191 protein-coding genes, 1 tRNA gene and 1 pseudogene (2 of these 193 cut by a window edge) are annotated in these 230,686 nt (G+C 66.7%); 119 read left to right on the forward strand and 74 right to left on the reverse strand.

The genetic code is table 11. The features are described 5' to 3' along the window. Positions 1–1,370 carry the 3' portion of a ParB/RepB/Spo0J family partition protein gene (locus IHE57_RS00505; protein WP_366933810.1) on the forward strand. The gene continues 550 nt to the left of window position 1, outside the view, so 1,370 of the gene's 1,920 nt are visible here — the last part of the coding sequence; its start codon lies off the left edge, out of view; the stop codon is at positions 1,368–1,370. Positions 1,371–4,094: 2,724 nt separating this feature from the next. Here the strand turns inward: IHE57_RS00505 and IHE57_RS00510 are convergent. The 7 genes from IHE57_RS00510 to IHE57_RS00540 form a co-directional block, all read right to left on the reverse strand. Then, positions 4,095–5,183 carry an N-acetylmuramoyl-L-alanine amidase gene (locus tag IHE57_RS00510; RefSeq protein ID WP_253719813.1) on the reverse strand — a complete coding sequence of 363 codons (1,089 nt, stop codon included), beginning with the start codon at positions 5,181–5,183 and terminating at the stop codon, positions 4,095–4,097. A 149-nt stretch (positions 5,184–5,332) separates the two neighbouring features. Further along, the gene (gene trxA / locus IHE57_RS00515; protein WP_135537710.1) at positions 5,333–5,650 is read right to left on the reverse strand and encodes a thioredoxin; all 318 of its coding nucleotides are present in this window, start codon (positions 5,648–5,650) and stop codon (positions 5,333–5,335) included. 87 nt (positions 5,651–5,737) lie between these two features. Continuing rightward, positions 5,738–6,709, reverse strand: a complete 972-nt coding sequence (gene trxB, locus IHE57_RS00520; RefSeq protein ID WP_209370069.1) for a thioredoxin-disulfide reductase — start codon at positions 6,707–6,709, stop codon at positions 5,738–5,740. A 184-nt stretch (positions 6,710–6,893) separates the two neighbouring features. Continuing rightward, positions 6,894–9,335 carry a protein kinase family protein gene (locus IHE57_RS00525; protein WP_209370070.1) on the reverse strand — a complete coding sequence of 814 codons (2,442 nt, stop codon included), beginning with the start codon at positions 9,333–9,335 and terminating at the stop codon, positions 6,894–6,896. A 21-nt stretch (positions 9,336–9,356) separates the two neighbouring features. After that, entirely contained in the window at positions 9,357–10,976 is a 1,620-nt protein-coding gene (gene murJ, locus IHE57_RS00530; RefSeq protein ID WP_209370071.1) for a murein biosynthesis integral membrane protein MurJ, read from the reverse strand. A 3-nt stretch (positions 10,977–10,979) separates the two neighbouring features. Continuing rightward, positions 10,980–13,277, reverse strand: coding sequence for a DUF6049 family protein (locus IHE57_RS00535; RefSeq protein ID WP_366933811.1), 2,298 nt, complete (start codon positions 13,275–13,277; stop codon positions 10,980–10,982). After that, positions 13,274–13,762, reverse strand: coding sequence for an NUDIX domain-containing protein (locus IHE57_RS00540; RefSeq protein WP_209324435.1), 489 nt, complete (start codon positions 13,760–13,762; stop codon positions 13,274–13,276). Before IHE57_RS00540 ends, IHE57_RS00535 begins: the two co-directional genes overlap by 4 nt. 127 nt (positions 13,763–13,889) lie before the next feature. Here IHE57_RS00540 and IHE57_RS00545 point away from each other — a divergent pair, with 127 nt between their 5' ends. The 8 genes from IHE57_RS00545 (at position 13,890) to rplI (ending at position 23,028) form a co-directional block, all read left to right on the forward strand. Next, positions 13,890–15,365 carry a CCA tRNA nucleotidyltransferase gene (locus IHE57_RS00545; protein WP_343071821.1) on the forward strand — a complete coding sequence of 492 codons (1,476 nt, stop codon included), beginning with the start codon at positions 13,890–13,892 and terminating at the stop codon, positions 15,363–15,365. Between the two features lie 109 nt (positions 15,366–15,474). Next, positions 15,475–17,181 (forward strand): AMP-binding protein, encoded by a 1,707-nt coding sequence (locus tag IHE57_RS00550; protein ID WP_209370072.1) that lies wholly within the window; start codon positions 15,475–15,477, stop codon positions 17,179–17,181. Between the two features lie 309 nt (positions 17,182–17,490). Then, positions 17,491–19,887 (forward strand): transglycosylase domain-containing protein, encoded by a 2,397-nt coding sequence (locus IHE57_RS00555; RefSeq protein WP_209370073.1) that lies wholly within the window; start codon positions 17,491–17,493, stop codon positions 19,885–19,887. Positions 19,888–19,899: 12 nt separating this feature from the next. Continuing rightward, positions 19,900–21,183: a hypothetical protein gene (locus IHE57_RS00560; protein ID WP_209370074.1), complete on the forward strand. Its 1,284-nt coding sequence runs from the start codon at positions 19,900–19,902 to the stop codon at positions 21,181–21,183. A 147-nt stretch (positions 21,184–21,330) separates the two neighbouring features. Continuing rightward, positions 21,331–21,621, forward strand: coding sequence for a 30S ribosomal protein S6 (rpsF, locus tag IHE57_RS00565; RefSeq protein ID WP_209324431.1), 291 nt, complete (start codon positions 21,331–21,333; stop codon positions 21,619–21,621). A gap of 34 nt (positions 21,622–21,655) precedes the next feature. After that, complete coding sequence (locus IHE57_RS00570; RefSeq protein WP_209370075.1) at positions 21,656–22,276, forward strand: single-stranded DNA-binding protein; 621 nt, start codon at positions 21,656–21,658, stop codon at positions 22,274–22,276. A gap of 37 nt (positions 22,277–22,313) precedes the next feature. Then, the gene (gene rpsR, locus IHE57_RS00575; protein ID WP_025779604.1) at positions 22,314–22,553 is read left to right on the forward strand and encodes a 30S ribosomal protein S18; all 240 of its coding nucleotides are present in this window, start codon (positions 22,314–22,316) and stop codon (positions 22,551–22,553) included. A 16-nt stretch (positions 22,554–22,569) separates the two neighbouring features. Next, positions 22,570–23,028 (forward strand): 50S ribosomal protein L9, encoded by a 459-nt coding sequence (gene rplI / locus IHE57_RS00580; RefSeq protein ID WP_209370077.1) that lies wholly within the window; start codon positions 22,570–22,572, stop codon positions 23,026–23,028. Between the two features lie 89 nt (positions 23,029–23,117). Here rplI and IHE57_RS00585 read toward each other — a convergent pair whose 3' ends face one another. The 3 genes from IHE57_RS00585 to argE all read right to left on the reverse strand — a co-directional run bounded on the left by IHE57_RS00585 (position 23,118) and on the right by argE (position 25,231). Next, the gene (locus tag IHE57_RS00585; RefSeq protein ID WP_209370079.1) at positions 23,118–23,675 is read right to left on the reverse strand and encodes a DUF488 domain-containing protein; all 558 of its coding nucleotides are present in this window, start codon (positions 23,673–23,675) and stop codon (positions 23,118–23,120) included. Further along, positions 23,672–23,890 carry a hypervirulence associated TUDOR domain-containing protein gene (locus tag IHE57_RS00590; RefSeq protein WP_209370080.1) on the reverse strand — a complete coding sequence of 73 codons (219 nt, stop codon included), beginning with the start codon at positions 23,888–23,890 and terminating at the stop codon, positions 23,672–23,674. The genes IHE57_RS00585 and IHE57_RS00590 overlap by 4 nt, the downstream gene beginning before the upstream one ends. Before the next feature lie 159 nt (positions 23,891–24,049). After that, entirely contained in the window at positions 24,050–25,231 is a 1,182-nt protein-coding gene (gene argE / locus IHE57_RS00595) for an acetylornithine deacetylase (RefSeq protein WP_366933812.1), read from the reverse strand. 282 nt (positions 25,232–25,513) lie between these two features. Here argE and IHE57_RS00600 point away from each other — a divergent pair, with 282 nt between their 5' ends. Then, positions 25,514–26,227 carry a mismatch-specific DNA-glycosylase gene (locus IHE57_RS00600; RefSeq protein WP_209370081.1) on the forward strand — a complete coding sequence of 238 codons (714 nt, stop codon included), beginning with the start codon at positions 25,514–25,516 and terminating at the stop codon, positions 26,225–26,227. A 104-nt stretch (positions 26,228–26,331) separates the two neighbouring features. On the opposite strand, the gene IHE57_RS00605 is transcribed toward IHE57_RS00600, so the two are convergent. Continuing rightward, positions 26,332–27,108, reverse strand: a complete 777-nt coding sequence (locus IHE57_RS00605) for a class I SAM-dependent methyltransferase (RefSeq protein ID WP_209370082.1) — start codon at positions 27,106–27,108, stop codon at positions 26,332–26,334. A 373-nt stretch (positions 27,109–27,481) separates the two neighbouring features. Between IHE57_RS00605 and IHE57_RS00610 the strand changes: the two genes are divergently transcribed. Continuing rightward, complete coding sequence (locus tag IHE57_RS00610) at positions 27,482–28,798, forward strand: DUF445 domain-containing protein (RefSeq protein ID WP_209370083.1); 1,317 nt, start codon at positions 27,482–27,484, stop codon at positions 28,796–28,798. 70 nt (positions 28,799–28,868) lie between these two features. Here the strand turns inward: IHE57_RS00610 and IHE57_RS00615 are convergent, their stop codons facing one another. Then, positions 28,869–29,285: a VOC family protein gene (locus tag IHE57_RS00615; RefSeq protein WP_209324423.1), complete on the reverse strand. Its 417-nt coding sequence runs from the start codon at positions 29,283–29,285 to the stop codon at positions 28,869–28,871. A gap of 154 nt (positions 29,286–29,439) precedes the next feature. Between IHE57_RS00615 and IHE57_RS00620 the strand changes: the two genes are divergently transcribed. From IHE57_RS00620 to dnaB, 3 genes are all read left to right on the forward strand, one after another. Then, entirely contained in the window at positions 29,440–30,276 is an 837-nt protein-coding gene (locus IHE57_RS00620) for an ABC transporter ATP-binding protein (protein ID WP_209370084.1), read from the forward strand. 55 nt (positions 30,277–30,331) lie between these two features. Beyond that, positions 30,332–31,714 (forward strand): FtsX-like permease family protein, encoded by a 1,383-nt coding sequence (locus tag IHE57_RS00625; protein ID WP_209370085.1) that lies wholly within the window; start codon positions 30,332–30,334, stop codon positions 31,712–31,714. A gap of 197 nt (positions 31,715–31,911) precedes the next feature. Next, positions 31,912–33,249 carry a replicative DNA helicase gene (dnaB, locus tag IHE57_RS00630; RefSeq protein ID WP_209324420.1) on the forward strand — a complete coding sequence of 446 codons (1,338 nt, stop codon included), beginning with the start codon at positions 31,912–31,914 and terminating at the stop codon, positions 33,247–33,249. A gap of 202 nt (positions 33,250–33,451) precedes the next feature. Here dnaB and IHE57_RS00635 read toward each other — a convergent pair whose 3' ends face one another. Together IHE57_RS00635 and arsB are read right to left on the reverse strand one after the other, a co-directional pair. After that, positions 33,452–34,852, reverse strand: coding sequence for an NAD(P)-binding domain-containing protein (locus tag IHE57_RS00635; RefSeq protein WP_209370086.1), 1,401 nt, complete (start codon positions 34,850–34,852; stop codon positions 33,452–33,454). Continuing rightward, positions 34,845–35,951 (reverse strand): ACR3 family arsenite efflux transporter, encoded by a 1,107-nt coding sequence (arsB, locus tag IHE57_RS00640; RefSeq protein ID WP_209370088.1) that lies wholly within the window; start codon positions 35,949–35,951, stop codon positions 34,845–34,847. The genes IHE57_RS00635 and arsB overlap by 8 nt, the downstream gene beginning before the upstream one ends. A 121-nt stretch (positions 35,952–36,072) precedes the next feature. On the opposite strand from arsB, the gene IHE57_RS00645 reads away from it, so the two are divergent. Next, positions 36,073–36,414, forward strand: a complete 342-nt coding sequence (locus IHE57_RS00645) for an ArsR/SmtB family transcription factor (protein ID WP_209370090.1) — start codon at positions 36,073–36,075, stop codon at positions 36,412–36,414. Between the two features lie 102 nt (positions 36,415–36,516). On the opposite strand, the gene IHE57_RS00650 is transcribed toward IHE57_RS00645, so the two are convergent. Continuing rightward, positions 36,517–37,014, reverse strand: coding sequence for a GNAT family N-acetyltransferase (locus IHE57_RS00650; protein ID WP_209370092.1), 498 nt, complete (start codon positions 37,012–37,014; stop codon positions 36,517–36,519). Between the two features lie 62 nt (positions 37,015–37,076). Between IHE57_RS00650 and IHE57_RS00655 the strand changes: the two genes are divergently transcribed. Further along, positions 37,077–37,580: an SRPBCC family protein gene (locus IHE57_RS00655; protein ID WP_209370094.1), complete on the forward strand. Its 504-nt coding sequence runs from the start codon at positions 37,077–37,079 to the stop codon at positions 37,578–37,580. A gap of 82 nt (positions 37,581–37,662) precedes the next feature. On the opposite strand, the gene IHE57_RS00660 is transcribed toward IHE57_RS00655, so the two are convergent. After that, positions 37,663–39,219 carry an AbgT family transporter gene (locus IHE57_RS00660; protein ID WP_366933813.1) on the reverse strand — a complete coding sequence of 519 codons (1,557 nt, stop codon included), beginning with the start codon at positions 39,217–39,219 and terminating at the stop codon, positions 37,663–37,665. Between the two features lie 49 nt (positions 39,220–39,268). Continuing rightward, on the reverse strand, positions 39,269–40,186 hold the full coding sequence (locus tag IHE57_RS00665; RefSeq protein ID WP_209370096.1) for an isoaspartyl peptidase/L-asparaginase family protein: 918 nt from the start codon (positions 40,184–40,186) through the stop codon (positions 39,269–39,271). Between the two features lie 111 nt (positions 40,187–40,297). Here IHE57_RS00665 and IHE57_RS00670 point away from each other — a divergent pair, with 111 nt between their 5' ends. Then, a complete protein-coding gene (locus tag IHE57_RS00670) occupies positions 40,298–41,140 on the forward strand; it encodes a MurR/RpiR family transcriptional regulator (protein ID WP_209370098.1) in 843 nt (280 codons plus the stop codon). Between the two features lie 28 nt (positions 41,141–41,168). Here IHE57_RS00670 and IHE57_RS00675 read toward each other — a convergent pair whose 3' ends face one another. Together IHE57_RS00675 and IHE57_RS00680 are read right to left on the reverse strand one after the other, a co-directional pair. Beyond that, positions 41,169–41,795 carry an HAD family hydrolase gene (locus tag IHE57_RS00675; RefSeq protein ID WP_209370100.1) on the reverse strand — a complete coding sequence of 209 codons (627 nt, stop codon included), beginning with the start codon at positions 41,793–41,795 and terminating at the stop codon, positions 41,169–41,171. Between the two features lie 185 nt (positions 41,796–41,980). Beyond that, positions 41,981–42,184: a cold-shock protein gene (locus tag IHE57_RS00680; RefSeq protein ID WP_209324411.1), complete on the reverse strand. Its 204-nt coding sequence runs from the start codon at positions 42,182–42,184 to the stop codon at positions 41,981–41,983. A 569-nt stretch (positions 42,185–42,753) separates the two neighbouring features. Here IHE57_RS00680 and IHE57_RS00685 point away from each other — a divergent pair. The 8 genes and pseudogenes from IHE57_RS00685 to IHE57_RS00725 all read left to right on the forward strand — a co-directional run bounded on the left by IHE57_RS00685 (position 42,754) and on the right by IHE57_RS00725 (position 52,508). Beyond that, complete coding sequence (locus IHE57_RS00685) at positions 42,754–43,806, forward strand: LCP family protein (RefSeq protein ID WP_253719814.1); 1,053 nt, start codon at positions 42,754–42,756, stop codon at positions 43,804–43,806. Positions 43,807–43,810: 4 nt separating this feature from the next. After that, positions 43,811–44,557 (forward strand): ABC transporter permease, encoded by a 747-nt coding sequence (locus IHE57_RS00690; protein WP_209370104.1) that lies wholly within the window; start codon positions 43,811–43,813, stop codon positions 44,555–44,557. Between the two features lie 115 nt (positions 44,558–44,672). Then, complete coding sequence (gene trxA, locus IHE57_RS00695; RefSeq protein WP_209370106.1) at positions 44,673–45,101, forward strand: thioredoxin; 429 nt, start codon at positions 44,673–44,675, stop codon at positions 45,099–45,101. Then, positions 45,098–45,802 carry a class I SAM-dependent methyltransferase gene (locus IHE57_RS00700; RefSeq protein WP_209370108.1) on the forward strand — a complete coding sequence of 235 codons (705 nt, stop codon included), beginning with the start codon at positions 45,098–45,100 and terminating at the stop codon, positions 45,800–45,802. The genes trxA (IHE57_RS00695) and IHE57_RS00700 overlap by 4 nt, the downstream gene beginning before the upstream one ends. Positions 45,803–45,925: 123 nt before the next feature. Then, positions 45,926–49,084 (forward strand): annotated as a pseudogene (fdnG, locus tag IHE57_RS00710) (formate dehydrogenase-N subunit alpha); the annotation flags it as partial. Between the two features lie 476 nt (positions 49,085–49,560). Further along, positions 49,561–50,724 (forward strand): 4Fe-4S dicluster domain-containing protein, encoded by a 1,164-nt coding sequence (locus IHE57_RS00715; protein ID WP_209370112.1) that lies wholly within the window; start codon positions 49,561–49,563, stop codon positions 50,722–50,724. Then, the gene (gene nrfD, locus IHE57_RS00720; RefSeq protein ID WP_209370114.1) at positions 50,721–51,998 is read left to right on the forward strand and encodes an NrfD/PsrC family molybdoenzyme membrane anchor subunit; all 1,278 of its coding nucleotides are present in this window, start codon (positions 50,721–50,723) and stop codon (positions 51,996–51,998) included. The genes IHE57_RS00715 and nrfD overlap by 4 nt, the downstream gene beginning before the upstream one ends. 279 nt (positions 51,999–52,277) lie before the next feature. Beyond that, positions 52,278–52,508 (forward strand): hypothetical protein, encoded by a 231-nt coding sequence (locus IHE57_RS00725; protein ID WP_209370116.1) that lies wholly within the window; start codon positions 52,278–52,280, stop codon positions 52,506–52,508. Positions 52,509–52,561: 53 nt separating this feature from the next. Here the strand turns inward: IHE57_RS00725 and selD are convergent, their stop codons facing one another. Continuing rightward, positions 52,562–53,548 carry a selenide, water dikinase SelD gene (selD, locus tag IHE57_RS00730; protein ID WP_209370118.1) on the reverse strand — a complete coding sequence of 329 codons (987 nt, stop codon included), beginning with the start codon at positions 53,546–53,548 and terminating at the stop codon, positions 52,562–52,564. A gap of 91 nt (positions 53,549–53,639) precedes the next feature. Between selD and IHE57_RS00735 the strand changes: the two genes are divergently transcribed. The 4 genes from IHE57_RS00735 (at position 53,640) to IHE57_RS00750 (ending at position 58,660) form a co-directional block, all read left to right on the forward strand. Continuing rightward, positions 53,640–53,734, forward strand: a tRNA-Sec gene (locus tag IHE57_RS00735). Positions 53,735–53,795: 61 nt separating this feature from the next. Then, on the forward strand, positions 53,796–55,115 hold the full coding sequence (gene selA, locus IHE57_RS00740; RefSeq protein WP_209370120.1) for an L-seryl-tRNA(Sec) selenium transferase: 1,320 nt from the start codon (positions 53,796–53,798) through the stop codon (positions 55,113–55,115). Continuing rightward, complete coding sequence (gene selB / locus IHE57_RS00745; RefSeq protein WP_209370121.1) at positions 55,108–57,030, forward strand: selenocysteine-specific translation elongation factor; 1,923 nt, start codon at positions 55,108–55,110, stop codon at positions 57,028–57,030. Before selA ends, selB begins: the two co-directional genes overlap by 8 nt. Before the next feature lie 253 nt (positions 57,031–57,283). Beyond that, entirely contained in the window at positions 57,284–58,660 is a 1,377-nt protein-coding gene (locus IHE57_RS00750) for an NAD-dependent succinate-semialdehyde dehydrogenase (RefSeq protein ID WP_209370122.1), read from the forward strand. A gap of 72 nt (positions 58,661–58,732) precedes the next feature. Here the strand turns inward: IHE57_RS00750 and IHE57_RS00755 are convergent, their stop codons facing one another. Beyond that, positions 58,733–59,074 carry a cupin domain-containing protein gene (locus IHE57_RS00755; protein ID WP_209324398.1) on the reverse strand — a complete coding sequence of 114 codons (342 nt, stop codon included), beginning with the start codon at positions 59,072–59,074 and terminating at the stop codon, positions 58,733–58,735. 2 nt (positions 59,075–59,076) lie between these two features. Continuing rightward, entirely contained in the window at positions 59,077–59,955 is an 879-nt protein-coding gene (locus IHE57_RS00760; RefSeq protein WP_209370123.1) for a hypothetical protein, read from the reverse strand. A gap of 359 nt (positions 59,956–60,314) precedes the next feature. Here IHE57_RS00760 and IHE57_RS00765 point away from each other — a divergent pair, with 359 nt between their 5' ends. Further along, positions 60,315–60,923, forward strand: a complete 609-nt coding sequence (locus IHE57_RS00765; RefSeq protein WP_209370124.1) for a hypothetical protein — start codon at positions 60,315–60,317, stop codon at positions 60,921–60,923. 21 nt (positions 60,924–60,944) lie between these two features. Here the strand turns inward: IHE57_RS00765 and IHE57_RS00770 are convergent, their stop codons facing one another. The 3 genes from IHE57_RS00770 to IHE57_RS00780 all read right to left on the reverse strand — a co-directional run bounded on the left by IHE57_RS00770 (position 60,945) and on the right by IHE57_RS00780 (position 65,414). Further along, complete coding sequence (locus IHE57_RS00770) at positions 60,945–62,204, reverse strand: M20 family metallo-hydrolase (protein WP_209370126.1); 1,260 nt, start codon at positions 62,202–62,204, stop codon at positions 60,945–60,947. 122 nt (positions 62,205–62,326) lie between these two features. Next, complete coding sequence (locus tag IHE57_RS00775) at positions 62,327–64,009, reverse strand: thiamine pyrophosphate-dependent enzyme (RefSeq protein ID WP_209370128.1); 1,683 nt, start codon at positions 64,007–64,009, stop codon at positions 62,327–62,329. A 73-nt stretch (positions 64,010–64,082) separates the two neighbouring features. Then, entirely contained in the window at positions 64,083–65,414 is a 1,332-nt protein-coding gene (locus tag IHE57_RS00780; protein WP_209324393.1) for an MFS transporter, read from the reverse strand. A 192-nt stretch (positions 65,415–65,606) separates the two neighbouring features. On the opposite strand from IHE57_RS00780, the gene IHE57_RS00785 reads away from it, so the two are divergent. From IHE57_RS00785 to IHE57_RS00800, 4 genes are all read left to right on the forward strand, one after another. Continuing rightward, complete coding sequence (locus IHE57_RS00785) at positions 65,607–66,788, forward strand: RsbRD N-terminal domain-containing protein (protein WP_209370131.1); 1,182 nt, start codon at positions 65,607–65,609, stop codon at positions 66,786–66,788. Positions 66,789–66,998: 210 nt separating this feature from the next. Beyond that, positions 66,999–68,366, forward strand: a complete 1,368-nt coding sequence (locus IHE57_RS00790; RefSeq protein WP_209370133.1) for an MFS transporter — start codon at positions 66,999–67,001, stop codon at positions 68,364–68,366. 211 nt (positions 68,367–68,577) lie between these two features. Then, the gene (locus tag IHE57_RS00795) at positions 68,578–69,939 is read left to right on the forward strand and encodes an FAD-binding oxidoreductase (protein WP_209370557.1); all 1,362 of its coding nucleotides are present in this window, start codon (positions 68,578–68,580) and stop codon (positions 69,937–69,939) included. 621 nt (positions 69,940–70,560) lie between these two features. Continuing rightward, positions 70,561–72,381, forward strand: a complete 1,821-nt coding sequence (locus IHE57_RS00800) for an HNH endonuclease signature motif containing protein (RefSeq protein WP_209370134.1) — start codon at positions 70,561–70,563, stop codon at positions 72,379–72,381. A gap of 137 nt (positions 72,382–72,518) precedes the next feature. Here the strand turns inward: IHE57_RS00800 and IHE57_RS00805 are convergent, their stop codons facing one another. Further along, entirely contained in the window at positions 72,519–73,571 is a 1,053-nt protein-coding gene (locus IHE57_RS00805) for a siderophore-interacting protein (protein ID WP_209370135.1), read from the reverse strand. 329 nt (positions 73,572–73,900) lie between these two features. Between IHE57_RS00805 and IHE57_RS00810 the strand changes: the two genes are divergently transcribed. Together IHE57_RS00810 and dsdA are read left to right on the forward strand one after the other, a co-directional pair. Further along, on the forward strand, positions 73,901–74,872 hold the full coding sequence (locus tag IHE57_RS00810) for an ABC transporter substrate-binding protein (RefSeq protein ID WP_209370136.1): 972 nt from the start codon (positions 73,901–73,903) through the stop codon (positions 74,870–74,872). 31 nt (positions 74,873–74,903) lie between these two features. Then, positions 74,904–76,265, forward strand: a complete 1,362-nt coding sequence (dsdA, locus tag IHE57_RS00815; RefSeq protein ID WP_209370137.1) for a D-serine ammonia-lyase — start codon at positions 74,904–74,906, stop codon at positions 76,263–76,265. 26 nt (positions 76,266–76,291) lie between these two features. Here the strand turns inward: dsdA and IHE57_RS00820 are convergent, their stop codons facing one another. Further along, positions 76,292–79,675 (reverse strand): hypothetical protein, encoded by a 3,384-nt coding sequence (locus IHE57_RS00820; protein ID WP_253719815.1) that lies wholly within the window; start codon positions 79,673–79,675, stop codon positions 76,292–76,294. 172 nt (positions 79,676–79,847) lie between these two features. On the opposite strand from IHE57_RS00820, the gene IHE57_RS00825 reads away from it, so the two are divergent. Beyond that, positions 79,848–80,687 (forward strand): hypothetical protein, encoded by an 840-nt coding sequence (locus IHE57_RS00825; RefSeq protein WP_253719816.1) that lies wholly within the window; start codon positions 79,848–79,850, stop codon positions 80,685–80,687. Between the two features lie 55 nt (positions 80,688–80,742). On the opposite strand, the gene IHE57_RS00830 is transcribed toward IHE57_RS00825, so the two are convergent. Then, positions 80,743–81,672, reverse strand: a complete 930-nt coding sequence (locus IHE57_RS00830) for a LysR family transcriptional regulator (RefSeq protein WP_209370138.1) — start codon at positions 81,670–81,672, stop codon at positions 80,743–80,745. 136 nt (positions 81,673–81,808) lie between these two features. Here IHE57_RS00830 and IHE57_RS00835 point away from each other — a divergent pair, with 136 nt between their 5' ends. Next, complete coding sequence (locus tag IHE57_RS00835; protein WP_436627476.1) at positions 81,809–83,182, forward strand: aromatic ring-hydroxylating oxygenase subunit alpha; 1,374 nt, start codon at positions 81,809–81,811, stop codon at positions 83,180–83,182. After that, positions 83,179–84,468, forward strand: a complete 1,290-nt coding sequence (locus IHE57_RS00840) for an FAD-binding oxidoreductase (protein ID WP_209370139.1) — start codon at positions 83,179–83,181, stop codon at positions 84,466–84,468. Before IHE57_RS00835 ends, IHE57_RS00840 begins: the two co-directional genes overlap by 4 nt. A 16-nt stretch (positions 84,469–84,484) precedes the next feature. Here the strand turns inward: IHE57_RS00840 and IHE57_RS00845 are convergent, their stop codons facing one another. Next, positions 84,485–85,474: a LacI family DNA-binding transcriptional regulator gene (locus IHE57_RS00845; RefSeq protein ID WP_209370140.1), complete on the reverse strand. Its 990-nt coding sequence runs from the start codon at positions 85,472–85,474 to the stop codon at positions 84,485–84,487. 196 nt (positions 85,475–85,670) lie between these two features. Between IHE57_RS00845 and IHE57_RS00850 the strand changes: the two genes are divergently transcribed. Together IHE57_RS00850 and IHE57_RS00855 are read left to right on the forward strand one after the other, a co-directional pair. Further along, positions 85,671–87,029, forward strand: coding sequence for an NCS2 family permease (locus IHE57_RS00850; RefSeq protein WP_209370142.1), 1,359 nt, complete (start codon positions 85,671–85,673; stop codon positions 87,027–87,029). A gap of 52 nt (positions 87,030–87,081) precedes the next feature. Continuing rightward, entirely contained in the window at positions 87,082–88,101 is a 1,020-nt protein-coding gene (locus tag IHE57_RS00855; protein ID WP_209370143.1) for an adenosine deaminase family protein, read from the forward strand. A gap of 75 nt (positions 88,102–88,176) precedes the next feature. On the opposite strand, the gene IHE57_RS00860 is transcribed toward IHE57_RS00855, so the two are convergent. Both IHE57_RS00860 and IHE57_RS00865 read right to left on the reverse strand, forming a co-directional pair. Continuing rightward, positions 88,177–89,193, reverse strand: coding sequence for a proline racemase family protein (locus IHE57_RS00860; protein WP_343071817.1), 1,017 nt, complete (start codon positions 89,191–89,193; stop codon positions 88,177–88,179). Beyond that, positions 89,190–91,250: an oxidoreductase gene (locus IHE57_RS00865; RefSeq protein WP_209370144.1), complete on the reverse strand. Its 2,061-nt coding sequence runs from the start codon at positions 91,248–91,250 to the stop codon at positions 89,190–89,192. The genes IHE57_RS00860 and IHE57_RS00865 overlap by 4 nt, the downstream gene beginning before the upstream one ends. 228 nt (positions 91,251–91,478) lie before the next feature. Here IHE57_RS00865 and IHE57_RS00870 point away from each other — a divergent pair, with 228 nt between their 5' ends. Next, positions 91,479–92,156 (forward strand): GntR family transcriptional regulator, encoded by a 678-nt coding sequence (locus tag IHE57_RS00870; RefSeq protein ID WP_209370145.1) that lies wholly within the window; start codon positions 91,479–91,481, stop codon positions 92,154–92,156. A 157-nt stretch (positions 92,157–92,313) separates the two neighbouring features. On the opposite strand, the gene IHE57_RS00875 is transcribed toward IHE57_RS00870, so the two are convergent. Further along, positions 92,314–93,774 carry an MFS transporter gene (locus IHE57_RS00875; RefSeq protein WP_209370565.1) on the reverse strand — a complete coding sequence of 487 codons (1,461 nt, stop codon included), beginning with the start codon at positions 93,772–93,774 and terminating at the stop codon, positions 92,314–92,316. 366 nt (positions 93,775–94,140) lie between these two features. Continuing rightward, positions 94,141–95,700: an aminotransferase class I/II-fold pyridoxal phosphate-dependent enzyme gene (locus IHE57_RS00880; protein WP_209370146.1), complete on the reverse strand. Its 1,560-nt coding sequence runs from the start codon at positions 95,698–95,700 to the stop codon at positions 94,141–94,143. Between the two features lie 91 nt (positions 95,701–95,791). Between IHE57_RS00880 and IHE57_RS00885 the strand changes: the two genes are divergently transcribed. Further along, positions 95,792–96,793 (forward strand): LysR family transcriptional regulator, encoded by a 1,002-nt coding sequence (locus IHE57_RS00885; protein ID WP_209324377.1) that lies wholly within the window; start codon positions 95,792–95,794, stop codon positions 96,791–96,793. 103 nt (positions 96,794–96,896) lie between these two features. Here the strand turns inward: IHE57_RS00885 and IHE57_RS00890 are convergent, their stop codons facing one another. From IHE57_RS00890 to IHE57_RS00915, 6 genes are all read right to left on the reverse strand, one after another. Next, complete coding sequence (locus tag IHE57_RS00890; RefSeq protein WP_366933814.1) at positions 96,897–98,282, reverse strand: tripartite tricarboxylate transporter permease; 1,386 nt, start codon at positions 98,280–98,282, stop codon at positions 96,897–96,899. Beyond that, positions 98,279–98,701, reverse strand: a complete 423-nt coding sequence (locus IHE57_RS00895) for a hypothetical protein (protein ID WP_209324376.1) — start codon at positions 98,699–98,701, stop codon at positions 98,279–98,281. The genes IHE57_RS00890 and IHE57_RS00895 overlap by 4 nt, the downstream gene beginning before the upstream one ends. A 120-nt stretch (positions 98,702–98,821) precedes the next feature. Further along, positions 98,822–99,775 (reverse strand): hydroxymethylglutaryl-CoA lyase, encoded by a 954-nt coding sequence (locus IHE57_RS00900; RefSeq protein WP_209370147.1) that lies wholly within the window; start codon positions 99,773–99,775, stop codon positions 98,822–98,824. Next, entirely contained in the window at positions 99,772–101,085 is a 1,314-nt protein-coding gene (locus tag IHE57_RS00905; protein WP_366933815.1) for a hydroxymethylglutaryl-CoA reductase, degradative, read from the reverse strand. Before IHE57_RS00905 ends, IHE57_RS00900 begins: the two co-directional genes overlap by 4 nt. Before the next feature lie 156 nt (positions 101,086–101,241). Next, positions 101,242–103,140: a helix-turn-helix domain-containing protein gene (locus IHE57_RS00910; RefSeq protein ID WP_209370149.1), complete on the reverse strand. Its 1,899-nt coding sequence runs from the start codon at positions 103,138–103,140 to the stop codon at positions 101,242–101,244. Between the two features lie 34 nt (positions 103,141–103,174). Beyond that, the gene (locus IHE57_RS00915) at positions 103,175–104,449 is read right to left on the reverse strand and encodes a pyridoxal phosphate-dependent aminotransferase (protein WP_209324372.1); all 1,275 of its coding nucleotides are present in this window, start codon (positions 104,447–104,449) and stop codon (positions 103,175–103,177) included. 323 nt (positions 104,450–104,772) lie between these two features. Between IHE57_RS00915 and IHE57_RS00920 the strand changes: the two genes are divergently transcribed. The 12 genes from IHE57_RS00920 to IHE57_RS00975 all read left to right on the forward strand — a co-directional run bounded on the left by IHE57_RS00920 (position 104,773) and on the right by IHE57_RS00975 (position 117,519). Beyond that, positions 104,773–105,018 (forward strand): hypothetical protein, encoded by a 246-nt coding sequence (locus IHE57_RS00920; RefSeq protein WP_209324371.1) that lies wholly within the window; start codon positions 104,773–104,775, stop codon positions 105,016–105,018. A 52-nt stretch (positions 105,019–105,070) separates the two neighbouring features. Continuing rightward, a complete protein-coding gene (locus IHE57_RS00925; RefSeq protein WP_209370151.1) occupies positions 105,071–105,715 on the forward strand; it encodes a TetR/AcrR family transcriptional regulator in 645 nt (214 codons plus the stop codon). A 62-nt stretch (positions 105,716–105,777) separates the two neighbouring features. Next, positions 105,778–106,560, forward strand: coding sequence for an ABC transporter ATP-binding protein (locus IHE57_RS00930; RefSeq protein WP_209370153.1), 783 nt, complete (start codon positions 105,778–105,780; stop codon positions 106,558–106,560). Beyond that, positions 106,557–107,291 carry an ABC transporter permease gene (locus IHE57_RS00935; protein ID WP_209370155.1) on the forward strand — a complete coding sequence of 245 codons (735 nt, stop codon included), beginning with the start codon at positions 106,557–106,559 and terminating at the stop codon, positions 107,289–107,291. Before IHE57_RS00930 ends, IHE57_RS00935 begins: the two co-directional genes overlap by 4 nt. A gap of 176 nt (positions 107,292–107,467) precedes the next feature. Further along, complete coding sequence (locus IHE57_RS00940) at positions 107,468–108,118, forward strand: nucleotidyltransferase family protein (protein WP_209370157.1); 651 nt, start codon at positions 107,468–107,470, stop codon at positions 108,116–108,118. Further along, the gene (locus tag IHE57_RS00945; RefSeq protein WP_209370159.1) at positions 108,115–108,969 is read left to right on the forward strand and encodes an SDR family oxidoreductase; all 855 of its coding nucleotides are present in this window, start codon (positions 108,115–108,117) and stop codon (positions 108,967–108,969) included. Before IHE57_RS00940 ends, IHE57_RS00945 begins: the two co-directional genes overlap by 4 nt. 105 nt (positions 108,970–109,074) lie before the next feature. Next, positions 109,075–111,204, forward strand: a complete 2,130-nt coding sequence (locus IHE57_RS00950) for a hydantoinase/oxoprolinase family protein (protein WP_209370161.1) — start codon at positions 109,075–109,077, stop codon at positions 111,202–111,204. Then, positions 111,201–113,258 carry a hydantoinase B/oxoprolinase family protein gene (locus tag IHE57_RS00955; RefSeq protein WP_253719818.1) on the forward strand — a complete coding sequence of 686 codons (2,058 nt, stop codon included), beginning with the start codon at positions 111,201–111,203 and terminating at the stop codon, positions 113,256–113,258. Before IHE57_RS00950 ends, IHE57_RS00955 begins: the two co-directional genes overlap by 4 nt. Next, the gene (locus tag IHE57_RS00960) at positions 113,255–114,247 is read left to right on the forward strand and encodes a carbamate kinase (RefSeq protein WP_209370163.1); all 993 of its coding nucleotides are present in this window, start codon (positions 113,255–113,257) and stop codon (positions 114,245–114,247) included. The genes IHE57_RS00955 and IHE57_RS00960 overlap by 4 nt, the downstream gene beginning before the upstream one ends. Positions 114,248–114,275: 28 nt before the next feature. After that, on the forward strand, positions 114,276–115,193 hold the full coding sequence (locus IHE57_RS00965) for an AAA family ATPase (RefSeq protein WP_209370165.1): 918 nt from the start codon (positions 114,276–114,278) through the stop codon (positions 115,191–115,193). Further along, positions 115,190–116,389, forward strand: a complete 1,200-nt coding sequence (locus IHE57_RS00970; protein WP_209370167.1) for a VWA domain-containing protein — start codon at positions 115,190–115,192, stop codon at positions 116,387–116,389. The genes IHE57_RS00965 and IHE57_RS00970 overlap by 4 nt, the downstream gene beginning before the upstream one ends. Beyond that, the gene (locus IHE57_RS00975) at positions 116,386–117,519 is read left to right on the forward strand and encodes an XdhC family protein (RefSeq protein ID WP_209370169.1); all 1,134 of its coding nucleotides are present in this window, start codon (positions 116,386–116,388) and stop codon (positions 117,517–117,519) included. The genes IHE57_RS00970 and IHE57_RS00975 overlap by 4 nt, the downstream gene beginning before the upstream one ends. A gap of 29 nt (positions 117,520–117,548) precedes the next feature. On the opposite strand, the gene IHE57_RS00980 is transcribed toward IHE57_RS00975, so the two are convergent. Continuing rightward, complete coding sequence (locus IHE57_RS00980) at positions 117,549–120,527, reverse strand: bifunctional FdrA/YlbE family protein (RefSeq protein WP_209370171.1); 2,979 nt, start codon at positions 120,525–120,527, stop codon at positions 117,549–117,551. After that, positions 120,512–121,702: an oxamate carbamoyltransferase subunit AllH family protein gene (locus tag IHE57_RS00985; protein WP_209370172.1), complete on the reverse strand. Its 1,191-nt coding sequence runs from the start codon at positions 121,700–121,702 to the stop codon at positions 120,512–120,514. Before IHE57_RS00985 ends, IHE57_RS00980 begins: the two co-directional genes overlap by 16 nt. Before the next feature lie 50 nt (positions 121,703–121,752). On the opposite strand from IHE57_RS00985, the gene IHE57_RS00990 reads away from it, so the two are divergent. From IHE57_RS00990 to IHE57_RS01030, 9 genes are all read left to right on the forward strand, one after another. Next, the gene (locus IHE57_RS00990; protein ID WP_209370173.1) at positions 121,753–123,555 is read left to right on the forward strand and encodes a PucR family transcriptional regulator; all 1,803 of its coding nucleotides are present in this window, start codon (positions 121,753–121,755) and stop codon (positions 123,553–123,555) included. Between the two features lie 237 nt (positions 123,556–123,792). Further along, positions 123,793–125,268 carry a uracil-xanthine permease family protein gene (locus IHE57_RS00995; RefSeq protein ID WP_209324357.1) on the forward strand — a complete coding sequence of 492 codons (1,476 nt, stop codon included), beginning with the start codon at positions 123,793–123,795 and terminating at the stop codon, positions 125,266–125,268. A 4-nt stretch (positions 125,269–125,272) separates the two neighbouring features. Beyond that, the gene (locus IHE57_RS01000; protein WP_209370174.1) at positions 125,273–126,238 is read left to right on the forward strand and encodes an FAD binding domain-containing protein; all 966 of its coding nucleotides are present in this window, start codon (positions 125,273–125,275) and stop codon (positions 126,236–126,238) included. Further along, entirely contained in the window at positions 126,235–126,744 is a 510-nt protein-coding gene (locus IHE57_RS01005; RefSeq protein WP_209324355.1) for a (2Fe-2S)-binding protein, read from the forward strand. The genes IHE57_RS01000 and IHE57_RS01005 overlap by 4 nt, the downstream gene beginning before the upstream one ends. Continuing rightward, a complete protein-coding gene (gene cutA / locus IHE57_RS01010) occupies positions 126,741–129,131 on the forward strand; it encodes an aerobic carbon-monoxide dehydrogenase large subunit (RefSeq protein WP_209324354.1) in 2,391 nt (796 codons plus the stop codon). The genes IHE57_RS01005 and cutA overlap by 4 nt, the downstream gene beginning before the upstream one ends. Before the next feature lie 24 nt (positions 129,132–129,155). Then, a complete protein-coding gene (locus tag IHE57_RS01015) occupies positions 129,156–129,866 on the forward strand; it encodes an SRPBCC family protein (RefSeq protein WP_209370175.1) in 711 nt (236 codons plus the stop codon). Beyond that, positions 129,863–131,269 (forward strand): amidase, encoded by a 1,407-nt coding sequence (locus IHE57_RS01020; protein WP_209370176.1) that lies wholly within the window; start codon positions 129,863–129,865, stop codon positions 131,267–131,269. Before IHE57_RS01015 ends, IHE57_RS01020 begins: the two co-directional genes overlap by 4 nt. 70 nt (positions 131,270–131,339) lie before the next feature. Then, positions 131,340–132,566: an MFS transporter gene (locus IHE57_RS01025; RefSeq protein WP_209370177.1), complete on the forward strand. Its 1,227-nt coding sequence runs from the start codon at positions 131,340–131,342 to the stop codon at positions 132,564–132,566. After that, positions 132,563–132,754, forward strand: a complete 192-nt coding sequence (locus IHE57_RS01030) for a hypothetical protein (protein ID WP_209324350.1) — start codon at positions 132,563–132,565, stop codon at positions 132,752–132,754. Before IHE57_RS01025 ends, IHE57_RS01030 begins: the two co-directional genes overlap by 4 nt. 35 nt (positions 132,755–132,789) lie before the next feature. Here the strand turns inward: IHE57_RS01030 and IHE57_RS01035 are convergent, their stop codons facing one another. From IHE57_RS01035 to IHE57_RS01045, 3 genes are all read right to left on the reverse strand, one after another. After that, positions 132,790–134,256: an amino acid permease gene (locus IHE57_RS01035; protein ID WP_209370179.1), complete on the reverse strand. Its 1,467-nt coding sequence runs from the start codon at positions 134,254–134,256 to the stop codon at positions 132,790–132,792. 170 nt (positions 134,257–134,426) lie between these two features. Beyond that, entirely contained in the window at positions 134,427–135,002 is a 576-nt protein-coding gene (locus tag IHE57_RS01040; RefSeq protein WP_209370181.1) for a GNAT family N-acetyltransferase, read from the reverse strand. Between the two features lie 92 nt (positions 135,003–135,094). Continuing rightward, positions 135,095–135,271, reverse strand: coding sequence for a hypothetical protein (locus IHE57_RS01045; RefSeq protein WP_209370183.1), 177 nt, complete (start codon positions 135,269–135,271; stop codon positions 135,095–135,097). A 35-nt stretch (positions 135,272–135,306) separates the two neighbouring features. On the opposite strand from IHE57_RS01045, the gene IHE57_RS01050 reads away from it, so the two are divergent. From IHE57_RS01050 to IHE57_RS01065, 4 genes are all read left to right on the forward strand, one after another. Next, positions 135,307–136,281: an ABC transporter ATP-binding protein gene (locus tag IHE57_RS01050; protein WP_209370185.1), complete on the forward strand. Its 975-nt coding sequence runs from the start codon at positions 135,307–135,309 to the stop codon at positions 136,279–136,281. A gap of 1 nt (position 136,282) precedes the next feature. Next, positions 136,283–137,128 carry an ABC transporter permease gene (locus tag IHE57_RS01055; protein ID WP_209370187.1) on the forward strand — a complete coding sequence of 282 codons (846 nt, stop codon included), beginning with the start codon at positions 136,283–136,285 and terminating at the stop codon, positions 137,126–137,128. 109 nt (positions 137,129–137,237) lie between these two features. After that, on the forward strand, positions 137,238–138,527 hold the full coding sequence (locus tag IHE57_RS16635; protein WP_209370189.1) for a sensor histidine kinase: 1,290 nt from the start codon (positions 137,238–137,240) through the stop codon (positions 138,525–138,527). Then, positions 138,505–139,110, forward strand: a complete 606-nt coding sequence (locus IHE57_RS01065; RefSeq protein WP_209324344.1) for a response regulator transcription factor — start codon at positions 138,505–138,507, stop codon at positions 139,108–139,110. The genes IHE57_RS16635 and IHE57_RS01065 overlap by 23 nt, the downstream gene beginning before the upstream one ends. Before the next feature lie 11 nt (positions 139,111–139,121). On the opposite strand, the gene IHE57_RS01070 is transcribed toward IHE57_RS01065, so the two are convergent. The 9 genes from IHE57_RS01070 to IHE57_RS01110 form a co-directional block, all read right to left on the reverse strand. After that, the gene (locus IHE57_RS01070; protein WP_209370191.1) at positions 139,122–140,222 is read right to left on the reverse strand and encodes an ABC transporter permease; all 1,101 of its coding nucleotides are present in this window, start codon (positions 140,220–140,222) and stop codon (positions 139,122–139,124) included. Next, positions 140,219–141,106: an ABC transporter ATP-binding protein gene (locus IHE57_RS01075; protein WP_209370193.1), complete on the reverse strand. Its 888-nt coding sequence runs from the start codon at positions 141,104–141,106 to the stop codon at positions 140,219–140,221. The genes IHE57_RS01070 and IHE57_RS01075 overlap by 4 nt, the downstream gene beginning before the upstream one ends. 118 nt (positions 141,107–141,224) lie before the next feature. Next, entirely contained in the window at positions 141,225–141,896 is a 672-nt protein-coding gene (locus IHE57_RS01080) for a response regulator (protein ID WP_209324341.1), read from the reverse strand. Then, positions 141,893–143,287, reverse strand: a complete 1,395-nt coding sequence (locus IHE57_RS01085; RefSeq protein WP_209370195.1) for a sensor histidine kinase — start codon at positions 143,285–143,287, stop codon at positions 141,893–141,895. Before IHE57_RS01085 ends, IHE57_RS01080 begins: the two co-directional genes overlap by 4 nt. A gap of 141 nt (positions 143,288–143,428) precedes the next feature. Beyond that, entirely contained in the window at positions 143,429–144,037 is a 609-nt protein-coding gene (locus IHE57_RS01090) for a class I SAM-dependent methyltransferase (RefSeq protein WP_209370197.1), read from the reverse strand. 48 nt (positions 144,038–144,085) lie between these two features. Further along, complete coding sequence (locus tag IHE57_RS01095; protein ID WP_209370199.1) at positions 144,086–144,901, reverse strand: anti-sigma factor; 816 nt, start codon at positions 144,899–144,901, stop codon at positions 144,086–144,088. Then, positions 144,898–145,473 carry a sigma-70 family RNA polymerase sigma factor gene (locus IHE57_RS01100; RefSeq protein ID WP_209370201.1) on the reverse strand — a complete coding sequence of 192 codons (576 nt, stop codon included), beginning with the start codon at positions 145,471–145,473 and terminating at the stop codon, positions 144,898–144,900. Before IHE57_RS01100 ends, IHE57_RS01095 begins: the two co-directional genes overlap by 4 nt. Positions 145,474–145,701: 228 nt before the next feature. After that, positions 145,702–146,397, reverse strand: coding sequence for a fasciclin domain-containing protein (locus IHE57_RS01105; protein ID WP_209370203.1), 696 nt, complete (start codon positions 146,395–146,397; stop codon positions 145,702–145,704). A gap of 156 nt (positions 146,398–146,553) precedes the next feature. Continuing rightward, positions 146,554–148,143: a molybdopterin-dependent oxidoreductase gene (locus IHE57_RS01110; protein ID WP_209370205.1), complete on the reverse strand. Its 1,590-nt coding sequence runs from the start codon at positions 148,141–148,143 to the stop codon at positions 146,554–146,556. A gap of 108 nt (positions 148,144–148,251) precedes the next feature. On the opposite strand from IHE57_RS01110, the gene IHE57_RS01115 reads away from it, so the two are divergent. The 3 genes from IHE57_RS01115 to IHE57_RS01125 are packed head-to-tail and all read left to right on the forward strand — an operon-like array spanning position 148,252 to position 150,359. After that, a complete protein-coding gene (locus tag IHE57_RS01115; protein ID WP_209370206.1) occupies positions 148,252–148,755 on the forward strand; it encodes an OsmC family protein in 504 nt (167 codons plus the stop codon). A 46-nt stretch (positions 148,756–148,801) separates the two neighbouring features. Then, complete coding sequence (locus tag IHE57_RS01120; protein ID WP_209324333.1) at positions 148,802–149,491, forward strand: trimeric intracellular cation channel family protein; 690 nt, start codon at positions 148,802–148,804, stop codon at positions 149,489–149,491. A 19-nt stretch (positions 149,492–149,510) separates the two neighbouring features. Then, positions 149,511–150,359: a hypothetical protein gene (locus IHE57_RS01125; RefSeq protein ID WP_209370207.1), complete on the forward strand. Its 849-nt coding sequence runs from the start codon at positions 149,511–149,513 to the stop codon at positions 150,357–150,359. A 30-nt stretch (positions 150,360–150,389) separates the two neighbouring features. On the opposite strand, the gene IHE57_RS01130 is transcribed toward IHE57_RS01125, so the two are convergent. Further along, positions 150,390–150,812 (reverse strand): OsmC family protein, encoded by a 423-nt coding sequence (locus IHE57_RS01130; protein WP_209370208.1) that lies wholly within the window; start codon positions 150,810–150,812, stop codon positions 150,390–150,392. Between the two features lie 66 nt (positions 150,813–150,878). Here IHE57_RS01130 and IHE57_RS01135 point away from each other — a divergent pair, with 66 nt between their 5' ends. Further along, a complete protein-coding gene (locus IHE57_RS01135) occupies positions 150,879–152,147 on the forward strand; it encodes an MFS transporter (RefSeq protein WP_366933817.1) in 1,269 nt (422 codons plus the stop codon). Continuing rightward, on the forward strand, positions 152,144–152,920 hold the full coding sequence (locus IHE57_RS01140; RefSeq protein WP_209370210.1) for an MOSC domain-containing protein: 777 nt from the start codon (positions 152,144–152,146) through the stop codon (positions 152,918–152,920). Before IHE57_RS01135 ends, IHE57_RS01140 begins: the two co-directional genes overlap by 4 nt. On the opposite strand, the gene kynU is transcribed toward IHE57_RS01140, so the two are convergent. Continuing rightward, positions 152,913–154,262, reverse strand: coding sequence for a kynureninase (gene kynU / locus IHE57_RS01145; RefSeq protein ID WP_209370211.1), 1,350 nt, complete (start codon positions 154,260–154,262; stop codon positions 152,913–152,915). The two genes, IHE57_RS01140 and kynU, sit on opposite strands and share 8 nt — an antisense overlap. Continuing rightward, the gene (locus IHE57_RS01150) at positions 154,259–155,653 is read right to left on the reverse strand and encodes an APC family permease (RefSeq protein WP_209370213.1); all 1,395 of its coding nucleotides are present in this window, start codon (positions 155,651–155,653) and stop codon (positions 154,259–154,261) included. The genes kynU and IHE57_RS01150 overlap by 4 nt, the downstream gene beginning before the upstream one ends. A 150-nt stretch (positions 155,654–155,803) precedes the next feature. Here IHE57_RS01150 and IHE57_RS01155 point away from each other — a divergent pair, with 150 nt between their 5' ends. Together IHE57_RS01155 and IHE57_RS01160 are read left to right on the forward strand one after the other, a co-directional pair. Next, positions 155,804–156,289, forward strand: a complete 486-nt coding sequence (locus IHE57_RS01155) for an Lrp/AsnC family transcriptional regulator (RefSeq protein ID WP_343071812.1) — start codon at positions 155,804–155,806, stop codon at positions 156,287–156,289. Between the two features lie 182 nt (positions 156,290–156,471). Then, on the forward strand, positions 156,472–157,029 hold the full coding sequence (locus IHE57_RS01160; protein WP_209370217.1) for an OsmC family protein: 558 nt from the start codon (positions 156,472–156,474) through the stop codon (positions 157,027–157,029). Between the two features lie 58 nt (positions 157,030–157,087). Here IHE57_RS01160 and recQ read toward each other — a convergent pair whose 3' ends face one another. Both recQ and IHE57_RS01170 read right to left on the reverse strand, forming a co-directional pair. Beyond that, complete coding sequence (gene recQ / locus IHE57_RS01165) at positions 157,088–158,923, reverse strand: DNA helicase RecQ (RefSeq protein ID WP_209370219.1); 1,836 nt, start codon at positions 158,921–158,923, stop codon at positions 157,088–157,090. Between the two features lie 293 nt (positions 158,924–159,216). Then, the gene (locus IHE57_RS01170) at positions 159,217–160,428 is read right to left on the reverse strand and encodes an MFS transporter (RefSeq protein WP_209370221.1); all 1,212 of its coding nucleotides are present in this window, start codon (positions 160,426–160,428) and stop codon (positions 159,217–159,219) included. Positions 160,429–160,603: 175 nt separating this feature from the next. Between IHE57_RS01170 and IHE57_RS01175 the strand changes: the two genes are divergently transcribed. From IHE57_RS01175 to otsB, 3 genes are all read left to right on the forward strand, one after another. Next, positions 160,604–161,059: a Rieske (2Fe-2S) protein gene (locus IHE57_RS01175; RefSeq protein ID WP_209370223.1), complete on the forward strand. Its 456-nt coding sequence runs from the start codon at positions 160,604–160,606 to the stop codon at positions 161,057–161,059. 128 nt (positions 161,060–161,187) lie between these two features. Next, positions 161,188–161,922: an HdeD family acid-resistance protein gene (locus IHE57_RS01180; protein WP_209370225.1), complete on the forward strand. Its 735-nt coding sequence runs from the start codon at positions 161,188–161,190 to the stop codon at positions 161,920–161,922. 44 nt (positions 161,923–161,966) lie between these two features. After that, a complete protein-coding gene (otsB, locus tag IHE57_RS01185; protein ID WP_209370227.1) occupies positions 161,967–164,612 on the forward strand; it encodes a trehalose-phosphatase in 2,646 nt (881 codons plus the stop codon). 112 nt (positions 164,613–164,724) lie between these two features. Here otsB and IHE57_RS01190 read toward each other — a convergent pair whose 3' ends face one another. The 5 genes from IHE57_RS01190 to IHE57_RS01210 all read right to left on the reverse strand — a co-directional run bounded on the left by IHE57_RS01190 (position 164,725) and on the right by IHE57_RS01210 (position 169,732). Next, positions 164,725–165,177: a MaoC family dehydratase gene (locus IHE57_RS01190; protein ID WP_209370229.1), complete on the reverse strand. Its 453-nt coding sequence runs from the start codon at positions 165,175–165,177 to the stop codon at positions 164,725–164,727. Between the two features lie 222 nt (positions 165,178–165,399). Then, a complete protein-coding gene (locus IHE57_RS01195) occupies positions 165,400–166,503 on the reverse strand; it encodes a M15 family metallopeptidase (protein ID WP_209370231.1) in 1,104 nt (367 codons plus the stop codon). A 214-nt stretch (positions 166,504–166,717) separates the two neighbouring features. Next, positions 166,718–168,004: a sensor histidine kinase gene (locus IHE57_RS01200; RefSeq protein ID WP_209370234.1), complete on the reverse strand. Its 1,287-nt coding sequence runs from the start codon at positions 168,002–168,004 to the stop codon at positions 166,718–166,720. 4 nt (positions 168,005–168,008) lie between these two features. Then, positions 168,009–168,977 (reverse strand): response regulator transcription factor, encoded by a 969-nt coding sequence (locus IHE57_RS01205; protein WP_209370236.1) that lies wholly within the window; start codon positions 168,975–168,977, stop codon positions 168,009–168,011. Next, the gene (locus IHE57_RS01210; RefSeq protein WP_253719820.1) at positions 168,977–169,732 is read right to left on the reverse strand and encodes a hypothetical protein; all 756 of its coding nucleotides are present in this window, start codon (positions 169,730–169,732) and stop codon (positions 168,977–168,979) included. Before IHE57_RS01210 ends, IHE57_RS01205 begins: the two co-directional genes overlap by 1 nt. A gap of 320 nt (positions 169,733–170,052) precedes the next feature. On the opposite strand from IHE57_RS01210, the gene IHE57_RS01215 reads away from it, so the two are divergent. Then, positions 170,053–170,334, forward strand: coding sequence for a hypothetical protein (locus IHE57_RS01215; protein WP_209370238.1), 282 nt, complete (start codon positions 170,053–170,055; stop codon positions 170,332–170,334). A 202-nt stretch (positions 170,335–170,536) separates the two neighbouring features. Here the strand turns inward: IHE57_RS01215 and IHE57_RS01220 are convergent, their stop codons facing one another. From IHE57_RS01220 to IHE57_RS01230, 3 genes are all read right to left on the reverse strand, one after another. Further along, positions 170,537–172,795, reverse strand: a complete 2,259-nt coding sequence (locus IHE57_RS01220; RefSeq protein WP_209370240.1) for a heavy metal translocating P-type ATPase — start codon at positions 172,793–172,795, stop codon at positions 170,537–170,539. Beyond that, positions 172,795–173,007, reverse strand: coding sequence for a heavy-metal-associated domain-containing protein (locus IHE57_RS01225; RefSeq protein WP_209324314.1), 213 nt, complete (start codon positions 173,005–173,007; stop codon positions 172,795–172,797). Before IHE57_RS01225 ends, IHE57_RS01220 begins: the two co-directional genes overlap by 1 nt. An 85-nt stretch (positions 173,008–173,092) precedes the next feature. Continuing rightward, positions 173,093–173,386: a metal-sensitive transcriptional regulator gene (locus tag IHE57_RS01230; RefSeq protein ID WP_209324313.1), complete on the reverse strand. Its 294-nt coding sequence runs from the start codon at positions 173,384–173,386 to the stop codon at positions 173,093–173,095. 113 nt (positions 173,387–173,499) lie between these two features. Between IHE57_RS01230 and IHE57_RS01235 the strand changes: the two genes are divergently transcribed. The 4 genes from IHE57_RS01235 (at position 173,500) to IHE57_RS01250 (ending at position 179,530) form a co-directional block, all read left to right on the forward strand. Further along, the gene (locus tag IHE57_RS01235) at positions 173,500–175,338 is read left to right on the forward strand and encodes an MOSC domain-containing protein (protein WP_209370243.1); all 1,839 of its coding nucleotides are present in this window, start codon (positions 173,500–173,502) and stop codon (positions 175,336–175,338) included. Positions 175,339–175,469: 131 nt separating this feature from the next. Further along, positions 175,470–177,377 (forward strand): sensor histidine kinase, encoded by a 1,908-nt coding sequence (locus IHE57_RS01240; RefSeq protein ID WP_209370246.1) that lies wholly within the window; start codon positions 175,470–175,472, stop codon positions 177,375–177,377. A gap of 93 nt (positions 177,378–177,470) precedes the next feature. Then, the gene (locus IHE57_RS01245; RefSeq protein ID WP_209370247.1) at positions 177,471–178,688 is read left to right on the forward strand and encodes an acetyl-CoA C-acetyltransferase; all 1,218 of its coding nucleotides are present in this window, start codon (positions 177,471–177,473) and stop codon (positions 178,686–178,688) included. A 107-nt stretch (positions 178,689–178,795) separates the two neighbouring features. After that, a complete protein-coding gene (locus IHE57_RS01250; RefSeq protein ID WP_209324309.1) occupies positions 178,796–179,530 on the forward strand; it encodes a response regulator in 735 nt (244 codons plus the stop codon). Between the two features lie 219 nt (positions 179,531–179,749). Here IHE57_RS01250 and IHE57_RS01255 read toward each other — a convergent pair whose 3' ends face one another. Then, positions 179,750–181,327 (reverse strand): succinic semialdehyde dehydrogenase, encoded by a 1,578-nt coding sequence (locus IHE57_RS01255; protein ID WP_253719821.1) that lies wholly within the window; start codon positions 181,325–181,327, stop codon positions 179,750–179,752. A gap of 49 nt (positions 181,328–181,376) precedes the next feature. On the opposite strand from IHE57_RS01255, the gene IHE57_RS01260 reads away from it, so the two are divergent. The 4 genes from IHE57_RS01260 to IHE57_RS01275 all read left to right on the forward strand — a co-directional run bounded on the left by IHE57_RS01260 (position 181,377) and on the right by IHE57_RS01275 (position 186,517). Further along, complete coding sequence (locus tag IHE57_RS01260; RefSeq protein WP_209370249.1) at positions 181,377–182,636, forward strand: type III PLP-dependent enzyme domain-containing protein; 1,260 nt, start codon at positions 181,377–181,379, stop codon at positions 182,634–182,636. A 5-nt stretch (positions 182,637–182,641) separates the two neighbouring features. Continuing rightward, positions 182,642–184,048: a D-arabinono-1,4-lactone oxidase gene (locus tag IHE57_RS01265; RefSeq protein ID WP_209370574.1), complete on the forward strand. Its 1,407-nt coding sequence runs from the start codon at positions 182,642–182,644 to the stop codon at positions 184,046–184,048. Positions 184,049–184,178: 130 nt separating this feature from the next. Next, positions 184,179–185,558: an MFS transporter gene (locus tag IHE57_RS01270; protein ID WP_209370250.1), complete on the forward strand. Its 1,380-nt coding sequence runs from the start codon at positions 184,179–184,181 to the stop codon at positions 185,556–185,558. A gap of 158 nt (positions 185,559–185,716) precedes the next feature. After that, on the forward strand, positions 185,717–186,517 hold the full coding sequence (locus tag IHE57_RS01275) for a transcriptional regulator (protein WP_209370251.1): 801 nt from the start codon (positions 185,717–185,719) through the stop codon (positions 186,515–186,517). A gap of 13 nt (positions 186,518–186,530) precedes the next feature. Here the strand turns inward: IHE57_RS01275 and purB are convergent, their stop codons facing one another. After that, positions 186,531–187,964 (reverse strand): adenylosuccinate lyase, encoded by a 1,434-nt coding sequence (gene purB / locus IHE57_RS01280; RefSeq protein WP_209370252.1) that lies wholly within the window; start codon positions 187,962–187,964, stop codon positions 186,531–186,533. Positions 187,965–188,298: 334 nt separating this feature from the next. Here purB and IHE57_RS01285 point away from each other — a divergent pair, with 334 nt between their 5' ends. The 6 genes from IHE57_RS01285 (at position 188,299) to IHE57_RS01310 (ending at position 194,760) form a co-directional block, all read left to right on the forward strand. After that, positions 188,299–188,544, forward strand: coding sequence for a hypothetical protein (locus tag IHE57_RS01285; RefSeq protein ID WP_209370255.1), 246 nt, complete (start codon positions 188,299–188,301; stop codon positions 188,542–188,544). Continuing rightward, a complete protein-coding gene (locus IHE57_RS01290; RefSeq protein WP_209370257.1) occupies positions 188,541–189,284 on the forward strand; it encodes a hypothetical protein in 744 nt (247 codons plus the stop codon). The genes IHE57_RS01285 and IHE57_RS01290 overlap by 4 nt, the downstream gene beginning before the upstream one ends. After that, positions 189,281–190,798, forward strand: coding sequence for a hypothetical protein (locus IHE57_RS01295; protein WP_209370259.1), 1,518 nt, complete (start codon positions 189,281–189,283; stop codon positions 190,796–190,798). Before IHE57_RS01290 ends, IHE57_RS01295 begins: the two co-directional genes overlap by 4 nt. Positions 190,799–191,178: 380 nt before the next feature. Continuing rightward, on the forward strand, positions 191,179–192,333 hold the full coding sequence (pdhA, locus tag IHE57_RS01300; protein WP_209370260.1) for a pyruvate dehydrogenase (acetyl-transferring) E1 component subunit alpha: 1,155 nt from the start codon (positions 191,179–191,181) through the stop codon (positions 192,331–192,333). After that, positions 192,333–193,310 (forward strand): alpha-ketoacid dehydrogenase subunit beta, encoded by a 978-nt coding sequence (locus IHE57_RS01305; protein WP_209324299.1) that lies wholly within the window; start codon positions 192,333–192,335, stop codon positions 193,308–193,310. The genes pdhA and IHE57_RS01305 overlap by 1 nt, the downstream gene beginning before the upstream one ends. Positions 193,311–193,326: 16 nt before the next feature. Continuing rightward, complete coding sequence (locus tag IHE57_RS01310) at positions 193,327–194,760, forward strand: dihydrolipoamide acetyltransferase family protein (RefSeq protein WP_209370261.1); 1,434 nt, start codon at positions 193,327–193,329, stop codon at positions 194,758–194,760. A gap of 198 nt (positions 194,761–194,958) precedes the next feature. Here IHE57_RS01310 and IHE57_RS01315 read toward each other — a convergent pair whose 3' ends face one another. Beyond that, positions 194,959–195,918, reverse strand: a complete 960-nt coding sequence (locus IHE57_RS01315) for a protein kinase (protein WP_209370262.1) — start codon at positions 195,916–195,918, stop codon at positions 194,959–194,961. A 769-nt stretch (positions 195,919–196,687) separates the two neighbouring features. Here IHE57_RS01315 and rpmB point away from each other — a divergent pair. The 7 genes from rpmB to IHE57_RS01350 all read left to right on the forward strand — a co-directional run bounded on the left by rpmB (position 196,688) and on the right by IHE57_RS01350 (position 202,652). Beyond that, positions 196,688–196,924 carry a 50S ribosomal protein L28 gene (gene rpmB, locus IHE57_RS01320; RefSeq protein ID WP_209324296.1) on the forward strand — a complete coding sequence of 79 codons (237 nt, stop codon included), beginning with the start codon at positions 196,688–196,690 and terminating at the stop codon, positions 196,922–196,924. Then, positions 196,924–197,091 (forward strand): 50S ribosomal protein L33, encoded by a 168-nt coding sequence (gene rpmG / locus IHE57_RS01325; protein ID WP_246475766.1) that lies wholly within the window; start codon positions 196,924–196,926, stop codon positions 197,089–197,091. The genes rpmB and rpmG overlap by 1 nt, the downstream gene beginning before the upstream one ends. 6 nt (positions 197,092–197,097) lie before the next feature. Next, positions 197,098–197,403 (forward strand): 30S ribosomal protein S14, encoded by a 306-nt coding sequence (gene rpsN / locus IHE57_RS01330; protein ID WP_209324295.1) that lies wholly within the window; start codon positions 197,098–197,100, stop codon positions 197,401–197,403. A 69-nt stretch (positions 197,404–197,472) separates the two neighbouring features. Further along, positions 197,473–197,760: an HU family DNA-binding protein gene (locus IHE57_RS01335; RefSeq protein WP_209324294.1), complete on the forward strand. Its 288-nt coding sequence runs from the start codon at positions 197,473–197,475 to the stop codon at positions 197,758–197,760. Between the two features lie 225 nt (positions 197,761–197,985). Then, entirely contained in the window at positions 197,986–200,043 is a 2,058-nt protein-coding gene (locus IHE57_RS01340) for a bifunctional copper resistance protein CopD/cytochrome c oxidase assembly protein (RefSeq protein ID WP_209324293.1), read from the forward strand. Positions 200,044–200,419: 376 nt separating this feature from the next. Beyond that, positions 200,420–201,769 (forward strand): MFS transporter, encoded by a 1,350-nt coding sequence (locus tag IHE57_RS01345; protein ID WP_216629599.1) that lies wholly within the window; start codon positions 200,420–200,422, stop codon positions 201,767–201,769. A 136-nt stretch (positions 201,770–201,905) separates the two neighbouring features. Continuing rightward, positions 201,906–202,652 carry a 3-hydroxybutyrate dehydrogenase gene (locus IHE57_RS01350; protein ID WP_209324292.1) on the forward strand — a complete coding sequence of 249 codons (747 nt, stop codon included), beginning with the start codon at positions 201,906–201,908 and terminating at the stop codon, positions 202,650–202,652. A gap of 10 nt (positions 202,653–202,662) precedes the next feature. On the opposite strand, the gene IHE57_RS01355 is transcribed toward IHE57_RS01350, so the two are convergent. After that, complete coding sequence (locus IHE57_RS01355; RefSeq protein WP_209324291.1) at positions 202,663–203,538, reverse strand: LysR family transcriptional regulator; 876 nt, start codon at positions 203,536–203,538, stop codon at positions 202,663–202,665. A gap of 140 nt (positions 203,539–203,678) precedes the next feature. Between IHE57_RS01355 and mmsB the strand changes: the two genes are divergently transcribed. From mmsB to IHE57_RS01370, 3 genes are all read left to right on the forward strand, one after another. Next, positions 203,679–204,584: a 3-hydroxyisobutyrate dehydrogenase gene (gene mmsB / locus IHE57_RS01360; RefSeq protein ID WP_209324290.1), complete on the forward strand. Its 906-nt coding sequence runs from the start codon at positions 203,679–203,681 to the stop codon at positions 204,582–204,584. A 90-nt stretch (positions 204,585–204,674) separates the two neighbouring features. Next, complete coding sequence (locus IHE57_RS01365) at positions 204,675–205,415, forward strand: YggS family pyridoxal phosphate-dependent enzyme (protein ID WP_209324289.1); 741 nt, start codon at positions 204,675–204,677, stop codon at positions 205,413–205,415. A 134-nt stretch (positions 205,416–205,549) separates the two neighbouring features. Continuing rightward, a complete protein-coding gene (locus IHE57_RS01370) occupies positions 205,550–207,526 on the forward strand; it encodes an NHL domain-containing thioredoxin family protein (protein WP_209370263.1) in 1,977 nt (658 codons plus the stop codon). Positions 207,527–207,755: 229 nt separating this feature from the next. Here the strand turns inward: IHE57_RS01370 and IHE57_RS01375 are convergent, their stop codons facing one another. Genes IHE57_RS01375 through IHE57_RS01385 form a run of 3 tightly spaced genes read right to left on the reverse strand, consistent with a single transcriptional unit; the run spans position 207,756 to position 211,321 of the window. After that, positions 207,756–208,715 (reverse strand): hypothetical protein, encoded by a 960-nt coding sequence (locus IHE57_RS01375; RefSeq protein ID WP_209370265.1) that lies wholly within the window; start codon positions 208,713–208,715, stop codon positions 207,756–207,758. A 53-nt stretch (positions 208,716–208,768) separates the two neighbouring features. Then, a complete protein-coding gene (locus IHE57_RS01380) occupies positions 208,769–209,845 on the reverse strand; it encodes an ABC transporter (RefSeq protein WP_209370267.1) in 1,077 nt (358 codons plus the stop codon). A 6-nt stretch (positions 209,846–209,851) separates the two neighbouring features. Then, positions 209,852–211,321, reverse strand: coding sequence for an LPXTG cell wall anchor domain-containing protein (locus IHE57_RS01385; protein WP_209370268.1), 1,470 nt, complete (start codon positions 211,319–211,321; stop codon positions 209,852–209,854). 302 nt (positions 211,322–211,623) lie between these two features. On the opposite strand from IHE57_RS01385, the gene dcd reads away from it, so the two are divergent. From dcd to IHE57_RS01445, 12 genes are all read left to right on the forward strand, one after another. Continuing rightward, entirely contained in the window at positions 211,624–212,202 is a 579-nt protein-coding gene (gene dcd, locus IHE57_RS01390) for a dCTP deaminase (RefSeq protein ID WP_209324284.1), read from the forward strand. Continuing rightward, on the forward strand, positions 212,199–213,344 hold the full coding sequence (locus IHE57_RS01395; RefSeq protein WP_366933819.1) for a hypothetical protein: 1,146 nt from the start codon (positions 212,199–212,201) through the stop codon (positions 213,342–213,344). Before dcd ends, IHE57_RS01395 begins: the two co-directional genes overlap by 4 nt. Positions 213,345–213,524: 180 nt before the next feature. Next, positions 213,525–216,569: a Na+/H+ antiporter subunit A gene (locus IHE57_RS01400; RefSeq protein ID WP_209370576.1), complete on the forward strand. Its 3,045-nt coding sequence runs from the start codon at positions 213,525–213,527 to the stop codon at positions 216,567–216,569. After that, the gene (locus tag IHE57_RS01405; protein ID WP_209370269.1) at positions 216,566–217,231 is read left to right on the forward strand and encodes a Na(+)/H(+) antiporter subunit C; all 666 of its coding nucleotides are present in this window, start codon (positions 216,566–216,568) and stop codon (positions 217,229–217,231) included. The genes IHE57_RS01400 and IHE57_RS01405 overlap by 4 nt, the downstream gene beginning before the upstream one ends. After that, positions 217,228–218,811, forward strand: coding sequence for a Na+/H+ antiporter subunit D (locus IHE57_RS01410; protein ID WP_209370270.1), 1,584 nt, complete (start codon positions 217,228–217,230; stop codon positions 218,809–218,811). The genes IHE57_RS01405 and IHE57_RS01410 overlap by 4 nt, the downstream gene beginning before the upstream one ends. Beyond that, positions 218,808–219,398, forward strand: a complete 591-nt coding sequence (locus IHE57_RS01415; protein WP_209370271.1) for a Na+/H+ antiporter subunit E — start codon at positions 218,808–218,810, stop codon at positions 219,396–219,398. Before IHE57_RS01410 ends, IHE57_RS01415 begins: the two co-directional genes overlap by 4 nt. Continuing rightward, a complete protein-coding gene (locus IHE57_RS01420; protein ID WP_209370272.1) occupies positions 219,395–219,946 on the forward strand; it encodes an MrpF/PhaF family protein in 552 nt (183 codons plus the stop codon). Before IHE57_RS01415 ends, IHE57_RS01420 begins: the two co-directional genes overlap by 4 nt. After that, on the forward strand, positions 219,936–220,331 hold the full coding sequence (gene mnhG, locus IHE57_RS01425) for a monovalent cation/H(+) antiporter subunit G (protein ID WP_209370273.1): 396 nt from the start codon (positions 219,936–219,938) through the stop codon (positions 220,329–220,331). Before IHE57_RS01420 ends, mnhG begins: the two co-directional genes overlap by 11 nt. After that, complete coding sequence (locus IHE57_RS01430) at positions 220,321–221,073, forward strand: response regulator transcription factor (RefSeq protein WP_209324278.1); 753 nt, start codon at positions 220,321–220,323, stop codon at positions 221,071–221,073. The genes mnhG and IHE57_RS01430 overlap by 11 nt, the downstream gene beginning before the upstream one ends. Continuing rightward, positions 221,070–222,470 (forward strand): sensor histidine kinase, encoded by a 1,401-nt coding sequence (locus IHE57_RS01435; RefSeq protein WP_209370275.1) that lies wholly within the window; start codon positions 221,070–221,072, stop codon positions 222,468–222,470. The genes IHE57_RS01430 and IHE57_RS01435 overlap by 4 nt, the downstream gene beginning before the upstream one ends. Further along, positions 222,467–223,192, forward strand: coding sequence for a hypothetical protein (locus tag IHE57_RS01440; protein ID WP_366933820.1), 726 nt, complete (start codon positions 222,467–222,469; stop codon positions 223,190–223,192). Before IHE57_RS01435 ends, IHE57_RS01440 begins: the two co-directional genes overlap by 4 nt. A 77-nt stretch (positions 223,193–223,269) precedes the next feature. Continuing rightward, positions 223,270–225,285 carry a S9 family peptidase gene (locus IHE57_RS01445; protein ID WP_209370276.1) on the forward strand — a complete coding sequence of 672 codons (2,016 nt, stop codon included), beginning with the start codon at positions 223,270–223,272 and terminating at the stop codon, positions 225,283–225,285. A gap of 150 nt (positions 225,286–225,435) precedes the next feature. Here the strand turns inward: IHE57_RS01445 and IHE57_RS01450 are convergent, their stop codons facing one another. Then, on the reverse strand, positions 225,436–226,824 hold the full coding sequence (locus IHE57_RS01450) for a sugar porter family MFS transporter (protein WP_209370277.1): 1,389 nt from the start codon (positions 226,822–226,824) through the stop codon (positions 225,436–225,438). A 142-nt stretch (positions 226,825–226,966) separates the two neighbouring features. On the opposite strand from IHE57_RS01450, the gene IHE57_RS01455 reads away from it, so the two are divergent. The 4 genes in view from IHE57_RS01455 to IHE57_RS01470 are tightly spaced (at most 23 nt apart) and all read left to right on the forward strand, a layout consistent with a single transcriptional unit that may run on beyond the window. Continuing rightward, entirely contained in the window at positions 226,967–227,896 is a 930-nt protein-coding gene (locus tag IHE57_RS01455; RefSeq protein ID WP_209370278.1) for an SIS domain-containing protein, read from the forward strand. Positions 227,897–227,919: 23 nt separating this feature from the next. Then, positions 227,920–228,840, forward strand: coding sequence for an ROK family protein (locus IHE57_RS01460; RefSeq protein WP_366933821.1), 921 nt, complete (start codon positions 227,920–227,922; stop codon positions 228,838–228,840). Then, positions 228,837–229,937, forward strand: a complete 1,101-nt coding sequence (locus IHE57_RS01465; RefSeq protein ID WP_209370280.1) for a 1-phosphofructokinase family hexose kinase — start codon at positions 228,837–228,839, stop codon at positions 229,935–229,937. The genes IHE57_RS01460 and IHE57_RS01465 overlap by 4 nt, the downstream gene beginning before the upstream one ends. Positions 229,938–229,941: 4 nt before the next feature. After that, a protein-coding gene (locus IHE57_RS01470) for a class II fructose-bisphosphate aldolase (protein ID WP_209370281.1) crosses the window boundary here: on the forward strand, positions 229,942–230,686 show its 5' portion. 107 nt of this gene lie beyond the right edge of the window; only the first 745 of its 852 coding nucleotides appear in the window; the start codon lies at positions 229,942–229,944; its stop codon lies off the right edge, out of view.

Below are 230,686 nucleotides of genomic sequence, written 5' to 3' on the forward strand. Positions count from 1 at the left end.
CTTCGAAGACGGTGGAGAACAGCCCATCGGAGACGGCCCCGTCCGGCGCCGCGTCCTCTCCCGCCTCTGCGAAGGATTCAACGGTCTCGGACTCGCAGGCCGTAGAAAGTGTCCCGGAGGCCGCGTCGGCCTCTGAGTCGGCATCGACATCATCTATCGCATCAACCGCCCTCAGTGACGCCCCAGAGACCGCGCTGAAGACGACTGGCAGCGCGGACGAACAGGATGCGGCAGACGACGGTGTGACTGAGCCGGCGACAGAGCAGGATGCGAGCGAGGATGTCCGTGAAACGCATCCTGGCGTCTACACATCCTCCGGCTATCAGGACTCGACAGGTCGAGCCGAGCCCGAAACAGAATCCGTCACGCCTGACACTACTGATGTAGTAGAATCAGCGACAGGAGTTGAAGCGGCAGACGATCCTGATGATCTCGCAGCGTCGTCAACCATTGAGACAGCTCCTGACGCCTCTTCTGAGACCGACGCCGACGCTTCTGAAGGATCAGCAGGCGGTGTCGAGAGTGACGAAAATGTCTCCGGGGGTGTCGAGTCGATTGCAGACACTGAATTCGGCGAGATCGATGTCGACCTGATCGACGCGAACCCTCGGCAGCCACGAACGGTCTTCGACGAAGACCTGCTTTCAGAACTGGTGCACAGCATTCGCGAGATCGGTGTGCTGCAGCCGGTCGTTGTACGTCAGAAGCCGAGCGACCGCTCGCGCTTCGAACTCATCATGGGTGAGCGTCGCCTTCGTGCGACGAAAGACGCCGGTCTGACGACAATCCCAGCGATCATACGGTATGTCGAAGACACCGATATGCTCAGGGATGCTCTGCTCGAGAATCTTCATCGTGCCGAGCTCAATCCCCTGGAAGAGGCTGCCGCTTACGGGCAGCTGCTGGAAGACTTCGGCTGCACCCAGGAGGAACTCTCCGAGCGCATCGGCCGCTCGCGGCCTCAGATCTCCAACACCCTCCGTCTGCTGCGTCTGCCGCCTTTGGTGCAGCGCCGCGTCGCTGCTGGCGTTATCTCCGGCGGTCATGCCCGTGCGATTCTTGGTCTTCGGGACCCCGAGCACATGGAGGTTCTCGCCCAGAGAATCGTTGCGGAAGGGCTTTCGGTTCGGGCTTCGGAAGAAGCCGTCGTTCTCCTTAACAGGGGCGACTCGATCAATGTTTCACGTGCAACGACGAAGGTCGCGCCTGAGTTCCTGGCGGTTGCAGAGCGTCTCGGAGATCGACTGGATACGAAGGTGAACATTTCCGTCGGTAAGAAGAAGGGCAAGCTGAGCGTCGAGTTTGCGAACCACGAAGATCTGGATCGCATCCTTGGCCTGCTCGGTATAGCAGAAGCGGATCCAATGTAGCTCTATCAGATCAATCCGATGGGGCCCGGGTGATTCCGGGCCCCTTCTGGTATTCATGAGCACCCACGTCGCCCCTTTCGACCCCCCAGACATAGCGACCTGTCGTTGTCGGCGCAGAACGGTCTTTGAGGCAAGCGAGGCGTCAATCTTCCTTTGGCTGATATCTCTGGTTGCGGCATCCGGTATTGCTTCTTTGGCGGAAGAAGCAGCTCTGGACAGTTCTATCGATAGCCCAGGACGTCCGCTTAACTATCCCCTTCTGCGTTTCACGTGAAACCGCCTGTTTCAACACCGCCTCCCATGTAGTAGCCGGGTAGCGCCCTCATTGACGAAAAAAGGAGGTACCGAATTACCGGGGCCGCCGGAACCTGTTGAAAATCTCCTCCCGTTAGTTGCTTTGCCGTGACCGAACTCTTGCAGGAAGTGCCGGGAACTCCGGTACGACGTGCCGGAGTTCCCGGCACTCGGCTACGTTCGATAATGCGTATGCGGGTAGCAATCCGCTGTGTTATCGAAGGCCGGTATCGCCGAGAGCCTTTTGCGTCCCCGGCTTGCAACCGGAACCGTGCGGACGTGCGGGGGTGAGTGGAAGCAGCTCTAGCAACCTTAAGTATCTATTGGGCCATTAGGTCTACGGCCCACGTGAAACATACTGCGTGCGCCGCCGTGCGCGCGGGGCCGTTATCTCTATTTGCCGTGGAGTGCAGCAATTCATGTCTTCATAGAAGAGAGATGCCGGCACAAGACAAGAGAGATCGCCGCACAATGACGTTTCACGTGGAACGGCCGCAGTCCCATGTCTATTTCTACGTGGTTTAGTGTACGTGAAATAGCTATTGCTCCACTGCACGGCTTCTATCCGCACCAACTGCGAGCCGCTATCGCATTCCGGCGCAGCCAGCCTGTCCCCAGCGGTGGCTGAAAGAAGGGCATATATGCGGCGATTCAACAGGTCCTCTCTTTCGGGGTCTATTTTACGATGAAGAATCTGTAGTTCGGAGGGAGGCCATCAGAATGTTTCACGTGAAACAGAGACAACCGGTTTCACGTGAAATCAAGTTCCCTGAACCAACCTGTCGGTGTGGTGACGAGCAGGAGCCGATTTCTCAACGCCCCGCATGTACATCTTTGTAAGTGCATCACTTGGATTCCGCCCGAAATCTAGGCGCACCGATCTGTAAAGGGTACGTCCTTGAGTGAAGAGAACCGACGTGGATTTCATGCCCGTATTGTTTTTCTGGTGAAAGCCATCATGATTGCTTGTCAGCTGCTTAGCCCGGCGCTATTGCGAGAATCAGAAGTGACGGAAGTCCGCCATGCATCCAATGTGTGCTGTCAGCAGCCCTTGTACGCCGCGCCCACCGACGACAAGCCAACCGAAAGGCGCGCTGGTCCCCTAATATGCATCATTTGGACCGCGTTTCACGTGAAACGCTGCATCGGATAGCTTCAGCCGCCTGTGGAGTTGGTCAGTTGATGTGAAGGTTCGAGCAGGCTGTATTAATAGGTCGTAAGTTGAGGTCTTTTCGTGTGGCCCCGCTGAGGAGTCGTGGGCCTCTATTCAGGTCTGAGAACGGAGAGAATTCGTCGCGCTGTGCTCCTCCGTACAAATAGATACGTTTTACGTGGAACGTGAGAGTGGATATGACGAGATCGGACTCGTCCGATTGTGTCGGAAGTAGAGCTCGTTCCGAACGGAGTACAATACTGAACGCGATAGGCACAGGCTGGATGGCTCGCCGGTCATCTTGCATCTACGCGGCAAGCTCCGTCCTCTCCGGATTCTGGTTGGCGTCTAATAGGTGTGTCACTGCTCCCTTCGAACCTCCCTCTCCTCCCTCCTGTTCGAATAGTAGACGGTTGTGCTTGTTACAATAGATGTTTCACGTGAAACAGACGACGGAGATCGTCCAGGTACATCTCGTGGACGTCGTACGGTCATCACCTCTTTAGGAATCCCGTACTGCCCCGGGGCAAGTAACTCAATTTTTCGTGGGTCTTGCATTGGGGGTGCTATTAGCGGAGACATCTGCGGAAATTGCGAGGGGTAGGCGAGAAGAGAGCTCAATGGAACGGGTAGCTAGGGATCACTTCATCGAGCACTTTCGGGGACTGTACTGCGCTAAGGTCCTTCATCTCCCGACCCCTCGGCGAGCTGAATTGTAATGAATTCAGTGCCCGTCAGGTTCTCTTGCGTCACGAACTTCTCTTCGTTGCCTTAGGTATTGTGCAGCCGTTCCGGTTCTCGCCCTTGGTGGGCATCGGCGTGTACGTTACGAAAGAAGGGCGCGAAGGGCTGGTCTATGTGTGGTGGAAGAGCCTTTCAGACCTTGTGTTCTAACCGGGCAGGCGGCTCGAGCGAGATTGTGTTTCACGTGGAACGCCATCTGTGATTCTGAGAGTTGACGAATGTCTTCAGAACGCCTTTTGGGATCGGCCGGTCGGTTTGCATCAATGGACGAGGTGTACTGAAGGAAAGGGGTTGCCTATTTCCCCATTGGCTGGAGATGTTGAGGGCTGATTGTCTAACGGGTGAAGTCAGTCAGCGGCCCAAATTGCCCGAGATCAAGAGGTGGTCGGTGATGTCGCACAAGCGCACGAGTGTGCTACCGCTGGCTGATGGCGGAGCAGTCGCTTGGGACACGTCTCTGTCGAACTGAACAGGTCCGGCGGTCAAGTGATCCGAGGGAAGTATGCGAAGTATAGGGCCAGTGGGCAGCGGCTTCACCCGAGAGCCTTGATGGCCTCTAGGCTGAGGGTCCCTGTCTGAGGGTCATTGTCTTCTCGGATGTAGAGGCGCTGCAGACCTGCGGCGATCCCGTCGGCGATGGCATCACGAACGTATGGGTCCTGGAGACTTTCCAGGTCGCCCGGATTGGTGAGATAGCCTGTGACAACGTGGACCTTAGGTGTCTTGAGCCTCTTGAGAGATGACCAGGTGCGAGCGTGCGCTCGGCAGTCAAGCATTCCCGTACGGGCGACGACCTCACCTTGGATGAGCTCTGCGAGCTTCTGCCCGGTTGGCGAGTTCAGATCAGAGTTGCGTTCATGTCCGAAATAGAAACTTGCGATTCCGTTCGCGTCTTTGGACTTGCTCACATCAGCGGTCACCGTCACCACCGCGGACGCACCGAGCGCGTCTGCGCGATTCACCTCGACGGCGTCACCTTCGAGAAGCACTGCACCGGCACCGATGGCTTCAAGGCGGCCGACAAGGCGGGTTGCTATATCGAGAGTGAGCTGCCTTTCCAGCGTGCTCTGCTCGTCGGTCATCGGGAGCGTCTCGAAATCTACAACTGTAGTTGCAGCCTCGATGATGAAGGTCCGCCCGACGAGCGAGGTGCCCGATGCTGCAACACGGGCGCGCTCCTGGAGGGCGAAGAGGTTGCCGGTGTCCTGATTGCGGTCGATGGCGTTGAGACCGCGCAGTGTCTGCGGGCCGGTGACTCCGTCGACTTTGGTCCCAAGACTCATCTGCAGCTCCTTGACTGCCGATTCGGTTCGCGCAGCATATTCGGAGTCAATGCGGCCCGGGTAGAAGCCGAGACCGGCGAGCTTCGTCTGCAGGCGGACGACGTCGTCTCCTGTGAGGACCCTGACGGGGTCGAAACGGAGCACTCTGTCACCCAGCTGGTATCGGGCTTGTTCGAGCTCGGAAAACGTCTCTTGACCGAGCACTCCGTCGCAGAGGATGCCCCTGTCCTGCTGGAACTGGCGCACGCCGAGTTCGAAGGGCCGATCGAAATCCGCTGATTCGATGTCTCCGACTTTGAGTCCCAGACGAGCCATCTGCGATTTGATGTTCGGCAGCATCTCAGAAATGTCGCCACGCGTGTAGCGCGGTTTGGTCGTGTTCATCAATGCGTTGCCAATCTTCGGTGTAACGGGTCAAGTGCTGGGTAGGGAGGCGCAGATATGCCTAAGGCGCCTGTTGATAGTACAACAGGCGCCTCAGAGCTTGATCAGATGAACTCGGAGAGCTCGTCCTCCAGGGCCGGCTTCGGTCGGGCGCCGATGATCGTCTTGGCCACTTCGCCGTCCTTGAAGACGTAGAGGGCCGGGATCGATGTGATGCCGTAGGTGCTCGCCGTCTCGAGGTTCTCGTCGGTGTTGACCTTGACGACGTTGAGCTTCTCGCCGTGCTCTTCGGCGATCTGATCGACGATCGGGCTGACCATGCGGCAGGGACCGCACCAGGGAGCCCAGAAATCGACGAGCACAGGCTTGTCGGATTTCAGCACGGTCTCTTCGAATGTGGCGTCAGTGACTTCTGTCGACATGGCTAACCTTCCTTCACAACGATTTTCTCTAGCAGGAACAGCAGGACGTTCGGTTTCATTCCCTGCCTTTGAGCGGGGCAGACCGCATCAGGACGCGACGGCCGCTTCGACTGTCGCCGGCTTGGCTGCGGCCTCGAGGTCGGCGAGGTAGTGCTCCGCATCAAGTGCCGCGGAGCAGCCGGAGCCGGCGGCGGTGATGGCCTGCCGGTAGACGGAGTCGATGACATCGCCGGCCGCGAAGACACCCTCGACGGAGGTCTTCGATGTGCGTCCGTCGACGCTGAGATAACCATCTGGTCGCAGGTCCAGCTGGTCGGCGAACAGACTGGTCCGCGGATCGGAGCCGATGGCCACGAACATTCCGGTCACCGGCAGTTCTGTGGTCTCTCCTGTCACGGTGCTGCGCACGGTCAGTCCGGTGAGGGAGTCCTCACCATGGACTGCGACCACTTCGCTGTCGAGCAGGAATTCGAGCTTCTCGTCCGCACGGGCGCGATCCTGCATGGCCTGCGAGGCGCGCAGCTCCTGCCGCCGATGGACGAGAGTGACCTTCGAAGCGAATCGTGTGAGGAACGTTGCTTCTTCGAGCGCCGAGTCCCCACCGCCGATGACGGCGATGTGCTGGTCGCGGAAGAAGAATCCGTCACAGGTGGCACACCAGCTCACACCATGACCGGACAGCCGCTTCTCATTCGGCAGTCCGAGCTCGCGATAGGCCGAACCGGTTGCGAGGATCACGGCTTTCGCCGTGTAACGGGCACCCAGAGCGGTTTCGATCTCATGAGCACCAGGGTTGAGCCTGAGGTTAGAGACATCGTCGTAGATCACCTCGGCGCCGAACTTCTCCGCCTGCTCGCGCATGTTCTCCATGAGCTCGGGGCCCTGCACACCGGTGGGGAACCCGGGGAAGTTCTCGACATCGGTGGTGTTCATGAGCTCGCCGCCTGCGGTGACCGAGCCGGCGATGACGACCGGCGAGAGATTCGCGCGCGCCGCATAGACAGCTGCGGTATAGCCGGCCGGACCGGACCCGATGATCACCAATTGAGTATCAGTCATGTGAAAAGATCCCTGTTTCTGCTTGCTGTGCCCGGCGCGCCATGGCGTGTCGCGGGAATGACATTCGTATCTATAACCGTACGGGGCCGAAGACTATTCCGCACCTGCGGCCGCCTGACCAGCGATCCGGCACCTCCGAGACCCGCCGGAGGGGCGATCGCCGGTCCTTAACCGGTCCGATCGCCTACTTGAAGATGACGGAGCTGACGGTGGCCTTGTACCCGCCCTCGGACTCGGGCAGTTCGGTAACCCAGAGGATCAGCTTGTCGGTGGTGACCTCCTCGTCGAACTTGACCGTGACACCACCATCGGCGTCGAAGACTCCCTCGCCGATGACCTCGGCATCCTCCGGATCGTCCCCGTCGCGGATCTCGAATCTGCCGCCGGAGTTCCCGGATTTGACCTTGACCTGCTTGACAGTCGATTCGTCCTCGAATCCGATGAGCAGACCGACTCCCGATTTGAGGTTGCCGAACTTCGCCGAGTTGTAGCGATCGGTGTTCCACGAGCCTTCGGTCTTCGGAATCACGTTCTCGGTCTCGCTGTCGTGCTCCTCACCATCGCCCTCGGGATCGAGGGATTCGACGGACTCGATCTTCGGCGGAGCGGCCTCGGGGGTCTTCTTCGCCTCCGTCTTCGTCGGCTTCTCGCTCGGCGCCGAGGTCTCCGTGACCGGCGTGGATTCGTCGTCGCCGGAGTTGAGATTGATGATCACGATGCCGAGGACGATGACGGCGATGACCGAGAGGCCGAGCACCAGCCACAGGAAGGGCTTGCGCGTGGCCGCGGGATCACGATCGAAGGAGTCCGAGCCTCCCGAGGAACCGCTTCCGCCGGAGGCGGCATCACCGCCGGCTGCGCCCGGGCCACCGGCGGAGGCCGCTGCGCCCGCCGCTCCCGAGCCGACTGCCGCTGTTCCGGCAGCGCCGGCTCCGACTGCCGCTGCGCCGGCAGCCCCGGCTCCGGCACCCGATCGCTTCGAAGACGAAGCGCCGGCGGACTCGCTGTGCTGCTGACGGGGGGTGCCCGCGGCCTTGCGTTCGGCCGGCCCGACGGTTGACGAACTCGCGGTCGCCTCGGCGGTCTGGTCGTCGACTGTGTCCGGAGACAGCCGACGCATCTCCTTCGGCGGCACTGCGGCATTGGCTTCGGCCTGTCTGGCTGCCGAGCTCGCTTCGAAGGCGGCCAGGCGTCTGCGCGCCTCTTCCTCCTTGGCCTGCGCGATGCGGCGTTCGCGTTCGTACTCTCGGCGCTGATGCTCGCGCTGCTGCTCATTGGTCTCGAACATGCCGCCGAGGAACCAGGACCCGTCGTCCTCGTCCTCGTCGTTGTCCATGATCACGCGCGTGTCGTTCTCATCGCCCTCGTCCTCCGGGACGATCTCGAGCGCCTGGGTGTCGGGGTCGGGATCCTCTTCCCGCCTCATGATCGGGGTCGTGAGGTTCGCATCGTATTCGTGTGCGGCGTACTCCGAGTACTCCGAATAGGTCTGCTCCGGCTCCCACTCGTCCCAATCCTGAGCGGCGTTGTCGAGCTCCTCTTTGGCGATGGGAAAGCTCGAGGCCTCTCGCATCTGCATCCGATCGGCGTAGCGGCCCGTCGTGTGCCCGACCACTCCTGCGGCCAGGCCGCGAGTTCCGGGACGGGTGATGCCGATGCGCACGAGGGCGGCCTGCACCTGATCTTCACTGGCGCTGGCCGAACCTGCGGGGCCGGGGCCGATGGATCGGGAGCGCGCCGTGGGCAGGCTGGTCGCCTCGTCGAAGCTGCGTGGTGACTGTTCGAACAGAGACTCGTTCTCGGCCACGGGGGCGCGATTGACGTAACGCAGCAGCTCCGCGTCCCAGGTGTCGATGTAGCCGAGGATCTCGGCGACCGAACCCGGACCGGGATCCGCGCCCGTGATGATTCCGCTGACGAAGTCGTCGAGCTCGTCGGAGACCTCGGGGTTGAGCGCCTTCACCCGGGCGATGCGAGCATTCTCCTTCTCGGCCGCGGGGATGCCCTCGAAGGCCTCCTCTCCCGGCCAATAGCCGGTCAGAGCGGCGTAGAAGAGACGGATGAGGTCGGCGGCATCCTGACGCGAGGCCTTCGTCGGGGTGTATTCCTGAGGATCGACGAGCCCGGTGTCCAGCGCCAGTGCGGCATCGATGCCGATGCCTGCGATGACCACCGCACCCTTCGAGGTCAGCCCCACGACGCTCGGACGCAGGAACATATGGAAGAGCCCCCGTCTGGCCGAGGTCACCAGCGCCGAGCCGACCTCGCCGATGAGGGCGCAGGCGGCGTCGACGGGCAGCGGGGACCGGGGCAGGATCTGATTGAAAGGCGTCACCGCGATGCGCTTGATGACGATGTAGTCGAGACCGTTCGAATGACCGACATCGAGGGTCGGGGCGATGCGCGGGTCGCCGAGGATCGAGACGCGGCGGGCGGCCTCGAGGACGTCATTGGACCCATCGGCATCGGCGACGAGGATGAGCACGGGTTCGTCGAGGATCGCATCCAGTCCCGTGCAGACGGCGCCCACCTCGGGCTTCTCGGGCAGCCACCTGCGGTCGACAGTCGATACGACGTAACGGCCGGCCACCACCATGCCGGGTTCGATATCGATCAGGGCGACCACCTCCGGTGGGGATTCAAGGGCTCAGGCTGCTCTTCTTAGTTTTCCAGCAACCACGCCAATAATCGAATGCAACTCTCTGACTCTGAGCAAATAACAAGCTCCGATGAAGAACCCGAGCATCACAGTGCCGACGAGCGCCGTCGTCGCGAAGGCCTGCCAGCGTCCGGCCAGGGCGAAGTCCGGGAAGAAGCAGAGCAGACCGTAGCCCGCACCGCCGGCGACGATGGCGGCCAGCAGGAACTTCAGATGCGAGGTGAGGATCTCCCGCAGATCGATCTCGCCGAGGCGCTTCTTGAGGATGGCGAACGACACGATCATCGCGAACAGGTACCCGAGGCTCATCACCAGGCCGATGATCGCGACCGTCACCGACTTCGGGAAGATCGAAGCCGAGAGCACGGCCAGGGACTGGAAGACGATCTGCGGCAGCTGGATGAGGAACGGGGTCTTCGCGTCCTCGTAGGCGTAGAAGACGCGCTGGGCCAGATAGTTCGCGCTGAAGGGCACGAGGCCGAAGACCATGGTGATGATGACCAGCCCGATGGCCGTCGCCTGTTCCCGCCCTTCACCGGCGATGATCATGGCCACCGGTGAGGCCAGCACGATGAAGGCGATGGCGGCGAAGGAGTTGACGAGACCGACCATCCGCACGCCCATCGAGAAGTCGCCGACGACCGCCGCGGTGTCCTTTTCGGCCGCATCTCTGGCCAGGGAGGTGAAGAGGGCCGTGGCCAGGGAGACCGCGATGAGCGAATGCGGGAGCATGAACACGAGGTACGCGGTCGTATAGGCGGCGTTCGAGGCGTTCCCGTCTCCGGGCACCGAGGCTCCGGCGGCGACGCGGGAGATGATGAGGAAGCCGACCTGGCCGATGAGCATGGCCGCAAACGTCCAGAACGCGACCTTTCCGGCCGAAGCGAGGCCGACGTCGCGGAAGCCGAAGGTCGGTCTGTACTTGAAGCCGATGCGCTTGAGCGGCCAGACGAGGATGAGCGCTTGGGCCACGACACCGAGCGTCGCCGTACCGGCGATGAGCGCGATCTTGTTCGGAGTCCAGGTGTCGAGGTCATGCGGGGAGGCGCTGTTCGTCCCGAAGATGAGGATGAAGGCTGCGAGTCCGAGGATCGCGACGACGTTGTTGAGCACGGGGGCCCACATGTACGGACCGAACGAGGACTTCGCATTGAGCACCTGGCCCAGCAGCGTGTAGAGGCCGTAGAAGAACAGCTGCGGCAGACACCAGAACGCGAAGGCCGTGGCCAGCGCCATCTGCTCGTCGCTCCACCCCGAGGAATAGAGCCAGACGAGCACGGGAGCGGCTGCGGTGGCGACGAGGCTCACCCCGGCCAGGATCATGAACGAGAGGGTGAGCAGACGGTTCGTGAAGTCCGCGCCGCCGTCCTCCCGTTTGGAGGCACGCACGATCTGCGGGACGAGCACGGCGTTGACCACACCGCCGGCGAGCAGCATGTACAGGGTGTTGGGCACCTTGTTCGCGACGTCGAAGGCATCGGCTTGGACGGCGGTGACGCCGATGGCCGTGGCCAGCATCGAGGCTTTGACGAAGCCGAGTGCGCGCGAAGTCATGGTCCCCGCGGTCATGATCGCCGAGGACCGGGCCAAGGATGAGAAGCTGGACAAGCGCTACCTCTTTTCGTTCTCGTCGGTCTGGGCGCGCGCCATCGCATCGGCCAGCTGCTGTTCGGGGATCTTCGGGCGCCCGCGCGCGATCGTCTTGACCAAGCCGATCACGAACACGGCGGCCAGGGCCAATCCGATCACGGCGGTGCCGATGTTCTCCCAGTCGGCGCGGACCCTGACCATGAGCGATTCGTGCTTGGGAAGGACGACATCGTCTGCCGTGACCATCTCGATCGTGGTCGGCACATCGGCGTTGGCCAGGCCCTCGACGGGAACGTCGACGCGCATCGTCTCCGCTGCCGGCACCTTCACGGTCTCCGTGGTCTGCGCCCGCAGCTGCGGAGTGGCCGGTTTCATCCGGATCCGCAGAGTCGCCTCGGCGGGCGAATCATTGACGATGGTCACCGGGATCGTCGTCTTCTCCCCGGTCACGAGGAGGACCGACGATCCTTTGCGCAGGTGCAGGCTGTCCATGAGCTTCCGGCTCTGCTCGCGCGCGGCATCGGCGCAGATGTTCGCATTCCTGCCCAGCGTCCACGCCGCCGAGGTGCAGCTGAGCAGTTCACGGTCCAACCGGATGTCGGCGCCTTCGCGATCAGTGAAGACGCTGTTGAACTCCGCCTGGCCGGCGCGGGTCTCGGCCAGGGATCTCACCGCCTTCTTCCGGATGTGCGGCGCATCGGACTGCGACTGGAGCAGTCCCCGCGATTCGGAGGGCGAGTCGAGGAGCTCATCGAGCCCGGTCGGATCGATCCAGGGTGCGGAGTTGAGTGCTTCGACCGTCTGCTCCCACCCCTCCGAGGCGGCCGCGCGCGGCAGAGGGACGAGCAGCCGACGCGTGCGATACGGGGCTTCGGATTGGATCGCGGCCGATTCGGCGATGAGTTCGGACAGTTCCGAAGCGGGATGATCCGAGGCGATCGCCTCGGCGCTGAGATCCGTCAGCTTCGAATCGGTGACGAGAGTGTCGATCGTCGACTCCCCGTCGTCCGTGATCGTCGTCTGCGAATGCGCGTCGTCGTGGATGCCGGTGATCGAAGGCTGCTGCTCATCGCTGATGATCGCTGCGCTGTTGCCCGTCTTCTCAAGCGCCCGCAGCCCGTTCTTCGTGGCGCTGCCGGCTACCGGCCAGGCGATGTCGGTCCGTGCCTCGGGGAACACGTCCTTGACGAGTCCGCGCTGCTTCTGTGCGTACGTGCTCAGATGCTCGATCCTGCTGCCGCGCAGCGCGCTGAGGTCCGGATCTCCGAACGGCAGGGCGATGATCGTGTGCTTCTGTGCCGCCGAGACGAAGTCCCGGTACCAGGAGCCGAGGCGTTTGCGCTGATCGGCTTCGGCTTCGAGCTCGGCGGCGCTGACATCGCCCTCGTCGTTCTCGGCGGCGGGGACCTGCGGCGTACGGGTCTGCCCGCCGTCCTTGTCGGAGGGCTCCTCGGTCTCCTCGGGTGCCTCGCCGTCGGCGTCGGGCGGTTCGGCCACCGCGGCTTCGAAGGAGGCGATGACGCGAGGATCGATAGCCAGTCCGACCTCCTTCTTCTCGAGCAGCTTACCGATCGTCGCCAGCGAACCGCCCTCGGCGATGGCCTTGTCGAGCCGATCGGGATCGATGAGCCCGCCTTCGGTGTGACCGGGCAGGGTGACGGGCGCGAGCAGACTGACCTTCGTCTGATCGAACTTCGGATCGGGATACCAGGTGGTGAAGCCGATCTCCGAGGCACGCAGTCCGGACTCGTCGCCGAGCTGCACGGCGAGGCCCCGCGGACCCCAGGAGCTCACGGGCGAGGACTTCTTCAGCCCGAGGTCGTCCGCCGGCACGGTGACGGTGAACTCAGCGGAGGCGCCGGGATCGATCCGGTCGTCGAAGGACGCGTCGACGCTCGTCCCTGGCGAGCTCTCGTCCTCGCCGCCGTCCTTCTCCGCCTTCTTGCGCGCTTCGGGACCGTCGTCCTCGAGATCGGCGATGGTCCGGTGCCGGGCCTGGCTCTTCTTCCAGGAGCTCAGGCGGGACTCCGAATCGAGCGTGCGGGTCGACATCTCCAACCTCAGGCTGGGGTTCTCGATCGGCTTCTTCGTCGTGTTCGAGACGTGTCCGCGAACCGTCAGCGTCCCCTCCTCGTCGACCCAGGGGGTCACCTCGTCGAGGGTGATCGTGACGTCATCGTCGGCGGCACCGTCCGTCGTGCTCGCCGCCGCGGGCGCCGCGGACAGGACGGGAAATGCGAAAACCGGCCCTGCGAGCAGGAGGAGGGTGCTCAGCAGGGCGGTGAGGAATCGCATGTGGCGGATGGGAATGGGTTTCACTGCTCCAGTTGGGACACCATCGGGCGGGCGGCGGCGACGATGCGGCGCTCATTGGCGAAGGAGAGTCGCGAACGCAGGTCGTCAAAGGGCACCCACGCCGCATCGATCGCTTCTTGGTCAGGATCATTATCCACGGTCAGGGTCCCCGACTGTGCACGGAGGAGGAAATGGTGGACGAGTTTGTGGATGCGGATCCCGGTCACGGTGAACCAGTAGTCGACGGTGCCGAGCGGGCAGATGATCTGGCCGCGGATCCCGGTCTCCTCCTCGATCTCGCGGCGGGCCGCCTCGGCGGGGGTCTCCGTGCCTTCGAGATGGCCCTTCGGCAGGCACCATTCGATCCGACCGGCCCGATTGATGCGGGCGATGACGGCCACGGTGCGCTTCGGGTGGGAGAAGTCGACGACGATGCCACCGGCGGAGATCTCCTCCACAGTGGTGCGGCGGGACGTGCGGGGTCCCGGCTTGGGCATCGGTGTGGTCATTCTCCTACCTTAGTAGGCGAATCTTGGAAGTTCCGTGTCATCGGCTCCCGGTAGGCTTATGGAGGCCAGAACTTCCGCCTGCACCGAGGCGGTGGAGCAAGAGCAGACAGCTGGAAGAAGGAGCTCGGTGGATCCGCAGACCGCGCATACCCGACTGCACGACAAGCTCGATGAGCTCGAGCACATCCTCGGCCCCCTGGGACAGAGGTTCTCTGCGGCCGGCTTCGAACTCGCCCTCGTCGGCGGTTCCGTCCGCGACGCGCTGCTCGGCCGTCCCATGCCCGACCTCGACTTCACGACGAACGCCGAACCGGACGACATCCTCGCGCTGATCGCGGACTGGGTCGACACGCACTGGGACATCGGTCGCGAGTTCGGCACCATCGGCGCGGTGAAGTCCGGCGTGCAGATCGAGATCACGACTTATCGCGCCGAGGCCTACGAGGAGGATTCGCGCAAGCCCACAGTGCGTTTCGGCAAGGATCTCGATGCCGACCTCGTCCGTCGTGACTTCACCATCGGGGCGATGGCGATCCGCCTGCCGGGCAAGACCTTCGTTGACCCGCACGACGGCTTCGAGGATCTCATCGCCGGACGCATCCGCACGCCGGGGACGGCAGCCGATTCGTTCTCCGACGACCCGCTGCGGATGATGCGCGCGGCTCGCTTCACCTCCCAGCTCGGACTCGCTCCCGTCGCCGAGGTCGAAGAGGCGATGAGTGAGATGGCCGAGAGGATCGAGATCATCTCCGCCGAACGCGTCCAGGTCGAACTCGTCAAGCTCATGACCGGCACTGACCCGGCAGCCGGCATCGATCTGCTCGTGCGCACGGGCGTCGCCGACCATGTGCTGCCCGAGGTGTCCGGACTGCGTCTGGAGACCGATGAGCACCATCGGCACAAGGACGTCTACCAGCATTCGCTGACCGTGCTCCGTCAGGCCATCGACCTCGAACAGCGCTACGCCGCCGCACAGCGGGAAGCCGGCATGGACGACAGGGACCCGCAGCGCCTGCACGTCCCGGACTTCGTCGTCCGCTTCGCCGCCCTCATGCACGATGTCGGCAAGCCCGCGACCCGGCGCTTCCAGCCCGGGGGCGCTGTGACGTTCTACCACCATGACGCGGTGGGGGCGAAGCTCACGGCCAAGCGGATGAAGACGCTGCGCTTCGACAAGGACACGACGAAGGCGGTCGGCCGCCTCGTCGAGCTCCATCTGCGCTTCTACGGCTACGGCGATGCCGGGTGGACGGACTCGGCGGTGCGCCGCTACGTCACGGACGCCGGCTCGCTGCTGACCCGACTGCACATCCTCACCCGCGCCGATGTGACGACGCGGAACAAGAAGAAGGCCGATCGGCTGGCGTTCGCCTATGACGATCTCGAAGAGCGCATCGAGGTTCTGGCCGAGCAGGAGGAGCTCGATTCGATCCGTCCGGACCTCGACGGCCGGCAGATCATGGCGATCCTCGACATCGAACCGTCACCCCTGGTGGGCAAGGCCTACAAGCATCTGCTCGAGCTGCGGATGGAACATGGTCCCTTGGGTCCCGAACGCGCCGAGGCAGAGCTGCGGTCCTGGTGGGAGGACAACGGTCGGTGACCGACCCCCGCTGAGCTCCCGTCTGCGTGGTGCTGATAGCTTCGGTATCGCGTAGATTTGTGCCAGACGTCACACGCTGTGACGCGGGCGACGATGTGAGGAGACAGCAATGACAGTGACCGACGAGTTCCGGGCAGCCCGAGATCAGCTCATCGAGCTCCGCAGCGACTACGACACCGCCCGTGAGAAGTTCGAATGGCCGCGTTTCACACATTTCAACTTCGCACTCGACTGGTTCGACCGGATCGCGGAGAACAATGACGATCCGGCGCTGTGGATCGTCGAGCAGGACGGATCCGAGGGCAAGTGGAGCTTCGCCGAGCTCTCCGCGAGGTCGAACCAGGTCGCGAACTACCTGCGTCGGGCCGGAGTCAAGCGCGGTGATCACGTCATGGTCATGCTGAACAACCAGGTCGAACTGTGGGAGACGATGCTCGCCGGCATCAAGCTCGGTGCCGTCCTCCTGCCCGCAACCACGCAGCTGGGCCCCATCGACCTCAATGACCGGGTCGAACGCGGCAAGGCCGAATTCGTCGTCGCCGGCACCGAGGACGCCGCGAAATTCGACGAGGTCGAGCTCGAGGTCGTGCGCATCGTCGTCGGCGGAGAAGCCACCCGCCAGCAGGACTACACCTACTCCGAAGCCGCCGAGGAGAGCACCGAATTCGACCCGCAGGGCAAGTCGCGGGCCGATGATCTGCTGCTGCTCTACTTCACCTCCGGCACGACCTCGAAGGCGAAGATGGTCGCCCACTCGCATGTGTCCTACCCCGTCGGCCACCTGTCGACGATGTACTGGATGGGCCTGACCCCGGGCGACGTCCACCTCAACGTCGCCTCGCCCGGCTGGGCCAAGCACGCCTGGTCGAACATCTTCACCCCGTGGATCGCCGAGGCCTGCGTCTTCCTCTACAACTACTCACGCTTCGACGCGAACGCGCTCATGGAGACCATGGACCGGGTCGGGGTGACGAGCTTCTGCGCCCCCCCGACCGTGTGGCGCATGCTCATCCAAGCCGACCTGAAGCATCTGAAGACACCGCCGACGAAGGCCCTGGGCGCCGGAGAGCCGCTCAACCCCGAGGTCATCGACCGCGTCAAGAGCGACTGGGGTGTGCTCATCCGCGACGGCTTCGGCCAGACCGAATCGACCCTGCAGATCGGCAACCCTCCGGACCAGGAGCTCAAATACGGGTCGATGGGCAAGGCCCTGCCCGGCTTCGACGTTGTCCTCGTCGACCCGGCCACCGGTGAAGAAGGCGACGAAGGAGAGATCTGCCTCCGACTCGACCCTCGCCCCATCGGCCTGACCAGCGGCTACTGGAGCAATGAGGAGAAGACCGCCGAGGCGTTCGCCGATGGCGTGTACCACACCGGCGACGTGGCCGAACGCGATGAGAACGGGTTCATCACCTACGTCGGGCGAGCCGATGACGTGTTCAAGGCCAGCGACTACCGCCTCTCCCCGTTCGAGCTCGAGAGCGTGCTCATCGAGCACGAGGCCGTCGCCGAGGCGGCTGTCGTGCCCTCGCCGGACCCGGTGCGTCTGGCCGTGCCCAAGGCCTATGTCGTCGTCTCCGAGAAGTTCGAGGCCGACGCCGAGACCGCTCGGTCGATCCTCGCCTACTGTCGGGAGAACCTCGCGCCGTACAAGCGCATCCGCCGTCTCGAGTTCGCGGAGCTGCCGAAGACGATCTCCGGCAAGATCCGCCGTGTCGAGCTGCGTGCGCGCGAGGACCAGCTGCACCCCTTCAGCGGCGAGCCCGTGGTCGAGGGCAACGAGTACGCGGACACGGACTTCGATCTCAAGAGCTGAGCCGCCGTCCGGTGCCCACTCGGGGCCGCCTCGGCGAGCAGCAGGTGAGAGAGACTGAGTCTTTGAATGTGAGCAAACACGCACACGGCGTGGTTGATTCTCAGGGCTTGAATTAAAATGCCTGATGAGATGCCTTGCACAGGGTTACTCGATGAACCATTCGGTAACCTCGCCCGGTGATTCGGCGCGGGGTTCAGCAGTTTTTCACGCTCTACTAAAGAATGCGTGCGAGACTGATTGGCGTCTTTGACCTTTTTCGGACCTCGTCGCCACGCAATGCGGCAGGCTGACTGACCTGGAGGACCTTGGGTGGCTAAGGGACAACACACAGCGAAGAACATCGGCAGGAACACGAAGAATCTGCTCAACTACCCGCGAGCGGGTGTCAGCGGCTGGACTCGTTACCTGCCGAGCATCCGCGTACTCGTCGTCGGCGGGCTCAGCGTCATCATCGCCCTGTGCGTGCTCTTCGCCATCGGGTATGCTTCGACGGACATCCCCGAGCCGAATCTCGAGGCGACCGGTCAGACCTCGACGATCTTCTACAGCGACGGCAAGACGCCGATCGGTCAGTACAAGGTGGAGGACCGCAAGTCCGTTGACATCGACGAGATCTCCGAGCCGATGCAGAAGGCCGCGATCGCGGCCGAGGACACCTCGTTCTATGAGAACCGCGGCATCTCCATCAAGGGCCTCTCCCGCGCTGTTGTCGGCGTGGCGACGAATAAGTACGCGGGCGGCGGGTCGACGATCACCCAGCAGTACGTGAAGAACTTCTACCTCACGAATGAGCACTCCTTCGATCGCAAGATCAAGGAGATGTTCATCTCGCTGAAGATCGACCAGCAGCAGTCCAAGGACCAGATCCTCGCGAACTACCTCAACACGATCTACCTCGGTCGGCGCTCCTACGGCATCGAGGTGGCCGCGCAGAACTACTTCGACAAGCCGGCCAAGGATCTCGACGTCAGCGAATCCGCTCTTCTGGCCGCGATGATCCAGCGCCCGGGCGCTGCCGATCCTTCGGAGAACCCCGAGGCGTATGAGGACCGTTTCAACTATGTCGTCAAGTCGATGACCGACGAAGGCTTCATCACCGAGGAGCAGGCCGCGAAGGTCGAGATGCCGAAGGTGCAGAAGGCGAACAAGGAGTCCTCGCTGTCGGGCCAGAAGGGCTACATGTGGGACTTCGTCCGGCGCGAGGCGCTGAAGAAACTCGACATCGACGAGGCCCAGCTCGACCGCGGCGGCTACAACATCGTCACGACCTTCGACAAGGATCGGATGAAGGCAGCCGAGAAGGCCATCAAGTCCCTGCCGCCTAACCAGCCGAAGGGCATGCAGGCGGGACTCGTCTCGATCGACCCGGACAACGGCGGGATCGAAGCCTTCTACGGCGGCAAGAACTACCTCGACCAGGCCTTCAACGCCTCCACGCAGAGCCATGTGCAGTCGGGTTCGACGTTCAAACCGTTCGCACTCGTCGCCGGTCTGGAGAACGGTGTGCGTCTGACGGACACCTATCCGGGATCCAGCCCGACGACGCTGAACAACGATGGGACCCCGTGGACCGTCAACAACTTCGGCAGCACGAGCTACGGACCGGTGAGCCTGCTCAAGGCGACCCAGTCCTCGATCAACACCGCCTATGCCGCACTCAACGTCCAGGTCGGACCGGACAAGACGGTCGACGTGGCGCAGCGCGCGGGCCTGAGCGGCAACTGCACCGATGAGGAGATGGAATCCGGCAGCACCGGAGGCTGCTCGATCGGCCTGACCCCGAACCCGTCGAACGTACTGGGCACGGCGAGCGTCAAGCCCATCGACATGGCCACGGCCTATGCGACCTTCGCGTCCAACGGCGTCCACCACGACACCCATTCGATCAAGAAGGTCACTCAGGGCACCGACGACGAGGAAGTGTACAAGGCCGAGACCAAGGGCAAGCGCGTCTTCGACAAGGCAGTCGCCGCGGAGACCTCCTTCGCTCTGCAGCAGGTCGTCAACGGCGGTTCGGGAAGCTACGCCCAGAACCTCGGTCGACCCGCCGCCGGCAAGACCGGCACCACGAGCGAGAACAAGGCCGCTTGGTTCTCCGGTTACACCCCGAACCTCGCGACATCGGTCGTCCTCTACCGCGAGGTCGACGGCAAGGAAGTCTCGATCGGAGCCTACGGTGGTCGCGGCCAGGTCACCGGCGGATCCTTCCCGGTGCAGGTGTGGACCGACTACATGCAGCAGGCGCTCGAGGGTGAGAAGGTCGAACAGTTCCCCGCCCGCGGTGAGCTGCCCGATAAGCCCAAGCCGAAGAACACGAACCCGGCCCCTGCCCCGAAGCCCGAGCCGGAGGCACCGTCGGGCAGCAACGACGGCAGCGACGGCGACGACTCCGAGAAGAAGGCGCCCGTCGAGGAGCCGACCAAGAAGCCGGATGACGACGACGAGAAGGACAAGAAGAAGGACGAGAAGGACGGTTCGAAGGACGAGGACGCCCGTGAGGACAACGGCTCCTCGAAGGATTCGGACAAGGGCAAGGACGGGTCGAAAGACGACGGCACCGACGGCGGAGAAAGTGACAAAGGCTCCGACAACGGCAACGGCGGAGAAGGCGAAGACGGCGCGAAGGACGACAACGATTCGCCAGATGATGGACCGTCAGGCGGACTTCCCATTGATCCGCCGAAGTCCCCTGGGGGCAATGACTAGTAACCTCGAGTCATGCCTTCGAAGCCCAGTACCCGGATCGCCGAGCCTCTGCTCGGCGGTCCGGTCGGCATTCACCTGGCAGCAGCCGGGACACGGTTCCGCAGCGGCCAGGCCTACGTCCTTGCGGCGGTCCTCGGGCTCACCACTCTCCTCGCCCTGGCCCTGCAAGGTCCGTGCCTGAACTCGGGGTACGCCCAGCCGTCCGCCTCGGCGAGGATGTGCGCCGGCCCGCTGTCCACGGCGTTCGCCGGTGAGGTCAACCCCGAGGTGCTCGGACGCTCCCATGGCGGAGCGGCCGCACTAACCCCGCTGGAGGGCCGCCTCGTCGACCTGCTGCATCTGGTCACCGACGACGTCTCGCTGTTCATGGCCGTCGTGCTCCTGCTCAACACCGCTGGCATCGCGGCCATCGGCGCGGGCCTGCTCATCCTGGGCCGGGAACGGGCATGGCTGGTGGCGGTCTTCGCCTCCCCGCTCATCCTCTTCACCCTCGGCTCGACCCTCGACCCGGTCGCGCTCGCCCTGGGCGTGTGGGCGATGGTCCTCTTCTCCGGCTCTCCGCCGATTCGCCCGCGCAGCTGGCTGGCCGGCGTGCTGCTGGGCATCGCGACTTTCATCAATCCGCTCGCCCTCCTCGTCCTCCTCGCCCTGACCGTGGCCGGACCGCACCCTGCTCGTGGGCTGCGGCCCCGCAGTCCGCGCATGATGCTGGCCTCGGCGACGGTCACCTCGGCGCTGCTGCTCGCGATCGACATGACCGCCATCGATCGGATCGTGCACTGGTATTCCGATGCGATCGACGGCGGCTCCTTCGCTTCGATCCTGCTCATGGCCGAACTCGGCGACGTCTCCCTGTGGGCGCCGCTGTGGATCATCGCCAGCGGCGGAGTGATCCTGGCCGTCGCGGTCTGCCTGTACATGGTCCGAGCCACCGGACTCGACCCGGCCGTGTCCGCCTGCCTGCTCATCGGCGGTTGCCTGCTGCTGGCTCCGGGCCTCATGCCCTGGGACAGTCTGTGGCTCCTGCCCTTCGCCGTCCTGGCGATCCGCCGCTGGTGGGTGCTCATCGTCTGGACCCTCGCCGAGGCGGTGTTCGCCATCGGCATCCAGCTCGGCGACGTCTCCGGCTTCGAGCCCTCGAAGGGACTCGACCCCGCGTTCGTCGCCGTCTTCGCCTTGCTGCGACTGCTCGCGCTCGTCCTCGTCGTGATCATGGCCGGTGAGAACCTCTACCGGCGGCGCATCCGCGGTATGCCGGTCTCCGCAGCCTCTCCTCGGCGTGGGCAAGAGCACTAGCTCGGACATGACAGCGTGAGCACCGTTCGACTAGACTAGCGAAGTCTGTTCCCATTTCGTGACCAGCACGGAGGCGGAACGGGCATGCATATACCCTCCTGCCATGGACCGACCATGGCCGCAAAGACCAGAGGAGGTGGGTGACATATGCGTCAATACGAGCTCATGCTCATTCTTGATAACGACCTCGAAGAGCGGACGCTGGCTGACACCGTGAACAACCTGATCAAGGTTGTCCCGGCTGAGAACGGCACCGTCGACAACGTGGATATCTGGGGACGTCGTCGCTTCGCGTACGAGATCCAGAAGAAGTCCGAAGGCTACTACGTCGTGGTCGATTTCCACGCCGAGCCCGCAACGACCAAGGAACTCGATCGTCAGCTCGGACTCAACGAGTCCGTTCTGCGCACGAAGATCCTCCGCCCGAACGCCAAGTAAGGCATTCAAGCTACCTCGCTTCAAGGAGCATTCAATGGCAGGCGAAACAGTCATCACGGTCGTCGGGAACCTGACCAGCGATCCCGAACTGCGCTTCACACCGAACGGTGCGGCAGTCGCAAACTTCACCGTGGCCTCGACGCCGCGTATCTTCGACCGTCAGGCCAACGAGTTCAAGGACGGGGAGACCCTGTTCCTGCGCTGCTCGGTGTGGCGTGAAATGGGAGAGAACGTCGCCGAATCCCTGCAGCGCGGTACTCGGGTCGTCGTCCAGGGACGACTGAAGTCCCGGTCCTTCGAAACCAAGGAAGGCGAGAAGCGCACGGTCATGGAGCTGGACGTCGACGAAGTCGGCCCCAGCCTGCGACGCGCCACCGCTCAGGTGACGAAGAACACCCCCGGCGGCGGAGGATTCTCCGGCGGCGGCAACTTCGGCGGAGGCCAGGGCGGAGGCGGCCAGCAGGGCGGCTTCGGCAACCAGCAGTCCTCCGGATGGGGCAACAACCCCCAGCAGGGCGGCCAGCAGGGTCGTCCTCAGCAGGGCGGTTACGGCCAGGGCAACAGCGGACCGGCAAATGACCCTTGGGCATCATCGAACCCGCAGAGCGGCAACGGCGGCTGGGGCAACCCTGGCGCCGACGAACCCCCGTTCTGATCCACGTCTGAAGACATTTCGTTAACAGGAGATACTCATGGCAAAGCCAGAGATCCGGAAGCCTATCAAGAAGAAGGCTAATCCGCTCAAGAAGGGCGAAGCGGCGAACATCCACTACAAGGACACCGCTACGCTCCGCAAGTTCATTTCCGACCGCGGCAAGATCCGTGCACGTCGTGTCACCGGTGTGACCGTGCAGGAACAGCGCGTCATCGCAAAGGCTGTCAAGAACGCCCGCGAGATGGCACTTCTGCCCTACTCGAGCTCAGCTCGCTGATCGGAGGGAAAGAAACATGCCTAACCGCAAAGTGATTCTCAACCAGGAAGTCGACGGCCTCGGTGCCGCCGGCGATGTCGTCGAGGTTCGTGCCGGATACGCACGCAACCTGCTGCTGCCCCGTGGCTGGGCATCCGCATGGTCCGCAGGCGCGGAGAAGCACATCGAGGCTCTCCGCAAAACCCGCCAGGCCAAGCAGATCGCCAACCACGATGAGGCCGTGAAGGTCAAGGGCGAACTCGAGTCGACCACGGCTCGCATCGACATGAAGGCCGGCAAGAACGGTCGCCTGTTCGGCGCCGTCACCCCGGCTCTCGTGGCCGAGGCCCTGCACAATGTCACCGGGCGCGATTTCGATCGTCGCCAGGTCGCTCTGACCGGTCACGTCAAGACCCCCGGCAGCTACAGTGCTGTCGTGCGCGTCAGCGACGAGATCACCGCGAAGATCAAGTTCGAGGTCATCGGCAAGGCCTGATCCCGGCCCCGATCACCTCAGCACCGCCGAGGCGGCACCCGACCAGGGTGCCGCCTCGGCTTTTGTGCATGTGGTTCACAACGCTGGGTTCAATGTTCAGGGTAAGTCACCTGCTGTTCGGATCCGACGACAGCACCCTCGCTCAGCTTCGCCGCATCGACGTGTCCGGGGCCGAGCACGTGGGCGACATCGAGATCTCGTGCCAGCAGCCAATCGGCGATGAGTCTGCGGTGGCAGCGCCACCAGACGGCCTCCGAGCACATGAGCGCGCAACGGCTGGTCTCACCCCAGCTGACGAGGGTGTCGAGGTCTTCGCGAAAGCCCTCGGACAGGGCATGGTCTGCATAGTTGTGGAAGCTGCGGTTCTGCCACCATCCATTGACCTCTAAGGGCACAGTGCGACTGACGGGACGCCGACCCGTCAGCTCGTCGAGCCGCCTGAGTTCGATCCCCTCCTCGGCGAGTGCGGTGGTCAGCGTATCGGCGTTGAACTGGGGGTTCTTGTTCGAACCCGGCAGTTTGCGGACATCGACGACCACCTCCGTGCCGGTGTCGGTGAGCAGATCGATGAACTCGTTCAGGGACCGGTTCGAATGTCCGATCGTCAGGAACGGCGCGATGTCGGAGGCCGGGGCAGCTCTCGTCATCTCTTCTCGACGCGATGGAGAGCGCTGCCCTTGTGCGCGGCGATGTGATCGGTCTTATCGCTTCTGATCTCGTACTGCGGCTCGTCGGCCGAGGCCCTGCGATTGTGACCCTTGTACTCGAAGTCCGAGGTGTGGACCTTGGTGATCGTCCCCGAGACCTCTCCGGCCTCTGAGTTCCACGCCACGTGGTCACCGACGGAGAATTCGGCTCCCATGATGCCTCCCTGCTGCCGAGGATTGCTGGTGGCTCCATCCAAGCATGAACCGCAGCAGAGGGGAACCCGGTGTGGGATTCGGGTGCTCTCGGCTGCGGTTCGTTGTTGTCTGACCGGTGCGGACGCACCGAGTCGCTGGGGACTGTCAGGAGTGCCGGCCTAGGAGCGGTCGGTGCTGAGGTCGACGATGAGGGCGTCGATGAAGGATTCGCAGGCGGCGATCTGCTCGAGTTCGATGAATTCATCGGGAGCGTGGGCCTGGGCGATGTCGCCGGGTCCGCAGACGACGGTCGGGATGCCCGCCTCGGAGAACAGACCCGCCTCGGTGCCGTAGGTGACCTTGTCATCGGTGGCGATGCCGCCCCAGTCCGCGGCGAGCGAGACGATTTCGGCGTCATGCGGAGTCTCGCAGCCAGGGGCCTCGGCTTCGATGGCGAAGTCGACGCCCGCATCCGCGTTCTCTGCGGCCATGGCCCGGCCAAGGCGCTCGGCCTCGGCGCGGAAGCGAGCGATGAGCGCCTCACGGTCGACCGTGCCGAGTGAGCGGAACTCGAACTGCACGCTCGCCTCGGCGGGGATCGTGTTGACGGCGATGCCGCCGGTGAACGTGTTCGCCGTGACCGTCGTGAAGGGCACGACATAGGCCTCGTCGAAGGGCCCTTCGGTGCGGAATTCGGCGGCAACGGCGTGGACGAAGGCGACGAACTCGGAGGCGTAGGCGATGGCGTTGACGCCTTCGGGCGTGAGCGAGGAGTGGGCGGCGACGCCGTGGAAGTCGACACGGAAGACGTTCATCGACTTGTGCCCGCGGATGACGCGCATGCTCGAGGGCTCTCCGACGACGCAGCCGCGGGGAGCGAGCTCGGCGGCGGTGATCGCCTCGACGAGGCTGATGGCGCCCACGCATCCGATCTCCTCGTCGTAGGAGAAGGCGAGGTGGATGGGTTCACGCAGCTGGGCGGTGGCCAGTCGCTCGAGGCGGGAGAGGATGACGCCGATGAAGGACTTCATGTCCGCACTGCCGCGGGCGAAGTACTTGCTCTCGCGGATCTCGGGCGTGAAGGGGTCCGAGGACCAGTCCTGGCCGTCGACGGGGACGACGTCGGTGTGTCCCGACAGCACGATTCCGCCGGTGGTCGTGCCGTCGGCGGCCGGGATGGTGGCGAGCAGGTTCGCCTTGGTGCCCTCGGCGTTCGGGATCCGCTGGAAGCTGATGCCCGCGGCGGCGAGACGGCCCTCGACGTGTTCGATGAGCGGGAGATTCGAGTCCCGGCTCGTCGTGTCGAAGGTGATGAGATCGGTGATCTCGGCGATGGTGGCCTCGGCGGGCTGAGCTGGCACGACTGCTCCTGTTCGTCGGCTGCGGATGGTATCGATCCGGTCGTGTCGTCGATCTGCGGGGAGGGCTGAGTGCGCCCCGGTGCAGAACGGCGGCGACCAGACGCCTTCACTCTACTGGGCGGACTTCGGGCGGATGCGCACCGGCTCGGTGGGCGAGACCTCTGAACAGGCGGACCGGGGTCGGGATCGGGGTCGGTCGGGATCGGAGAGCATGTGGAGCACGCGCACGTCGATGTGCGATGACCACGGCGCGTAGCGGCGCTCAATCGTTAGACTGAAACGATGAACCCATCTCTCCCCTCCGACTGGCGTCCGTGGCGGGCGCCCTCTCAGTCAGAGGGGCGCCGGCCCGATCGCTGCGACCTCGAGCTGGCCCGGCGCTGTGGCAGCGGCCGTGACGACGTCCTTCCCTATCCGGACGATGAGCGATGTGCGGGAAGAGTGCGTCTCCTCATCGTCGGCGTAAACCCGAGCCCGTGGACCGCAGCTGTCAACGCGCCCTTCGCCCGACCGGGGAATCGCTTCTGGCCTTCGCTCCATCTCGGCGGAGTCATCGAATCCGCCGTCGACGCTTCTCGCGGATTGTCTCGTGCGGATGAGCAGATGCTCGCGGAGCGGGGCATCGGCATGACCAATCTGGTCTCTCGGCCCACAGTTCGAGCCGACGAGCTCGATGCCGCTGAGCTCCGGCGCGGCGGTGAACGGACGGTCGGGCGTGTGCGCACGATTCTCCCCCGAGCAGTCGCCGTTGTCGGCATCACCGCGTTCCGAGCGGCGTTCAGCGCACCGCGTGCTCGAGTGGGAGAGCAGGACCCGAGCAGGATCAGCGGATGGCCCGATGGCACAACGCTGTGGGCCCTGCCCCATCCCAGCGGTCTGAATGCCCACGAGACGGTGGACAGCCTGGCTGAGCATTGGCGGACAGTGTGGGCCGCGGTGAACAGAGGCGACGAGTCGGATCAGCCGTGTGAGCAGCCCGGCTCTGAGGCGCGATGACTATCTTCTGGTGGCACACAACCCCGTCGTGGCCTCACAACCGCGAGTTACCTAAATAACCACCCGTTGCACCGGTGCGGTGTGAGGCTGACGGTGTCCGATGCTCAGATCCGCGCGAGGATGAGCAGGGCTGCATTGGCGGCGTCGAGGCCGTCAGCAGGGATCTCTGCGGCCATCTCCTCGCGCATGACCGCACGTTTGACCGGGTCCATCGTCAGCTGAGCTGAATAGGTGAACACCATCGACAGCCAATCGTGCTTCGAGGAGTGGAGGTCTTCGGTGAATGAGGACTCGAAGGCAGTGAATCCCGTGGCGCGCAGCTGGGCGAGAGCCGGATGCTCGACGGGCTCGAAGGACTCTGCAGCGCCTGCAGTTCCCAGACTCGCGCTCGTGCCTTCGGGATGGAATCGTGCGGCGATCGCCTCGAGCCGGGTGCGCAGATCACCCTTCGGTTCGATATCGTTCCAGGCCAGGGCCAAGCTTCCTCCGGGCACGAGGAGCGTCCGGATCCGCGGCAGGGCGACCAGCGGATCAACCCAGTGAAAGGACTGTCCGAAGCTGATGAGATCGAAGGTGCGGTGTTGTCCATCCCAGTCCTCGAAGGTCGAGACCTCCACCTCGAGGCCTTTCGCCCGAGCCATGGCGGCCATCTCGGCATCGGGCTCGACCGCCAGGACCTCGGCGCCGGCATACTTGAGCTGGGAGGCGAGGATGCCCGTGCCCGAACCGACGTCGAGGATTCGCGGAACCTTCGCGCCGGAGCCGGCGGCGTGCATGATCGCCGTGATCAGCGCGGAAGGATATCGCGGTCGGTAGGCGTCGTAGTCGGCGGCCACCTCGCCGAATGATTCCGCACGCTCACGATCCTCGAAGTACTCCATCCACCGAGCGTATCGCCCGCGAGCGGGCCGACGGCATCGTGTGAACGGGTATGTTCGCGTCAGACTCTGCGCGATGAAGGTTCGGGGAATCCGTGAGACTCAGACCATTATCGACGAGCGTCGGTTCGAGGGGGTCTACCTCAAGGTTGCTGTTCCTTCTCCTACAGGTGGTCGCAGAACCACCCGGTGCAACGGTGTGGTGTGCGGGGCACGAGGCGTTGTGCTGCTGGAGCGTGGGTGTGTCAGCAACGGTGTGGGATGCTCCCGACCGACCTCTCGCCAGGACTCCCCGCCGGATTCCCAGCTGTGAACTCGCCTGCGGATGCAGGCCGACCGCCGGGATTTCGCTAGAGTCGGTGCCCAGGGGGTAACGATGTCGATCGAGAAAGCACCATCCGTGCCGCGTTTCGGTGCAGGAGGCGGAGCCGGCGGTCCGGCCGAGCTCGGACCCGAGGACCAGGAGCGCGCACGCGGGCTGAAGAGGATGCGCACGCTTGCGCTGTCCCTGCTCATCCTCGCCACGCTCATCTTCCTCTCCACCCACATCTTCACCGACAACACCGGCGTCTGGGGCTTCGTCTCCCGCGCCTCCGAGGCGGCGATGATCGGCGCGATCGCCGATTGGTTCGCCGTCACCGCGCTCTTCCGCCACCCTCTGGGCCTTCCGATCCCGCACACTGCGATCATCCCGCGCAAGAAGGACACGCTCGGGGCGAGCCTGTCGGCCTTCGTCGCCGCGAACTTCCTCCACGCCGAGGCGGTGTCGACGAAGATCCGATCCGTCGAGGTCTCCCATCGCGCCGGCGCATGGCTGGCCAAACCCGGCAACCGGGACATCGTGGTCGACCGTGCCGCGGGTGGGCTCGAGTACGTGCTCGCCCGCATCGACGACGGCTCCATCCAGGCGCTGACCAGAAACGTCATCGTTCCCCGGCTCGTGGCGACGCGGAAGACTCCGGTGCTGGCACAGCTGCTGCGCCAGATCGTGCTCGACGGGGCCCACCACAGACTGGTCGACCTCGTGATCGCCGAGGCGCACACCTGGCTGCGCGACAATCCGCAGGTCATCGACGAGATCGTCCACAATCGGGCACCGTCCTGGGTGCCCGACTTCGTCAACGAACAGCTGGCGAACAGGCTGCAGCGTGAAGTGCTCGGCTGGGTCGCCGATGTCCGCGACAACGAGTACCACAAGGCTCGTCAGGCGCTCGACGCCTGGCTCGTCGACCTCTCCGACGACCTGGAATCCGACTCGTCGCTGTCGGCTCGGGCCGAGGACATCATCAACGACCTGCTCAGCCAGGAGGGAGTCGTCGACTCGGTGCTCGAGATCTGGAACTCGCTCAAACAGCTGCTGCGCGAGGCCATCATCGACACCGACGGCGAGGTCCGCGCCCGCATCTGGCAGCTCATCGGCGAATTCGCCGAGCGCCTGCAGACCGATTCGGACTTCTCACGACGCATCGATGACCGGATCGCCACCACGGCCGGCGATCTCGCAGAGAGCTTCGGGCCGGAGATCGCCAGCGTCATCTCCGACACGATCGAACGCTGGGACGCGAAGGAGGCCGCCGAGCGCATCGAACTCTACGTCGGCCGCGACCTCCAGTACATCCGCATCAACGGGACCGTCATCGGAGCCCTCGTCGGACTGGCGATCCACACCGTCATCGTGCTGCTGCCGGGGTGAGCCAGGCTGGTGGACCCGCGGTCGGGCAGGTCATCCCCGGCGGACGGTCGCGGGCTGAACAGACCTCTGCTCAGGCCTCGGGCGGCTGACCCGTGTTCGCGTCCTGGTGGACGAGCTGGATGAGGTTGCCGACGGTGTCATCGAGAACGGCAGTGGTGACCGGTCCCATCGACATCGGTTCCTGGGTGAAGGTCACACCCAGTCCGACGAGACGGTCGTACTCGGCCTGGACATCATCGACGGCGAACTGGTTGATCGGCACACCATCGGATCTGAGTGCCTCGGTGTACTCCGCTGCCGCCGGGTGCCCCTTCGGTTCGAGGACCACCTCGACACCATCGGGGTTCTCCGGTGAGACCACGGTCAGCCAGCGGAACTCGTCCCCGACGGGAATGTCGACCTTCGGAATGAATCCGAGCCGGTCCGTGTAGAACTTCAGCGCGCGAGCCTGGTCATCGACCGGAATGCTGATCCACTGTGCTCTCATACTGACTCCTTGAAGCGATGCGAAAGTGATGCGGGGTCTAGAGCATACGCGGGTTTCGGCTCGGGAGGAACTGAGATCCGACGTCGGGTTTTCCTCCCTGCGATCACCGGATGACTCCATGGTCACTTGCCGCTGCCCGCGACACGATTGAGGTATGACCACTTCTCAGCTTCCCGCAATCATCACCGCTCGCGGCGTCGCCAAGCACTACGGACAGACCTATGCGTTGGCCGGCGTAGATCTGGGGATCGGCCTCGGCGAATCCTTGGCGATCATGGGGCCCTCCGGATCGGGCAAGACGACCCTCCTGCACTGTCTCGCCGGCATCATCCGACCCGACGAGGGACACATCGGACTCGCGGCGACCGACCGCAACGCGGCCGCCGACATCACCTCGCTCAAGGAATCCGGCCGCATCGCACTGCGACGTGAGATATTCGGCTTCGTCTTCCAGCAGGGGCTGCTGCTGCCCGAGCTCACCGCCGTCGACAATGTCGCGCTCGCCGCCATGCTCGCGGGCATGAGTCGCGCGGAGGCCACCCGCCATGCCCGCGCGTGGCTCGATCGCCTCGGCCTCGCCGAGCATCTCGACAAGCGCATCGGCCAGCTCTCCGGCGGACAGGCCCAACGGGTGGCCATCGCCCGCGCCCAGGTCACGCAGCCCGTGGTGACCTTCGCCGACGAACCCACGGGCGCACTCGACTCCCGCACCTCCGCTGAGGTGCTGACAGAACTGTCGGACTCCACGACGGGCCGTGGTTCGACGCTCGTGGTCGTCACCCACGATGAGAGCGTGGCCGCGCGCTGCTCGCGTGTGGTGCGCCTCGCCGACGGGCGGATCGTCTCCGACTCCGCACAGTCTCCTTCAGGCCAGACGGGCGGGTTACACGCTGATCAGGCACCGCCGTATCCCGACTGCCCGGCACCGACCCGATACGCCGCTCCGCCCGAGCACCAGCCGATGGGTCGGCCCGCTCCGGGCGACAGGTGATGGACACCCGCCCGATCCGTCAGCCGCTTTCCGATCACCGCGTCAAGGAGCCCCTGTGACCACCGCAACCCGTGTCGTCCCGCTCGTCCTCGGCCGCAGGACGGTCACTTCGGCCAGTGCCCTGCTCGTGCTCAGCGCGTTCTTCGCCTGCACCACTCTGTTCCTCACCGTCGCCGCGGGCGCCTGGATGTTCTTCCAGACTCCGCCCTCGCCCGACCCCGAACTGCAGGGGATGGACGGGATGTACAAGTTCCTCGCGAGCTTCGCGACCGTCCTTCTCGTCATTCCGGCCAGCACCTTGGCGTCCGCCTCGGCGACGCTGTCCGCACGCCGTCAGGACGAGCGACTGTCGACGATGTCCCTGCTCGGTGCCGAGCGGTCGGCCATCGTCGCCCTCGCGGTGGCCGAGCCGCTGGTGCCGGCGATCTGCGGAATCGTCCTCGGCGTGCTCGGGTACCTGGGCCTGGCGTGGCCCGTCAGCTTCATCCGCTTCATGGGCGAGCCGATCGGATACGTCGACATGCTCATGCCGCCCCTGCTGGTGGCCGCTGTGGTCGTCTTCCTCATCCTCGTCTGCATCGCCTCGGCACTCCTCGGGCTGCGCAAGGTCGCGATCTCCCCACTGGGGGTGCGGACGAAGGCGCTCGAGCGCAAGTTCCCGTTCGCTCGAGTCATCGTCGCCGGACTCCTCATCCTCGCCCTGCCGGTCGCTCTGACCGTGTCACAGAACGGCGGTCTCGGCATCGGTGTCGTCCTCTCTGCGATCGTCGTCGTCTTCGTCCTCGGCCTCCTCGTCGTCGACCTCGTCGGCGGGTTGCTCATGCGGTGGTTCGCACACCTCAGCGGCAGACGAGCGGCGACACCCGTGAGGCTGATCGCCGCCCGCCTGGTCTCCGACGATCCGAAGCGCTTCTGGCGACGGGTCTCGGGTGTGGCCATGACGGCCTTCGTCGCAGCGATCGGCGGCACCGGCATCGCTCTCATGCAGATCGGCACGGACGCTGCCGAGGGCCCCGAGGTCGCAATGGCACGGGCGGAGATGAACCTGTTGCAGGACATCTTCACCGGAGTCCTGCTCGTCCTGGGCATCTCGATCCTGCTCATCGCCGTCTCTGCCCTGATCAATCAGGTCGCCGACATCTACGACCGCGCGGACACCTTCCAGGATCTCTACGCCGCCGGCATGGACCCTGACACCATGCACCGAGCCATGGTGCGAGCGGTGATCGGTCCCGTCATCTGGGTCTCGCTGCTGGCGGGCGGGCTCGGTCTCCTGCTCGTTCTGCCGCTGGCCGGCGCGGCGCTCGTGTTCAAGCCGATCACCTTCCTCACGATCCTGGCGTCAGTGGCCGTCGGAGTCCTCATCATCCGCCTCGGCCTGCAGGTGGCGAAGCCGATCCTCGTGTCCGTGGCGACGTCGGGACGTTCCCGGGACTGAGGTCGCCGAACCGGCGCCATGCCCGAGCCTGACCGAGGCGGCCCTGCGATTGCGGGGCCGCCTCGGTGGTGTCATGAGCGTCTCCTACCCTGGTGTCGGAACCCCCTGCCGTGGTCCGGGTACAGTTGGAGGGCGCCGAAGGCGGGTGACCGTGGTCGCGGGCGAGTGCCGACGAGCTTGTAGGAAGAGGAACTTAAGTGAGCAACGATCAGGGCTATGACGGTCTGAGGACCCCGCCGCAGGACGTCGAGGCCGAACAGAGCGTGCTCGGAGCGATGCTCCTGTCGAAGGACGCCATCGCCGACTGCGTCGAGATGATGAAGGGCGACGACTTCTACAAGCCCGCTCACGAAACCATCTACGAGGCGGTCCTCGACCTCTACTCCCGCGGTGAGCCCGCGGACTCGGTGACGGTGGCGAACTATCTGACGAAGACCGGCGACCTCGCCCGCGTCGGCGGCGCCGCCTACCTGCACACCCTCATCTCCTCCGTCCCGACGGCGGCGAACGCCGGCTACTACGCCGCGATCGTCAGCGAGCAGGCCGTGCTGCGCCGCCTCGTCGAGGCCGGCACCCGCATCGTGCAGATGGGCTACGACGCCGAAGGCGACACCGACGATGTCGTGAACTCCGCGCAGGCTGAGATCTACAAGGTCACCGAACGCCACACCACCGAGGACTATGTCATCCTCTCGGATATCCTCGGCGAGGTTGCCCAGGAGATCGAACGCAACGGCAACACCGACGGCCAGACCGCCGGTGTGCCCACCGGGTTCATCGAATTCGACAACCTCACGAACGGTCTGCATCCGGGCACGATGATCGTCATCGCCGCCCGACCCGGTGTGGGCAAGTCGACGCTGGCGCTGGACTTCATCCGTTCGGCGGCGATCCACAACGATCAGGCCGCGGTGTTCTTCTCCTTGGAGATGGGCAAGAACGAACTCGTCATGCGCCTGCTCTCCGCCGAGTCCGAGATCCCGCTGCAGAACCTCCGCCGAGGCGAGCTCAGCCCGCACGACTGGACGACGTTGGCGGCGACCGAGGCGCGCATCAACGGTGCCCCGCTGTTCGTCGACGATTCGCCGAACATGGCACTGACGGAGATCCGGGCGAAGTGTCGCCGGCTCAAACAGCAGCACGATCTCAAGATGGTCTGCGTGGACTACCTGCAGCTGATGTCCTCGGGCAAACGCGTCGAATCCCGTCAGCAGGAGGTCTCGGAGTTCTCACGTTCGCTCAAGCTGCTGGCCAAGGAACTCGAGGTCCCGGTCATCGCGCTGTCCCAGCTGAACCGCGGCAGCGAGCAGAGGACGGACAAGCGGCCGATGATCTCCGATCTGCGTGAATCGGGTTCGATCGAGCAGGACGCGGACATGGTGCTGCTGATCCACCGTGAGGACATGTACGACAAAGAGCACGAGCGCGCCGGCGAGGCCGACATCATCGTCGCCAAGCACCGTGCGGGACCGACGATGGACATCCCCGTTGCGTTCCAGGGCGCGAAGTCCCGGTTCGTCAACATGCCGCAGTGACGGCAGGAGGTACCGATTCTGCGGCCAGCAGGTTGGTCGGTACCCAGCTCCCCGGAGCAGCCCCGTATGCCATCTCGAGACAGAGGTGTCGCATCGGGTGTGACAACGGCACCTGCGGCGGCGTTGTCTCGCGCATGAGTCCAGCGTCGTCTGTGTCTCGCCGCCGATCAACCAGCAGAGAAGAGGGCGCGGAGGTTGGCGGTCATTCTGTCTCCCTGGCTGCGGAGCGTCCGTGCGTCATACCGGTGGGGATCCCGATATTCACGGGCTCAGCAGGTCCGCAGCAATTCGCGGTCTCATCGGCCATGCCAAGGCTCGTGTCGCACGAGGCACCGATATCGGCCGAGCAGACTCCGGTTTCGGGGAGGACGAGTTCGACTCTGTCGGCGGCGTCCTGATCTCCGGCCAGGGCGGCGACGATCGAGCGGACCTGCTCGTACCCGGTGAACATGAGGAAGGTGGGCGCGCGACCATACGACTTCATCCCGGCGATGTAGAAGTCCTGCTCTGGGTGGGCCAGCAGGCTCGCTCCATGTGGTGGAACGGTCCCGCAGCTATGGTGTTCGGGGTCGATGAGGGGTCCGAGCTGCGTGGGCGCTTCCACCACCGGATCGAGATCGAGCCGCAACTCACGCAGGAAGTCCAACGCGGGCCGGAAGCCGGTCGTCGGGACAAGCCGATCGACCCGCAAAGACACTGGTCCATCGGGTGTGGCACCTGTGACGGTGAGCTCATCTGCGGATTCGAGTTCGGTGATGTTCATCGACGTGTGAACCTCGATCTGACCGGATTCGACGAGGTGTCGCAGCCGAGTCCCGAGAGCTCCGCGAGCGGGAAGACCGTCTTGGTCGCCACCACCGTAGGCGCTGCCAGGATCGGCACCGCGAATGGCCCAACTGATCCGAGTGCTGGGTTTTTCCTCACTGAGCTGGCCCAGCGCCAGCAGAGTGTTTGCGGCCGAGTGCCCGGCACCGACGACGAGAGCGTGCCGACCTGCGAACTGCTCGCGGTCGCTTCCCAGGACATCCGGCAACGGCGATGTCACGAGCCCGGCGTCACGAGCAGCCGTCTCTCCGATGGCGGGAAGGCCTGCTTGCCCGAGCGGGTTAGGTGTATCCCAGGTGCCCGATGCGTCGATGACTGCACGGACCTCATGGTCGTCGACCTTTTCGTCGGTATTCTGCGTTCGGACGAGGAAGGCCGCGTTTTCACGACCCGGTGTGCGTGTGCGATCCAAACCGACTCGGCTCACGGCGATGACTCTCGTGTTTGTATGGATCGTATCGCACAGCTGAGGGGTGTCCGCCAGCGGTGTCAGGTAGTCGCCCACGAGTTCGGCACCTGTCGGCAGGCAGTCACCGTCGGGCTCCTGCCAGTCCGTGGAGTCGAGCAGTGTGCGTGCGGCTTGATCGATGTTGTACTTCCACGGGGAGAAGAGACCGATGTGGCCCCATTCGAGGATGGCTGCCGCCGGCGTGGGTCCGCCTTCGAACACGATGGGCTCAATCCCTCGTGTGACCAGGTGGGCTGCCGCGGCGAGACCGACCGGTCCGGCTCCGATGACAGCGACCGGCAGGTCGGTGGTGGGTGTGCTGTCAGGCATGATGAGCCTCCGGGTCTGTGGTGGTGAGCTGGTTCGGGAAGAAGGGGGCGCGCGACCAGAGGGCGACGTAGACGAGCGCCACGAGGATCGGGACTTCGATCAGCGGGCCGACGACACCGGCCAATGCCTGCCCCGAGGCGACTCCGTACGTGCCGATAGCGACAGCGATAGCGAGTTCGAAGTTGTTGCCCGCTGCGGTGAATGCCAGCGTGGTCGTCTTCTCGTAGCCGAGGTTCAAGACACGTCCGGTGATCATGCCGATGGCGAAGACAACCACGAAGTAGACCAGCAATGGCAGGGCGATGCGTGCGACGTTCAAGGGGTTCGAGGTGATCTCATCGCCTTGGAGTGCGAAGAGAACAACGATGGTGAACAGCAGTCCATAGAGTGCCCAGGGACCGATGCGTGGTAGGAACCGGCCCTCGTACCATTCACGGCCTTTCGTCCTTTCTCCGATGGTGCGGGTGAGACAGCCTGCAATCAGTGGGATGCCGAGGAAGACGAGCACGCTGAGGGTGATAGTCCAGAGCGAGAAGCCACTGCTGGTCGTCGGCAGTCCGAGCAGGCTCGGCAGCCATTGGAGATAGAACCAGCCTAGGAGACCGAAGGCGAGGACTTGGAAGACTGAGTTGATCGCCACGAGCACGGCTGCGGCTTCGCGGTCACCGCAGGCGAGGTCGTTCCAGATGAGCACCATCGCGATGCAGCGTGCCAAGCCGACGATGATCAGTCCGGTGCGGTATTCGGGAAGGTCGGGGAGGAAGATCCACGCGAGAGCGAACATGAATGCGGGTGCGGCCAACCAGTTGATGAGAAGGGAGGTGATCATCAGCTTCTTATCGGCCAGCACGTGACCGGTCTCGTTGTAGCGCACCTTAGCCAGCACCGGGTACATCATCACCAGAAGCCCCACAGCAATCGGCAGTGAGACTTCGGCGACTTTCACCGAGTCCACGATCCGCCCGATACCGGGGACGAGCCGTCCCAATAGGAGACCGAGGATCATCGCTGCGATGATCCACACCGGTAAGAATCGATCCAGCGTCGACAGCCTCGCTGAAACGGGGGCAGCCGCGTCGACAGTGGTGGGGGTGTTCATTGAACTCCTTGCACAGGTGGGAGATGTCGAGGCCCGGAAACCTCAGAGATCGATATTTGTCGATATATATCTCAACACCACATATCGACATCAGTCAATGTATGGGCATAATGGAAGGGTGATGAGTGAACGGACATCGTCTGCCCCTGAAACCTGCTGCTCGACGCTGACGGGCGACCCGCTGAGCGTTGAGGATGCACAGGTGTTCGCGAGAATCTTCAAAGCGATCGCCGACCCCACCCGGTTGCGGCTCGTTTCTCTTGTCGCATCACATGAAGGCAACGAAGCCTGCGTCTGCGATCTCATCGATCCGGTGGGCTTGGGTCAGCCCACGGTCTCGCACCATTTGAAGATTCTGGTCGATGCAGGAGTGCTTCACCGGGAGAAGCGCGGCATCTGGTCGTATTACTCCCTCAAGGCTGAGACGCTGGAACGGGTAACGACGTTCCTGTCCGCCTCCTGACATTCATGCAGTGCTCATCGGTGTGTATTTCAGGCGGCATGGATGCCCATCAGTCGGAAGCCGTTTCTTGTTCCCCTGCACGATCGCCGCGGTGGCCGTACTTCACAGTTCCAATGAGAGCACTTCGTGAACCGGTGAAGCGTGACGCAGTGCGGAGTCCGGGCGCATCCCGATCTTCTGTGCGACCCGTTGGGAAGACCGATTGTCCTGGTGGACAACTGCGATGAGCCTCTGGCTGACACCTAGGCCACGGGCATGATCACGGCAGGCCAGTGCCGCCTCGGTGGCGTATCCGTTTCCCTGCGCGCTCGCCTTGATGTGATAACCGACTTCGAGATGAGGACGCTCGTTGACGATCTGCCAAGTAAGACCGCAGTCGCCGATGAACTTGCCGGAGAGAGTCTCCACTGTCCACAGTCCGAAGCCGTTCTCAGCATAACTCTGCCGGTTCCTTGCGATCCACTGTGAGGCTTCGGCACGGTCCTTCGCTTTGGGGTAGTACTCCATGACTCTCGGATCGCCCAGAAGTGCGGCCATCTCGTCGAGATCGTCGGCGTTCATCTCACGCAGGCGCAGGCGTCGTGTTTCAATGAGAGGCATGTGCTCAGGCTACGCCCGGTACCGGGTGCGAGGGACACAGTTGAGACTGAGAGGGCAGCGACATGGGACGAACGATGCAGGTCAGCGACAGTGTGGTCATCAAGGCGGCTGCGCTGGCGATCTGGGAGCAGGTCGCCGATCCGAGGCAGATGCCGCGGTGGAGCCCGGAGAACACGGAGGCCCGCACCCAGTCGCCCGAGCGGCCGCTGGCAGTCGGCGAGACCTTCGAAGGCAGCAACCGTCGGGGACCGGCGACATGGGTGACCGAGAGTGTGGTCATCGAATCGGAACCGGCCAGACGATTTGCCTTCACCGTGCGCAGGATCGGACCGCGCTCGCCGGTGCTTGCAGGCAGCAATGCCACGTGGTCCTATGATTTCGAGGACCTCGGCTCGATGACGCGTGTGACCGAGACCTGGACCGACGACCGCCGCGGATGGCCGGACTGGACGGCCTGGCTCTTCGACCGCATCGTCACGCGGGGTCGGAGCTTCGCGGACTTCCAGCGTCTGAATATCCACCGGACCCTGATGGCGATGAAGGACGACTTCGAAGCCGGTCGGTGACGCGGCTCCGGCGCCGAGGCGAAACCTCGGCGCCGGAATGATCATGCCCGGGAGGGTCCTCCCATCGTGCGGGAGGGCTCTTTCACCGTGCTGTGACGCCCGGGCCCAGAGGAAGCCCCATGAGATACCACAGGATGAACAGCACGATCCAGACGACGAGGTTGACCACAGCGATCGGCAGTACGAGCGACATCAGCGTGCCGACGCCGGCATTGGGACGGTGCTGACGGATGAATCCGAGGGCCAGGACGAAGTAGGGGCTCATGGGTGTGAGACTGTTCGTCGGGGCATCGGCGATGCGGAACATGGCCTGCGTGGTCTCCGGCGCGATGTCGAGGAGCATGAGCATCGGCACCAGGACCGGAGCGACGAACGCGTACATGGCCGAGCCCGAGGTGAGCACCAGGTTGAGGCAGCTGATGAAGAGCACGGCGACGACGAAGATGACGATCGGCGCAGCGCCGAGACGGTCGAGCAGACCGGCGCCCTCGATCGCGATGACCTGTCCGATGTTCGTCCATTTGAAATAGGCCAGGAACTGCGAGGCGGCGAAGAAGAGCACCATGACGGGCACGAGGGCCGCGACGCCCGGAGCCATGAGCTCGGGGATGTCGCTGAACTTCGTGATTGAACCGGCGATGACACCGTAGACGACGCCGACGGTGGCGAAGAACAGCATCATGATGACGGCGATATTGTTCATCAATGGCGAGTCGAGGACGCTTCCGCCCTCTCCGCGCAGCGGCGAGCCTGCGGGCAGGACGGCGATCACGAGCAGGCCGAAGAAGAGGACCGTGGCGATCCCCGCTCCCACCATGCCCCGCTGTTCGGCAGGCACCAGCTTCATGTCCGGCAGCGGCTCTGCATCGATCGAGGGTTCGGCGGCTTCGAGAGCCGCGACCCGCTTGGCGACGACCAGCTCGACCACCATGGTGATCGACAGCGCCAGCACGATCGACGACGATGCCGAGAAGAAGTAGTTCGACAGCGGGTTGACGTTGTAGCTCGGATCGATGGTGTGGGCGGCGGCGGTCGTCAGTCCGGCGAAGACGGCATCGGAGCCGGTCGGGATGAGGCCCACGCTGCTGGCGCCGCCGACGGCGACATACGCGACGACGGCACCGATGATCGGACTGCGTCCGACCGCCCGGTAGGCGATCATCGCCAAGGGGATCATCACCGCGAAGGCCGCATCGCCGGCGATCTGAGCGGCCATCGCGGTGATCGCGATCGTGAAGGTGACGTAGCGAGGATTCACCTGGGAGAGCATCCCCCGCATGAGCGAGGGAAGCAGACCGGTGGCATCGGCGACGGAGACGCCGAGTGCGACGACGACGATGAGTCCCAGCGGTGGGAAGTTCACGAAGTTCTCGATCGCACCGTCGAGCATCATATGCACGCCCTCGGTCGAGAGCAGGTTCTTGACGGCCACGGTCTCGCCGTTGGTCGGGTTGACCGAGGACAGCCCCCATCGGGCGAACAGCGCGCTGAGCAGCGCGACTATGACGGCGAGCCCGGCAAAGATCCAGAACGGATGGGGGAGCTTGTTGCCGGCTCTGTCGACGGCTTCGAGGAGCTTCATCACTCCCCTGGACAGGCGGCTCTGCCTGCCCTCCTCTGGTGGTGCTTGAATCGACACGATTCTCCTTCTCAGGTGGTGGAATTGGCGATGCCGGCGACCGGCAGGATCACACGTGGGTGTGCGAGCCGGCAGCGGTGGCCGCACCGTAGAACATGTCGCCGCTGTTGTAGGCGGCGAGTCCGGCCCCCTCGGCGGGAATGACGATGATGCCGCCCATTCCGTTCCGTGCCGCGATGCGGTCGAGAACCTGCACGGTCGCCTCGTCGGCGCCGGCTCCGCTCAGCTCAACGCGAGCGTGCACGCTGTGGGCTGCGACCTCGGTGATGAAGACCTCCCCGGTGCCGGTGCAGGAGACGGCGACCGTGGCGTCATCGGCGAAGGTTCCGGCACCCACCAGAGGGGTGTCGCCGATTCGGCCGGGCTGCTGATTGACGATGCCTCCGGTCGATGTCGCCGCAGCCACGTGCCCGGAGGAATCGCGGGCCACGGCGCCGACGGTGCCGTGCTGGTCCATGGGATCGGGACGGTTCTGGAACGCGGCGAGCTCTCTGCGCCTCTTCTCGGTGATGAAGTGATCGGGGTCGACCGTTTCGACACCCCACTCGGCCAGCTGCGCCTCTGTCGGTGCACCGAACAGGACATGCTCGGACTGATCCATGACCGCGCGTGCGGCAGTGACCGGGTTGCGCACCGTCCTCACGCCCGCGACCGCACCGGAGGCTCCGTCGCCGGTCATCACCGAAGCATCGAGCTCGGCTGTTCCGCTCGAGGTGAGAGCGGCGCCGTGACCGGCGTTGAAATCGGGAGCGTCCTCGAGCTCGCGGACGGCGGCGATGACTGCGTCGACTGCCGAACCGCCCTCGGCGAGCACGGCATGGCCGGCGGCGAGGACCCTTTCCAGAGCGGCGTGCGCGCTGGCGGTCCCGTCCTCGGTCAGCGGGGTGGATCGATGGCCCGCCCCACCGTGGACGATGAGGAGCGGCTCGGTTCCCTGGCCGAACGACCTGAGGACGGTTTCTGGCATGTGATGTTCCCTTCATTTGTGCTGAGCGAAAACATCTTGGCATACTTGTTTCATCTGTGCAATACAGATCACATTTGAAATGTACATTTCAGTCACTGGAGGAAAACGTCCATGAATACGGTCGCGGAGATGATCAATTCCTCCATCGATTCGCTCAGCCCCACGGAGCGCAGAATCGCCCGTGCGCTGCTTGCCGACTACCCGAGCGTCGGCCTCGGCACAACGTCTTCCCTGGCGAGTGCGGCCAATTCGAGTGCGGCCTCCGTCATCCGCTTCTGCACCCACCTCGGTTTTGCCAGCTTCGGGCAGATGCAGGACCGTCTGCGCTCGGAGCTGACGACGCGGTCGGCGAGCCCATTGGCCCGCGCCGAGGAGGAGACCGCGCGTCGCGACGGTTCAGGCGGATTCGCCTCAAGCGGAGCGGATCGGGCTGCTCTGATCACACGGACGTTCCAGCAGAATCCCAGCTCGGAAATCGAGCGGCTCGTGAGGCTGCTGTCGAAGACCTCGAACCGAGTGGCCGTCGCCGGCGGCCACTACAGCGGCTTGGTCGGTCGGGTGGCCCAGCTGCAGCTGGCGAAGGTGCGACCGGACGTCGTCTTCCTGGAGGATCCGCTGGGACGCGACCTGCCTGCAGTGACCGATCTGCGCAGAAACGATGTGCTGCTGGTCCTCGATGTGCGGCGGTACCAGGATCATCTGTTTCAGGCCGCGGATGCGGCGAAGGGGAACTCCGCATCGGTCGCACTCATCACTGACCAATGGCTCTCGCCGATCGCAGGAATCGCCGATGTCGTTTTGCAGGCCGCCGTCGACGTGTCGTTCTTCGACAGTCAGGTCGGGTGCCTGGCACTCATCGAGGCGATCGTCCACGAGGCCGCGACCCGCATCGACGGAGCCGTCGACCGCCTCCGCGCGCTGGAGGAGCTGCGCCCCTCGCAGAAGTCGAACTGATTCTCGAGCAGGCCCGGCCCCGCAGCCTTCATTCCGTGAGCAGGCCGAGGTCCCGGAGCTCGGCGCGCAGCTTCGGTGCATCGTCGAAGACCAGTCCGATGAGGCCGAGGGAGCGAGCGGCCTCGACGTTCGCCGGCAGATCGTCGATGAAGACCGTCCGGGAGGCATCGAGGTCGAAGCGTTCGAGCAGAGTCTCGAAGATCGCGGCATCGGGTTTGATGAGCCCTTCGCGGCCGGAGACGACGACGTCTTCGAGCTCGGCGATCGCCGGTGCGACCTTCGGCGCATGGTGGAATGTCTCTGCCGACCAGTTCGACAGGCCCAGCAGCCGCGTCCCGGAGGCCTTGAGATCAGTGACGATCTCGGCCATTCCCTCGATCGGTCCCGTGAGGGACTTCTCGAAGCGTTCATAGTAGAGGGAGACGATCTCCCCGTGCCGGGGATCGCGTGCAGCGGCCCGGGCGACCACCTCGGCGACGGGGACGCCGCTGTCGGAGGCGGTGTTGAGTGCGGCGAAATCGGCTTCGGCGGCGAAGTCGCGCCACTGTTCGGGGCTCATGCGATCGGCGAGCGGGCCGGTCTGGTCCCAGCCGATGAGGACGTTGCCGAGGTCGAAGACGACCGTGGTCGGAATGTCACCGGTGTGTGCGGTCATGGCACCTGCTTGTCTGAGGGGGTGGATCGGTCAGAGCCAGGCTACCCGGACGTGCAGCATCTGCGCATGGAAAAGCGACCCTCCGCTGCGCACAGCCGAGCGTCCGAAGTCTCGGACAAGCTCGGTGTGCGCAGCGAAGAGCCGCTGTGTTTCTCAGAAGTCTCGGGTGAGACTCACCAAGAGTCTCAGAGGCCGCGGACGCGAGTCGCCTGCAGTCCCTTAGCACCCATCTCGGAGTCGAATTCGACATTCTGACCCTCGGTGAGCTCGCGGTAGCCGGTGGCTTCGATCGCGGAGAAGTGGGTGAAGACATCTGCCGAACCGTCGTCAGGCTGGATGAATCCGAAACCCTTTTCCGCGTTGAACCATTTCACGGTACCTGTAGCCATAATCTTTGTATCCTTATTTTTTAACTGATGACCGCATCTGCGGTCTTGCTGGTCGGATCCGTGGCCGGATCCGGCTTTCCCGTTGGATGGACTGAATCCGGGACTCAGGTCCAACGAAAATCTGTGGGGCACCGAGGTCGCCCGGATGTGAGCGAAGCACAGCTGCACTGAGGGCGGGGGATCCATCGTCGCAGTGACGACGGGAGACTCTCGGTATCGAAGGGGCACACGACGGTGCCGGATGGAAGTCGATGAGGAATTGGATGAAGAAGTGAAATTCGTGAGGGGCGCGGGCGGTAGACACACACCGGTCGGGCAACAGCACGGCACCGAGCGATTCTACCTACGCCTCCAGTGCCACGTCTTCGCACATGCTCAGATGCACGAACACGATCAATTCTAACAGAGCCCAGGGCACTTCGGTGACCAGGCGAGGTGCCGGAGTGCTCAAACGGCTCCGACGAGCAGGCGAGGCGCCGTCGAATCGCTCCGGGCGGACAGTTCCCGATCAGAGGCCCTAGGATTGTATGCAATCTGCCCGAGGCCCCCGAATGCAGGAGCGAAGGAAGTTGGACTTCTCCCACGGCACATCGTCGATCGGCCCGAGACGCCGGCGTCGGCTCGCAGCGAAGTACCGCAGGCGGCGCACAGTCGTCGCGACCCTGGCGATCCTCGTCATCGCCGTACCGGTGACCATTGTCGCGGCCGTGCACAATCTCAGTTCGAACATCTCCTCGGCACCCCTGCGCGCCGGCACCGAGAGCGGTGTGCCCGAGAAGCTCACGGACGAGACGAATGTGCTCATCCTCGGCTCCGACACCAGAGACCTCGAATCCGCCGAGGACGGGGGCTCCGCGCCCGGCTACGGCAGTGCCGAAGGCGCCCGCAGCGATGCGATGATCCTCGCCCATGTCGCCGCCGACGACTCGCGCATCGATGCCGTCCAGATCCCCCGCGACACGATCATGGACGTTCCCGCCTGCGAGGACACCGGCCATGGAGGTTCGGAGGCGTTCCACGGCATGATCAACTCGGCCCTCAACGCCGGCCCCGCCTGCTCCGTCTCCGCCGTCGAGAAGCTCACCGGCGTGAGGCTCGACCATTTCATCGAAGTCGACTTCGACGGCTTCGCCACGATCGTCGACGCCCTCGACGGCATCCCCGTCGACCTCGACGAACCGCTCCAGGACGAGAAGGCGAAACTCGATCTCCCCGCTGGAGAGCAGATGCTCGATGGCACGGACGCCCTCGCCCTGGCCAGAACCCGTCATGCGGTCGGCGACGGCAGCGACATCTCCCGTATGGGCAACCAGCAGATGGTCATGGAGGCCATCATCGATCGGGCGAAGAGCACCCGGACACTGAGCCGACCCGACAGGCTCTACAGTTTCCTCGACGCCGTCACCTCCTCTCTGCGCGTTGACGAGGACCTCGACTCGGTCACCGCTCTCGCCTCCTTGGCCTCGACGGCCTCCTCGGTGCCCGAGGACGCGATCAACTTCGAGATCATGCCCTGGGCACCGGCGCCGGAGAACCCCAACCGCGTCGTCAGCGCCCCCGAGGCCGAGGACGTGTTCACCGCCATCATCGACGACGAGCCGATCGCCGACCTCGTAGACTGACCCCGTGCCGGTCGACGAGCTTCTGCCCTTCCTCCTCGGCGTCGTCGTACTCGTCGGTGCCGCCGTTGTCATCCTCGGGTTCGCCGAGGTGGGGCTCGGGTGGCTGCCGATCGTGGCGATCATCCGGGCGATCGTCCAGCTCGCCCTTATCGCGTTCATCCTTCAGGGTGCGCTCAGCGCGTGGTGGGCCGTGTTCGCCTTCATCGCTCTCATGCTCACCACCGCCTCGCTGACCTCATTGCGACGTGCTCGAGAGCTTCCCCGCGGACCGGCAGGAGCCGTGGTGGGAGTCGTCGTCGGAGCACTCGTGACACTGGCGCTGGTACTCGCACTCGGCCTCGTCGAGCGAGAGTTCGAACGCGTCATCGCGATCGCGGGGATCGTCATCGGCAACTCGATGACGATCGCGACGCTGGCGATGCGCCGGTTCGCGGCGAACCTGCGCACGGGCGTCGGCGAGATCGAAGCCTGGCTGTCGTTGGGCGCCAGGCCGCGCCGGGCCGTGCAGCGTCTGCGGCAGGATTCGATCCGCGAGGCGTTGCTGCCGGGCCTCGACCAGACGAAGAACACCGGCCTCGTCACCCTCCCGGGAGCATTCGTCGGCGCCCTCTTCGGCGGTGCCTCACCGTTCGAAGCCGCGGAATTCCAGATCGTCGTCCTGGCCGCACTCGTGCTGGCCGGAGCCGTCACCGCCGTCCTCGGGACCTCCATCGCCGCCGGTGCCGGCCGTCTGCCGGCGCCCGAGCACTGAGCCGGTCGGCTGCCTGGACCGGAGCAGTGGGCGGACCGATCGGCGGCCGCACGCGATGACTCCGCGGGCACCACTGTCCAGTGAGCACTCATCCGCACCCCCTAGACTGGCCCGCATGTCTACGATCGAAATCACGCAAGACAACTTCGAGTCGACCATCAACGACAACGAAATCATCCTCCTCGACTTCTGGGCCGATTGGTGCGGTCCGTGCAAGCAGTTCGCCCCCGTGTACGAGCAGGCCGCCGAGGCCAACCCAGACATCGTCTTCGGCAAGATCGACACCGAAGCCCAGCAGCAGCTGGCCGGACTCTTCGCGATCTCCTCGATCCCGACCCTCGTGGCCTTCCGCGAAGGAATCGTCGTCTTCGCCCAGCCCGGCGCGCTCGCCGCGCCTCAGCTCGAACAGGTCATCAACGCAGTCAAGGGCCTCGACATGGATGAGGTCCGCGCCGAACTGGCCAAGCAGGACGCCGCCGGGTCAGCCGAAACCGACGCGAATTCTCCCGATTCGATCCCGGACGACCCGGGCACCGAGCAGTGAGCGACCACGCCGCCGACAACACAGCACACACCCCGCCTGACGGAGTGCCGGATTCCGTTGCGGCGTGGGAGGAGCGCTACTCCGGGTCCGAGGACCCCGTGTGGTCGGGCAACCCGAACGAGGCCCTCGTGGCCACTGTCGGCGATATGGCCCCCGGCCGCGTCCTCGACGTCGGCTGCGGAGAGGGCGCCGACGTCATCTGGTTGGCCGAGCACGGCTGGGACGCCACCGGCATCGACCTCTCGACCACGGCCATCGACCGCGCCCGCAGGGCCGCCGAGGAGCGCGGAGCCCGCGCCGATTTCGCCGTCGCCGATGTCTCCACCTGGGGGCCGGAGAACGGTGATCGCCGAGGCGGGTTCGACCTCGTCACCGGATTCTTCCTCCACACCCGCCTGCCCGACACGCGGGAGGAGCTGCTGACCCGTGTCGCTGCGCACGTGGCGCCCGGCGGTGCGCTCCTGCTCGTCTCGCATGCGACGATGCCGCCGTGGGCGGCCGAGCACGATGAGAAGTTCGAACACGGGATGGAGCACCACCACGAACCCGTGAGTCCGAACGGGGACTTCGCTCTGCTCATCGGGGCCAGCCCCGACCGCTGGGAGATCGAACTCGCCGAGACCCGCACCCGGCAGGTGACCTCCCCCGAGGGTGAACCCGCCGAACTCGAGGACGCGGTTCTGCTCGCCCGCCGGATCTGAGCACCCGCCTCGGCGGGCGGATCCTCGGGCCAGCGGTGCCGGTCGCGCGGAGGGACGATGATGCTCTGGCCAGGTAAGGCGTGCCTAGTGCACATTCGGCGCACTTGGGACTATGGTTGAGCCATGGCTCGGTTCAGCTTCCTCGAGTGGCCGGTACTACGGCAGTTCCGCTCATCCGATATCACCGGACGCGGAGAATCAGTCGTGTCCCAGAAGACCCGAGACATCACCCCGCGCACGAGCACGGCCGATAAGGTCGTCCAGTCCGTGTGCCCCTACTGCGCTGTCGGCTGTGGGCAGAAGGTCTTCGTCAAGGACGACAAGGTCGTCCAGATCGAAGGCGACCCGGATTCGCCGATCTCGCGCGGTCGGCTGTGCCCGAAGGGCGCGGCCAGCGAACAGCTCGTCAATTCCCCCGGTCGCGTCACCGACGTCCTCTACCGTGCCCCGCGGGCGAAGGACTGGACGAAGATCGAGCTCGGCACCGCGATCGACATGATCGCCGACCGGTTCATCGAAGCCCGCCGCAACCATTGGGAGGACGTCGACGACAAGGGCCACCCCCTGCGTCGGACGATGGGGATCGCCAGCCTCGGCGGGGCGACCATCGACAACGAGGAGAACTACCTCGCGAAGAAGCTCTACACGGCGGCGGGCGCAATCCAGATCGAGAACCAGGCGCGCATTTGACACTCCGCCACGGTTCCCAGTCTGGGAACCTCGTTCGGGCGAGGCGGCGCCACACAACCCGTCCAGGATATGGCGAATGCGGACTGCATCATCATCCAGGGCTCCAATATGGCCGAGTGCCATCCCGTGGGCTTCCAATGGGTGACCGAGGCCAAGGCCCGAGGTGCCCGCGTCATCCACGTCGATCCTCGTTTCACGCGCACCACTGCGATCGCCGATAAGCACGTCCCCATCAGGGCGGGCTCCGACATCGTGCTGCTGGGCGCGCTCATCAACCGTGTGCTGACCGAAGGCAAGCACTTCGAAGAGTACGTGCGTGCCTATACGAACGCAGCGAACCTCATCAGCACCGACTATCAGGACACCGAGGACCTCGACGGGCTGTTCTCCGGCTACGACCCCGACACGAACTCCTACGACAACTCCACATGGTCCTATCAGACCGACGAGCACGGTGCACCCGCGACCGACCCGTCCCTGGAGGACCCGCGGACCGTCTTCCAGATCCTCAAGCATCACTATTCGCGCTACACGCCCGAGGTGGTCGCGGAGAACTGCGGCATCGAGCCGGCGGACTTCGACTACCTCTTCGAATCGGTGACGGAGAACTCCGGGCGGGAGAGGACCACGTGCTTCGCCTACGCGGTCGGATGGACGCAGCACAGCCTCGGCGCACAATTCATCCGCACCGCCTCGATCCTCCAGCTCCTGTTGGGCAACATGGGTCGTCCCGGCGGCGGAATCATGGCGCTGCGCGGACATGCGACGATCCAGGGATCGACCGATATCCCGACCCTGTTCAACCTGCTGCCCGGCTATCTGCCGATGCCGAGCGCGGGAGTCCACGACTCCTTCGACGACTACGTCGCGGCCGTCGGCACGCCCGAGACGCACAAGGGATTCTGGGCCAACGGCCGCAATTATGCGGTCAACCTGCTCAAGGCATGGTGGGGCGATGCGGCGACGGAGGAGAACGACTTCGCCTTTGACTATCTGCCGCGCATCAACGGCGCCCACGGGACCTATCAGAGCACCGAACGGATGCTCGCCGACGGCGTCGACGGCTACTTCCTGCTCGGCCAGAACCCCGCCGTGGGTTCGGCGAACGGGCGCATGCAGCGGATGGCGATGAGCCACCTCAAATGGATGGTCGTACGCGACTTCAGCCTCATCGAGTCCGCCACGTGGTGGAAGGACGGGCCGGAGACCCAGACCGGGGAGCTGAAGACAGAGGACATCGACACCGAGATGTTCTTCATGCCGGCGGCCAACCACACGGAGAAGGCCGGCACGTTCACCCAGACGCAGCGGCTCGTCCAGTGGCGCCACAAGGCGGTCAATCCGCCCGGCGATGCTCAGAGCGAACTCGACTTCTTCTTCCACCTCGGCAAGAGGATCAGGGAGAAGCTGCAGGACTCGACCGATCCACGTGACAGACCGATCCTGGACCTCACCTGGGACTATCCTGTCGACGAGGAAGGCGAGGTCGATCCCGAATCGGTTCTGGCGGAGATCAACGGCTACCACGTCGGCGGGGAGAAGGACGGCCAGCCGCTGGCGACCTTCAATGAGATGACCGCGGACGGCACCACGGCGGGAGGCTGCTGGATCTATGCGGGCATCTACGCCGGGGGCGTGAACATGGCCGCGCGCCGCAAACCTCGGGAGGAACAGGACGAGACCGCCCTGGAATGGGCCTGGGCCTGGCCGCTCAACCGTCGCATCCTCTACAACCGCGCCTCTGCGGCACCGGACGGGAAACCCTGGTCGGAACGGAAGAAGTACGTCTGGTTCGACGAGGACCGCCAGCGGTGGGTCGGATCCGATGTTCCCGACTTCCCGATCGACCGCGCACCGTCTGCCCGCTCGGAGCAGTTCTACGGCGGTCCCAGCCACCTCGACGGTGACGACCCCTTCATCATGCAGGCCGACGGCAAGGGCTGGCTGTTCGCGCCCAGCGGCATGGTCGACGGACCTCTGCCCACTCACTATGAGCCGCAGGAATCGACTGTGGCCAATCCGCTCTACGAGCAGCAGAACAGTCCGACACGTCTGACGATGAAACGCGAGGACAACCTTTCTGCACCGGGTGCCGGCTATCCCGGCTCCGAGGTCTACCCGTACGTCTTCACGACCTACCGGCTGACCGAGCACCACACTGCAGGAGGCATGTCCCGCTGGCTGCCGTACCTCTCGGAGCTGCAGCCGGAGATGTTCTGCGAGGTCTCGCCGGAGCTCGCCGCCGAGGTGGGGCTCGAGCCCTACGGCTGGGCGACGCTCGTCTCACCGCGCAGCGCCATCGAGGCTCGGGTGCTCGTGACCAAGCGGATGACGCCGCTGAACATCGGCGGCAAGACGGTCCACCAGATCGGCCTGCCCTACCACTGGGGCGTCGGCGGAACCGGCGCTGTGGTCGAGGGCGACTCGGCGAACGATCTGCTCGGCGTGACCATGGACCCGAACGTCTTCATCCAGAACAGCAAGTACGTCGCCGGCGCGGTCGTGCCCGGTCGCCGCCCCCGCGGTCCCGAGCTCGTCGACTTCGTCGAGAAGTACCAGGCCAGCGCGGGTCTGAGCCCCGAATCGGGCAATGCCCACGTCACCGTCTCCGAGGAGATCGTGGCCGAGTCCGCCGATGCCGACCGATCAGCGCACTCCGGCGGTCACCGCGACCGCGGGGGAGACTCCGCAGTCGGTGTGTCCCCGAGCCGCACCTACGGCGGAGGCCCGGGCCGTCGCGACGAGGACGGAGACGTCGGGACCGAGAGCGGGTCCGATCAGGATCCGGACGTGCGACTGCGCGACAGCGCGGAGGATCGTCGGGGCCCGGTCGACATCCGTCCCGCCGGTGCAACGGACGAGGACCTCACCGCCAAGAGAGCCTCTGACGACGGCTCATCGATCTCTGCCGCGGACGACGGGACGCTCGACGGAGCCGACGGTTCGCCCGATGGAAGTGCCGACGATCCGACCGGCGCTGACGGCGAGGATCCCGGCAGTGACGGCGAGGAACCGGGCTCGGACAGTGAGGATCCCGGCGATGACGGCTCACAGGGGAAGGAGGAATGATGTCGGCTCAGACTCTCGGCACCGATGCGGCACAGAATCCATTCGACGATGGTGCTCTCGCGGACGGCCATTGGCACGACGCGAAGCACAATCGCAAGGGGTTCTTCACCGACACGTCGATCTGCATCGGCTGCAAGGCCTGCGAGGTCGCGTGCAAGGAATGGAACCACAATCCGCAGGACGGCACCTTCGAACTTCTCGGCTCCTCGTACGACAACACGGGCAGCCTCGGCGCGAACACCTGGCGCCATGTCGCCTTCATCGAACAGGACTCCGAGCGGATCGAACAGGCCCGTGAGTCCGGACGCAAGCTCGTCAACCTCGGCATGCCCACGGTGCGTCCCCGGACCGACGAAACCTCCGGCGCGCAACCTCTCGACGGAGCGCTCGGCGCGGCGGCGGAGGGGCGGACCAGTGCCGGCCTGCCCACGACGCCGGAACTCGGCGTCGACCTGCTGGCTCCGGGCGCACTGGAACCCACCGACCCGGATGACTTCACCGGCGTCGACACGACGCCGCCGGACACAGCGGACTTCCGCTGGCTGATGTCCTCGGATGTGTGCAAGCACTGCACCCATGCCGGCTGCCTCGACGTGTGCCCGACCGGAGCACTCTTCCGCACCGAATTCGACACCGTCGTCGTCCAGAACGACGTCTGCAACGGCTGCGGCACCTGTGTGGCCGGCTGCCCGTTCGGGGTCATCGAACGCCGTGATGACGGCACGATCAACACGCCCACCGACCGCGACGATCGCAAGGCCGCGGACATGGATGTGCCGGACAAGGGCACGGCCAACAAATGCACGCTCTGCTACGACCGTCTCGTCGACGGGCAGGAACCCGCGTGCGCGCAGACCTGCCCGACGCAGTCGATCAAGTTCGGTGACCGTGCGGACATGGTCGACCAGGCACACGAACGCGTGGCCGAACTCCACAAGAAGGGACTGACCGAGGCCAGGCTCTACGGTGCGAACCCCAACGACGGGGTCGGCGGCACCGGTTCGGTCTTCCTCATCCTCGACGAGCCCGAGGTCTACGGCCTGCCGCCGGACCCGCGGGTGCCGACGAAGGATCTGCCGAAGATGTACGCCAACGCCGGAATCGCGGCGCTGGGCATGATCGCCGCGGCCGGACTCTCGTTCCTCGGGAGCCGGCGTTCATGAGCACATCCGAATACGACTCCTACCGTCCGCCCGAGCCCGAAGGCGGTCGCCGGAAACGTCGCCGAGGCGGCCGTCCCGGCGGCGGTCGAGGTGCCGGTGGTCGACCCGGTCAGGGATGGAAGAACCGCGGTGCCGACGGCAACCGTGAGATGCCGATGGTCGAAGACGTCGAGTTCAGCTCGTACTACGGTCGGCCCATCGTCAAGGCCCCGCCGTGGGGCAACGAGATCGGGCTCTATCTCTTCCTCGGCGGACTGGCCGGAGGTTCGTCGCTGCTGGGTCTGGGCGCACAGCTGAGTGACCGCCCGCGGCTGCGGATCGCGAGCCGACTGACGGCGATGACCGCGACTGCTGTCGGCGGAGCGGCGCTCGTCGCCGACCTCGGCCGGCCCGAGCGCTTCCTCAACATGATGCGCGTGTTCAAGGTCTCCTCGCCGATGAGTCTGGGAACCTGGATCCTGTCCGGGTTCGGCGTCGGCTCGGGCGTGCTGACCGCCATCGAAGTCGATCGTCTCACCGGCGAGAAGGTCCTGCCCCTGGGCCCGTTGCGCCGCGTGCTCCACGCGCTCGAAACGCCTGTCGCCATCGAGTCCGCTCTCTTCGCCACGCCTCTGGCCGCCTACACGGGCGCGCTGCTCGGCGATACCGCGGTGCCCACCTGGAACGCGGCCGGACGCAACGGCCTGTCGTATGTGTTCGTGGCATCAGCCTCCATGGCCGCCGGAGGAGCGGGCATGGCTTTGGCTCCTGTACGTGAGACAGGACCTGCTCGACTGCTGGCGCTGACCGGTGCCGCAGGCGAGATGGTGGCGATGGAGCGGATGAAGAAGGGCATGCATCCTGCCGAGGTCGATCCCCTCGAAGACGGTGAGCCCGGCCGCAAGCTCGACCGGGCCGAGAAGCTGCTCATCGCCGGTGCCATCGGCACAGCCGTCGCCGAGGTGGGAACCAGGGTGTTCGCGAAGAAGATGGCTCCTCGTGCCGGGACTCCTGGCAGCGGCGTTCTCAGCGCTGTTGCCGGTGCCATGGGCAGCGTCAACGGGCACGCCGCCTCTGGCAAGCGCAGCTGGAAGACCCGAGCTGTGCTGCGCGGACTGTCCGTCGTCTCCGGTGCGGCACTCGCGGCGGCCTCGGCGTACACCCGGTTCGGAGTGCTCGAGGCAGGCATCGAATCGACGAAGGACCCGCGTCACGTCGTCGAACCGCAGCGCGCTCGCCTCGAAGAGCGCCGCGCGGCCGGCATCATCGACGACTCGATCACCACCGGCCGGTAGGTTCTTGTCGTCACGCGCGGCGTCCGACACCACTCCTGCCGCCTGCCTGCTCCCGCGAGCATCCTTCACCGGCAGCTACTCTTCCTACACTTAGCGCGGCATCCCACACCGTTCCTGCCACTACGCACCGGTGCACAGGGTGGTTTTGCCGGTACGGGCGCGGGGTTCTCGATGACGTGGCACAGTGCGGTGCAGAAGCCAGCGCCGAGAAGCCATCATTGCCGCGCATGCACCAAGGCATGTTGCGGAATGCGACGTTTCCGGTAGCGTGAGAAACCTATGAAGAAGCTGCTCAAGGACCGCGAAAGCCTGAAAAGCGGTGTGGGCGTGGCTCTGCTCTTTCCGTTGGTCTACTTCGGCATGGATCTTTTGGGCTGGAGCAGCGAGTCATTCAATTGGTGGCAGACACTGCTGGGCGGCCTACTCACTGGTGCCTTCTTCTGGTTCTTCATGTCCAGCTTCCGCCAGTTCCGAGACGAGGAAGTGACCCCGCCCAGTCAGAGGAAATAGCAGCCGAAGACTGGTTGCACCCGCATCTTAGTGTGAAGTGCCCCTGGCGAAACTCACCGCACGTGCATGCCCGAGCCCGCGACGATCTCACCGATGACGGGATGGCCGGGCAGCTCTCCGACGACGAGCAGGCCGCCGGAGGTCTGGGCATCGGCGAGCAGGAGCAGATCGTCCTCGCTGACCGAATCCTCTGCGGTGAGGTGAGGTCGCACCCAGTCGAGGTTGCGCCTCGTCCCGCCTGAGACGTACCCGGCGGCGATCGATTCGTCGACTCCGCCGAGGCGGGGCACAGCGGACGCGTCGAGCACCGCGCCCACGCCTGAGGCCCGAACCATCTTGAACAGGTGCCCGAGCAGGCCGAATCCCGTGACGTCCGTGGCCGCACGCACCCCTGCTGCCACCGCGTCACGCGCGGCGTCGGCATTGAGCGCGGTCATCGTGGCGACCGCCTCGTCGAAGGTCTCGCCGGTGACCTTGTGCCGATTGTTGAGGATCCCCACGCCGATCGGTTTGGTCAGCGTCAGGGGCAGGCCAGCCTCGGCGGCGTCGTTGCGCATGAGCTCGTTCGGGTGGGCGATGCCGGTCACGGCCATCCCGTACTTCGGCTCGGGATCGTCGATCGAATGTCCGCCGGCGACCGGGCAGTTCGCCGCTGCGGCGACATCGAGTCCGCCGCGGAGCACCTCGGTGAGCAGCTCCATCGGCAGCTTCTCCCGGGGCCAGCCGACGAGGTTGATCGCCGTGACAGGCGTCCCGCCCATCGCGTAGATATCCGAGAGCGCATTCGCCGCGGCGATGCGTCCCCAGTCGTAGGCATCGTCGATGACGGGTGTGAAGAAGTCCGCGGTCGAGAGCACTGCGAGATCGTCACGGACTCGCACGGCCGAAGCATCGTCGCCGTCGTCGAGGCCGACGAGGACATCAGGACCCGGCTGTCCGACCAGTCCGCGCACCGCGTCCTCGAGCTCGCCCGGGGGAATCTTGCAGGCGCATCCTCCGCCGTGGGCGAACGAGGTCAGACGGTCGTGGATCTCAGTCATACCGCGACATTAACACCGGCGGCGAAGGCCCGTCACCGGAGGCCGAGGGGCGAACTCGCCGATGCGGTCGAACACGGTAGGATTCTGCAGTGGAGGCGTCCGTGTCCTGGTGGGCGCCCTGGTCTTCAAAACCGGTGAGACCGAGCATCTCGGTCTGGCGGGTTCGATTCCCGTCCGCCTCCGCCAATCACACCGGTCCCGTCGGTCAGGCGGGGCCGTCGGCGAACCCGCACCGAGGAGGAGGCCCATGGTCGAGTCGGACCCTCGTCGCAGCATTCCGCGCACAGACCGTCTCCTCGCCCTGCCGGAGGTCGTCGCCGCAGGTGAGCACCTCAATCAGGCGACGATCAAGGCGACCGTCACCGAGGTGCAGTCCGCCGCGCGCACCGGTCGGATCCCCGTCGCCGAGGTGACCCCCACCATCGTCTCCAGGCTCGGTTCCCGTTCGGCCTCCTCCCTGACCCCGGTGCTCAACGCCACCGGAATCCTCGTCCACACGAACCTCGGCCGGGCCCCGCTGTCGCCGGCCGCGACGCGGGCGGTCGCCGAGGCGGCCGGGTACGTCGATGTCGAGATGGACCTGGTCACCGGCAAGCGCAGCAAGCGCGGAACCGGAGCCAAGGCCGCACTGCTGCGAGCCTGCCCGGCCGCTGAGGACGCCCTCGTCGTCAACAACGGCGCGGCAGCTCTGCTGCTCGCGGTCACGGCACTGCGGGGCGCTGCCTCGGGCAGTGAGATCGTCATCAGCCGCGGCGAGCTCATCGAGATCGGCGCGGGCTTCCGACTCACCGACCTCATGACCACGACCGGGGCGCGTCTGAGGGAGGTCGGAACGACGAACCGCACTCACTTGGCCGACTATGCCGACGCCCTCGGTGAGGACACGTCAAGCCTGCTCAAAGTGCATACGAGCAATTTCCGCGTCGAAGGATTCACCGCCTCCGTCGAGGTGTCCGAACTGGCAGGGCTGGCCGCCGAGCACGATCTTCCGCTCATCGTCGACCTCGGCTCGGGACTGTTCTCTCCCGATGAGTCGCTGCCCGATGAACCGGACATCGATGCGGCGCTGCGGGCCGGTGCCGATCTCGTCATCGTCTCGGGTGACAAACTCCTCGGCGGCCCCCAGGCCGGCCTCGTGCTCGGCCGCGCCGAGGCGGTGCAGACACTGGCCGAGCACCCGCTGGCCAGGGCGCTGCGCACGGACAAACTCACCCTCGCCGCCCTCGAAGCGACGATCACGCACACCATCAACCCGATCCACGACGCCCTCCACATCGACCCCGATCGGCTGCGCGCTCGCACCGAACGCCTCGCCGAGGCCGTCGGTGCCGCAGCCGTGCCCCACGACGGGCGGGTCGGCGGCGGGGGAGCCCCCGGAGTGCCCCTGCCCGGCTGGGCCGTCGAACTGCCTGAGGACTGCGCCCAGGCGCTGCGCCTCGGCGATCCCGCGATCGTCGCCCGCGTCCACCAGGGACGATGCCTCGTCGATCTCCGATGCGTGCCCGAAGCCGATGACGAGTCCGTCGCCGCCGCCATCGCCCGAGCCCTGGACAGCCGCCATGAGTGAGCCGGCGAATACTCCCGAAGCGGCGAAGAGCCCCGGCACCTTCGTCATCGCGACCGCCGGACACGTCGACCACGGGAAGTCGACCCTGGTGAGCGCCCTGACCGGAATGGAGCCCGACCGTTGGGCGGAGGAGAGGAAGCGCGGCCTGACCATCGACCTCGGCTTCGCCTGGACCACCCTGCCCTCGGGCCGGGAACTCGCCTTCGTCGACGTACCCGGGCACGAGAAGTTCCTCGCGAACATGCTCGCCGGGCTCGGCCCCGCCCCCATCGTCTGCTTCGTCATCGCCGCCGACAAGGGCTGGCAGGCCCAATCGAGCGACCACAGGGACGCGATCGCCGCACTCGGCATCACCCAAGGCCTCGTCGTCATCACCCGCGCCGACCTCGCCCCGGACACGATCGGCGCCACAGAAGCCGAGGTCAGGGCCCGATTGCGCGGCACGCCGCTCGAGGACGCCCCCATCGTCACGGTGTCGGCGACGACCGGCGAGGGCCTGCCCGAACTCATCGCCGTCCTCGACGAGGTCACGCACGCGGCCCCGTCCCCGGACGCCTCGGCGCGGGTGCGCCTGTGGGTCGATCGGGCGTTCACCATCAAGGGCGCAGGCACCGTCACCACCGGCACTCTGACGGCCGGCAGCCTGCGCACCGGCGACACCGTCCGCCTGTACGGGGAGACCGTCGACCGGACGGTGAGAGTGCGCGGGCTGCAGTCCCGGAACTCCTCCTCCGCCGAGGTGGCCCCGCAGTCCCGCGTGGCCGTGAACCTCCGCGACGTCCCCGCCGAGGAGCTCCACCGCGGCGATGCCCTGCTCACTCCCGGCGCGTGGCCGATCGTCGAGGTCCTCGACGTCCGCCGCACCATGGGCCAGCCCCTCGATGCCGGTGTCATCGAGCTCATGGCCCACATCGGCACGGCCGCCGTATCCGTCCGCCTGCGTGCCTTCGACGCGGAACACGCTCGCCTCACCCTCGACCGGCCCCTGCCGCTGCAGGTGGGGGACCGGATCGTGCTGCGTGCGCCGGGCAGCCGCAATGTCTTCGCCGGACTCCTCGTCCTCGACGTCGACCCGCCCGCGCTGAGTCGGCGAGGCGACGGTGCCCGTCGTGCGCGGGAGCTGGCCGACCGCCCGGCGACAGGCGATCTTCTCGCCGAGGTGGCCCGCCGCGGAGCCGTCGAGCGCGCCGTCCTCACCCGGTTCGGGCTGCAGGTGCCGAACCAGCCGGCGTCCGACACCGCGGCTCAGCCCGCAGGCGGCGTTCAGCCCGAGACCGAGGCCCTGCCCGCCGAGGTCGAGGCCGTGGGCGGCTGGTTCGTCCACGCGCCCACTGCTTCTGCATGGGTCGAAGCGGCGAAGACCCTGGTCGCGCGCGAGCTCAAGGCACGGCCGATGGCCGCCGGTGTCCCCGTCAAGGCGCTGAGCGAGGCCCTGCGCCGGGTGCACCCGCCCCTGCCCGAGGCTCAGAACGCAGACACCCGCACCCTGCTGACAGAGATCATCTCTCGTGCCGGACTGGAGACGGCCGATGGCATGGTGAGACCACCCGGCCACACCGCCGATCTCGGCGCGGCCGAGGCCGGGATCGCCGAACTCGAGAGGCGTCTGGCGACCGAACCGTTCTCCGCTCCGGAAGCCGATGACCTGCGCGAACTCGGACTCGGAGCGCGGGAGCTCGCGGTCGCGGAGAAGGCGGGACGGGTGCTGCGCCTCGGCGAGGGGATCGTCGTCTCTCCCCGCTCGCCCGCACAGGCGATGCGGGTGCTCGCAGGGCTGACCCAGCCATTCACGACGAGCCAGGCCAGGCAGGCGCTGAACACGACACGAAGGACCGTCATCCCGCTGCTCGAGCATCTCGACGGACGCGGGTGGACCCGGCGACTCGACACCACCCTTCGGGAGGTCGCTCGATGAGCTCGGGACAGTCTCGGCGATGGGCGCGATATTGTATTACAATCAATGGTGACATTATCGTTCGCGTCCGTTCAGGGCGCTACCGTCGATGGCATGGGTGATAACTGACTGCGATGATTCCTCGACCGTCCAGGTGAGGATCGGCGATGCTGCCGCACATCGACTTTCGCGGCCCCCGGCGATGCCTCACACTTCCACTGATCGCATCTGCGACCACATTCATGAACACCGCACCTGCAAGGAGCTGCATTCTATGTCGAACTACCGTGTCCAGAACCCCGCCACCGGCGAGATCCTCGAAACCTTCCCCGAAGCCACCGATGCCGAGATCGAAAGCGTCGTCGCTTCCGCCCACAGCACATACCTGACCTGGAAGGACACAGACATCCAGGAGCGCGCGGGCATCGTGCGCCGGGCCGCGGAGATCTTCCACGAGCGCAAGGACGAACTCGCGAAGACGATCTCGGCCGAGATGGGCAAGTCCTATGAGGAATCGGTCGACGAGGTCGAGTTCGCCGCCGACATCATCGAGTACTACGGCGTCCACGGGCCCAGTCTGGCCACGGACTACCAGATCCCGAGCACCATCCCCGGCACTGCCCGCATCGAGGCGCTGCCCATCGGTGCGCTGCTCGGCGTCATGCCGTGGAACTTCCCTTACTACCAGGTGGCTCGCTTCGCTGCGCCGAACCTCGTGCTCGGCAACACGATCATGCTCAAGCATGCTGACATCTGCGGTCGCTCGGCGCTGCTCATCGAAGAGATCTTCCGCGCCGCCGGTGTGCCCGAGGGCGGCTACTCGCACCTGTTCGCGAACCACGACCAGATCGCGTCGATCATCGCGGACTCCCGCGTCCAGGGCGTGTCCCTGACCGGTTCCGAGCGGGCCGGGGCGATCATCGGCGCACAGGCCGGCCAGAACCTCAAGAAGGCCGTGCTCGAACTCGGCGGCATCGACCCCATGGTCGTCCTCGACGCCGAGGATGTCGCCGCTGTCGCCCGCGAGGCCTGGGAGTTCCGGGTCTACAACGCCGGTCAGGTGTGCAACTCGAACAAGCGGCTTATCGTCATGGACGACATCTACGACGAGTTCGTCGCCGAACTCGTGCGTCTCGGGACAGGGCTGAAGCCGGGCGACCCCGCGAGCCTCAAAGAGGAAGAGTACGGGCCTCTGTCCTCGCGCACCGCGGCCGAGACCGTTGACGCGCAGGTGAAGAAGGCCGTATCCGTTGGCGCCCGGGTGCTCGTCGGCGGTGAGCTCTCCGATGGACCGGCTGCCTACTACTCGCCCACGGTGCTCGTCGACGTGCCCCGGGACTCGGAGTCCTATGGTGAGGAGATCTTCGGGCCCGTCGCCACCGTGTACAAGGTCTCCAGCGATGAGGAGGCCCTCGAGCTGGCCAATGACTGCGCGCTGGGCCTCGGCGGATCGGTCTTCTCCACCGACGAGGCGCGTGCCGACAAGGTCGCAGCCCGCCTCGAGGTGGGCATGACGCATGTGAACACCATCGCCGCCGAGGCTGCCGAGATCCCCTTCGGCGGGGTCAAGCGCTCCGGTTTCGGCCGCGAGATGGGCCCGATCGGGATGGGCGAGTTCGTCAACAAGCGCCTCCACTTCGTCGCGAAGTAAGGCTCCCGCGGCGTCCGCGGGTGCGGCCCGCGGACGCCGCGCGCCCGCGGGATCGCGGCCACGTGGCGGCGGTCAGGAGTAGGAGGGCTTGTCCACGCTGGTCACGGTGGTCAGCAGGAATACGCAGTCCTCCAGGGCCAGCACCGAGTGGCGCTCATGGGTGAGGATCCAGAGCTCGCCGGCCCCGAACTCCCCCTGCATCTCCTCATCGAGTTCGACTCTGATGCTTCCGACCAGCACCTGGATGCTGGCCGCGGGCGGCGAGTTGTGAGCCGGAAGTCGGACACCGTCTGCCAGAGCGATCACTGTCTGGCGCAGCTCGCCGTCGTGGGCGACGAGTTCGGCACTGCGTCCGTTCTCGTTCTCGCGTGCAAGCGCCAAGTGGGATTCGGTCAGTTCATTCAGGTCAGCCACGTTCAGTCCTCAGGGTCGTCGGAGTGTGATCCACGATACCCGACAGTCGCAGCGAGGACGTCGCCCATCGCAGAGGCGGTCAGGGCCCGCCGTTCCTGGCGCGACGATGGAGAGGGGATTCGCTCTCCACGGATCTTGGCCAGGGCCACCTCGGTGATGGGGGCATGTTGGGGAAACGCCTCGAGCATGTGGATTCCCGCGCGCTCCTTGCCGATGATCTTCCCGGTCATGAGCGTGTGGTGCATGCGGGCGGGCCCCAGCACGCACCATTCGACACTTCCTGCTGAGAGGCCCTGCCGGGCCGGGAGGGCCCGGGCAGTGGTCCGAGGCCGCGTGCGCAGCTGTGCAGCCAACGGTGCCCAGTACTTGCGCAGGTTCGAGCGGATCCAGGGACGCAGCGAGTCGGGCTCCGGGTCGAGGCCCCATCGGTCGACGGACCGACCTCGAATGGTGATGCCGCCGTCGACGAGTTCCTTCCAGACCACGGGATTGACATCGAAGCCCGCCCCGGGCTCGAAGATCTCGCCGACATGCGAGGCGATCGGCGAGATCGCGCTGACGGGTCGACTGATGTCCGATTGCCTGATGAACACAGTGTTGCAGCACGCGCTGATACCTTTGCCGCGGACTGCTCTCAGCGCCAGATGCGGCATCTGCGAGAGGTGAAGCAGGCGCAGGCGGCGGATGAGATCAGCGCGTGTCGCCCACTCGTCGGCGACGACGGCGACGAGGTCGATATCGCTGCGGCCGGGACGGTAGCAGCGGAGGGCGAGTGAGCCGCCGACGGCGCAGGCGACCACGCTTCCGGGCAGAAGACGGTCCGCGGCTCGAAGATACGAGCGTGTGGCTCGAGCGGCGTCTGAGGGCAGCGACGGTGGCATGGGACCAGCCTACGGCGGAGTCGCGGCGAGGACGCCTGAAAACCGCCTGGTGCGTCCCTGCGCGTGAACCGACGGACCGTTCGAGACCCACGTCACGGAGGTGTACGGGTGCCGCTTGGCGGCGTGGAGCACTCATTGAACTCTGAGCACATGCACACACGTTCGTGACGATTCGTTGCGATGAGACGGAGCCATCTATAAGGCTCTCTGCATTGAACCGGCCCCCTACGTCCGACAGTGTGGTGTGGGGCGATTTCCAGTGCACCTCCTGTGCCGAAAGACAGGAGACCACGGTGCACTGCGAACCCAGACCCATCCGTCCGGGCCGCTCGCCCGATCCCAGAGGAAAGTGAGAACAGATGAAGAGCGTGCGCACACTTGCGGTGACTGCACTGTCCGCTGCCGTCATCGCAGGGGGCGTCTCCCTGGCAACGGCGACCTCGGCCGCGGCCGAACCGATGTCCGGGGCCGTCGACCAGACGAGCGAGAACGCTGCGGGCGCCGGTCCCGCACAGGGCGCCGGCACGACCGGCGGCATCGACGACTCGGACGAACTCAGCTCCGAGCAGATCGACAATGCTCGCACCATCATCGGCGTCGGCAAGGGCGCAGACCTGTCGAAGGACGCACAGACGATCGCCGTGATGACCGCGCTGCAGGAGTCGAGCCTGCAGAATCTCGATGGTGGGGACAGGGACTCCGCCGGACCGTTCCAGCAGCGGCCCTCCATGAACTGGGGATCGGCCGACGAGGTCACCGATCCCGTCTACTCCTCGAAGTCGTTCTACGGAATCAACCCCGAAAGCCCCAATCCCGGCCTCACTGAGATCGAGGACTGGAAGAGCATGGACCCGGGTGCTGCCGCGCAGGACGTGCAGGCCTCGGCCTACCCCGATGCATACGCGAAATGGGAGCCGCTGGCCGAGCAGCTCGTCGACGAGAACCAGGACGTCGACGCCATCGAGTGATTGACCGCTCCGGCCCCGGCGTCAGGCCAGGGCGCCGGCGGCGAGGCGTCGGACCACCTCGGTGAGGTGACGCAGTCCGGAGACGAGGTCCTCGTCCTTCGTGAACTCGGCCAGACTGTGTGAGATCCCGTCGACGCTGGGGACGAACAGCATCACGGTGGGCACAGCGTCCTTCATATTCGTCGAGTCGTGCCCGGCCACGGTCATCACCCGCGCCGAGGTGAGCCCGAGTTCGTCCGCGACCGTGCGGGCCAGCTCGACCCCGTCCTCGGAGTACGGGTTCTGGTCCCAGCTGTGCTCGGCGACGATCTCGATCTCGACCCGGTCGTCCTCGCACACCCGCGCGACCGTGGCCATGAGCGAATCGTGGGCGGCGGTGATCACCTCGGCGCTGGGGGACCGGAGGTCGAGCAGAAGGCTGACCTCGCTGGCGACGACGACCGGCGAATTCGGGTAGACGGTGAGTTGGCCGCAGGCCGTGTGCAGTGCACCGGGCTCGAATTCGTCTGTCAGTTCGCGGGCGGCGACGACGAGGCGGGCGGCACCGAGCAGGGCGTCCTGCCGATCGGCCATGAGCGTCGACCCGCTGTGGGCCTGAGCGCCGGTGACCCTGAACTCGTATTTGTGCGCCGCCCAGGTGGCATTGACGAGACCGATGCTCACTCCGTCCTCTTCCATGCTGCGGCCCTGCTGGACGTGGATCTCCGCATAGGAGGCGATCTCGGGAGCCGTGGAGTCCCCGCGCTCGCCGATCGCGTCGAGCGCCTCGGCGACAGTGATCCCGGCGGCATCTCGGGTGGCCAGAGCGGTTTCCAGCTCGGCCTTGCCGGTGAAGACATTGCTGCCCATCATCGAGGGCTTGAACCGTGATCCCTCCTCGTTGAACCAGTTGACCACGGCGAGGTTGAACCGCGCCTTCTCCGGGTCGGCCCGCAGCTCATCGGCGACGGCGAAGCATGCATGAGCCGAGGCCATGACCCCATAGGCGCCGTCGAAGCGCCCTGCCGTGGGCTGGGAGTCCATATGCGAACCGGTGAGCACATAGGGGGCGCCGGGCACGAGCTCGAGGAGACCGAACTGATTGCCGATGGCGTCCCGGTGGACGCTGAAGCCGTGCTCGGCGAGCAGGTCGGCGAACCATTTCCGCTGCTGCCCATCCGCCTCGCTCGCCGCCTGCCTGTCGACTCCGTTCGTGCCCTCGACCGCGCCGAAGCGCGAGTGCACGGCCCAGTCGGCGAGGAAGGCGGCTTCGCGATCCGCGCTGGTCAGGGAGTGTGTCATGGTGAGTCCTTTCGAAGGTTCGAGCATGCGCGTCTGCGTAGTTCGGGGATTGGCCCAGGCCGTCCGGTCCGTGTCGTCGGGCCCAGGCCGTCCGGTCCGCGTGGCCGGATCGGGACGTCGCCTCAGGTGGTCTCGTCGGCGGCCGGCGGCATGGTCGCAGGATCGATGAGGACGTGGATGAGCGCAGGTCCGTCCGCGGTCAGCGCGCGCTCGAGCGCGGGAGCGAAGTCCTCGGTCGCTTCGACGCGCTCGCCGTGGCCGGACATGCCTGCCCCGTCCTGTCCGTTGAACGCCCTCATCCAAGAGGCGAAGTCCGGATTGACCATCCGCGTGCCCGAAGGCCTGCCCGGATAGTGGTTCTCCTGATGGGACACGATCGTGCCGTACACGCCGTTGTCGATGACGATGATGAGCGGGGTCGCGCCATGGGCGAAGGCCGTGGCGATCTCCTGCCCATTCATGAGGAAGTCCCCGTCGCCGCAGATCGCGACAGCGCGCCGGTCCGGGAACGTCAGGGACGCTGCGACCGTACCTGGAACGGCGAGTCCCATGGCTCCGTTGCGGGCCCCGACGAGGCTAGTCGGCCGCTGGTGGCGGATGAAACGGTGCCCCCAGATCGTCGCATTTCCCGCACCATAGGTCAGTATCGCCTCGCCGCCGAGGCGGTCGTCGAGGATCCCGAACGCCACACCGAGGTCGACCCCGGTTCGGGTGTGCTCGGCCGGCGGCTGCGCCTCGGCGTCGGGGCGGTGAGCGGCGAACCGAGCCTGTGCGGCAACGCGCTCCTCCATCCATCCGTCTGAGCGCCCGCCACGCAGCACATCGGCATTGAGACTGGTCAGCGCCTCGGTGAAGGTGCGCGGTGAGGCGAGGATGTGCTGGTCGATGCGCCCGGCGTGCTGGGTGGCCTCGGTATCGAGGGAGACGAGCACGGTCTCGGCGTCGAAGCCGATGCTGTAGCCGTCACTTGCCACATCGGAGCGGGTGCAGCCGACGAAGACGAGCAGGTCCGCCTCGGCGAATCCCCGGGCGACGGCATCGGCCCGACCGTAGCCGAGCCACCCGGCCCAGGCGCGCGAGCCATGGGGGACGGCGTCATAGGCGCGCCAATCGCAGAGGACCGGGACCCCGACCGAGGCGGCGAAGCGAGCGAGATCCGCCCCGCACCCGGTCTGCCAGCCGTCGCCGCCGAGGACGAACGCGGGGCGTGAGGCGTCGGCGATGCGGGCGGTCAGCGATTCGAGCTCAGCGGAGGCAGGAATCGGTGGGGCCGCCTCGGCGATCCTCGGGGTGGGCGCCTCGGTGAGGCGGACGAGGACGTCCTCGGGCAAACCGACGACGACGGGCCCGGGCCTCCCGGCCGCGGCGATGCGCAGGGCTTCGGCGGTGAGCTCGCCGGCACGGTGCTCGTCGTCGATGGTGATCACGCGTTTCGCGGTCGAGGAGAACCACTCGGGCAGGCTGAATTCCTGGAAGGATCCGCGCTCGCGGTCCGCGGTCGGGACGAGGCCGACGAAGAGGACGAGCGCGGTCGCGTCCTGCCAAGCGGTGTGGATGGAGATCATCGCGTTCGCGGCCCCCGGACCGCGCGTGACCATGGCGATGCCCGGACGTCCGGTCAGCCGGGATTCGGCCAGGGCCATGAACCCGGCGCCGCCCTCCTGCCGGCAGACGACGGTCTCGATGGGGGAGTCGTAGAGGCCGTCGAGGACGTCGAGGTAGCTCTCGCCGGGCACCGCATAGACGCGTTCGATGCCTGCGCTGTCCAGGGTGTCGACGATGAGATGACCGGCGGAACGCGGCATGGCGAGGTGTCCTTTCGACGAACGGGGAGTGTGGAGCTGCCCGCAGAACGGTGCGCGGGCGGGCGAGATCGCCTCAGTGCTTGAAGCCGGGAAGGTCGACGCTCAGGCGCGGGGCGACGTAGCCGGCGAAGGCCGTGAACAGGGACAGGAAGACGAGCATCGCGGCGGCCGGCCACCAGTGATCACCGGCGGAGGCGACGAAGCCGGTGGCCAGCAGCGGAATGAAGCCCGAGAGCATACCCGCCGCATTCTGCGCCATGCCCACTCCCGTGTAACGCGTGGTGGCAGGGAACAGGCCGGTGAGCACGGTGCCCGAGGCCGCGTAGGGCAGGGACAGGGTGCTCACCGCCAGGGTCATGGCGATGACGACGAGGACCGGCTGTCCGGATTCGAACATGAAGAAGGCCGGAACGGCCACCACCGCCGAGGCGACTCCGCCCCAGAGGATGACCTTCGACGCCCCGTACTTCGTCCCCAGGGCGCCGCCCCAGATGAGGGCGCCGATCTCGACGGCCGCGGCGACCATGCTGCCCAGGAGCAGGAGCGAATCGTCGTAGCCGAGGATGTTGACGCCGTACCAGACGCAGAAGGCAGTGACGAGGTAGAAGCCGCCGACGCCGAGCAGAGCTGCGGCCATGCCGATGATGATCTGCTTCCAGGAGTCGGTGAAGGTCGTGCGGATCGGGCTCTTCTCGACCTCACCGGACTCCTCGAGCTGTCGGAAGACCGGGGACTCCTCGAGGCGGGCCCGCAGGTAGATGGCGAGGATGAGCAGCGGGAAGGCGGCGAGGAACGGGATCCTCCAGCCGAAGGAGTCGAAGCTGTCCTGTGAGAAGACCAGGCTCATGACGAAGAAGCCGCCGGAGGACAGGATCGTGCCGATGGGCGAGCCGATCTGCGGGATCGCCGCGTAGCGGGCGCGCAGGTGGAGCGGGGCGTTCTCGACGACGAGCGTCATCGCTCCCGACCACTCGCCGCCGACGAAGAGGCCCTGGAGGATGCGCAGGAGCACGAGCAGCGCGGGGGCGGCGAAGCCGATCGCTGCGTAGGTCGGCAGCAGACCGATGAGGCCGGTGACGATGCCGATGCCGATGATCGTGATGAGCAGGACCTTGCGGCGCCCGAGCTTGTCGCCCATGCGCCCGAAGATGAGCCCGCCGATCGGGCGTGCGGCCAGCCCGACGCCGAAGGTGGCGAAGGACGCCAGCGCCGCCGCGGTGGCGTTTTCGCTGGTGAAGTACTGAACGTTGAAGATCAGCGCGGCCGCGGCGCTGAACAGGAAGAAGTCGTACCACTCGAGGGCGGTGCCGATCAGCGCTCCGGCGGCTACTTTGTTCGCGTCCTTGACGCTCAGCTCTGTGGTGGCACTGAACTCGGCGGATGCCGTGGTGTTCTGCTCGCTCATGGTTCTCTCCGTCGAGGCCGGGGATCCGGGCTGCTCGTGCAGGTCGGATCCGTCTGCGGATGGTGCTTCGGCCGATGTTGCATTCGACCGGCAGGTATCGACCCTACAGAGTGGCACATGGCCGGATCCAGGCGCATTTGTCGCCGAAAAGCGGACTCTTCTTGTGCGAATGCACATAATCTAGAGGATGTGATGGATGAACAGGATCGTTTCGCGGGCACACGACAGCTGCGGGACCGCCCGGTGCCCGGAGACGAGCGACGGTGGCTCGAACTCCTCGACGCCCTCGACCTCGATGAGCTGACCGACCGGTTCATGACCCGTGTCGTCACGGTCTCGGGATACGATCCCGCACCGATTCCGGTCTCCGAGCTGCGGCGCACCGGTCGGCAGTCCTTCTCCACTCTCATCGACGGACTGCGCGCTGGCGGCTTCGACGGGCCGGTGACAGTCTCGACCGAGGTCGGGGTCTCCCGGGCGCGGGCAGGAATCCCGCTCGAGGCGCTCATGACAGCGATCCGCCACGATTTCAATGTGCTCTGGGAAGTGCTCACCCGAGTGGCGAACCAGGAGGATGCGGAGCTCGTCATCAGGCATACCGGAATCGTGCTCTCCACCGTCGACGAATACGTCTCGCAGGTGCAGCAGGCCTATACTGCGGAGCTGCAGCGGATGCGCGCCGAGGAGTCGTCGGTGCGCGCGGGCCTCATCGCCAGCCTGTTCCAGGACCCCGACCCGACCGACGAGCGTCTGGTCACGATCGCCTCCGGTCTCGGTCTCCACGTCGACTCGCCGCTGCTGGTCGTCGCGGCCGCCGGAGACGATGTGCGGGCGCTGCGTGTGCTCATCTCCGACCATGTCCGCGCGGGTGGGACGATGTTCACGCACCACCTCGGCGAGGTCCTCATCGCCTTCACCCGGATCCACGAGCCTCCGGGGCACCGTGAAGAGGCGCTCGAGCGCGGGATCGCCGAGGCGCGGGTGGGCTGTGTGTGCTCGCCCGGGGTCGGCTCCCTGCGGCGTTCGGCGCTGACGGCCCGAGATCTGGCGGAGGTCATCGAGGACGATGAGAGCTCGGCGATGACCTGGCGTCGCGGATGGGCGCGGCTTGCCGCCCGCTCTCTCAATGCCGCGGGCAATCCGATCCTCGCCGATGTCGAGGCCGCGCTCGCCGGCTGCGGCAGGGTCGAACGCGAACGCCTGGTGGAAGCCGTGCGGGCCTACCTGCACTCGGGCAGCATCGGCGCGAGCGCCGCCGAGCTGTTCTGCCATCGCAACACCGTGGCGAATCGTCTGCGTCGGTTCGCCGACCTCACCGGCCTGGATCCGACGGTCCCCGCCGAGGCTGCGCGCTTGGTCGTCGGTTGGGCGTGAGGGGCCCGCCGATGCCTCGTGCGCCTCGTGCGCCTCGTGCGTCGTGCTTCGGTGCCTCGTGCGTCGCGCCCCTGCTCCGACAACTGCGGCCCGTCCCGGTATTCGGTACTCTGCGGCGGAACTCTAGGCCGCACGCCTGCGCTGACGTAATGTGTTCCCGTAGCGCGTCGGCTGCCACCGCCGTGGCCCGTCCAGATCGAAGGAGATCACATGTCGTCCGAGGTAAGCCCGTCCACGAGCGGACAGACACCAGCCGATTCGACGCTGGAGAAGCGGACACTGCGCAAGGTTCTCATCCGTCTCATCCCGTTCATCATCGCGATGTACTTCATCAACTACCTCGACCGCACGAATCTCGGCATCGCCGGGCCCGGCGGAATGAATGAGGATCTGGCGATCAACGCGACCCAGTTCGGGTTCGCCGCCGGCGTGTTCTTCTTCGGCTACCTCATCCTCGAGGTGCCCTCGAACCTCGCGCTGCACAAGTTCGGGGCACGCATCTGGCTCGCCCGCATCCTCATCAGCTGGGGCGTCGTCGCGGCCGCGATGGCCTTCGTGCCGAACCACGGCTGGCTCTACGTGCTGCGGTTCCTCCTCGGCATCGCCGAGGCGGGCTTCTTCCCCGGCATCATCCTCTACCTCACCTACTGGTTCCCGACCTCCATGCGCGCTCGCGCCACCGCACTGTTCATGCTCGCGATCCCGCTCTCGAGCGTCGTCGGCACACCTTTATCGTCCTGGCTGATCTCGAGCGGGAACACGATCTTCGAGAACTTCGCCGGCTGGCGATTCATGTTCATCATCGAAGGCGTGCCCGCGATCCTGCTCGGCATCATGTGCATCGTCTACCTCACCGACCACCCCCGCGACGCGAAGTGGCTGAGCGCCGAGGAGCGCGAATGGCTGCAGGCCACGATGGACGCCGAGGAGAAGGGCAAGGCCGAGACCTTCCACTACCCGGTTCGACGCTCTCTGCTGCAGCCGCGCGTGTGGGCTCTGTCGTTCGTCTACTTCGGCATGGTCTACGGCCTCTACGCCATGAGCTTCTTCCTGCCGACGATCATCTCCGGATTCCAGAAGACCTTCGGCGTCGAATACTCGATCGTCGAGATCGGTTTCATCACGGCAATCCCGTATGTCTTCGGTGCGCTCGCCATGTACTTCTGGTCCCGGCACGGCGACCGCACAGGCGAACGCGTCTGGCATGTGGCGGTCCCCCTGTTCATCGGAGGTGTGACGATCCCGATCGCGCTCTATCTCAGTTCGCCGTTCACCACGATGATCGCGGTGACCATCACCTGCATGGCGATCTGCGCGGCCCTGCCGACTTTCTGGCCGCTGCCTCAGACCTTTCTCGCAGGCGCCGGAGCCGCTGCGGGCCTCGCCCTCATCAACTCCCTGGGCAACTCGGCCGGGTTCTTCGCCCCCTACATCACGGGCTGGCTCGCCGACCTCACGGGGACCCAGAACGCGGGCATGTGGGTCGTCGGTGCGGCCATGGTGGCCGCCGGCATCGTGACCCTCGTCCTCAGGGCCGCACCGGCCCCCGATAACCTGGAGCCGACGCTGAAACAGTGACCCCGTGCCGGTCCCACCTGCGTCGTCGTCGATCCGAGGAGCAGCATTGTCGAACACGCCGTCCGCCGCAACGGAACCAACCGGTCTCGATCCGGCAGGATCTTCCTCGTCGGCATCCTCCGCGCCGGAGTCGTCCTCCAGTGCGCGCCCCACCGGTGCGCGGGTCTTCCCCGTCCTCGACCCGGCGGCGCTCGACGACCTCGGCTCGCGGCTGAGTCCGGGTGCGCTGACGACGGATCCCGACGTCATCGATGCCCATTCGAGCGACGAAGCCCTCTTCTGCCCACGTGAGGGCGCGATCGCCCTGGTCAGGGCGACCTCGGCGAAGGACGTCCAGGAGGTCATGCGCTTCGCCACCGAACATCGGGTGCCCGTCGTCCCGCAGGGGGCGCGGTCGGGGATCTCGGGCGGGGCGAACGCCTCACCTGGGGCGATCCTGCTCAACGTGTCGAAGATGACCGAGGTGGTGAGGGTCAACGAGGCCGAGCGCCTCGTCACAGTCCAACCCGGCATCATCAACCAGGACCTCAAGAATCACCTGGCGCCGTACGGACTCTCATACCCACCGGACCCGGGTTCGGTGGCGCTGTCATCGATCGGCGGGAACATCGCCACCAACGCGGGCGGACTGTGCTGCGTCAAATACGGTGTGACCAGGGACTATGTTCGGTCGCTGACGGTGGTTCTCGCCGATGGGACGATGACCACGCTCGGTCCGGAGACCGCGAAGGGTGTGGCCGGCCTCGATATGCGACACCTCTTCATCGGCTCCGAAGGCACCCTCGGCATCGTCGTCGAAGCGACGCTGCGCCTCATCCCCGCCCTGCCCGATCCCTTCACCGCGATCGCGACCTTCCCCGACGAACGCAGCGGTCTGCAGACCGTTGCGGACTTCATGGCCGGCGGAGGTGTGCCGAGCCTGCTCGAATTCCTCGACGGCTCGAGCCTGCGCATGCTCAACGACTTCGGCGACTTCGGCCTCGACGCCGAGGCCGGAGCGATGCTCATCATGCAGGTCGATCACACTCCCGCCGAATCGGAGGCCGCGATGGGGACCTTCGCCGAGGTGGCCGAGCGCTGCGGTGCCCTCGACGTCGCGTACTCCGACGATCCGACCGACTCCGCGGCACTCATCACCGCACGGCGAATGATCCAGCCGGCCTACGAGAAGTTCGCGACGGCCCATGGGGGAGGGCAGCTGCTCGACGATGTGTGCCTGCCGCGCACGGCCGTGCCCGAATTCTGCGACCGGCTGGGTGCGCTGCGGGAATCCTCCGGACTGGAGATTGCGCTGGTGGCGCATGCCGGCGACGGGAACATGCACCCCTCGGTGTTCTTCGACGCCGAGGATGAGACCGCGACGGCGACGGCGCAGGAGGTCTTCGAAGAGATCATGCGCATCGGCATCGAGCTCGGCGGGACGATCACCGGAGAGCACGGGGTCGGCTACCTCAAGCGCGCCTGGCTGCCGAACGAGCTGGACGAGGGCTCCCGGAGGATTCAGTCGGCCGTGAAGAATGCTCTCGACCCCCTGGGCATCCTCAATCCCGGCAAGATGCTCGCGGACGTCTGAGCGCTCAGACCTCAGTTCTGCGCTGTCGTCGCTGCTCCGCCGAATACGAGCTGCCGGCGGCTGATTTCCTGAACGCGGTCTGCCTGCGGCTGATTGCGCTTTCCTGCACCAGCGGGCGCAGGCGCATGTCGGGCCTGCGCCGCCGATTAGGACCTGCGTTGCTGATTAGAACCTGCGTTGCCGCTGATCCGGGTGGGGCCGTCGCCGTCGATCCGAGTGACGCGGCCGCCGATCCGAGCGCGGGACCGAGCTGGTCGCGTTCTCGTGTCAGTGCCGACTGGTTGACTGAATACAGACAAGAGGCCCACTGAATTCGTATGAGACATGCTCTTAGAATTGAATAAGAATCGAACAGACATTGCGCTAGTTTTGATTCATGTGTACACTGAGTAAAAGCTCCTTCATTGACGAAGGGAACGCGGGGCGATGACATTCACACCGGATCGGAAGCGACGTAGGTCGCGGAGGAGTGCCCGTCAGGGCGCTTCCGGTGCGCGCCCCAATGGCGCCGGCGTTGGTCCCCGATCGGTCCACGGCAGGACGAACGGCCAGCAATGGGAGGGCTTCCCGAATTCGGAGCCGCGACCCACCACTCTCAGTGACCAACTCAGGCAATCGGGATTGGACCTCAATGGTCATGCGCTCGCCGAGGTCTTCGACTCCCTTGATCCGGTGCCGACCGATGAAGTCGGTGAGACCGATGAAATCTATGAAGTCGACGAGGTCAACGATTCCGACAGTGGAACTGTTGCCGACGACAGTCTGATCGAATCGTCCGAAGAGCGAGCTGCGGGGGAAGAACAGGTTGTGGCTTCTGAGCCCTCGGAGCCGTTTTCCGAAGTTTCGGACGAACCTGCTGGTGCCGCGCCTTCCACCGCTTCCCCGCATCCTCTGCTGAGTGACGAAGCCTGGAGCGATCTTGCGAAGTTCGCGCCCGAAGTGACCCGCAGCCTGACTTCTCTCTTGAGCCTCGACGATGAGCTGCGCGCCTTCGAGCGACCGATGGGGCCCGACGAGGCGATGCACCTTCTGGACGGAGCCGAAGCGCTCTCGCGCGTGACCGAAGCGCTGTCCACGCTGGCGCTGTCCGTCTATGAGCGGATCGGCACACCGACCGACAGCGGAGCCAAGGACACTGAATCGCTGATTCAGGACCGTCTCGGCCTCACCGGCCCCGAGGCGCGGCGACGCGCACGGATGGCGAAGAGCCTCGGCGGGCGTGTGAGCATGGAGGGGCAGGCGCTGCCGCCCCTGCGTCCGGTCATGGCAGACAAGCTCCACGACGGAACGCTCTCTGCCGGACAGGTCGCCGTGATCGAAGAATGCATGCAGAAGCTGCCGAGCTGGATTGATCCGGCTATCAGTGCGCGGGCAGAGGAAGAACTCGTCGAATACGCCAAGACCGTTTCCGTTGCCGATCTGCGGGAGATCTTCCGCAGGATGCTCGCTCATATCGATCCCGATGGGGCGGAGCCCAAAGATCCGAGCGACCGCTCGTCCTACTTCATCAACGCTCGCCCTAAGAGAAACGGAGATTGGAGAGTCGAAGGGCTGCTCGATCCGACGGCCGGCGCAGAACTCCACGGACTCCTGACCTCACGGATCGAATCGGCCGATCAGCAATCACAGCAGTCCTCGACCGAAGCCAGCGACTCCACAGCGGGCGTCGCGTCCCCTCCCGACGGCGCGGACGCTCTCGGGGTATTCGATGCCGTGCTGACCGGCGACCAGCAGGACGCCCCACCGTGGGTGGTCGTCGACGCAACCGGGCGCGAAGGCGGATCTGCGAAGCATGCGGTGCCAGCAGGCCACGGAGTTCGTGACGATGGCTCCACCGTCGATCTCATCAGCGAGCAGCCCAGCGCACGCAACTGGATCTATGAGCGATTCGCGACTCTGATCTCAAGGATCAGCATGAAAGAGGCCGCGAAGGGCTCGCCCTACGCGCTCGTGGTGACCGCAAGGGCCGAAGATCTCGCCAAGAAGCTCGGTGAAGGCACAACAGGATCGGGAGATCGCATCCCGATCGACGAATTGACTGCGCGCGGGCTCAACGGCACCGTCTTCTACCACCTCATGGACGAAAAGGCCCGAACGGTGGAAGTGCGGACGGAGAACCGGTTCGCCAACAAGAACCAGATCGCCATCATCACAGCAAGAGACCAAGGATGCACCTTCCCCGGATGTGATGCGCCGCCAGGATGGTGCGATGCCAACCATGTCATCCCGCACAGCGAGGGCGGGAAGACTGAGATCAACAACCTCTGTTTGGCCTGCTCGGCGCATCACCATCTCATGGACCGTTCCGATTGGGAGGTCCGGATGATGGCCGATGGACGCCCGGCCTGGATTCCACCGGCCAGCCGCGATCCGGCCAGAAGGCCGATCATGCACTCGCGCTTCATTGCACAGGACATCATCGAATCGCTCTTCGACGATTAGCCGGCGCCCGCATGGTCGGTGTCGACTGCTCAGGCGTCGGCCCGTCGGATCGACCCTCGGCGCGTCGGATCGACCCTCGGCCTGCTCGGCCCTCGGCCCAACCGACCTTCGGCCCAATCGACCTTCGGCCCGACTGCTCAGCCCTCGGCCTTGCCCTGTCGCCAGTACCCCATGAACGCGATCTGCTTGCGGTCGACACCGACTTCCTGCACCAGGTAGCGGCGCAGGCGCTTGACGGGACCCGCTTCACCGGCGATCCAGGCGTAGAAGGGACGGGCTTCCTTCTCCGTCTCACTCGAACTGCCCTGAGCGGCCTGAGTCAGTGCCGCCGGCACGTCCCAGAGGATCTCTTTGTCGATGTCGACGTCATCGAGCTCCCGATCGGAGCGGGAAGAACCGGGGGCCTCGGCCGGGCCGGACGAGCCAGGCGAGCTCGCACCCACCTCGGCGTACGCTCGGGTCTCGGCGTAAGCACTGGTTTCGGCGCGCACGGCCTCTCTGACGGCCGGCTCGAGGAGCTCACCGAAATCGGCTGCGCCTCGTGGAAGCCACTGGACCTCGAAACCGGCCGGAGCGTCGATGTCGATGATGTCCTCCGCGCTCGGAACCTCGAGGACCGCCTTGCCCTGAACGGACGCGTCCTTGAGTGAATCGAGGATCGAAGCGATGGCCGGAACGGCGGTCTCGTCACCGGCCAGCAGGATCTGATCAGCCTCCCCCGGGGCGAACTCGATGCCCGCGGGCGGAGCTTCCGCATCACGACTGGGGCCGATGAGGTGAAGGGAGTGGCCGAGCTGAGCGGATTCTGCCCACTGCGCCGCGGGACCCGAATGCCCGTCCTCGTCGGAATGCAGGATCATGTCGACGACGAGCTCCCGATCCTCATCGCGCCATTCCCGCACCGTGTAGGTGCGCATCGCTCCACGGATCTCGGGGTCGACCTGGAGCCACGCCTGATACCAGGAGACGCCTGCCTCCTCCTGCTCGGCGAGGAAGCCGAGCATGTCGAACTGAGGCGCGGCGGCGCCCCCTGGCGGGATGATGAGCTTGATGCGCAGGTCACGCGGATGAGCATTGGGGCCGAAGCCCTGCAGTCCGGCACCGCCGAAGGTGACGCGGCGGAAGGAGGGACTGAGGTCTTCGACGGCGAGGACCGTGGCTTCGAAGGCGCCGATGGGGGCTCGTGACACAGATTCTCCTTCATCTCCCCAGATCCGAGAGCCATAATCGGCTCGTGGTTCTCGGGGCGTCCCGCAGCTGAGGGACGCATCGTGTTCATGGGTGCAGCGGTTGCGGACGTGTACATGTCCAGGCACCACCCTACGCTAAGTAAGGCAAGCCTTTCCAAATAATGCTAACGTGATTTTCGGGCGCTGCCGATACCGATGACGTCCGAACTGCTCACATCCGAACTGAGCACATTCAGACTGCACACTTCCGAGTAAAGGACATCCGGACTGCGCCCGCCCCATCTCGTTCCAGCTCATCTCACTGAAACACGACCCCTGAAAGGCCCTCGATGCGTCGTCGTCAGCTCCTCGCCCTGTCCGTTCTCGCACCGTTCGCACTCGTCGCCTGCGAAGGCCCGGAACCCGAAGCCTCCAGCGGTGGCAGCGGCAGCGCAGCCCCGAACTTCACCTACTCGCCGAAAGGCTACGACGGCGTGACGATCGAACTCGACAGGCCGGTTGAGCGCATCGCTGCGGACTTCTACTCTGCCGCCGGCCTGGCACAGTACGGAATCAAGCCTGTGGCGGTCTTCGGGTTCGGACAGAACGAATCTCCGGGGAAATCCTTCGACTCCACCGGCGTCGAGGTGGTCGGCACCGACATGGAACTCGACATCGAGGCGCTCGCCGTCACCGAGCCGGACATCCTCGTCGCCTACGGCAATGAGAAAGGCGACGGATGGACCTGGTGGGACGAGAAGGTGAAGGGCCAGGTCGCCGAACTCGTGGACTTCGTCCCGGTCAAGCTCAGCGATCAGACGCCCGATGACATGTTCGCCCAGTACGCCGCCATTGCCCGTGCCCTCGGCAAGGACACCGAATCGGGTGACATCGCGGACGAGCGCAAGGCGTTCGAGGACGCTCGCAAGCGGGTTCGTGAGGTCGCTGCGAAGAAGAGCGGGCTGACGGTGCTCCTGGCGAACTTCAGTGCGGAGATTAACTACACCTCGAAGACCCTGGGGATCGCCGAGATGCTCCGCGAGGACGGACTCGATCTCGTCGGCCCCGACTCGAGCGACGACAGCAGCTGGGCAGAGGTCTCCTGGGAGAAGATGTCTGACTACCCCGCCGATGTCCTCCTCGTCCACGATGCATCCGCCGACTACGAGGACAACCCGATCTTCAAAAGGCTTCCCGCGGTCGAGGCCGGGCAGCTGGGCACATGGGACGACAAGCGCGCCTACACCTATGCCGGATATGCCGAATGGCTCGAGGAACTTGCCGAGGTGCTCGAAGGTGCGAAGCAGATCGTCGAGAAGTGAGCTCCTTGCCGGGCCGGGCTACCATCGGTCCATGACTGATCTTCCGCCCGAGCTCACCGACGACGAGGTCATCCGATCGTTGGCCGAAGGCACACCGACCACGTGGATCCGCGGCACCCCCGCCGAGGCGGTCCTGCCCGAACTCGAGGCCGCGATGGATTCCGCGGCGGCTCGGTTCGCCCGTTTCGCCCCGTGGTTCGCCGAGGCTTTCCCCGAGACTGCGACGACGCGTCCCGACGCTGCCGAAATCTTCCCCGGAACCGGTGCGACAGGTGGTCTGATCGAGTCGCCCTTGGCCTCGGCCCCGGCGGCTCAAGACCGGCTCGAGCAGCTGTTCGGTGCCCGGCTGCCGGGGACGCTGTGGCTCAAACGCGACGATGCTTTGCCGGTCAGCGGGTCGATCAAGGCCCGCGGAGGGTTCCACGAGGTGCTCGAATTCGCCGAGGCCGTCGCCGCCGACCACGGCCTCGATCCTGATGATCCCGCAGAATATGCGAGTGCGAGATTCCGTGAGATCGCCGCGGACCACAGGATCGTCGTCGGGTCGACGGGCAACCTCGGCCTGTCGATCGGGATTCTCAGCGCCGCCCTCGGGTTCGCCGCCTCGGTGCACATGTCCGCCGATGCCCGGGAATGGAAGAAGGAGCTGCTGCGCGCTCACGGAGTCGACGTCATCGAACACGCCGGTGACTTCGTCGAGGCCGTGGAAGCCGGTCGCGCCTCGGCGAGGGGAGCCGAGCGCACGCATTTCGTCGACGACGAGGACTCGGTCAGCCTCTTCGCCGGATACTCGGTCGCCGCCCTGCGTCTCAAGCGCCAGCTCGACTCGACCGGGGTGACCGTCGATGCACAGAATCAGCTGGTCGTCTACCTCCCCTGCGGAATCGGGGGAGGCCCCGGAGGGGTGACCTTCGGGCTCAAACGCGTGTTCGGAGACAGCGTCCGCTGCGTCTTCGTCGAACCGAGCCAGGCACCGGCGATGTTCCTCGGCGTCCGTTCGGACCGGCACAGCGACATCGCCGTCCAGGACATCGGCCTCAGCGGACAGACCGCCGCCGACGGGTTGGCGGTCACACGGCCATCACGGTTCATCGGACCGACGATCGGGCCGCTGATCTCGGGATTCGCCTCGGTGCCGGACGAGGTCATCCGGGCAGGAGTCGGGGTGCTCCACGAGACCGAGGGCATCGATGTCGAGCCTTCGGCGACCGCCGGCCTCAGCATTCCGTGGCGGTTGGGCGCGACGGTCCCGTGGTCGGATGCGGCCACACACCTCGTCTGGCTCACCGGCGGGGCGATGGTCCCCGCCGATGAGCGCGCCGAATACGTCGCCGACGGAATCCGGCTGATGCCGACGATCGCAGACCCCGCCTCGGCGGTGTTCGTCGACTGAAACCGGCTGTTCGCCGCTGCCCGGATTCACCAATCCCAGGGATCGTCTTCGACGTTGATGACGACCTTGCCGTCGACGATCTCGGCCGTGCCGCTCAATGAGATGGATACCGTGTCGTCGAAGGACTCGGTCTCATCGAACATCTCGTAGCTGCCGGTCACGAGCGCCTCGCCCGTGGCGTCTGAGGAGATCAGCCACGCCGGACCCCCGTTGGGACCGGTCGCGGATTCGGGATCCGCATAGGGATCGGAACCGACCGACTCGTCGGCGACGATCACCGTCGGATAGGACGAGATCGACCATTTGAGATCGGTGGCGTCGTAGCTGTCCGCCAGGGACGACCCGAACGGGCAGCCGTCGGGCTGGGCCACGGTCTTCTCGGCACAGCTGTCGATGAGCGTCTTGACCTGCTTGTCGACCTCGGTGCGGAAGGCGTCCGAGGGCTGGGCGGCGAGCAGCGGCACATCCTCACCCTCCGTGTCCGATTCATCGCCCAGGAAAGCCCGGACCTCTACGGGATCGGCGCTGATGAGATCCGTCTTCTCGGCCAGGCCGATCGTGTAGAGGCCGGGGAAGGCCGGCAGCGCCAAGGTCGAGCCGTCGGTGTCGACGTCGACTCCGTTGACCTTGACTGTGCTCAGTCCGGGAGTGTCGACGGCGAGAGTGAGCAGTTCGGGTGTCTTGAGAGCCCAGTCGTCGAAGAAGAGGGCTTTCTTGCCGGCCTTGTGCAGTGTCAGGGTGCTGTTGCCCTTGGATCCGCCGACGTCATAGGTGACCGCGACAGTGGCCGTGTCCCCGGAGATGTCCGCGTCGTCGACGGTGACATCTTCGGGCAGGGCCTTGGATCCGCCGAGGACCTCGTTCGTCAGCAGAGTCCGTGACTCCTGCGGAACGTCGACATCTGCGATCTTGAGCGCACCCTCGGCGTCGCCGTCGGAGAGTTCCGCGAAGTACTTCTCCACGGTCGCTTCGGGTCCGAACATGTGCCCATTGACCTGGTTGACGACGATGAGAGCGGCTACGAGGAGGAGGACCGCCCCACCGGCGACGACCGTGACGAGCGTGGCCTTCTTCCTGTCGAAAGGCTGCGCCGGACCGCCGTAGGGCTGCGTTCCTTCCTGACCCGGCGCATATGCCTGCTGCCCGGCGGCCGTCGGATAGGGGTGGTGGCCTGTCGAGCGCGGGTCCGCCGGCGGCCCGACCGGAGCCGAGTACGCCTGCGCTCCGGGGTGAGACTGATGACCGATCTGACCCTGCGATCCCAGCTGACCCTGGTATCCCGGCTGACCCTGATGACCCGATTGCCTCTGATAACCCGACTGCCCCTGGGGGTTCGGCTGCCCCTGATATCCGGGGTGGTTCTGCGGCCCCATCTGACCGGGGGCAGGTGCGACGGGCGGTGCCGCCTGGGCGGAGGCCCGCGCCAGCTCGGGATGGATGAAGGCGAATTGCGGTTCGCTCATTCCCAAGTGCGGGCCCCAATGCGGGTGGACGGTACGGCCGGCGGTGATGCGCGCGACGGCCGGGAAGGTGAGCACGAGTTTGGGGCCGAGCGTTCGGGACAGCACCTCGATGAGGCCGCCCCACACGGCGAAGATGAGGAATGTCCACGCGAGCGGACCGATTCCCATCCGAGCCGCGCCGGAGCCGCCGAAGATCATGGCCGCCTCGGCGGATCCCGACATCGACATCCGCAGCGGAACGGCCAGCAGCGACAGCAGACCCCACACGAGGCAGAATGCCAGCGGCAGCTTCCACGCGCTCGACCACTGCTGCCTGTCCTGCTCGAGCACAGTCCACGCTGGGCGCCGCGTGACCGTGGCCACGAAGGTCGCGATCAGCACTGCCGCCACGACGACGAAGAGACCGAGCCACAGCTGGCCCGGAGCGTCCCGGCTGAAGATCGTGAAGTTCTCGGAGAAGCTGTCCGCATAGAAGCCGAGATCTCCCTGCGCCGAGGCGCTGATCCCGCCGAGGTGGGTCAGAGAGGTGAGGACGAGACCCATGTTGAGGAACGTCAGCGGCACCAGCCGGCCCGGCATATCGACCGAGAACGGGAGCACGAAGAGCGCGACGATCGAGAACAGGACGACTGAGACGACGAGGTGGACCCAGGTCACAAGCAGAGGTGGGACGGCCCAACGCAGGAACGGCGCACCGATCGCCTCGGTGCCCTTGAAATGACCGGCGACTCGGCCGGCGACGCTCGTGACGAGGATGACGAGCAGGGGCAGGAAGAAGGATCGAGCAGTGATCGCCGAGAGCGAGAAGGTGATCGCGCCCTCGTTCTCGAAGGTGGAGAAGCGGGCGGCGAAGACGACCTGCAGGAGGAAGAGCACCAGGGTCATCGCCAGTGTCGAGATGGCGATGCGCACCCAGGTGGTCACGCGGTTGGGGGCCGGAGATCTGCGCTCGCTGCGCTTCGTCAGCCACCACAGCAGGCCGACGATGATGACGGTCACCACCAGCGGTGCACCGACCATGAAGACGCTCAGTTGGGCATCGAAGCTGTCGGTGGCGTGGATGGACAGCCGCAGCACCGCCGAACCGAACAGCGACAGCGCCAGCAGGATGAATGGCATGGCATAGCTGATGCCGTCGAGGTCGAAGCCCGTATCCTCGGTCAGGGAGGTGAAATCCGACATCGAGGAGACCTGCACCGTCAGGATGATGGAGGCGATGATCCCGCCCAGGAGGGCGACGCCGGGCGGAATCAGAGCCGCTTGCCATGTCGCGCCCTTCGCCAGCGCCGAGGTGAGCTTCGACTTCGGAGCCTGCACCGGCTGACCGGGCACAGCGGGATACGGAACGGGTCCCGAGCCCGGGGCATACGCTCCCGGTGCTTGAGGGAAGGAGCCCGCCGCCTGAGGCTGCGAGTAGGGTCCTGAACCCTCTGCGTAGGGGCCGGAACTCTGCGGGCGAGGGCCTGGACCCTGCGCGTAGGCGCTCGCGCCCTGCACGTAGGGATCTGCGCTGGGAGTGTAAGCACCCGGCCCCTGTGGGTAGGGGCCGGAGTTCAGCCCGAAGGGGCCGGAACCTTGCCCATGCGGACCCGAGCCTTGCCCGTGCAGTCCCGAATCTTGCGCATCGGGTCCCGGTCCGTGCGTGTAGGCACTCGTGTCCGGGTGCTGGGGCGAAGAAGAGGAGTGAGACCTGCCAGCGGCGGACACGGTGGGGCCGCCTCCCGCCGCTTCTGCCGGAGGTGCCCAGCGAGCCGTCACCTCGGTGGGCTCGGAATCCTGGGGGTCGACATCCTCTGCCGGGGCCCCGGGGGCCGCTCCGCTCTCGGGCTCCTCGGCGGTTTCAGCTGCGTCCGAGGCCGCGGTCTCTGACCCCGTCGGCTGTTCGGGGTCTCGATCCTTCGGATCCTCTGCCGGTGTCGGTTTCGTCTCGTCGGATGCGTCGTTCATGCCCAGTCCTCACATGCCGTGGCCCGAGCGACCCGGCGGGTGATTCACAATGCAGCAATTGCCGGGAGGTATCAGGCCATTTGTAGTACACAACTTATAATAAGCTGTGAATGCAAGAGAAGTTTCCTTGGAGACTTTCTCTGAAATGTGTCTGATCGATGTGGAGCTGCGGATGAGTGCGAATCCTCCCGGGCGTGGAGATGAGAACGAGTGGGACGTCAACGACCGATCCGGCAGTCAGTGGTCGTCGCGTCCCGGACCGCAGTCGAATACCGGTTGGGGATCGCCGGCGGCGCCGACGCATCAGCCTGCCCAGCCGCCGTACCCGCAGGACAGGCATCCGCACCCGCAGAACGGGCACCCGTATCCGCAGGGCCCGGGACCGTACCACCAGCCGGCGCCGGCGCCGAAGCGGCGCTGGGGGCTGATCGCACTCTTCGCCGTGATCGTGATCGTCCTCGGTGTGGGGATCGGCTGGGGCGCGGCGACGCTGTTCCCGAAGGATTCCGATGTTCAGTCCGCTGCCGCCTCCAGCGAGGAGCCGAAGGGCGAAGAGAACAGCGGCGGCGACAGCTCGGCCCCCGCAAGTGAGGCCCCCGAACCGACCGAGACCGAGTCCGAGCTGCCCGACGATCCGAAGAAGGCGCTCAAGCAGCTCGCCGCTGCCGATGGCAAAGAGGTCAAGAGCGAACTCGACGGAAAATGGGTGCCCCAGCTGAGCTCGAAGAGACCCGGTCTCGAAGCCGAGGGCAAGACCTGGGACGAAGAGGCGATCCTCGATGAGCACCAGCAGATGCGCGAGGAGTTCCCTCGGGTCAAGCTCATCTGGTCAGGAGACTTCAACAGCTTCAAGGAGAGCGACTTCTGGGTCACGGTCGTCGGCATCGGCTACGACGACCCCGATGACGCACTGTCCTGGTGCTCATCGCACGGACTCGGACCCGACAGCTGCTACGCCAAGCAGCTGAACACCTCCGGCGGCCACGACGGAACGACCCGACTGCAGGACTGAAGCGCCGGATCGTGTGTCCTGCAGGGGCGGGGCGGCGAGGGGGCGGGAATTCAGCTCAGCCGACCGAGCGACGTGCAACCTCCGCCGACACCTCGCCGAGCACCGCCAGGGCGGCCGCGATAATCGGCTGACCGGACGATCCGCTGCGGATGCCGGTGAGGATCTTCCGCGACGGGACCGGGTCCCCGCGCAGCGGAACCCGGACGACGTCGAAGCCCTCGGGCAGGCGGGCCAGCCGGGGGATGAGAGCGACCCCGAGCCCGGCCGCGACCAGCGCCGCTCCGGTCTCCCATTCCCGCGACTGATGCGCCTTCTCCGGTTGGAACCCGGCTGCCGCGCAGGCCGTGCGGACCAGGCGGTGGTAGGGCGAGCCGGGGCGGTCGAGGATCCACGGCTCCTCGGCGGCATCGCTCAAGGACACCGCCGAGTTCTTCGCCAGGCTGTGCCCGGTGGGAACGAGGAGGTCGAGGCGATCGCTGAAGAGCGCGGACTGCTCGAAGCGGGCATCACCCCGCGGGGGCAGCGGGTCCGTGGCCACGACCACTGCGACGTCGGCGTGCTCGGACACGAGCAGATCGAAGCACTCCTCGGGCTCGGCCTCGATGATCGTCACCTCGGCGCCGGGGAACCGCTCGATGACCGCCTGCGCCGTCGGCGGCAGCAGGGTGGCCGCTGCCGTCGAGAAGCCGCAGAGCCGCAGCGCTCTGCCGGTCGAGATGCTCCCGGACGCGAGATCGTCGAGCTCACCGCGGATCTCCTCCCACCGCGTGAACAGCTCCTGCGAGCGGTCGAGCAGGAGCTGACCGGCGCGGGTGAGCACGAGGCCTCTGCCGCGCGGTTCGACGAGACGCACGCCGAGATCCTTCGACAGGGTTCTGAGCTGGTGCGATACGGCTGATGGCGTATATCCGAGACGATTGGCGACCTCGGTGAGGGTACCCACTTCGGCGAGGACGCGGAGGACTTGGAGGCGCGGATCGATCATGCAACAGTATTGCATGATTCGGGTGAAGAATCTTCGCTTTTCTTCGTCAGCGCCGTGGCGGACACTGAAGGTACGGAGTTCGCTCCCAGTCACAGCATCGGGGCGGCACCGAGATCACAAAGAGGTGGTGGACGAATTGACCCTGGCACCAGGCAGCAACAGGCTCACACGCACGAACCGCGGAGCGGATGCGAAGGGAAGCGCGCCCGACGCGATGCATCCCGGGGGCATGACCGGACAGGAGGCCCTCGACTGGCTCATCGACGAGCGCCGTCCCGGCTACTCGCTTCCCGCGCCCTTCTACATCAGCCCCGAGTTCTTCGCCCGCGACCTCGAGGAGATCTTCGCCTCGACGTGGATCTTCGTCGCCTCGCTCGCCGAGGTGCCCGAGCCCGGGGACTACGTGACCATCGACATCGGCACCTATTCGGTCATCGTCATCCGTGACGACGACGGCGAGATCCGGGCTCACCACAATGTGTGCCGCCACCGCGGCACCCGGTTGCTCAATGACCTGTCCGGATCGGTGGGCAACATCGTCTGCGGCTACCACCAGTGGACCTATACGCCCGGCGGCGAGCTCATCTCCGCAGGAGTCCAGGCGCCTGGGTTCGACATGGCCTGCTTTTCGCTGCGCGCGGTCGATGTCCGCGTCATCGGCGGGCTGATCTTCATCTGCCTGCACGACGGTCCGGATGACATCGACGAGGTGGCCGCCGTCATCGAACCCTATCTGAGCCCGCACGACATCGCCGGGGCCAAGGTGGCCGCTCAGGTCGACCTCATCGAGGACTCGAACTGGAAGCTCGTCATGGAGAACAACCGCGAGTGCTACCACTGCGAGGCCGGCCACCCGGAGCTCACGTGCACCTTCTTCCCCACCTACGGCTACGAACCCGAGGAGATCCCGAAACGGCTGCTGCCCGCCTATCAGCGCTACCTCGACGCCGAGGAGGAGCTGCGCATCAATTGCGAGCGCAACGGCCTGCCGTACGCCCTCGTCGAGGAGCTCAGCGGACGACCGACCGGGTTCCGGATCGAACGGGCCGCGCTCGACGGGAGGGGTGAGTCGTACACGATGGACGGTTCGGCCGCCTCGGCGAAGCTTTTGGGCGATCTCGACACCTTCGTCCTCGGTCGGGCCTCGCTGCACGTGCAGCCGAACATGTGGTTCCACGCGATGGGCGACCACGTCGTCACCTTCAGTCTGCTCCCGCTGGCCGAGGACAGGACGCTTGTGCGCACCACCTGGCTCGTGGCCGCCGATGCCGAGGAAGGGGCCGACTATGACCTCGACAACCTCACGACGGTGTGGATCAAGACGAACGAACAGGACGCGATGTTCTGCGAACGGGCTCAGGCTGGGGTGTCTTCTCCGGCCTACGAGCCCGGACCCTATGCGCCGACCGAGGAGCAGGTCGATGCGTTCTGCACTTGGTACATCGAGAGGCTCAAGGCCCACCGCGACGCCGGAGCGGGCCGATCCGAAAGGACGGTGAACCGGCGATGAGGTACCGCCATTCGACCCTGCCGGCGGGAATCGGCACGCCCGGCACCGTCCCAGAGGCTGCGGCGAAGTCGACATTCCGTGTGCCCGGACGCAGCACACGCCCGGGCAAGGAGACGCGCCACGAACCCGAGCCGGCCGCGGTGCCTGTCGAGCCGATGGTAACTGCGGACCGGACGTCTCCCGCGGTCCCCGAACTGCTCACGGGATACGTCGACGTCGTGGCCATCACCGAAGTGACTCGGAACGTGAAGACCTTCGAGCTGCGGGCACCATGGATGGCCTCCGTCGACTTCGAACCCGGACAGTACGTGACCATGCGCGTGCCCGAGCTCGGCCTCGAGCGGTGCTATTCGATCTCCTCGGCGCCCTTCGGGACGAACACGTTCACCATCACGGTCAAACGCGTGGCCGGAGGACCGGTGTCGAATCACCTCCACGATGCAGTGGCCGTCGGCGACCGGCTGCATGCCGACGGACCCTACGGACTCTTCAGCACGAGCTTCCACCCGGCGGACAGGCACCTGTTCCTCTCGGCCGGCTCGGGCATCACGCCGATCATGTCCATGGTCCGCAGCCTGCTGTCCCGGGCGAACGGCGAGGCGACCGACATCGTCTTCGTCCACAGCGCGGCCACCCCCGCGGACATCATCTTCCGTCCCGAGCTCGAGCAGCTCGCCCAGGTGCCGGGAGTGCGAGTCGAGGTCCTGTGCTCCCGCGACTCGGAGACCGAGATCTGGTCGGGCCGGCGCGGACGCATCACTGCGGACACCCTCGCCGAGGTGGCCCCCGATCTCCGGGACCGCGAGACCTTCGTCTGCGGCCCGAGCGGGTATATGGACGCCGTCCGTCCCCTCCTGTTCGAGCTCGGGTCCGCCGGGGCGCATGAGGAGTCGTTCGTCTTCGCCACCTCTCCCGCCGCGCGCCTGTCCCGGGCGGCGATGAGCGTCGGCGCCGACCGACCCTCCCAGGTGCTCACCGCCGTCGGCGGGCCCGGTGCCGGAGCCGGCGGCGACTGGGCCGCGCGGGCGCACACCGTCGAGTTCGCCGACAGTGGCCGACGGATCGAGTGCTCACCGGAGACGACGGTCCTCGACGCCGCCCTCGATGCGGGACTGGCGATGCCGTCGTCGTGCTCCGAAGGGATGTGCGGGACCTGCAAGTCCGACCTCGTCAGCGGCGAGGTCGAAATGAATCACGCGGGCGGCATCCGCCCGAAGGAGATCGCCGCCGGCAAGTTCCTGCCCTGCTGCTCCACTCCGCTGACCGACCTCGTCGTCAGGCGGTGAGAGCGCGGCGCCTCAGTCAGCACGTCTCGCCGATGACCAGGGTCGATGGGAGCACGAGGTGCTGGGCTGTTCGGGTGCCGGCGTCCGAATCGGCCCCACGCGGGCGAGCGACCTGGGCGACGAGCATCCGTCCGGCGCTGCTTCCGGCCTCGCCCATCGGCTGCGTGATCGCCGTCAGCGAGGGCAGGCCGAGCCCGATGTCGATGAGGTCATCGACGGCGGCGACCGCGAGATCCTCGGGAACCTTCGCCCCGACCGCGGCCGCAGCGAGCATCAGCCCGTGCGCCACCAGCGCGTTGTAGGCGATGACCGCGCTGACGCCGCCCCGCTGGAGCATCGAGAAGCTCTCGGTGCCGGCGCTCACTTTCGGTTCGACGGGGCCGAACCTCCGTGCTTCGCCTCCGTTGTCCTCGAGCGCAGTGCGGACCGTGAGGAACCGTCCGTCGTCCGAGAGGGAGCCCGCAGGACCGCCGAGGTAGGCGATCGTTCTGTGTCCGCGCGCGATGAGGAGTCCGCAGAGTTCGGTCAGGCCCGCCGCGACATCGACGCTGACCGAGTCGAAATCCGACAGCTCACGATTGACTGTGACGATCGGGAAGCCGCGCGCCACCTCCGCCAACGCGGCACCCGAGCTGCGTGGACTGGCGAAGATGAGCCCGTCCACCCGGCCTCGCAGGCGCCCGGCGATCTCGACCTCGGACTCGGGGCAGCCGTGGGAGTCGACGATGATGAGTTCGAAGCCGGAGCTCTCCACTTCGGACTGGACAGCTGAGATGAGTGGTGCGAAATACGAGCTCGACAGCTGGGGCACGACCAGCCCGAGCAGGCCTGAACTGCCCCTGGCCAGGGCCCGTGCGGTCGAGTTGGCGATATAGCCGAGTCGGTCTGCGACCTCGATGACTCTTGCTGTCGTCTCAGCGCCGACCATCTCCGGCCTGCCGAACACCCGCGAGGCGGTCGCCAAGGAGACGCCCGCTTGGCGAGCGACATCGGCCAGAGTCACCACTGTCGATCCTTCCTGCCGTCGCCTGTCCCTGCCAAGATACCCCAGCCGCAGTCAGGGATGCCTGGAAGCCGCAGATGAGACGGCCTTGACCGCTTCAGCAGGCCTCGCACATACTTATGCAAGCGCTTACATGCACTGTTCGACGCACGGACGAGATGACCGATCGGGAATGCTTCACCGCAGCGAGGAGACAACTGTGGCCCAGAGACAGACAGCCGGCGAGGTTCGCGACGCGGACGGCGACGGCGGCTCGACCGAGCGGAAGTGGCTGAGGTTTCCCGTCGTCGCCCGCGGTTCCACGTATTCACGCGAATTCGTGGCCGGACTGAGCATGTTCCTGGCGACCGCCTACACGGTCGTGGTCATCCCCGGGATGCTCTCCGACGCGGGGCTGCCCGTCGGAGCCGTGACGACGAGCGTGATCATCGTGGTCATCCTCGGCACTGCGGCCATGGGCATCTTCGGCAATCTGCCGATGGTGCTCGCCCCCGGCCTCGGCGGAGTCTCCCTCGTCGCCTACACCCTCGTCCTCGACGGCGATGTGTCCTATCCCGTCGCCATGGGCATGGTGCTGTGGTCGGGCGTCATCTTCCTGCTCCTCACCCTCTTCGGCATCCGCAGTCTGATCACCCGGATCATCCCGCACTCGATCCGGCTGGCCATCGGACCCGCCATCGGCGTCTTCATCGCCTTCGTCGGGTTCCGCTCGGCCGGGCTCGTCCAGCCCGGAGAGAGCTCACTCGAACTCGGCGATCTCTCCAGCTCCGCGGCACTGGTCACCTTGGCCGGCGTCGTCGTGCTCGTGGCGCTCAACGCCCGAAAGGTCCGAGGCAGCTTCATCATCGTCATCATCGCCGCGACGCTCGTCGGCATTCCATTGGGTCTGACCCACCTCGAGGGCTCGCCCGTCGCGTTGCCGACCATCGACGGTTCACTGTTCATGCACGTCGACCTCGTCGAATCGCTGTCGCCGCACTACCTGCCGTTCCTCTTTGCGTTCTTCGCTTCGGAGTTCTTCTCGACGACCGGCGTGATCATGACGGTCACGGACACGATGGGACGCGCAGCGAAGCCGGAGGGCGGTGCCATCGATCCGAAGCGACCGTTCCTCGTCGATTCGTGCACGATCATCGGCGGCTCGCTGTTCGCAGCTCCCTCGGTGACCACCTACGCGGAGTCGACGGCAGGAGTCGAGGCAGGCGGCCGCACCGGTCTGTCATCACTGTGGGCGGCCGCATGCTTCGCGCTTCTGCTCTTCGCGACACCGCTGGCGGCGGCGATCCCCTCGGCAGGGACGGCCCCGGTCGTCATCGTGGTGGGCCTGACCATCGCCGCGGGCTTCCGCCGGATCGACTCCGATGATCTCACCGAACTCATCCCCGCAGTGATCGTGCTCATCTGCACCCTGCTGTGGGGCAACTTCGGCACGGGGATCGCAGCCGGGGTGCTCGCCTATGTGCCGATCAAGCTCCTGGCCGGCAAGTGGCGGGAGATCCATCCCGGCATGTGGGTGATGACTCCGTTCCTCGTCTACTATTTCATCGCCATCGCCTGAAGACCCCAGATCTCCCTCCGCCGGTTCGCCGCTGCGAGTCACCGGCGAGCCAATGACCAAGGAAAGGTGCGACACCGTGCTGCCCCTCATCGATCTCCATCTCCACCTGCCCGGCACCGTGCGGGCCGAAACCTTGGCCGAGCTGGCCGACGCGAACGGAGTGGAGCTGCCCCTGCCGGCCGGTCAGCTGTATCCGCGGATCAACTCCGACCCCACGGAAGAGGAGAGCACCCGCGGGCCCTGGTTTCCGCTGCTGCGCGTCTACGAGCTCATCTCGGCCAGCCTCCGGAGACGTGAGGATTTCGCCCGCGTCGTCTTCGAGGCGCTCGAGGACGGGCAGCGCGACAGCGGACTGTGCTATGCGGAGCTCGCCTTCAGCCCTTCCGTCCACATGCAGGCCGGCGTCGACTACACAGCGATGACCGCAGGCATCTCCGACGGGTTCGCGCGGGCACGCGACGAGCTCGGAGTCGACGGCCGCGCCGTCGCCGCCGTCAACCGGGAGGACACCGCCGAGGTGGCGGCGGAGATGGTCGAGACCGTGATCGCCCGCCCGTGCCCCGATGTCGTCGGCATCGGACTCGACTTCTATGAGCTCGCGGGCCTGCCGGAGAAATTCGCCGAGGCGTTCCGGCTGGCGGGCGAGCACGGTCTCTTCCGGACCGCCCACGCCGGCGAGCACGCACCGACCGCGGAGACCGTGACGACGGCGATCGACGTCCTCGGCTGCGACCGGATCGATCACGGCTATCAGATCCTCCGCAGCCCCGAGATCGTCGCGCGCTGTGCCGAGCGGGGAACCATCTTCAATGTGGCCTTCACGACCTCGCGCCGTGCGCTCATCGACTGGCGCAGGGAATCCGTGGCCGCCATGGTGGACGCCGGTCTGAGAGTCTCGATCAACTCTGACGACCCCGCTCTGTTCCCGACCACTCTGCGCAGGGAGATGGACATCGCGGGCGAGCTGATGCCCACAGTCGATGAAGCGTGGTTCGTCGAGAACTCGATCGCGGCCGCATTCCTCGACGACGAGGCGAAGTCGAGGCTGCGGGCCACGGTGTTCGGGGCCTAGACGCACGGCCTATCGGCACCTCGGGTGCTGTCAAGGGTTCGGACCGGACACGCCGTGCCGCTTCGGTGATCCGACTCATCTGAGCACGAAGCCGGGCACCAGAGCGTCGCGGGGGTCGAGCTCGAAGCTCGTGCTCGCAACCCGGTGGGCGGTGCCTGCGACGACGGGGACGACTCCGTCGGCCGTCTCCTCGAGCACTCGGGCGCGGAAGCGCGTGCCGATGATCGAGTCATGGATGAGCGTCTGCCCCGGGACGAGTTCCCCGGAGGCGTGCAGTGCGGCGATGCGGGCTGCCGTGCCGGAACCGCACGGGGAACGGTCGACCTGGCCATCGGCGAAGACCGTGACATTGCGCTGGTGCAGTTCGCCGGTGTCCGTGGTGCCGAAGCGGTTGACGATGATCGTGCCGTAGACGCCCGACAGGCGCTCATCGACGGGATGCGCGGTTTCCGGGTGGCCGGCGAGGCTTGCCTTGACCTCGCGTCCGAGGGCGATGAGCTCACCGAGGTCCTCGGGCACGACGTCGAGCCCGAGGCGGTCGCCGTCGACGAGGGCGTAGAGCGCCCCGCCCCAGGCGAGGTCGACCGACAGCCGTCCGCGGCCCGTGTCGACCGTGATCCCGGTGGCGACGAGCCGGCTGGGGACATTGACGAAATCAATCGAGGTGACCTCTCCGGCCGAATCGGTGTGCACCTGCGCATTCACCCGCCCCGAGGGCACGTCGATGCGGACCTCCGTGAGCCCGGACGGCTCGGCCGCTGCGAGTCCGGACTCGACGGCCCATGCGCCCAGCGCCATGGTTCCGTGACCGCAGGCGGTGGAGAAGCCGTCCTTGTGCCAGAACAGCACGCCGAAGTCCGCATCGGCGTCGTCGGGTGCGGTGATGAAGCCGCCGTACATGTCCGCATGACCGCGCGGTTCGAAGCACAGCAGCCGACGCAGATCGTCGAGGGCCGACCCGGACACCGCGCGAGCCCGCTTCTCGGCTACCGAGGCACCGGGGGCCTCGACCGGCGGATCGGCGATGATGCGGAAGGGCTCCCCGGCCGTGTGATAGTCGACGCTGCTGCAGATCGCAGTTCGTCTCGTCACAGGCCCATCCCCACTCGCAGCCCCTCGAGCACGGCGGCATGGACGTTGCGGGAGGCGACGGCATCGCCGATGCGGTAGAGCCTGAACCCCGCGTCTGGCTCGGCCGGCTGAGATCTCCCGTTCACCCAGGCGTCGATATCGGTCGACCCATGATTGCTCGACCGGGGCTTGAGCTCGAAATAGACCTCATCGTTCGGCGTCGTCCCGAAGTCGACGACCACGGCATCGGTGACGAGTTCGGACTCGCGGTCCGAGTACTCGTGGCGCAGCCTCGCCACGATCTCGGAACCTTCGATCCGCGGCTTCGCGGCCAAACGCTCGCCGAGGCGGACCTCGACTCCGAACTCGGAGAACACCTGCAGATAGGCCGGGGAATTCATCGACCCGACATCGATCCCGATCGTGCGTTCGGGACTGACGTACGTGACCTGCTGCCCGGCTCTGGCCAGACGCTCGACGGCGTCGAGGGCGGGGTAGAACCCGTGATCGTCGAAGACGAGCACCCGCTGCTTCGATCGCAGCCGATCATCCATGACGTCCCAGACGTCGAATGACGGGCCCTGGTCGCGGAAGGGATATGCGGAGTCGGGGATCCCGCCGGTGGCGATGATGACGACGTCGGGTTCGAGGGCGAGGACCTCGGCCGCCTCGGCGAAGGCATTCAGCCGCAGATCGACGCCGTGCTTCGCGCACTGCTGGACGCGCCAGTCGATGATGCCGATGAGGTCGCGGCGGCGCTGCGAGCGGGCCGCGATGCGCACCTGTCCGCCGGGCGCGTCATCCGCCTCGAGCAGCGTCACCCGGTGCCCACGGACGGCGGCGACCCGAGCCGCCTCGAGACCGGCGGGGCCGGCCCCGATGACGACCACGTGCTTGGGTCCCGCCTCGGCGTCGTGGGGGATCTCCTGCGGCAGTTCGGCCTCGCGACCGCTGGCGGGATTGTGGATGCAGGTCGCCGAGCCGGAGGTGTAGATCGAGTCGAGGCACATGTTCGCCCCCACGCACGGCCGGATGTCGTCCTCCCGGCCCTCGGCGATCTTGCGCGCGAGATGCGGATCGGCCAGCTGCGCCCTGGTCATCCCGACGAGGTCGAGGCAGCCGTCCTCGAGGGCGAACCGGGCGGTCGCGGCATCGGCGATGCGGGCGGCGTGGAGGACGGGGAGGTCGATGGCCTCGCGGATGCGGCGGCAGGTCTCGAGCCACGGCGCCGCGGGCGTGCCCATCCCGGGGATCGCCTCGGCGAGTTCCCGATCGGAGCTGATCGTGCCCACATTGAGGCTGAGGAAGTCGATGCCGTGGGCGGTGTAGGTGGTCAGGACCTCGGCGGCACGGGCCTCGTCCATGCCGTCGGCGCGGCGTTCGTCGACAGCCATGCGGATGCCGACGAGGAAGTCCTCGGGCACGGCCGCCCGGACCGCGTCGATGATGCGCAGCGGGAACCTCATCTGGTTCTCCAGCTCACCGGAGTACTCGTCGTCGCGTTCGTTGAGCCACGCGGCGAGGAAGGAATCGAGCAGGTGGCCGGCGTGCATGATCTCGAGTCCGTCGAGTCCGGCCGCGGCGACCCGCGCTGCCGCGGCGGCGAAGTCCGAGACGATCCGGTCCATGTCGAAGTCCTCGATCGCCTTCGTGAACGAGCGGTGTGCGGCCTCCCGCGTCCGCGAGGCCGAGACCAGCGGCAGCCAATCTCCGGCGAAGTTCGAGGAGCGGTGTCCCAGATGCGTCGTCTGGATCATGATCGCCGCGCCCTCGGCGTGGCAGTCCTCGGCGATCGCGGACAGCCACGGCACCACCTCGTCGGTGGACAGGTCGATGTTGCCGAAGGCGGCCGGGGAGTCCTTGGACACGATGGCCGAGCCGCCGATCATGGTCAGTCCGACTCCGCCGCGGGCCTTCTCCCGGTGGTAGAGGCGGTAGCGGTCCTTGGGCATGCCGAGTTCGGTGTAGGCGGGTTCGTGTGAGGTCGAGACTATGCGATTGCGCAGGGTCAGGCCTTTGAGGTCGAAGGGCTGGAGCAGCGGATCGACGGACGTGCCGAGCTGGGGGTCGGCGGTCATGGGTTCCTCCTTCATCGCAGGAACGGCTCCGCTGACGGAGCTGCGAGAGGTAATCGGTTACCGACTACCTGCCTCCATCGTGCGACCTCGTGGTTATGCTGTCAATAGTCGAATGCGTGTCGACCGTGCAGGGTTCTGGGTCGAGGAACGTGCAGGGCTCTGTGCCCAGGAGCACGCAGAACTCTGGGCCGAGGAGCGCGCAGATTTCCGTGCCGAGGAGGAGGCGAGATGGAGCGAGCGAGGCCGCGGACCGAGTCGCTGCGGGAGCAGGCGCTGGCGATCATCCGCGACGCCATCACCGCTGGTGAGCTCGCCGAGGATCGGATCTATTCGGCCGCGGGTCTGGCCAAGCAGCTGGGCATGTCGCTCAGCCCGGTCCGTGAGGCGATGATGGCGCTGGTCACCGAAGGCACCGTCGAGGCGGTGCCGAATCGCGGCTTCCGGCTCGTGCCGGTCACCGAGGCCGATCTCGAGGAGATCATCCGCATCAGGGTGCTGCTGGCGGTGCCTGCCGTGCGCCGTCTCTGCGAGGCGGTCGTGACCGAGGAGAGCATCCTCGCAGTGGACGTCGGAGAGGCACTCGCCCGCCTGCGGGAGCACGCGGCGGAGACCGTTGCGGCCGCCGACGCAGGTGATGTGGCAGAGTTCTACACGCATGATCGCCGCTTCCACGAGGCCCTGCTCGAATACGGTCTCGGGGCTCGGGCCGCCGACATCAGCCTGCGACTGCGCGATCAGTCCCGACTGTTCAATGTGAAGGCGGAGATCGATCGCATCGCCGTCGACTCCGCCCGCGAGCTGCCGGTCATCGTCGACCTCATCGAAGCCGGACGCGCCGATGAGGTCGCTGAGCTCGTCACCGGCAACCTCTACTTCTTCCGTCGCGGAGAGGAAGCCGGGCACTGAAGCCGTCGGTGGGCCGCCTCAGTCCGTCGACCGTCACGTCCGCCGACCGTCTCAGTCCGTCGACCATCACAGGCCCGCCGACCGCCTCCGGTCCGCCGACCGTCCGCCGGTCGCCACCGAGGTGACCCGCCTCGACGGTGTCACCTCGGTGCCGAGCTCACCTGCTCGCTTCGTGGATGACCGGGATCGGCATCGTGTCGGGGTCGAGATCGGGATTCTCATCCTGACCGGCCACGAGCTCGACGGCCTCCTCCCGCGTCTCCACCGTCGGGAAGGACCCGAGAAGAGGACGACGAGCCGATTCCTTGATGAAGCACACGGCGACGAAGGCGATCACGGAGAAGAACATGATGTAGAACGCCGGCATGTACGAGTTGCCCGTGAGGTCGATGAGCGCCTGCGCGAACAGCGGAGTGGTGCCGCCGAACAGGGAGACGCCGAGGTTGAACGTCAGACCCATCGCACCGTAGCGCGAGGCAGTCGGGAACAGGGCCGGCAGCGTCGAGGCGAGGCAGGCGATGTAGAAGCCGGCCGGGATTGCGACCATGAAGAGCGCGATCGTCACGGCGGTCATCGTGCCGATCTGCATGACCGCGAAGGCCGGGACGATGAGCACGATCGTGGCGCCGGCGGCGACCATGAAGACGAACTTGCGTCCCAGCTTGTCCGAGAGCTTGCCGATGAGCGGCAGGCAGGCCGACATGATCACGAGCACCGGGATGGTGACGACGGCGGCCTGGACGCTCGAGACCTTGACGGTCTCCTCGAGGTAGGTCGGCATGAAGCTCGTGAGCGCGTAGCCCACCGTCTGCGAGCCCGCGACGATCGCGATCCCGAGGAGGATCTCCTTCCAGAAGTGACGGACCACGCCGAGGAGGCCGTGACGGGCGTACTGATCGTCCTTGTCCTTCGTGATGAGACCCGCGTCCTCGTTCGCTTCGAAGCTCGGGGTCTCGGGGATCTTCATGCGGAACCAGATCGCGACCGCGCCGAGCGGGATGGCGACGAGGAACGGAATCCTCCAGCCGCCGTCGACCATCGCGTTCTCGCCCGCGATGCCGGTGCTGATCACGGTGGTGATGGCCACGGTGCCGGCACCGGCGGCGAAGCCGAGGTAGGAGCCGACATCGAGCCATGAGGCCCAGTATCCGCGGGACTTGTCGGGCGCGAACTCCGATACGTAGGTAGTGGCTCCGGCATACTCGCCGCCGGTCGAGAAGCCCTGGATCATCTTGAGCAGGTAGAGGGGCACGATGACCCACAGCCCGACCTGCGCTGCGGTCGGCAGCACACCGATGAGGGCGGTCGCCGTGGCCATCGTGGCCATCGTGAAGAAGAGGACCTTCTGGCGGCCGATCTTGTCACCGAGGGGCCCGAGCACCATTCCGCCGAGCGGACGCACGAGGAAGGAGACCGCGAAGCCGAGCAGCGTCACGAGCAGGCCCATCTGCTTGTCCATGCCTTCGGTGAAGACGGACGTCATCGTCACGGCGAGATAGCCGTAGACACCGAAATCGAACCACTCCATGAAGTTGCCGACGGTGGTCCCCCCGATCGCGGTGCGAATCGACTTGGGTTCGACGAGGATGCAGTGCTCTTCCTTGAGGCGCTTCTTCATCGCCTTCCGCATTCTGCGAGCGGGTCTCTTGCCCTCCGCGGCGGAATCAGCATGTTCGGTTGTCATGAGTGGGTCCTCATTTCGACATATTCATGGCCGCCGAGGGGGCTCGGCGACGAGGCGTTCGGTTTCGAACAACGCGAATCATCCTTACGTGATCGCTGAAGCATGTCAATAAGATTCGTGAGCCAGATCACAGAATCGAGTATGACAGACCCACGGACGTTCGGCGGGGGAGAAATGAGATTCCCAGGAACCGACGAGGCCGTCGTTCCCAGTGGGGACAACGGCCTGCGCGGATGATGGTGGAGTGGATTCTGCGTGGGCGAGCAGTGTGATCAGCGGTGGATCGGCATGGCAGCAGCCTCAGAATTTGGTTACTCGAAAGTATCCTAATTCGGGATCGCTGCTGCCGCGGACATGTCCCGAAGGGCTGGCGGCCACGGCCTGGAGGAAGGCGACGGTCTCCGCGGTGATCTCCTCGCCGGGAAGGACGTTCGGAATGCCGGGCGGGTAAGCGGCCAGCGAGCTCACGCTCACTCGGCCGACCGCCTCGGCGGCGGTGACGAGTTCGGATTCGGCGAAGTAGGCCGCACGAGGCGTCATCGCCAATCGGCCCGCGGTGGGCAGCGGCGGGAGTCCGCCGGCGGCGTTCGCAGGCTGAGCGGCTTCGGCATCGGCGTGCGCAGCGGTTTCGAGGCGGAGGGTCTCCAAGGCGTCGATGAGCCTCTCGATGTCCGGGGACTTGCCGATCCCGATGAGGGCGACGAGCGTGGTGGCCGTCGACATCTCGGGGAAGATGTCGAATTCCTCGGCCAGACGCTTGCGCACCGTGTGGCCGTCGAGGCCCGTGGCGGTGATGTCGATGGGCAGGCGGAACGGGTCGATGTCGACGACATCGGCGTGGCCGAGGAACTCGCCGGACAGCAGGTGGTAGCGCTCGGTCGCCTCGAGCTGGGCTCGCACGTGGCGGATGTTCTCCAGTGACTGCGTGACCGCCTCGCCGGAGGTCATGAGTTCGCGTCGGGCGACGTCGATCGAGGCCAGCAGGTGAGCGTTCTCGCTGGTCGAGGCCGTCATCATGAAGGCCTGGGCGAGTGCCGGCTCGAGCCGATCGGCGAGTTCGGTGTCGCCTAAGTGGAGCAGCGCGGACTGGGTGAGCGAGCCCGCGAGCTTGTGCGTGCTCATGATGACGATATCGGCTCCCTGCGTCACCGGGGATGCGGGCAGGTCGGGGTGGAAGCCGAAGTGGGCGCCCCAGGCGGCGTCGACGATCAGCGCCGCACCGGCGGCATGGGCCACCTCGGCGAGGGCCGCGACATCTGCCACGGCGCCGAAGTAGCTCGGGGTCACGAGGTAGACGGCGGTGACGGGCTCCGGATGGCTCCGAATGGCCTGTCGCAGCGCATCGGGGGTGACGCCGTGGGCGATTCCGTTGACCTCGTCGACGTTCGGGAAGACGAAGCCGGGGTTGAGTCCGGCCAGCACGATGCCGTCGATGAAGCTCGAATGGGCGCTGCGCTGGGCCACGACGCCGGTGCCGAGGGCGCCGATGGCCAGGGCCGCCATGCGATTGCCCTGCGAAGAGCCGTTGGTGAGGAACCAGGTGCGCCGGGCGCCCCAGGCCTCGGCGGCCAGATGGAGGGCTTCGTCTTTCGGGGTGTGTGAGCCGAGGTCGATGCCGTCGAAGAGCGGGGGGATGTCCAGGGAAAGGGTGTGCTCGCCGAAGTATTCGGCCTGACCTGCGGAGATGCCTTCGCTCGTGCCTCCGTGTCCGGGGGTGGACAGGAACAGGGAGTCGCGGTGGGCCGCGTGCGCCAGCGCCTCGGCATAGGGCGCGCGGGTCTGCGCCTCAGTGGGATGCGTCGAGGGTCCTGCGGGGGAGTGCGGGGCCGGGGTCATGGGGGAGTCCTGGTGCACGGTCATATTCCCAGGCTAGGGAGAAGAGCAGGGCGAGGAGAATACCAAGTTTCCTCGATTGCTCTATAGTCAGTATTGAACTGGAGAGGGGAGAGCAATGGAACCTCTGGATACTCGCGGACTCACCGCTCTGCGTGCCGTCGCAGAGGCCGGATCCGTGGCCGGGGCGGCCGCGAAGCTGCAGTGGAGCCAGCCGACCGTCAACCATCACCTGCGCAGCCTCGAACGCGCGCTCGGTGCCACACTCCTCGACCGCACTCCGCGCGGTTCGCATCCGACGACCGTGGGCAGCCTCGTGGTCTCGCGAGCCGGCGAGATCCTCGGGCTGTGCGACCGCCTCGGCGCGGAGGTGGCGCTGTGGCGCGAGTCCCAGGCGGTGCCGGTCAGGATCGGCGCGGTGCCCACGGTCGGCGCCCGCGTCATTCCGCGCCTGCACGACCAGCTGCAGCACCGTCCCCGTTGGCTCACCCGCGACGAGGCGGTCGCAGGTGAGCGGACCGAGATGCTCACCGCGGCCCTCGACGTGACGATGGACGAGCATGCGAAGCTCGTCTCCCGGCTCGAGTCCGGCCACCTCGACCTCGCGCTGCTCGTGTCGACCGATATCGACAGGACCTGGATCCCGACCACGCTGAGCTCGGCGCACCTGTACTCCGAACGGCTGTTCCTGTGCGTGCCGAAGTCCATCGGACCGATCGCCGTCGATGACCACGGCCTGCCCGACCTCACCGTGCTCGTGTCCCAGACCTGGGCTTTCAGCATCGATCCCGGCGACGCCATCGACGAAGTGGTCCGGTCCTTCTGCCTCGCTGCCGGCTTCGAGCCGCGAGTGGGGATGCGGATGGACGACTACGCGGCCATCAACCGGATGATCTCGGCCGGTCTGGCGGTCGCGATGATCCCCGAGTCCTCCCTGTCGGCCGATCCGGACATCGAGGTCATCCCGATGCCCCTGAGCGCCTGCCGCCGGGACGTGCTGCTCGTCTCGCGGTCCAAGCAGAAGGGGAGGACCCGGCACGATCCGATCGCCGATGCCCACGATTCCGCCATCGCCGAGGTGGTCGCTGACGTCCGCACGGTCACCCGGAGATGGCGGTGAGCCGGTGAAAGCCGCGTCTGTGGTCACTCCGCCGAGGCGAAACAGCCGAAACGGGCGCGTGGCCTCGGCGGAGTGACCACAAACGGAGGTCGAGCGCCGCGGCTCAGAGGGCCAGCAGTGCGGGCACGGTGAGCACTGCGACGTAGTAGCCCATGAATTGGACGCCGGCGTGCATGCCGATCATCCGGTTGAACAGACCGCCGACGAGGCCGACGGTGATGGTCACGCCCAGGGCCAGCAGCCCGCCCTCGTAGAGGCAGATGACGCAGATGAGGGCCGCGAATCCGGTGATGATCGCCTCATGGGAGACCGATCGCATGACCCACGTCGCGGCCCGGTGGGCGTTGGTCATCACGAACGGATAGGCGATCGCGATGGCGATGACGGCCGCGATGACGGAGAAGAGCGCGAACTGACCGGTCGAGAGGAGATCGTGCAGATTGCTGCTCGTCCCAGATTCCGTATCGAGCGTGTAGACCGGCGGAGCGTTGAACAGCGGTGCGGCCGGACCTGCTGCCATCGGGGACAGCGGCAGGCCGATCGCGATGAGGGGGATCAGGGTCTCCGCGATATAGGTCGACTCCGTGGTGCCGTTGCGCACGGTGATGACCGTCGTCAGACGGTGGTAGCCGTTCTTGATCCGGCTTCCGGCGATCTCGCCCATGAGCACGGCCATGGCCACGGGGGAGAAGACGAAGGTCGCGCTCGTGATGGCCGCCGAGCCGCTGGTGTAGGCCAGCTGCTTGCCGTCCAGGGCCTTGAAGGGGTTCGGCAGCCGTCCGCCGCCGGCTGGTCGCACATCCGGTGCGAGGGCGAACTCCCGCTTGCCCGACTGTGCCATTGCTCGCCGGCCGACCGGGGACAGGGCGGCGAAGAGGTCGAAGATGAGCGGGCCGGTGGCGATGCCGAGGAAGAAGGAGGTCGTGAAGGTGGCCTCCTTCTGCTCCATGATGAAGGCCTGGAGGCCGACGATGAGCAGCACGAAGGGGATGAGGGCGGCGACCGCGGCGAGCCTGCCCTTCGAGGTGTAGGCGACGAGGACGGCGGCGGCGATGAAGATCCAGGGAGCGGCCGCGCCGATGGCCTCGGCGAAGGGGGTGAGCACGAGGGCGAAGAGGATCGACAGCGGGATCGCGATGACGACGGAGACCACCCCGCCGGAGATCGCTTTCTGCAGCGCGATGTGGGGAATGCCCAGGGAGCGCAGCAGCTGCGCCTCGCGCAGCATCGGCACCGCCGTGGTGTCCCCGGGGATGCCGAGCAGCGTGGTGGGCACGGCGTGGGAGATGTGCTTGGAGATGATCGCGGCGAGGAAGAAGGCGATGACTCCGGCCGGAGGGACGCCGATGAGGATGACCAGCAGCGCCAGGGGTGCGACGATCGCCGTCTCATCGGTGCCGGAGATCAGGCCGATGCCGGTGAAGAGCACCGCGGCCAGCAGCGCCATCCCGACCGCCCAGAGGATGGGTTCGAGGAGCTCTGCGCTCACTGCCGGCCGTCCTTCCCACGCTGATGCGCCTCATAGTTGTCGACGAGGGCCTCGAACAGGCCGAGAGCGCGGATCTCCGCCTGCGCCCGGGGGCCCAGCTCGCGCGGATCGCCGAGCTCTCCGTACTCCTCGACGATCTCGTCGATGACCTCCTGGCGGCTGCGCGTATCGGCGGCGGAGGTCGTGATCACACGTTTGGGTTTGAAGAGGACGCCTGCGATGACGGCGCCGAGGACGCAGCCGACGATGCCGATGAGCAGAGCGTAGGAATGGGACAGCGCCTCGTCGCCGCCGGAGGCGCTGAAGAGATGATCGGAGATGAGGAACGCCGGGACGGCGATTCCGACGCCGATGGCGATCCCGCCGGTCAGGTGCTTGGGATCGACGGTGTCGTTCCACACTTCGAGGAGTTGCGGCATCGTTGCCTGCCTTCTTATGGGTCGCGGGCGGTCAGGGACGGTTCGGTGCGGCCGGCTGCCGTCAGCTGCAGGCTGCAGGCTGCAGCTGACGGCTGTCAGCCGGCGGCGGGCAGCAGGCTGTCAGCGGCGGGCAGCAGGCTGCCGGCCGAGGACGGCGGCGGGGGTCGCCGATGAGAGCTCTCGGCCGAGCTGCTCGCTCAGCCACCGGCTCGTCGCGGCCACCGCGTCGATGTCGACCCCTGTGGAGATTCCCAGACCGTCGAGCATCCACAGGAGGTCTTCGGTGGCCAGGTTACCGGTCGCACTGCCGGCGAACGGACATCCTCCGACCCCGCCCGCAGAGGAGTCGAACTGCCGCACTCCGAGCTGGAGCGCGGCGTAGACATTCGCCAGCGCCTGGCCGAACGTGTTGTGGGTGTGCAGGGCGATCGCCTCGATCGGGACCCCGGCGCGGATCGATGTCTCCAGAACGAGGCTGACATGTCCGGGAGTGGCGGTGCCGATGGTGTCGCCCAGCGAGACGCTCGTGCAGCCGGCATCGAGGAGGTCGCGAGCGGCGGCTGCGACACGTTCCGGTTCGACCGCACCTTCCCAGGGGTCGCCGAAGACCATCGACAGATAGCCGCGCACACGCAGGCCCGCTGCCGCGGCCGTCCGTGCGGTCTCGAGGCCGCGCTCGGTGGTCTCGCTCAGGCAGCCGCCGAGGTTGGCCTGCGAGAACGATTCCGTGACGCTGATGAATACGGAGACATCGACCGCGCCCGCGGCCACGGCGTCCTTCAGCCCCCGCTGGTTGGGGACGAGGACGGGGTAGGCGGCCTCGGCGCCGAGGTCGAGCCCGGCGAGGACGGATCTCGTATCGGCCATCTGGGGGACCGCTCGAGTCGACACGAAGCTGCCGGCCTCGATGCAGGTCAGCCCCGCCTCGGCGAGGCGGCGGATGAGTTCGAGGCGCACGGGCACCGGAAGCGTGCGCGATTCGGCCTGCAGTCCGTCGCGGGCGCTGACCTCGCAGATGCTGACGCGGGAGGGCAGGTCCGGCTGCGGGACCCGCTGCGGCAGGACGGCGGTCACCGGGCACCGCCGGAGCGGAGTTCGGTGAGCAGCGCTTGGACGCGGTCGAATCGGAAGGTCTTCTCCTCGATCAGCCGGGCGACGATGATCGCACTTTCGTCTGCGGTGGCTCCGGCCGAGGCGGCGAGGTTCTTCGCGTGCAGGGACATGTGCCCGCGCTGCACGCCCTCGGTGGCCAGCACCCGCAGGGCCGCGAGGTTCTGGGCCAGGCCGGTGGCGACGATGATCTCGGCGAGCTCCTGCGCGGTGGAGACCTCGGCGATCTGCAGGGCCGCGCGTGCGGCGGGGTGGACCTTCGTGGCCCCGCCGACGAGGCCGACCGGCATCGGCATCTCGAGGGTGCCGACGAGGTCGCCGGCGGCGTTCTTCTCGAACCTCGACAGGCAGGTGTAGCGTCCGTCGACCACAGCGTGGGAATGAGCGCCGGCCTCGACGGCGCGGGTGTCGTTGCCGGTGGCCAGGACGACGGCCGAGACCCCGTTCATGATGCCCTTGTTGTGAGTGGCCGCGCGGTAGGGGTCGGCGGCGGCGAGTTCGAAGGCGCGGAGGATGTTGTCGATGACCTCCTCACCGCCGAGCAGCTCGCGGTCGAAGACCGCCCGGGCCCGTGCGAGACGACGGTCGGCCTTGTTCGTCAGTATCCGCAGAAGCGCCTCTCCCTCGGCGATGCCGGCCACGGTGCCGGACACGGCCTCGGCCATCGTGTTCACTGCGTTCGCTCCCATCGCATCGCGGACGTCGACGAGGAGGTGGACGAGTAAGTAGGTCTCCGATCGGGCCTCGACGAGGCGGACCTCCAGTCCTGTGACACCGCCGCCGACCTCGACGAGCTTGGGGTCCTGCGCGTTGGCGAGGTCGATGATCTCGGCCTGTCGTTCGAGGATCCGGGTGCGTGCGGCATGGGGGTCGGCGACGTTGATCAGCTGGATCTGGGCCTGCATGACCGGGCGGGTCGAGCTGGTGGAGAAACCGCCCTGCGGGCGCGCCATCCGGGCGGCATTGCTCGCGGCGGCGATGACCGAGGCCTCTTCGGTCGCCATGGGCACGAGCACATCGGTGCCGTTGATCGTGAAGTTCGTGGCTGTGCCGAGGGGAAGGGAGAACACTCCGATGACGTTCTCGCTGAGGTCGGCGGCCGCTTCCGGGGCGAAGGCGGTGGCATCCATCTGCGCGAAGGACTCGGCCTCGAGCTCGGTCGCATCCGCTATGGCCGCTCTGCGTTCGTCGACCGTCATGTTCCGGAAGCCGGCGATGCGGCTGTTCTCTGCCATCGTGTGTCTCCACTCGGTTCGTCGTCGACCGACAGCCACCGTCGATCGGGGATCCTTCGCGAGAGATCAGTCAACCATGGAGATATCGACTCCACCATGTCCGTTCGGGACATGATAGGCGCGAAATCATGGCTGTTTCGGCCAAACGACCACGGTGGCAGTTCCGACGAGAGGGCCACAGAGTCTGGCAGAGGATCAGGAAGACTGCTTCAGCCGGTCCAGGCGAAGCGCGACCTGAAGCCGAAAGGCGTGTTCCGGGGCTCTCCATCCGTCGCCGAGGACGCGGTCGGCTCTTTCCAGCCGCTGTTTGACGGTGTTGACGTGCACAGTCATGCGGTCCGCCGTGCCTCGGATGCTCGCACCGGAGTCGAAGTACTCCCGCAGCGTGGCCAGGAGTTCGGCGGAGTGCTGATGATCCCACTCACGCAGGGGGCCGAGCATGCGGTCCATGAACCTCTCCACCTGTTCCGGAGCGGTGCCGAACATCGCGGTGTAGGGGGCGAAGTCCTCGGCCGGGTGGAATCCCTCGTCGACGCCGAGGGAGTTGAGGATGCGGATGCACGACCACATCTCGTCCTCGACGCGGCGCAGCTGGGCCCGCTCGCAGTCGGTGCCGGAGATGACCGCCAGGGCACCGGCGAGGGCGTCTGACTCGGCGAACAGTGCGTCCAGAGTCGGCCTTTCGCGCAGCACCGAGCTCGGGATGAGGACGGTGAGCCCGGGTGAGCGCTGAGTCAGCAGAATCCGCGGTTCGATGCGGGCCAGACGTGGCCCGATGCTGTCATCGATGTCGGCACCGCCCTGAATCGTCATCAGCCGCCAGGGGCCGAGGAGGCTGAAGCCGCCGGCCCGAGAGCGAGCCTCGAGCTCATCCAGGTCGCGGGTGCCGGCGATGATGTCGACAGCGAGTTCCCCGCGGACACGGTTCTCCGCATCGGCGCGGGCCTGTTCGTTCATGCGGATGAGAGCGAGGGATTGCGCCGCCTGGGCCACGATGTTCGCGTCCCCGTTCGCCGGTTCGCCATGGAAGCGGACGAACAGTCCGCTGTGCTGACGGCGGTGGGAGGCCACCGAGGCGACGAGCAGGTTCCCCGCATCGGCGACCTGCGCGCTCCGCCCGGTCTCTCGGCTGCGACTCAGTGCCGAGACGATATCGGCCCGGTCGACCGTGAGGCCGGTGAAGAAGCGCTCCTCGACGGGAAAGCCGGGGGAGCCGAGGCGCTCGCTGTCGACGACGAGCACCTCGGCGTCGAGCATCTGCGAGATGGTGTCCTTGACCGCCGGGACGCCCTGGCCCTGCAGGACGAGCTGGGTCAGGTGCTCTTCGACCTCGACGAGCCGCTGGAGCGTGCTCGCCTGAGCGGCGGCCGATTCCTCGGCGTCCGCGGACGCCCGGGCAGCCTCGGCGAGCTCTCCCATCAGCCGTGCCGTCTTGAGCACGACGGAGGCATGGTCGGCCAGTGCCGAGAGCAGAGTGATCTCGTCGGTCGTGAAGTCATGCGCATAGCGGTTGGCGGCGAAGAGGGCGCCGAGGACCTCACCGTCGACGACCATCGGGACACCGAGGAGGGACTCCATGCGCTCGGCTCTGACGGCCGAGTCGACCCGACGTTCGTGCGGCAGAGACGTCAGATCGTAGTTCGAGGTCCAGTGTGCGGCGCGGTCGCGCACCACCTGACCGGCCAGGCCGATGCCGGGCGGGACCCGCAGCTTCTTGAGGGTGCTCGAGATCGCGCCCTGACTGGCCTGGACCCGCAGATCATCGGTGTCCGGATAGTACTGGGAGAGATAGGCGATATCGCATCCGATGAGCGCGCGGGCGCGATCGACGAGCTTCTGCAGCAGCTTCTTCGTGTCCCGCACGCGGATGAGCTCGGAGGCGCTTTCGAGCAGCGCGGAGCGCTCACGGTCCTTCTGCTTCCACCGGGCCATCGTCGCCTGGAGGTCGACGAAGGAGTCGACGAGGTCCGGATGCGCGCCGAGGCGGTGCGTCAGGCCCGCGCGGTCGAGGTCGATTCCGCGGGAAAGCGCGCCGACGATCTCGGTCACGGCGGCCTCCGGCACACCCTTCACTCCACTGTCGACCTCTGCCATGGCTCCAGTGTCTCAGGGACCGGGCGGGGCCGGCTCACCCGGCCGCACCTCGCGCTTCCTCCTCGCGCACGATGGGAAGCTCGCAGGTGGATTTCGCGACCTGCCTGTAACCGGAGAGGAACGTGTCGAGCCTCTCGATCGCTTCGGTCAGCACCTCGACCGAGGGCAGGGTGACGAGGCGGAAGTGATCGGGGTTGGGCCAGTTGAAGGCCGTGCCGTGGGAGATGAGGATCTTCTGCTCGCGCAGCAGATCGAGGGCGAACTGCTCGTCGTCGGTGATGCCGAACCTCTCGACGTCGAGCTTCGCGAACATGTACAGGGCGCCGTCGGCGCGGTGGGCCGAGACCCCGTCGATCGAGTTGAGTCCCTCATGTGCGACCTGCATCTGTGCGCCGAGGCGGCCGGTCGGCAGGACGAGGTCCTCGATCGACTGCTTCCCGCCCAGGGCCGCCTGGATCGCGTGCTGAGCCGGGACGTTCGAGCACATGCGCATGTTCGCGAGCAGCTTGATCCCCTCGAGGTAGCTGTGCGCCTCGGGCAGGGGCCCGGTGATCGCGAGCCAGCCGGAGCGGTAGCCGGCGATGCGGTAGGCCTTCGACAGGCCCGAGAAGGTCAGGCACAGCACGTCGTCGCCGGTCAGGGTCGCCATGTTGACCAGCTCGACGCCGTTGTAGGTGATCTTCTCGTAGATCTCGTCGGCGAAGACGATGAGGCCGTGGCGACGGGCGATGTCGGCGATCGCCTGCAGCGTCTCCTTCGAGTACACCGCGCCCGTGGGGTTGTTCGGGTTGATGACGACGATGCCGCGCGTGCGTTCGGTGATGCGCGATTCGAGGTCGTCCAGATCCGGCTGCCAGGCGTCCTCCTCGGCGCAGCGGTAGTGGACCGGGGTGCCGCCGGACAGCGCCACCGAGGCGGTCCACAGCGGATAGTCGGGCCCGGGCACGAGGATCTCGTCGCCCGGATTGCACAGGGCCTGCAGACTCAGGGTGATGAGTTCGCTGACGCCGTTTCCGAGGAAGACCTCCTCGGTGCCGAGATTGTGGATGCCCCGGGTCTCGTAGTACTGGACGACCGCGCGGCGGGCCGAGAGGATTCCGCGCGAATCCGAATAGCCCTGCGTCACCGGCAGATGCTGGACCATGTCCTGGACGATCGCCTCGGGCGCTTCGAAGCCGAACGGGGCGGGGTTGCCGATGTTGAGCTTGAGGATCGTGTGTCCGGCTGCTTCCATCGCCTGGGCCTCTTCGAGGACGGGGCCCCGGATGTCGTAGAGGACATTGGCCAACTTCGACGACTGCCTGAACATGTGAATCGTGGAACCTTTCTTCGCGACGTCTGCTGTCTCCACGCTAAGACCCTCGCCCAGGAGGCCGAGACCGGACAGAGGCGCGTTTTGCGAACCTTTGATCCCGGCGGCGGATCGTTGTGCATACCTTTCAGGGTCCGGGGCGCGCTCATCGCGACCGCCGGACGGGAATGGACAACGACTACAATGCACGTAAGTGTTCGTTGCCAGGAAGCGACCGAGGGCTTCGGACGGTGAGCACACGACCGATCTCCTCGGGCCGGCGTCCGGGCAGCCTCTCGGCGGAGCGCCGCTGTCACGAAGGGAGTGCAGGAATGGGTCGGATGGATGAGCTGCGCGACAAGGCGCAGAAGGTCAACGAGCGTCTCGACGAATTCGCGGCGAAGGCCAGCGGGCCCGATGTCGCCTACGGAGCCACGCCGGGCTATACGGCCGAGGACACCGAAGCCGACGCCAGGGAAGCCGCCGACAGCGAAGGCGTGACTCTCTACCGCAACGCCGACGGAACCCACGAGGCCGTGGACGAGTCGAACCTCCCCGATCCCGACGAGGCCGAGCCCGACAGCTGAGGAGTCCGAGCACAGCCGCCGCCTGTGCGGCCGCCCGACTAAGCTGAGGCGCATGGTCGAGTCAGCATCCGCTCCCCGTCGGCGGGGGCGTCCGCGCAAGGCGGGCAGCGGCGACGCCCGTGCGGCGATCGCCGAGGCCGCATCGGCCGAATTCGCACAGAAGGGGTATGACGCGGCTTCGATCCGCGCAATCGCCCGCCGCGCAGAGGTCGATGCCGCACTCGTGCACCATTACTTCGACTCCAAGGCGGGGCTGTTCGCCGAGGTGATCCGGTTGCCCGTGCGCCCCGATCGCATCGTCAGATCGGCCTTCGAGGTTCCCGACGAGCGCCTCGGCGAATCTCTCGTGCGCACAGTGCTCATGGCGTGGGAGCGCACGACGGTGAAGTCGATCGGGGTGACCGTTCTCCGGTCGGCGGTGAGCGATTCGGACGCCGGCCGTCTGATCCGGCAGTATCTGCTGCGCGAACTCAAGGGCGCGATCAGAGGACGGGTCGAGAGGACCGGTGTCGAGCGCGTCGAGGCGGATCTGCGGGCCACCCTCGTGCTCACCCAGATGGCCGGTGCGCTCATCATCCGTCATGTCCTCGAGCTCGAACCCCTCGTCTCGCTGTCGGTCGATGAGCTGACGGCGCGTCTGGCCCCCGCTGTGCAGGGCCATCTCGACGGAGTCAGCGCAGAAGCCGACGACCGTTAGGCATAGCATCCGCACCTCCGGAAGTCTTGACGGGGCCGGCACCCGGGTGTCTAATTCATCATATGATGAATAATGCGATCGTCGCCCGTGGTCTGAGGGTTCGCCGGGGTCGTTCCACCGTCATCGACGGGCTCGACCTCGAGGTGCCGCGGGGCGCGATCATCGGACTCCTGGGACCCAGCGGCAGCGGGAAGACCACGCTTATGCGCGCTGTCGTCGGAGTCCAGATCATCGCAGGCGGAAGTGTCATGGTCTTGGACCGCAAGGCCGGGTCGGCGCCTCTGCGCAGGCGGGTCGGGTACATGACGCAGGCGGCCAGCATCTACGAGGATCTCAGTGTGCGGGCCAATCTGCGTTACTTCGCGCGGGTCCAGGGTGCACCGCCGGCCGATGTCGATCGCGTCCTCGAACGCACCGACCTCGTCGGCCAGGCCGATCGGCTGGCGCGCACGCTGTCGGGTGGGCAGGCCAACCGGGTGTCGCTGGCCGCGGCGATGCTCGGATCGCCCGAGCTGCTCGTCCTCGACGAGCCCACCGTCGGCCTCGATCCCGTGTTGCGCGCCGACCTGTGGGAGATCTTCCGTCGGCTCGCCGACGACGGCACGACGCTGCTGGTGTCGAGCCATGTGATGGACGAGGCCACGCGCTGCGACCGGCTGCTGCTCATGCGCGAGGGCGCGATCATCGCCGACACGACCCCCGACGAGCTGCTGAGAAGCACGGGGACCGCCTCGGCCGAAGAGGCCTTCCTCCGGATCATCGAACGGGATTCGGCCGGCCCTGGAAGCCGCACGAGGACGAAACCTGCGAGGCATCTGCTCTCGCGGAGGGGAGGCAGGCGATGACCCCGATGCGAACGCTGGCCACCGCGGGTCGGGTGCTGCTTCAGATCCGCAGCGACCCGCGCACGATCGCCCTCCTGCTCGTAGTCCCGAGCCTGCTCATCGGGCTGGTGGCTTGGATCTTCGACGAGACCGATGTCTTCGCAAGCATCGGGCCGGCGATGCTCGCGCTCTTCCCGTTCATCGTCATGTTCCTCGTCACGAGCATCTCGACCCTGCGCGAACGCCGCAGCGGAACCCTCGAGAGGCTCCTGTCGATGCCTCTGGGACGCGGCGACTTCATCCTCGGCTACACCCTGGCCTTCGGTCTGCTGGCCATCGTGCAGACGGCCGTGGCCGTCGGCTATGCGACACTGGTGTGCGGCCTGACGATCGACGGGTCGCTGTGGCTGCTCTTCATCGTCGCGATCGCCGATGCCCTGCTGGGCACGGCCTTGGGCCTGCTGGCCAGCGCCTTCGCCCGCACCGAGTTCCAGGTCGTGCAGTTCATGCCGGTGTTCGTGTTCCCGCAGATCCTCCTCGGCGGGATCTTCCTCCCGCGCCCGCAGCTGCCGGACGTGCTCGAGGTCATCGGCGACTGGCTGCCGCTGTCCCATGCGATCGATGCACTGGACGCAGTCTCGACAGGGGATGAGGACGACGCCTTCATCTGGCTGCGCGTGCTCTTCATCGTGTGCTGGATCGTCGGCGCGGTCATCGTCGGTTCGCTCACCCTGCGGCGCCGGACGCCTTAGCCCTGGTTCTCGCTGAGCCGGTCGGAGGGAGGCAAAGACGCGAAATGTTGGCACCCCTCGTCTGCGGCGACCTCTGGAGGCTGCCATTCGTTACGATCAAATATGACGATCTGACCGCACCGTTTTTGTCGAGATGCGCAGTGGCGCATCGGCGACTGGGGTGCCAGTCTGGGCACATGGAGCAGGTGAATGAGGTGCCGAGTTTTCTTCTGCTGGCGGCCGGGATCGGAACTCGGATCGGCGGGCCGAAGGCCCTGTTGCGGCGCGCGGACGGCACGGCGCTGCTGACCGCGCAGGTCGAGAGGATGCTGACGGCAGCGGTCGTGCGTGGCCTCGACCCGGACGTCATCGTCGTGCTCGGCCCCGCATTGGCGCAGACGTCCCGTCTGGTGCCTCGTAGCGCGCGGGTCGTCGAGAACCCGGACCACCGTCAGGGTCTGAGCACCTCCTTGTGCGCGGGCCTGAGCGCGGTGCCGAATACGGCCGCTGGTGTCGTCATCTCACTGCTCGACCTACCCGACGTCCCGGCCGAGGCCCACGGACGCCTGCTCGATGCCACAGCCCCCGAAAGTATTGCCCGAGCGCACTGGAACTCGGTCCCTGGCCACCCCGTCGCCCTCGGTCGCAAACATATCGCCGAAGCGCTCGCCTCCGCAGTCGGGGATGAGGGGCTGCGGGCTATGCTGAAACGTCACTCGAGCAGCGGCGGCGTCAACGGCGTTGAGTGCGCGGACCTGCTCCCACCGGGCAATGATGGACTGGCCGACGTCGACACCCCGGAAGCCGCAGCCCAATTCGGATTGCACTTGGAAGGAACCCACTCATGACTCCGATCCCATCGAACAGAGCAGCCGAAGTGCGAAGGGTCGCCATCTTCTCCGGCACCGGGAAGACCGGTCGCGCAATCGAAGACGCAGTGAGTGCCGCGGGCCATGTACCGGTCCCTCTCGGACGGAAGGAGCTGAACGACCCAGTCGCCGCCCTGCGCGGTTGCCATGCCGCCTACCTCATGGCACCGAATCTGCACAGCGATGAACTCGGATTCGTCGAAATGCTCCTCGATGCCTCTCGCGTCGCAGACATCGAGCGCATCGTCTATCACTCGGTCGCCGCCCCCTACGCGCCTTTGATGCCGCACCACCTCGCGAAGGCCGAGTCTGAGGACCGGGTGCGCAGGAGTTCTCTGCCTTTCACGATTGTTCAGCCCTGTGCCTATGTCGACAATCTCGTGCCTGGGCTGCGTGGGGCGCCGCCGACCATCAAGGTCGCCTACAGTGCTGACGCTCCATTTGGGCTAATCGGCCTGCGTGACCTGGGCGAGGCTGCTGCCCGGCTGCTCACGACCGAGGACCACCTCGGCGCGACTCTCGAGCTCGGCGGACCGGAGCTCGTCAGCATCCGGGACGTCGCTCGGGCCGCTGGAGAGGTCCTCGGCGCGGAGGTGGGTCTCGAAGTGACCAATCCTGCGGACTGGGCCGCTGCCCAGGATGCCCGCGTCGATTCCGGCATCGACGCCCGTGAGCGCGCATGGCTGACGGCGATGTTCGACTACTACGACCGTTACGGACTGCCCTGCGGCAGCGCCGGGATCCCGGCGATCCTCGGGCGCGAGGCCCGCAGCCTCGATGAGGTGCTCGCCGACGAGCTGCAAATCAGCCTCGGCGAGAGCCGGTTGTGAACTCTCGCCAACAGACGCACTGGGGTTTGTCAGCTCTTGCCGGTTCAGTCAGCGTGGGCACCGGGAAAGATAGTGACAAATCCCACGCGACCTGGAAGGACGAAGATGTCGCCCCACGCTCCACGGATCCGCATCGGCATCGACACCGGCGGAACATTCACGGACATCGTCGCATTCGACGAATCCACCGGCACACTGACGACGACGAAGACTCCGTCGACGCCGTCGAACCCAGCCGACGGGTTCATCAACGGCATCGACAAGGTGCTGGCCATGCTCGGCGACTCGGTCTCCGCGGAGCACATCAGCGCCGTCAGCCACGGCACGACTGTCGCGACGAACCAGCTGCTCGAGGGCAAGCTCGACCGTCTCGGCTTCATCACCACTGAAGGCTACGAATTCGTCCTCGAGATCGCCCGCCAGGCCGTGCCAGACGGCTACGGCAACTCCTATTTCTGGGTCAAGCCCGAACGCATCGTCCCGGCCGACCTCGTCAAGACCGTGTCCGGTCGCCTCGACTTCGAAGGCGGCGAGGTCCGTCCCTTCGATGAGGCGCAGGCCAGGGAGGTCGCCCAGTGGTTCAAGCATCAGGGCGTGATGACGCTGGGCGTGAACTTCCTCCACGCCTACGCCAACCCGGCCCACGAGCAGAGGATGCGGGAGATCCTCACCGAGATCCACCCTGAGGCGACGGTCTCGCTGAGCTCCGAGGTGCTGCGCGAATACCGCGAGTACGAGCGCTCGATGACCACCCTCGTCGACGCGGCCGTCAAACCGAAGGTCTCGAAGTATGTGCATAACATCCACGAACGCCTCGACGCCTACACCGGCGTCGGCGGGGACTCCGGGCTGCCCTTCTACATCATGAAGTCCAACGGCGGCGTCCTCTCCGCCGAAGAGGTCGTTCACCAGCCCATCACCACCGTGCTCTCGGGGCCGGCCGCCGGTGCGCTCGGCGCCGGGCTCATCGCCCGGGAAGCGGGCTTCGACCAAGTGCTCACCTGCGACGGCGGCGGCACCTCGACCGACGTCACCGTCGTCATCGACGGCGAACCGGCCCTGACCACCGAGGGCACCGTCGGCGTTTACCCTTCGAAGATCCCGATGATCGACGTCGTCACCGTCGGCGCTGGCGGCGGCTCCATCGCCTGGACCACACCGGAGGGCCAGCTCAAAGTCGGCCCCCAGTCCGCGGGAGCCGATCCTGGCCCCATCTGCTACGGCAACGGCGGCACCGAGCCGACGATCACCGACGCCCACGTCTTCCTCGGACGGATCCCGCCCCACCTCCTCGGTGGGGAGATCCCGCTCGACGTCGACGCGGCGAAGACCGGCATCGCCCGGATTGCCGAACGCCTCGGGCTGAGCGCGCAGAAGGCAGCGACCGGCATCCTCGAGATCTCCGCCTGGAACCAGGCCAATGCCCTGCGCCAGATCTCCGTCCAGCGCGGACTCGACGTTCGTGACTTCATGCTCGCGACCTTCGGCGGCTCCGGCTCGCTGCTCGCCTGCACCCTCGTCGACGTCCTCGACCTCGCGGGTGTTGTCGTCCCACATGATCCCGGTAATGTCTCGGCCTACGGCCTGCTCACCGTCGATGTCAAGAACGACTACGTCCAGACGCACGTCAGCCGCGACGATCGTCTCGACATCGCCGAGGTGGCCGACCTCTTCGCCGGACTCACCGACCGGGCTGCGGTCGCACTCGACGGTGAGGGCTTCCCAGCCTCGGCGCATCAGTTCGACCGCTCGGTCGACCTGCGCTACTTCGGCCAGGCCTTCGAAGTCCGTGTCCCGGCGCCGGCGGGAGCGATCACGAGGGAGTGGGCCGACGAGGTGACCCGCGCCTTCCACGCCGAACACCGCAAGCTCTACGGCTACGACTTCGCCGACACCGACGACCAGTTCGTCGAATGGGTGAACCTGCGCGTCTCCGGCATCGGACCGATCACACGCCCGGCGACCCGCAGCATCGCCTCCGCCGACGGCGCCCCCGCTGTCGCCGAGCGGGCGCAGACCGGCCGCCGTCCCGTCTGCTTCGACGCCGCCGACGGTTTCGTCGACACCCCGGTCTACTGGCGTGAGGAGCTGCTGGCCGGTGACGAGATCGTCGGCCCCGCGATCGTCGAGGAGTTCGGATCGACCGTGCCGCTCCACCCCGGATTCAGCGCACGCATCGACAGCGCCGCCAACATCATCATCACCCGCATCACCGGTCAGGAGGACAGCAAATGACCACCACAGCCGAAACGAGCGCCGTCGATTCGGGTTCGATGCTGCGCACCGAGCCCCTGACCGGTCAGGAGCTCGCCGACTACATCGCCGCTTCGCCGATCAACCCGGCCGGCCTGCCCACCGCCTATGAGCAAGGCAATCGCCTCACCGCGCCGGGATCGAGCGTCGACCCGATCATCGTCGAGATCGTCGAAGGCACTCTGGCCAGCGTGGAGATGGAGGTCGAGACCTCGATCTCGCGCACCTCCCGCTCCCCGATGATCCGTGACGCCCACGACTTCCGTGCCGGCATCCACGACCGGCAGCTGCGTAAGCTCACAGGCCGATCGTACTCCGCGCTCGTCCACCCTGTGGTCCGGGACTTCCCGATCGAGGAGATGCGCGAAGGAGACGTCTTCTTTCACAACGACGTCTATGAATCCGAGGGCGGAATCGGCCACCTGCCGGACATGTGCGTGACCGTACCCGTCTTCGCCGAAGGCCGCGTCGTGTGCTTCGTGCAGGCTTTCGGCCACCACGACGACATCGGCGGAGCCTGCCCCGGCTCGATGCCCTCGGGGGCGACGAGCGTCTTCGAGGAAGGCCTGATGATCCCACCGATCAAGCTCTGGTCGGAGGGCAAGCCGAACAAGTCGGCGCTGCGGATCATGACGCGCAACTCCCGGATGCCCGATTCGCTCTCGGCCGACCTCGACGCCGAATGCTCGGCCTGCCTGATGGGAGCCCGGCGCCTGTCCGAACTCTTCACCCGCTACGGGGTCGAGACCGTCGAGACCGCCTTCGATACCATCCTGGCCAACTCGACCGACACCTACCGGCGCGAGATCCTCTCGAAGATCCCCGACGGCCAGTACGTCTGGGAGGATTATGCCGAGCACGACGGCGTCTCGGACCCCATGCTCCACACGCAGCGCATCACGCTGACGAAGACGTCGACGGGAGGGCCCGACGACGGGCCGCGGCTCATCGTCGACTTCACGGGCACCGCGGCGCAGGCGGCCGGGCCGATCAACCACTGCGGTGACTATGTGGGAGGCAACTTCCTCAAGAAGTGGCTCGCCCCGATCCTGCGCAACCTCGCCGACACCCCGGAGCGGATGGCCGAACTCGACGTCAACGAGGGCATCGTGCCACTCATCGAGATGCGCTTCCCGGAGAAGGGCACCCTGCTCACCCCGGAGTTCCCCGGCCCGACGAACGCGCGCACCTTCGTCATCCTCCGCCTCCTCGGCGTGCTCGCCGGCGTCGTCGCGAAGGCCGTGGATGGACGCATGCCCGCCGATCAGGAGACGATCCGCTACACCGGCGTCTACGGCAAGGACCGCGACGGCAAGGACTATCTCATGCGCGAGGTCCTCGGCGGCGGCTCCGGCGGACGCTACTACTCCGACGGTGAGGACACGATCCACGTCGTCCCGGACTCGAGGAACCTGCCCACCGAGTTCACCGAATCCCGGTTCCCGTTCCGCGTCGAACGACTCGGCCTGGCCGTGGATTCGGGCGGCGCGGGCCGCTACCGCGGCGGACTCGGCTACGAGAAGCACATCCGCATGCTCAAGGACGGTCACTTCATGTCGATCGCCGACCGGTCGATCCTCGCCTGCTGGGGAGTCAAGGGCGGAAAGGCCGGCAAGCCGTTCCAGGTGACCATCGATCCGGGCGGTGCGAACGAACGCGAGATCGATGCACTCGCCGATGCCGAGGTCATCAGCGCCGGTGAGGTCGTGCGGATCCGCACCACCGGAGGCGGAGGCTGGGGCGATCCCCTCGATCGTCCCGTCGCCGAGGTGGTCCGCGACGTCAGCTGGGGCAAGGTGAGCATCGCGGGAGCCCGCGACTCCTACGGAGTCGTCGTCACCGCGGATCCGACTCTGTCCGTCGGCGCCGACGCTGCCGGGATCGACGGGGCCGAAGCCGACGAGGCGGCGACGACCGCGCTGCGCGAGCAGATGCGGGCGGCCCGGGCGGCGAACGAACCCTTCTTCGACCGGGGGCCCGGCTATGCCGAACTCTCCGTCGACGGAGCCTCGGCCGCGGCGGTCGACTGGCTGTGAGAGTCCTCGTCGCCCTCGGCGGCAATGCGATGACCGGGCCCGACGGGGATCCGTCTCCGTCGGCCCAGCAGAGCGCGATCGCCGCCGCAGCCGTGCATCTGGCCGACCTCGCGGCGGCCGGGCACGAACTCGTCATCACCCACGGCAACGGTCCTCAGGTCGGCAATATCCTGCGCAAGAACGAACTCTCCGCGCATGAGCTGCCACCCGTGAGCCTCGACTGGTGCGGAGCACAGACCCAGGGCACCATCGGCTTCACGATCGTCAGCGCCCTCGAACTCGAACTCGCAGCCCGCGGGTTGGGGAACAGGGTCGCCGCCGTGGTCACCCGCACCGTCGTCGACCCCGACGACCCAGCGTTCGCCGACCCGGTCAAGCCGATCGGGTCCTATCAAGATGCGGACTTCGCCGCGGAGATGACCGCTCACGGCCAGACCTGGAAGGACTTCGGCAACAAGGGGTGGCGTCGCGTTGTGGCCTCTCCGGACCCCGTCGAGATCCTCGAGACCCCGATGATCTCCTTCCTTGCGGACTCCGGCTGGATCGTCGTCGCCGCCGGCGGGGGCGGCATTCCCGTCGTGCCCGCGGACCGGGGCTGTGCCGGGGTCTCCGCGGTCATCGACAAGGACCTCAGTGCTGCGAAGCTCGCCGCCTCGGTGGGTGCGGATCTGCTCATCATCGCCACCGATGTGCCCTGTGCGGTCGCCGGCTTCGGCACTCCAGACGCGAGCGATGTCGGTGCCGTCACCGCAGCCGAGCTCAAAGCCCTGCGTGCCACCGGCACCTTCGCCTCCGGTTCGATGGGACCGAAGGTCGACGCGCTGCTCGACTTCGTCGACCACGGTGGATCACGAGCCGTCATCGCCGAGCTCTCGCAGCTCGCCTCGGCGGTAACCGGGAGAGTCGGCACCGCCGTGAGTTCGCACGGTCAGGCGCACTCGGATGATCGGGTGGCGGCGGACGTTCGAGAGAGCAGAGACGATCAGTAGACTCGACTCGGGAGGAGGCGACGCAGCCATGACGATCTTCGACGATCCCCGTTTTTTGGCACAGGAGCTGGAGCGCGTGGGGCACATCGTCGCACCCGAACTCGCGACCACCTGTGTGCTCGCCCACCGCCTCGGCAAACCTCTGCTGTGCGAGGGCTCCCCGGGCGTGGGCAAGACGAGTCTGGCCCGAGCGCTCGCCCGCGCCTCCGGCGGCCCTTTCATCCGGCTGCAGTGCCACGACGGGCTCGAGGCCAGCCAAGCGCTCTACGACTGGGACTTCGCGAAGCAGATCCTCCACGTGCGCACGATCGAGGCGGCGTCCGGCTCGGCGGGGGAGCGCATCGACGCGCTCCGCCTCGACGATGAGCTCCACGACCGGGCCTTCCTGCTCGCCCGTCCGATCCTGCGCGCGATCGAGGACTCGCGGGGACTCGGGCCCGACGAGCCGCGACCGGTGCTGCTCATCGACGAGATCGACCGCGCCGGCGACGAATTCGACGCCCTGCTGCTCGAGGCGCTCGCCGACTGGTCGGTCACCGTGCCCGAACTCGGCACGATCTCGACGCAGACTCCGCCGCTGGTCATCCTCACCTCGAACCGCACCCGCGACCTCCACGACGCCCTGCGCAGACGCTGCCTCTACCAGTGGTTCGACCAGCCCGGTGCCGAGGCGGAATCACGGATCCTCTCCCTGCACGTCCCCGAGGCCGACGAGTCCCTGCGCCGGGCCGTCATCGCTGCGGCCAACCGACTCCGCAGCGCCGATCTGCTCAAACCCCCCGGCACCGCCGAGGCCATCGACTGGCTGCGCGCCCTGCACGCCCTCGGCCTCGGCGAACTCGACGACCCAGCGATCGCGGCGACGCTCTCCGCCGTCCTCAAGGACGCCGACGACCTCGCCCCCGCCCGCACAGTTCTCAGCCCATTCGGAGAGGATGGAACGTGAGGACCCTGACGGACACCTTCCTGACCCTTGGCATCCGGCTGCGGGCCGCGGGACTGCCTGCAGACCCGGACGCGGTGCGGTCGCTCATCACGGCCGCGGCCTGCCTCGACCCGCTCGATCCGCAACAGGTCCGAGCCGCGTCCCGGGCGCTGACCTGCACCCGACCCGAACATCTGCGCCTCCACGATGCGATCTTCGACGCCGTCTTCGGACTGGCAGGCAGACAGGATGCCGAGGAGCCGGGCATCGACGTCGAATACCCCCGGCCCGAGATGAGCACAGAGGGCGGAAGCGGGGAAGCGAGCGAGATCACCGAAGCTGGCCGGACCGAACATCTGCGCCATGTCGACCTCGGGTTCGAACACGGCAGTGAAGCCGCCGCCCTCATCGACGGCGTCGTCTTCCGACCACCGCGCGGCCTTGCACATCGGACTCGCCCGGGACACACCGGCATCATCGACGCCCCTCGGATCCTGCGCAGGCTCATCCGCTCCGAGGAGATCTCAGCGATCCCGCGCAGGCGCAGCCTCCATCGCCGGCGTCCCGTCACCCTCGTCGCCGATGTGTCCGCCTCGATGACCGTGTGGCGGGAGTCCGCGCTGCGCTTCCTCGCCCGCGGCTCCGCAGTGCTCGGTGCCCGCTGCTTCACGGCGGGGACCCGCCTGACCAGAGTCGACGGACGCGCACGTGCTGCGGCCGGGCACGGGCGAGGAGGCAGCGGTGTCGCCTCGGCGCTGGGTGAGGTCCTCGACGCGGGGGCCGGGACGCGCCTCGGCGATTCTCTGACCGAACTCCTCAGCGAGCGGATGAAGGACCTGGTCCGCGGCAGCATCCTCGTCGTCATCAGCGACGGCTGGGAACACGGGGACTGTGCGGAGCTCGACATCGCCTGTGCGCGGCTGGCCCGGCTCAGCCATCGGTTCCTCTGGGCCAATCCCCGCGCCGGACGCGTAGGATTCGAAGCGCGCACTCGAGGCCTGGCCGTCGCGGCGGCGCATACCGAGGCCGTGCTTCCGGCGACCACCGTCGCCCAGTGGCAGAACGTCGCCGACCTCATCGCTGCACCGGGATCGTCCCACGGCACCGGCGACGGAGGCGCGTTTGCGACTCCGCGAGCTGTCGGTGGACCTGTGACCGCCGTGGACGCGACTGCGAGCGCTGTGCCGACAGCGACCGATCAGGGGGCGCACGCATGAACGAGGCCGACGAGATCCTCGCCTGGCTGGACGGAGGTCGGGACTTCGCACTCGCCGTGGTGACGAAGACCTGGTCATCGGCGCCGCGACCGGCGGGCGCGATGATGGCCGTCGCCGCGGACGGACAGGTCATCGGCAGCCTCTCGGGCGGATGCGTCGAATCCGCCGTGCACGAACTCGCACTCGAGGTCCTCAGCACCGGTCGTGCGGCCTCGGCCCATTACGGAACGAGCGATGCGGAGGCGTTCGCAGTAGGGCTGGCCTGTGGAGGACAGATCGACGTCCTCGTCACCCCCGTCCTCGAGCCCGCCGCTGTCTCCCGACTCCGGATCTACCTCGAGGCGGTCTCCGGATCCCGTGCGGCAGCACTGGCTCTCGAGCTGCCGGGAGCCACCGAGGAGGACGGCGCAGAACTTGACGGACCGAGCCGCATTCTCGCCCTCGACGCGGAAGGGAGAGCGCACGGTGACTTCGCTCATGAGCGCCTCACCGAACACATCTCCACCGACGCCCGAGCGATGATTGCCGACGGCGCCACCGGGATCCTCGAATACGATGAGACGGGACGTCGCCTCGGCTCGGGCACTCGCGTCTTCGTCACCACCTCGACGCCTCCACCGCGCCTGCTCATCTTCGGTGCCATCGACTATGCCGCGGCCCTGGCCGAGCTCGGCCGGTTCCTCAGCTACCGAGTCACGGTCTGCGACGCCCGGCAGGTGTTCACCACCGCAGAGCGCTTCCCCGCGGCCCACGAGGTCGTCGTCAGCTGGCCCCACCGCTACTTCGCCGCCGAGGCCGCAGCCGGTCGCATCGATGCCTCGACCGTGGTCGCCGTGCTCACCCACGACCTCAAGTTCGACGTCCCGGTCCTCCTCGAGGCAGTCCGGTCTGCGGCCGGGTATGTCGGTGCCCTGGGGAGCCGGCGCACGCACACCCAACGCACCGAGGCTCTTCTCGAGTCCGGGGCGAGCGAGGAGGAGATCGCGCGGATCCACGGTCCCATCGGTCTCGACCTGGGCGCACGCTCTCCCGAGGCGACCGCGCTCTCGATCCTCGCCGAAGTGCTCGCCGAGAGGTCGCAGGGCACCGGGGCGTCCCTGAGCGCGACCACCGGAGCGATCCACCGCTGACGGCGGTCTGCCCCGGTGGGCGCAGGGCATCAGCGCCGCTGTGCGCTCAGGCCCTCGATCGCCGAGGTGAAGCATTCGGCCGGCGGCGTGACGAGTCCCGCGCCCACCTGGCCGACTCCGGCCACCTTCCCGGCCATACCGGTGTTGATCTGCGGCAGCACGTGCGTACGGAGCACCTTCGCGAGGTCGATTCCGCTCGGCACCCCGCGGAACTCGAGGACGGGGATCTGATGCTGCGGATGCTCGCCGAGGGTGATCTCATACATCCGTCGGGTGGTGTCGACCGCGAAGGCGACGTCCCCGCCGACGAGACGCACGACCGCGGGGGCTGCGGCCATCGCGAGGCCGCCGATGCCCGCGGTCTCCGTGATCGCGGAGTCGCCGATGTCGGGATTGGCGTCCTCGACGCCGTAGGAGCCGAGGTAGAGACCGTCGGCGATCTGCGCCGGGCCCGAGTACCACTGCTCACCGGTGCCGGCGAGCTGAATGCCGAAGTCCGTGCCGTTGCGGGCCATGGTGACGACGAGAGTCGAGCCGGGCACCCCCTTCGCCGCCGCCATGGCGAGCTTGCACGTGGGCATGACGAGGTTGAGCGCGAAGTAGTCGTTGGCGCCGAGGAAGCGCGCGACCTCGGCGAGGTCGTCAGCGGGGAAGTCGAGGGTGAAGAGCTTCGGCATGATGTCACGGAGGAAGAGCAGGGTCGCCGTCCGATTGCGGTTGTGCCCCTCGTCCCCGGACTGGAGCATCTGCGTGACGTAGTTCTTCGTGTCCAGAGGCCCGGTGGCGGCCAAGGCCGCGGCGAGCACGGGGCCGAGCACATCGCGCATCCACTTCAGGCGAGTGAGCACCTCCTCGTTGTTCGCGCCGTAGCGCAGCACCTTGCCGAGGCCCTCGTTGAGAGAGCAGTAGGCGCGATTGCCGTGGACCGGGTCGATGAGCTCGAACATCCACATCGAGGGGCTGACCACGCCGGCCATCGGCCCGACCGCGTCACGGGAATGGCAGGGGGCGAAGGAGAAACGGCCATCGGCGAGACCAGCCTCCGCTGCCTCCAACGTCTCGGCGAGTCCTTCGAAGACGACGGCGCCGGCCAGAGCCCCGCGCATCGGGCCAGAGGCTCGGTCCCACTCGAGCGGAGGGCCGGAGTGGAGGAACTCGTCCTCGCGCAGTCCGAGGCACTCGCGGGCCGGTCGAAGCCCCACGACTTCGGCCCCGGCGGCAAGCATGCGCTCAACCGCCTGGGCGTTCGCCTCCCGGCGACGGGGGTCGGCCATCACCTGGTAGAGCGCGGCCGGATCGCCGAGGGCGGGCTTCCACGGAACCTCCGTCACAGGCACAGCCTGGGCACGCAGCTCCTCGGCGAAGAGGCTCAGGCCCACGGAGACCACGGAGGGTGCGGTTTCGAGCAGGCCCGAGAGGCTCTGGGTGCCGGCTGAGTCGGTCGCTGCCTGTGGGCCGGAGGAATTCGGGCAGGCGCGCGACGGTGGCATCGAGGATTCGGTGACCGTACTCACCTGTGCCTCGTAGCCGAGGTGGGCGAGTGCACGGGCGCTCGCATCAGCGTTCGAGAGAAACACCTCGGCGCCGGCGGCGACGAGCGCGCGGACGGCGGCAGAGAAGTCCTGCGGATCGGCACTCGTGCCGATGAGGCTGACGACGACGGGCAGGACTCGGCCTTCTTCGGCGGCCGCCGACTTGGCCTCGGTGATCGCTGCGGCCAGATCATCGGCGGGATCCGCGTGGGCGCCGTGGCCGAGCACGAGGTCGAGCAGCAGCACACCGGCCCGGGGGCCGAGATCCCGGATCGCCTGCAGACGCAGCGAGGGGTCGATCATCGGGTGGGCCCGGCCCCGGGTCATCTCGTCGGCACCGAAGTCGAGCACGGTGTGCGCGTCAGCGCTGACGGTCGTTCCGCTCACCAGTTCAGCCCCGGCCAGGGGGATGTTCGAAGAGATCGGGCCGAGCGCGGACCGCGCGATGAGCATCGCCTCATCGGCCATGGTCCCACCGCAGAACAGGCCGATGAGCGAACCGGTCAGCGCCTCGGCCGGCTCGGAGACTCCCCAGTGCGGCCATTCGGGCACAGTGAAGTCGGCTGTGCTGAGGGCGGTTTCGACCCCGGCCGTGAGACTCGGGGAATCAGGGCCGAGGATCGCCCAGCTCACGCGCACTTCGAGTTCGGCGGCGAGGTCCTCGATCTCAGCGACCACCTCGGTGTCGGCGGGCTTCGAGACCACGATGATGTGCTCGGTCTCGGCGTCGACGGCGAGCGCCCGCAGGGCCTGTCGTGCACTGAGGCCGCCGACCTCGTGGGAGAGATCGCGTCCGCCCGTGCCTATGAGATGGCTGACCCCGGCCCCGGCGGCATCGAGGAGGACCGAGACTTGCTGGGCGCCCGTGCCCGAGGCCGCGATGATGCCGAAGGTCCCGCGGCGCACCTCATTGGCGAATCCCAGTCCGACCCCTGAGATGATCGCGGTGCCGCAGTCCGGGCCCATGACGATGAGGTCGCGCTCGGCGGCACGAGTTTTGAGTTCGACCTCGGTCGAGACATCGACATTGTCGCTGAAGAGGAGCACCGAGGACCCGGAATCGAGGGCCGCGAGGGTTTCGACTCCGGCGCTCTCGCCGGGCACCGAGACGAGAGTGAGCCCGGCGTCGGACCCGGCGAGCGCGGATTCGACGGTGAGTGCCGGCTGCACGGATCCGCCCGGGCCATTGGACTCGCGGGCGGCGGCGGCGAGCCTGTCGAAGGCGACGTCAACGGCGTTGCTGCCGTCTGACAGGGCCGCCTCAGACTGTGCGCGGATGGCGATGATGAGGTCGTTCGGGGTGACCTCTTCGGCGATGTCGAAACCGGCTCCATGGATGAGGTCGAGATTGAGCTCCGAGGCCATCCCGATGAGGGCGTCGTCGACCCCGGGAGTGGTCTTGACCTCGGTCGAGACCTGCATGAGGGCGACCGAGTCGACGTAGACGCCGTGGCGGACGGTCAGTGAGCGTGGCATGGATGAGTCCCTTTCGATGAGTGCTGGATCGGAGTGCGGGTCGGAGTCCGCGGGCCGTCGCCGCCGCGGATGCGGATCATCGCCGCGGTTGGAGGCCGGGATGGTGACAGCGAACGGCTCACTCCCGGCCGCGTTGAGCGGCTGCAGGTGAGAGCTGTGAGGACGGCGAGGAACCCCGTGAACAGGTCGTGGCCGGAACTGTGACCGATCCCGTCGAGCGGAGAGAGCACGGCGGGGAAACCTGCTGCCGGGGTTGCGAAGGCGGCTGACCGAGGCGGTGGTTCTCTCCTGGGCGTGGTGAGCAGCCTGTGGGCGGCTTCGACCGCCGCCGCGACCTCGGGCACGCAGTGACCGGCTACGGCCGCACGGATGAGCGCTGCCGACAGTGCAGGAGTCGCTTGGGCGAGGTCGATGGGTTCGAGTGTGCGCGAAAGCAGATCGAGCGGACGGTTCCTGCCTGTGGATCGGAGCGCGAGGGCGATGCCGGACAGAGCGTCGTCACCGCTGGGGGTGCTGCCGGGTCCGGCGCCGATGAGAGCTCGAACCCCGGCCTCGGTGTCGGCCACGTCCTCGTCGAGGAGGGCGGAGGCGAGGTCACCGGCACGGGAGCCCAGATCCGACAGCCCGGGACGCAGATGGCCGGCCAGGGCAACCAGCGTTATTGGGTCGAGGCCCTTCCACAGCTGTGTCTTCACACGAAGCGGCCGGTGCGTGCGGACGATGTGGAGCGCAAAGTCAGGGAACCCAATCCACCGAGGTGAGGGGACATGGTCCTCGAAGATCGGCGGATGAGAGCCGAGTCGCATCGGTGAGACGGCGGGGACCACCCGCGCAGTGGTTCCGGCCCGCAGTGTAGCGAGGTGCGTGCTGTCGAGCTGCGGGACGCTGAGCCCGAAGGGCAGGAGCAGGGCGCCGGGCCCCATGATGGGCAACAGGCGCCGGCCGGGACCTCGGGGACCTTCGCTGTCGCCGACTGCGAGGTAGAGCCCTGCGGCGAACACATGGACCACCTCGGCAGGAGCCAGGCGGGCTTCGGAGGGAGCGTGGCGGACTTCGACGGGGGCTTGGCGGGCTTCGGCGGAGTCGCGGGCGATCGGGGAATGCTCAGCGCCGCCGACCCGTGCCGCATCGATCCGGGGGACCGGCAGGAGGGAAGCGGTGGCAGGAAGAACCACGGACCGAGACCTCATTTCGACAGAGTATCCCGCCCTGTTATCGTCAATGCATGTCAAATGATGCCAAGGATTCGGGATTCGGTCAGCAGGAATTGACATTCGACGCGGGAGTAGGACACGGTTTCTCCGCCGAATCCCTCACCGTGGCGGATGTGCTCAGCCTGCCGAGCATGCGTGGGGCCAGACTCATCGGCGGTGCCGCCGGTCTCGACAGAGTCGTCGAGCTGTCGAACGTCATGGAGGTCCCGGACATCCTGCCTTGGGTCAAGCCCGGGGAGCTGATGCTCACGACCGCGTATCCGATCCGTGACCGTCCCGAGGACCTCGCGGGTCTGCTCGAGACCTTCGACCGGCACGGACTGGCGGCCATCGGCCTCAAATCCGGGCGTTATCTCGAGCAGATTCCCGAGGCTGCCGTGAGAGCCGCGGATGCCCTCGGCCTGCCGCTCATCCACCTCGGCGAGGACGTCGGCTTCGACGAAATCATGCAGGAGGTGCTCACCGGCAATCTCGACCGGCGCGCTCAGGTCATCGCCCGCACGGAGGCGTCGATGCGCGAACTCGTCGATGTTGTGGTCGGCGGCGGGGACCTCGAGGACGTGTGCCGCATGCTCGCGCAGTGGACGGGCGTGGCCGCTGCGGTGACGACGCTTGACGGCCGTGTGAGATGTTTGCGCACGGCCGATGCGGAGGTCTCGTCTGCCGAAGTCTCCGCTCTCGAGTGCTTCGACCGTTCGGGCCGGTTCCGTGTCGAGGACGAACCCGCCGGCGTCAGTCGACGCGGCGAACCCCGAGGCGGCAGCGGAGACGCGCACACTGCACGCACAGGATCCGGCCGAGACGATAACAGTACCGCGAGCGAGGCACTGAACTGGGGAAACGTCGTCATCGAGGGTGGTCGGCGGCCGGCGGCCGAGACTCTGCCCGCCGCTTCGAACCTCGGCCGGATCGTCGCCTTCGGCGCCCAGGCGCTGCGAGCGGGCGACTTCCGTCTGCTCGAGCAGGCCGCGGCCGCGGCCGCCCTCGTCATCACCCGTGAGCAGGCCATCACCGCTGTCGAGAGCAAGTACCGCACCGACTTCGTCCTCGAAGTGCTGCGCGGTCACATCGCCTCGAGTGACCGGGTGCTCTCCCACGCACACTCGCTCGGCTGGGACCTCGACCGGCCGATCAGCATTGCGGTCGCCGAGGTGGATTCCGAAGCCGATTCCACGGACGCGAGCAATAAACGCACGATGCAGTCGCTGTTCGCCGACGCTTGGACGAAGGTCGTCTCCCAGTTCGACCCTCGTGCGGCGGTAGTCGGCTCGGGCGATCAGGTGATCGTGCTCCTGGCAGCGGAGCCGCGAGAGAGGATCGTCCGTCGCTTGGAGGAATTCGTCTCCTCGGTGAGGGGGCACGGGGGAGGCGGCCGACGACAGTTCTCCGTCGGGATCTCTCGTCCCGCCGAGGGCGTCTCGCGTCTGGCACCGGCCTATCAGGAGGCGATGCGGGCGCTCGAGGTCGGTCGGCAGCTCGCCCGCGGTCAGGGTCTGCGTCACTATGACTCTCTCGGCGTCTACCGACTGCTGCTCCAAGTCGGGGAGCAGACCGAGCTGCGCAACTTCGCCGAAGAGGTCCTCGGACCATTGGCGACTGATGCCAAGGAGGAGTACGCAGGCCTGCGCGAGACCCTGCAGGAGCTGCTCGACCACAATCTCAACGTCGCCGAGACCGCGCGGGCGCTGTTCTTCCACTACAACACTCTCCGCTACCGGATCGGCAAGCTTGAGCAGATGGTCGGTCCCTTCACCGAGGACCCGGACCTGCGGCTCTCCCTCGCGCTCGCCCTGCAGATCGTCAAGCTGCCCTGAAGGCGCGGGTTCGGGATCTGCGGAGCAGGAATGTTGCGAGTAGGGAAGTTGGCGAAGACTGCCGAAGGTCCGGGTCTCTCTTTGGCAGGAAATGACGTGATACAGGACTCGAGGGCGCAATAGAGTCGGTTCCTGAGTCGGAGTGGTCCGTAACCGTGCAGACATCGAGTCAAGCGGCCTATATCACTGACGAACCATGTATCGGAGCCGGCAATTCTCAACGATGAGGAGAGGCACATGTCGATGTTTTCCTGGAAGCTCCACGGCGACGGAAAGACCATAGCGCCTGGGCAGGCTGTTGCTCCGGACGAGCGCCTGACGTGGGGCAGAACCGTAGGGCTCGGCGTCCAGCACGTCGTTGCGATGTTCGGAGCGACCTTCGTCTTCCCGATCATCATGGGGCTCAATCCGCAGCTGGCAGTAATGATGTCCGGAGTCGGCACGATCATCTTTTTGCTCATCGTCAAGGGCAAGGTGCCCAGCTATGTCGGCACCTCGGCCGCCTTCGTCGGGGGCGTCACAGCTGTCACCGCTCAGGGAGGTACTCCCGCAGAGGTCACCGGTGCGATCATGGTTTCGGGCGTCATCCTTGCCCTCGTCGGTACGTTCATCCACTACATCGGCTCTGCAGCTTTGATGAAAGTCCTTCCGCCCGTCGTCACCGGCGGCGTCGTCATGCTTATTGGCTTCAATCTCGCACCGGTGGTTGCGAACACCTATTGGCCTCAGGACCAGTGGATCGCCGTCATCGTCATGGTCTTCATCGTCTTCGTATCAGTATGGGTGCGTGGCTTCCTTGGTCGCATCGCTGTCTTCCTCGGCCTTGTGCTCGGTTATGTGCTGTCCTGGATCTTCGACCAGGTGTTCGGCCAGATCACCTCTTTCAGTGCTACCGCTGGTGAGGTGACGACCCACTTCCGTGTCGACTTCTCTGGTGTCGCTACGGCGCCCTGGATCGGATTTCCGCCCATGACCGACACCGCGGCCGGAGTCGTCGGTGTCCATCTGCCCGTTTTCAATGCCGCGGCTATCATCGTCATGCTTCCTGGCATCATCGCCCTCGTCGCCGAGAATGCTGGTCACGTCAAAGCCGTTGAAGAGATGACGGGAGCCCCGCTCGACAAGTATATGGGCCGTGCCGTCATCGGCGATGGCGTCGCAACCGTCGTCGCCACTTCCGTGGGCGGTTCTCCGACGACGACTTACGCGGAAAACATCGGAGTCATGGCAGCGACTCGGGTCTATTCGACAGCTGCCTACTGGGTTGCCGCTCTGGTGGCGATCCTGTTCGGCCTCTCGCCGAAGTTCGGCGCCCTCATCTCAGCGGTACCCGGAGGTGTCCTAGGAGGCATCACCGTCGTCCTCTACGGCATGATCGGCATGCTGGGCGCGAAGATCTGGATCGAGAACCGCGTGAACTTCGCTAACCCGCTCAACATCGTGCCTGTCTCGGCGGGCCTGATCATTGCGATCGGCGATGTGAGCCTGAACTTCAGCGAGGATTTCGTCCTCTCGGGAATTGCCTTGGGAACCATATCTATGCTGGTCATGTACCATGTTGCCCGCCGGTTGGCACCTGCTGACATGCTTTCCGACTCCGACGGCGGTGCCGGTGGGGCTGGTCTCTCTGTCGGGCGGGAAGGGCACCAAGGACGTGTTGTCGATGGTGCGGAAAGCGACCGCGGCCGACGCGGTCAGGAATCGAGTGAATGAGACGATGAAGCCATCACCCCTGCGAATCCATCGACCGACGACAGTCGACGAGACTCTCGACCTCCTTGCCGCTCGAGGTGACACCGGAAAGATCCTCGCCGGAGGCCAGAGCCTCGTTCCCGTCCTCAACATGCGCCTGGCCGCTCCCAGCGATCTCTTCGACATCACTTCCGTGGTTGGTATCGACGAGCTCGAGGTCTCGGACGCCGACGGTTCGGAGGAGATCTGCGTGGGAGCGAGCGTCACGCATCGACGGGTCGAACGCAGCGCGGAAGTCACCAGGACCAACCCTCTCCTCGGCGAGGCTCTGCGTTTCGTTGCGCACCCCGCGGTGCGCAATCGGGGCACGACCGTCGGCTCGATCGCCCATGCCGATCCCAACGGCGAGATGCCGATGGTCCTCGCGCTCACCGGTGGTCGCATCGAGGCGCGCAGCCGACGCGGTGAGAGGACATTGGGCGCCGAGGAACTCAACATCGGGCCGTTGGAGACCTCGCTGGAATCCGATGAGCTCATCACCCGTGCGATCTTCCCAGCGCTGTCTGCGGGTTCGCGCACAGGCTTCGACGAACTCGCCCGGCGCAGCGGGGACTACGCGCTTGCGGGAGTGGGGATGATCCTCGACGTCGACGGCGAGACTGTGACGGGGCTGCGTTGTGGATTCGTCTCCGTCACCGACGTTCCCGACATCCTCGACCTCGGCGAAGCCGTATCGGGCGCAAGGCTCAGCGATGCCTCCGAGGTCGCCGCCACGGTCGCCGAGGCGGCGCGCGACTTCATCGACCCCGGTGGAGACATCCACGCCTCGGCGGACTACCGGAGACACCTTGCCGGAGTGATCGCCTCCCGCCTGTTCCGGCGCCTGTGCCGCAGCGACGGCGCGAGCGGTCGCGGCACGGCCGCGGATTCGCGCGGCGAGGACAGCCCGGTCGTGACGACCGGTGACGACACGGAGAGAAGGCGAGCATGACCGAAGACATCGACACAGAACCGACATCGAACATCCGACTCGCAGTCAACGGCACCCTCTACGAGCTCGAGGTTCCCGACCGGAAGCTGCTCTCGGACGTGCTCCGGCAGGACCTGGAGCTGACGGGCACCCATGTGGGCTGCGAACACGGAGTCTGCGGGGCCTGCACGGTCCAGCTCGACGGTGAGCCCGTGCGCTCCTGCCTGATGTTCGCCGTCACGGCTCAGGGCCATGAGATCACAACGGTCGAGGGTATCGGCGACGATCCCGAGAACCCGTCTGACGTCCAACAGGCCTTCATCGACTGCCACGGTCTCCAGTGCGGCTTCTGCACCCCGGGCTTCGTCACGACCATCGACGCCTACATCGACGAGAATCCGAACCCCACCGCGGAAGAGGCGCGCGAGGCCGTATCCGGTAACCTCTGCCGCTGCACCGGCTACCAGAACATCGTCTCCGCAGTGTGTCGAGCCGCCGAACTGCGCGCAGAGGGGGCCTCGCAATGACCACTCGCCTCTTCGGCCAGAAGATCACCCGACGCGAAGACCCACGCCTGCTCACCGGCCACGGCCGGTATGTCGACGACGTCTCGGGAACGGCGATCGCAGCCGCATTCGTGCGCAGCCCCCACGCCCATGCCGACATCCTCGACATCGACGTCACCGGCGCCCTCGACGTCACCGGTGTCATCGCGGTGTGGACGCACGAGGACCTGCCCGGACAGGCCGCGGAACGGCTGCCGATGCTCATTCCGCATCCCTCCATCGTCGCCCCGCACACCGGTTACGCCCTGGCCAAGGACCATGTGAACTTCGTCGGTGAGCCCATCGTCATGGTCATCGCCGAGAACCGCTACATCGCGGAGGACGCTGCGAACCGCATCGAGGTCGAGTACAGCTTCCGCGAGGCCGTCGTCGGCGTCGAAGCGTCCCGCGAGGGAACGCGAATCGTCCATGAGGGGATGGAGGACAACGTCGCCGCTCACATCGTGCAGGACGTCGGCGATGTCGATGCGGGGCTCGAGGGCGCGCCCCATGTCCTCGAACTCGACCTCGAATTCGAGCGTAGCGCCTGCATGCCGATGGAGGGCAAGGGCGTCGTGGCACGGTGGGATCCCGGCGAGGAGAGCCTGGAGGTCCACTCCTCGACGCAGACGAGCACGGGTCTGCGGGCCGTGCTCGCAGCCAAGCTCGAGATCCCGCTGACCCGGGTCGAGGTCATCACCCCCGACGTCGGCGGAGCCTTCGGTGTGAAGATCAACCACCCCTGGCCGGAGGAGCTCGCCGTGGCCTGCGCCGCGCGTGCGCTCGAGACCACTGTCAAATGGACCGAGGACCGTCGCGAGCACTTCATCTCCTCCGCCCACGAAAGAGCGCAGACCCAATGGGTCAAGGTCGGCTTCGACGACGAGGGCCGGATTCTCGGACTCGACGTGAAGTTCTGGCATGACAACGGCGCCTACCTGCCCTACGGCGTGATAGTCCCGCTCAACACCTCCACCCACATCATGGGCCCGTACGTGATCCCAACGTTCCGCGTCGAGTACTGGTCGCTGTACACGAACACCGTCATGGTCACCCCGTACCGTGGTGCCGGTCGCGCCCATGCGGTGTTCATGATGGAGAGGACGATGGACGCGATCGCCGCCGAACTCGGCCTCGACCGCACCGAGGTGCGCCTGCGCAACTTCGTCCGCGACTTCCCGCATCCTATGGGCCTACGGATGCAGGACGGAGCCGAGGGCTGCATCGACTCGGGAGACTTCGTCACCTCGATGGACAAACTCAAGTCGATCGTCGGCTGGGACGAGTTCGAAACCTACCGTGAGCAGGCCCGCAGCGAGGGACGCCGGGTGGGCATCGGCCTCGCCTGCTACATCGAGAGCACCGGCGCCGGGCCCTACGAAGGCGGACACATCGAGGTCGAGTCCTCCGGACGGGTGAACGTCTGGACCGGCCTGACGACCCACGGGCAGGCCCATGCGACGGTCTTCGCCCAGATCGTCGCCGATGAGCTGGGAGTCCCGCTCGAGACAGTCCATGTTAAGACCGGCGATACGCGCAAGCTGCCCTATTCGGTGGGCACGTGGGGTTCGCGCGGAGCGGTCATGGCCGGCAACGCACTCCACCTCACCGCGAAAAAGGTGAGGCAGAAGGCTCTGCGGATCGCCGGCGAGTCCCTCGAGGCCGATCCTGAGGACCTTGAGATCGACGAGGGCATGATCCAGGTCAAGGGCGATCCCAGCGCGTCGATGCCGTTGGCGGCGGTGTCGGTGCTGTCGAACCCGCTGCGCTACGCCTTCGACGAGAGTGCACGGGCGGCCACCCAGTTCGCCAAGGACTCCGCCGAGGACGAGCCCTCGATCGGGCCGGGAGAGCAACCGGGGCTTGAGGAACAGGAGTTCTTCTCGCCGCTGCGCTCAACCGTGGCCAACGGCATGCATGCCGCGATCGTCGAGACCGATCCGGAGACCGCGGACATCAGAATCCTCCGCTACTGTGTCGTCCACGACTGCGGACCGATGGTCAACCCGCTCGTCGTCGAAGGGCAGGTCCACGGAGGTGTGGCCCAAGGAGTCGGCGGGGCGCTGTACGAGAAGATGGCCTATGACGCCGACGGACAGCTGCTCAACGCCTCCTTCATGGACTTCCTCATGCCCTTCGCGTCCGAGGTCCCCCACGTCGAGACCGACCACCTCGAGACTCCGAGTCCGCTCAATCCGCTCGGCATCAAGGGGGCCGGCGAGGCCGGCACGATTCCCGCCGCCACTGCCATCGCCTCGGCGCTCGAGGACGCCGAAGGGATCCCCATCCGCTCGATGCCGCTGGACCCCTCGACCCTGTGGCATATGAGAACTAACCATGCCGCGGGCGAGCTCAATCGCTCCCGCTGAATCCGACCGAAGGATATCCGAACCATGCTCATCTCCTCCACAGCCACGATGATCGCCGATCCGGCGACGGCCTATGCCGCATTCCACGACGAGTCGATCCTCGCCGCGACCATTCCGGGAGTCGAGAGCTTCACCCGGACCGGTGAGGGCAGCTTCGACGTCGTCCTCACCATGGGCGTCGCCGCCATCAAGGGCACATACAAGGGCACCGTCGTCTTCTCCGAGGAGGTCGAGGGCACGTCGTTCGTGCTCAGCGCCAAGGGCGCGGGCGGACCGGGAACGATCGGCGCGGACATCTCGGTGGCACTGGCTCCCGGAGCCGAGGGCGGCAGCGACATCACCTGGGAAGCCGATGCCGTGCTCGGCGGGCCGATCGGGGGAGTCGGACAGCGGATGCTCGGCGGGGTCGCCAAACGCATCGCGAAGAAGTTCTTCGCCGACATCGACGCGGCCATCCGCGACGGTGTGCCGCAGAAGGGTGCGCCCGCAGGTGCTTCGTCCGGAGCGGAGGCGGACGGGCTCTCCGGTTCCGGTGCTGCCGCTCCTGTCGCATCGGGCACCGTCGCCGCGGGCGCGCCCGCAGCTTCGTCCGCACCGGCTGATGCCGCGGTTCCCGCCGCCTGGGCGGCCCGCAGCCATCGATCCTGCGGCGACGGCTTCGTCGTCGGCGCCGCCGTCGGTGCGGGTGCAGCGCTGCTCGGCGTCTGCCTCGGTCTCCTGGCCGGTCGTCGTTGACGACGGAGTCGCCGACGTGGCTGTCCCTGGCCGAGCAGGCGGCCGCTCTCGACAGCGCTGAGATCAGCAGCGTCGAGCTCGTGACCGCGCACCTCGACCGCATTGCCGAGATCAACCCGGCGACGAACGCGATCGTCACCCTCGAACCCGAACGCGCGCTCGCCGCGGCGCGTGAGGCGGACCGGCGGCGTGCGGCCGGTGAAGAGGGCCTGCCGCCACTCTGCGGAGTGCCCATGACCCACAAGGACACGCATGACACCGCAGGTATGCGCACGACCTACGGCAGCGAGCTCTTCGCCGACCATGTGCCGCAGCGGACCAGCACCGTCGTCGCTCGGCTGCAGGCGGCAGGCGTGATCTCCACGGGCAAGTCGAACGTGCCCGAATTCGCGGCCGGAGCGCACACGGCCAACCGCGTCTTCGGGACGACGAGGAACCCCTTCGACACCACCCGGTCGGCCGCCGGATCCTCGGGAGGCGCGGCCGCGGCCATCGCCTGCGGAGTCCAGGCGGCCGGGGACGGTTCCGACACAGGCGGCTCACTGCGCCTGCCCGCCTCGTTCAACAACATCGTCGGGCTCCGGCCCTCGCACGGGTGGATTCCTCGGACCTTTCCCGAAGATCCCTGGCAGTGGCTGAGCCAGCCGGGCTTCATGGCGCGCACCGTCGACGACGTCGCCTGGCTTATGGAGCTGTGCAGCGGGACCGGCTCTGGGCCTGCCTCGCCGCATTTCGAGCCTTCGCGCGGGGAGGCGACCGATCTCAGCGGAATCACCGCAGGGTTCTCTCTCGATCTCGATGGTCTGCTCGAACTCGAGGCCGAAGTCAGGGATGTGGTCGCCGTCGCCGCCTCGGTGTTCGCCGACCTCGGCGCCCGGCTGAGTGTGTCCGTGCCGGACCTCCGTGCGGCCCGCGGTGTGTTCCGCACGGCCAGGGCCTATGAGTTCGCGGCGAACCTGCGGGAGGTGGATGCGGCCCATCCGGGGCGGCTGAAGGCCTCCCTGCAGGCCGATGTCGACGCCGGCCTCGCGCTCACGGCGCCCGATCTCTTCGACTTCGACCGGGCACGCGCGCGGCTGTGGTCGGCGATGAACGACTACTTCTCCACCCACGACGTCCTCGTCACGGTGACCTCGCAGGTCCTCCCGTTCTCCGCGGAGGACGAATTTCCCACTCGAATCAACTCTCGACCGATCGAGGACTATATGGCGTGGGTCGACTCGACGACTCTCATCTCCGCCACGGGCTGTCCCGCACTGAGCGTGCCCGCCGGCTTAAGCTCCACCGGTCTGCCGATCGGACTGCAGATCATCGGACCGGTCGGTGGTGATGCCACAGTGCTCCGCATCGCCCGCTGCTTCGAGGCCGCCACCGGATATGCCCGGCGCCGTCCCGACCTGTGAGGATCGGGAAACACAAGTCGGGAAGCCAGGCGGAGAAGAGGAAGCGAACGGTCCGAGAGGGGAGACAGAGATGAAGCGCAGCACAGCTGCTGACCATGCTGCGGTCGGCAATCGGTCGGGCACCGGCTGGACGCTGGCCGCAGCGACCTATGTGTTCGCGGTCGTCATGATCGGCACCACTCTGCCGACGCCGCTCTACCCGCGCTATCAGGTCGAGTTCGGGTTCGGCAGCACACAGACCACGCTGCTCTTCTCGATCTACGCCGGAGCCGTCATCGCCGCGCTCGTCTTCTTCGGCAGGCTCTCGGAGGCCTGGGGCCGCAAGCCGCTGCTGGCCGCAGGCGTCCTCGTCTCCCTCGCCTCGGCGGGGCTGTTCATGAGCGGTGATCATCTCGGTCTGCTCTACACCGGAAGGGTGTTATCCGGGATCGCAGCCGGCATCTTCACAGCCACCGGGACTGTCGCAGTGCTCGAGAATTCTCCGCCCGGCAGGCGCAGGCTCGCGACGTCACTGGCCACGGCGGCGAACATCGGCGGCCTCGGATTGGGCAACCTCATGTCGGGAACGGTCGCCGAGGCATTGCCGCGCCCTCTGTTCACGCCGTTCCTCATCCACGCCGTCCTCCTTCTGCTCGCAGGAGCGGCGTTGCTGGGCGTCAGGGAGAGTGCGCTCTCGCGTTCCCATTCCCTGCGCCTGCAGCTGCCCGCCATCCCGCCCGAGTCACGGGCGGTCTTCCTCCGTGCGGTGCCAGGCGCCGTCGCGAGCTTCGCGATCGCCGGACTGTATTCGGCCGTGGCTCCGAGCTTCATGCAGCAGACCCTGGGCATCGGATCCGCGGCCGTCATCGGCGCGGTCGTCTTCGCGCTCTTCGGGGCCTCGGCTGCGTGCCAGCTGCTGTTCCAGGGGCTGGCAGACCGGACTCTCGTCCTATTCGGAGGAATCATTCAGATCGCCTGCATGGCCTCCCTGTCGATCGCGCTCCTGGCGGACTCGACCCTGCTGCTCGTCGCCTCGGCGATCCTCGGTGGGGCCGGGCAGGGCTTCCTCTTCACGACGGGCATGCGCGCCATCACCGCCGTGACCGAGGTGTCGAACAGGACGGCCGTGACGACCTCGTACTTCATCCTCGCCTACCTGGCCATGTCCGCGCCGATCATCGGCGTCGGCGCGCTCGCACTCGTGACAGGGCTCGTCACCTCGACGATCACTTTCGCCGTTGTGACAGTCCTGGTCGCCGGTCTCAGTCTTCTCGGGCTCGGGAGGTGGAGCAGTCAGCCTCGCGGCGTCGACGGGTGATCCCCACCAATATGCTCGAGGTGATCGGCGACTGGCTGCCGCTGTCGCATGCGATCGATGCGCTCGGGGCGGTCTCGACCGGAGATGAGGACAATGCCTATATCTGGCTGCGGGTGCTCTTCATCGCCTGCTGGATCGTCGGCGCCATCATCGTCGGCTCGCTCACTCTGCGGCGTCGGACGCCGTGAGGCGACGGCGTGGCGGACCGTCGCGAGCCGGGTCTTCAGTTCTGCCCGGACGCCGTGATGGGTTCGGTACGATCGGTCAGATCAAAGGGTCGGCGGCCATGGCCGCGGACGAAGGCGAGGTAGCACAGCCACAGCGCAGCCACCCACAGCAGACCGACCCACAGCGCCGGGCGGGAGTCGGGGACGATGCCGACCATGACGACGACGAAGACGATGAACGCGACGGTGATCGAGGAGCCCACCGGCCACAGCGGCATCGGGAATTCGCTGGGAAGGCGCGCCTCCTGGGCGATCACCTTCTTCATCCGGATATGGGAGGCGAGGATGATCAGCCACACGAGCACCGTGGCGAAGGTCGCCAGCGCACCGAGGAGGAACAGCGCCTGGTCGGGGTAGAGGTAGTTGAGGACGACGCCGAGAAGGAGCGCGACGATCATCGTGACCACGGTCGTCACGGGCACGCCGCTGCGCGAGGTGCGGGCGAACGAACGTGGAGCCTGCCCCTGTTCAGCGAGTCCGTGGAGCATCCGGCCCGCACCGAAGATATCGGCGTTGATGGCCGACAGGGCCGCAGTGATGAGGACGACCTGGAGGACGGCGGCGGCTGCGCTGAAGCCGACGGAATCGAAGATCGCGACGAAGGGGCTGATCTCGGAGGTGATCTGGTTCCAGGGCAGGGTGCACATGATCACGCCGAGGGTGAGGACGTAGAAGAGGAGGATGCGCACCGGCACCGAGTTGATGGCGGCCGGCAGCACTTGTTTCGGATTCTGCGCCTCTCCGGCCGTGACTCCGATGATCTCGATGCCGCCGAAGGCGAACATCACGATGGTAAACGATGAGAGCAGTCCCCAGAACCCGTTGGGGAAGAAGCCGCCGTGGTCGAACAGAGCCTGTGGACCCAGCTGGTCGTGGTCGGCGATGCCGAAGCCGAAGATGATGATGGCCACGCCGGCGGCGATGAGGGCGATGATCGCGACGATCTTGATGAGGGCGAACCAGAATTCGAGCTCTCCGAAGACGATCATATTGAGGGCGGCGATGAAGAAGACGACGGCGAGCACCCAGATCCAGCGGGGGACTCCCGCGAACCAGAAGCCCATGTAGACGCCGATCGCGGTGGCGTCGAAGACGGCGACGAGGACCATTTCGAAGGCGAAGGTCCAGCCGACGAGGAATCCGGCGAAGGGGTGGATGTAGCGGGAGGCGTACTGGCCGAAGGAACCGGAGACGGGGTGGCGGACGACCAGCTCGCCGAGGGCGCGCATGACCATGAAGACGGCGGCACCGCCGATGATGTAGGCGAGCAGCACAGCCGGCCCTGCGGCTTGGATCGACTCGGAGGAGCCCATGAAGAGGCCGGTGCCGATGGCTGAGCCGAGGGCCATGAAGCGGATGTGCCGGGCGGTCAGGCCCCTTCTCAGACCGACGTTCTCTTCGTGTCCGTTCGCGGTTTCGTCGGTATGGAGCGCCTCGTTGCGGTCCTTGTCGGCTGGAGCCATCGGTGTCTGCTGTCCTCTTCTCTCGACTGCCCGAGGTCACCTTGCCTGTTTGATCGTCTGACCGGCCCCAGGGCCACATCAGACTTTCACACCGATACGGCGGCAGAGAACGGATGCCGGGAGAAAGAGTCCGAGATCTCAGAAAGTCGAGTCGGACAGATGGCCGAGAGTCAGGCCGTCTGGCGGTCGGTGGAGAGCATCCCGAAGATGAGGGTGTCCGTCCATTCGCCCTTCGACCACCAGTCCTTGCGCAGGTGCGCTTCCTCCCGCATGCCGATCCTTCGAGCCAATTTCGCCGAGGAGGTGTTCCGAGCGTCCATCTGAGCAACGACCCGGTGGAGACCGTAGTGGTCGAAGGCGACGTTGAGGACCGCGATGGCCGCCTCGGTGGCGAAACCGTGGCCGCCCGCTGCGGGATCGAGGATCCAGCCGATCTCCGCTTTCTCCTGGGAATCCGAATCGAACCACAGTGAGATATTGCCGATGACGTGTGAGCCTGCGATGTCGTCGAGTCCGTCCGCGGTCTCGATCACGAGGGCAAGGGCACGGGATTCGGTCTCGAGCCCCGTACGTCGCATCCGTTCGACGATCTTCGTCCGGGCCACCTCGGCGGTCCAAGAATCCTCGAGGAGGAACCGGGCGACGTCCTCACGGGAGAAGATCGGAAGCTGCGCCTCGGCATCGGATTCGACATACGTGCGCAGGCGCAGACGGTCGGTGGTCAGCGGGAGTTCGAGCGGTTCCATGGGCTCACTCTGCCAGGTCGACCTGTGGAGATGACGGACGATGCCGGACGCTTCGCTGGGAGCGTCCGGCACCGTCCGCGTTCTTACGGTTCTCAGGCGGGGAGGATCCCGCGGCGCTTGGCCATGCGGACCAGGGCCGATCCGCCGATGATCGCGGCCACGCCAAAGAAGATGGCGGCACCGATGACCAGCCATTCTTCGCGCCGGAGTCCTCGCCCGCGATGCGAACCGCTGACAAATGACACCACTGACTCGGTGACAAATGGCATCAGTGCAGGCGAGTGCTGTTTTCTAGTCTGTGGACATGACTTCGCAGACACCGACTCACACACCCACTTCAGCCCCTCCGAGCCAGACGACAACCGACTCCCCAGCAGCCGTCAGCCTCAATCACCTGAGCAAGAGCTTCGGCGATCTGAAAGCCGTCGACGGCCTCGACCTGGCCATCCGCCCCGGTGAAGTCGTCGCCTTCCTCGGACCCAACGGGGCCGGCAAGACGACGACCATCGACATGCTGCTGGGTCTTTCGCAGCCGGACGAGGGCTCGGTCGAGATCTTCGGCATGCCGCCTCGGCGGGCGGTCGCCCTCGGTCTCGTCAGCTCGGTGATGCAGACCGGCGGTCTGCTCGATGACCTCACCGTCCGCGAAACCGTCGACTACACCTCCGCGATCTTCGCCTCCTCCCTCGACACCGGCCTCGTCCTGCAGCGCGCCGGGATCACCGACATCGCCGACGCCGTGGTGAAGAAGTGCTCGGGCGGACAGAAACAGCGGCTGCGCTTCGCCATGGCCCTGCTGCCGGACCCGGCCCTCATCGTCCTCGACGAACCGACCACGGGAATGGACGTCACCGGCCGCCGTGACTTCTGGCACCAGATGCGCGCCGACGCCCTGACCGGCAAGACGATCCTCTTCGCCACCCATTACCTCGAAGAGGCCGACGAATTCGCCGACCGCGTCGTCCTCGTCGCAGACGGCACCGTCGTCGCCGACGGACCTGCCCACGAGATCCGTGGAATGACCGCGGCGAAGACCGTGAGCGCGACCCTGCCGCTGACCGACGACACCAGCGAGGCGGGAGTCAGCGAACTGTTCGACCGCCTCGCCGGTCTGGCCGGAGTCGAATCCATCGAAGTGGCGGCCAGACGACTGAAGATGCGCACCACCGACTCGGACGCGGCGGCCAAGACGCTCTTCGACAACGCCTGCACCGACCTCGAGATCACCTCTCACTCGCTTGAAGACGCGTTCATCAGCCTCACCTCGAAAGGAGCCTGACATGTCCGTTCAGCACTCAACCCGACCGACCGGGACCGTCAGCTCGCGCACGGCACCGGGCCCCGCCTCGGCGACGTTCCTCACCTCACTGGAGAACCGACGGGTGCCCCGCCTCGGCGGATTCTCCCTCACCCTGCTGCGGCTCGAACTGCTGCGGAAGCTGCGCAACCGGCGCACACTGATCTTCACGATGATCATGCCCGCGGTCTTCTACCTCATCTTCGGACTGACGAACAAGGACGAGATGCTCGGGAACACGAACGCCGCGCTCTACATCTCGGTGTCCCTGGCCACCTACGGGGCGATGATCGCCACCACCACCGGCGGTGCGCAGGTCGCCGTCGAACGGGCGCTCGGCTGGAGCCGCCAGCTCGCACTGACACCCCTGCACCCGGCGGCCTACATCCTCATCAAGGTGATCGTGTCCATGGCCCTCGGTGCGGTGTCCGTCATCGTCGTCTTCGTCCTCGCCGCCGTCACCGGTGTCCACGCACCATTGGGCACACTCATCGCCTCCGGCCTCCTCGTCATCCTCACCTCCGGGGTCTTCGCGGCCTTCGGCGTCATGCTCGGCTACCTGCTGCCGGCGGAGAACGCGATCCAGGTCGCCAGCATGGTCCTCGGAATCCTCTCGCTCATCGGCGGACTCTTCGTCCCCTTGGAGATCTGGCCGGACACTCTGCAGACGATCGCCCGCTTCACCCCGGCGTATGGAGTCGGCGAAATCGCCCGGGCACCGCTCGGCGGGGGTTACGATCATTGGGCGATCGTCAGCGTCATCGTGTGGCTGGGGATCTTCGTCGCAGGCTCGGCCTGGGCCCTGCGCCGGGACACCGCCCGAGTGTGAGCGCGGTGGCCGCCAGCGGAGGCCAGGTCGCGGACCGGCCCGTGGAATCGCGACCGGAGCACACGGCGAACACGATGCAGCCAGGGCACAGTGACGGAGGAAGGAACCAGTGACCGCGAACGAGACCACCGGCGAGGCGAGGACCGAGTCCTCGCCTGCCGGGCTGCGTCCGCTGAATTTCATGAGCTGGTTCTTCCCGTTCTTCTGGCTCGTCTTCCTCGCCTACCCGCTCGCGGGTTCGATCCAGCACGAGGGCACACAGTGGATTTGGGGTGTGAGCCTGACAGTCCTCTTTGCGGTCGTCTTCTACATCGGCATGATCGCCGGCGGCATCGGCCTGGGCACCTTCGCCCGCACGATGCGCAACCCGCGAGCCCGCCGGACGCGTCAGGCCCTCGTCGTCGTCAACGCCTCCATCGTCGGCATGATCGTCATCACCGCTGCGGCTGTTCCGATCGTCGGTGAGGAGGCGCTGTCCTTCCTCGCCTATATCTCCGTCCTTGCCGTCGTTGCCATCCGCAGGGTCGTCCCCGGGGTCATCATCGCGGCCTCGACCCTCCTCGTCGCCGAGGCGGCTCAACGTCTCGTGCCCGGGTGGACTCATGATTGGTCCTCCACCTTCGGAATCTCGATCTCCGGGTTCGCCATGGTCATGGCTCTCATGGCGGGGGACCGTGCCAGAGCGGCCCGTGCGGCCGAGGTGGAGAACCACAGGCTCGAACGGGAGGCCGAACGTCTGCGCGTGTCCCAGGTCGTCCATGATGTGCTCGGGCACTCGCTGACCGTCATCGCGCTCAAGGCTCAGCTGGCGGCGAAGCTCGAAGCCGCCGGCTCCCCGGACGCCGCCCGCCACATCGCCGAGATCGAAGAACTCGCCCGCAGCGCGCTCGCCGACGTCCGCACGACCGTGCAGGGCACACGGATGGTCTCCCTGGCCGAGGAACTCGTCGAAGCGACGCGGGCGCTGCGGGCCGCCGACATCTTGGTCGAAGCCCCGACCTCGGTCGAGGTCGTCGACCCACGGCTGCGGGAACTCTTCGCCTGGAGCCTGCGCGAAGGCAGCACGAACATCCTCCGGCACGCCCGTGCCCGACGGGTCATCATCGTCCTCGAGAGGAACCGATTGACCATCAGCAACGACAACGGCCGCAACGATGCCCCCGCGCACCCGGCTGCGACGCTCAACCTCGGCGAGGTGGGTGCCGGCTCCGGGCTGCAGGGATTGCGGAGTCGGGCCCTCGCACTCGGCGGGAGCCTGCGGACACAGCGGACCGATGACGGCTTCGAACTCATCGTCGAAGGAGCGGAGGTGGACGTCGGCCGTCCCTGCGGGGGCGCAGATGCCGTCGAACTCGACGCAGAGGGAGGTGAGGCCGGTGACGACGCTGCTCATCGCTGACGATCAGACCATGGTCCGTGAGGCGCTCGCCGCTCTGCTGGGAATGGAGTCCGACTTCGAGGTCGTCGCCCAGTGCACCCGCGGTGCCGAGGTCGTGCCCGCCGTCGCCGAGGCCCGCCCCGATGTCGCACTGCTCGACGTGGACATGCCCGAACCCGACGGTCTCACTGTCGCCGCGACCCTGAACGTGGAGTTTCCTGAGGTCAAGGTCATCATCGTCACGACCTATGGCCGGCCCGGCTGGGTCAAGCGAGCCTTGGATGCCGGGGTCAGCGGATTCATGGTCAAGGACGCCCCGGTCGACCACCTCGCCGACGGGATTCGACGCGTCATGGCCGGGATGTCGGTCATCGACCCCGAGCTCGTCGTCGAATCGACGATGCACGGGGCTTCGCCGCTCACGGCTCGGGAGACCGATGTGCTCCGCGCAGCCGCGGACGGGGCCAGCGTCGACGAGGTGGCCGCTCAGCTGTTCCTGTCCGCCGGGACCGTGCGGAATCGGCTGTCCTCGGCGATCGGGAAGACGAACGCTCGCAACCGTGCCGATGCCGCCCGGATCGCCGCGGAGAACGGTTGGCTGTAGGCCTCAGCCCGTCACCGCTTGAGCGCCTGGCCCCACGTCAGCTTCGGTCCCGACTTGAGGATCGAGCGCTCGAAGATGCGGGTCGCCAGGAGCAGCGCCAGCAGTGTGGTGACGATGAGGATGAGCAGGGAGACGAGCGGCTCCCACCATGCGATCGTGCCGAGGAAGACGCGCATCGGCACCGCGACCGCCGCCGAGAACGGGATGTAGGACAGCACGGCCATGACGGTCTCGTTCGATGAGAAGATGATCACGCCCATATAGGGCAGGAAGATGAGCATCATGATCGGCGTGCTCGTCGAAGCCAGGTCTTCGGTGCGCGAGACCATGGACGCGGCGGCCGCGTAGAGGGCGGCGACCATGACGAAGCCGACGACGAAGAGCGGGACGAACCAGGCGATCGGCTCGACCACCTTGCCGAGCACGAGATCGTTCCCGCTGATGGCGGCGCCGGTCAGCACCGCGACCGCGGTGAGCCCGATCTGTGCGAAGGCGAGGACAGTGCACGCGATGACCTTGCCGAACATGAGCACCCGCGCCGAGGTGGACGCGAGCAGGATCTCGACGATCCGTGACTGCTTCTCCTCCACGACCGAGGAGGCGATCGTGTTGCCGAAGGTCATGGCGGCCATGAAGAACACCAGGCCGAGGCCGAGCCCGATGAAGTATGTCAGCGTCGGATCCGGGGCGTCGGGGTCGAGGAGTTCGACCTCAGGCGTGAGGCTGAGCGAGGCGATGAGTGACTCCGGTGCCGAGCGCAGCGAGAGCACGGCGAGCCCGGTCGGCGAGTTCGGGGACTCGAGGACGGCCGCCTCGACCTCCTCGGCGGTGATCAGGGCCTTCGCCTCGTCTGCGTCGTCGACTTCGATGGGCTCGATGTCCTCGATGCCGGCCACGGCCTGCGCCGACGCCGAGGTGACCGCCACCTTGTCCGTGGAGGAGAACAGAGTGGGCAGCGTCCCGGAGACCCCGACGAGCACGCCGAGGATGACGATGGAGAGGATCGTCGAGATCATGAACGCCTTGGACTTGAGGCGGACCATGATCTCGCGTTCGATGACCAGGCCCATGGCGGTGGTGAATCCTGCCCTGTGCGTGACTGCCCGGCTCATGACTGTGTGACCTCCTGGAAGAGTCGGTTGAGCGCGACCTCGTGCGGGGCGAAGGACGAGACCGATGACACGCTCAGGGCCTGTCGCAGGACCGCTTCGGCCGCTGCGGAATCTGGGGCGGTGAAGCGGACCCAGTTGCCGTCGAGTTCGACGACGGAGACCGCGGGCACCCCGCGCACCCATCCGAGGTCGGCATCGGCCTGCAGGGTCCATTCGGGCAGGCTGCGCTGGCGGCGCAGCTCTTCTGTGGTGCCGGCGGCGACGAGGCGGCCGTCATTGATGATGACGAGGTCGTCGACGAGGCGTTCGACGAGGTCGAGCTGATGGCTGGAGAACAGCACCGGGGCGCCGGAGGCGGCGAAGGAGGTGAGCACGTCGAGGGTGCGTTCGACGGCTGCGGGGTCGAGGCCGGAGAAGGGCTCGTCGAGGACGAGGGCCTGCGGGTCGTGGATGAGGGCGGCCGCGATCTGGACTTTCTGCTGATTGCCGAGGCTGACGGATTCGAGGGTGTCGGTCGGCTCGCCCCTCAGTTCGAGCTGTTCGAGGAGCTCGAGTCCGCGCGCCTTCGCGGCCCGGCGGGTCAGCCCGTGGAAGCGGGCGAGGTAGACGAGCTGGTCGATGATCGGCATCTTCGGGTACAGGCCGCGCTCTTCGGGCATGTAGCCGATGGCGCTGCGGTGGCCCGGGGTGATCGGTTCGCCGTCGACGGTGATGCGTCCGCGGTCGACGGCCAGCACCCCGAGGAGGATCCGCATGGTCGTGGTCTTGCCCGAACCGTTCGATCCGACGAATCCGGTCATCCGACCATCGCCGATGTCGAAGCTGAGGTCGTGCAGGACCTGCTTGTCGCCGAAGCTGCGGCTGATGCTGTCCAGGGTGATCATGCCTCAACGCTATGCGGAGATCGGCCTCGGGGGATCAGCCTTGCGGGTGATATTGCGACCCCCTGTGTGGGGGAGTGGGGACAGGCGAGAAGCCGAGATGGCAGGCTTACGCGCCGGATCAGCGCCTGTCCTCGTACCGGCCGATCGTGACGACACCGTTCTCGTAGGCCCAGATCACGGCGTGGATGCGGTCGCGCAGGTCGAGCTTCGTCAGCAGGTTCGACACATGGGTCTTCACGGTCGCCTCACCGACGAAGAGCGAGCCGGCGATCTCGGCATTGCTCGCTCCGGTCGCCACCAGTCGAAGCACTTCGAGTTCCCGCTCGGTCAGCCGCTCGAGTTCCGGCGCCGAGGGGGCGGTCGGTTCCGGCGTGGATACCGAGCGTTCGATGACGCGCCGGGTCACCTCGGGAGACAGCAGGCCATCGCCTCCGGCCAGGGCGACGACGGCGGCGATGAGCTGCTCCGCCTCGGCGGTCTTGAGGAGGAACCCGCTGGCCCCTGCCGCCAGCGCCCGGAACAGGAAGTCGTCGCGGTCGAAGGTCGTGAGCATGAGGACGGCGCCGGCGGCGCCTCGGCGGACGATCTCCGCGGTCGACTCGAGCCCGTCCATGACAGGCATCTGCACATCCATGCAGATGACGTCCGGGGAGAGTTCGAGGGCGCGATCGATGGCGATCCGGCCGTTCTCGGCCTCACCGACGACGGTGATGCCGTCCTCGCTCTCGAGGATCGTGCGGAAGCCGGTGCGGACCATCGACTGGTCGTCGACGAGGAGGACTCGGATCATCTCGATGCCTTCTCTGGGTTCTCGGGTGCTGGATATTCGGTCGCTGGGTTCTCGAGCTCGACCGCCTCGGCGGTGCTGCGCGGATAGGGGATGCGGGCCCTGACCAGCCAGCCCCCGCGGGACTTCGGACCGGCTTCGAGACTGCCGCCGAGCGCGCTCATGCGCTCCCTCATACCGACGATGCCCAGCCCCAGCCCCTCTCCCGCAGGCGGCGCTTCACGGGAACTCATCGGTGCGGGACCGCCGCTGGGTCGGGCATCACTGATCTCGACCTCGAGTTCGGCGGTGCCGTAGCGCAGCCTCACATCCACCTCGGCGCCGGTTCCCGCGTGGCGCGAGCAGTTGGTCAGCGATTCCTGGATGACGCGATAGATCGACATCTCGGTGATCGGGGTCAGCTCTCGCACGGTGCCGATCGTCGTGAACTCGACCGTCTGCCCGAACCGCCGCGCCGATTCCATGAGTTCGGGCAGGTCGCCGAGGCCGGGGTTGCCGTGCGTCGTCATCGTCGCAGCTTCTGCGTCGGCCCGATCGTCCGGGCCCGGCGAGGACTGAGTATCACGCAGGGTATAGACGAGGGCCCGCAGTTCGTCCACGGTTTCGCGCGTGGACGACTCGATGACCTGCAAGGACTCCCGAGCTTTGGCGGGATTCCTCTCAAGGCTGCGACGCGCGGCGGCCGCATGGATGCCGACGCCAGCAATATGGTGGGCGACCCCGTCATGGAGTTCCCGTGCGATGCGCACACGCTCGAGGTCGAGGGCCTGCCGGGTCAGCTGCTGTTCCTGCTCACGGACCTCTGCATTGGCAGCCCGAAGCTCGGCCAACAGCAGCCGTTGAGTCCACGCACGATCTCCGAAGAGCCACGCCCCGCCGAAGAAGGCCACGTTGATGAGGAAAGAGACGCCGGTCGCGGCCGCGAACTGAAGCAGCGTCATGTCTCCGAGGTCGCCGTACTGCAGCATCGCCGCGACGATGATGTAGACGAAGATGGCCAGGCACAGCAGACATCGGGAGATGAAGGCCGTCCGCCGGCTGCGGCGGAATGCGCCGATCGCGTAGACGGAGATGAAGACGATGATCTGCGAGACTCCGGGTTCCATCACCTTGAGAATCTGCGCAGTGACATAGAGCGCGGCGGTGAACCAGGCGACGAGATTCGGGTGACGTCGTCTCCACAGCAGGGGCACGGCCACGGCCACCGAGAGCAGGCAGGTGACCCACAGCGGGGACGTGAAGTCCCAGAACCCGCTGCCGGCGTAGAGCACGGCGAAGACGATCGAACCGGCGGCCAGCCCCGCGACGAGCCAGACATCGGACCGCTTCGGGTTCCGGTCCTCGGGTGTGAGGATTCCGAACTCCGAGGCCGCCGACTCGTCTCTGCCACTCATTCCTCCAGCTTAGACATCGCGCGCGTGTGCGGGCATCCGTCTCCGTGGGGAAAGAGGCGGCGACGCTTCCGGCTCAGGAGGGAGACTCTGGGGCACTGAGCGCGCGAAGCGAGCCCACTGGATTGCGCACGCGATGCGGGCTCACCGCGGAGCGCGGGCCATCGGCTGCTTCTTGGCACTGACCACCGCGAGGTCGCGGTGGCGCCAGTGCACACGGGTTCTCATCCCCGCCTCGGCGAGCCAGGCCAGCTGATCTTCGAGGGTGCTGGGAGTATCCTCGACTCCGTCGATCGGGGTGACCACGTCCTCAGGATCGGCGGGGACGATGAGGTCGGCGAGCACGAACCTGCCGCCTGCGGGGAGGATCTCGGCGATGCGGGTGAAGAGATCGGCCTTGTCGGGCCCATCGAGGTGATGGATCGCCAGCGTGGACATGACGAGGTCGAAGGGACCGGGCGGCAGCGGATCCTCGAGCCGACTCTCACGCAGCTCGGCGCGTTCGGGATCGAGGGTCCGTGCGGCGGCTGCGAGCATCTCGGCGCTGGCGTCGATGCCGAGGATGCGGGCTTCGGGAAGTCCCTCGGCGACGTTCTTCGCCGTCAGTCCGCTGCCGATGCCGAGGTCGAGGACGGTCCGTGGCCGGTGTTCGATCGCGGCGGCGGTCAGTTCGGCCTGCAGGCGTGGGTAGTCGGGGATCTCCTCGGCCATGAGCGCCCGGTAGGAGTCGGGGTCCCATGCGAATTCGGTCATCGTGAGCTCCTTCGCCGCTGATGCGAGTGAGCCTACTCCCAGCAGCGGCTACAGGTCGATGGCGACGATCGGATCCGTGGTCGGCTGCTTCGAGCCGCCCTCGGGTTCGACCGTGATGCCGAAGACGCTGCCGGCGGAGAACTTCTCGTCGGCGATGGTCACCGCCTTGTCCGACATCAGACCGACGCTTTCAGGACCGGAATCGCCGATCACCCACATCTGCATCGACTTGCCCGAAGGGGCGGGTCCGACGTCGTTGGGGCTGAGTCGGATGAGCTGCTGGCTTTCGGAGGAGAGCACGGTGACCGATCCGCCTTCCGGCAGCTCGGCGGTGCTCGTGCGCAGATCGGTCGCCTCCATCAGTCGAGTGGACTCGTCGAGCTGCTGCTGCGTCGCCGCGAGATCGGCTTCGAGTTCGTTCTGACGCTGATTCTGCTGCCAGATCGTCGCTCCGAAACCAGCGACGACGATGAGGACGGCCGCCGCGGCGACGTAGGGCAGCCAGGATCGGCGTCCGCCCCTGCGCTCCCGACGCTCGGCCAACGACACCGGCTCGGCCGGCGGCGCAGATTCGGACGTCGATGCCGGTTCGGGCGACGACTCGGCCGGTCTTCCGGTCTGCACCTCGGCGCTGGTCTCCTGCTCATGGGTCTCGGGGATCCGCAGGATCGCCGCACGAGCTGCGGCACTGACCTCGGCCGGTTCATCAGATCCTGCTGTCTCCGCCATGACCTCGTCATAGGCAGCGACCTCGGCTCGGAAATCCGGATCGGAATCGGACAGGGCACGTGCCTCGGCGAGTTCGGCATCGCTGAGCCCGCCGAGGGCCAGGCCGGCGGCCAGATAATCACGATCGGTGCTCATCGGCTCGCCTCCAACTCGTCTCGCAGCTTCTTCATTCCGTCTCTGATCCGTGACTTGATGGTACCCAGCGGCACCTTGAGATTCTCCGAGATCTGGGCGTGGGTCAGTCCCTGGTAGAAGGCCATGACGATCGGCGTGGACTGCTCCGGGGGAAGGACCTTCAGGGCAGTCACGGTGCGGTCGGACTCGGCCCGGTCGATGACCGTCTGTTCGACCTGATCGCCTGTCTCCGCGGAGGAGCGCAGACCATCGGCGAAGTCACGATCCTGCTGGGACTGAACGCTGCGCACACAGTCGATGGCTCGCCTGCGGCACAGCGTGATCAGCCATGCTCTGCCCGTGCCGCGCTCGGGATCGAATCGCCCGCAGCGCGTCCACACCTCGGCGAAGCACTCCTGGAGGACTTCCTCGGCCAGAGACCGGCTCTTCACGATCCGCAGGATCAGAGCCAGGAGGAGACGGGACTGATCGGTGAACAGGCGCTCGAACGCTGCTCGGTCGCCGCCGGCGATGCGCATCAGGAGATCGCCGGTGGAATCCGTGGAAGCCTCCGTCGGGGCATCAGAACTCATTGCTCCATCATGCCACCCCAGCACAGGCCGCTCACTCCTGCCGGTGACGGTCGGGCGTGTGATGGACCGACGTGTGCTGATCTGCGGTGGCGCGAGCGCTGCTGTCGTGGACTGAGATGCGGGCACGGCAGAGAAGGCGAACGAGGAAGTGGCCGGGGACCGAACTCCGGTCGGAGGATCGATTCCCGGCCACTGCACTGTGAGCCTCTATCGGATGCAGTGCTCCGCTCACTTCTCCGGCATCATCACGGCATCGACCATGTACACGGTGGCATTCGCCGTCTTGACTCCACCGCAGACCAGCTCGGCGTCGTCGAACTTCATGTCCTCGCCCTTACCGGACACCTCGACCTTCGAACCCTCGACGGTCTTGTGTTCGCCGGCGATCTCATCGGGGGAGAGCTGACCGGGGATGACATGGTAGGTCAGCACCTTCGTGAGTTCGTCCGAGTCCTCGGCCAGGGCGTCGAGGTCGTCCTTCGGCACATCGGCGAAGGCGTCGTCTGTCGGGGCGATGACCGTGAACTCGTCGCTGTTGAGCGTGTCGACGAGGTCGACATCCGGGTTGAGTTCGCCCGAGACCGCTTTGGTCAGGGTCGAGAGCATCGGATTGTTCGAGGCCGCAGTGGCGACCGGATCCTCAGCCATGCCCTCGACGGAGCCGGCGCCTTTGGGGTTCTGTTCGGCATAGGAGCTGCAGCCGGAGCCGACGAGGTCGCTGTCCTCCATCGAAGCGTCGCCGGACTCCTCGGGCATCTGGGATTCATTCGAGTCCGCCGGCTGGGACTCGGAGCTGCCGGAATCCGAACCGGACTTCTCGCTTCCCGAATCCGAACCCATGCCCGAGCAGCCGCTCAGTGCCATGAGCCCGATCGCTCCGGCCGAGAGAATGGTGGCGGTCCGTGTGCGAAGCAGTGTTTTCATCGTTCTTCTCCTTGTCGACAGTGATGCGTTTCAGCGCACAGCTGTGAAGTCGTCTCCATTGCTCGCTGTGTACTTGGTATTCGCAGCGGATGCGGATGCGGATGGGTGGATCGCCGAAGAGATTTGAGAGACTCATCGTCGAGGCGGTGCCGGTCCTCATTCGACTCGGAACTGGATGTGGTGGTGACCGGTGGCGGAGTTCGGGATTGGGTCCCGGCGCTTGGCAGTCTGCACCGTCCCGTCCTTGTCCGTGGCGCGGACGGTCAGAGTGTGAGAGCCGGGCTCCACCTCGGCGAAATCGGTCCGCCACTGTCGCCACGTGTCGATGGTGACCTCCTCGGCGAGTGCGGCTTCGGTCCAGTCACCGTCGTCGAGGCGGACCTCGACGCTCTCGATCCCCGATCGCTGCGCCCAGGCCGTGCCGCCGACTCGGACGTTCCCGGCGGAGACCGTCGCCAGGGGCTTCGGCACCTCGATTCGGGAGGCGACGAGGATGGGGGCCTGCGCGTCCCAGCCGCGGTCGGTCCAATAGGCGGTCTTCTCATCGAAGCGGGTGACCTCGAGTTCGGTCACCCATTTGGTGGCCGAGACGAAGCCGTAGAGGCCGGGCACGACGAGCCGAGCGGGGAACCCGTGTTCGGGAGGCAGGGGCGCTCCATTCATCCCGACGGCCAGCAGCGCATCGCGCTCATCGGTCAGTGCCGCCAGCGGAGTCGAGGCGGTGAAGCCGTCGAAGGAATGGGACAGCACCATATCGGCATCCTCGCTCGGTCCAGCGCGGCCGAGCAGCTCGCGCACCGGGAAGCCCAACCAGGTGGCAGTGCCGACGAGGTCGCCTCCGACGGGGTTCGAGACGCAGGTGAGGGTGATGTGATGCTCCTCGAGCGGCAGGTCGAGGACGTCTTCCATCGTCAGCGTGACCTCGTTCTCGACCATTCCGTGGATGCGCAGCGACCACTCGACCGGTTCGATGGCCGGCGGAGCGAGCACCGTGTCGATGCGATAGAAGTCCTCGCGATCGGTGACGAAAGGAACCGCTCCCGCGACGTTCGCGCTCGCCGAGGCGGGTATCGCCGGTGCCTTCCTCGCCGGTTCGGGCAGGACCAGCCGCGTGACCGCGGCTCCGGCGTCCTGTGCCAAGGAGGCCACGGTCTGACCGGCGGCGACGGCGGCGGCACCGGCGGCTGCGAGGACGCCGGCGAGGCGGATGAATTGTCGCCGGTCCGCCTGTCCCGCCGCTGCCTCGCCCGTCGACGAGGCGTGTGCCTCTCGAGCCGGTCCGCCGGGACGGTGCGATCCGAGCAGCAGGCGGAAGACGATGAGGCCGAGCACGAGACCGACGAGTGCGGGGACTGCGTCGGCGGGGCGGGCCCCGGGCTGCAGCAGGATCGCCGCGACGGGGACCAGGCCCGCGGCAGTCAGCAGCAGCGTCGCCAGGCGGGTTCTCCGGGCGGAGCCGGTGCCTCCCCGGGCCAGGCTGCCGATGAGTCCCCCGAGGGCGAGTGCGGCCAGACCCGTGCAGGCGATGAGGAAAGGTTTGTCGTTGTGCCCGAGCAGGTCGATGACCGGTTCGACGACCGCCGGGGGTGCCAGCGGGATGAGAGTCTGTCCGAGTGTGAGCAGCGGTGCGGCAGGCGGCCCGAGCGCGCGGGCGAGCAGATCGGCCGCACCGAAGAGGACGAGAGCGGCGGCGATTCCGGCGGCCGCACCTCGGGCGCGGCCTTCCACGTGATGACGTCGGTTCATGACGGTGATTCGGAGCCATGGCCGGAGCGGATGGGCTGGAGCCCGCTTTCTCCGTCCGTTCATCGGATGGTCAGTGACCTCGTCGGTGAGCTGTCGTAGCATGGTGCAATGACTGAGAACCCCGGATACGCCCAACCGCAGGCTCCGAGCGGAGACTCGGACGAGCCGAAGAGCCCGAGTGCTCCCATCTACACCGCGAAGGTCGAGAACCTCGGCGGCACCTCCGGAGAGGTGCGAGTCGATGACGGTCAGACCCTGCCCACGGCACCGACGTCGAACGTCGACCAGGGCAACAACCCCGAACAGTTCCTCGCCATGGCCTGGTCGACCTGCCTCGGCGAGACCCTGAAGGTCGTGCTCGCCGTCAACGAGCTCGAGGCCCTGTCCCGTGTGCGAGTCGAGGTCGAACTGCACAAGGAGGCCTCGGGCAGCGGCTTCTACTTCGCACCGCACGCCTTCATCTCCATCGAGGGAGTCTCCGACGAGGACGCGGAGAAGTACGCCGCCCGCGCCCACGCCCGCTGCCCGATCTCGAAGCTGCTCATGGGCAAGGGCACCCCGATCGTCGATATCGAACCGTACAAGAACCCGGACGACTTCCAGCTCAGCTGAGTCCGATCCGTCGGGATTCGGGAACCGGGTGATGTGAGGAGTCGGTATGGAGGCGGATCTGCAGGAAGCCATCTTCCTCGCACTCGACCTCACCGGAACCTTCGTCTTCGCCGTATCCGGAGTGCTGTTGGCCGCCCGGCGCAGCTTCGACATCACCGGTGGGCTGGTGCTCGGGATGATGACCGGCATCGGCGGCGGAATGATCCGCGATGTCCTGCTCGACCGGGTGCCCAATGCGCTCGGCCAGCCCATCTATCTCGCCCCCGCGGTGATCGCGACCCTGCTCGTCTACATCATCGGCACCCATGTCTCCCGCGCCCGGATCTGGATCGTCGCCTTCGACGCGATGGGCCTCGCACTCTTCAGCGTCACGGGTACGACCATCGCGCTGGCGGCCGATGCGAACTATCCTGCCGCGCTGCTCATGGGTGCGCTGACGGCCTGCGGCGGCGGACTCATGCGCGATGCCGTGGCCAGCGAGGATCCGGCGATCTTCCGCGGCACCGACCTCTACCTCATCCCTGCCCTGTTCGGATCCGGTCTGACGCTCCTCGCCGAGGTGGCCGGACTGCTGAACGGCATCACCTCGCTGCTCATCGCGGCCGCCGCCTTCGCCTTCCGCATGCTCGCCTGGAGACTGCAGTGGAGGGTCCCGCAGCCGATGCGGCAGTGGTCCTACCGGGAGACCGGCCGGCGGATGAAGAAGCTGCCCTCGGTGTTCCGGAAGCCTGACTGAGACGTGCGACGATGAAGGCATGAACACGACACCGCCCGAGAATTCCGAGCAGCCGGAGACCGAACCCGTTCCGACATGGTCGCGTGACCTGCGGAGAGTGCTCGGCATCAGCCTCTTCGGAGCCCTGTTCGTGACTCTTTACGTCTGGCTCGCCTCGACCGGCCTCATGCGTGAGAAGGGCTCACTCGACACGCTCGAGGCCGATGCGGTGTGGGCGGGCATCTGCGCCGGCGTGCTGGTCTTCATGTTCCCGTTCCTGTTCTTCGAGATCAAGCGGGTCGACAACGGGTTCCGTCGTGATGGTCTCGTGCCGCTGGTCCTGCTCAGCGTGGGCGGCGGCGGGGTGATCATCACACTGGTGATGATGGTCTGGCCTCTCTTCCTCGGAGACCGGGCACTTCCCGGCACAGTCGCGGCCGAACTGGGCAGCGACCCCGCCAGCGTCCTCCTCGTGCTGTTCTTCGTCATCGCCGGCATGGCGTGGTGCCTGGCCCTGCTGCTGCCGATGATGGTCGGCGGGTACAAGGTCGCTCTGCCCCTGCTCCTGCCCTATCTGGGGACGATCTTCCTCTTCCCCATCGCGGGGGTGAAGATCTTCGAGAACCCGCCGAGCCCCGCGAGCACGGTCATCTGGGCTGGAGCCGCCCTGGCCGGACTGGCGGTGCTGACGATTCTCGCAGGTCTGCGCAACATCATCGACCGGCCGAAGCCGCAGACGACCGAGGTCGAGCGGGCCGAGGCCCATCGGCGGTACCAGCAGCTGCGACAGCGGTTCGGCCACACGAACGGCGGACCCAGGCCGGGAATCGATGAGCTGCCGCCGCGACCACCCCACCCGCCGCGACCACCCCACCCGCCACGGAGGTGACTGCGCGGGGCCGCCTTGGGGAGGTGGGACTCAGTCGCGGCGGATGTTGAAGTCGACGTTCGTGGGATGTTCGACGGTGCGTGAGACCGTGCAGTACTTGTCGTGCGAGAGCCCGACGAGCCGTTCGATGCGCGCATCGGCCTTGCGTCCGTCTTCGTCGTCGGGGAAGGCGAGGTCGAAGTCGAGGTGGACGTTGTCCAGCCGAGAAGCGCCGTCCTCATCGAGCTTGTCGGCGGCCGCCGAGACCTCGAAGCGCGTCGGTTCGGTGTGCCGACTGGTGACGGTGTCGACGTCGATCGACGAGCAGCCGGCGACGGCGGCCAGCAGCAGCTCGACGGGCGACATGAGCCCTTCGCCGCGGCCGAATTCGATGCTCGCCCCGCTCGGTGCGGTGGCCCGGTAGTGGTTCTCGGCGATCCTGGTCAGTTCGATGCTGCGGGTGTCTTCACTCATGCATCAATGATGTCAGACTCCCACGTCGGTCATGCCCCGCCTCGGCGAGGGTGTGAGAATGGGTGCGTGAGCGAGAATATCCCCAGTGCCGGCGACGAGTCGGCGGCCCCACGTCGTTTCAGCGTGCTGCGCAGCTGGAAGACCGCACCATACCTGGTCGGATCCGGAACCGCGATGATGGGTGACAACATCGAGCACGTCATCACCTACTGGGTGCTGTGGCAGAAGTTCGAATCCCCCGCGCTCGTCGGCTTCCAGCTCATCAGCCACTGGCTGCCGTTCCTGCTCCTGTCCGTCTACGCGGGCTCCCTGGCGGAGAGATTCGACTGCCGACGACTCATCCAGATCGGCCAGATCATGTTCATGGCCGTGTCCCTGTGCTGGGGCATCCTGTTCCTCACCGATTCCCTGCAGCTGTGGCAGGCGTGCATCCTCCTCGTCATCCATGGGCTCGCCGGGTGCCTGTGGGGGCCGGCGGAGCAGATGATGCTCCACGACTTCGTCGACCGGTCAGAGCTGCCGAGCGCGGTGCGGCTCAATGCCACCTTCCGCAGCCTCGGCATCCTCTTCGGGCCCGTCGTCGGTTCCGCCCTGCTGCTCGGGTTCGGACCGACCTGGGGCATCTTCATCAACATCGTCTTCTACCTGCCGCTGACGCTCTTCCTCATCCGCACCCCCTTCACCGGCCACCTGCGCAGCGGCGGTGTGCGGACGGCCAGGACGACGCTGCTGGCATCGCTCAAGGTGCTCGTGGAGGTCCGCCACAACCGGTCGATCATCGGCATGCTCCTGCTCGCCGCGCTCGCCTCGATCACGATCGGTGCGGTGCTGCAGACCGCGATGCCGGTCTTCGGTGAGATCCTCACCCCGACGGGCGGAGACAGCGACTTCACCTACGGGGTGCTGCTCTTCGCGATGGGCGCCGGCGGAGTGCTCGGCGGATTCGCCCTCGAGGCGACCGGTTGGATCAAGGCGGTCCCCTCCGCGGCGGCGCTGGCGGCCGCGGCCATGGGGCTGAGCGCGGTGATCTTCGCCGTGACTGCGCAGCTGTGGTTGGCGATCATCATGCTCGTGCTGGCCGGGGTCTCGAAGATCACGGCCGAGTCGACCGAGATGGCGATCATCCAGCTCGAGGCGCCCGCCGAGATCCGCGGGCGCGTCATCGGGTCCTATGCGATGTTCGGGCCCGGCATGCAGACCTTCTCCGGAGTCACCGTCGGTGTGCTGGGCACGATCGCCACGATCCCACAGGCCGTCATCATCGGCGGCACGACCCTGGCCATCGGAGCGGTGGCCATCGGCGCCTACGCCGTGACCGGACGGAAGCTCACATGACCTCGCGGCCCGGGGAGAGCCTCGATGCCGTGTCGGTCGGGTTCGCTCCGGTCAAGGGCACACGGCACGTCCGCCGCCCGGATGCGCAGTTCGACGCCGAGGGGCCGGTCGGCGACCGCCGTTACTGCCTCGTCGACGTCGAGCGGCGTCAGGTGCTCAAGACCGTCCAGCACCCGAGCCTCCTCGGGGTCACGGCCGAACTGCGCGGGCAGGAGCTGGCGATCACGCTGCCCGACGGCCGATCCGTCTGCGCTGCGCCCGCCACCGGCGACGAGGTTCTCACCTGCGACTACTGGAAGCGCACGACCGATCTCAGCCTCACGCGCGGCCCGCACGCCGCACTGCTGTCGATGTGGCTCGGACGTCCCGTGCGTCTGGCCCGGGCCCCTCGGGGAGACATCGTCTTCGGTGCACCGGTGTCCATCGTCACCACGGCCTCGATCGGCGAACTCGCCGACCGGGTGTCCCGCCCGGAGCTGATCGACGAGGCGGCCCGATTCCGTGCGACCTTCGTCGTCGACACGGATGTCCCCTTCGCCGAGGAGGCCTGGCAGGGCCGGGAGGTCAGCCTCGTCGGCCCCGACCACGGCGAGGTCCGGGTGTGCATCGGGGCACCGATCCCGCGATGCGCGGTGATCGACCTCGACCCGGTCACCGGTGAGCGGAATGCGCGCCTGCTGAGAGCACTGGCCGACTACCGTCCGGCCAACGAGTTCGGCGAACCCCTCTTCGGGGTCTACGCCGAGATCGTCAGCCGGCCCGGACTCAGGTGACGGCGCCGCGGACCTTGTGCTGCGGGGCGTCCCAGAGACGATTGTCGAGGATGTCGCGCAGGACCTCGACGGTGTCCCAGACATCGGCGAAGCCGACGTAGAGCGGGGTGAGGCCGAAGCGCAGCACCTCGGGCTCGCGGTAGTCGCCGATGACGCCGCGTTCGATGAGCGCACTCATCACCGCGAATCCCTCGGGGTGGGTGATCGAGACCTGCGAGCCGCGCTGCGCGTGCTCGCGCGGAGTCACGACCTCGACGGGATGATGCGACAGACGCGAATCGACGAGCTCGATGAACAGGTCGGACAGAGCCAGCGACTTCTGCCGCACGGCCGCCATGTCGGCCCGGGAGTGGATGTCGAGACCGACTTCGGCGACAGACATCGAGATGATGCCCTGTGTGCCGGTGAGGTAGCGCCGGATGCCCTCGGCCGGGGTGTAGCTCGGCTCCATCTCGAAGGGCTGCTTGTGGCCCCACCATCCCGACAGCGGCTGTGTGAAGCGTGTCCGCAGAGCCTCGGAGACCCAGACGAACGCGGGGGAGCCCGGACCGCCGTTGAGGAACTTGTAGGTGCATCCGACCGCTAAGTCCGCACCCGAGCCGGCCAGGTCGATCTCGAGCGCACCGGCCGAATGGCAGAGGTCCCAGATCGCCAGGGCTCCGCCGGCATGGATCGCCGAGGTCGTCGACTCCATGTCGAAGAGGCGCCCGGTGCGGTAGTTGACGTGGGTGAGGACGACGAAGGCCACCTCATCGGTCAGGGCCGTGGGGAACCCGGCGGTCACCTCGGCGTCGTCGACGAGGCGGACCTCCCAGCCGTCGCCGAGCTGTTCGGCCAGTCCCTCGAGCATGTAGATGTCGGAGGGGAAGTTCTCCCTCTGGGTGAGGATGACGCGGCGTCCCGGAGCATCGGCGGTCTGGATCTTGCAGGCGGCCGAGGCGGCTTTGAACAGGTTGATCGAGGTCGTGTCGGTCACGACAGTGGCCCCGGCGCCGCCCCCGACGAGGCCCGCGACCTTGTCGCCGAGCACGGCGGGCAGGTCGAACCAGCCGGCGTCGTTCCAGGAGCGGATCAATCCGGTGCCCCATTCCTGGGAGATGACGTCCTGGGCCCGCTCGGCGGCTCCCTTCGTCTGTGCGCCGAGGGAGTTGCCGTCGAGGTAGATCGTCTCCGGCGGGAGGACGAACTCATCGCGGAATCCGCGGAGGGGATCGTCGGCATCTCGCTGCGCACAGGCCGCGCGATCGAGCGCATCTGCGCCGACACGGGCCCGTTCGGAAGCGCGAGAGTCAGCAGGGTCGGTGATGGGTTCGGCGTCGCGTCCGTCGTCGAGAGTCGTCATGGTGTCGTCCTTTCGGTGCTGTTGTCGTTCAGTCTGGCAGGTTCGTCGGCGTCTGAGTCAGAAGCGGCCTCGCGAGCGGCGAGGATCCTGGCCACGGCCGGGTATCGGAGAGCCATGATGAGGACTCCGATCGCCAGCCACGCCGCCAGCGCGATCCACACCACCGGTGTGAAGTCGGCTGCGAGCAGGGTGATCTGGTAGAGGTTGACCGCCGTGCCGACCACCGTCAGCGCCCAATGCAGCCAGACGGGGATCGAGAAGGGTGCCCGGGCGAGGGCGTCGGGCATGACATAGCGCATGCGCAGGGAGACGATGAGGATGACGATGAGCATGACCTGCACCAGCGCCGAGGCGGCCGTGCCGATGATCGAGATGTCGAGACCGGCGATCGCGGGGACGATGCCGAGGACGAAGAGCGCGGTGAGGATCCGATGCGGAGTGCCGAACCGGGCATTGACCCGTCCGAACGCCGCCGGCAGCCAGCCGTCGTCGGTGGCGGCGACCAGGCCCTTCGACCCCCACAGGAGCTGGGCGTTGAGCGTCGAGACGATCGCGACCATCGCTCCGCCGAGGATGAAGAACACCCACCAGCCGTGGGGCATGATCTCTGCGGCCACGACCGACAGGGGCTGATCGGCGACCTCGGCGATGGGAAGGACGCCGACGGCGGGAATCGCGATGAGCACGTAGAGGAGCCCGACGACGAGGGTGCCGCCGATCATCGCCAGAGGGATGTCGCGAGAGGGGTTCTTCATCTCGCGCCCGAGCTCGGCGACGCCGAAGCTGCCCATCGTGGCGAAGGTGAGCAGCGCCGCCGCGGACAGGAGCTGGGTGAAGCCGTGCGGCAGCGGCTCGGGATAGGCGTTCCATTCGATGTGGCCGAAGCCGTTGACGATGAACACGGAGAAGCCGATGAGCATGAGGACCATGAGCCAGACTCCCACCCGCGAGGAGAAGGCGGCGCCCATGAGGTTCGCGATGTAGAAGATGCTGACGATGACGACCGCGACGATGACCGGATCGAAGGAGTCCGAGAGCGAGTGCAGATAGATCCCGGCGGACAGGCCGTAGAGGCTGAGCGCGCACTGCTGCATGAGCGCCATCCACATGTTGATGAAACCGAGTCGCGGGTCGACGACCCGCGCAGGCCAGGTGTAGGTCCCGCCGACCGCGGGAAGGGCAGAGGCCATCGCCGCATAGGGGATCGAGACGAGGATGATCGTGACCACTGCGATGATGTAGGCCCAGGGCGTTCCGCCGCCGGTGATTCCGATCGCCACGCCGGTGAGCGAGACGATGCCGCCGCCGATCACCTGATTGATCGTCACGCTCAGCGCACCGGGCAGTCCGATCGTGCGTTTGAGCTGGTCCTGATTGAGCTTGGCTGCCACGAGAGTCTCCCGAGTCGTCGTCTTCGCCGATCCGTTCCGCCTCTGCGATGAGGGGCGCGGCGAGCATTCGCGTATGTGCCTCATCCTGGCATGGCATTCGGATATGATGGGCAGAATCCGAATGGAACCGAGTCAAGGAGGGGAAACTTCGTGAATGATTCGACTCTCATTGCCGATCATCGCTCCGATTCGGCGGATGTTCGACTCGCCGAGGTGGATCTGGCGATTCTGCGTGAGCTCAGTGCCGACGCCCGGATCTCGAACAAGACCCTCGCCGCGCGCGTGGGGTTGGCGCCATCGACCTGCTCGGGCCGCGTCAGCGCGCTGCGGCAGAGCGGGGTGCTGCGCGGTTTCCACGCCGACATCGACTACGAGAAGCTCGGGCTGAGCGTGTTCGGAATGATCTCCGTGCGCGTGACCCCGGTCGGCCGTTCGCAGCTGCGCAGTGTCATCGACCGGCTGCTCGAGGCGGCTGAGACGCTCGAGGTGTATCAGGTGTCGGGGGAGCGGGATCTCCTCGTCCACGTCGCCTGTGACCATCCGACGGGACTGCACCGATTCATCGAGCAGAATCTGTCCGATCCGACGATCGCGCACACACAGACGAGTCTTGTGTTCGGCCATCATCGGAAGTGACGATCTCGCACATACTGATGACGGCGCAGACGATGGCTCGTGTGTCGGCAGATGACACCGGATGACCCGAAGATGTCGGCGGGCGTCGGAAGCCGACGGAGTCAGGGCGGCCCGTCGGCGGAGATTCCTAGGCTGGGGTCGGCAATCACCCAAGCAATAGCACCGACACCGGAGGACCCGTCATGACTGCAGCCGCCACTGAACTCGACATCGCCGACATCACTGCGCAGGAGCGTGCCGAGCGCCTCGACGCAGCGGGCAGCGCCTGGAATGAGCGTCTGGCCGCCTCGGCGACGAACGGCCGCCTGAAGTTCTCGGCCTCCGGCACGGCCCGCGGGTCAGTGTCTTCGGTGATCACCGCCGGGAAGCACAGCTTCGCCGTCGACGAACCGACCCCGCTGGCTGGCGATGACGCAGCCCCGAACCCCGTCGAATACGCGCTCGGAGCGCTCATCTCCTGCCAGATCGTCGTCTACCGTCTCTACGCCCACAATCTCGGGCTGACCATCGACGAACTCGATGTCACCGCCGAGGGCGACCTCGACGTGCAGGGACTCTTCGGAGCCGATGAGACCGTCCGCCCCGGGTTCTCCGCCGTGCGGGTGTCCGTGAACGTCTCGGGACCCGACGACGCCGAGGACTACCGCAAGCTGCAGGAGACTGTCGATGCCCACTGCCCGGTCTTCGACATCTTCACCAACCCGACGCCGATCGACGTCACTGTGACGAAAGTCGACTGAGGACGAGGGACGTCACGGTCAGAGAGACGGCTGAGGAGTATTCGTCGGCTCTGACTGATCAGCCCGAATGCGCGGCGAGGACCTCGAGGACGGCCTCTCCGTAGCGGTCGAGCTTCTTCAGGCCCACCCCGCTGATCTGGCCGAGTTCGCTGATCGAGTTCGGCTTCGCCTCGACGACGCCGTACAGCGTGGCATCGGGGAAGACGACGTAGGCGGGCACACCCTGCTCCTTCGCCTGCGCACCGCGCCAACTGCGCAGAGCTTCGAACAGGGAGGCATCGGCAGGGTCGAGCTCGACCTCGGGGCCGCCTCCGCGGCGTGTTCCTGCTTTCTTCGCGCCCGCCTTCTTGACCGGGTCGACGCGCAGTGAGATCTCCTCTTCGCCGCGCAGGACTGGGCCGGCCGCCTCGCCGAGGACGAGCACCCCGTAGTCACCGTGGGACTCCAGCAGCCCGCGAGCGAGCACCTGCCTGATGACGGTCTTCCACTGGCTCTCGGAGAGATCCGCTCCCACACCCCAGACGCTCAGGCTCTCATGATCGGAGGCCCGGGAGCGCTCGTTGTCGTTTCCGCGCAGCACATCGATGACCTGACCGGAACCGAAGCGCTGCCCGCGTTCCCGGTCGAGGCGGATGACCGCCGACAGCAGCTTCTGCACGGCCACGGTCGCGTCCCAGGTCGCCGGCGGCGTGAGGCAGGTATCGCAGTTGCCGCAGGGTGCGGAGTCCTCATCGAAGTAGCGCAGCAGCTGGACGCGCCGGCAGTCGACGGTCTCGCACAGGGCGAGCATCGCATCGAGGTGGCTCATCTGGCGGCGTTTGAACGCCTGGTCGCCCTCACCGGATTCGATGAGGCGGCGCTGGGAGACGACATCGCCGAGGCCGTAGACCATCCATGCGTCCGCGGGCAGTCCGTCGCGTCCGGCGCGTCCGGTCTCCTGGTAGTAGCCTTCGACGGATCGAGGCAGGTCGAGGTGGGCGACGAAGCGGACGTCGGGTTTGTCGATGCCCATGCCGAAGGCGATCGTGGCGACCATGACGATGCCGTCCTCGCGGAGGAACCGGGCCTGGTTCTCCGCCCGAACCTCGGCGGGCAGTCCCGCGTGATAGGGCAGGGCGGTGATGCCGCGGGCGGCGAGCGCCTCGGCGAGCTGGTCGACACCGCGCCGGGAGAGGCAGTAGACGATCCCCGCGTCCCCGGGATGCTCGGTGGTGATGAAGTTCAGCAGCTGGGACCGCGCCGAGGCCTTCGGCTCGATCCGGTAGGTGATGTTCGGCCGGTCGAAGCTCGCCACATAGTGCTCGGCGCCCTGCATGTGGAGCCGCTCGGTGAGTTCGGCGTGGGTGGCCGGTGTCGCCGTGGCGGTCAGCGCGATGCGCGGGACATCGGGGAACCGTTCGGCCAGCACCCCGAGGCCCAGATAGTCGCTGCGGAAGTCGTGGCCCCATTGGGACACGCAGTGGGCCTCGTCGATGGCGAACAGCGAGATCTGCGCCTGCTCGAGCAGCCGCATCGTCCGCGGCAGCACGAGGCGTTCGGGAGCGAGGTAGAGCAGGTCGATCTCACCGGCCAGCAGCTGCTGCTCGACCTGGCCGGCAGTGTCGAGATCGAGGGAGGAGTTGAGGTAGGCGGCGCGCACGCCGAGGTTCTCCAAAGCGGCGACCTGATCGGCCATGAGCGCGATGAGCGGTGAGACGACCACGCCCGTACCTGGCCTGACCAGGCTCGGAACCTGGTAGCACAGGGACTTTCCGCCACCGGTGGGCATGAGGACTACTGCGTCGCCTCCGCCGACGACCTGGTCGACGACGGCCGCCTGCTGACCCCGGAAGTCCTCATAGCCGAAGACATCATGGAGGACGTCGAGGGCGGAGGTCGTAGCTGTGGAGGTCATGGCTCCCACCCTAGTTCACGCACCTGACACGAACATCGTGGTGCCTCGGCCCGGCCCGGCTGCTGGAGGTTGGGACCCGCCGTCCCGGTCGCTGGAGGCTGGGACGGCTCCGGCGGCTGGAGGCCGGGACGGCTCCGGCGGCTGGAGGCCGGGACGGCTCCGGCGGCTGGAGGCGAGAGGTGGTCGCAATCGGATACTTTGCCGCGAAAAAACTGTCCGAACGCGACCACTTCTCGACGGGCATCATCCGAAGGTGACCACTTCTCGACGGGCACAGCCCTCAGCACCACCTCTCAGCGCACAGCGAACCTCCGGGCCGCGACGAGGCCGAGCACGGAGACGGCGGCCACCGCGACGGCGAAGATCGTCGTCGCCTCGGCCAGACCCACCTCGGCGGCGAGGAAGCCGACGCCGATCGCGGGCACGGACATGAACACATAGGAGAGGATGAAGTACGAGGTCGTCGCCTCGGTGCGTCGATCCGGCTCGGTCGCCGAGGTGATCGCCCGCATCCCGGTCATGAACACGAGCCCCTGACCGGCTCCTGCCAGCAGCGCCGAGCCTATGAGGACCGCCAGGGAGCTCAGCGTCAGCGCGAGCACGAGGGCGCCCATGCTCACGATCATCGTCAGAGTGCCGCCGATGATGAGGCGACGATCGCTCAGCCCGCGCAGGAGCAGCTGCGCGGTCGCCGAGGCTCCGAAGAGGAGGAAGACGACGGTGCCGGTGATCGCAGTCGAGGTGATCTGCAGGGTCTGACCGATGAAGCTCGGCGCGATCGCCGAATACAGCCCGCACACGGCGAAGCCCGTGATCGCTCCCGGAGCGGCCGCCAGGAACATCCGCCTCGATTCTGACGGGATCCCCGGCAGCTGCAGGCGCACGGCGGCGGGGTTCGCGCGAGTGCGGTCACGGATGAGGGCCAGGGCGAATCCGGCGACGATGAGCATGATCGCGTTGACGAGGAAGGGCGTGAACAGGGGACCGGAGGCGAACCGGGCGAGGAGGCCGGACATGAGGATGCCCAGCCCGAGCCCACCCATGTTCGCGGCCGTCGCCAGGGAACCGGCCAGCCGTTCGCGTCCGGACGGGGCGTTCTCGAGCACGGTGACGGTGGCCGTGGAGGTGAAGATCCCCGCGGCCAGACCCGACAGGACGCGCCCGACGAGCAGCAGGCCCACGTTCGCACCGATGAGGAACAGCACCGCCGAGGCGATCGAGAAGACCACTCCGACCGCGAGGACCGGTCGGCGGCCGAGCCCGTCGGAGAGGCGACCGAAGAGCACGAGTGCGGCGATGACGCCGAGCGCGTAGATCGCGAAGAGCTGCGTGGTGAACGCGGTGCCGAAGTCGAACCGGCCCGCGTAGAGGGGGTAGAGAGGCGTGGGCAGAGTCGTGCCCATCATGACGACGGTGAACACATACGCCGAGGCGGCCAGGCCCCACCCGGAATTCGCGCGGGGTCTCGCGGGCTGCCGATCGTCCGGCGCCGTTTCCTCGGGCACTGCTCCACCGCCTTCCTCTCTGGGACCTGCGCACCCGCCTTCCTCTCTGGGACCTGCGCACCCGCCGAGGCGGCTGCGCAGCGAGCCGTGAGCGATTGTACGCTGGAACCCGGGCACCCATGCCCTGATATCGGCATGATGGATTGCGCGCACCCGCGAGAAGGAGCAGATTCCGATGGAGACGAGACCGAACGGCCCCGAGACGGCTGGAGCAACCGCGCACCCGAGCCGGCGCCGTGTGATGAGGACCGCGGGCGCCGCCGGGACGGTGGCGGTCATCGGTTCCTCGGTGGCGTTCACCTCGGCGTGCTCCTCGGACGAGGAGGAGTCGGCCCCCACGAAGGACGCGAACCTTCCGTCCTCCGATGTGCCCGTCGGATCGGGCACGGTCATCGAGGACACCTATGTCGTGACTCAGCCGAAGGAGGGGGAGTTCTTCGCCTTCTCCTCCGTGTGCACTCACCAGGGCTGCCAGGTCAAGAGGGTCACCGAGGAGGCCATCATCTGCCCCTGCCATTCCTCGAACTTCTCGGTCACCACCGGCGAGGTGCTGTCCGGTCCGGCCGAGGAACCGCTCCCGCAGTACGAAGTCACCGAGGCGGACGGGACCCTGACGATCAAGGGCAAGTGAGGCGTCCGCCGCCGTCGGCGAACTCTCTCGTCCTCGGCGCACCAGGACCGGTCGGCCCAGACCGTCGCTCGCGGAGCGGTGGGGGCTGTCCGGACAGACTCAGGCGGGACACCTAGACTGGTGTCGTGATGAGTACCGAAGAACCGCGCACCGAATCCACGTCTCAGCGTTCCGAGCCGTCCCCGCAGGCCGTCGCCGCGGCGAAACGGCTCGGTGCGCCCATGATCGTCCGCGGAGTCCTCGGCGTCGCCTTCGGGATCGTGACCGTCTTCTGGCCGCGCGACGCCGTCAACCCCGCGCAGCTGAGCCTGCCGACCGATGTCGTCGACCATCTCGCGATCGGATACCTCATCCTCTTCGCCCTGGTCCTCGTCTTCCAGGCTGTGCGTTCACCGCTGAATGTGCGCACTGCGGTCTACGGACAGGCCGTCATCGCGGTCCCGGCCATCGTCTTCCTCTTCCTCGCCGACCAGCCCGCCGAACTGCGTGCGGCACTGAGCATCTGGGCCCTGCTCCACGGCGTCCTCGAGCTCTGGAGCTGGCGCCAGCTGAAATCTCAGCCCATGGCCTCGGACTTCCTCATCGCCGCGGGAGTCCACGTGCTGCTGGGCATCATCCTCGTCTTCGGCGACGGCATGGAGGCCCTGTCGATCCTCGGCTTCACCGGCGCCGCGACTCTCATCGCCGGCGTGATCCTCATCATCGGCGGCTACTCCCGCCTGAGCAAGGCGCGCCAGCTGGCTCAGCGCGGCGAACTGCCGGAGCCGATCGATCCCGACGCAGCGAACCCCGCCGAGGCGACCGACCGGTCCGCCGATGCCACCGATGGCCCTGACGAAACCGCGCCGAAGAAAGAGCCCTGAGGGGCACCTGAGGCACTCAAGCCACTCAAGACACCCGAGGTGAGATGAGCACTGTCGAGCACGAGAGCGTGACCGAGTCCCGATTGGCCTCCATCGCCGCTTCGGTGAGGTCCTCCGAACTGCTGGGCGACCTCGCCGAAGCCAGTCGCGAACTCGACCCGGCGCTGTTCCGGCGCCTGTTCGAGCTCTCCCGTTCCCCGTCCCTGCTGGTGGCCACCGATTACGACGGCACGATCGCGCCGATCGTCGAAATGCCGGGCGAGGCCTTTCCGCTGGAGAGCTCGGTGGATTCGATGCGCGCGCTCGCCCTGCTGCCGGCGACCTCGACCGGCGTGATCTCCGGGCGCAGCCTCCGCGACCTCGCGGCGATGTCGAGGCTGCCTCGCGAGGTCCACCTCTTCGGTTCCCACGGCGGCGAGACGGACACCTTCACCATCAACGCCCTCGACGAGGCGCAGCGGGCGACCCTGGCGGCCTTCCGTGCCGAGCTCACCCGCGTCCTGCCCGACGAGATCATCGAACACAAGACCACCGGCGCGGCCGTCCACCTGCGCGGACTGGACGAGACCGAACGTCTCCGCATCGAATCGGCCGTCGCGGAACTCGCCGCCGCTCACCCGATCCACCCGACTCGAGGCAAGCAGGTCATCGACCTCTCCGTCGTGCCCTCGTCGAAGGCCGAAGCACTCACTCGGCTGCGGGCCCAGACGGACGTGGAATCCGTCGTGTTCATCGGCGATGACACCGCGGATGAATTCGCGCTCGAGACCCTGGGCGAGAACGACCTCGGGCTCAAGGTCGGCCACGAGTCCGCAGCCACCCACGCGGACTTCCGTCTGCGCTCGCCCGACGAGGTCTCCGTGGTCCTCGGGGCGCTGTTCGAGCTGCGCAAATCCTGGCTCTTCGGCCGTCGGGCCACTCCGATCCAGCGGCACAGTCTGCTGGGCAACGGGCAGTCGACCGCGCTCGTCGATCCGTCCGGAAGCATCTGCTGGATGCCGCACCCCCTGCCCCACTCGGCCTCGATGTTCTCCGAGATCCTCGGTTCGGAGACGGCCGGCTTCTTCGCCGTCGCCCCCGCCTCGGGAGCGGCGCCCCTGACCCAGCGCTACATCGGCAATTCGACCCTGCTCGAGACGCGGTGGGCGGGCCTGAACTGCATCGACTACCTCGCTCCGGTCGACGGGTACAGCGATGACACGATCGTCGTGCGCGTGCTCACCGGAGACGTGCCCGCCCGGATCCGCTTCGCGCCTCGCCTCGACTATGCGACGGTGCCCACGCGCATGGCCAGGACCGACGAGGGCGTGCAGGTCCTCGGCACCTCGGAGCCGATCGAACTCTACGGTCCCGGGATCGACTTCGAACTCGTCGAGACCGGTGACTCCCACACCGCCGAGGCGACCGTCGTGCCCTCGCAGCAGCCCGAAGGCAGGGTCGTGCTCGTCCTCGCCTGCGGAACGGGCACCGGCGATGCCGGCTTCATGGCCACCGGGGGAGAGCACTATGTGCGCGAGCGTGCCCTGAACTTCTGGACCAACTGGGTCGATACGCTCACCCTGCCGGCACATCACCGCGAGGAGGTCATCCGTTCGGCGATCACCCTGCGCGCGCTGTGCCACGAACCGACCGGGGGAGTGCTCGCCGCACCCACGACCTCTCTGCCCGAGGGCATCGGCGGCGTCCGCAACTGGGACTACCGCTACACCTGGCTGCGCGATGGTTCGATGACCGTGCGCGCTCTCCTCGCCCTCGGATCGACCGGCGAGGCCGAGGGCTTCCTGACCTGGCTGTCAGGGGTGCTGGCCCGCACGGTCTCGCCCGAACAGCTCCACCCGCTCTACGCCGTGGACGGATCGGCGCTGACCACCGAGGCGGTGCTGGCCCACCTGCCCGGATACGCCGGGTCCCGGCCGGTGCGCGTGGGCAACGCCGCCGAGCATCAGGTGCAGCTGGACGTGTTCGGCCCGGTCACGGAGCTGCTCGACGAACTCAGCGACCACCTCGGCGAGCTCCCCGAGAACTACTGGCTGCTCACCTGTCAGATGGTCGAGGCCGTGAGCAAACGGTGGTTCGAACCCGATCACGGCATCTGGGAGGCCAGGCGGCCGCCCAAGCACAATATCTACACGCGAGTGATGTGTTGGGTGACGGTCGACCGGGCCCTGCGGATCGCGCACCGTTTCGGTCGGGAACCGCGCGGTGCGTGGCGGCAGCTGCGCGAGGAGATCGCCCAGGACGTGCTCACCTACGGCTTCAACGAGGAAGTCGGCGCCTTCACCGTCGCCTACGGCGAGACGGACCTCGATTCGGCTGCTCTGTTCGTCGGGCTCTCGGGTCTGCTGGAGGCCGACGATCCGCGCTTCGTGTCCACGGTCGACGCGATCGAGAGGGAGCTGCGGGTCGGGCCCACGGTCTTCCGCTACCGCTACGACGACGGGATGCCGGGGCTGGAGGGCGGATTCCACATCTGCACGACGTGGCTCATCGAGGCCTTCATCAAGGTCGGCCGCATCGATGACGCCTGGGATCTGTTCCGTCAGGTGAACAACCTGCTCGGCCCGACCGGGCTGCTGTCGGAGGAGTACGATCCCGTCGCCGAGGAGCACCTGGGCAACCACCCCCAGGCGTACTCCCACCTCGGCTACATCCGGGTCGCGCAGCTGCTCGACGAGCATCGTCCGAGCTGAGTACGGCATAGAGAAACGGGTCGCGCGTCGAAACACGTGGGACGCATGCGTTTCTCGATATGCAGCCCGTCTTTCGACACGCAGCCCGTGTCTCGGCGGGAGCGTCGCAGTCTCACTCGACGAGGAGGGTGACCACCTCGGCGATGCATGCGGGGCGTCCCTGGCCGTCGATCTCGATCGTGTGAGCGAGGATGACCTGCGTGCCCTTCTCGCCGCGGATGACGTCCTTGACCTCGATCTTCCCGCGCAGGCGCGAGCCGACGACGACGGGCTGGAGGAAGCGGACCTTGTTGAGGCCGTAGTTGACGCGGATGGACACGCCTTCGATGCTGAAGACCTCTGAGGAGAACTTCGGGATGAGCGAGAGGGTGAAGAAGCCGTGGACGATGGTCGCGCCATAAGGGCCCTCGGCCGCGCGGGCTTCGTCGACGTGGATCCACTGGTGGTCGGCGGTGACATCGGCGAAGATGTTGATGGCGTCCTGGTCGATCGTCGTCCACTCGGAGACGCCGAGCTCCTGACCGATGAGCGATTCGATCTCGTCGATGCCGTTGATGGTGCGCATATGAGGTCCTCCTTGACTGAGCGGACATTCGATTGAAAAGCGTCCTCTCAGGCATCATACGCGGGCGACCAGCAGGGGCCGCCAGTCCGTCCGGACTGCGAGTCGCAGATGTGCCTCCGCCCCGCCTCTCTCGCCGAGGTGGCTGGACCGTCCCGACGGCTGCGGCGACTTCGAACCCGCGTCCGCCCGGGTCCCTTCAGGCTGCCCGCAGGCTGTCGCGGATCAGTTGCCCTTGATCGAGCTCCGAGCGGGCGTGTACTCCCAGTGCCAGGGCTCGTACATGCTCGACTTCGCCCAGTCGGGATTCTCCCAGCCGTATTCGGCGCCGTGCTCGACGAGCCAGCTCCAGGCTCCGGACTTCGCTTCGACGCCGCCGCCGAGGTCGAGGGCGATGCCCCAGCCGTGCAGCGAGGTGCCCGGCTTGGCGGCCAGTCCCGGCTTGCGACCGGCGACCGAGACCTGCCCGGCCATGTCACGGTAGGAGTCGGTGATCTCGAGCTCCTTGCCCGTGTCCTTCTTGTACGCGGCGTTCATCTTCGCGAAGGAGACCGCGGCATCGGCACGCAGACGGTGATCTTCCTTGCCGAGGTCGCACAGCCATTCCTCGGGCAGCTCGCCGTTCCCGGCGGACCGGTCGAAGTTCTGCTTCGCATCGCAGCCGGGCAGCGCGCTCTTCTCGATGGCGCGGGACGCGGCTTCGACGTTCTTCTGCTTCGCGCTCGGGGCACCGATCTCGATCGACGACTTCCCCTTCGTCTCCGGCACGTCGGCGCTGACTTTTTCCGGGCTGATCGCCGCGGGCTCACCGGCGGCGTTCGGATCGGTCTTGACCTCGGCCCCGCCGAGGTTGTTGACGAGCATGGTCACCGCAGTTGCGGCTCCGGCCACGGAGACCGCGGCCAGTGTCGAGGCGGTTCGCAGCTTCCTCTTGCGCACGCTCTTCAGAAGAGTGCCGTCGGAGCCGCGGCGTTCGGCGATGCCGGCGCTGACGCGGCGCGGCGACTGGCCGGCAGTGGAGCCGAACGCGGAAGCCGACCGTGCTTCGGCGCTCTCGCGGGCCATCGCGGCCCGGCGCGGGGAGACTCCTGCAGCCTGCGCTTCGGCGGCTATCGCTGCCCGCCTGGTCGGCAGAGGGGCGGAGGCAGAAGACTGATGGGAGGCCGGTGAATCGGCCGGTTCAACCGTCGCCGACGCGGTCGGTGCCGAGGCTTCTGCGGCGGAAGCGCTGCGCTTGGGCGCGCGTCCGCGGGTGAAGGGGGCCGACCGCCGCCGGTGCAGATCCCGTCGACGCACGGGTGTCTCTGTGGTCGAGGATGGCTCTGACATAACTCTCCGTGTTTCGCTGACTTGTCGAAGGCTGTCGGCCTCTCCGACCGCTTCAACACAACATCACAAAAGTGTAACGGCCATATATAGAAACTGTCATATTTAAGTGACGAGTCGCACGATTTCTACGGAATCCGTTCGGGCGTGAAGGGGCAGCGAAACGAAGTCGCTCCTGGTCAGCGCCCTTTCATGGCGGGGAGCCGGCTCGGCCAGGCTACCCGCTCTTGCTGTCGATGTATTGTCTCAGCGCGCGATCCTGGGCCTCTTCGCTGGGGAAGATCACCTCGGTGCGGGCGCCGCCCGTGACCGAATCGTTGCTGAAGATGAGCTTGATGCCCAGCAGGCGGGCCTGGCCCTGAGCGATGACGAGGCCGAGTCCCATTCCGCCGCCGCCCGCGGAGACGAAGCGGGTCGGTCCGGTGTTGACGATGTCGGGCGGGTAGCCGGGGCCCGAATCGGTGATGATGATGCTGCGGGTGCTCGTCTCCAGGCGGATCGGGTCGCCGCCGTGTTTGATGGCGTTGACGAGCAGGTTCGAGATGATGCGCTCGAAACGGCGCACATCGGTGACCAGCGTCGAGTTCAGGGCCGACAGCTGCGTGTCGATCGTATGTCCGGCCAGAGCTCCGGAGGCCTCCATGGTGCCCAGCAGCGAACGGATCGCCTGATCGACGTCGACTCGGGAGAATTCGGGATTCGCTCGGCCGGCATCGAGGCGGGAGACCTCGAGGAGGTCCTCGACGAGGATCTGCATGCGCTGCACCCGGTCCTTGACGAGCTCGGCCGGCCGGGAGTCCTCCTCGAGCAGGTTCGCCGCGTTGACCAGCCCGGTCAGCGGGGTCCGCATCTCGTGGGCGAGATCGGCGGTGAAGCGCTGCTCGGAGTCGATGCGCTCGGTCAGTCGGGCGACCGCGGTGTCCACGGCCGTGGCGAAGGCCCAGACCTCCTGATCGGATTCGTCGATGACGTCGGCGATGCGGGTGCTCGTGTCCCCGCCGGCGATCTTCCGGGCGGCCTGCGCGCCGAGGGTGAGGCGGCGGGAGATCCGTCCGGCCACGATGGAGCCGACGCCGCCGACGACGAGGGCGGACCCGATCATGCCCACCAGCAGGGCTTGGTCGATGCGGCCGATGAGCTCCTGACTGTCCTTCGTCGAGGCGCGAACGGAGATCACCTCGGTGTAGGTGCCGACCTCGATCGGGGCCGCGGCCCAGACGATCTCCTCACCGTCGACCTCGGAGCGGATCGTCACGCTCTGGCCCTTGAGCGCCGCGCTGCGGGCGTCCTTGGGAAGCTGCGGATCATCGATGCGGGCGTTGAGGGTGAGCACCCCCGTCTCGGAGAAGATGGCGGTCGCGTTCGTCAGCTGCTCGGTCACCGTCGAGCGCATCCGGTCGTCCTCGGCGCGGGCCGCGGACTGGCGGAGCACGATCGAGCAGGAGAGGACGGCGATGATCACCGAGGCGACGATGAGCAGAGAGATCTTCCAGCGCAGCGACATGCGTTCAGCCTGCGAAGCGGTAGCCGAATCCGCGAACGGTTTCGATCATGCTCGCCCCGATCTTCTTGCGCAGCCGCTGGATGTGGACATCGACGACACGGGAGTCGCCGGCCCATTCATAGCCCCAGACGGTGAAGGCGATCTTCTCGCGGGAGTACACGTGTTCGGGCTGTTCGGTCAGCAGCAGGAGGACGCGCAGCTCGGTGGGGGTGAGGTGGACCTCCTCGCCGTCGATCTCCACGGTCAGGCGGCCGGTGTCGAGGACGAGCGAACCGAGGCGAGTGCGGAAGGGGCCGAGCCCATCGCCGCCTGCCACCGCACCGGACTGCACCGACGGGGTGCCGGTCGGACGCGGAGGGACCCCGGAGTCACCGCTGATGGCGCCTTCGTCATCGGCCTCCTCGGGGCCGGTGGTGAACTTCCCACCCGCACCGAGGTACGTGTCATCGGACTCGAGCTGGGCGCGCAGACGGTCTCGCGTGTCCATCCCCGGGCTGGCTCCGAGCACCTCGGGGATGCCGTCGCCGGTGACCATGCCGCCGGGGCCGATGACGGTCTCGTGCTCATCGGCCGCCTCGGGGGCGGGGGAGTAGCCGAGCTTGTCCGTCCCGGTGGTGATGAAGCGACGGACGACGGCGCGGATGCGCGCGTTGAGGACCTGCATATCGAAGGGCTTGGTGAGGTAGTCGTCGGCTCCGGCCTCGAGGGCCTGGACGATGTCGATGGCATCGGAGCGGGCGGAGATGATGATGATCGGGATCGTCGACCGCTCACGCACGGCTCGGCAGATGGAGGCGCCGTTCATCGTCGGCAGCATGAGGTCGAGGAGGAGGACGTCGGCGCCGTGGGCGGAGACGAATTCGTACCCCTCACGGCCGTCGGCGAAGGCCGAGACCGTGTAATCGAAGCGTTCGAGCCCGATCTGGGTCGTTTCCCGGATGACCTCGTCATCCTCAACCAGAACAATATGCATTACGTTTCTCCATTAAGCCGCGTGAAGCGTTGACCCGGTTCAAACCTACCGTCGTGCAGGCGGAAGACCTGCACCGACCACCCCGAAGGGCAACAGGCATCGTCGCCGTCGGCGAACATCGCCTCCTGCACCACCAGTGTCCCATTCTTGCCCGGACTGAGCGTGAGCTGATTGCCGGTGGCGATGAGCTCGAGCCGGGGTTCGCCGTCGTGCTTGCTGATGACAGCGCCCGCGATGACCTCGTCCCTCTGCTTCGGATTCGCCACCGTCACGACCTGGAACTTCTTGTCGTCGCTGAGGAACGGAGTGGAGAACTTCAGGCACTTCTCACAGTCGGCGACGACCTTCGCCGACTCCGAGGCGCTGCCGGTGACCGCCACACCTGAGGACTTCTCGATGGTCCTGCGGATCTCATCGAGGGAGAACGGTTCGTTCGGCGGACCGGCGTCGGTGTTGTCAGGGGCGAAGAGGGAAGGGGAGGGATTGCCCTCGGGAGAGACCTTGAGGCCGCGGTCGGGCCCGCACGCGGTGGCCGTGAACGCCACGACGGCGATGAGCAGAAGGGCTGCGAAGGCGCGCAGACCGCTGCGGCCGGTGTTCGTGCGCCCGGGGGCGGTGCGAGGGGTGCTGGCGCAGCAATCGCGACCAGGCGGGATGCGGGGGATGTCGGCGCAGCAATCGCGACCAGGCAGGGCCTGGCCGGTGCGAAATGGGCGCGACGCCTCCCCGGAGGCGTGTCGAGAGGGGATTGACACACACTCATTTTTGCCTGTTCCGGGCCTGTAGTCCACCTGATCGACCGCCGAGGCGAGTCGGATCCCACCCGCATGACCAGCGGTCGAGCGCCGTTCAGGCTTCTCAAGGCGGCTTGTGCCGACCTCGCTCGAGGTGCGCATCCACTCCGCGCGAGATGTGCATCGACCTCGCGCGAGTCGCGGGGGCCGCTCGCGTCCCAGGGATCACTCCGGTGGGGACGGGGCGTCCTCCGCGGAGGGATGAAGGGGCATCGAGGGGGCGGCTGTGATCTCAGGCACGGAGGGGGCCGGCTCTCAGCTGGGGCCGGTAGACTGGGGGCATGTTGCCAACGAACACCCCGAAGAAGAAGTCCTCAGGCGGCAAGCCCACGAGCACCGTTTCGTACAAGGACGCGATCAAGGTCGGCGTCTTCTGCGGCATCGCGACCCTGATCCTCGCCCTCATCGTCACTCGTGCTTGGCAGGACGGCCGAGCCTTCGGCTACGCATTCATCTACGCCGGCGCAGCCTTCGTGGTGGTGGCCGGCTTCGCAAGCTACCTCAATTGGGTGATGCGCAAGGACACGCAGAACAAAGACCAGTCCTACCCCGTCCTCAAGTAAGCAGCCCGTGCTCAAGGAGCACGGCAGAGGCAGCGGCGCTCTAGCAGTGCTCTGAGCAGCGCTCTGCTGACGGATTTCGAGGGAAGGAAATGCAGGTTTCGATGCCGAAAGCCTGCATTTCCTTCCCTCGAAATCTCTCCTGTAACGGACACCGGCCCGCCGGGAGACCGGCCGATCCGAGCGTCGGCCGGCCCAGCCTCTGCTACTCGAAGCGGAGCAGCCGGAGGCTGTTGAGGATGACGAAGACCGAGGAGAAGGCCATGGCGGCCCCCGCGATCATCGGATCCAGCAGACCGAAGGCCGCGATCGGAATCGCTGCCGTGTTGTAGGCGAAGGCCCAGAACAGGTTGCCCTTGATGAGGCTGAGGGTTCTGCGCGAGAGCCGAACGGCCTGGGGGATCTGCCGCGGATCGGACTTGACCATGGTGATGTCCGAGGCGGCCATCGCGGCATCCGTGCCCGAACCCATTGCGATGCCGAGGTCGGCACCGGCCAGGGCCGCGGCGTCGTTGATCCCGTCGCCGACCATGGCCACGGCCCGACCCCGCTCCTGGAGCTCGGTGATCACCGAGACCTTGCCTTCGGGACGGACGTCAGCCCGGACCTCGGTGATTCCGAGAGTCTCGGCGACGACCTCGGCTGCTTGGGCGTTGTCCCCGGTCAGCAGCACGGTTTCGAGTCCGAGTGAGTGCAGCTCGGCGATCGCCTCGGCGGCGGAGGGCTTGGCCTCGTCGGCGACGAAGCTCAGACCCCGGAATCGGCCGTCGATCGCCAGGGCGACGATCGTGGCTCCGCGGGGAACGGACTCAGCGGAGACCTCGACCTCGATGCCGTGCTCGCGGAGCAGGTCCGGACGGCCGGCGAGCACCTCGGCGCCGTCGATCGTGGCCCGCAGGCCGCCGCCGGGGATGTTCTCGAAGTCCGTGACCTCCTGGGTCTCGGCCAGCGCGCCCGTCGGGGACCCGGCTGCCGCACCGACGACCTCGGGGGCGGCTTCGACGAGGGCACGGGCGATCGGGTGCTCGCTGCGGGACTCCAGTCGTGCGAGGATCCCGAAGTCCGCGGCCGGCAGATCGGTTCCGACCAGACTCATCACTCCCGTGGTCAGGGTGCCGGTCTTGTCGAGCACGACCGTGTCGATCGACCGCGTCGACTCCAGGGCCTCGGGCCCGGAGACGAGGATGCCCAGCTGCGATCCGCGGCCGGACGACACTGCCAGCGCGGTCGGTGTGGCCAGTCCCAGCGCGCAGGGGCAGGCGATGATGAGGACGGTGAGGCCCGCGTGGAGGCCCATCGCCCAATCGCCGGTGGCGAAGCCCCAGACCAGCAGTGTGACCACAGCGATGCCGAAGACGATCGGCACGAACACCGCCGAGATCCGGTCGGCCAGGCGTGCTACGGCGGGCTTGCCGGTCTGGGCGCGGCTGACGAGGTCGGCCATGGCCGCCAGCGTCGTATCCGAGCCCACCCGCGTGGCCCTGACCTCGAGCACTCCCGAGGTGTTGATGGTGGCGCCGGTGACGCTGTCGCCGGGAGCGACCTCGACCGGCACTGATTCTCCGGTGAGCATCGCCTCGTCGATCGCCGAGTGGCCGGTGAGCACCTCGCCGTCGGTGGCGATCTTCTCACCGGGGCGGACGAGGAAGACGTCGCCGACGGCGAGTTCGTCGATCGGCACCTGCACCTCGGTGCGCGAGCCGTGCGCCGGCGCACCGGAAGCAGCCGCTGTCGTGCCAGGGGCAGACGCAGCCTCTCCCGGCCCTTCCCGGAGCACGGTCGCGGACTTCGCGCCGAGGTCGAGCAGGGCCTTGAGCGCCGCGGTCGCCCGGGTCTTCGCGCGGTCCTCGGTGAGCTTGCCGATGAGCAGGAACACCGTGATCGCCGCGGCGGCCTCGAACCACACGTGGTACTCGGCCGGGATCGTCCAGCCGTAGCCGTCGGCCACCGCTCGAGCGAGCGTGTAATAGGAGTATCCGCTGGCGACGATGATGCCGACGCTGACGAGGGTGTCCATGGTCGTCGACCCGCCTCGTGCGGCCTTGTACGCGGCCGAGTGGAACGGCCACGCGCCCCAGGTCACCACGGGCAGGGCGAGAAGCGCCACGACCCACTGCCAGCCGGCGAAGTGCCAGCCCATGACCATGGAGACCGCGACGCTCGGCACGGCGAGGATGAGCGAGCCGATGAAACGCGGCCGCAGATGCCTCGGATCGTAGTCGACGATCTCGGGGCCCGAGGAGCCCGTCGAGGACTCGCGCACCCTCGCCCCGTAGCCGGCCTTCTCGACGGCGGCGGTGATGTCCGCATCGGTCAGATCCGAGTCGATGACGACGTGTGCGGTCTCGAGCGGAAGGTTGACCTCGGCGGACACCCCGTCGAGGCGGGTGAGCTTCTTCTCGATCCGCGCCGAGCAGGACGCGCAGGTCATTCCCGTGATGTCGAGATCGACCTCGCGGGACATCACTTCACCTCGTAGCCGGCCTCGTCGACGGCGGCGCGGATCGCCGCGGCATCGAGCTCAGCCTCCGAGGTGATCGTCACCGGGGAGTCGCCCCCGGCGTTGAGATCGACGGCGACGTCGCTCACGCCCGGCAGCGCGCCGAGCTCTTCCTTGACTGCGGCCTCGCAGTGTCCGCAGGTCATGCCCGTTACGGTGATGTTCGTGGTGGTCATTGCATTCTCCGATCAGCTGTGTACTGTGTCCGACTGCCGATCCCAGGCGTCGTCCCTCCCCTTCCGGGCGGACGCGGCCCGGGGCTCAGCTCTTGATGAGTCGGGCGATGGCGGCTGATGCCTCCTCGATCTTCTTCCGCGCGGCCTCGTCGTCGCCGGATGAGGCGGCGTCGACCACGCAGTGAGCGATGTGCTCTTCGAGGAGGTTGATGGAGACCGCATGCAGCGCGGCTGTCGCGGCGGAGACCTGGGTGAGGATGTCGATGCAGTACTTGTCGTCATCGATCATCTTCCCGATGCCGCGGACCTGACCTTCGATCCGCTTCATCCTCCGCGCGAGAGCGTCCTTCTGCGGGGTGTATCCATGATGCTCAGTCATGAATACACCATATACCCCTACAGGGTATCAGGCAATGTCTCCGCACCGAGGAGGATGTGCGTTTGCTCTCACCGCGGGTCCTGTTCCTCGTCCTGGCTCCTACAATCGAGGGTATGCGTGTTGCCAATCTGTTCCGTTTCCCGGTGAAGGGATTCCCCGCCGAGGAGCTCACCGAGGCGAGGGTGGTCAAGGACCGCGGAATCTGCGGCGACCGGGTCGCCGCGTTCACCAACGGCAGCCTCGATGTCCCCGACGATGCCTGGCATTCGTACTCGGCGTTCACCGTGCTCAAGAACGAAACCGAGCTGCAGAAGTGGCGCGTCGCCGTGTTCCCGACCGAAGCAGACGGGCCCGAGGCCCCTCTCGATTCGCGGAACGGGGCGGCCCGCGGCGCCGAGCATGTGAGCGGAGCCGCGACGGTGACGCTGACGGACCCGGCGGGCGAATCGACGACCTTCACCACGGATGACCGGGAGGAAAGGGCCGCCTCGGCGGAATTCCTCTCCGAGCGCATACCCCCTCAGGGTGAGTTCCCGCGAGCGCTGGCCGTTGCGGAGCAGGGGATGTTCGATTCGCAGAAGTCGGGGATCTCGCTGATCAACCCGGCCACGGTCGCCGCGATCGCCGACACCGAGGAGGGCCGGGCGGCACTCGGCGCCGACGCCGACGAGCTCGATCCCCTGCGCTTCCGCGGCAATGTCCTCGTCGACGGTCTCGAGCCCTTCGAGGAATTCGCGCTCATCGGCACGGTCATCCGCCTCGGCGGGGTGCGGCTGGCGATCCGCTCAACGATCGAACGCTGCCCGGCGACCACGGTCAACCCCCGCACCACCGCGGTCGACGTCAACGTCCCGCAGGTGCTCAACGCCGCCTGCGGACATCTGCACTGCGGAATCTACGGGCAGATCCTCGAGACCGGCGACATCGCCGTCGGCGACGAGATCGTCGTCGAGGGCGAGGCACCGCGCGAACTCGTCAAGACCGCACGCACCCCGCGCTTCATGACCGTGGTCGGTCGCCGTCAGATCTGCAACGACATCGTCGAGGTGGCGCTGCGTGACGATCTCGGATGGATCCGCGAATTCGACGAACCGGGCACGAATCTGCGCGTCCACCTCGATCTCGGCGCACCGTTCTGGCGCACCTACACGATCACCGACGTCGACGACGACATCGTCCGCATCGCCGTGCGCACACAGGGCAGAGGCTCGCGCGCAGTCGCCGAACTCGAGGCCGACCAGCGCATCCTCACCTCCGGCCCACATGGGACCATGACCGCCTCCCGCGTCTTCGGCGGCACGACGGCTCTGATCACCGCCGGCATCGGCATCACCCCGAGTCTCGGGCTGCTGCGCTCCGACGGGCTCGAGGAGCTGCCCGACACCGAGAGGATCAAGCTCTTCCACGTCGACCGCGATCACCGCACCGCCTGCCTGTGGAACCGCCTGCAGGAGAGGGCAGGCGGCGGCCGGGTCCCCGTCGAGGCCCACCACCGGGACACCGCGACCGAGGGAAGGCCGAGCCACCGGGAGCTCGTCGACTGGGTGGCAGGCTGCGACAACGTCATGGTCTGCGGTCCCAGGGACTTCACGGCGGCCGTGCTCTCGGCCAGCGCCGAGGCAGGAGTCCCGGCCGTCCACCAGGAGACCTTCGCCTCCCCGAACACGGGAATGAGCGAGATCATCGCCGGCTGTTCGGCCGCCGAGGTGACGCTGGAGAACTCCGGGACGAGCTTCGTCTGGGAACCGAAGGAGGGCACCCTGCTCGAGTCCCTCGAGGCCCGCGGATTCCGCTCCCCGAGCTCGTGCCGCGGCGGCTCCTGCGGAACCTGTGCGGTGTCCCTGGCCGCCGGATCCGTGCTCTACCCGATCGAACCGGCCGCACGGATCAGCGACGACGAAGTGCTCGTGTGCTCTGCGGTTCCCGCGGGACCGATCAGCCTGGACCTCTGAAGCCTGCGGGGCAGATCATCCTGGGCCCTGAAGCCTGCGGGCCCAGGTCCTGTCCTGTCTCCGACCGCGGCCCGGAGCCTAGCGGATTCGTCCCGGCTGGCGGGTGATTCGCAGGTGGCACAATGGTTTCCATGCCCAGGGAGAAGCGAACCATTCTGTCGAAGGGGCCCGCCGGACCGGTGGTCCGCCTGAGTCGGTGGGTCCGCCTCGGCGTGGCCGGACGGATCATGTTCGCGAACTCGATCATGCTCGTGGGCATCATGGTGCTCACGACGAGTCTCCTCTACATCCAGCTCTCCCAGCTGAACACGAAGCGGGAGCAGGACCTGCTGAGCTCGGCCGCGGACAACCTGTCGCTGTCCCTCGGCCTCGTCGGCACCGGAGAGGCCGGGCAGGACGACTTCCTCGATGCCGAGTCCCGAGCCGATGTCGAGACCATGCTGGGCAACGTCATCAGCCAGTACGAATTCGATGTGGCCGCCGTCGTGCCCTTGGACTTCCTGCTCACCCCGCCCACCCTCGGCTCACCCGATCGGCAGCAGACGCTGGAGGAGCAGATCGCCTCGGCGAACTCCGGGCGGATCCCCGAGGACTCGATCGACCAGCTGGCGCAGTCCGTCGACGAGGAGGCCATCGAGGACGGCGAGTCGAGCGTGCGCTTCATCGACGACGGCGGGCCCGGCGACGGCACCATGTACGTCATCACCCCGGTGCACGCCGAACACGTCGGCGCAGACGGGCTGGGACCGGACACCGTCGTCGGCGCCGTGATCGTCGGCAGCTCCGCCGACTCGGTCCGTGAGGGCTTCCTCGCGCAGAGCAAATGGCTCATCGGCATCGCCGCGCTCACCCTCGCCCTCGGCATCGGCTCCTCCTGGGTGACGTCCCGTGGGCTGCGCAGAGTCACCGGCGACTACGGCGCCGATGAGCTGCGCAGCATGCTCGATTTCTACTCCTCGGTGCTCAAGGCGGTCTCCGAAGGCCTGCTGCTGGTCGACCGCTCACGGGGGATCGTGCTCATCAACGCCGAGGCCAGGGAGCTGCTCGGCTTGCCGACGGCCGACGACGAAGCGGACCCGATCTCCGCCTCGGCCGGTGACGCGCCCCCGGCCGAGACCTCTGCGGTGGGTGCGCCGCTGGACGAGCTCGACCTGCCCGAGGCACTGCTCGATCTGCTCGCCTCGGGCCGCTGGGCCCGCGACGAGATCCACTACACCGACGACCGCGTCCTCGTGGTCAACCAGCAGCCCACCGAGGCCGCCAGCGACACCTGGGTCGTGACGATGCGCGACCATACGGAACTGGCCGAGCTCTCGGGCGAACTCGTCTCCGTCCGCTCCTTCTCCGACTCGCTGCGGGCACAGACCCACGAATACGCGAACCGGCTGCACATGGTCGTGTCCCTGCTCGAGACCGGACATGTCGACGAGGCCATCGACTTCGCGGCCAAAGACCTCGACGATCTCAACCGCGCGGGCGGGGACGGCTCGATGACCTTCGACCACCCGGTCCTCTCCGCACTGCTGCTGTCGAAGATCGCGCAGGCCGGTGAGGTGGGAATCGAGATGACGGTGGACACCGCGGGTCTCACCGGCAGCCTCGGCGGGGACGACCGGGATCTCGCGACGATCCTCGGCAACCTCATCGACAATGCCTTCGACGCCCTGAGCAGACAGGACGTGCCGCCCGAGGACAAGAGGGTGCACGTCCACCTCTCCGGTGCGGGCGGTCCCGCGGGCTTCACGATCGAGGTCAGCGACGACGGGCCCGGCATCGACGAGGAGCACCTCGATGCGATCTTCGAACGGGGCTGGTCGACGAAGCACGACGGAGTCGAGACCGACCAGGGACAGGGACGTCAGCAGACAGGCACCCGCGGGGTCGGACTCTCGCTGGTCGTACAGGCGATCCGGCGCCTCGGGGGAGCCGTGGACGTGCAGGGCCGCGGTGAGGACTGCGACCGATTCAAGGGAGCTGTGCTCACGGTGTGGCTGCCGGACGCAGCCGGGACCGGACTCGGCTCGTTTCCCAATGATTGAAACCGATCCCGCCCGACCGGCATTCCCGATCTAGACTGCACGCAGGATGCGCGCGGCCGGCGAGGGCCGCGTGCCGAGGAGTGGAGGAGCCCAATGGACCAGGACATCGTCGTATGTGAGCCGCTGAGGACCCCGATCGGAGCCTTCGGAGGTCAGTTCCGGGACATTCCCGCGCATGAACTCTCCGCCACCGTCGTCCGAGAGCTGATGAACCGCACCGGACTGAACCCCGAACTCGTCGCCGACGTCATCATGGGGCAGGGCTACGCCACCTCCGAGGCTCCCTGCATCGGCCGTGTCACCGCGCTCGACGCGGGGCTGCCCGTGACCGTGCCCGGCAAGCAGGTCGACCGGCGCTGCGGTTCGGGTCTGCAGGCGATCATCGACGCGGCCATGGTCGTTGGCTCCGGAAACGGCGACTTCGTCATCGCCGGCGGCGTCGAGTCCATGTCGCACGCTCCCTTCTACAACGACACCATCAGGTGGGGTGTGCGCGGGGGCAATGCCGATTTCATCGACTCGCTCGCCCGCGGCCGGACCACTCCGGGCGGGAGGTTCCACCCCGTTGCAGGCGGCATGCTCGAGACCGCTGAGAACCTGCGCCGCGAGTACTCGATCGGTCGCGAGGAGCAGGACGAGCTCGCCTTCACCTCCCACCAGCGGGCGGCCGCGGCGGCAGCCGATGGACGGTTCGCCGAGGAGATCGTGCCCGTGACGATCCCCGCCACCCGCAAGATCGCCGAACACGAAGTCGAGACTGATGAGCACATCCGCCCCGATACGGACCTCGAGAAGCTCGCGCGGCTGCGTCCCATCAGGGGCAGGGTCGACGAGGAGGCGACCGTGACCGCCGGCAACGCCTCGGGACAGAACGACGGAGCAGCGGCCGCCATCGTCACCACACGGTCCGCCGCCGAGGCGCACGGACTCAAACCGCTCGGCCGCCTGGTCAGCTGGGCTGTTTCCGGTGTGGCCCCGGAGACCATGGGCATCGGCCCGGTACCGGCCACCGCCCGGGCGCTCGAGAAGGCCGGGCTCGAGCTGTCCGATATCGACCTCATCGAACTCAACGAGGCCTTCGCCGCGCAGGCGCTCGCAGTCACCCGTGAATGGGGACTGGGCAAGGAGGACTTCGGCCGCCTCAACGTCAACGGCTCGGGCATCTCGCTCGGGCACCCCGTCGGCGCTACGGGCGGCCGGATCTTGGCCACTCTGCTGCGCGAGATGGATCGCCGCGAGGCCCGTTTCGGCCTGGAGACCATGTGCATCGGCGGCGGCCAGGGCATCGCAGCCGTCTTCGAACGCATGTGACTCGCACGGCACGCATGGCTGCGCGTTCCGGACCTGTGTCGCTGATGTGCCCAGGCTGGAACACGAACCAAGGGTCCCCTCAGTGAGCTGAAGCTAGACTGAGGGGCATGTCAGACACAACTGGGTCCGAATCGAGCATCGGTGTGCTCGTCGTCGAGGACGAGGCGGTCGCCGCGCGTGCTCACGCGAAGTACGTCGAACGTCTCGACGGCTATCACGTTGCGGGAGTGGCGAAGAACGCCACCCAGGCGATGGCCGCGCTGACCGGACAGATCTACGGACTCGACCCCGAGGGCATCCACCTCGTCCTCCTGGATATGAATCTGCCCGACGGTCATGGGATCCAGGTCTGTCGGGCGATCCGCGGGCAGCGCGTCGAGGTCGACATCATCGCCGTCACCGCTGCCCGGGACATGCAGATCGTGCAGGAGGCCCTGTCCTACGGGGTCGCCCAATACATCATCAAGCCCTTCACCTTCCCGGTCTTCAAGTCCAAGCTCGAGGCCTACTCATCGTTCCGCAACCGCCTCGGCGGGGACTCGGGCGAGGGCGAGGTCACGCAGACCGAGGTCGACAAGGCGATCTCGGCTCTGCGCACCCACACCGTGGCGGCCACCGCCAAAGGGGTCCCCGACGCTGTGCAGGACGAAGTCAGGAGCCTCCTCGGTGAGAAGCCGGGCCAGTCCGCCGCCGAGGTGGCCGAAGGCCTCGGAGTCTCCCGGGTCACTGCCCGCCGCTACCTCGAGTCCATGGCCGACGCCGGCATGCTCGAGCGTCGCCCGAGGTACGGGGCCGCAGGTCGCCCCGTCCTCGAGTACACCGTCGTCACCGAGAACGCCTGAGGCAGCAGCCGCCTGCCCTCGAGCATCGGGCCGCGCACCCCGGTGCGCCTCGGCGCGCGAAGCGGCCTCCCGCGCAGCGGATATGCTCGCAGGTGGCGGCGCAGCGGACATGCTCGCAGGCCGCTAGGTGGTCGAAATGGGCGGACACACCCGCGGTGAATTCATCCCAAAACGACCACCTATGACCGCTTGCGATGACGCCAGGCGGCGCTCGCGGCCCTATCGCATCCGCAGGGCCCGCATCACCGACAGCGCCCCGGTCATGAGCGAGGCGAATCTCTGCTGATCGAGGGGACCGGCGGGCGCGAGCGGGTGGAGCCGCTGTTCGGCGATCGTGTGCGTGTGCATGAACTGGTGGATGCCCTCGATCCCGTGCCGGTGCCCCAGCCCCGAGGCCTTGACGCCGCCGGCCGGTGCCGCGACCGAGCCCCAGCTCGCCGGGTAGACCTCGTTGACATTGACCATTCCCGCCGCCACCTGGCGGGCGAACTCGCGCCCGCGGGAGCGCGAGTAGACGGAAGCGCTCAAGCCGTACTCGCTGTCATTGGCTGCGGCCACCGCCTCGGCGTCGGACGATACCGGGTAGACGGCGACGACGGGACCGAAGGTCTCCTGCCGGCGCAGCTCCGCCTCGGCGGGAACGTCCGTGAGCACGGTCGGAGCATAGAAGAACGGTCCGAGTTCGGGCACGGGGTGCCCGCCGGCGATGACCGTCGCCCCGACCTCCCGGGCCTGATCGACATGAGCGCTCACCCGCTCGAGCTGCTTCGGCCCGGCCAGGGACCCCATCCCCGGGCCGTACGCGTAGTCGGCGCTCAGGGTCAGGGCACGGGCCGCCTCGGCGAAGTGGGCGCAGAAGACGGGGTAGAGGTCCTGGTGGACGTAGATGCGCTCGATGGAGATGCACAGCTGGCCCGCCGAGGAGAAGCTGCCCCGGACGGCGCCCTCGACAGCGGCGGGCAGATCGGCGTCCGAGAGCACGAGCAGGGGATTCTTGCCCCCGAGTTCGAGAGCGGTCGGCAGCAGTCGCTGCCCCGCCTCGGCGGCGATCGATCGTCCTGCAGCCGTCGACCCGGTGAACGAGAGCCCATCGGCGCCGGCCATGAGGGCGGGCCCGACTTCGTCGACGGTGCCGGGCACGAGCTGCCAGACCTCGGCGGGCAGGCCGGCCGCGATCGCGAGGCGACGCATGAGGATCGCGGTCAGGGTGGTCTGCGAATCGGGTTTGTGGACGACGGCGTTGCCGGCGGCCAGGGACGCGAACAGATCGGTCGCGCCCAAGGTCAGCGGGTAGTTCCACGGCGTGATGAACCCGATCACGCCCAGCGGAGTGCGGGTCACCTCGGTGCGGGTGAGGGCCGGGATCGCCCCGCGGCGGCGCTCGGGCCGGAGGTACTGAGAGGTCATCACGCCGTAGTGGCGCAGGACGTTGAATGTGTCGAGGACCTCGTCATAGGCGTGGATGCGGGCCTTGCCGGTCTCGAACTGGATGACGTCGAGCAGCAGGTCCTCGTGCCGGCGCAGTGTCGAATGCAGTCGCATCAGCACCTTCGCCCGGTGCTCGGGGGACTGCGCGGCCCATGCTCGAGCGGCGATGCGAGCGGTCGTATAGGCGGCCTCGACATCGGCGGCCGTGTTCTGGGCGAAGCGATCGAACTCCTCACCGGTGAACGGTTCGGGGCTGCGCACCCGCGTACCCGATCCCGAGGCCTCGGCATAGGGATCGGTGTCGAGGAGGTCCCGCAGGGCCGCGGTGACGTGGGAGGCGGTGGGAGCAGCGGCGGATTCGGATCTCATCAGGTTCCCTCTCATGTGACGTGGGTCATCTGCGGATAGACTACCGAACATGGTTTCGAGGGATCTGCGTCGTGCATTGGATGGAATCGGGGCACCGACGGCCGTGATCGATCTCGGGGCATTCGATTCCAATCTCGACGCGCTGGCCGAACGTGCCCGAGGCCTGCCGATCCGGATCGCCACGAAGTCCCTGCGCACCGCATCTGCGATCGAACGGGCACTGGAGCATCCCGCTTACTCCGGCGTGCTCGCCTATTCGGTGCCGGAGGCCCTCACACTCCATGCCCGCGGCGTCCGCGACATCGTCATCGGCTACCCGAGCCTCGATCGGCGGGCCCTGGCCGATCTCCTCGCCGAGGCGGATGCGACCGGCACCATCACGCTGATGATCGATTCCGTCGCCCACCTCGACGTCATCGACGACGTCCGCAGAGGCCTCGCCGAGGCGGGGGAGGGCACCGCCGTGGGGCGGTCCGCGACCGCGCAGCATCGCGACACCGCCGAGGCGGCGGCCGCCTCGGTGCGGGTGTGCATCGACGTCGATTCCTCCTTCCGCCCCGCCGAGGCCTGGCTGGGCGATCGGATCCACATCGGGGCCCGGCGCTCGCCGATCAGAGAAGCGAGCTCCGCCGCCGCACTCGCGGAACAGGTCGCGGCCCGACCCGGTTTCGAACTCGTCGGACTGATGTTCTACGAGGGACAGATCGCCGGCACCGCCGACGCCGGACGCTCCGCCCGGCAGGCCGTCGTCCGGGCTTTGCAGAGGGCCTCGATCGCGGAACTCGCCGAGCGCAGGGCCGCCGTCACCGCCGCCGTGCGCGATGTCGCCGAACTCGAATTCGTCAACGGCGGCGGCACGGGCTCCTTCGAATCCAGCGCGGTCGCGGGCACGCTCACCGAACTCGCTGCGGGGTCCGGACTCTTCTCCCCGGCGCTCTTCGACGGCTACACGCATTTCCGCCACAGTCCCGCCGCCTTTTTCGCCACGCCGGTCGTACGCCGACCGGCGCCGGGCTGGGTGACGGTGTTCAAGGGCGGTTTCATCGCCTCCGGAGTGCCCGGAGAAGACCGGGCGCCGACCATCGCCTGGCCGCCGGGGCTCGAGTACTCGAGCCTCGAAGGGGCCGGCGAGGTGCAGACGCCGCTGACGGGGCCCGGGACCGAAGTCCTGCGCATCGGCGACCTCGTATGGTTCCGCCATGCGAAGGCCGGGGAGCTGGCCGAACACTTCAACGAATTCCTCGTCGTCTCGGGAGCGACCGTCGTCGAGAGCTGGTCGACGTACCGGGGAGAAGGGCTGGTGCTGTGAGCACGATGAACAGGGGCGGAGCGGTTCGCACAGGACTTTTCGCGGGAACCGGTGCCGCCGGCCAGCGTACGGGCCGGGCCAGCCGCGCGTTCAGGAGCTGGTCCGGGCACGTCCACGCTCATCCGCACACCTTCGAAAGCCCCGCCTCGGTCGAGGCGCTGTCAGATGTCGTCGATCGGGCGAGCGCTGCCGGCGACCGGCTGCGTGTCGTCGGTGCGGGCCATTCCTTCACCCCGATCGCCGCCGGAACAGACGTCATGGTCAACCTCGACGAGCTCACCGGCATCGTCGCCGTCGACGAAACCGCTCGCCGCGTGCGCTTTCGCGCCGGCACTCGGCTGCGCGACATCCCCGCGCTCCTGGAGCCCTTCGGTCTGGCCCTGGCCAATCAGGGCGACGTCAACCCGCAGTCGCTGGCCGGCGCGATCTCGACCAGCACCCACGGCACCGGACTCGGATTCACCGGTTTCGCCGGCACCGTCACCGGACTGAGCCTGATGGGCCCGGATGGAAACGTACGCGAACTGTCCGCGGAGACCGAAGCCGAGGCATTCGATCTGGCTCGCGTGAGCCTGGGCGTGCTCGGAGTCGTCACCGAGGTCGAACTCCAATGCGTTCGCGCTTTCGACCTCATCGCCGAGGAGCACGTCGTCGGATTCGCCGAGCTGCTCGACGGACTCTCCGAAAGGATGCAGGCGGCGGACCACTTCGAGTTCTACTGGTTCCCGCACACCGATGCGGCGCTGACGAAGACGAACACTCGTGTGGCTCCGGACGATGCCGGACCCGGGCGATTGGCCGCGGCGTTGCCGCGCAACCGCTGGGTCACCCTGCTCGACAAGGAGATCGTGGAGAACGGGGCCCTCCGGCTGGCCGTCGAGCTCGGTGCCGCAGTGCCGAACGTGGTGCCCTCGATCAACCGCCTCGCCCAGTCCCTGGTCTCGGATCGGATGTACCGGGCGGCCGGTCATGACGTATTCGTGACCCCGCGCCGGGTGCGATTCAACGAGATGGAGTACGCCCTGCCGTTCGCCGCCGGCGCCGAGGCGATTCGGGAGATCAGGGAGATGATCGAGGCGAAGGGCTGGTCGATCTCCTTCCCCATCGAGGTCCGGTGCGCGGCCGCCGACGATGTGCCGCTGTCGACGGCGACGGGACGGGAGACGATGTACATCGCCGTCCACCGGTTCGCCAAGGAGGACTTCGCCGAGTACTTCCGTGTCGTCGAAGCGATCCTCCGCCGCCACGGGGGCCGGCCTCACTGGGGGAAGATCCATACGCTTGCGGCCGCTGATCTGCGCGAGCTCTACTCGCGCTTCGACGACTTCTGTGCCCTGCGGGCCCGCCTGGACCCCGACGCGATGTTCGGCAATCGGTACACGGACTCGCTGTTCGGGCTCAGCCGCCGCTGACGGGTTCGGCTCCGACCGCCCGCTGCGTCCGAGGCTCAGTCCTTCCCACTGCGTCGCCGCGGCCGCTGCCGATTCGCACTGAGGATCTGAGGGGGCTTGTGGCCCGTGAGCGGGCTGATACGCTCGGGCCATGACCGAGTTCGACGGGAACCGTCCTGCTGCACCCACTGCGACCGAGAACCGAGAGCGGGAGAAGGGGCGCCGGCGGTCGATGTTCGTCGCAGCGTTCGGCACCGTCGTCGAATGGTACGACTTCTCGATCTTCTTCTATGTCGCCACGACCCTGACCACCGAATTCTTCGGCGATCAGACCGATTCGCTGCTGCTCACCCTCGGTGTGGGGGCGGCAGGATTCCTCTTCCGTCCCTTGGGGGCGATGGTCTTCGGCCACCTCGGCGATCGAATCGGACGGCGATCCACGCTCATCATCTCCGCGGTCCTCATGGCCATCTCCATGCTGGGCATCGCGGTGATTCCGAACTACGAAGCGATCGGCATCTGGGCGGGTGTCCTCATGGTCACGCTGCGGTGCCTGTCCGGCTTCTCCGTCGGCGCCGAGTACACCGGCATCATGGTCTTCCTGATGGAATCGGCCGGGCCGGGCAGGCGTGGACTGGCGGCGAGCTGGGCCGCGGCCAACAGCGAGGTCGGCGCGCTCCTCGCGGTCGGTTCCGGGGCGCTGCTGGCCAATACGCTCAGCCCCGACGCGATGAGTTCGTGGGGCTGGCGACTGCTGTTCGTCCTCGGCGCTGTGCTCGCCGCACTCATGGTGCCGCTGCGGACGATGATGGAGGAGACCGACACCTTCAAACGGCTGCAGAAGGCGGAGGATGAGAAGAAGGAGAAGAAGGACCGCGCTCTCGAGCGCTCGCCGCTCATCACCGCCTTTCTCGAACAGCCTCGCGCGATCATCGTCGCCTTCCTCATCTCCTCGATCGGCTCGGTCAGCTACTTCCTCAACATCACCTATGTGCCCACCTATATCGAGGAGGTCGCGAAGGTCCCGAACTCCGGCTCCCTGGCTCTGGGCACGGTGGCCGCCGTCGTCGCCATCATCGTCACGCCCTTCTTCGGGGTGGCCTCCGACAGGTTCGGACGGAAGCCGACGCTGGCCGCACTCATGGTCGTCTTCGTCCTCACCACAATTCCCGCCTATGTGCTGCTGAGCAATCAGTCCGCAGGCATCGCCGTCGCCGGTTCGGCCTTCCTCGCCATCCCCGCTGCCGGGTGGAGTGGTGTGGCTGCGGCCATGGTTCCCGAGCAGTTCACCGGCACGAGCCGGTTCTCGGGCATGGCGATCGGCTACAACATCGCCACCGTCCTCTTCGGCGGGCTCTCCCCGCTCATCGCGACTGCGCTCATGTCGTCGACCGGAGTGCCCCTGGCCCCCGCGATCTACGCAACCGTGGTCATCGTCGTCGCGGGAATCCCCACCCTCATCCTCGCTCGCAGCATGGGGCACAAAACGCTCGCCGAGGTGGACGCGGACAGGCACCTCGTCCCCGCCTGAGTCCGGTGGCTGCGGCGGTCTGCATCGGATCGATGACAGACGTGGCAGTTCTGCCACACACAGCGCACACCTCGAACATCTGCCGCTTCTAGGTTGGAGTCATGACAGGCATTCGGGTGATCGACTCCCGGGTGTGAGAATCCGATCAAGGAGCCATCATGAAACGCGTGAACCGCGCCGCATTCACCGCCGCCGCCCTGCTCAGCTGCACATTGACCTTCTCAGGCTGCTCCCTCATCAGCCAGGCCCTCCCACAGGGACAGGACGGAACGGCCGGCGAGCAGGCAGGCTCGGACGGACAGGAGCAGGGGACCGGAGCAGACGACTCCGGACAGAGCCCGGAGACCGACGAGGTGGCCGCCGACCCCTCCTCGTCAGCGGCCGATGGCGCGTCGGGTACGGAGGGAGGCGCGGCGGGCACGGCCGCATCGGGCACGGACGACGGGGCAACAGCTTCCGAGGACGGGACCACCGGCTCGGATACCGGGGCGTCCTCCGGCAGCCAGACCGAAGTGTCCATCGGGGAGAGCTTCACGGATCTGGAGATGGAGGACAGCATCGAGGTGCTCTCGGCCGTGCGGAACTTCGACTCGAGCAAGAAGTCCTCCGCCATCGAGCTGGGCGGCGAGGTCGTCCTCCTCGAGGTCAAGATCACCCCGGGGCAGAAATACGGCGGGCTCGTCTCGACCGGAGACTTCAAGATCTCCTACGACGGCGGATCCGACTACCGATTCAACCAGACGACCGGCGTCGAAGAGGAGATGAAGGCCGCGGGCTATACGCCGCTGGAGAACGTGTCCCGGCGCGACGGAGGCACCCATCAGGGGTGGATCGCCTTCGTCCCGAGCGAGAAGGACGACACGTACAAGATCCGCTACGAACGCGGCGCCGGCGAGGTCATGGGAACCGGGGAGAAGGTCCCCGCATTCACCAAGATCTTCGACATTCCGAACTCCTGAGACGACGACCGGATCAGGCTTCGCTGAATGCCTTCCAGTCGGAGACCTCGGCTTCGGCCAGCTGGGCGGCCACGCCGATGTAGGTAGCGGGCGTGAGGGCCTTGAGCAGCTCGGCCCGGTCCTCGGGCAGGCCGAGACCGGAGACGAACTCCTGCAGGTCGGTCTGATCGATGCGTTTGCCGCGCGTGAGCTCTTTGAGCGTTTCGTACGGGTTCTCCATCCCCGGCACACCCTGGAGCCCGGCGGCACGCATCACCGACTGGACAGCCTCGCCGAGGACCTCCCAGTTCGCGTCGAGGTCGGCGGCCAGCGCATCCTCGTTGATGGCCAGGGCCTTCAGGCCCTTGACCAGGTTGTTCAACGCCAGCACCGAGTGTCCGAAGGCGACGCCGATATTGCGCTGTGAGGTCGAGTCGGTGAGGTCGCGCTGCATCCGCGAGGTCACCAGGGTCGAGGCCAGGGAATCGAGCAGCGCGCATGAGAGCTCGAGATTCGCTTCGGCGTTCTCGAAGCGGATGGGGTTGACCTTGTGCGGCATCGTCGACGAGCCGGTCGCCCCAGCCACGGGGATCTGCTTGAAGTAGTTCATCGAGATGTAGGTCCACATATCGGTCGCTAGATTATGGGCGATGCGATTGAACCGGGCGATGTCTGCGAAGAGCTCGGCGTCCCAATCATGGGACTCGATCTGCGTGGTCAGGGAGTTGAAGCTCAGCCCGAGGCGGTCCTCGACGAAGGTCTGCGCGATCTGCGGCCAGTCCGCTCCCGGCACAGCGGCCATATGCGCCGAGTAGGTGCCGGTGGCGCCGTTGATCTTGCCGAGGAAGTCGGTGGCGGCGATGCGTTCGTACTGGCGGCGCAGACGGTGGACGAAGACCGCGAGCTCCTTGCCCATCGTCGTCGGGGTGGCCGGCTGACCGTGGGTGTGGGCGAGCATCGGCACCTCGGCCAGCGCCGAGGCGGATTCGGCGAGGGCATCGATGAGCGCTTTCGCGCGGGGCAGCCACACCTGCTCGGTCGCACCCTTGATCCCCAGCGCCCAGGACAGATTGTTGATGTCCTCCGAGGTGCAGCAGAAGTGCACGAGCTCGCTCAGATCATCGGCGCCGATCTCGACTAGGGCCTCTTTGACTGTGTATTCGACGGCTTTGACATCGTGCACGGTGACCGCCTCATGCGCAGCCAGCGTGCCGATGGTCTCGGCGTCGAAGCCGGCCGCGAAGGCCCGCAGGCCGTCGACCTCCTCGGGGGTGAGACGACGCACCGAGTCGATCACGGAGTTCTGCGCGAGGTGGATGAACCATTCGATCTCGACGGTGATGCGGTTGCGGTTGAGTGCCGCCTCGGAGAGGTGATCGACGAGGTCAGCAGTGTCTTTGCGGTAGCGACCATCAAGCGGTCCGAGAGCGATGGAGGGCGTGATTTCGGCAAGGGAAACAGTCGGCATGCCCCTATTTTCTCATGACCGGCAGGACAGGGCGGAACGCGGCCGCTCGACGGCCCCGGCGACGGCGATGGAAAGAGGCGGCGGCAGCCGACTCGGATGCATCCACCTGTGGACAGGCAGCCGACTTCGACGTGTGCGCCCTGTGGATCCCCGAGGGCCGTCCCCAGGCCTCGGAGCGGGCCTTCCCCTCTCCTTCCGAGCCCGCCTACGGTCGAGGAGATCGGTTGCAGGCGGCGAGGACGGAGGAGGGCAGTTCGGGACGGAGACGAGCCGACGAGAACCGTGACGAAGAGAGCTGCACCGGCGAGAGCCGCACGTGTGAGAGGGGAGAAGGGTGATCACGGACGAGCTGGCGCGCAATCGAGACCAGTGGCTGCGTCGGGCGGACAGGCTGCGCACGCTCGCGCAGGAGTGCCGCGGGATCGACAGCTGGGATTCCCCGGCCGGAGAGCTGCTCGACGACAGGGTGAGATCGTGCGCGGAGTCGATCGACCTCCTCGCCGCATGCGCGGACGAACTCGCTGAGGCGTACGAGCTGCACCTGCAGGTCGTTTCGGTGGGAGGGCGGATCCAACTGTGAATGCCGCTTCCGAATCCGCCGCCGAGACGCTCGAGAGATGGATCGTCGTCGATCTCGAACGGATCAGGAGGCTGCCCGAGCGCCTGCGCAGGCTCTGGCCGCATGAATTGCTCCCAGCCAGGGACGATGGAGGCTCGGGACCTGCCTCGACGGGGGACGGGGACTCGAGGTCCGCCTCGGCGGGGGACGATGGAGGCTCGGGACCTGCCTCGACGGCAGCCGGAGACGAAGACGCCGTCGTCCTCGACGAACCCGGCACTTCGCGCCGGGAACCCGATGTGCTCATGGCCTGGTTGGCAGGCTTCGCTGCTGAGCTCAACCACACCGACGTACGAGTCACGGTCGTCGTGTCCTCGGGTGTCGAAACCCTCCATCTCGCGCTCTGCCTCGGCGGGAGCACCGGTCTGGCGGTGCTGGCGCTGAAGGGTGAGGGCTTGGAGGGCTTCTCAGGCCATCAGCTCCTGCGCAGGATCGACCCTGTGGAGATCGGACCCGTCGTCGAGGGGCTTGCGGGGCTCGTCGAACAGGACTGCGTGCTCACACTGAGCTGGGCTGCGCGTGAGGGAGCCACGGGGCTCGAGTTCCTCCACCGCAGGGACGGTCGCTGGTTCCGTCCGGTTCTCGAGCGTTCCGGGGGCTCCGTCACCGTCGATGTCGGCGACGAAGCCGGAGCCTCGGCGGTGCGGATGCTGTTGGCCGCCGTCCTCGCGCGGATGCTGACGACGGGAACGCGGCGATGATCGACTCACATACCCGCGGCGGCGGGAGGATCACAGTCGACGAGCGGGCCGACGCCAGCGGTGACGCGCTGCAGACCGTCATCACCGATGTCGGCGACCTGAGCCTCGAAGCCGCAGTGGGCGACTTCGACCTCGCGACCCTGCTGACGCAGGTGCCCGCGCCCGTCACGGCGCTCAATCTCGATGCCTGCCGAATCCGCTTCCACCAGCAGCTGGCGGCTTCGCTCCTCGAGCTCGAGGCCACGATGCTCGGGGTCCGGGCCGCGGCCTTGGCCTACCGACAGGCGGAGAAAGGTCTCAGCGAGGTATTCGGCGGGCTCCTCGACTCCCTCGGCTACGCCACTGGACGTGTCATCGCCATCAGCCTACCGGTGCTCATCCCCGTCGCCCTCGCCGTCGGCAGCCAGGTCGTGGTGGTGACGAAGATCCTCGATGCCACGGGTCTCGACGAGGCCATCGCGAAGCGCTTCGGCATCGATCTCGGCACGACCAAGGCGAAGGCCGAGGAGGCGCTGACCAGGCTCGTATTCGAGCACTCCGATGCCTCCGGGGCGGTCATCGAGCATGTGCTTCCGGGTATGATCGTCGGTTTCATCGGCCTGCCGCCCGCTGTCCTGGACACGGACGCCGACCACGCCTTCTGGCCGCACGATTCGCAGTCGATGACGATCTGGCTGCTGGCCGGAGCGAATCGGTTCGGCCTCCTGCTCCCCTCCGACGTGGAGGTGTGGAAGGCCGAAGGCCTGACCCCGCCGCACGAGACGCCGCCGCAGGACCTCGAAGACCTCTACGCCCGCGAGGCCGGCCGCCACCACGGGGCGGACTCCGGCCAGGTCCGCATCGAGGAGATCGTCGGTGCTGACGGCACGACCCGGTACATCGTCTACGTCCCGGCCACCACCGACTGGTCCGCGACGTCGGGAGACAACACGACCGATATGACGACGAACGTCCAGGGCATGGCGGGCAACGACACGGTGATGCGCGAGATGGTGCGGCAGGCCGTCGCCGATGCAGGAATCGGCGCGGACGCCGAGGTCATGCTCGTCGGCTATTCGCAGGGCGGCATCACTGCCGGCTCCCTGGCCGCGGACCCGGCGTTCCTGGCCGACGTCAACGTCACGGCACTGATGACGGTGGGTGCTCCGATCTCGGATTTCCCCATCGGCCCTGGCGTCGACGTGCTGTCCGTCGAGCACGAACAGGACCTGGTGCCCGATCTCGACGGGAACGAGAACCCGGCCACCGCCAACTGGTCGACTGTCACCGTCGACTACGACCCCGAGGAGCTGCGTCGGGCTCCGAGCCTCACGGACAAGACCGATGCCGAGCTCGACGACATGTTCGCCTCGGCGGGAGCGGCCCACTCATCCGCGGCCTATGCTGCGTCAATCGCTCTGCTGCTGCGAGCGGGACATCCGGCTCTCAGCCGGTTCACTGCGAACAACTCGGGGTTCTTCACCGGAGACCTCAAGAAGACCCGCGACTACCAGGGCAGACGCAAGCACACCTGAGGGCAGGAGCGCAGTCGCTCCGGTTCGCAGCGGGGGACGGAAGACCTCGATCACGCGTTCGGCGGGACGTCCTCCCAGTGGTCGGACGTGCGTTGGTCGGACGATGGAGCAACTCAGCGCCGACCGACAATTGTCCTCGCAGAGCTTTGGAACTCGGCCACATGTGTCGATCTGGGGCCATAGTCTGTTCTTGACCTGCACTTTTGATGCTCGAACCGCTGGGTGAGAGTGGCAAGCGGTGAGTGGATTCGGTATCGTTGGATCACCTGTGAATCAGATCACTCGAGGGTGAGTTCTCACATCCGAGGGCCTGCCCGACGGACACGGTCCACCACTGGTCACCTCCGGTGAAGATGGACCTCGAACAAAGGAGAACTGAAATGACCTCCAACATTTCAGTGGGAACCGGCGCTGGCCACAGCCAGTCCGCGGAGCCCAGAATGATCCAGATGCTCACCGAAGACGGAAATCGCGTCGAATCCGGTGAGTACGACGCTTTCGCCGCAGAACTCACTGACGAGGATCTGCGCGGCTTCTATCGCGACATGGTCCTGGTGCGCCGCGTCGATGCCGAAGGCGCAGCCCTCCAGCGTCAGGGACAGCTGGGCCTGTGGGCACCGCTGTTCGGTCAGGAAGCGGCCCAGATCGGCATGGGACGGGCAGCCCGACCACAGGACTTCGTCTTCCCCACCTACCGTGAGCACGGACTGGCCTACACCCGCGGTGTCGAGCCCGAAACGCTGCTCGGCATCTTCCGCGGCCAGAACCACGGCGGCTGGGATCCCCAGGAGCACCGGTTCCACACCTACACGATCGTCATCGGCTCCCAGACTCTGCACGCCACCGGCTACGCCATGGGCATCAGCATGGACGGCGACGTCGGCACCGGTGACATCGATCGCGATACCGTGGCCATCGCCTGCTTCGGCGACGGCGCCACCTCGCAGGGCGATGTCTCGGAGGCGCTGACCTTCGCCGGAGCCTTCCACGCCCCGGTCCTCTTCTTCTGCCAGAACAACCAGTGGGCCATCTCCGAACCCACCCACGTCCAGACGGCCGCGCCCCTGTGCAAGCGCGGCGAGGGCTTCGGCGTTCCCGGCATCCGCGTCGACGGCAACGACATCATCGCGATGTACTCCGTCGCCCGTGCCAGCCTCGACTCGGTGCGCGCAGGGCACGGCCCGATGCTCATCGAGGCCTTCACCTACCGCCGCGGCGCCCACACCACCGCCGACGATCCGACGAAGTACCGCGACAAGGCCGAAGAGGAGATCTGGGAGGACCGGGATCCGATCACCCGCCTCAAGGCCTATCTCGACAAGCACACCGACACGAGCGAAGAGTTCTTCGCCGAGGTGGACGCCGAGGCCGACACCCTGGCCGCACGCATCCGCCACAACTGCATGACGATGGAGAACCCCGACGGCGTCGAGATGTTCGCCCACGTCACCTCCGAGCCCCACTCCCTCGTCGACGAGGAACGCGCCGGATTCCTGGCGTATCAGGCCTCGTTCGCCGATGCGGGTGAGGCCTGATGGAGAAGCTTCCCCTCTCGAAGGCGATCACCGCTGGAATGCGCAAGGCCATGGAGGACGACCCGAAGGTCGTCCTCATCGGTGAGGACATCGGCAAACTCGGCGGCGTCTTCCGTGTCACCGAAGGCCTGCAGAAGGACTTCGGTCCGCAGCGCGTCATCGATGCCCCGCTGGCAGAGTCCGGCATCGTCGGCACCTCGATCGGCATGGCCATCCGCGGCTATCGGCCGGTCGTCGAGATCCAGTTCGATGCGTTCATCTTCCCGGCCTACGACCAGATCGTCACGCAGGTCGCGAAGCTGTACAACCGGACGCTGGGCAAGGAACGCATCCCGATGGTCATCCGGGTGCCCTACGGCGGCGGCATCGGCTCGCCCGAGCACCATTCGGAGAGCCCCGAGACCGTCTTCGCCCACCATGCCGGCCTCAAGCTGATCTCACCGTCGAACGCCCATGATGCGTACTGGATGATCCAGGACGCGATCAAGAGCGACGACCCGGTGATGTTCTTCGAACCCAAGCGCCGCTACTGGCTGCGCGGGGACGTCGACACCGCCGACCGCGGCGGGAAGGGCATGCATGACGCCCGCGTCGTGTCCGAGGGCACCGACGTCACTCTCGTCGCCTACGGTCCGCTGGTGCCGACTGCGCAGGACGTCGTCTCAGCAGCCGCAGACGAAGGCAAGAGCATCGAGTTCATCGACCTGCGCAGCCTCAACCCGATCGACTTCACCACGATCGAGAAGTCGGTGGCCAAGACCGGTCGCCTCGTGGTCGCGCATGAGGCCCCGACATTCCTGGGGCTGGGCTCTGAGATCGCCGCGCGGATCACCGAACGCTGCTTCTTCAGCCTCGAGGCGCCGGTCATCCGGGTCGGCGGCTACCACACGCCGTACCCGGGATCGCGAATGGAAGAACACTATCTGCCCGACCTGGACCGCATCTTCGACGGTGTCGACCAGGCGCTGGCCTACTGAGCTGAGGAGAGTAAGCATGTCATTCGAATTTCCTCTGCCTGACGTCGGTGAGGGTCTGACCGAAGCCGATATCGTCGCTTGGAAGGTCGCCCCCGGCGACACCGTCACCGTCAACCAGATCCTCGTCGAGATCGAGACCGCGAAATCACTCGTCGAGCTGCCCAGCCCACAGGCCGGCACCGTCGACGCGCTGCTCGTCGACGAGGGGCAGACCATTGAGGTCGGAACCCCGATCATCCGTTTCGGAGGGGCCGGATCCGGCGCCGAGGCGGGCGGCGGTGCCTCCGCCGCCGGAGAAGCCGGTGCCAGCGATTCCGCCGCGACGGCCGAAACCGCGACGGACGACGACAGCGGGGCGACCCTGGTCGGCTACGGTGCGAAGGCGACCTCGTCGAAGCGCCGCCCGCGCAAGGGCGGCCCCGTCCCTGCACCGGCATCTGCGTCCGCACCGGGCGCTGCCTCAGAACAGCCTGCACCGGCTCCGGCCGCGGAACCTGCACCGGCTCCGCCTGCGGCACCTGCCCAGGGTCAGGCCGCGGGAGCCGCCGCACCTGCTTCCCCTGGAGCCGGGAGGCCTTTGGCGAAGCCGCCGGTGCGCAAGCTCGCGAAGGACCTCGGCGTCGATCTCTCCCAGGTGGTGGCGACCGGCCCTCACGGGGACGTGACGCGTGAAGACGTCCATGCCGCCGCGAACTCGGCCGCCGTCCCGGCCGCGGGTGCGACGGCACAGTCGGCCGCCTCGGCGAGTGCTCCGGGCGAGCTCGAGGAGCGGATCCCGTTCAAGGGCGTGACGAAGATGATGGCCAAGGCGATGGTCGATTCGGCGTTCACGATGCCGCACGTCACCGAATTCCTCGATGTCGATGTCACCGAGACGATGGCGATGGTTCGCCGGTTGAAGACCACGAAGTTCCTCGGCGAGGACGTCAAGGTCTCGCCGCTGCTCATCGTGGCCAAGGCTGTGGCCTGGGCCGCGGGGCGCAACCCGCGGATCAACTCGTGTCTCGAAGGCGACGAGATCATCGTCAAGAAGTACGTCAACCTCGGGATCGCAGCCGCCACACCGCGCGGACTCATCGTGCCGAACATCAAGAACGCGCACAGCATGGGTCTGGGCGAGCTGGCGCAGGGCATCCAGGAGCTGACCGCGCTGGCCCGCTCCGGCAAGACGCCGCCCGCCGATCAGGCCGGGGGCACGATCACCATCACGAATGTCGGCGTGTTCGGCGTCGATGCCGGCACTCCGATCATCAACCCCGGTGAGGCCGCGATCCTCGCCTTCGGCCAGGTGCGGAAGAAGCCGTGGGTCGTCGGTGACGAGATCGTGCCGCGTGATATCACCACGCTCTCGGTCAGCGCCGACCATCGTGTCGTCGACGGCGAGATCATCTCGAAGTTCCTCGCCGACGTCGGTCGCGGTTTGGAGGACCCGACCCTGCTGTTGGCCTGAGGCAGCTGCTCTTGAGTTGAGGCAGCTGTCCTCGAACTGAAGGCCTCCCCCTGGTTTGAGGGCCTTAACTGGGCTTCAAGCCACAAGCTTGTTTGAGACAACGGTTGAGCGCCGAGACCACTGTGCACGCACAGAGTTCTCGGCGCTCAACCGTTGTCTCGATGAATAGATGTGTTCTGTCTGCAGCGCTGGTGCGTCTCACTCGTCGAGGTAGGCGCTGTTGTTCTTCGGGCTGCCGTCCTTGACGAGACGCTTGGCCAGGCAGTGGTTGCGGTCGAGGCCCCAGGAGCGGCATTGGTCGAGAGCCGGTTCCGGGTCGCTGAAGCCGGTGTCGACGATGGTCACCCAGTAGCTTCCGTCCCGGTAGGAGGCCCAGTCGCCGCTGTGGATGAGGATCGATCCCGGATATTTGACCTTATTGGCCTCGAATTCGTCGAGGATGTCCTGTGCGGTCCAGGTCTTGCCGTCGGCTTCGAGGCCGACGTTCTTCGCGCTCACCTGTGTCACCCACTGGCCTTCGAGGTCGGCGGCTCTCTCCGTGCCCGTCTTCGTGTACGAAGCGAGCTGCTCCTTGGGGCTCTGCGACGGTTGGACCAAGTCCTCGGACGGGCTGGGGGAGGGCGACGCCGACTCGTCGTGACCGACATCGACGGGCACGGTGCCCGATGAGGGAGCGAGCCAGCGGATGCCGAAGAACGCCACGAGAGCGAGCACCATGGTCATGGCGATGATGACGGCAGTGATCTTGAGCCACTTGCGCGGTCTGGTTTCACTCTGCGCCGGGACGGTGGGAGGGAACTGCGGCGGAGGAGGAGCCTGCGGGCGCTGACCGATCGCGGCTTCTGGGGTGCGACCACTCCCGACAGCGTGCCTCTGATCGGCGCTTCCGGGCCATTGCGCGTGTGCGGACTGAGCGTGTTCGTAGAAGGGGTAGCGTCCTGCGGGAGCGAATACGTTGCTCGCTCGTGCCTTCGAGATCGACTGTTCCCCGGTGTGCCGTTCGAGATACTCGTAGTAGGTCGAGTTGTCGAATTCGGCAGGCGAATGGCCCGCCTCACTCCCGTACGACGGGTTCTGACCAGCGTGTTCGTTGTGTTCTTTCTGCCAGTCGTCGCTTGTCGCCGGACGAATGCGCGGCCTCTGTGGAACGTCGCTCATCGGTCCTCCTGAGTGCCAGGTGTGGTGGCAATCATCTTCTAACCTTGGCACGAGTCACGCAGGCGTTCAACACGATCGCAGGCAGGACACGTTGCCGACGAAAGCCTACTGCGGATTTCCCCGTGTTGCCTTGGCCCCAGCTGGGAAAGTCCCTGTGAAGGTCCGCGAATGCGTGCGACAGCCGTGTGTACGGCACTCCGGCAGGCCGGCGAACCGAGGCTTCCGTCCCGGGGAATCGACGGCCCGAGGCGAGCCGTGGACCCGAGACGCCGACATGCGATTCGCGGTGACAGCGTCGATCGTCCCCGGGGCGCGCGCCGAACCCCCGGCCGACGGTGCGGATTGAATTTGCTCTGCGCCCCCGACCCTCAGTAGGATTGATTCTTGTTGTGTCGTACCAGAGCGGTCTCCGATCGATCTGCTAAGACCGACATGGTGCTCACCCACCGCTGCACTCCAGCTTCGGCCATCTCTCACAGGCTACGGCTTCAGCGCTGGTGAGACATCTCGCCCGAACGGGCAAACCTGTTTTGGCGTACACAATTTTCACGGCGAACGTCGCGCACCGGGTCGCACCGGATGCGAGTCGGGCGAGGGCGACTCAGGCCGCCTCGGCTGCGACCGTGGTCGGGCACGCTCGACCAGGTGGCATTCGCGAGAATTTGTTGATGTCTTCCGACATCGGCGCAAGCGAGCGGGGAGATCGCAGCAGCGATATCCCGCAAGAGCTTGTTTCGAGAGTCGGTAACTTGTGAACTGGAGGAGAGACATGGCAGCAACCTGCCAGGTAACCGGGGCCGTCCCCGGTTTCGGACACAATGTGTCCCACTCGAAGCGCCGCACGAAGCGTCGCTTCAACCCGAATATTCAGAAGAAGCGGTACTACGTTCCGTCTCTGCGCCGCAGCGTCACCCTGACCGTGTCCGCCAAGGGCATCAAGGTCATCGACGCGCGTGGAATCGACGCCGTGGTCAACGAACTGATTGCCAAGGGAGTGAAGCTCTGATGGCCAAGGCCCAGGATATTCGTCCCATCATCAAGCTCAAGTCGACCGCCGGCACCGGGTACACCTACGTGACCCGCAAGAACCGCCGCAACACCCCGGATCGCATCGTGCTCAAGAAGTACGATCCCGTCATCCGCAAGCACGTCGATTTCCGAGAGGAGCGCTGAGCGCACATGGCTAAGAAGTCCAAGATCGCCCGCGACAAGCAGCGTCGCGTCATCGTCGAGCGCTATGCAGAGCGCCGCGCAGCTCTCAAGCGTCAGCTGACCCACCCCGATTCCACCGATGAGCAGCGCGAGGAGGCACGCCTCGGACTGCAGAAGCTTCCGCGTGATGCCTCGCCCGTTCGCGTTCGCAACCGGGACCAGGTCGATGGTCGTCCGCGTGGTTACCTCCGCAAGTTCGGGCTCTCCCGAGTTCGTTTCCGCGAAATGGCTCACAACGGCGAGTTGCCCGGAATCACTAAGTCGAGCTGGTAATCTCGAGGAAGTTCGTCATCGGAAAAACGGACCGGTGACCGACCGACTTGTCCTAAGGAGGACACTTTTATGGCTAAGAACCGCAGTGAGCTCGTTGCAGAAGTTGCCGAGAACTCCGGCCTGACTCAGAAGCAGGTCTCGGATGTGCTCGATGGTGTCTTCGATGTCTTCTCCGACGTCGTGGCCAAGGGCGAAAAGCTCACCATCCCCGGCTGGCTCTCCGTTGAGCGCACCGAGCGTGCCGCTCGCAAGGGTCGCAACCCTCAGACCGGTGAAGAGATCCAGATCAAGGCCGGTTACTCCGTCAAGCTGTCCGCTGGTTCGAAGCTGAAGGGCGCCGCTGGCAGCCCGAAGTGATCGACGCAGCAGCGTCGAATGGCCCGGACCCGATGGTCCGGGCCATTTGCTGTTCGCGCCGAGGCGACGTCCGCGGCGCTGCCCCGCGCCGAGTTCCCGCCCACCACGCTGCTCCGCGCCGAGGCGGCGCCCCGAGATCTCGGCCCCTCGGCGGTCTCCCGGTTGGCTGAGGCGCGGCGCCCAGCGATATCCTTGAACCATGTCAGAAGGGGCGGTCCGCGCGCAGTGAGTTCTCCAGTCTTCGAATCGATCACCCGGTTCGCCCAGCGGGCCTCTGTCCCCATCGTGGTCTTCCTCGGCTGCGGGGCCGGCTTGGCCGCTCTGTTCTTCACCGGTGCCGCGAATCCCACTCTGCTCAACGACCCGGGCACTGTCGTCCGTTTCGGTCTGCCCGCAGCGAAGTTCGTCTTCAATATCGCGATGTCCCTGACTGTCGGCGCCCTGATGTTCGCAGTCCTCATCCTGCCGCGCACGGCCGGCGGTCGCGACCGGCGGCACAGGGCCAGCACCGCGGACCTCCCTCTCGACCCCCTGTGGACGAAGGCGCTGCGGATCGCCGAGTACTCCTCGGTGGTGTGGACGCTCTCCGCTGTCGCCGTGCTCGTCTTCTCCTTCGTCGACACCGTCGGTGCCCAGGCCTATCTCGACTTCTCGAATCAGCTCGGCGTGTTCGTCACCCAGATCGCCTATGGTCAGCTGTGGGTCCTCATCGTCGTGCTCATCGCCATCGTCTCGACACTGTGCTTCGGCACTCGCTCCCACGTCGGCATCGCCGCCGCCGGGGTCCTCGGCATCGGAGTGATGATTCCTCTGGCGCTGATGGGCCACTCCGCCGAAGCTTCCGGACATACCCAGGCAGTCAACAGCCTCGGCCTCCACATCTTCGGTGCGACGATCTGGCTGGGCGGGCTCTTCGTCATCGCCCTGCTCGGTACCCGACTGGCGGAGTCGAAGAACCTCAAGCCGGTCGTCGAACGCTATTCGACGATCGCGCTCATCGCCTTCGGTCTCGTCGTCTTCTCCGGAGTCGTCAACGCGCTCCTGCGTGTGCATAGCCTGGACGATCTCATGACCGGCTACGGGGAGGTCATCCTTGCGAAGGCGTTCGCCACGGTTCTGCTCGGTCTCATCGGGTTCTGGCACCGGCAGTTCGTCATCGCACGGCTGGGCACGGCCGCCTCGGCGACGGTGGAGTTCTGGCGCCTCATCACGGTCGAGTTCGTCATCTTCGGCGCCACCATGGGTCTGGCTGTGGCCTTGGCGCGCTCGCAGCCCCCGGTTCCGCAGGAGCCCGTCGGCAACCCCACACCGACCGAGATCCTCACCGGCGATCCGTTGCCTCCGAAGCCTGACTTCGCGCGGTTCTTCACCGAATGGGCGATCGATCCGCTGTGGATCGCGATCGCCGCAGGCACGTCGATCGCCTATATCGTCGCCTTCATCAATCTCCGTCGCCGAGGCGACAAATGGCCGGTGCTGCGCCTGATCAGCTGGCTGGTGGGGATGGTCTTCCTCGTCTTCGTGACCTCCGCCGGGCCGCGCGTCTACGGTGAGGTGCAGTTCTCCTCGCACATGATCGAGCACATGCTGCTGGTCATGGTCGTACCGCTGCCGATGGTCCTGGGCGCACCGATCACGATGCTCATGCGGGCGACGAAGGCCCGTCGCGACGGTTCCGCCGGTGTGCGCGAATGGGTGCTCTGGCTCGTCCACACCCCGTATCTGCGCTTCTTCGCGCATCCGATCGTGGCCAGTGTGAACTTCGCGGGCTCTCTCGTCGTCTTCTACTACTCGGGCATCATGTACTACGCCCTCGACACTCACATCGGGCACGAACTGATGATCGCCCACTTCCTCGGCGCAGGCTATCTGTTCGGCCAGGCGCTCATCGGCATCGATCCGGGCGTGGAACGACCGGCCTATCCGCTGCGCCTGGTGATGCTGCTGGTCACGATGGCCTTCCACGCGTTCTTCGGCATCTCGATCATGAGTTCGAACGTACTCATCGCCGGTGATTGGTTCGGCAACATCGGTGCCGGCTGGGGATATACGGCGATCGAGGACCAGCAGCTCGGAGGGGCCATCGCCTGGGGGATCGGAGAGTTCCCGACGCTGTTCGTGGCGATCATGGTCGCCCTGCAATGGGCGAAGTCCTCGGACAGGGAGGCCAAGCGCATCGACCGGCGCGAGGACCGCAGTCATGACGCCGAGCTGCGAGCCTACAACGAGATGCTCGCCACGATGGCCGAACGCGACGCGAAGCTCGATCACCGCCGGCGCTGAGCTGCTGACCCATTCGCGAGTGATACGCGGAACAAACCCGAGCGGCACGGCGGGCCGCATGCAGGTCCGCGCAGCTCGAGGAACGAAGCGGCGACAGTCGCCATTGTCAGGTCCGCCGAACATGCACACCCGATGTGCACGAATACACATGGCGAATTCTCGGATTCTGCCCAGGAGACTACCCAAAAGACTGTAATGTGACGCACACTGTTGCTCGGATGAGAAATATCCGGGCGCCCGATGTGCCAGGGCTCGGCCGATGATCGTCAACCGCATCGCAGCGGTGTGCGATGTTCGGACTGCCCCTCCATCGACGCAAGTGCTGATCGATTCGCGCATTCAACGGTGACGCGGATTGTGGAATTGAAGGAGTCGCATGAGTTCCCAGAACAACGCTGAGAGGAAGTCGATCCGCGCTCAGCTGCGCAAGGTCGTCGTCGCCTCGATGGCCGGAACGGTCGTCGAATGGTACGAATTCTTCCTCTATGGTTCGGCCGCCACGCTGGTCTTCAACCACATCCTGTTTCCGCCTTCCGACAACCCGCTCACCCCGATCCTGGCCGGCTTCGCCACCTACGCGGTCGGCTTCATCGCCCGCCCCATCGGCGGCATCGTCTTCGGGCACTTCGGCGACAAGTACGGGCGCAAGAAGCTGTTGCAGCTCTCGATCGTCCTCGTCGGTGTGGCCACCTTCCTCATGGGCTGCCTGCCGACCTATGACGCGATCGGTGCCTTGGCGCCGATCCTGCTCGTGCTGCTCCGCATCGTCCAGGGCTTCGCCGTCGGCGGTGAGTGGGGCGGCGCTGTCCTCCTCGTCGCCGAGCACGCGCCGAACAAGGAACGCGGCTTCTGGGCTTCCTTCCCCCAGTCGGGTGTGCCTCTGGGCAATCTGCTGGCCACCGCAGTGCTGTTCATCCTCACCGCGACCCTCACCGAAGAGCACTTCCTCTCCTGGGGCTGGCGCGTGTCGTTCTGGCTCTCGGCCGTCATCGTCCTCATCGGCTACTACATCCGCACACGTGTCTCCGACGCCCCGATCTTCGACGAGGTCCAGTCGGAGGAGATCGAGGAAGGGGTCGACTACGGGGTCAAGGCCGTGTTCAAGCGCTACCCGCGTGAGGTCTTCGCAGCGATGGGCCTGCGCTTCGTCGAGAACATCCACTACTACCTCGTGGTGACGTTCTCGATCACCTATCTCGCGACCCAGGTGAAGATCGAGTCGAGCGAGATCCTCGGTCTGCTGCTCGGCGCGCATGCGATCCACGCGGTCCTCGTTCCGCTCGTCGGCGCGGCCACCGACCGGGTGGGACGGCGGATGCCCTACGGCGTGGGCATCGTGCTCACCGCCAGCTGGGGGTTCCTCGCCTTCCCGATGTACGACACCGGCAGCGCCGTCATGATCTTCCTCGCGCTGCTCCTGGGTCTGATCTTCCACGCGCTCATGTACGCCGGGCAGCCGGCGATCATGGCCGAGATGTTCCCGACCCGCATGCGCAACTCCGGCGTCTCGACCGGCTATCAGGTGACCGCGATCGTCGCCGGCTCCTTCGCGCCGATCATCGCCACCGCGCTGCTCGATGCGTTCGGCTCCTCGATCCCGATCGCTCTCTATCTGCTCGTCGCCGCGGCGATCTCGTTCATCGCACTCATGTTCACCCGCGAAACGAAGGGCATCGACCTGCGTTCGCTCGACCACGCAGACAAGGTCCGCCGCGGAGTCGCCTGAATCGGTTCACGCCGGGCCCCAGCCCGCCCGGCGGCGGTGCCGCTGAATGCCGGCACCGCCGCCCCCTCCGAGGGTGCATGATGAGCCCGGGTGCATGATGGACGGGGACCGCAGAGAACAAGGAAAGGACATCGGCATGGGAGATCTTTCGAACAGGCGCGCACTCGTCACAGGCGGTGCCTCCGGACTCGGCAAGGCGATCAGCCGGGCATTCGCGCAGGTCGGCGCCCGCGTCGTCGTCGCCGACGTCGATGCTGAGTCCGCGGAGGCCGTGGCCGCCGAGGTCGGAGGCGAGGCATGGGCAGTCAACCTCGCGGACACCTCGGCGCTGGACGGGATCGACCTCGATATCGACATCCTCGTCAACAACGCCGGCATCCAGCGGATCCACCCGATCACCGAGTTCCCGCTCGAGGAGTGGCGTCTGATCAACACACTCATGCTCGAAGCGCCGTTCGTGCTCACCAAGGCCGCGCTGCCGAAGATGTGCGAACGCGGTTGGGGCCGGATCATCAACGTCTCCTCCGTCCATGGGCTGCGCGCCTCGGCGAACAAATCCGCCTATGTCGCGGCCAAGCACGGGCTGATGGGGCTGACGAAGACCACCGCGCTCGAGGCCGGCCCGCACGGGGTGACCTGCAATGCGATCAACCCCGGCTATGTGCTCACGCCCTTGGTCAAGGGGCAGATCGCGGACCAGGCGAAGACGAACGGCATCAGCGAGGACGAGGTCCTCGAGCAGGTGTTCCTCGGACATTCCGCGGTGCCCAAGCTCGCTGAACCCGAGGACGTCGCGGCCATCGCACTGTTCCTCGCCGGTGAGCATGCCGCGGTCGTCAACGGCAGCGCCCACAGCATCGACGGGGGCTGGTCCGCGGCCTGAGAGGTGCGGCTCAGAGGACCTCGAGCACGCTGCGGACGCCGGAATTGCGCAGCGACTCGTGGCGGACCGAGGCCCAATAGGAGACCCGCTTCGAGAACTGCTCGGGCAGCACCTGCACCAGCCGTGAGCTGTCGCGGGCGACGAAGTCCGGGAGGATCCCGATGCCCACCCCATTGGAGGTGGCGAGCACGTGCGCATGCACCGAGGTGGAGCGGAAGAAGCCGTTCCCGCGTGGGAGGGCGTCGGCCGCCTCGTCGAGGTCGTCGACCTGCAGTGAGTTCTCGATGTAGTAGATCATCCGGTGTTCGGCCAGATCATCGAGCGTGCGCGGCATGCTGTGCGTGGCGATGTAGTCCTGCGAGGCGTAGAGCTGGAGTCGGTAGTCGCGGATGTGCTTGGCGATGGAGCGCGGGGCATCGGGACGACCGACGACGACCTCGATGTCGACTCCGGACCGGTATTGGCGGGCTCTCTGCGTGGCCGTGATGAGTTCGACCTGCAGTCCCGGATGCCGGTGCTGCAGCGCTGTGAGCGCGGGCACCGCGTACTCGAGTGCGAACGCCTGCGGGCAGGCCAGACGGATCGTCCCCGCCAGGGCGGAATTCGTATGCGCGTCGATCCGGCCGAGCGCGGCTTCGATGTCCTCCGCGATCGGCAGGAGCTGGCGTCCGGCCGCGTTGAGCTCCCAGCCGTCGGGGGAGGCCACGAGCACTCGTTCCCCGTAGGCCTTCTCGAGCGCGGTGATGCGCCGGGACACGGTCGTGTGGTTGAGGCCGAGGCTGTGGGCGGCGGCCGTGAACTTCCCCAGACGGGCGACGGCGAGGAGTGTCAGCAGATCCTCGGGGGCGATCTGCGGACCGGATCCGCCAGGTGCATAGGAGGCCATAGTGGCTCCATTCTATCTGCGTGTGCGCACATAACCGGTGCGCAATAGGTGAGGGGCCGGACCGGACTTCCGTGCTATGACTGGCGTAATGTGAGAGAGAACACTGCATACGCGCTGAACATGATGCGAGGAGGCATATTATGTCGACGATTGGATGGGTGGGCCTGGGCAATATGGGCCGCCCGATGACTGCGAACCTGGTCAGGGCCGGGCACACCGTCAACGGTTTTGATCTCGTGCCCGAAGCCGTGGCCGCGGCCGCCGAGAACGGCGTGACGCCCGTGGATTCGATCGCCGAGGCGGTCGCCGGCGCCGATATCGTCTTCACCATGCTGCCCAAGGGCGAGCACGCCCGCACGGCCTACCTCGAATCCGACGGCGTCCTGGCGAATGCGGATACGAAGACCCTGCTCGTCGACTCCTCGACGATCGACTTCGACTCCGCCCGTGAGCTGCACGCCGAGGCGGCCGAGGCAGGCTTCCGCTTCGTCGACGGCCCGGTCTCCGGAGGTGTCACCGGTGCTGAAGCGGGCACCCTGACCTTCATGCTCGGCGGCAGCGAGGCCGACGTCGCCGAGGCGGTCGTCTTCATCAAGCCGATGGCGGGCAACATCTTCCACGCGGGCGGCGACGCTGCCGGTCAGGCCGCGAAGATCGTCAACAACATGATGCTCTCGATCAGCCTCCAGGGCGTCGTCGAGGGCGCCGTTCTCGCCGAACGGTTCGGTCTGAATGCGAAGACCTTCTACGACATCGCGAAGGTGTCCTCGGGCGACTCCTGGCCGCTGCGCACCTGGTACCCGGTGCCCGGGGTGACCGAGACCGCCGCATCGAACAACGAGTTCCAGCCGGGCTTCGCCACTGCCCTCATGCACAAGGACGTCGGGCTCGCGCTCGCCGGCGCGCAGACCCAGGGCGTCGACCTCCCTGCGGCGGCCCTCGTCCATGCTCAGCTGCAGAAGCTCATGGACGAAGACCTCGGCGGACTCGACACCTCCGCGCTGATCAGGAACATCGACCCCGACGCCGCGGGCCTGCCGAAGTAATCCGCGGTGCGGCCGAGCAATCGGCATTTCCCACGCTGTGCGTCGAGGGGCCGAGCTGAAACTCGCTCCGGCTCGTGGAAGACTGGAGGCATGAGTACGCCTGATTCGATCCCCGCGCTGTCGACAGAGGACATCGCCGCCATCACCGGAAACCTCGACGAGGTGGCCGAACGCGCCCGGGCCGCTGCCCGGGCCGGCGGCCGCAGCGGCGAGGAGGTGCGAGTGCTCCTGGCGACGAAGACGCAGCCGGCTGAGAAGATCCGGGTGGCCCTCGAGCACGGATTCACGCTCATCGGTGAGAACAAGGTCCAGGAGATCGTCGGCAAGGCCGACGCTCTGGCCGACCTCCACCCCGAGACCCACCTCATCGGACCCCTGCAGAGGAACAAGGTCAACCACACCCTGCGCCATGCGACCTGCATCCAGTCGGTCGACAACCTCGCGCTCGCGGAGAAGATCCACAACCGCCTCGAGGTGCTCGAGACCACCGTCGACTGCTTCGTCCAGGTCAACACCTCACGTGAGGACTCGAAGTTCGGAGTCGCTCCGGAAGACGCCGAGGCACTCGTCGCCGAGGTCCGGAAGCTCGAGCGGATCCGTCTGCGCGGTCTGATGACGATCGGCCTGCCCGGCAGCAGCGCCGAAGAGATCCGCCCGAGCTATGCCGATCTGCGCGAACTCAGCGAGAGGCTCATCACCGCCGGAGTCCTGCCCGCCGAGGCGACCGAACTGTCCATGGGCATGAGCAATGATTTCGAGCTCGCGATCGCCGAAGGCGCGTCCATGGTGCGCGTCGGTTCGAGCGTCTTCGGCGCTCGCGACTACTCATGAGCGGTCGAATCGGGTCCCGCTGCGTCCCCGGGGATCCCGTTGGGATCCGGCGGCGACAGCACCCATCCGTTCGATCGGGTCACATGATGACACCTGGGCGGCCGCCTCGGTGCCGGATCTGAGACCATGGAGTCATGACCAGCAGCTCGGAAGAATCCGCCGCCCCCACCGCCTCGGCGCCGTCCGCCTCCTCGCACGATGTCAAGGTCCGCGCCCCCGAACTCGTCGGACGCCGTTGGATGAACTCCGGCGGCAAGGACCTCACCCTGGCCGAGCTGCGCGGCAAAGTGGTCCTGCTCGACTTCTGGACCTTCTGCTGCATCAATTGCCTGCACGTCCTCGACGAGCTGCGCCCGCTCGAGGAGAAGTACGCCAAGGAACTGGTCATCATCGGCGTCCATTCGCCGAAGTTCGAGTTCGAACGCACCGTCGAGGCCGTCGACCAGGCCGTGGAGCGCTACCAGGTCGAGCACCTCGTCCTCGATGACCCCGATCTCGTCACCTGGCAGGCCTACACCGCCCGCGCCTGGCCGACCTTGGCCGTGATCGACCCCGAGGGCTACCTCGTGGCGACGATGTCGGGCGAAGGCCACGCCGCCGGCCTCACTGAGATCATTGAGGGGCTCATCGCCGAGCACTCGGCCAAGGGCACCCTCCACTCCGGTGACGGCCCCTACGTCCCACCGCCGGCACCGGAGACGGACCTGTTCTACCCGGGCAAGGCCACGAGGCTGCCCTCGGGGCACCTGCTCGTCGCCGATTCCGGTCACCACAGCCTCGTCGAGTACGACGCCGACGGGACCACGATCATCCGCCGCATCGGCACAGGCGTCCGCGGCTTCAGCGACGGAGACTTCGCCGCGGCATCCTTCAGCGAACCCGGCGGCATCACCGTGCTGCCCGAGGACCTCGCCCGCCAGGTCGGCTACCAGCTCGTCGTCGCTGACACCGTCAACCACGCACTGCGTGGGATCGACCTCGAATCCGAGACCGTGACGATGATTGCCGGCACCGGTGAGCAGCATATGGTCGGCGCGATCGACAACGTCCGCGGCAAGCACGGTGAACTGGGGCGATACGACGGTCCCGGGCTCGACGTGAAGCTCTCATCGCCCTGGGACGTCCTCTTCGTCCCCGCCACCGCCGAGGTGGTCGTGGCGATGGCCGGCAACCACACCATCTGGTCGTTCCGCCCCCAGGAGGGCACGATCCGCCTGCTCTCGGGCACGATGAACGAGGGACTGACGGACGGTGGCGGTGAGTACGCATGGTACGCGCAGTCATCGGGCCTCGACCTCACCCCCGACGGTCAGGTGCTCGTCGCCGACTCCGAGACCTCGGCGATCCGACGCCTCGATCCCTCCACCGGCGAGGTCACGACGCTCGTCGGCGTCGGGCTCTTCGACTTCGGGTTCCGCGACGGCCCGGCCGCCGAGGCCCGACTGCAGCATCCGCTGGGCGTGCGCAGCCTGCCCGACGGGTCGCTCGCGATCGCCGACACCTACAACGGCGCGATCCGCCGCTTCGACCCGACCACCGCCGAGGTGACGACTCTGGCCCGAGGCCTGCGCGAGCCCTCGGACATCCTCGTCATCGACGTCGGCTCGGCAGCCGCGGGCGAGGACTCAGACGAGGGCTCAGGCGAGGCCGAACTCCTCGTCGTCGAATCCGCCGCCCATGCGCTGACGCGGGTGAAGCTGCCCAAGGACGTCCAGAAGGTCGACGAAGGCGCCCTGACGACGAAGCGACCCTCGACCGAGATCGCTTCCGGGCCGGTGTCGATCAGCGTGAGCTTCACGGTGCCGGCCGGCCAGAAGCTCGACGACCGATGGGGCGATCCCACCTTCCTGCAGGTAACTGCGACCCCACCGGAACTCATCGTCTCCGGCGACGGCGGCTCCGAAGGGCTCGACCGCAACATCGTCATCAACCCCGATCTCGACGGCGGAGTCCTCCACGTGACCGCGCGGGCGGCCGCCTGTGACGGCGAGCCCGGCGGAGAGATCCCGCTCCACGCCGCCTGCCATCTCTACCAGCAGGACTGGGGCATCCCCGTCGACCTCGTGGATTCGGCATCCAAGGAGCTTCGCCTCGACCTCCGCGGCACCTGAGCCGGCGGCACGGCCCAGCCGGCGGCACGGCCCAGCTCGCGGAACCTGAGCCGGCGGCACGGCCCAGCCGGCGGCACGGCCCAGCTCGCGGAACCTGAGCCGGCGGCACGGCGACCGCGCGGCACGGCAGCCGCGTTTGTGGTCACAGAACCGAGGCGAAATCGCCGAATCGGGCTTTGCGCCTCGGTTCAGTGACCACAAACAGGCCTGTTATCCGACCGCGGGGGCCTCACATGATCGAGACGTCGCCCATCCGCCGCGGTTCGAAGCTGACCTGGGAGGACCTGACGACCACGGAACCGCCGAGGACGAAGGAGAGCTTCTCGTCGAGGTCGTGCTCGGCCGCGGTGACGATGTCCCGGTAGCGTCCCTTGACCCGCACTTCCACGGTCGAGGGAGTGAGCTCGAGGTCGTTGCCCGAGGCGGTGAGGCTGATCTGCGGTCTGCGTTCGAGCGACCAGGAGATATCGCCGATGATCTCGTTGTCCGTGTCGTAGCCGAAGACGCAGCCGGCGGGCATGAGGGTCTTCGATTTGACGCAGTCCTCGAGGTGGTCGGTGACCTGCTCGGTCACGGTCTCCTCGAGTTCGGCCGTCGGCTCGGGGGACAGCGTGATGGTGGGGGAGTCGCCGGGGGCGGTCACCTCGGCGCGTTCGGATTTCGACTTGAGATAGGTCGCGTCGAAGCCGACGAGGTAGCTGGCCGGAAACAGCACGGGTACGGAGCCGGCGCTGACGCCGTAGCCGTTGACCGTCGCCGTCGACGAACCCGAGACGTCCAGGGTCAGAGTCGGCCATTCCTTCTGTTCGATGGCCCACCGGTCGAAGAGCCCGGCGCTCGCCGGCAGCCTGACCATGGTCAGATCGATGGTCTGCTCCTGCGAGGACAGGGTGTAGCTGAGACGGACCTTCGCATGATCGCCGTCGACGGAGACAGTCTCGGCTTCGGCGTCTCGCGGCAGGTCGGGCGCGGCCGAGAGCACCTCACTGCTCAGCGCAAGCGTCGAGGACGGGGTCGGCGAGGACAGATACGAGAAGGCGCGGTGGGCGTTGCCGTCCTCGAGCGCGCCGATATACGCTTCGGCGGCCCTGGCGGGGGTGTAGACGGTGAGGTTGAGGAGGGGAACCGCTGCGACAGTGAGGACGATGATCGTCAACGCCGAGATCAGAAGCTTGCGCGAGGGTCGCATGGCTCTCCTGATTCGGTTGGGGACGGAGCAGGAACAAGTCTATCCGCCGGCTGTCACTCAACCGTGTAGGCGTGCAGCGCTGATGTGTCGACCTCGACGAAGACATGCGTGCCGACCCTGACGTTGCGCAGCAGTTCGGCGATCGTCGAGCCGAGTCCGGGATGGATCACCCCGAAGTCCGCTGCGGAGCGTCCGTCCGACACCCCGGCGAGATCGGCCAGGTCGACATCGAGGGCGAGCCCCATCTCGGTGTCGACCGGCGACAGCTTCGCCTGCAGGCAGGAGCCGCGATCGCGCAGGCCGGTGACGATGGCCTCGAACACCGTCGCCGAGGTGAATGCCGGGTCGTGCTCGTCCAAGGACAGCAGTGCAGCCCGCCAGCCGAGGGTGACGTAGACCTTCCCGTCGAGCTCGGTGCGGGCACGGACTGCCGAATGTCCGATGGACAGCCAGCCCTTGCGGGCCAGACCGGAGTAGACGTTCACGCCGCTGAGCTCGGCCGGCAGCGAGCCCTTGGGCTCGCTGACGATCTGCTCCAAAGAGCCGAACGCGACGAGCTGGTCCTTCTCGATATCGGCCACACCCGCCTCGGCGATGGTGTGGTCGGGCAGAGAATTCGAGCTGAACACGACTCCGCGGCCGTCGTGAGCGACGAGTTCGGCGAAGCGATTGCGCAGCCCCGTGCGCAGGTGACCCGGCACCGAGGCGAAGGGATCGATGAGCGTCAGCCACTTCGCGCCGGTCGCCCAGGCCGCAGCCAGAGCGAGGCGGGCGCGTTCGATGGCGTCGAGTTCGTCGATCCGACGACGCAGGACCTCCGGCCGCAGCCCGAATGCCCTCAGAGCAGCGGATTCGCTCGCAGCGACCGCCGATGCCGCCTCCCCAGATCCGGCATCGGCTTCGCGGAGATAGCTCCTCATCCACCTGCGCACACGCGAACGACCCGACCGGCGGCCGGTCGGGAAGCGTGGCGGGGGTGCGACGTGGGGCAGGGCGGCCACGGACAGCACCACCGAGGTGGTGCTGTCCGGGCTGCCCATGAGTCCGAGCATTGTCCCTGCTCGCAGACGGCCTAAGTCGATCTCGCGTCTGTCGAGCTGCAGCCCCGCGAGGGACAATTCATCGTTCAACGGATCTTAGAACTCCGCTGGATCGTCGGAGGCGTTCATCCGCCGACGGGTGATGATGACGGCTGCGGCGCCGACGGCGAGCAGACCGACGCCCAGCGCCAGCCCGGTCATCTCGGCACCGGTGCGCGGCAGGTCGCTGCCGCCGGAATCCGAGCCGTTGCCGCCTTCGTCGACCGCGGTGCCGTTGGTCAGCACCGTGAAGCTTCCGCCCTGGGGGTCATCGAAGCTCTCGGCCTGGGCACGCACGTTGTAGGTGCCGAGCACGGCCTTGACCTTCGCCTGGACGCCGAAGGTGACCTTGCCCTCGGAGTCGGCTTCCTTGGTCATCGTGTAGCGATCGACCTTGCCCTGGGCGTGCTCGACCGTGATGGTGACCTTCTCGCCGGGCTGGGCGCCGCTGACGCCGAGCTTGATGCCCTCATCGAGGAAGTCCTCGGAGCTGATCTCGGTCGGGTCGATGAAGAGGGCCTGCTCGGCAGCGGCCGGGGCCTTCTTCTCCTCGGAGCCGGGGCTGGCGGGACCGGTGGATTCGGGCGCCTCGTCCTCGGGCTTCTCGTCCTCGGATCCCTGTGCACCGTCTTCGGCGGCCGTGTCCTCGGAGTCCTGCTCGTCGCCGTCGGACTCGGTGCCGTCTTCTCCGGCTTCGTCCGTCTTGGGGGCCTCCGTGGTGGGTTCCTCAGATTTCGGAGCCTCGGCCTTCGGTTCCTTGGTCGGCTCATCGGTATTCGGGGCCTCGGTGGTCGGCTCGTCGGTGGGTTCCTTGGCCGGTCCCGGGTTGACTCGCTTGGCGGGTGCCTTGTCTTCCTTCTCGGTCTCCGACGGGCTCGGGGTGCTCGTCTCCGAGGGCTTTTCGGATTCGGTTTCCGTGGGCTTCGGGGCGTCAGTCTCGGACGGCGTCTCCGAGGGAGTCTCGGACGGTGTCTCCGAAGGCGTCTCGGACGGCGCCTCCGACTCGTCACCGTCGTCGATCGGACCGGTGGCGGAATCGCACTTGTCCTCGTTGCCCGGCTCGTCGACCTCGGAGGCCTTCGAGACGACCTCGAAGGTGACCTTCGAGGACTTCTTCTCCGACTCGAGGTCGGTGAGGTAGAGAGAGTACTTCCCGACAGGGACCTTGGCATCCTCGGTTACGGAGAAGTAGTAGGTGCCGGACACCTTGCCCTTCTCGTCGACCGTGAGCTTGGTCTTCGGGGAATATTCGGTGCCATCGGTGCCGACGACCGTCACCGTCGCCTTCTCGTCCGGGCTGAATCCGGTGCCGGAGAAGCCGATTCCCTTCTTGCGGTCCGCGATGTCGGCTCGGGACACCTGCGCCTGCGCAAGGGTCGCCTGAGGATCCGATTCATCGGGAACCGAGGAATCCGATTCGGAGTCGCTCGATGACTGCTCGTCGCCATAGGCGCAGAGCGGTTGTTGAGGTACCGAAGCGGTGGACTCTGTCGCTGCGAACGCCGGGGCGCCAGCAAGACCTGTCAATGCAACGGCTACTGCGGGGGCAAGCACAAGACGCGAGGTCTTCACAGTAATGCCTTTCGATTGTTGTCTACCCACGAAAGGCGATGGGACTCCCGGCATTCCTTGGCTTAAGAAGGGGAAGGCACCATCGTGCGCGGGTCCGTACAGCTCATTACTCTAAAGCATTCATCAGTCGCAGTGGGGAGACACACGGGGAAAAACCAGCCGAAATTGGAGAAATCGTTATCTGTTTGTGACATAGTTTCGGCGTGTCGCTCGGTGTCTCCGAGCGTGCGGGGAGCGGAGCGATTACCATCGGATACGTGACTCTCCTTTCCGACCGCGACATCCGCGCCGAGCTCGACTCCGGCCGCATCGCCCTCGACCCCTACGATCCCTCGCTGATCCAGCCGGCCAGCGTCGATGTCTGCCTCGACCGGTATTTCCGGCTGTTCGACAATCACAAGTACCCGGTCATCGATCCGAGCCTCGAACAGCCCGAACTCACCCGCTTCGTCGAGGCCGCACCGGGTGAGCCGTTCGTCCTTCATCCGGGCGAGTTCGTCCTCGCCTCGACTCATGAGCTCGTGACGCTGCCCGACGATGTGGCGGCACGCCTCGAGGGCAAGTCGTCGCTGGGTCGGCTCGGCCTGCTCACGCATTCGACCGCCGGTTTCATCGATCCCGGCTTCAGCGGGCATGTGACGCTCGAGCTGTCCAATGTCGCGACCCTTCCGATCACGCTGTGGCCGGGGATGAAGATCGGTCAGCTGTGCTTCTTCCGCCTCAGTTCCTCGGCGGTCAACCCGTACGGCTCGCAGGCCACGGGCAACCGGTATCAGGGCCAGCGCGGTCCGACCGCCTCGCGTTCGCATCTCAACTTCTACGGGAGGGAGATGTGATCACCCGCCGCGAACTGCGGCTGCAACGCGAAGCCGCCGAACGCGCCGCTCGCGAACAGGCTGCCGGTGCTCCCGGCGTCCAGGCCGCCGGAGGCTCGATCGCGCCCGAGGCCGCTTCGGCCGGCCGGCGCAGGACCGGGATGCCGTCGACCGGCAGGCCCGGATACGGCGCGCACAGTGCGTCCGCGCCGAACGACACACCCACCTCGGCGGACCTGCGGGGATTCCACCTTCTGCTCCTCGACGCCGATGTCGAGGTCTCCGATGTCCTCGCGCTCATCCACAACAAGCTGCCGGACCTGCAGCCGCGCCTCGACGAGCACGGGCAGATGCGGCTGAGTCGGCATTCCCGCCTCAGCGCCGGGGTCGATCTCGACCCTGCTGACGCCGCGGCGCTCGAGGTCCCCGACTGGGCCCGACATGCGATCGTCCTCGACTGCCCCCGCGACCGGCAGCCTGCTCCGCCGCCGGAGTGGTTCGCGGATGCGGACGGCCTCCACGAGGCCTTCCCGGCCGGAATGCCGGAACGGGAGGAGGAGCGGATGCTCAGCCTCATGTTGTCGGTCGCCTCCCGGCTGCACACGGGCGTCCGCCTGGCCGACGAGCCCGAACTGCCGACGCGCGTGATCATCCCCGACCCCGATGCGAAGGTCGACCTCTACCTCTACTCGCCGTATTGGCTGGAGCCGAAGGTGGCACTGGACTTCGTGCGCCGGCACGCCCCGCACGCCTTCCAGCAGGCGCTGCCCGCCCCCGATGAGGATGTGCTGGCGCAGGCGAGCATCGACGACCCGCTCTTCGACCCGTCCGCCCCCGTCATCCTCGACGGCTATGCCCTCCTCGTTCCGCTTGGGGAGATCGCCGAGAGCGCCGGCAGCCTCGAGATCCGCGTGATGGAGGCCGAATGGGTCCCGCCGATCATCGCCGCGCATTCGGACGCTCCGCAGATCGAATACCACGTGCACTGGATGGACACCGAATCCCGGCGCTACCAGCCGAACCAGGGCCGCCGGTTCCGCAGGATGCGGGGCGAAGTGGCGCGCCTCACCGACGCGATCGCAGCCGAGCTCCTCGTCGGCTGCAACGGAGTGGGGCTCGACGAGAACGGCTTCCTCGTGACCAGCCGCCAGCTGCGCGAATGAGTCCCGCCGAGCGCGCGAATGATCCCCTCCATCTGCGTCTGTGAGACCCGTCATGGCGGGCGAGGGGCGTGCATATCAGAGCTCGCCTGATTGGGGAAACAACGTCTGGCCGTGCGAAAATGAGCCCACGAACCTTTCCCACATACGGGCATATGATGGAGGTGGCTGCTGGTGATAGCCATGACAGGTGCCTTCTTCGGCGCGTCTGTCATCGCCTACCCCCTGGTTCGCCTCCTCGGCCGCAGCGGCTTCTTCTACCTAGCCCTCGTCCCCCTGACCGGACTGCTCTTCAGCCTGTCGACGATCCCCGATCTCTTCGGACCGGACCCGCGGCCCTTGGTCGAGACGCTCGACTGGCTGCCGGCGCTCGGGCTCGAAGGCGTGTTCCGACTCGACGTGCTCTCGTGGATCATGTCGCTGCTCGTCACCGGCATCGGGGCGCTCGTCTTCGTTTACTGCGCTCGCTACTTCCCGCCCGACGAACCCGGACTGGCCCGCTTCGCCGGCATCTTCATGGCCTTCGCGGGCATGATGTACGGACTCGTCGTCGCCGACGAGCTGCTCATGCTCTATCTGTTCTGGGAAGGCACCACCGTCTTCTCGTATCTGCTCATCGGCCACAGCCAGTCCCGCCGACGCTCCCGCCAGGCGGCCCTGCAGGCGCTGATCGTCACCACCGCCGGCGGCCTGGCCATGCTCGTGGGGATGGTCCTGCTCATCACCGCCACCGGCACGGGGCGGATCTCGGCGCTCATCGACCGCGCCCAGCTGGGCATGGACACCGGGCCGGTCATCGTCTCCGCGGTCATCCTCATCCTCGTCGGCGCGATCTCGAAGTCCGCCCTCATGCCCTTCCACTTCTGGCTGCCCGGTGCCATGGCCGCCCCCACACCGGTCAGCGCCTATCTCCACGCCGCGGCCATGGTCAAGGCCGGCATCTACCTCGTGCTGCGTCTGGCACCGGGCTACAACAACATCCCCGGCTGGTCGGAGACGCTGCTCACGCTCGGTCTGCTGACCATGTTCATCGGCGGCTGGCAGGCGCTCAAGCAGACCGACCTCAAACTGCTGCTGGCCTTCGGCACGGTCTCCCAGCTGGGCTTCCTCACGACGATGGCCTCCTTCGGCACCCCGGACATCACGAAGGCGGCGCTGGGCCTGCTCATCGCCCACGCGCTGTTCAAGTCCTGCCTGTTCCTGTGCGTGGGCATCATCGACCACCGGGCCGGCACCCGTGACCTGACGAAGCTCTCCGGCGGCTGGAGGGCCTTCCCCGTCGTGGCCGTGTGCGCGACGGTCGCGGCCGCCTCGATGGCCGGGGTGCCCCCGCTGCTCGGCTTCGCAGCGAAGGAGGCCGCGTACTCGACCCTGCTGGCGTCTCCGGACAAGACCTCGGTCATCGGGTTCATCGGCATCATGATCGGCTCGATCCTCACCGTCGCATATTCGGCCCGGTTCGTCTGGGGCGCCTTCTCGTCCAAGCCCGGCGTCGACGACATCGCCCGCCGCGACGAGAAGCTCACTCTCGTGATCTCCCCGATCATCCTCACCGCGCTCACCCTGGCGCTGGGCCCGGGGGCCGGTCTCCTCGACGGCTACTTCTCCGCCTGGACCTCCGCGCTGCCGGTCGTGGCGGCCGGGGACGGACACTACCATCTCGCGCTGTGGCACGGCCTCGAACCGGCGCTCGCCTACTCGGCCGTGACCATCGCCGCGGGTGCCACGCTCTTCGTCCTCCGCCGTCCGTTCGCGATGGTGCAGACGACGCTGCCGTCGGGAATCGACTTCCACGAGCTCTACCGGAAGATGATCGGCTGGATGGAGGCGCTGGCCCTGTGGGTCACCGCACGCACCCAGCGCGGTTCGCTGCCGTTCTACCAGGGAGTGGTCTACCTCGTCCTCGTCGCGGGAATCGGGCTGGCCGTCATCGTCAACGACACCTGGAACATCGAGTTCCGCCTGGCCGACACCCCTCTCGACCTCATCGTCGCCTCCGTCCTCATAGTCGTCGCGATCGCGGCGACCAGGGCGAAGAAGCGCTTCACTGCCGTCGTCGTCACCGGCATCTCCGGCTATGCGATGGTCGCCTACTTCGCCTTCGTCGGCGCACCGGACCTGGCCCTGACCCAGGTGCTGGTCGAGACCATCACGATCGTCGTCTTCGTCCTCGTCCTCCGTCGCCTGCCGGCACGCATCGGTGAGTCCACCGGCCGCTTCACCCCGGCCTGGCGCGCGATCATCGGCGGTGCCGTGGGCATCACGGTGATGCTCGTGGTCCTCATCGCCGCGGGAGTGCGCGTGGCCGATCCGATCTCGACGGACTTCGGCCAGCTCGCCTACGAGATCGGGCACGGCCGCAACATCGTCAACGTCACCCTCGTCGACATCCGCGCCTGGGACACCATGGGCGAGATCTCCGTGCTCGTGGCCGCAGGCACGGGTGTCGCCGGGCTCATCTTCGTCCGCGGACGCGAAGGCTACCTCCACCGTTTCGAGAGGAAGAGAGACGGCACCGAGGCGGCCGGCCGGGTCCGCTTCCAGCCCGTATCCGAAGAGGTCTCCGACATCCACCATCCGGGTCGCGAGGGCCTGTCGCAGAAGCGCGTGTCCTGGCTCATCGCCGGTCGGACCCTGGCCCCGCGCAACCGCTCCATCATCCTCGAGGTGACCGCGCGCCTGATCTTCCACGCCGTCCTCGTCTTCTCCGTCTACCTCCTCTTCGCAGGCCACAACGATCCCGGCGGCGGCTTCTCCGGCGGCCTCGTCGCCGGGCTCGCTCTCGTCGTGCGCTATCTGGCCGGCGGCAAGTACGAACTCGCCGAGGCGGCCCCCTTCACTCCCTCGGCGATGCTCGGCACCGGCCTCGTCACCGCCATCGGCACCGTCATCGGCGGCTGGGTGTGGGGTGAGACCGTCTTCGACTCCGTCTACCTCGAGGGCGATGTGCCGCTGCTGGGGCATCTGTCCTTCGGCACCTCGACGTTCTTCGACATCGGCGTCTACCTCATCGTCATCGGTCTGATGCTCGACATCCTCCGCTCGCTGGGCGCCGAGGTCGACCTGCATCAGGAGCGCGACGAGATGATGCTGGCCGACCGCATCCACGACAACTTCAACTTCTCCGAGAACATGGGCGCCACCGCCGAACACCGTGCCGTGTCCGAGATCATGGATCGGGTCAACGAGCTCGACGTCGACAACGGTGCGGAAGGGGGCCGCCTATGAGCATGCCCTTCGTCATGGTCCTGGCCATGGGCGTCCTCTTCGCCTCGGGCATCTACCTCATGCTCGAACGCTCGCTGACCCGCGTTCTGCTCGGATTCATCCTGCTCGGCAACGGCGTCAACCTGCTCATCATCCTCACCGCCGGCCGCGGAGCCCCGCCCCTGACCGACGGGAAGAACCTCTCGACAGCGGGCATGTCCGATCCGCTGCCGCAGGCGCTCATCCTCACGGCCATCGTCATCACCTTCGCCGTGACCGCGTTCCTGCTGGCGATGATCTACCGCTCCTGGAGGCTCATGCGCGCCGATTCGCTGCAGGACGACGACACCGACCTCCAGGTCGCGATCACGAAGGTCATCGACTCCGAGGCGGAGGCGAGCACGGACTACGACGACACCGAGTTCGGTGACGAGGCCGAATCCCCGATCACCGGTGCCGTGGACCTCGACGATGACGGCACGCCCGATGAGAGGGACGAGATCGCCGAGGAGATCGACGACGCCTCCACCCCGAACGAGGCCGATGACATCGCCGAGGCGGCCGCGAACTCACAGACGCGTGCGCACTCCGCCGACGAGGCCCAGGCGGCCGAATCGGCGCAGGAGGCGAAGCAGCCGGACGAGGAGTCCGATGACCTGCCCGAGAGGGGAGACCGGTCATGATCGATCTCCTGCCCGTCCTCGTTCCGCTGCCCGTGCTCCTGCCGCTCATCGGCGCCGGCATCGCGCTGATCCTGTCGAAGCACACGCGGGCCCAGAACATCGTCTCGATCGCCATCCTCTGCGCCGTCATGGTCATCGCCACGTTCATCCTCGTCGGCACCGACGCGCACGGGCCGCAGGTGGTCGCCATCGGCGGCTGGCAGCCGCCGGCGGGCATCGTGCTCGTGGCCGACAGGCTCTCGGCCCTCATGCTCATCGTCTCCGCACTGGTGACCCTGTGCGTGCTCGTCTACGCGCTGAGCCAGGACGCCAACGACGACTCGAACGAGACCCCGGTCTCCGTGTTCAACCCCAGCTATCTGGTGCTGTGCGCGGGCATCGCGAACTCCTTCCTCGCCGGGGACCTGTTCAACCTCTACGTCGGCTTCGAGATGTTCCTCGTCGCCTCCTATGTGCTGCTCACTCTCGGTGCCACAGCCGAGCGGATCCGAGCGGGAGTCACCTACGTGATCATCTCGCTCGTGTCCTCGGTCATCTTCCTCGCCGCGATCGGCATCATCTATGCCGCGACCGGCACGGTGAACATGGCGCAGCTGTCGGAGCGGCTGAGCGCTCTGCCGTCCGATGTGCAGATGATCCTCCACGTGATGCTCCTGCTCGGATTCGGCATCAAGGCTGCGATCTTCCCGCTCTCGTTCTGGCTGCCCGACTCCTACCCGACGGCCCCGGCCCCGGTCACCGCGGTGTTCGCGGGACTGCTGACGAAGGTCGGCATCTACGCGATCATCCGCACGGAGACGCTGCTGTTCGCCGATTCTTCGCTCCGCGTGCCCCTGCTCATCGCCGCCGGTCTGACCATGCTCGTGGGCATCCTCGGCGCGATCGCACAGTCGGAGATCAAGAGGATCGTGTCCTTCACCCTGGTCTCCCATATCGGCTACATGCTCTTCGGCGTCGCCTTGGGCACGAGCGTCGGGCTGTCCGCGGCGATCTACTACACGGTCCACCACATCATCGTCCAGACGGCGCTGTTCCTGGCCATCGGTCTCGTGGAGATGCGCGGCGGCTCCACCTCGACGCGGTCGCTGGGCGGACTGATGGTGCTCTCGCCCGTGCTCACGATCATCTTCTTCATCCCGGCCCTCAACCTCTCGGGCATCCCGCCGTTCTCCGGGTTCATCGGCAAGGTCGCGCTCTTCCTCGCCGGGTTCGATGACCGTGCCTGGCTGCCCACCGTCCTCATCGTCGCGGGCACCGTGACGAGTCTGCTCACGCTCTACGTCATCGGCCGTACATTCAACCTCGCATTCTGGCGCGACCCGGCCGATGTCGAGGAGCCCAATGCGGACCTCGTCGACGAGTTCGCCGACCGCAAGAAGACGCTGTTGGCCGGGCGGAAGTGGACCTCTCAGATCGGGGTGCCCCCTGCTATGGTGGTGGCCACCTCGGTGGTCGTCGCCGCCTCCCTCGTGCTCACGCTCGCGGCAGAGCCCCTGTGGGGGATGGCGGATCGGGCCGCCGTGAATCTGCAGACTCCGGTCGACTACGTCACCAACGTGCTCGGAGGTGAGGACGGATGAGTGCGAACCGTGCGCGGATGACGCGGGGCAGAGGCCTCGTCCAGCAGCTCGTGCTGGTCGTCTCTCTCGTCCTGCTGTGGCTGATGCTGTGGGACTCGGTGACCGTGGTCTCCGTCGTCTCCGGCATCGTCATCGCCTTCCTCGTCACCCGTGTCTTCTACCTGCCGCCGGTCGTGCTCTCGGGCCGCTTCAACGTCTGGCATGCGATGGTCTACGGCCTGTGGTTCCTCTACTCGGTCCTCCGTGCATCCGTCGAGGTCGCCTGGTACGCCTTCCGCAGGCGCGCCGTCGGCGCCGGTTCGGTCGTCGCCTGCGATCTGCGCACGAGCTCGGACCTCGTGCTCACGCTCATCGCCGACACCGCCAGTCTCATCCCCGGCTCGATCATCATCGACAGCGATCGTGCGATGGGCATCCTCTACCTGCACTTCCTCGACTGCGACTCCGAGGAGAAGGTGCGCCGGGCCAAGGCGCAGGTCTACCACATCGAAGAGCTGCTCATCCGCACGCTCGGTTCGCACCGTGACCTCGCCGCGCTGCGCTCCCGTCCCGATCCCCTGAGCGAGACGCCGGGAGGACGCGCATGAACCAGATCGTCATCGACGTCCTCATCGTCGCCGGTTCGGTGCTCCTGGCCGCTTCGGTGATCATCGCGCTCTACCGGATCGTCCGCGGGCCTTCGATCCTCGACCGCATGATCGGCACCGATGTGGTGCTCGCGTCGATCATGTGCGGACTCGGCGGCTATATGGCCCTGTCCGACCGCACCGATCTGCTGCCCGTGCTCATCGTCCTCGCGATGCTCGGCTTCGTCGGGTCCGTGAGCGTGTCCCGGTACGTCTCGAAGTCCGATTCGATGACGCCCGGCGCCGAGGCGGGAGCGCTCAGCGACTTCTCCAACTCGGACTGGCACATGCCCCGGGACGGCCAGGGGAAGGCGACTGCCGAGGCCGCCTCCGGCTCCCCGGCATACTCCGAGGTCGACGAGGTGACCGAGATCGAGGACCCGACCTTCGACCCGCACGCCGACGCGGAGGGGGAGGGCCTGGGCACCGGCCCCGATCCGGGCCCTGACGATGCCGAGGACCAGGGGTCGGGAACCTCGGCGAAGAGAGGGGAGAGCAATGGTCCTTGACATCATCTCCGCCGTGCTCATCTTCCTCGGCGCGCTCCTGTCGCTGGCCGCGGCGGTCGGTCTCGTCCGCTTCGGCGATCTGCTGTCCCGGATGCACGCGAGTGCGAAACCCCAGGTCCTCGGCCTGATCCTCGTCGCCGTCGCGATCGCCATCCAGTTCCCGACCTGGGCCACGGTGTCGACTCTGGCGATCATCATCTCCTTCCAGCTGGTCACGATCCCCGTCGCCACGCATATGGTCGGTCGCGCGGGTTATCGCACGAAGCACCTGCGTCGTTCTATGCTGTATCGAGACGAACTCGCCGAGGCGGTCGACCGTGCCGAGGCCAGAGAACTTGCCTGGGAACGCCAGAGAGGAATCGGAACTGACCACCATGACGGCTGACAACCACAATGAGGCCCAACCGCTCGTCCTGGTCGCCGATGACGAACCGGACGTGCTGGGGGCAGTGGTGCCCTTCCTCGAACGCTCCGGATTCCGGGTGCTGCCCGCCAGCGACGGACTGCTGGCGCTCGACGAGATCCACCGGCACAAACCCGATGTCTGCGTCCTCGACGTGCTCATGCCCGGAGCCGACGGACGGCAGGTCCTGCGCCGACTGCGGCAGGAGGAGAACTGGGTGCCGGTGCTGCTGCTCACGCAGGTCGGAGAGGGAGTCGAGAGGGCCATGGCGCTGGAAGAGGGCGCCGACGACTACCTCAACAAACCCTTCGACCCGCACGAACTCGTCGCTCGGATCCGTGCCGTGCTGCGCCGCACCCGCAACGACGGCCCGCCCCTGGCCACGGCTCCCGTTCTCGTGTCGAGCTTCGGCCTGCGCGTGGACCGGGTCGGACGGCGGGCATGGCTCGGCCAGCGCGAACTCGTCGTCACCCCGAAGGGCTTCACCCTGCTCGAGTACCTGATGGTGCACAAGGACGAGCTCATCGAGCGCTCCCGTCTGCTCGAGGTGCTGTGGGGCTTCGAAGAGGCCGTGGGCACCCGCGCTGTCGATTCCCGCGTCGCCGAGCTGCGCCGGGTGCTCGGCGAAGACGCCGCCGAACCGAGGTGGATCGCCACTGTGCAGGGGCGCGGCTACCGCTTCGTCGGAGAGGTCCGCGGTGAGGACGGGCAGAGGCGCGTATGACGAACTTCCTTGTCATCGAAGTCCAGGTCTGGCTGTTTCTGCTCCTCCTCGTCCTCGTGCTCGGCGGACTCGCAGTCGGCGCGTGGTTCGGGTGGAGGCACCTGAAGAAGCGCGAGACCGAACTGCGGGAGTCCGTCGAGACGGCCGCGGCCGAGGACTCGCTGACCAAGCGCAACCGGATGCTCATCCGACTCGATCATGAGCTGAAGAACCCGCTCACGGCCCTGCGCACCTCGGCGGCGAGCATCCGCGAGGTCGTCCGTGACGGCGGCACGCTGTCCGAGGTGGAGCCTGCGGCCAAACAGGTCGACGTGTCGTCCCGGCGAGTTGCCCGCCTGCTTGCGGATCTGCGCAGACTCGCCGATGTCGAGACTCGCATCATCGAATACGTGCGCGTCGACCTCGATGCGCTCATCCACCAGGCCGTCGAGGACGCCTCGACTGCGCCCGGCGCCGAGGACCGGATGATCGTGGCCACCGTCGCCCGGGCTCCGTGGCGGCTGCCCGATGTCGCCGGCGAAGAGGACCTGCTGCTCACCGCGATCCTCAACCTGCTCGGCAATGCGCTCAAATACTCCTCGCAGGGCGAGGTCGTCGAACTGCGGGCCAATGAGCAGATCATCGACGGCCACCGCTGGGTCGTCGTCGAGGTCGCCGACACCGGCAGCGGCATTCCGCTGGCCGAGCAGGAGACCGTGTGGGACGAGCTCTCCCGCGGCTCCCGGGTGCGCGCGGTCGCCGGCTCCGGCATGGGCCTGTCGCTCGTGCGCGCCATCGTCACCCGCCACGGCGGCTCCGTGCAGCTGTTCAGCCAGGAGGGCGTGGGCACCTCGGTGCGCATGGTCCTGCCGGTGCTCGCCGACGCCGCGCCCGTGACCGTTCCGCAGATGTCCGATCACATGGATCGGGTCGTCGCAGGCTCGCGGCCCGTGCAGCCGACGCAGCAGGCGGATTCGGGGCAGGGCCCCGGGTTCCTTCCGCCGCGTCAGCCGAACGAGGCCGAGCTGCAGGGACGCATCCTCGGCACCCCGCGGCGGACCTCGAAGCGACGTCTCGAACGCATCGACGGCGCTCTCGTCAACCGGACCACGGGTGAGTCCGTCGCCGGCGGGCTGCCGCCGGATTCCGGACAGCACTCACAGTTCAAACCGCCGATGGCCCGACCGGACGGAGCAAACCCGGCTCATGGGCAGCCGCCGGCCGGTACCCAACCGGGCCCGCAGAACTCCGGGCAGCAGTATTCCGGGCAGCCGCCGGCAGGCAGTCAGCCGGGCCCGCAGACTTTCGGGCAGCCGAACAGCGGCCCGCAGCCGCCCCACCCGCAGGTTCGGCCGAATCTTCCGCACGGGCCGGAAGCGGGGTACCCGCACCGGCACGATCAGGGTGATCGGCGGTGATCCCGACCGAGTCCTCGACGTCAGCGAAGTCCTCAGCGAGATCCCGGATCACTGCAGCCGCCGGAGCGCTCGCCCTGAGTGTCGTCGTCAGCGGCTGCTCGGTCCTGCAGATCCGCACCGAGGACAAGGACGCCGGTCCGGTGCGGGTCTCCTTGGAGGAGACCGCAGGTCCCGAGCCCACGGGAGAGCCCACCGATGCGGGCGTGCCTGAGGGAATGTCGCGGAAGACGCTCAACCTCGGCGACACCTGCCCCGTGAAGATCAGCTTCGCCGTCGGTGAGGGGTGGACGGAGGGCAGCGGAAGCACGGATAGGATCCATGTCTTCACCCGCGGCACGGACAGCACCGATTCCGATGTGGTCCTGGTCAGCTGCAGCGACGAATACGGCGGCAGCCCGCAGGAAGTCGTCGATTCGAAGCGCCGCTACACCTTCTCCGAACAGGATTCCCAGGTGCTCTCCGAACGGACCGGGTCCCTCGACGCCGGAGAGTACTGGAGCTTCCAAGGGGAACTCGGACCGACCGAGATCCTGGCCATCAACAGCGAGCCCACCCTCATGTACGGCGTGCAGACCGGCTACAAACTCAACGGACGCCTCGTCAACCTCTCAATCGAGATGCGCACCCCGAAGGCTGACGCGAAAACAGCAGACGAGTTCGAGACGATGCTGCCGACGGTGACCATCGACGACCAGAGAGTCCCGTCGCCGAGCTTCAGATGAGGGCCCTCGCGGGGGCCGTCGCCCGGACGGCCCACGAGATCTGCCTGACGTTCGTCGTTGCGAACTAGGATGGAGCAATGACGATCCACGACGCAGTGACCCGACTTCTCGACGCCCGCCGCCTGCAAGGCCTCCTGACGAATCAGGCCGGCCGCGTCATCGCCCAGTACTCCTTCCTCAACTCCGAGGGCAACGCCTCGCTGAGCCATCTCGCCGATATCAGCGGAGAGCAGCCTCGCCGCATCACCCGCGGCGACCAGTCCGTCGGCCCGGTCGCACTGAGCGAGGACGGCACCATCGTCTTCGCTTCCAAACGCAGGGGCGAGGACGGCAAGGATGCCGAGAGCCCGAGCCTGTGGGCCCTGCCCGACAATGGAGAGGCCCGCAAGCTCGCCGATCATGAAGGTGGCTTCTCCCGGATCGAGATCAAGGGCGAGACCCTCGTCGTCGAATTCCCCGTCCACACATGGGCCGCGGACGAGAACGACCATCAGGAATTCAGCGCCGAACGCAGCGAAGCGAAGGTCAGCGGCATCCTCCACACGGGTTTCCCCATCCGCCGGTGGGACCATGACCTGGGCCCGGGCGAGCAGACCCTGGCCGTGGCGAAGCTGAACGAGGATGTCGACGATTTCCCCGAGGTCTCCGACGAGCTCAGCCGCCCGGCCGGTCTTGACTTCCGGTACCTGTCCCTGCCCTCGGGTCGGCTCGTCGACTGGGCTGTCGACGACGAGGCACGGTTCGTTCTCGTGCAGCTCGAGAAGCCGATACCCGGCCAGCTCGAGGCCAGCGAGATCTGGCGCATCGACCTCGACGGGGAGCCCGAACTGCGGCGTCTGACGAAACCGGCCGCAGACCACGGCTTCAGCATCGAGGCCATCAGCCCGGATGGGACCAAGGCTCTTGTCAGCCGCGAGCAGTTCTGGACTCCGCAGGCCAACCTCGCCGTCGAACTCATGGTCCTCGACCTCGGAACGGCGGCTCTGGAGCCGGTCTGGCCCGAGGCCGACTTCTGGTTCTCACCGATCTGGGTCGATGATTCGACGATCGTGGCCAGCACCGATGATCACGGGCGCGGCAGTGTCTTCGTCGGCAGCCTCGACGATGCTCAGCCTCGGCGCCTCGTCGGTGGAGAGGGGCAGAAGTATACGTTCTCGGGCCTCGCGCTGCGCGGGGACACGGTCGTCGCGACCGCCTCGGCGATCGATGTCGCGCCCCTGCCGATCTCGATCGACCTCGGCTCCGGCATCATCAGCGAGCTCGCGAACCCGGCGACCGTCCTCGACGAGGAGGGCACGCTGACCGAGGTGGAGGCCCGCGCCGAGGACGGCACCCTGATCCGTGCGTGGCTGGTCGTGCCCGACGGGGAGGGGCCGCATCCGCTCGTCGTCTTCGCCCATGGCGGTCCGTGGGGATCGTGGAACGCCTGGACCTATCGATGGAATCCCGGCCCCTTCGCCGCCGCCGGCTATGCGGTCCTGCTGCCGGACCCGGCGATCTCCACCGGCTATGGGCAGGCGATGATCGACCGTGGTCAGCAGCAGCTCGGCGGCACTCCTTTCACCGACATCATGTCGCTGACCGAGGCCGCGGGCTCACGTGCGGACATCGACGAGGAGCATATCGCTCTGGCCGGCGGCTCTTACGGCGGCTATATGGCCAACTGGGTCGCCGGGCACACGGGCAGCACATTCAAATGCATCGTCACCCATGCCTCCCTGTGGAACACCACCTCGATGGGTCGGACCACGGACAACGCCTCGTGGGATGCGGCGATGCGCGAGCAGTCGACGGACTATTCTCCGCACCTCTTCGCCGCCGAGATCGAGGTCCCCGTGCTCGTCATCCACGGGGACAAGGACTACCGGGTGCCGATCGGGCAGGGACAGGAGCTGTGGTTCGATCTGCTCACCCAGGCGAAGACCCCGCTCGACGCCGACGGCGACACTCAGCATCGTTTCCTCTATTTCCCGGACGAAGGACACTGGATACTCGGCCGCGGCAATGCCGAAGTCTGGTACCGCACCGTGCTCGCCTTCCTCGACACGCACGTGCTCGGCATCGATGCGAATCGGGCCCGCACACTGGGGTGAGCCGAGCCGGCTCGCCCTCGCGGGGAGGCCGGGCGAGAGGCCGGGGAGTGCTCGGGGAGGCCGGGTGAGGGTGCGGCGTCCTCGGGGAGGCCGGGCGAGGGTGCGACGTCCTCGGGGAGTGCCGGCCGAGGGGGAGGGGAGTGCTGCCGCTCAGCGTTGCGGGCTCGACCACTTCGCTCCGTTGGCCCAATAGGCCGAGATCTCCGTGAGGTCCCTGCCCTTCGTCTCCGGCGCGAAGCGGAAGACGAAGAGGAAGGCGAGCAGCGAGAGCACTCCGAAGACGATGAACACGCCCGCGCCGCCGATGAGGTCGAGCAGGCCAGGGAAGAACTGCGCGACGATCGCGTTGGCGACGAGGTCCGAGGTGAGCATGAGCGATGCTCCTAGAGCCCGGTACTTCGCGGGGAACGTCTCGCCCGCGTAGACCCAGACGAGGGACCCGAAGCCGAATGTGTAGCCCATTGTGAATGCAATGATCCCGATGACACCGGCGACCGTTCCCCAAGAAGTGCTTCCTGCCTCGCCGCCGAAGCTGAAGACGAGCACGAGCACGAGCGTCGAGACGATCATTATCCCGATTCCGGTGAGCAGAACGGGTCTGCGCCCGAGGCGGTCGACGATGAACATCGAGACGATGACCGCGATGAGAGCGAAGCTCTGCACGACCGCGGGCAGCCCGAGGAGCGAGCCGTAGCCGGTGAAGCCCATGGACTCGAAGATCGAGGGGGCGTAGTAGATCGTGGCATTGATGCCGGTGATCTGAATGAAGAACCCCAGCCCGATGACGAACATCGTGGCCTTGAGCAGATGTCCCCGGAACATGTCGACCAGATGCCCGCTCTCGGCCTCGAGCTCGGTCCGGATGAGACCGACTTCGTGGTCGATGTCGCGATCCGGTTCGAGGGCGCGCAGCGCATCTGCGGCTTCGGCTTCCCGCCCTTTGAGCATGAGCCAGTGAGGGGTCTCTCGCGCCCGCAGCAGCAGGATGAAGACGACCGCGGCAGGCAGCGCCGCGATCCCGAGCATGAGCCTCCAGGATTCGATGAGCGCCAATGCCCAGCACACCAAGTATCCGACGACGATGCCGATGACGGTGGTGACCTGGTAGGCGACGAGGAGGCCGCCGCGAACGTTCGTCGGGGAAGACTCCGCGATGAACACGGGGACGACGGCCAGGGCGATTCCGATGGAGACGCCGAGGAGCAGACGAGCCACCAGCAGCGACACGTAGCCGGGGGCGAAGCCGGAAATGACGGAGAAGACGATGTAGCCGCCGGCGATCACGAACATCGTCCGGCGTCGCCCGATGGCGTTCGAGATCGGTCCGCCGCAGAGGGCTCCGGCGATCTGGCCGATGACGACCGCGGTGGCGAGTCCTCCGAGTTCGGCATTGCCCAGCCCGAGATCGGTTTCCAAGAACAGCAGGGCCCCGGCGATGTTCGAGATGTCGTAGCCGTAGGTGATGCCGAGCGCGACCGCGGCGACAGCGACGATCGTGACGAGACGAGGCGCTCGTCTGAGATCTGTGAGGAAAGCCATGCGGCTGCTCCTTCTTCCATCAAGACAGAATGCGTGAATATGGTGCTCGTCACATAAAACCGGACAGGGTTACTATCTGTCAAGGGAAAAATATGACACCATGATGGTCGAATCATCGTGAAACCGAGCAGAAAGATGATCGATGTCGAAACTTGGCGTGTTCATGGAAGAGGAGCTGCGCAGCCAGCCCGAGATGTGGGATCAAGCAGCCGACCTTGCCGCTTCCTCCTCTGCGAGGCCTGCGGACGGTGAGCGCATCGCCGTCATCGGCTGCGGGACATCATGGTTCGGCGCGCAGGTCTTCGCCTCGCTGCGCGAATCGCTGGGCAAGGGGGAGACCGATGCCTTCACCGCAAGCGAGTTCCCTGCCGCGCGCAGCTACGACCGCGTGATCACGATCTCGCGATCCGGCACCACCACCGAGGTGGTCGCGGCCCTCGACGGTCTGCGCGACCGGGTGCCTGTGACCTCGATCCTCGGGGTCGAAGACTCACCGATCGGACAGCGTTCCACCCACGTCGTCGATCTCGGCTTCGCCGATGAGCGGTCGGTCGTCCAGACGCGCTTCGGCACATCGTCGATCGTCGCCCTGCGTGCCTGGCTCGATCAGACCGAGGAGCTTGCTGAGGCCGCGTCCGAGGCGAGGTCCGTGCTCGAAGGGGTCGCCGCGGATTTCGCCGAGGTCGACCCAGCCGTCATCGATGAGACTCTGCTGAGCGCGGAGCAGTTCAGCTTCCTCGGCATGGGGTGGACCTGGGGGCTGGCCAACGAGGCCGCGCTGAAGCTGCGAGAATCCGCCCAGGCATGGACCGAGTCCTACTCCTCGATGGAATACCGCCACGGCCCCATCGCCATCGCCGCTCCCGGACGCGTCAGCTGGCAGTTCGGTGAGCCGCCGGCAGGACTGCGGGAGCAGGTCGAAGCCACAGGAGCGCGATTCGAATATGCCGACCGCGATCCTCTGGCCGATCTCGTCCGCCTCCATGTGCTCGCTCTGCTCCGGGCTCGCCGGGCCGGAGTCGATCCCGACAATCCGCGGTCTCTGTCCCGATCGGTCGTGCTCGGCGGATGACCACGCGGGCGGAGATCCTTCGGGTGGCCGAGGGGCTGAACCTCGGTCGGGGACCGAGCGCACTCGCAGTCGACGTCGGAGGCACCGGCCTCAAGGCCGCACTGTTCGCCTCGAGCGGAGAGCTCGTCGACGCGGTCACCATGCCGACGCCCGAATGCGACAGCGGTTCCGGGACGGAGATCGTCGAACTGGTCAGCGACATCCGCGATGAATTCGCGGCCGAGCACGGCGACCATGAGATCGACGCGGCCGCCGTCGTCATCCCCGGAATCGTCGACGAGGACAGCGGGGCCGGCATCTACTCCGCCAATCTCGGGTGGCGGGACGTGCCCTTCCGCTCTCTGCTCGCCGAGCGGCTCGGCCTTGAGATCGCGCTGGCGCACGATGTGCGCTCAGCCGGCCTGGCGGAATTCGAATTCGCCGAGGCGATGCCCGACGATGCGATGATGGTCACCATCGGCACAGGGGTCGCCGCCGCCATCCGAGCGGAGGGCCGACTCATCTCTGCCGGAGGCTATGCCGGAGAGATCGGCTTCACCGAAGTCGCCGTGGACACCGCCGACGGTCTCTTCCGCGGACCCGTCGAGCACATCGCCTCGGCCGCCGCGATTGCCAAGCGCTACGCAGCCCGCAGCGGCACGGCCGTGGCGGGATCGCTCGACGTCCTCGACGCCGTCCATGCCGATGACCCGGTCGCTCGGGAAGTCTTCGCCGAAGCCGTCGACGCCCTCGGCGCCGTCTGCGCGCAGCTCGTCGCCGTCACTGCCCCGGAGACGATCGTGTTCGGCGGCGGACTCAGCGGCGCCGATGAGCTCATCCGCGGTGTCGACACCGCGATGCGCCGCCGCCTGGACTTCCACCGCGTGCCGAGCATCCGGCGAGCCGCGCTCGGACCCGTGGCCGGGCTCATCGGCGCCGGCCTGCTGACGAGGGGGCGGGGATGAACACCGCTGCTCCTGGCATCATGACGGTCACGCTCAGCCCGGCACTCGACCTCACGATCACCTCCGACGTCCTCGAGCCGGGCACCTCGCATCGAGTCCCGCCCGCGGTCGGGCGCCTCGGCGGGAAGGGGATCAATGTCGCCCGCGTCCTCACCGAGATCGGCCGGCCGGTGTATGTGCTCGGACCGGTCGCGCCCGAGGAATGGCCGGATGGCGACGGGGTCTCCGGCAGCCCCGACGGCTCGGACGCCGGGCAGATCTGGGACCTCACTGCCACCCCGTCCCGCCTGCGACGCAGCTATGCCGTCGTCGAGGGCTCCGGCCGAGCCACAGTGCTCAACGAACGCGCCCGCGCGCACCCCGCCGAGGTCTGGGCGGAACTCGAAGCGAGCATCCTCCGCCGCCTGGCGGAACCGAACGTCGGAGTCCTAGTCATCTCCGGCTCGACGCCGAGCGACCTGCCTGCGGGCTTCTACGATCGTGTCGTCTCCGCAGCCCACCTCTGCGAGGTCCGCGTCATCGTCGACACCTCGGGCCCGGCCCTGCTCACCGCCGCACGCGCCGGTGCCGACTGGGTCAAACCCAACCGCGAGGAGCTGGCGGAGCTCGTCACCGATGAGATCCGTGACGACGAGCCCGCCGTCGTCGACGCGGGCGTTCGCCTGCTCATCGAGGCCGGAGCGGGCTCCGTCCTCGTCTCCTGCGGCAGCGAGGGCATGGTCCTCACCGACAGATCCGGGCCGCGCATGCGCGCGCGTCCGGGCCGCCCGCTGCGCGGCAACCCGACCGGAGCCGGAGACGCCTCGGTGGCCGCGCTGGCCCGATGGCTGGCCGAAGCGGACGAGCGCGCAGACGGTGAGACCAGGACAGGACAGGTGACGGCCGCGTGCCACGCGCCGCGCGATGCGGGTCTGCCGAGCAGCGACGGTGTTCGGGCTCTGCTCACGGACGCGGTCGCGCTCTCGGCCTCGGCTGTGCTCATGCCCCAGGCCGGGCAGATCCACACGGACTGGCGCGACCTGCGTGAGGGCATCATCCTCGAGCCGCTCGACCGACCATTTCCCGCGGAGACGTCCCCCACCACACGACGAGAGTGAGAATATGACGAGAGAGACGACGCTCGATCTGCTGCGAGCCGCCGCGCCCGGAGCGGTAGGAGCCTTCAACGTCATCCATCTGGAATCGGCGGAGGCCATCGCCGCCGGTGCCGAGCAGGCAGGCAGCCCCGCGATCATGCAGATCTCCCAGAACTGCGTGAAATACCACGGTGGGCTCGCGCCCATCGCGCGCGCCACGATCGCCGTCGCCGAGGCCGCGCACGTGCCGATCGCCGTCCACCTCGACCACGCGACCGAGCTCGGACTCGTCACCGAGGCGATCGACCTCGGTTTCGACTCCGTGATGTACGACGGTGCCCACCTCGATTTCGCAGCGAACCGTGAGACCACCGCCGAGGTGGTCCGCCGGGCCCATGCTCACGGAGTCGGAGTCGAAGCCGAGCTCGGCGAGATCGGCGGGAAGGACGGAGCACACGCCCCCGGTGTGCGTACGAACCCCTCGGAGGCGGTCGGCTTCGTCGCCGACACCGGCGTCGACGCCCTGGCCGTCGCAGTGGGCAGCTCCCACGCGATGGTCGAGCGCACCAGCACACTCGACCTCGACCTCATCAGACGTTTGGATGAGGTTCTGTCGGTGCCGCTGGTGCTGCACGGCTCATCCGGCGTCGCCGAGCACGAGATCTCTCGGGCCGTCGCCGCCGGAATGCGCAAGATCAACATCTCCACGCACCTGAACAAAGTCTTCACCGCCTCGGTGCGGGCGGCCCTCGCCGCGCAGACCGACCTCG

Source organism: Brevibacterium renqingii, from assembly GCF_017808105.1.
GTDB classification, from domain to species: Bacteria; Actinomycetota; Actinomycetes; order Actinomycetales; family Brevibacteriaceae; genus Brevibacterium; species Brevibacterium renqingii.

Excerpts from the sequence above, each read along its gene's own strand:
- IHE57_RS00510 (WP_253719813.1), bottom strand. The coding sequence starts at position 5,183 with ATGCTGCCGAACATCAAATCGCAGATGGCTCGTCTGGGACTCAAAGTC.
- trxA (WP_135537710.1), bottom strand. The coding sequence starts at position 5,650 with ATGTCGACAGAAGTCACTGACGCCACATTCGAAGAGACCGTGCTGAAA.
- trxB (WP_209370069.1), bottom strand. The coding sequence starts at position 6,709 with ATGACTGATACTCAATTGGTGATCATCGGGTCCGGTCCGGCCGGCTAT.
- IHE57_RS00540 (WP_209324435.1), bottom strand. The coding sequence starts at position 13,762 with ATGACCACACCGATGCCCAAGCCGGGACCCCGCACGTCCCGCCGCACC.
- IHE57_RS00550 (WP_209370072.1), top strand. The coding sequence starts at position 15,475 with ATGACAGTGACCGACGAGTTCCGGGCAGCCCGAGATCAGCTCATCGAG.
- IHE57_RS00560 (WP_209370074.1), top strand. The coding sequence starts at position 19,900 with ATGCCTTCGAAGCCCAGTACCCGGATCGCCGAGCCTCTGCTCGGCGGT.
- rpsF (WP_209324431.1), top strand. The coding sequence starts at position 21,331 with ATGCGTCAATACGAGCTCATGCTCATTCTTGATAACGACCTCGAAGAG.
- IHE57_RS00570 (WP_209370075.1), top strand. The coding sequence starts at position 21,656 with ATGGCAGGCGAAACAGTCATCACGGTCGTCGGGAACCTGACCAGCGAT.
- rpsR (WP_025779604.1), top strand. The coding sequence starts at position 22,314 with ATGGCAAAGCCAGAGATCCGGAAGCCTATCAAGAAGAAGGCTAATCCG.
- rplI (WP_209370077.1), top strand. The coding sequence starts at position 22,570 with ATGCCTAACCGCAAAGTGATTCTCAACCAGGAAGTCGACGGCCTCGGT.
- IHE57_RS00585 (WP_209370079.1), bottom strand. The coding sequence starts at position 23,675 with ATGACGAGAGCTGCCCCGGCCTCCGACATCGCGCCGTTCCTGACGATC.
- IHE57_RS00590 (WP_209370080.1), bottom strand. The coding sequence starts at position 23,890 with ATGGGAGCCGAATTCTCCGTCGGTGACCACGTGGCGTGGAACTCAGAG.
- IHE57_RS00600 (WP_209370081.1), top strand. The coding sequence starts at position 25,514 with ATGAACCCATCTCTCCCCTCCGACTGGCGTCCGTGGCGGGCGCCCTCT.
- IHE57_RS00605 (WP_209370082.1), bottom strand. The coding sequence starts at position 27,108 with ATGGAGTACTTCGAGGATCGTGAGCGTGCGGAATCATTCGGCGAGGTG.
- IHE57_RS00610 (WP_209370083.1), top strand. The coding sequence starts at position 27,482 with ATGTCGATCGAGAAAGCACCATCCGTGCCGCGTTTCGGTGCAGGAGGC.
- IHE57_RS00615 (WP_209324423.1), bottom strand. The coding sequence starts at position 29,285 with ATGAGAGCACAGTGGATCAGCATTCCGGTCGATGACCAGGCTCGCGCG.
- IHE57_RS00620 (WP_209370084.1), top strand. The coding sequence starts at position 29,440 with ATGACCACTTCTCAGCTTCCCGCAATCATCACCGCTCGCGGCGTCGCC.
- IHE57_RS00635 (WP_209370086.1), bottom strand. The coding sequence starts at position 34,852 with ATGCCTGACAGCACACCCACCACCGACCTGCCGGTCGCTGTCATCGGA.
- arsB (WP_209370088.1), bottom strand. The coding sequence starts at position 35,951 with ATGAACACCCCCACCACTGTCGACGCGGCTGCCCCCGTTTCAGCGAGG.
- IHE57_RS00645 (WP_209370090.1), top strand. The coding sequence starts at position 36,073 with ATGAGTGAACGGACATCGTCTGCCCCTGAAACCTGCTGCTCGACGCTG.
- IHE57_RS00650 (WP_209370092.1), bottom strand. The coding sequence starts at position 37,014 with ATGCCTCTCATTGAAACACGACGCCTGCGCCTGCGTGAGATGAACGCC.
- IHE57_RS00655 (WP_209370094.1), top strand. The coding sequence starts at position 37,077 with ATGGGACGAACGATGCAGGTCAGCGACAGTGTGGTCATCAAGGCGGCT.
- IHE57_RS00665 (WP_209370096.1), bottom strand. The coding sequence starts at position 40,186 with ATGCCAGAAACCGTCCTCAGGTCGTTCGGCCAGGGAACCGAGCCGCTC.
- IHE57_RS00670 (WP_209370098.1), top strand. The coding sequence starts at position 40,298 with ATGAATACGGTCGCGGAGATGATCAATTCCTCCATCGATTCGCTCAGC.
- IHE57_RS00675 (WP_209370100.1), bottom strand. The coding sequence starts at position 41,795 with ATGACCGCACACACCGGTGACATTCCGACCACGGTCGTCTTCGACCTC.
- IHE57_RS00680 (WP_209324411.1), bottom strand. The coding sequence starts at position 42,184 with ATGGCTACAGGTACCGTGAAATGGTTCAACGCGGAAAAGGGTTTCGGA.
- trxA (WP_209370106.1), top strand. The coding sequence starts at position 44,673 with ATGTCTACGATCGAAATCACGCAAGACAACTTCGAGTCGACCATCAAC.
- IHE57_RS00715 (WP_209370112.1), top strand. The coding sequence starts at position 49,561 with ATGTCGGCTCAGACTCTCGGCACCGATGCGGCACAGAATCCATTCGAC.
- nrfD (WP_209370114.1), top strand. The coding sequence starts at position 50,721 with ATGAGCACATCCGAATACGACTCCTACCGTCCGCCCGAGCCCGAAGGC.
- IHE57_RS00725 (WP_209370116.1), top strand. The coding sequence starts at position 52,278 with ATGAAGAAGCTGCTCAAGGACCGCGAAAGCCTGAAAAGCGGTGTGGGC.
- selD (WP_209370118.1), bottom strand. The coding sequence starts at position 53,548 with ATGACTGAGATCCACGACCGTCTGACCTCGTTCGCCCACGGCGGAGGA.
- selA (WP_209370120.1), top strand. The coding sequence starts at position 53,796 with ATGGTCGAGTCGGACCCTCGTCGCAGCATTCCGCGCACAGACCGTCTC.
- selB (WP_209370121.1), top strand. The coding sequence starts at position 55,108 with ATGAGTGAGCCGGCGAATACTCCCGAAGCGGCGAAGAGCCCCGGCACC.
- IHE57_RS00750 (WP_209370122.1), top strand. The coding sequence starts at position 57,284 with ATGTCGAACTACCGTGTCCAGAACCCCGCCACCGGCGAGATCCTCGAA.
- IHE57_RS00760 (WP_209370123.1), bottom strand. The coding sequence starts at position 59,955 with ATGCCACCGTCGCTGCCCTCAGACGCCGCTCGAGCCACACGCTCGTAT.
- IHE57_RS00765 (WP_209370124.1), top strand. The coding sequence starts at position 60,315 with ATGAAGAGCGTGCGCACACTTGCGGTGACTGCACTGTCCGCTGCCGTC.
- IHE57_RS00770 (WP_209370126.1), bottom strand. The coding sequence starts at position 62,204 with ATGACACACTCCCTGACCAGCGCGGATCGCGAAGCCGCCTTCCTCGCC.
- IHE57_RS00775 (WP_209370128.1), bottom strand. The coding sequence starts at position 64,009 with ATGCCGCGTTCCGCCGGTCATCTCATCGTCGACACCCTGGACAGCGCA.
- IHE57_RS00780 (WP_209324393.1), bottom strand. The coding sequence starts at position 65,414 with ATGAGCGAGCAGAACACCACGGCATCCGCCGAGTTCAGTGCCACCACA.
- IHE57_RS00785 (WP_209370131.1), top strand. The coding sequence starts at position 65,607 with ATGGATGAACAGGATCGTTTCGCGGGCACACGACAGCTGCGGGACCGC.
- IHE57_RS00790 (WP_209370133.1), top strand. The coding sequence starts at position 66,999 with ATGTCGTCCGAGGTAAGCCCGTCCACGAGCGGACAGACACCAGCCGAT.
- IHE57_RS00810 (WP_209370136.1), top strand. The coding sequence starts at position 73,901 with ATGCGTCGTCGTCAGCTCCTCGCCCTGTCCGTTCTCGCACCGTTCGCA.
- dsdA (WP_209370137.1), top strand. The coding sequence starts at position 74,904 with ATGACTGATCTTCCGCCCGAGCTCACCGACGACGAGGTCATCCGATCG.
- IHE57_RS00820 (WP_253719815.1), bottom strand. The coding sequence starts at position 79,675 with ATGAACGACGCATCCGACGAGACGAAACCGACACCGGCAGAGGATCCG.
- IHE57_RS00825 (WP_253719816.1), top strand. The coding sequence starts at position 79,848 with ATGAGTGCGAATCCTCCCGGGCGTGGAGATGAGAACGAGTGGGACGTC.
- IHE57_RS00830 (WP_209370138.1), bottom strand. The coding sequence starts at position 81,672 with ATGATCGATCCGCGCCTCCAAGTCCTCCGCGTCCTCGCCGAAGTGGGT.
- IHE57_RS00840 (WP_209370139.1), top strand. The coding sequence starts at position 83,179 with ATGAGGTACCGCCATTCGACCCTGCCGGCGGGAATCGGCACGCCCGGC.
- IHE57_RS00855 (WP_209370143.1), top strand. The coding sequence starts at position 87,082 with ATGACCAAGGAAAGGTGCGACACCGTGCTGCCCCTCATCGATCTCCAT.
- IHE57_RS00865 (WP_209370144.1), bottom strand. The coding sequence starts at position 91,250 with ATGACCGCCGACCCCCAGCTCGGCACGTCCGTCGATCCGCTGCTCCAG.
- IHE57_RS00870 (WP_209370145.1), top strand. The coding sequence starts at position 91,479 with ATGGAGCGAGCGAGGCCGCGGACCGAGTCGCTGCGGGAGCAGGCGCTG.
- IHE57_RS00875 (WP_209370565.1), bottom strand. The coding sequence starts at position 93,774 with ATGAAGAAGCGCCTCAAGGAAGAGCACTGCATCCTCGTCGAACCCAAG.
- IHE57_RS00880 (WP_209370146.1), bottom strand. The coding sequence starts at position 95,700 with ATGACCGTGCACCAGGACTCCCCCATGACCCCGGCCCCGCACTCCCCC.
- IHE57_RS00885 (WP_209324377.1), top strand. The coding sequence starts at position 95,792 with ATGGAACCTCTGGATACTCGCGGACTCACCGCTCTGCGTGCCGTCGCA.
- IHE57_RS00895 (WP_209324376.1), bottom strand. The coding sequence starts at position 98,701 with ATGCCGCAACTCCTCGAAGTGTGGAACGACACCGTCGATCCCAAGCAC.
- IHE57_RS00910 (WP_209370149.1), bottom strand. The coding sequence starts at position 103,140 with ATGGCAGAGGTCGACAGTGGAGTGAAGGGTGTGCCGGAGGCCGCCGTG.
- IHE57_RS00915 (WP_209324372.1), bottom strand. The coding sequence starts at position 104,449 with ATGTTCAGGCAGTCGTCGAAGTTGGCCAATGTCCTCTACGACATCCGG.
- IHE57_RS00920 (WP_209324371.1), top strand. The coding sequence starts at position 104,773 with ATGGATGAGCTGCGCGACAAGGCGCAGAAGGTCAACGAGCGTCTCGAC.
- IHE57_RS00925 (WP_209370151.1), top strand. The coding sequence starts at position 105,071 with ATGGTCGAGTCAGCATCCGCTCCCCGTCGGCGGGGGCGTCCGCGCAAG.
- IHE57_RS00930 (WP_209370153.1), top strand. The coding sequence starts at position 105,778 with ATGATGAATAATGCGATCGTCGCCCGTGGTCTGAGGGTTCGCCGGGGT.
- IHE57_RS00935 (WP_209370155.1), top strand. The coding sequence starts at position 106,557 with ATGACCCCGATGCGAACGCTGGCCACCGCGGGTCGGGTGCTGCTTCAG.
- IHE57_RS00940 (WP_209370157.1), top strand. The coding sequence starts at position 107,468 with ATGGAGCAGGTGAATGAGGTGCCGAGTTTTCTTCTGCTGGCGGCCGGG.
- IHE57_RS00945 (WP_209370159.1), top strand. The coding sequence starts at position 108,115 with ATGACTCCGATCCCATCGAACAGAGCAGCCGAAGTGCGAAGGGTCGCC.
- IHE57_RS00950 (WP_209370161.1), top strand. The coding sequence starts at position 109,075 with ATGTCGCCCCACGCTCCACGGATCCGCATCGGCATCGACACCGGCGGA.
- IHE57_RS00955 (WP_253719818.1), top strand. The coding sequence starts at position 111,201 with ATGACCACCACAGCCGAAACGAGCGCCGTCGATTCGGGTTCGATGCTG.
- IHE57_RS00965 (WP_209370165.1), top strand. The coding sequence starts at position 114,276 with ATGACGATCTTCGACGATCCCCGTTTTTTGGCACAGGAGCTGGAGCGC.
- IHE57_RS00975 (WP_209370169.1), top strand. The coding sequence starts at position 116,386 with ATGAACGAGGCCGACGAGATCCTCGCCTGGCTGGACGGAGGTCGGGAC.
- IHE57_RS00980 (WP_209370171.1), bottom strand. The coding sequence starts at position 120,527 with ATGCCACGCTCACTGACCGTCCGCCACGGCGTCTACGTCGACTCGGTC.
- IHE57_RS00990 (WP_209370173.1), top strand. The coding sequence starts at position 121,753 with ATGTCAAATGATGCCAAGGATTCGGGATTCGGTCAGCAGGAATTGACA.
- IHE57_RS00995 (WP_209324357.1), top strand. The coding sequence starts at position 123,793 with ATGTCGATGTTTTCCTGGAAGCTCCACGGCGACGGAAAGACCATAGCG.
- IHE57_RS01000 (WP_209370174.1), top strand. The coding sequence starts at position 125,273 with ATGAAGCCATCACCCCTGCGAATCCATCGACCGACGACAGTCGACGAG.
- IHE57_RS01005 (WP_209324355.1), top strand. The coding sequence starts at position 126,235 with ATGACCGAAGACATCGACACAGAACCGACATCGAACATCCGACTCGCA.
- cutA (WP_209324354.1), top strand. The coding sequence starts at position 126,741 with ATGACCACTCGCCTCTTCGGCCAGAAGATCACCCGACGCGAAGACCCA.
- IHE57_RS01015 (WP_209370175.1), top strand. The coding sequence starts at position 129,156 with ATGCTCATCTCCTCCACAGCCACGATGATCGCCGATCCGGCGACGGCC.
- IHE57_RS01025 (WP_209370177.1), top strand. The coding sequence starts at position 131,340 with ATGAAGCGCAGCACAGCTGCTGACCATGCTGCGGTCGGCAATCGGTCG.
- IHE57_RS01035 (WP_209370179.1), bottom strand. The coding sequence starts at position 134,256 with ATGGCTCCAGCCGACAAGGACCGCAACGAGGCGCTCCATACCGACGAA.
- IHE57_RS01040 (WP_209370181.1), bottom strand. The coding sequence starts at position 135,002 with ATGGAACCGCTCGAACTCCCGCTGACCACCGACCGTCTGCGCCTGCGC.
- IHE57_RS01045 (WP_209370183.1), bottom strand. The coding sequence starts at position 135,271 with ATGCCATTTGTCACCGAGTCAGTGGTGTCATTTGTCAGCGGTTCGCAT.
- IHE57_RS01050 (WP_209370185.1), top strand. The coding sequence starts at position 135,307 with ATGACTTCGCAGACACCGACTCACACACCCACTTCAGCCCCTCCGAGC.
- IHE57_RS01055 (WP_209370187.1), top strand. The coding sequence starts at position 136,283 with ATGTCCGTTCAGCACTCAACCCGACCGACCGGGACCGTCAGCTCGCGC.
- IHE57_RS01070 (WP_209370191.1), bottom strand. The coding sequence starts at position 140,222 with ATGAGCCGGGCAGTCACGCACAGGGCAGGATTCACCACCGCCATGGGC.
- IHE57_RS01075 (WP_209370193.1), bottom strand. The coding sequence starts at position 141,106 with ATGATCACCCTGGACAGCATCAGCCGCAGCTTCGGCGACAAGCAGGTC.
- IHE57_RS01080 (WP_209324341.1), bottom strand. The coding sequence starts at position 141,896 with ATGATCCGAGTCCTCCTCGTCGACGACCAGTCGATGGTCCGCACCGGC.
- IHE57_RS01085 (WP_209370195.1), bottom strand. The coding sequence starts at position 143,287 with ATGAGTGGCAGAGACGAGTCGGCGGCCTCGGAGTTCGGAATCCTCACA.
- IHE57_RS01090 (WP_209370197.1), bottom strand. The coding sequence starts at position 144,037 with ATGACCGAATTCGCATGGGACCCCGACTCCTACCGGGCGCTCATGGCC.
- IHE57_RS01095 (WP_209370199.1), bottom strand. The coding sequence starts at position 144,901 with ATGAGCACCGATCGTGATTATCTGGCCGCCGGCCTGGCCCTCGGCGGG.
- IHE57_RS01100 (WP_209370201.1), bottom strand. The coding sequence starts at position 145,473 with ATGAGTTCTGATGCCCCGACGGAGGCTTCCACGGATTCCACCGGCGAT.
- IHE57_RS01105 (WP_209370203.1), bottom strand. The coding sequence starts at position 146,397 with ATGAAAACACTGCTTCGCACACGGACCGCCACCATTCTCTCGGCCGGA.
- IHE57_RS01110 (WP_209370205.1), bottom strand. The coding sequence starts at position 148,143 with ATGAACCGACGTCATCACGTGGAAGGCCGCGCCCGAGGTGCGGCCGCC.
- IHE57_RS01115 (WP_209370206.1), top strand. The coding sequence starts at position 148,252 with ATGACTGAGAACCCCGGATACGCCCAACCGCAGGCTCCGAGCGGAGAC.
- IHE57_RS01120 (WP_209324333.1), top strand. The coding sequence starts at position 148,802 with ATGGAGGCGGATCTGCAGGAAGCCATCTTCCTCGCACTCGACCTCACC.
- IHE57_RS01125 (WP_209370207.1), top strand. The coding sequence starts at position 149,511 with ATGAACACGACACCGCCCGAGAATTCCGAGCAGCCGGAGACCGAACCC.
- IHE57_RS01130 (WP_209370208.1), bottom strand. The coding sequence starts at position 150,812 with ATGAGTGAAGACACCCGCAGCATCGAACTGACCAGGATCGCCGAGAAC.
- IHE57_RS01140 (WP_209370210.1), top strand. The coding sequence starts at position 152,144 with ATGACCTCGCGGCCCGGGGAGAGCCTCGATGCCGTGTCGGTCGGGTTC.
- kynU (WP_209370211.1), bottom strand. The coding sequence starts at position 154,262 with ATGACGACTCTCGACGACGGACGCGACGCCGAACCCATCACCGACCCT.
- IHE57_RS01160 (WP_209370217.1), top strand. The coding sequence starts at position 156,472 with ATGACTGCAGCCGCCACTGAACTCGACATCGCCGACATCACTGCGCAG.
- recQ (WP_209370219.1), bottom strand. The coding sequence starts at position 158,923 with ATGACCTCCACAGCTACGACCTCCGCCCTCGACGTCCTCCATGATGTC.
- IHE57_RS01175 (WP_209370223.1), top strand. The coding sequence starts at position 160,604 with ATGGAGACGAGACCGAACGGCCCCGAGACGGCTGGAGCAACCGCGCAC.
- IHE57_RS01180 (WP_209370225.1), top strand. The coding sequence starts at position 161,188 with ATGAGTACCGAAGAACCGCGCACCGAATCCACGTCTCAGCGTTCCGAG.
- otsB (WP_209370227.1), top strand. The coding sequence starts at position 161,967 with ATGAGCACTGTCGAGCACGAGAGCGTGACCGAGTCCCGATTGGCCTCC.
- IHE57_RS01190 (WP_209370229.1), bottom strand. The coding sequence starts at position 165,177 with ATGCGCACCATCAACGGCATCGACGAGATCGAATCGCTCATCGGTCAG.
- IHE57_RS01195 (WP_209370231.1), bottom strand. The coding sequence starts at position 166,503 with ATGTCAGAGCCATCCTCGACCACAGAGACACCCGTGCGTCGACGGGAT.
- IHE57_RS01200 (WP_209370234.1), bottom strand. The coding sequence starts at position 168,004 with ATGTCGCTGCGCTGGAAGATCTCTCTGCTCATCGTCGCCTCGGTGATC.
- IHE57_RS01205 (WP_209370236.1), bottom strand. The coding sequence starts at position 168,977 with ATGCATATTGTTCTGGTTGAGGATGACGAGGTCATCCGGGAAACGACC.
- IHE57_RS01215 (WP_209370238.1), top strand. The coding sequence starts at position 170,053 with ATGTTGCCAACGAACACCCCGAAGAAGAAGTCCTCAGGCGGCAAGCCC.
- IHE57_RS01220 (WP_209370240.1), bottom strand. The coding sequence starts at position 172,795 with ATGTCCCGCGAGGTCGATCTCGACATCACGGGAATGACCTGCGCGTCC.
- IHE57_RS01225 (WP_209324314.1), bottom strand. The coding sequence starts at position 173,007 with ATGACCACCACGAACATCACCGTAACGGGCATGACCTGCGGACACTGC.
- IHE57_RS01230 (WP_209324313.1), bottom strand. The coding sequence starts at position 173,386 with ATGACTGAGCATCATGGATACACCCCGCAGAAGGACGCTCTCGCGCGG.
- IHE57_RS01235 (WP_209370243.1), top strand. The coding sequence starts at position 173,500 with ATGCGTGTTGCCAATCTGTTCCGTTTCCCGGTGAAGGGATTCCCCGCC.
- IHE57_RS01240 (WP_209370246.1), top strand. The coding sequence starts at position 175,470 with ATGCCCAGGGAGAAGCGAACCATTCTGTCGAAGGGGCCCGCCGGACCG.
- IHE57_RS01245 (WP_209370247.1), top strand. The coding sequence starts at position 177,471 with ATGGACCAGGACATCGTCGTATGTGAGCCGCTGAGGACCCCGATCGGA.
- IHE57_RS01250 (WP_209324309.1), top strand. The coding sequence starts at position 178,796 with ATGTCAGACACAACTGGGTCCGAATCGAGCATCGGTGTGCTCGTCGTC.
- IHE57_RS01255 (WP_253719821.1), bottom strand. The coding sequence starts at position 181,327 with ATGAGATCCGAATCCGCCGCTGCTCCCACCGCCTCCCACGTCACCGCG.
- IHE57_RS01260 (WP_209370249.1), top strand. The coding sequence starts at position 181,377 with ATGGTTTCGAGGGATCTGCGTCGTGCATTGGATGGAATCGGGGCACCG.
- IHE57_RS01265 (WP_209370574.1), top strand. The coding sequence starts at position 182,642 with ATGAACAGGGGCGGAGCGGTTCGCACAGGACTTTTCGCGGGAACCGGT.
- IHE57_RS01270 (WP_209370250.1), top strand. The coding sequence starts at position 184,179 with ATGACCGAGTTCGACGGGAACCGTCCTGCTGCACCCACTGCGACCGAG.
- IHE57_RS01275 (WP_209370251.1), top strand. The coding sequence starts at position 185,717 with ATGAAACGCGTGAACCGCGCCGCATTCACCGCCGCCGCCCTGCTCAGC.
- purB (WP_209370252.1), bottom strand. The coding sequence starts at position 187,964 with ATGCCGACTGTTTCCCTTGCCGAAATCACGCCCTCCATCGCTCTCGGA.
- IHE57_RS01295 (WP_209370259.1), top strand. The coding sequence starts at position 189,281 with ATGATCGACTCACATACCCGCGGCGGCGGGAGGATCACAGTCGACGAG.
- pdhA (WP_209370260.1), top strand. The coding sequence starts at position 191,179 with ATGACCTCCAACATTTCAGTGGGAACCGGCGCTGGCCACAGCCAGTCC.
- IHE57_RS01305 (WP_209324299.1), top strand. The coding sequence starts at position 192,333 with ATGGAGAAGCTTCCCCTCTCGAAGGCGATCACCGCTGGAATGCGCAAG.
- IHE57_RS01310 (WP_209370261.1), top strand. The coding sequence starts at position 193,327 with ATGTCATTCGAATTTCCTCTGCCTGACGTCGGTGAGGGTCTGACCGAA.
- IHE57_RS01315 (WP_209370262.1), bottom strand. The coding sequence starts at position 195,918 with ATGAGCGACGTTCCACAGAGGCCGCGCATTCGTCCGGCGACAAGCGAC.
- rpmB (WP_209324296.1), top strand. The coding sequence starts at position 196,688 with ATGGCAGCAACCTGCCAGGTAACCGGGGCCGTCCCCGGTTTCGGACAC.
- rpmG (WP_246475766.1), top strand. The coding sequence starts at position 196,924 with ATGGCCAAGGCCCAGGATATTCGTCCCATCATCAAGCTCAAGTCGACC.
- rpsN (WP_209324295.1), top strand. The coding sequence starts at position 197,098 with ATGGCTAAGAAGTCCAAGATCGCCCGCGACAAGCAGCGTCGCGTCATC.
- IHE57_RS01335 (WP_209324294.1), top strand. The coding sequence starts at position 197,473 with ATGGCTAAGAACCGCAGTGAGCTCGTTGCAGAAGTTGCCGAGAACTCC.
- IHE57_RS01345 (WP_216629599.1), top strand. The coding sequence starts at position 200,420 with ATGAGTTCCCAGAACAACGCTGAGAGGAAGTCGATCCGCGCTCAGCTG.
- IHE57_RS01350 (WP_209324292.1), top strand. The coding sequence starts at position 201,906 with ATGGGAGATCTTTCGAACAGGCGCGCACTCGTCACAGGCGGTGCCTCC.
- IHE57_RS01355 (WP_209324291.1), bottom strand. The coding sequence starts at position 203,538 with ATGGCCTCCTATGCACCTGGCGGATCCGGTCCGCAGATCGCCCCCGAG.
- mmsB (WP_209324290.1), top strand. The coding sequence starts at position 203,679 with ATGTCGACGATTGGATGGGTGGGCCTGGGCAATATGGGCCGCCCGATG.
- IHE57_RS01365 (WP_209324289.1), top strand. The coding sequence starts at position 204,675 with ATGAGTACGCCTGATTCGATCCCCGCGCTGTCGACAGAGGACATCGCC.
- IHE57_RS01370 (WP_209370263.1), top strand. The coding sequence starts at position 205,550 with ATGACCAGCAGCTCGGAAGAATCCGCCGCCCCCACCGCCTCGGCGCCG.
- IHE57_RS01375 (WP_209370265.1), bottom strand. The coding sequence starts at position 208,715 with ATGCGACCCTCGCGCAAGCTTCTGATCTCGGCGTTGACGATCATCGTC.
- IHE57_RS01400 (WP_209370576.1), top strand. The coding sequence starts at position 213,525 with ATGACAGGTGCCTTCTTCGGCGCGTCTGTCATCGCCTACCCCCTGGTT.
- IHE57_RS01405 (WP_209370269.1), top strand. The coding sequence starts at position 216,566 with ATGAGCATGCCCTTCGTCATGGTCCTGGCCATGGGCGTCCTCTTCGCC.
- IHE57_RS01410 (WP_209370270.1), top strand. The coding sequence starts at position 217,228 with ATGATCGATCTCCTGCCCGTCCTCGTTCCGCTGCCCGTGCTCCTGCCG.
- IHE57_RS01415 (WP_209370271.1), top strand. The coding sequence starts at position 218,808 with ATGAGTGCGAACCGTGCGCGGATGACGCGGGGCAGAGGCCTCGTCCAG.
- IHE57_RS01420 (WP_209370272.1), top strand. The coding sequence starts at position 219,395 with ATGAACCAGATCGTCATCGACGTCCTCATCGTCGCCGGTTCGGTGCTC.
- mnhG (WP_209370273.1), top strand. The coding sequence starts at position 219,936 with ATGGTCCTTGACATCATCTCCGCCGTGCTCATCTTCCTCGGCGCGCTC.
- IHE57_RS01430 (WP_209324278.1), top strand. The coding sequence starts at position 220,321 with ATGACGGCTGACAACCACAATGAGGCCCAACCGCTCGTCCTGGTCGCC.
- IHE57_RS01435 (WP_209370275.1), top strand. The coding sequence starts at position 221,070 with ATGACGAACTTCCTTGTCATCGAAGTCCAGGTCTGGCTGTTTCTGCTC.
- IHE57_RS01445 (WP_209370276.1), top strand. The coding sequence starts at position 223,270 with ATGACGATCCACGACGCAGTGACCCGACTTCTCGACGCCCGCCGCCTG.
- IHE57_RS01450 (WP_209370277.1), bottom strand. The coding sequence starts at position 226,824 with ATGGCTTTCCTCACAGATCTCAGACGAGCGCCTCGTCTCGTCACGATC.
- IHE57_RS01455 (WP_209370278.1), top strand. The coding sequence starts at position 226,967 with ATGTCGAAACTTGGCGTGTTCATGGAAGAGGAGCTGCGCAGCCAGCCC.
- IHE57_RS01465 (WP_209370280.1), top strand. The coding sequence starts at position 228,837 with ATGAACACCGCTGCTCCTGGCATCATGACGGTCACGCTCAGCCCGGCA.